Origin of the sequence: Stenotrophomonas sp. Y6, assembly GCF_022436665.1 — a bacterium.
Lineage (GTDB): Bacteria > Pseudomonadota > Gammaproteobacteria > Xanthomonadales > Xanthomonadaceae > Stenotrophomonas > Stenotrophomonas acidaminiphila_A.
The window spans coordinates 1-230686 of record NZ_JAKUKB010000010.1 but is presented as its reverse complement, the minus strand read 5'-3'; the positions used below and the strand labels follow the sequence as shown (position 1 = coordinate 230686).

176 protein-coding genes, 1 pseudogene and 1 riboswitch are annotated in these 230686 nt (G+C 69.6%); of the genes and pseudogenes, 80 read left to right on the top strand and 97 right to left on the bottom strand.

Annotated elements, in window-relative coordinates:
• Nucleotides 1–330 precede the first annotated feature (330 nt).
• The 8 genes from MKP15_RS13835 to MKP15_RS13800 all read right to left on the bottom strand — a co-directional run bounded on the left by MKP15_RS13835 (nt 331) and on the right by MKP15_RS13800 (nt 10091).
• On the bottom strand, nt 331–2598 hold the full coding sequence (locus MKP15_RS13835; protein WP_240213112.1) for a S9 family peptidase: 2268 nt from the start codon (nt 2596–2598) through the stop codon (nt 331–333).
• A 198-nt stretch (nt 2599–2796) separates the two neighbouring features.
• Nucleotides 2797–4002 carry a Xaa-Pro peptidase family protein gene (locus tag MKP15_RS13830; protein ID WP_240213103.1) on the bottom strand — a complete coding sequence of 402 codons (1206 nt, stop codon included), beginning with the start codon at nt 4000–4002 and terminating at the stop codon, nt 2797–2799.
• Nucleotides 3999–5591 carry an aldehyde dehydrogenase family protein gene (locus tag MKP15_RS13825; protein WP_240213102.1) on the bottom strand — a complete coding sequence of 531 codons (1593 nt, stop codon included), beginning with the start codon at nt 5589–5591 and terminating at the stop codon, nt 3999–4001. Before MKP15_RS13825 ends, MKP15_RS13830 begins: the two co-directional genes overlap by 4 nt.
• A gap of 1 nt (nt 5592) precedes the next feature.
• Nucleotides 5593–6495, bottom strand: a complete 903-nt coding sequence (locus MKP15_RS13820) for a dihydrodipicolinate synthase family protein (protein WP_240213101.1) — start codon at nt 6493–6495, stop codon at nt 5593–5595.
• A complete protein-coding gene (locus tag MKP15_RS13815; RefSeq protein WP_240213100.1) occupies nt 6492–7796 on the bottom strand; it encodes an FAD/NAD(P)-binding oxidoreductase in 1305 nt (434 codons plus the stop codon). The genes MKP15_RS13820 and MKP15_RS13815 overlap by 4 nt, the downstream gene beginning before the upstream one ends.
• Nucleotides 7793–8035 (bottom strand): (2Fe-2S)-binding protein, encoded by a 243-nt coding sequence (locus tag MKP15_RS13810; RefSeq protein ID WP_161614526.1) that lies wholly within the window; start codon nt 8033–8035, stop codon nt 7793–7795. Before MKP15_RS13810 ends, MKP15_RS13815 begins: the two co-directional genes overlap by 4 nt.
• Nucleotides 8032–9141: an FAD-dependent oxidoreductase gene (locus MKP15_RS13805; RefSeq protein ID WP_240213111.1), complete on the bottom strand. Its 1110-nt coding sequence runs from the start codon at nt 9139–9141 to the stop codon at nt 8032–8034. Before MKP15_RS13805 ends, MKP15_RS13810 begins: the two co-directional genes overlap by 4 nt.
• Before the next feature lie 5 nt (nt 9142–9146).
• The gene (locus MKP15_RS13800) at nt 9147–10091 is read right to left on the bottom strand and encodes a proline racemase family protein (protein ID WP_104940324.1); all 945 of its coding nucleotides are present in this window, start codon (nt 10089–10091) and stop codon (nt 9147–9149) included.
• A gap of 162 nt (nt 10092–10253) precedes the next feature.
• Here MKP15_RS13800 and MKP15_RS13795 point away from each other — a divergent pair, with 162 nt between their 5' ends.
• On the top strand, nt 10254–11009 hold the full coding sequence (locus MKP15_RS13795) for an AraC family transcriptional regulator (protein ID WP_240213099.1): 756 nt from the start codon (nt 10254–10256) through the stop codon (nt 11007–11009).
• 13 nt (nt 11010–11022) lie between these two features.
• Here the strand turns inward: MKP15_RS13795 and bla are convergent, their stop codons facing one another.
• The 4 genes from bla to MKP15_RS13775 form a co-directional block, all read right to left on the bottom strand.
• Nucleotides 11023–12063, bottom strand: coding sequence for a class A beta-lactamase (gene bla, locus MKP15_RS13790; RefSeq protein WP_240213098.1), 1041 nt, complete (start codon nt 12061–12063; stop codon nt 11023–11025).
• A 139-nt stretch (nt 12064–12202) separates the two neighbouring features.
• On the bottom strand, nt 12203–13924 hold the full coding sequence (locus tag MKP15_RS13785) for a cation acetate symporter (protein WP_240213097.1): 1722 nt from the start codon (nt 13922–13924) through the stop codon (nt 12203–12205).
• Nucleotides 13921–14238, bottom strand: coding sequence for a DUF485 domain-containing protein (locus tag MKP15_RS13780; RefSeq protein ID WP_240213095.1), 318 nt, complete (start codon nt 14236–14238; stop codon nt 13921–13923). The genes MKP15_RS13785 and MKP15_RS13780 overlap by 4 nt, the downstream gene beginning before the upstream one ends.
• Before the next feature lie 143 nt (nt 14239–14381).
• Nucleotides 14382–15812, bottom strand: coding sequence for a DcaP family trimeric outer membrane transporter (locus tag MKP15_RS13775; RefSeq protein WP_237723529.1), 1431 nt, complete (start codon nt 15810–15812; stop codon nt 14382–14384).
• A 240-nt stretch (nt 15813–16052) separates the two neighbouring features.
• Here MKP15_RS13775 and acs point away from each other — a divergent pair, with 240 nt between their 5' ends.
• Both acs and MKP15_RS13765 read left to right on the top strand, forming a co-directional pair.
• A complete protein-coding gene (acs, locus tag MKP15_RS13770; protein WP_104939963.1) occupies nt 16053–17996 on the top strand; it encodes an acetate--CoA ligase in 1944 nt (647 codons plus the stop codon).
• A 168-nt stretch (nt 17997–18164) separates the two neighbouring features.
• The gene (locus MKP15_RS13765; RefSeq protein ID WP_054668422.1) at nt 18165–18830 is read left to right on the top strand and encodes a response regulator transcription factor; all 666 of its coding nucleotides are present in this window, start codon (nt 18165–18167) and stop codon (nt 18828–18830) included.
• Nucleotides 18831–18880: 50 nt separating this feature from the next.
• Here the strand turns inward: MKP15_RS13765 and MKP15_RS13760 are convergent, their stop codons facing one another.
• Nucleotides 18881–21349: a methyl-accepting chemotaxis protein gene (locus MKP15_RS13760; RefSeq protein ID WP_240213093.1), complete on the bottom strand. Its 2469-nt coding sequence runs from the start codon at nt 21347–21349 to the stop codon at nt 18881–18883.
• A 190-nt stretch (nt 21350–21539) separates the two neighbouring features.
• A riboswitch (yybP-ykoY riboswitch) is annotated at nt 21540–21699 on the top strand.
• Nucleotides 21700–21710: 11 nt separating this feature from the next.
• On the opposite strand from MKP15_RS13760, the gene MKP15_RS13755 reads away from it, so the two are divergent.
• The gene (locus MKP15_RS13755; RefSeq protein ID WP_104939965.1) at nt 21711–22292 is read left to right on the top strand and encodes a manganese efflux pump MntP family protein; all 582 of its coding nucleotides are present in this window, start codon (nt 21711–21713) and stop codon (nt 22290–22292) included.
• Between the two features lie 694 nt (nt 22293–22986).
• Here the strand turns inward: MKP15_RS13755 and MKP15_RS13750 are convergent.
• Together MKP15_RS13750 and MKP15_RS13745 are read right to left on the bottom strand one after the other, a co-directional pair.
• The gene (locus MKP15_RS13750) at nt 22987–26409 is read right to left on the bottom strand and encodes a PAS domain-containing hybrid sensor histidine kinase/response regulator (protein ID WP_240213092.1); all 3423 of its coding nucleotides are present in this window, start codon (nt 26407–26409) and stop codon (nt 22987–22989) included.
• Between the two features lie 75 nt (nt 26410–26484).
• Nucleotides 26485–27906 carry an ATP-binding protein gene (locus MKP15_RS13745; protein ID WP_104939967.1) on the bottom strand — a complete coding sequence of 474 codons (1422 nt, stop codon included), beginning with the start codon at nt 27904–27906 and terminating at the stop codon, nt 26485–26487.
• Between the two features lie 228 nt (nt 27907–28134).
• Between MKP15_RS13745 and MKP15_RS13740 the strand changes: the two genes are divergently transcribed.
• Complete coding sequence (locus tag MKP15_RS13740) at nt 28135–30081, top strand: diguanylate cyclase (RefSeq protein WP_240213091.1); 1947 nt, start codon at nt 28135–28137, stop codon at nt 30079–30081.
• Between the two features lie 70 nt (nt 30082–30151).
• Here the strand turns inward: MKP15_RS13740 and MKP15_RS13735 are convergent, their stop codons facing one another.
• From MKP15_RS13735 to MKP15_RS13710, 6 genes are all read right to left on the bottom strand, one after another.
• A complete protein-coding gene (locus tag MKP15_RS13735; RefSeq protein ID WP_240213090.1) occupies nt 30152–31165 on the bottom strand; it encodes an OmpA family protein in 1014 nt (337 codons plus the stop codon).
• 10 nt (nt 31166–31175) lie between these two features.
• Nucleotides 31176–34556, bottom strand: coding sequence for a hypothetical protein (locus tag MKP15_RS13730; RefSeq protein WP_240213089.1), 3381 nt, complete (start codon nt 34554–34556; stop codon nt 31176–31178).
• Complete coding sequence (locus MKP15_RS13725) at nt 34553–42658, bottom strand: SdrD B-like domain-containing protein (protein WP_240213088.1); 8106 nt, start codon at nt 42656–42658, stop codon at nt 34553–34555. The genes MKP15_RS13730 and MKP15_RS13725 overlap by 4 nt, the downstream gene beginning before the upstream one ends.
• A gap of 300 nt (nt 42659–42958) precedes the next feature.
• Nucleotides 42959–43720, bottom strand: coding sequence for a response regulator transcription factor (locus tag MKP15_RS13720; RefSeq protein ID WP_240213087.1), 762 nt, complete (start codon nt 43718–43720; stop codon nt 42959–42961).
• A 148-nt stretch (nt 43721–43868) separates the two neighbouring features.
• Entirely contained in the window at nt 43869–44618 is a 750-nt protein-coding gene (locus MKP15_RS13715) for a response regulator transcription factor (RefSeq protein WP_240213086.1), read from the bottom strand.
• 144 nt (nt 44619–44762) lie between these two features.
• Nucleotides 44763–46907 carry a S46 family peptidase gene (locus tag MKP15_RS13710; RefSeq protein WP_240213085.1) on the bottom strand — a complete coding sequence of 715 codons (2145 nt, stop codon included), beginning with the start codon at nt 46905–46907 and terminating at the stop codon, nt 44763–44765.
• A 1059-nt stretch (nt 46908–47966) separates the two neighbouring features.
• Between MKP15_RS13710 and MKP15_RS13705 the strand changes: the two genes are divergently transcribed.
• On the top strand, nt 47967–49253 hold the full coding sequence (locus tag MKP15_RS13705; RefSeq protein ID WP_240213084.1) for a hypothetical protein: 1287 nt from the start codon (nt 47967–47969) through the stop codon (nt 49251–49253).
• A 122-nt stretch (nt 49254–49375) separates the two neighbouring features.
• Here the strand turns inward: MKP15_RS13705 and MKP15_RS13700 are convergent, their stop codons facing one another.
• The 5 genes from MKP15_RS13700 to glyQ form a co-directional block, all read right to left on the bottom strand.
• A complete protein-coding gene (locus tag MKP15_RS13700) occupies nt 49376–53155 on the bottom strand; it encodes a translocation/assembly module TamB domain-containing protein (RefSeq protein ID WP_240213110.1) in 3780 nt (1259 codons plus the stop codon).
• 92 nt (nt 53156–53247) lie between these two features.
• Nucleotides 53248–55032, bottom strand: coding sequence for an autotransporter assembly complex family protein (locus tag MKP15_RS13695; protein WP_240213083.1), 1785 nt, complete (start codon nt 55030–55032; stop codon nt 53248–53250).
• Between the two features lie 369 nt (nt 55033–55401).
• Entirely contained in the window at nt 55402–55668 is a 267-nt protein-coding gene (locus MKP15_RS13690; protein ID WP_240213082.1) for a hypothetical protein, read from the bottom strand.
• Between the two features lie 820 nt (nt 55669–56488).
• The gene (gene glyS, locus MKP15_RS13685) at nt 56489–58708 is read right to left on the bottom strand and encodes a glycine--tRNA ligase subunit beta (protein WP_240213081.1); all 2220 of its coding nucleotides are present in this window, start codon (nt 58706–58708) and stop codon (nt 56489–56491) included.
• Nucleotides 58705–59616 (bottom strand): glycine--tRNA ligase subunit alpha, encoded by a 912-nt coding sequence (glyQ, locus tag MKP15_RS13680; RefSeq protein WP_104939982.1) that lies wholly within the window; start codon nt 59614–59616, stop codon nt 58705–58707. The genes glyS and glyQ overlap by 4 nt, the downstream gene beginning before the upstream one ends.
• 121 nt (nt 59617–59737) lie before the next feature.
• On the opposite strand from glyQ, the gene MKP15_RS13675 reads away from it, so the two are divergent.
• The 3 genes from MKP15_RS13675 (at nt 59738) to MKP15_RS13665 (ending at nt 63257) form a co-directional block, all read left to right on the top strand.
• Nucleotides 59738–61507: a GspE/PulE family protein gene (locus MKP15_RS13675; RefSeq protein WP_104939983.1), complete on the top strand. Its 1770-nt coding sequence runs from the start codon at nt 59738–59740 to the stop codon at nt 61505–61507.
• A complete protein-coding gene (locus tag MKP15_RS13670) occupies nt 61504–62223 on the top strand; it encodes a glutamine amidotransferase (protein WP_240213080.1) in 720 nt (239 codons plus the stop codon). The genes MKP15_RS13675 and MKP15_RS13670 overlap by 4 nt, the downstream gene beginning before the upstream one ends.
• Before the next feature lie 140 nt (nt 62224–62363).
• The gene (locus tag MKP15_RS13665) at nt 62364–63257 is read left to right on the top strand and encodes a BPSS1780 family membrane protein (protein WP_240213079.1); all 894 of its coding nucleotides are present in this window, start codon (nt 62364–62366) and stop codon (nt 63255–63257) included.
• On the opposite strand, the gene MKP15_RS13660 is transcribed toward MKP15_RS13665, so the two are convergent.
• The 5 genes from MKP15_RS13660 to MKP15_RS13640 form a co-directional block, all read right to left on the bottom strand.
• Nucleotides 63244–63465: a hypothetical protein gene (locus MKP15_RS13660; RefSeq protein WP_240213078.1), complete on the bottom strand. Its 222-nt coding sequence runs from the start codon at nt 63463–63465 to the stop codon at nt 63244–63246. The genes MKP15_RS13665 and MKP15_RS13660 overlap by 14 nt on opposite strands.
• Nucleotides 63466–63563: 98 nt before the next feature.
• On the bottom strand, nt 63564–64307 hold the full coding sequence (tatC, locus tag MKP15_RS13655) for a twin-arginine translocase subunit TatC (RefSeq protein ID WP_240213077.1): 744 nt from the start codon (nt 64305–64307) through the stop codon (nt 63564–63566).
• Complete coding sequence (gene tatB, locus MKP15_RS13650) at nt 64304–64738, bottom strand: Sec-independent protein translocase protein TatB (protein WP_240213076.1); 435 nt, start codon at nt 64736–64738, stop codon at nt 64304–64306. Before tatB ends, tatC begins: the two co-directional genes overlap by 4 nt.
• 16 nt (nt 64739–64754) lie before the next feature.
• Nucleotides 64755–64982 carry a Sec-independent protein translocase subunit TatA gene (gene tatA / locus MKP15_RS13645; protein ID WP_104939991.1) on the bottom strand — a complete coding sequence of 76 codons (228 nt, stop codon included), beginning with the start codon at nt 64980–64982 and terminating at the stop codon, nt 64755–64757.
• Nucleotides 64983–65057: 75 nt separating this feature from the next.
• Nucleotides 65058–65957 carry a lipid-binding SYLF domain-containing protein gene (locus tag MKP15_RS13640; protein ID WP_240213075.1) on the bottom strand — a complete coding sequence of 300 codons (900 nt, stop codon included), beginning with the start codon at nt 65955–65957 and terminating at the stop codon, nt 65058–65060.
• Between the two features lie 301 nt (nt 65958–66258).
• On the opposite strand from MKP15_RS13640, the gene hemH reads away from it, so the two are divergent.
• Together hemH and MKP15_RS13630 are read left to right on the top strand one after the other, a co-directional pair.
• On the top strand, nt 66259–67221 hold the full coding sequence (gene hemH / locus MKP15_RS13635; protein WP_104939992.1) for a ferrochelatase: 963 nt from the start codon (nt 66259–66261) through the stop codon (nt 67219–67221).
• Complete coding sequence (locus MKP15_RS13630; RefSeq protein ID WP_240213074.1) at nt 67218–68075, top strand: alpha/beta hydrolase; 858 nt, start codon at nt 67218–67220, stop codon at nt 68073–68075. The genes hemH and MKP15_RS13630 overlap by 4 nt, the downstream gene beginning before the upstream one ends.
• 41 nt (nt 68076–68116) lie before the next feature.
• On the opposite strand, the gene MKP15_RS13625 is transcribed toward MKP15_RS13630, so the two are convergent.
• From MKP15_RS13625 to ttcA, 3 genes are all read right to left on the bottom strand, one after another.
• Nucleotides 68117–68905, bottom strand: coding sequence for a SprT family zinc-dependent metalloprotease (locus tag MKP15_RS13625; protein ID WP_240213073.1), 789 nt, complete (start codon nt 68903–68905; stop codon nt 68117–68119).
• Nucleotides 68906–68957: 52 nt separating this feature from the next.
• On the bottom strand, nt 68958–69866 hold the full coding sequence (locus MKP15_RS13620; protein WP_104939995.1) for a recombination-associated protein RdgC: 909 nt from the start codon (nt 69864–69866) through the stop codon (nt 68958–68960).
• Between the two features lie 94 nt (nt 69867–69960).
• Entirely contained in the window at nt 69961–70872 is a 912-nt protein-coding gene (ttcA, locus tag MKP15_RS13615; protein ID WP_199776740.1) for a tRNA 2-thiocytidine(32) synthetase TtcA, read from the bottom strand.
• A 130-nt stretch (nt 70873–71002) separates the two neighbouring features.
• On the opposite strand from ttcA, the gene MKP15_RS13610 reads away from it, so the two are divergent.
• Genes MKP15_RS13610 through MKP15_RS13600 form a run of 3 tightly spaced genes read left to right on the top strand, consistent with a single transcriptional unit; the run spans nt 71003 to nt 75242 of the window.
• Nucleotides 71003–73549, top strand: a complete 2547-nt coding sequence (locus MKP15_RS13610; RefSeq protein ID WP_240213072.1) for a TonB-dependent receptor — start codon at nt 71003–71005, stop codon at nt 73547–73549.
• Nucleotides 73549–75018, top strand: a complete 1470-nt coding sequence (locus MKP15_RS13605; RefSeq protein WP_240213071.1) for a CehA/McbA family metallohydrolase — start codon at nt 73549–73551, stop codon at nt 75016–75018. Before MKP15_RS13610 ends, MKP15_RS13605 begins: the two co-directional genes overlap by 1 nt.
• Before the next feature lie 17 nt (nt 75019–75035).
• Nucleotides 75036–75242: a YdcH family protein gene (locus tag MKP15_RS13600; protein ID WP_240213070.1), complete on the top strand. Its 207-nt coding sequence runs from the start codon at nt 75036–75038 to the stop codon at nt 75240–75242.
• Between the two features lie 25 nt (nt 75243–75267).
• Here the strand turns inward: MKP15_RS13600 and MKP15_RS13595 are convergent, their stop codons facing one another.
• The 5 genes from MKP15_RS13595 to MKP15_RS13575 form a co-directional block, all read right to left on the bottom strand.
• A complete protein-coding gene (locus MKP15_RS13595; protein ID WP_161614586.1) occupies nt 75268–75465 on the bottom strand; it encodes a hypothetical protein in 198 nt (65 codons plus the stop codon).
• A 63-nt stretch (nt 75466–75528) separates the two neighbouring features.
• Entirely contained in the window at nt 75529–78141 is a 2613-nt protein-coding gene (plsB, locus tag MKP15_RS13590; RefSeq protein ID WP_161614585.1) for a glycerol-3-phosphate 1-O-acyltransferase PlsB, read from the bottom strand.
• Nucleotides 78141–78986, bottom strand: coding sequence for a hypothetical protein (locus tag MKP15_RS13585; protein ID WP_240213069.1), 846 nt, complete (start codon nt 78984–78986; stop codon nt 78141–78143). Before MKP15_RS13585 ends, plsB begins: the two co-directional genes overlap by 1 nt.
• A 389-nt stretch (nt 78987–79375) precedes the next feature.
• Nucleotides 79376–80095 (bottom strand): orotidine-5'-phosphate decarboxylase, encoded by a 720-nt coding sequence (pyrF, locus tag MKP15_RS13580; protein WP_161614583.1) that lies wholly within the window; start codon nt 80093–80095, stop codon nt 79376–79378.
• A complete protein-coding gene (locus MKP15_RS13575; RefSeq protein ID WP_240213068.1) occupies nt 80092–80994 on the bottom strand; it encodes a 5'-nucleotidase, lipoprotein e(P4) family in 903 nt (300 codons plus the stop codon). Before MKP15_RS13575 ends, pyrF begins: the two co-directional genes overlap by 4 nt.
• A gap of 119 nt (nt 80995–81113) precedes the next feature.
• On the opposite strand from MKP15_RS13575, the gene MKP15_RS13570 reads away from it, so the two are divergent.
• On the top strand, nt 81114–81773 hold the full coding sequence (locus tag MKP15_RS13570; protein ID WP_240213067.1) for a DUF480 domain-containing protein: 660 nt from the start codon (nt 81114–81116) through the stop codon (nt 81771–81773).
• Nucleotides 81774–82426: 653 nt separating this feature from the next.
• On the opposite strand, the gene MKP15_RS13565 is transcribed toward MKP15_RS13570, so the two are convergent.
• Nucleotides 82427–82948: a GNAT family N-acetyltransferase gene (locus MKP15_RS13565; RefSeq protein WP_161614580.1), complete on the bottom strand. Its 522-nt coding sequence runs from the start codon at nt 82946–82948 to the stop codon at nt 82427–82429.
• Between the two features lie 71 nt (nt 82949–83019).
• Nucleotides 83020–85002: a UvrD-helicase domain-containing protein gene (locus MKP15_RS13560; protein WP_161614595.1), complete on the bottom strand. Its 1983-nt coding sequence runs from the start codon at nt 85000–85002 to the stop codon at nt 83020–83022.
• Between the two features lie 133 nt (nt 85003–85135).
• Between MKP15_RS13560 and MKP15_RS13555 the strand changes: the two genes are divergently transcribed.
• Nucleotides 85136–85756, top strand: coding sequence for a thymidine kinase (locus MKP15_RS13555; RefSeq protein WP_104940008.1), 621 nt, complete (start codon nt 85136–85138; stop codon nt 85754–85756).
• Nucleotides 85757–85813: 57 nt separating this feature from the next.
• Here the strand turns inward: MKP15_RS13555 and MKP15_RS13550 are convergent, their stop codons facing one another.
• The 5 genes from MKP15_RS13550 to MKP15_RS13530 form a co-directional block, all read right to left on the bottom strand.
• On the bottom strand, nt 85814–87259 hold the full coding sequence (locus MKP15_RS13550; RefSeq protein ID WP_240213066.1) for an MFS transporter: 1446 nt from the start codon (nt 87257–87259) through the stop codon (nt 85814–85816).
• A 260-nt stretch (nt 87260–87519) separates the two neighbouring features.
• Nucleotides 87520–89115: a glucan biosynthesis protein D gene (locus MKP15_RS13545; RefSeq protein WP_240213065.1), complete on the bottom strand. Its 1596-nt coding sequence runs from the start codon at nt 89113–89115 to the stop codon at nt 87520–87522.
• A 105-nt stretch (nt 89116–89220) separates the two neighbouring features.
• Nucleotides 89221–90033, bottom strand: a complete 813-nt coding sequence (gene mutM / locus MKP15_RS13540; protein WP_240213064.1) for a bifunctional DNA-formamidopyrimidine glycosylase/DNA-(apurinic or apyrimidinic site) lyase — start codon at nt 90031–90033, stop codon at nt 89221–89223.
• A 245-nt stretch (nt 90034–90278) separates the two neighbouring features.
• A complete protein-coding gene (locus MKP15_RS13535; RefSeq protein ID WP_104940012.1) occupies nt 90279–90650 on the bottom strand; it encodes a hypothetical protein in 372 nt (123 codons plus the stop codon).
• A complete protein-coding gene (locus tag MKP15_RS13530; protein ID WP_161614576.1) occupies nt 90647–91849 on the bottom strand; it encodes a fatty acid desaturase in 1203 nt (400 codons plus the stop codon). The genes MKP15_RS13535 and MKP15_RS13530 overlap by 4 nt, the downstream gene beginning before the upstream one ends.
• Nucleotides 91850–91991: 142 nt before the next feature.
• Here MKP15_RS13530 and MKP15_RS13525 point away from each other — a divergent pair, with 142 nt between their 5' ends.
• The 5 genes from MKP15_RS13525 (at nt 91992) to MKP15_RS13505 (ending at nt 96314) form a co-directional block, all read left to right on the top strand.
• A complete protein-coding gene (locus MKP15_RS13525; RefSeq protein ID WP_240213063.1) occupies nt 91992–92816 on the top strand; it encodes an ATP-binding cassette domain-containing protein in 825 nt (274 codons plus the stop codon).
• A 58-nt stretch (nt 92817–92874) separates the two neighbouring features.
• A complete protein-coding gene (locus MKP15_RS13520) occupies nt 92875–93717 on the top strand; it encodes a phosphatase PAP2 family protein (RefSeq protein ID WP_240213062.1) in 843 nt (280 codons plus the stop codon).
• Nucleotides 93718–93850: 133 nt separating this feature from the next.
• Nucleotides 93851–94960, top strand: a complete 1110-nt coding sequence (locus tag MKP15_RS13515; protein ID WP_240213061.1) for a glycoside hydrolase family 18 protein — start codon at nt 93851–93853, stop codon at nt 94958–94960.
• An 87-nt stretch (nt 94961–95047) separates the two neighbouring features.
• Nucleotides 95048–96061: a TIGR00266 family protein gene (locus MKP15_RS13510; RefSeq protein WP_240213060.1), complete on the top strand. Its 1014-nt coding sequence runs from the start codon at nt 95048–95050 to the stop codon at nt 96059–96061.
• Between the two features lie 103 nt (nt 96062–96164).
• Nucleotides 96165–96314, top strand: coding sequence for a hypothetical protein (locus MKP15_RS13505; RefSeq protein WP_240213059.1), 150 nt, complete (start codon nt 96165–96167; stop codon nt 96312–96314).
• 11 nt (nt 96315–96325) lie between these two features.
• Here the strand turns inward: MKP15_RS13505 and MKP15_RS13500 are convergent, their stop codons facing one another.
• Nucleotides 96326–96520: a hypothetical protein gene (locus MKP15_RS13500; RefSeq protein ID WP_240213058.1), complete on the bottom strand. Its 195-nt coding sequence runs from the start codon at nt 96518–96520 to the stop codon at nt 96326–96328.
• Between the two features lie 19 nt (nt 96521–96539).
• Here MKP15_RS13500 and MKP15_RS13495 point away from each other — a divergent pair, with 19 nt between their 5' ends.
• Both MKP15_RS13495 and MKP15_RS13490 read left to right on the top strand, forming a co-directional pair.
• Nucleotides 96540–96761, top strand: coding sequence for a hypothetical protein (locus tag MKP15_RS13495; protein WP_240213057.1), 222 nt, complete (start codon nt 96540–96542; stop codon nt 96759–96761).
• A gap of 116 nt (nt 96762–96877) precedes the next feature.
• The gene (locus tag MKP15_RS13490; protein WP_240213056.1) at nt 96878–97912 is read left to right on the top strand and encodes a patatin-like phospholipase family protein; all 1035 of its coding nucleotides are present in this window, start codon (nt 96878–96880) and stop codon (nt 97910–97912) included.
• A 16-nt stretch (nt 97913–97928) separates the two neighbouring features.
• On the opposite strand, the gene MKP15_RS13485 is transcribed toward MKP15_RS13490, so the two are convergent.
• Together MKP15_RS13485 and MKP15_RS13480 are read right to left on the bottom strand one after the other, a co-directional pair.
• The gene (locus tag MKP15_RS13485; protein ID WP_240213055.1) at nt 97929–99158 is read right to left on the bottom strand and encodes an alginate export family protein; all 1230 of its coding nucleotides are present in this window, start codon (nt 99156–99158) and stop codon (nt 97929–97931) included.
• 133 nt (nt 99159–99291) lie between these two features.
• Entirely contained in the window at nt 99292–99777 is a 486-nt protein-coding gene (locus MKP15_RS13480; protein ID WP_161614570.1) for an Lrp/AsnC family transcriptional regulator, read from the bottom strand.
• Between the two features lie 128 nt (nt 99778–99905).
• Here MKP15_RS13480 and phhA point away from each other — a divergent pair, with 128 nt between their 5' ends.
• Nucleotides 99906–100796 (top strand): phenylalanine 4-monooxygenase, encoded by an 891-nt coding sequence (phhA, locus tag MKP15_RS13475; protein WP_240213054.1) that lies wholly within the window; start codon nt 99906–99908, stop codon nt 100794–100796.
• A 78-nt stretch (nt 100797–100874) separates the two neighbouring features.
• Here phhA and MKP15_RS13470 read toward each other — a convergent pair whose 3' ends face one another.
• A complete protein-coding gene (locus MKP15_RS13470; RefSeq protein ID WP_240213053.1) occupies nt 100875–101576 on the bottom strand; it encodes a hypothetical protein in 702 nt (233 codons plus the stop codon).
• 162 nt (nt 101577–101738) lie between these two features.
• Here MKP15_RS13470 and MKP15_RS13465 point away from each other — a divergent pair, with 162 nt between their 5' ends.
• Together MKP15_RS13465 and MKP15_RS13460 are read left to right on the top strand one after the other, a co-directional pair.
• Nucleotides 101739–102845, top strand: a complete 1107-nt coding sequence (locus MKP15_RS13465; protein ID WP_240213051.1) for a histidine kinase — start codon at nt 101739–101741, stop codon at nt 102843–102845.
• Complete coding sequence (locus MKP15_RS13460) at nt 102842–103477, top strand: response regulator transcription factor (RefSeq protein ID WP_240213050.1); 636 nt, start codon at nt 102842–102844, stop codon at nt 103475–103477. Before MKP15_RS13465 ends, MKP15_RS13460 begins: the two co-directional genes overlap by 4 nt.
• Nucleotides 103478–103489: 12 nt before the next feature.
• Here the strand turns inward: MKP15_RS13460 and dmeF are convergent, their stop codons facing one another.
• Nucleotides 103490–104449, bottom strand: coding sequence for a CDF family Co(II)/Ni(II) efflux transporter DmeF (gene dmeF, locus MKP15_RS13455; protein ID WP_240213049.1), 960 nt, complete (start codon nt 104447–104449; stop codon nt 103490–103492).
• Nucleotides 104450–104495: 46 nt separating this feature from the next.
• On the opposite strand from dmeF, the gene MKP15_RS13450 reads away from it, so the two are divergent.
• The 5 genes from MKP15_RS13450 to MKP15_RS13430 all read left to right on the top strand — a co-directional run bounded on the left by MKP15_RS13450 (nt 104496) and on the right by MKP15_RS13430 (nt 109307).
• A complete protein-coding gene (locus MKP15_RS13450) occupies nt 104496–104768 on the top strand; it encodes a metal/formaldehyde-sensitive transcriptional repressor (RefSeq protein ID WP_104940024.1) in 273 nt (90 codons plus the stop codon).
• 92 nt (nt 104769–104860) lie between these two features.
• Entirely contained in the window at nt 104861–105592 is a 732-nt protein-coding gene (locus MKP15_RS13445) for a DUF3348 domain-containing protein (RefSeq protein ID WP_240213047.1), read from the top strand.
• Nucleotides 105593–105602: 10 nt separating this feature from the next.
• On the top strand, nt 105603–107999 hold the full coding sequence (locus MKP15_RS13440) for a DUF802 domain-containing protein (protein ID WP_240213046.1): 2397 nt from the start codon (nt 105603–105605) through the stop codon (nt 107997–107999).
• Nucleotides 107996–108643 (top strand): OmpA family protein, encoded by a 648-nt coding sequence (locus tag MKP15_RS13435; protein WP_104940027.1) that lies wholly within the window; start codon nt 107996–107998, stop codon nt 108641–108643. Before MKP15_RS13440 ends, MKP15_RS13435 begins: the two co-directional genes overlap by 4 nt.
• Nucleotides 108633–109307, top strand: coding sequence for a DUF2894 domain-containing protein (locus tag MKP15_RS13430; protein WP_240213045.1), 675 nt, complete (start codon nt 108633–108635; stop codon nt 109305–109307). Before MKP15_RS13435 ends, MKP15_RS13430 begins: the two co-directional genes overlap by 11 nt.
• Before the next feature lie 124 nt (nt 109308–109431).
• Here MKP15_RS13430 and MKP15_RS13425 read toward each other — a convergent pair whose 3' ends face one another.
• From MKP15_RS13425 to MKP15_RS13415, 3 genes are all read right to left on the bottom strand, one after another.
• The gene (locus MKP15_RS13425) at nt 109432–109827 is read right to left on the bottom strand and encodes a DUF3224 domain-containing protein (protein WP_054668490.1); all 396 of its coding nucleotides are present in this window, start codon (nt 109825–109827) and stop codon (nt 109432–109434) included.
• Nucleotides 109828–109926: 99 nt separating this feature from the next.
• Nucleotides 109927–110481, bottom strand: a complete 555-nt coding sequence (locus MKP15_RS13420) for a hypothetical protein (RefSeq protein ID WP_240213043.1) — start codon at nt 110479–110481, stop codon at nt 109927–109929.
• A gap of 179 nt (nt 110482–110660) precedes the next feature.
• Nucleotides 110661–111365: a pirin family protein gene (locus tag MKP15_RS13415; RefSeq protein WP_104940030.1), complete on the bottom strand. Its 705-nt coding sequence runs from the start codon at nt 111363–111365 to the stop codon at nt 110661–110663.
• Nucleotides 111366–111497: 132 nt separating this feature from the next.
• On the opposite strand from MKP15_RS13415, the gene MKP15_RS13410 reads away from it, so the two are divergent.
• From MKP15_RS13410 to MKP15_RS17000, 4 genes are all read left to right on the top strand, one after another.
• Nucleotides 111498–112427, top strand: a complete 930-nt coding sequence (locus MKP15_RS13410; RefSeq protein ID WP_240213041.1) for a LysR family transcriptional regulator — start codon at nt 111498–111500, stop codon at nt 112425–112427.
• Between the two features lie 33 nt (nt 112428–112460).
• Entirely contained in the window at nt 112461–112601 is a 141-nt protein-coding gene (locus tag MKP15_RS13405) for a hypothetical protein (protein WP_240213040.1), read from the top strand.
• Between the two features lie 66 nt (nt 112602–112667).
• Entirely contained in the window at nt 112668–112811 is a 144-nt protein-coding gene (locus tag MKP15_RS13400; protein WP_240213038.1) for a hypothetical protein, read from the top strand.
• Nucleotides 112812–112930: 119 nt separating this feature from the next.
• Nucleotides 112931–113059 (top strand): hypothetical protein, encoded by a 129-nt coding sequence (locus tag MKP15_RS17000; protein WP_275692577.1) that lies wholly within the window; start codon nt 112931–112933, stop codon nt 113057–113059.
• Nucleotides 113060–113159: 100 nt separating this feature from the next.
• Here the strand turns inward: MKP15_RS17000 and MKP15_RS13395 are convergent, their stop codons facing one another.
• From MKP15_RS13395 to recC, 5 genes are all read right to left on the bottom strand, one after another.
• Nucleotides 113160–113453 carry a type II toxin-antitoxin system RelE/ParE family toxin gene (locus MKP15_RS13395; protein ID WP_240213037.1) on the bottom strand — a complete coding sequence of 98 codons (294 nt, stop codon included), beginning with the start codon at nt 113451–113453 and terminating at the stop codon, nt 113160–113162.
• A gap of 2 nt (nt 113454–113455) precedes the next feature.
• Nucleotides 113456–113740, bottom strand: coding sequence for a ribbon-helix-helix protein, CopG family (locus tag MKP15_RS13390; protein ID WP_240213036.1), 285 nt, complete (start codon nt 113738–113740; stop codon nt 113456–113458).
• 100 nt (nt 113741–113840) lie between these two features.
• On the bottom strand, nt 113841–115778 hold the full coding sequence (recD, locus tag MKP15_RS13385; RefSeq protein ID WP_240213035.1) for an exodeoxyribonuclease V subunit alpha: 1938 nt from the start codon (nt 115776–115778) through the stop codon (nt 113841–113843).
• Nucleotides 115775–119401, bottom strand: coding sequence for an exodeoxyribonuclease V subunit beta (locus tag MKP15_RS13380; RefSeq protein ID WP_240213034.1), 3627 nt, complete (start codon nt 119399–119401; stop codon nt 115775–115777). Before MKP15_RS13380 ends, recD begins: the two co-directional genes overlap by 4 nt.
• A complete protein-coding gene (gene recC, locus MKP15_RS13375; protein WP_240213033.1) occupies nt 119398–122754 on the bottom strand; it encodes an exodeoxyribonuclease V subunit gamma in 3357 nt (1118 codons plus the stop codon). Before recC ends, MKP15_RS13380 begins: the two co-directional genes overlap by 4 nt.
• A gap of 284 nt (nt 122755–123038) precedes the next feature.
• Between recC and MKP15_RS13370 the strand changes: the two genes are divergently transcribed.
• From MKP15_RS13370 to MKP15_RS13345, 6 genes are all read left to right on the top strand, one after another.
• On the top strand, nt 123039–123827 hold the full coding sequence (locus MKP15_RS13370; RefSeq protein WP_240213032.1) for an ABC transporter ATP-binding protein: 789 nt from the start codon (nt 123039–123041) through the stop codon (nt 123825–123827).
• Nucleotides 123827–124576, top strand: a complete 750-nt coding sequence (locus MKP15_RS13365; RefSeq protein WP_104940038.1) for an MlaE family lipid ABC transporter permease subunit — start codon at nt 123827–123829, stop codon at nt 124574–124576. The genes MKP15_RS13370 and MKP15_RS13365 overlap by 1 nt, the downstream gene beginning before the upstream one ends.
• A gap of 107 nt (nt 124577–124683) precedes the next feature.
• Nucleotides 124684–125199: an outer membrane lipid asymmetry maintenance protein MlaD gene (gene mlaD / locus MKP15_RS13360; protein ID WP_161614557.1), complete on the top strand. Its 516-nt coding sequence runs from the start codon at nt 124684–124686 to the stop codon at nt 125197–125199.
• A 2-nt stretch (nt 125200–125201) separates the two neighbouring features.
• Nucleotides 125202–125870 (top strand): ABC transporter substrate-binding protein, encoded by a 669-nt coding sequence (locus tag MKP15_RS13355; protein ID WP_161614556.1) that lies wholly within the window; start codon nt 125202–125204, stop codon nt 125868–125870.
• On the top strand, nt 125860–126168 hold the full coding sequence (locus MKP15_RS13350; RefSeq protein ID WP_104940040.1) for an STAS domain-containing protein: 309 nt from the start codon (nt 125860–125862) through the stop codon (nt 126166–126168). The genes MKP15_RS13355 and MKP15_RS13350 overlap by 11 nt, the downstream gene beginning before the upstream one ends.
• Nucleotide 126169: 1 nt before the next feature.
• Nucleotides 126170–127216, top strand: a complete 1047-nt coding sequence (locus tag MKP15_RS13345) for a VacJ family lipoprotein (RefSeq protein ID WP_240213031.1) — start codon at nt 126170–126172, stop codon at nt 127214–127216.
• A gap of 90 nt (nt 127217–127306) precedes the next feature.
• Here the strand turns inward: MKP15_RS13345 and MKP15_RS13340 are convergent, their stop codons facing one another.
• The 4 genes from MKP15_RS13340 to rmuC all read right to left on the bottom strand — a co-directional run bounded on the left by MKP15_RS13340 (nt 127307) and on the right by rmuC (nt 130487).
• Nucleotides 127307–127489: a hypothetical protein gene (locus tag MKP15_RS13340; RefSeq protein WP_240213030.1), complete on the bottom strand. Its 183-nt coding sequence runs from the start codon at nt 127487–127489 to the stop codon at nt 127307–127309.
• Nucleotides 127490–127573: 84 nt separating this feature from the next.
• Nucleotides 127574–128119 carry a glutathione peroxidase gene (locus MKP15_RS13335; protein WP_240213028.1) on the bottom strand — a complete coding sequence of 182 codons (546 nt, stop codon included), beginning with the start codon at nt 128117–128119 and terminating at the stop codon, nt 127574–127576.
• A 42-nt stretch (nt 128120–128161) separates the two neighbouring features.
• Entirely contained in the window at nt 128162–128854 is a 693-nt protein-coding gene (locus MKP15_RS13330) for an alpha/beta hydrolase (RefSeq protein WP_240213027.1), read from the bottom strand.
• A gap of 67 nt (nt 128855–128921) precedes the next feature.
• On the bottom strand, nt 128922–130487 hold the full coding sequence (gene rmuC, locus MKP15_RS13325) for a DNA recombination protein RmuC (protein WP_240213026.1): 1566 nt from the start codon (nt 130485–130487) through the stop codon (nt 128922–128924).
• An 81-nt stretch (nt 130488–130568) separates the two neighbouring features.
• Here rmuC and MKP15_RS13320 point away from each other — a divergent pair, with 81 nt between their 5' ends.
• From MKP15_RS13320 to MKP15_RS13305, 4 genes and pseudogenes are all read left to right on the top strand, one after another.
• Nucleotides 130569–131102, top strand: coding sequence for a nucleoside 2-deoxyribosyltransferase domain-containing protein (locus tag MKP15_RS13320; protein ID WP_240213024.1), 534 nt, complete (start codon nt 130569–130571; stop codon nt 131100–131102).
• Between the two features lie 19 nt (nt 131103–131121).
• Nucleotides 131122–131745, top strand: coding sequence for a leucine efflux protein LeuE (leuE, locus tag MKP15_RS13315; RefSeq protein WP_104940046.1), 624 nt, complete (start codon nt 131122–131124; stop codon nt 131743–131745).
• A 22-nt stretch (nt 131746–131767) separates the two neighbouring features.
• Entirely contained in the window at nt 131768–132124 is a 357-nt protein-coding gene (locus MKP15_RS13310; RefSeq protein WP_240213023.1) for a DUF488 family protein, read from the top strand.
• A gap of 337 nt (nt 132125–132461) precedes the next feature.
• Nucleotides 132462–133901, top strand: a pseudogene (locus tag MKP15_RS13305) (amino acid permease).
• A 193-nt stretch (nt 133902–134094) separates the two neighbouring features.
• Here the strand turns inward: MKP15_RS13305 and MKP15_RS13300 are convergent.
• Nucleotides 134095–135336 (bottom strand): dipeptidase, encoded by a 1242-nt coding sequence (locus MKP15_RS13300; protein WP_240213021.1) that lies wholly within the window; start codon nt 135334–135336, stop codon nt 134095–134097.
• Between the two features lie 152 nt (nt 135337–135488).
• Nucleotides 135489–136658: a class I SAM-dependent rRNA methyltransferase gene (locus MKP15_RS13295; protein ID WP_161614244.1), complete on the bottom strand. Its 1170-nt coding sequence runs from the start codon at nt 136656–136658 to the stop codon at nt 135489–135491.
• Between the two features lie 277 nt (nt 136659–136935).
• On the opposite strand from MKP15_RS13295, the gene MKP15_RS13290 reads away from it, so the two are divergent.
• Together MKP15_RS13290 and MKP15_RS13285 are read left to right on the top strand one after the other, a co-directional pair.
• The gene (locus MKP15_RS13290) at nt 136936–137895 is read left to right on the top strand and encodes a TerC family protein (protein ID WP_240213109.1); all 960 of its coding nucleotides are present in this window, start codon (nt 136936–136938) and stop codon (nt 137893–137895) included.
• A 100-nt stretch (nt 137896–137995) separates the two neighbouring features.
• The gene (locus MKP15_RS13285) at nt 137996–138790 is read left to right on the top strand and encodes a rhomboid family intramembrane serine protease (protein ID WP_104940051.1); all 795 of its coding nucleotides are present in this window, start codon (nt 137996–137998) and stop codon (nt 138788–138790) included.
• Between the two features lie 7 nt (nt 138791–138797).
• On the opposite strand, the gene MKP15_RS13280 is transcribed toward MKP15_RS13285, so the two are convergent.
• On the bottom strand, nt 138798–139874 hold the full coding sequence (locus MKP15_RS13280; RefSeq protein ID WP_240213108.1) for a glycerophosphodiester phosphodiesterase: 1077 nt from the start codon (nt 139872–139874) through the stop codon (nt 138798–138800).
• Nucleotides 139875–140034: 160 nt separating this feature from the next.
• Nucleotides 140035–141651 (bottom strand): ATP-binding cassette domain-containing protein, encoded by a 1617-nt coding sequence (locus tag MKP15_RS13275; protein ID WP_240213020.1) that lies wholly within the window; start codon nt 141649–141651, stop codon nt 140035–140037.
• A 599-nt stretch (nt 141652–142250) separates the two neighbouring features.
• Between MKP15_RS13275 and MKP15_RS13270 the strand changes: the two genes are divergently transcribed.
• Nucleotides 142251–143405 carry an STY4528 family pathogenicity island replication protein gene (locus tag MKP15_RS13270; RefSeq protein ID WP_240213019.1) on the top strand — a complete coding sequence of 385 codons (1155 nt, stop codon included), beginning with the start codon at nt 142251–142253 and terminating at the stop codon, nt 143403–143405.
• Between the two features lie 575 nt (nt 143406–143980).
• Nucleotides 143981–144844: a phage integrase N-terminal domain-containing protein gene (locus tag MKP15_RS13265; RefSeq protein ID WP_240213017.1), complete on the top strand. Its 864-nt coding sequence runs from the start codon at nt 143981–143983 to the stop codon at nt 144842–144844.
• Between the two features lie 54 nt (nt 144845–144898).
• On the opposite strand, the gene MKP15_RS13260 is transcribed toward MKP15_RS13265, so the two are convergent.
• The 14 genes from MKP15_RS13260 to rpmH form a co-directional block, all read right to left on the bottom strand.
• Nucleotides 144899–147010 carry a UvrD-helicase domain-containing protein gene (locus MKP15_RS13260; RefSeq protein ID WP_240213015.1) on the bottom strand — a complete coding sequence of 704 codons (2112 nt, stop codon included), beginning with the start codon at nt 147008–147010 and terminating at the stop codon, nt 144899–144901.
• Nucleotide 147011: 1 nt separating this feature from the next.
• Complete coding sequence (locus MKP15_RS13255) at nt 147012–153374, bottom strand: DEAD/DEAH box helicase (protein ID WP_240213013.1); 6363 nt, start codon at nt 153372–153374, stop codon at nt 147012–147014.
• A gap of 27 nt (nt 153375–153401) precedes the next feature.
• Nucleotides 153402–155303, bottom strand: coding sequence for an ATP-binding protein (locus MKP15_RS13250; RefSeq protein WP_240213012.1), 1902 nt, complete (start codon nt 155301–155303; stop codon nt 153402–153404).
• A complete protein-coding gene (locus MKP15_RS13245; protein ID WP_240213011.1) occupies nt 155296–155943 on the bottom strand; it encodes a retron system putative HNH endonuclease in 648 nt (215 codons plus the stop codon). The genes MKP15_RS13250 and MKP15_RS13245 overlap by 8 nt, the downstream gene beginning before the upstream one ends.
• The gene (locus MKP15_RS13240; protein ID WP_240213010.1) at nt 155940–157244 is read right to left on the bottom strand and encodes an AAA family ATPase; all 1305 of its coding nucleotides are present in this window, start codon (nt 157242–157244) and stop codon (nt 155940–155942) included. The genes MKP15_RS13245 and MKP15_RS13240 overlap by 4 nt, the downstream gene beginning before the upstream one ends.
• Nucleotides 157245–157252: 8 nt before the next feature.
• The gene (locus tag MKP15_RS13235; RefSeq protein WP_240213009.1) at nt 157253–162232 is read right to left on the bottom strand and encodes a hypothetical protein; all 4980 of its coding nucleotides are present in this window, start codon (nt 162230–162232) and stop codon (nt 157253–157255) included.
• Nucleotides 162229–165147: a DEAD/DEAH box helicase gene (locus tag MKP15_RS13230; protein ID WP_240213008.1), complete on the bottom strand. Its 2919-nt coding sequence runs from the start codon at nt 165145–165147 to the stop codon at nt 162229–162231. The genes MKP15_RS13235 and MKP15_RS13230 overlap by 4 nt, the downstream gene beginning before the upstream one ends.
• 65 nt (nt 165148–165212) lie before the next feature.
• On the bottom strand, nt 165213–165419 hold the full coding sequence (locus MKP15_RS13225; RefSeq protein ID WP_240213006.1) for a hypothetical protein: 207 nt from the start codon (nt 165417–165419) through the stop codon (nt 165213–165215).
• 187 nt (nt 165420–165606) lie between these two features.
• Nucleotides 165607–166797, bottom strand: a complete 1191-nt coding sequence (locus MKP15_RS13220; RefSeq protein ID WP_240213005.1) for an integrase arm-type DNA-binding domain-containing protein — start codon at nt 166795–166797, stop codon at nt 165607–165609.
• Nucleotides 166798–166981: 184 nt separating this feature from the next.
• A complete protein-coding gene (gene mnmE, locus MKP15_RS13215) occupies nt 166982–168331 on the bottom strand; it encodes a tRNA uridine-5-carboxymethylaminomethyl(34) synthesis GTPase MnmE (RefSeq protein WP_240213004.1) in 1350 nt (449 codons plus the stop codon).
• A gap of 3 nt (nt 168332–168334) precedes the next feature.
• Entirely contained in the window at nt 168335–170989 is a 2655-nt protein-coding gene (locus MKP15_RS13210) for a polysaccharide deacetylase family protein (protein WP_240213003.1), read from the bottom strand.
• Between the two features lie 132 nt (nt 170990–171121).
• Nucleotides 171122–172834 (bottom strand): membrane protein insertase YidC, encoded by a 1713-nt coding sequence (gene yidC, locus MKP15_RS13205; RefSeq protein ID WP_240213002.1) that lies wholly within the window; start codon nt 172832–172834, stop codon nt 171122–171124.
• Nucleotides 172834–173295 (bottom strand): ribonuclease P protein component, encoded by a 462-nt coding sequence (rnpA, locus tag MKP15_RS13200; protein ID WP_054668516.1) that lies wholly within the window; start codon nt 173293–173295, stop codon nt 172834–172836. The genes yidC and rnpA overlap by 1 nt, the downstream gene beginning before the upstream one ends.
• A 38-nt stretch (nt 173296–173333) precedes the next feature.
• Nucleotides 173334–173474 carry a 50S ribosomal protein L34 gene (rpmH, locus tag MKP15_RS13195; protein ID WP_006404565.1) on the bottom strand — a complete coding sequence of 47 codons (141 nt, stop codon included), beginning with the start codon at nt 173472–173474 and terminating at the stop codon, nt 173334–173336.
• Nucleotides 173475–173727: 253 nt separating this feature from the next.
• On the opposite strand from rpmH, the gene dnaA reads away from it, so the two are divergent.
• The 12 genes from dnaA to MKP15_RS13135 all read left to right on the top strand — a co-directional run bounded on the left by dnaA (nt 173728) and on the right by MKP15_RS13135 (nt 186986).
• Complete coding sequence (gene dnaA, locus MKP15_RS13190; RefSeq protein WP_240213001.1) at nt 173728–175056, top strand: chromosomal replication initiator protein DnaA; 1329 nt, start codon at nt 173728–173730, stop codon at nt 175054–175056.
• 321 nt (nt 175057–175377) lie between these two features.
• On the top strand, nt 175378–176478 hold the full coding sequence (gene dnaN / locus MKP15_RS13185) for a DNA polymerase III subunit beta (RefSeq protein WP_104937593.1): 1101 nt from the start codon (nt 175378–175380) through the stop codon (nt 176476–176478).
• Between the two features lie 587 nt (nt 176479–177065).
• Nucleotides 177066–178166: a DNA replication/repair protein RecF gene (recF, locus tag MKP15_RS13180; RefSeq protein ID WP_240213000.1), complete on the top strand. Its 1101-nt coding sequence runs from the start codon at nt 177066–177068 to the stop codon at nt 178164–178166.
• Between the two features lie 109 nt (nt 178167–178275).
• The gene (gene gyrB, locus MKP15_RS13175) at nt 178276–180735 is read left to right on the top strand and encodes a DNA topoisomerase (ATP-hydrolyzing) subunit B (RefSeq protein ID WP_240212999.1); all 2460 of its coding nucleotides are present in this window, start codon (nt 178276–178278) and stop codon (nt 180733–180735) included.
• A gap of 73 nt (nt 180736–180808) precedes the next feature.
• Complete coding sequence (locus MKP15_RS13170; protein WP_104937596.1) at nt 180809–181651, top strand: CPBP family intramembrane glutamic endopeptidase; 843 nt, start codon at nt 180809–180811, stop codon at nt 181649–181651.
• A 72-nt stretch (nt 181652–181723) separates the two neighbouring features.
• Nucleotides 181724–182530, top strand: coding sequence for a M48 family metallopeptidase (locus MKP15_RS13165; protein WP_104937597.1), 807 nt, complete (start codon nt 181724–181726; stop codon nt 182528–182530).
• Between the two features lie 153 nt (nt 182531–182683).
• On the top strand, nt 182684–183877 hold the full coding sequence (locus MKP15_RS13160) for a tetratricopeptide repeat protein (RefSeq protein ID WP_240212998.1): 1194 nt from the start codon (nt 182684–182686) through the stop codon (nt 183875–183877).
• A 260-nt stretch (nt 183878–184137) separates the two neighbouring features.
• A complete protein-coding gene (locus MKP15_RS13155; protein WP_233996400.1) occupies nt 184138–184695 on the top strand; it encodes an energy transducer TonB in 558 nt (185 codons plus the stop codon).
• Nucleotides 184696–184780: 85 nt separating this feature from the next.
• A complete protein-coding gene (gene exbB / locus MKP15_RS13150; protein ID WP_054661248.1) occupies nt 184781–185524 on the top strand; it encodes a TonB-system energizer ExbB in 744 nt (247 codons plus the stop codon).
• Nucleotides 185525–185569: 45 nt separating this feature from the next.
• A complete protein-coding gene (locus MKP15_RS13145; RefSeq protein ID WP_104937600.1) occupies nt 185570–185995 on the top strand; it encodes a biopolymer transporter ExbD in 426 nt (141 codons plus the stop codon).
• Nucleotides 185996–185998: 3 nt separating this feature from the next.
• The gene (locus MKP15_RS13140) at nt 185999–186409 is read left to right on the top strand and encodes a biopolymer transporter ExbD (RefSeq protein ID WP_055768671.1); all 411 of its coding nucleotides are present in this window, start codon (nt 185999–186001) and stop codon (nt 186407–186409) included.
• 250 nt (nt 186410–186659) lie between these two features.
• Nucleotides 186660–186986 carry a biopolymer transporter ExbD gene (locus MKP15_RS13135; RefSeq protein ID WP_240213107.1) on the top strand — a complete coding sequence of 109 codons (327 nt, stop codon included), beginning with the start codon at nt 186660–186662 and terminating at the stop codon, nt 186984–186986.
• 302 nt (nt 186987–187288) lie between these two features.
• On the opposite strand, the gene MKP15_RS13130 is transcribed toward MKP15_RS13135, so the two are convergent.
• The 3 genes from MKP15_RS13130 to cls all read right to left on the bottom strand — a co-directional run bounded on the left by MKP15_RS13130 (nt 187289) and on the right by cls (nt 189849).
• Nucleotides 187289–188044 carry a pyridoxine 5'-phosphate synthase gene (locus MKP15_RS13130; protein ID WP_240212997.1) on the bottom strand — a complete coding sequence of 252 codons (756 nt, stop codon included), beginning with the start codon at nt 188042–188044 and terminating at the stop codon, nt 187289–187291.
• The gene (locus MKP15_RS13125; RefSeq protein WP_233996262.1) at nt 188041–188319 is read right to left on the bottom strand and encodes a hypothetical protein; all 279 of its coding nucleotides are present in this window, start codon (nt 188317–188319) and stop codon (nt 188041–188043) included. The genes MKP15_RS13130 and MKP15_RS13125 overlap by 4 nt, the downstream gene beginning before the upstream one ends.
• A gap of 69 nt (nt 188320–188388) precedes the next feature.
• Nucleotides 188389–189849 (bottom strand): cardiolipin synthase, encoded by a 1461-nt coding sequence (gene cls, locus MKP15_RS13120; protein WP_104937603.1) that lies wholly within the window; start codon nt 189847–189849, stop codon nt 188389–188391.
• A gap of 112 nt (nt 189850–189961) precedes the next feature.
• Here cls and MKP15_RS13115 point away from each other — a divergent pair, with 112 nt between their 5' ends.
• Nucleotides 189962–191053, top strand: a complete 1092-nt coding sequence (locus MKP15_RS13115) for a PA0069 family radical SAM protein (protein WP_240212996.1) — start codon at nt 189962–189964, stop codon at nt 191051–191053.
• Between the two features lie 19 nt (nt 191054–191072).
• On the opposite strand, the gene MKP15_RS13110 is transcribed toward MKP15_RS13115, so the two are convergent.
• Nucleotides 191073–191501: a nuclear transport factor 2 family protein gene (locus MKP15_RS13110; protein ID WP_240212995.1), complete on the bottom strand. Its 429-nt coding sequence runs from the start codon at nt 191499–191501 to the stop codon at nt 191073–191075.
• Nucleotides 191502–191616: 115 nt separating this feature from the next.
• Nucleotides 191617–192630: a class 1 fructose-bisphosphatase gene (locus MKP15_RS13105; RefSeq protein WP_104937606.1), complete on the bottom strand. Its 1014-nt coding sequence runs from the start codon at nt 192628–192630 to the stop codon at nt 191617–191619.
• Between the two features lie 187 nt (nt 192631–192817).
• Between MKP15_RS13105 and MKP15_RS13100 the strand changes: the two genes are divergently transcribed.
• On the top strand, nt 192818–194053 hold the full coding sequence (locus MKP15_RS13100; protein WP_240212994.1) for a DUF4010 domain-containing protein: 1236 nt from the start codon (nt 192818–192820) through the stop codon (nt 194051–194053).
• 82 nt (nt 194054–194135) lie between these two features.
• Here MKP15_RS13100 and MKP15_RS13095 read toward each other — a convergent pair whose 3' ends face one another.
• Complete coding sequence (locus MKP15_RS13095; RefSeq protein WP_104937608.1) at nt 194136–195338, bottom strand: amino acid aminotransferase; 1203 nt, start codon at nt 195336–195338, stop codon at nt 194136–194138.
• A 194-nt stretch (nt 195339–195532) separates the two neighbouring features.
• Here MKP15_RS13095 and MKP15_RS13090 point away from each other — a divergent pair, with 194 nt between their 5' ends.
• Nucleotides 195533–197629, top strand: a complete 2097-nt coding sequence (locus tag MKP15_RS13090; protein WP_240212993.1) for a TonB-dependent receptor — start codon at nt 195533–195535, stop codon at nt 197627–197629.
• A 66-nt stretch (nt 197630–197695) separates the two neighbouring features.
• Here the strand turns inward: MKP15_RS13090 and adhP are convergent, their stop codons facing one another.
• From adhP to MKP15_RS13075, 3 genes are all read right to left on the bottom strand, one after another.
• Nucleotides 197696–198724, bottom strand: coding sequence for an alcohol dehydrogenase AdhP (gene adhP, locus MKP15_RS13085; RefSeq protein ID WP_240212992.1), 1029 nt, complete (start codon nt 198722–198724; stop codon nt 197696–197698).
• A gap of 112 nt (nt 198725–198836) precedes the next feature.
• Nucleotides 198837–199475 carry a bifunctional 4-hydroxy-2-oxoglutarate aldolase/2-dehydro-3-deoxy-phosphogluconate aldolase gene (gene eda / locus MKP15_RS13080; RefSeq protein ID WP_104937610.1) on the bottom strand — a complete coding sequence of 213 codons (639 nt, stop codon included), beginning with the start codon at nt 199473–199475 and terminating at the stop codon, nt 198837–198839.
• The gene (locus MKP15_RS13075; protein WP_240212991.1) at nt 199462–200484 is read right to left on the bottom strand and encodes a sugar kinase; all 1023 of its coding nucleotides are present in this window, start codon (nt 200482–200484) and stop codon (nt 199462–199464) included. The genes eda and MKP15_RS13075 overlap by 14 nt, the downstream gene beginning before the upstream one ends.
• A gap of 272 nt (nt 200485–200756) precedes the next feature.
• On the opposite strand from MKP15_RS13075, the gene MKP15_RS13070 reads away from it, so the two are divergent.
• Together MKP15_RS13070 and MKP15_RS13065 are read left to right on the top strand one after the other, a co-directional pair.
• Nucleotides 200757–203507 (top strand): TonB-dependent receptor, encoded by a 2751-nt coding sequence (locus MKP15_RS13070; protein WP_240212990.1) that lies wholly within the window; start codon nt 200757–200759, stop codon nt 203505–203507.
• A gap of 135 nt (nt 203508–203642) precedes the next feature.
• Nucleotides 203643–207449, top strand: coding sequence for a LamG domain-containing protein (locus tag MKP15_RS13065; RefSeq protein ID WP_240212989.1), 3807 nt, complete (start codon nt 203643–203645; stop codon nt 207447–207449).
• A gap of 179 nt (nt 207450–207628) precedes the next feature.
• Here MKP15_RS13065 and MKP15_RS13060 read toward each other — a convergent pair whose 3' ends face one another.
• From MKP15_RS13060 to MKP15_RS13050, 3 genes are all read right to left on the bottom strand, one after another.
• Nucleotides 207629–208225, bottom strand: coding sequence for a cysteine dioxygenase family protein (locus MKP15_RS13060; protein ID WP_240212988.1), 597 nt, complete (start codon nt 208223–208225; stop codon nt 207629–207631).
• A 68-nt stretch (nt 208226–208293) separates the two neighbouring features.
• Nucleotides 208294–209901 (bottom strand): carboxylesterase/lipase family protein, encoded by a 1608-nt coding sequence (locus tag MKP15_RS13055; protein WP_240212987.1) that lies wholly within the window; start codon nt 209899–209901, stop codon nt 208294–208296.
• A complete protein-coding gene (locus tag MKP15_RS13050) occupies nt 209898–210896 on the bottom strand; it encodes an alpha/beta hydrolase (RefSeq protein WP_240212986.1) in 999 nt (332 codons plus the stop codon). Before MKP15_RS13050 ends, MKP15_RS13055 begins: the two co-directional genes overlap by 4 nt.
• A gap of 129 nt (nt 210897–211025) precedes the next feature.
• Here MKP15_RS13050 and MKP15_RS13045 point away from each other — a divergent pair, with 129 nt between their 5' ends.
• The 10 genes from MKP15_RS13045 (at nt 211026) to MKP15_RS13000 (ending at nt 219051) form a co-directional block, all read left to right on the top strand.
• Nucleotides 211026–211850: a 2-keto-4-pentenoate hydratase gene (locus MKP15_RS13045; protein ID WP_240212985.1), complete on the top strand. Its 825-nt coding sequence runs from the start codon at nt 211026–211028 to the stop codon at nt 211848–211850.
• Nucleotides 211851–211886: 36 nt separating this feature from the next.
• Nucleotides 211887–212891, top strand: a complete 1005-nt coding sequence (locus tag MKP15_RS13040; RefSeq protein ID WP_240212984.1) for a TRAP transporter substrate-binding protein — start codon at nt 211887–211889, stop codon at nt 212889–212891.
• A 12-nt stretch (nt 212892–212903) separates the two neighbouring features.
• A complete protein-coding gene (locus MKP15_RS13035) occupies nt 212904–213422 on the top strand; it encodes a TRAP transporter small permease (protein ID WP_104937616.1) in 519 nt (172 codons plus the stop codon).
• 3 nt (nt 213423–213425) lie between these two features.
• Nucleotides 213426–214709, top strand: a complete 1284-nt coding sequence (locus tag MKP15_RS13030) for a TRAP transporter large permease (RefSeq protein ID WP_104937617.1) — start codon at nt 213426–213428, stop codon at nt 214707–214709.
• Nucleotides 214710–214912: 203 nt separating this feature from the next.
• Complete coding sequence (locus MKP15_RS13025) at nt 214913–215971, top strand: LacI family DNA-binding transcriptional regulator (protein ID WP_104940059.1); 1059 nt, start codon at nt 214913–214915, stop codon at nt 215969–215971.
• A gap of 203 nt (nt 215972–216174) precedes the next feature.
• Nucleotides 216175–216930 (top strand): 2-dehydro-3-deoxy-D-gluconate 5-dehydrogenase KduD, encoded by a 756-nt coding sequence (gene kduD, locus MKP15_RS13020; protein ID WP_104937618.1) that lies wholly within the window; start codon nt 216175–216177, stop codon nt 216928–216930.
• Between the two features lie 70 nt (nt 216931–217000).
• Entirely contained in the window at nt 217001–217639 is a 639-nt protein-coding gene (locus tag MKP15_RS13015; protein ID WP_054661308.1) for an RpiB/LacA/LacB family sugar-phosphate isomerase, read from the top strand.
• 129 nt (nt 217640–217768) lie between these two features.
• Entirely contained in the window at nt 217769–218368 is a 600-nt protein-coding gene (folE, locus tag MKP15_RS13010; protein WP_054661311.1) for a GTP cyclohydrolase I FolE, read from the top strand.
• Between the two features lie 69 nt (nt 218369–218437).
• Complete coding sequence (locus MKP15_RS13005; protein ID WP_104937620.1) at nt 218438–218815, top strand: MAPEG family protein; 378 nt, start codon at nt 218438–218440, stop codon at nt 218813–218815.
• Between the two features lie 86 nt (nt 218816–218901).
• On the top strand, nt 218902–219051 hold the full coding sequence (locus MKP15_RS13000) for a hypothetical protein (RefSeq protein ID WP_240212983.1): 150 nt from the start codon (nt 218902–218904) through the stop codon (nt 219049–219051).
• A 109-nt stretch (nt 219052–219160) separates the two neighbouring features.
• On the opposite strand, the gene MKP15_RS12995 is transcribed toward MKP15_RS13000, so the two are convergent.
• The 3 genes from MKP15_RS12995 to MKP15_RS12985 form a co-directional block, all read right to left on the bottom strand.
• Nucleotides 219161–222031: a TonB-dependent receptor gene (locus tag MKP15_RS12995; protein WP_240212982.1), complete on the bottom strand. Its 2871-nt coding sequence runs from the start codon at nt 222029–222031 to the stop codon at nt 219161–219163.
• A gap of 161 nt (nt 222032–222192) precedes the next feature.
• Nucleotides 222193–222936, bottom strand: a complete 744-nt coding sequence (locus MKP15_RS12990) for an SDR family NAD(P)-dependent oxidoreductase (protein ID WP_240212981.1) — start codon at nt 222934–222936, stop codon at nt 222193–222195.
• Nucleotides 222937–223033: 97 nt separating this feature from the next.
• A complete protein-coding gene (locus MKP15_RS12985) occupies nt 223034–223810 on the bottom strand; it encodes a TSUP family transporter (RefSeq protein WP_161614282.1) in 777 nt (258 codons plus the stop codon).
• A gap of 80 nt (nt 223811–223890) precedes the next feature.
• Between MKP15_RS12985 and MKP15_RS12980 the strand changes: the two genes are divergently transcribed.
• The 4 genes from MKP15_RS12980 (at nt 223891) to MKP15_RS12965 (ending at nt 228844) form a co-directional block, all read left to right on the top strand.
• Nucleotides 223891–224286 (top strand): YchJ family metal-binding protein, encoded by a 396-nt coding sequence (locus tag MKP15_RS12980; RefSeq protein WP_240212980.1) that lies wholly within the window; start codon nt 223891–223893, stop codon nt 224284–224286.
• A gap of 55 nt (nt 224287–224341) precedes the next feature.
• Entirely contained in the window at nt 224342–225643 is a 1302-nt protein-coding gene (gene egtB / locus MKP15_RS12975; protein WP_240212979.1) for an ergothioneine biosynthesis protein EgtB, read from the top strand.
• A gap of 1 nt (nt 225644) precedes the next feature.
• Nucleotides 225645–226619 (top strand): L-histidine N(alpha)-methyltransferase, encoded by a 975-nt coding sequence (egtD, locus tag MKP15_RS12970; protein ID WP_240212978.1) that lies wholly within the window; start codon nt 225645–225647, stop codon nt 226617–226619.
• Between the two features lie 65 nt (nt 226620–226684).
• A complete protein-coding gene (locus MKP15_RS12965; protein WP_240212977.1) occupies nt 226685–228844 on the top strand; it encodes a lytic murein transglycosylase in 2160 nt (719 codons plus the stop codon).
• Nucleotides 228845–228902: 58 nt separating this feature from the next.
• On the opposite strand, the gene MKP15_RS12960 is transcribed toward MKP15_RS12965, so the two are convergent.
• Nucleotides 228903–230087 carry a benzoate/H(+) symporter BenE family transporter gene (locus MKP15_RS12960; RefSeq protein WP_240212976.1) on the bottom strand — a complete coding sequence of 395 codons (1185 nt, stop codon included), beginning with the start codon at nt 230085–230087 and terminating at the stop codon, nt 228903–228905.
• Nucleotides 230088–230686: the final 599 nt, after the last annotated feature.

Below are 230686 nucleotides of genomic sequence, written 5' to 3'. Positions count from 1 at the left end.
CGTGCGCCCCGCGCGCCGCAGCGCACCTGCAGCCCGATGCTGTCGCCGCGCATCGCGTTGCGGCCCTGCTCGTGGCACAGCCGCCGCGGGAACGGCCCGCCGCCGGCGCCGCCATGTCCGCATTGCGGCTGCGCATGGCCGACAGGTGGTCCACGTCCTGCCGGCGCCACAGGGGGTTCAGCGCCACGCCGCCGCGGCTCCAGCGCGCGCCGCGCGGTCAACGCACCAATGCGCCGATGCGCCAATGCCGGCGCCCCTCCCGCGCAGGGACAGGGATTGCGGGCGCGTGCCGGTGGTGGCGACTGCCACCGCGGGAAAGCGCAATCGTATTCAGTCGCGGGCGTTCCAGTCCGGCGTCGGCCGCTTCAGCAGGTGGCGCACGAAGAAGTCGAACTTGCGGCGCTGGATGTAGTCGGTGGGCTCCTGCGAGCGGCCCACGCCGTGGCCGGTGCCGGGCACGGTGAGCAGGTCGAAGTCCTTGCCGGCACGGATCAGCGCATCGGCCACCTGGTAGGTCGAGGCCGGGTCGACGTTCTCGTCCTGCTCGCCGACGATCAGCAGCAGCTGGCCGCGCAGCCGGTGCGCGTTGTCCACGCCCGAGGCGCGCGCGTAGCTGTCGTCCACCGGCCAGCCCATCCACTGCTCGTTCCAGCTGAGCTTGTCCATGCGGTTGTCATAGCAGCCGTTGTAGGCCACCGCCACGGTGTAGAAGTCCGGGTGGAATTCCAGCGCGTTGAGCGCGTTCTGGCCGCCCGCCGAGGCGCCGTAGATGCCCACGCCGCCGCTGATGTCGTAGGACGGGTCGCGCGCGGCCAGTGCCCGGTGCCAGGCGATGCGGTCGGCGAAGCCGGCATCGCCCAGGTTCTTCCAGGCCACGTCGTGGAAGGCCTTGGAGCGGTTCATCGTGCCCATGCCGTCGATCTGCACGACGATGAAGCCCAGGTCGGCCAGCGCCTGCGCGCCGATCAGGCGCTCGTTGCTGGACTGGCTGTCGAATGGCCAGAACTTCTTCTGCACGTGCGAATCGTGCGGGCCGGCGTAGATGCTCTCGATCACCGGATAGCGGCGCGACGGGTCGTAGTGCGTGGGCCGCACGACCAGTCCCCAGATCGGCGTCCGCCCGTCGCGTCCCGGCGCGCTGAAGGTTTCCGGCGGTCTGTAGCCGGCGGCGAACAGCGCGCCGGCGTCGCCGCGTTCGAGCGTGTCCAGCAGGCGCCCGTCGCGTGCATCACGCAACTCGGTGACGTTGGGCCGGTCCAGCCGCGAATACGTATCGACGTAGTGGTTCATGTCCGGCGACAGGCTCAGTTCGTGCCAGCCATCGCCCGGGGTCATGTGGCGCAGGTTGCCGCCGTCGAAGTCGACGCGGTAGAAGTGCTGCAGGTAGGGGTCGCCCGGCTCGCGGCCGTTGCCGGCGAACCAGATCTGGCCGCGCTGCTCGTCCACCTTGACGACCTGCCGCACCACCCACGGGCCGCGGGTGAGCTGGCGCAGGCGGCCGCTGCGGCCGTCCACCATGTACAGGTGGTTCCAGCCGTCGCGCTCGGACATCCACACGATGCGCTCACCGCGCCCGCCCACGTCGTGGAAGTCGGCACGGTGCCACCAGCTGTTGACGAAAGTGTCGCTGCGTTCTTCCACCACGCTGCGCGCGGCGCCGGTATGCGCGTCCACCTCGATCAGGCGCACGCGCTGGAAGCCGCGCTCGGTGTAGCGGAACGCCAGCGTGCGGCCATCGGCGCGGAACTGCGGCGCGCTGATCTCGTAGGGGTTGGGAAACAGCGTGGTCGGCACGTCGATGCGGCGGCCGCTGGCGACCTCGAAGATCACCGGGCGGTCGCTGTCCACCGCATCGCCTGGCTTGGGGTACAGCTGGGTGCGCACGCGCGGCTGCACCTGGTGGCGCGGCGCGGTTTCCACCCGCGTCACCCGGCGCGCGTCGCCGGGCCTTACCCGCAGCACCATGAAGCGGCTGGAGTCGGGCGACCAGGTGATGCTCTCCGGGTCGTAGAAATCGTTGTCGGTGCCGTCGCGCGCCAGCACCTTGCTGCTGCCATCGGCCAGCGTGCGCAGCAGCACGCTGCCGTCGCGCACGAAGGCCTCCATGCGCCCGTCGGGCGAGCGCCGCGGCGTAGCGTCGGCCGCCATCGAAAGATCGCGTACCACGCCCCAGGCGCGCGGCCGCGGCGCCGGGCCCGGTTCGCTCCAGCGCGCGCAGCGGTATTCGCCGCCCAGTTCGCAGCGCACCCAGCCGTCGTCCATCCAGGCGCGCAGCGCCTGGCCGTCCTTGTCCATCTCGTAGTCGGCGAACGGCAGGCGCCGGCCGTCCACCGCGCGGCCGAGCAGCGGCGCCAGCGCGGTGGCCAGCCGTGCCTGATCGAACGCGGCCTGTGCCTGCGCCTGCCCCAGCCGGCGCACCACGAATTCAAAACCGCCCGGCGTGGTGCGCCGGTAGCGGTAGCGCTCGCCGTCGATCCAGGTGGCCGGGCCGGCCAGGCCGGTGGTCAGGTACATCCACTGCTCGCGCAGCTGCAGCGAACGCCGGTAGGCGGCCTCATCCGGCGCGTCGGGCGCAGAGGCCTGCGCCGAGGGCGGCATGGCGGCGCAGGACAGTGCCAGCAGGCAGGCGAAGGCGTGGCGGCGAAGATCTGCGAAATGAAGCATGCGTCGTTTCCCTTGGTGTGCTGCGCTGTCCTTGTCGGGGGAAGGCGCCCTACCCCGCTACGCGCCCCGGTCCGCGCCCGCGGCGCGCACCCCCCGCGGTTCGCGTTGGGGAAGCGGCGCTCCCACCTGGCGTCAATCGGCGAACGGCTGGTCGATGGCCACCGACGGCGGCGTGAACCACTGCGCGCCGTCGGCGGTGACATGGAAGTGGTCTTCCAGGCGCACGCCGAACCGGCCCGGCACCACGATCATCGGTTCGTTGCTGCAGCACATGCCCGGTGCCAGCGGCAGGCGATTGCCGCGCACCAGGTACGGCGCCTCGTGGATCGCCAGCCCGCAGCCGTGGCCGGTGCGGTGCGGCAGGCCGGGCAGGCGGTAGTCCGGCCCGAGCCCGGCCGCTTCCAGCACGTCGCGCGCGGCCTGGTCCACCGCCTCGCAGGTCACGCCGGGACGCACCGCGTCGAACGCGGCCTGCTGCGCGGCGCGCTCCAGGTCCCAGATGCGCCGTTGCTCGGCATCGGCCTGGCCGAAGATCCAGGTGCGGGTGACGTCGGAGTTGTAGCCCTGCACGCTGCAGCCGGTGTCGATCAGCACTAGCTCGCCGCGGCGCAGGTGCTGCACGCCGGGAATGCCGTGCGGGAAGGCGGTGGCATGGCCGAACTGCACGATGCAGAAGGTCGAGCCGCCATCGGCGCCGAGCGCGCGATGGGCCTCGTCGATGAAGCGCACCAGTTCGTCGGTGCCGATGCCCTCGCGGGCGATGCCGGCGGCCAGCCGCTGCACCTGCAGGGTCATGTCGCAGGCCTGCTGCATCAGCGCCAGTTCGGCCGGGGACTTGCACATGCGGCAGCCGTCGATGATCGCCGCGGCCGAGGTGATGGCAGCCGCGCCGAGATGCGCGGCCAGGCCCACCTGCACGCGGTACGGCGCTTCCGGGTCCAGCGCCAGCGTGCGCGCGCCGCGCTCGGCCATGGCCTGGGCCACCCATGCATGCGGGTCCTCGTGTTCTTCCCACAGGCGCTTGCCGGCGGGGATGCGCAGCACCGCGTCCAGCGAGCCTTCCTCGAACACCGGGCAGACCATCAATGGCTCGCCTTGCAGGGTAAGCAGCATCGCCACCAGCCGCTCGCTGGCGCCCCACGGCACGCCGGCGAACCAGCGCAGCGAGGTGCCGGCGGTGACCAGCAGCGCGTCCACGCCCTGCGAGCGCATCAGCCCGCGCGCGCGTTCCAGCCGCTGCGCGTGCTCGGCGTCGCTGATGGGCGCGGCGCGGTGCGGCCACGGCGCCAGCTGCGCGCGCGCCTGTTCCAAGGTGAGGTGTCCGATCTGCGTGCTCATGGCGTGGCTCCGATATCCGTGGTGGTGCAGTGCTGGTCGATCCAGCGCGGCAGGCCACCCGGGTTGCGGTCGCGCAGTTCGGGCGGCAGCAGCGCATCGGGCACATTGTCGTATGCCTGCAGCGCGGTGAAACGCAGGATCGCCGCCGGCAGGCCGACCGCGGTGAAGCCGGGCTGGGTCGAAGCCGGGAACGGACCGCCGTGCTGCTGCGCCGGGCTGACCCGCACGCCGGTTGGCATGCGGTCGGCGATCAGCCGGCCCACGCGCGGCCGCAGCGTGGCGGCGAGCGGCTGCCACGCGGCATCGTCGCGGCCATCGGTGGCGCGGTACAGCGTGGCGGTGAGCTGGCCCTCCAGGGTCGCGGCGATGGCCTGCATCTGCGCGGCACCGGCCACGCGCACCAGCAGGCTGCACGGCCCGAAGGCCTCGGACTGGAAACGCCGTGGATCGGCGAGGAACTGCTCGGCGCGTACCGTCAACAGCGTGGGTGCATGGCGGAATCCGGCATCGCCCGCCTCGCCACCGCACAGCAGCCGCGCGCCCGCGTCGCGCAGCACGGCGATCGCCTGCCGCAGCGAGGCCAGCACGCCGTGCGACAGCAGCAGCAGCGGTGCGGTAGCGGCGAAGCGCGCCTGCACGTCGGCGACGAAGGCATCGCCGGCCGCGCCTTCCGGCACGATCACCAGCCCCGGGTTGGTACAGAACTGGCCGCTGCCAAGCAGGCACGAGCTACTGAACTCCTCGGCCAGTGCCGGCCCGCGCTCGGCCAGCGCACCGGGCAGCAGGAACACCGGATTGAGGCTGGACAACTCGCCGAAGAAAGGAATGCCAGCGGCGTCGGCGGCCTGCTTCAGGGCCAGGCCCGCCGTGCGGCTGCCGGTGAAGGCGACCGCGCCCAGCCGCGCGTCGCCGGCCAGCGCCAGGCCCAGCGCCGGCTCGACGTCGTACAGCAACTGCACCGTGGCCGGCGGCAGGCCGGCGGCCTCGGCGGCGCGCTGCGCGTGGCCGGCCAGGCACTGACTGGTGGCCGGATGCGCGGGATGCGCCTTGGCGATCACCGGATTGCGCGCGGCGATGGCCGCGGCGAAGTCGCCGCCGGACACGGCATTGAAGGCGAACGGAAAGTTGTTCGGCCCGAACACCAGCACCGGCTTGCCCAGTGGCGCGTGGTGCGCGCGCAGGCCGGCGGCGGTGTCGATCACCGGCTGCGTCCAGCTGCGGCCGCGGGCGGCGGCGGCGGCCTGGCGCAGCTGGTTGCAGGTGCGCGGCAGTTCGTTGCCGCGCAGCCGCGGCACGGCCGGCAGCCCGGTTTCCGCCTGCGCCAGCTGCACCAGCCTGTCGGCGTCGGCCTCCAGCGCAGCGGCGTAGGCGTCGAGAAAGGCGGCGATGCGTTCCGGGTCGGTGGCGGCCAGCACCGGCGCGGCGGCGCTGGCCGCGGCCAGCGCCTGTTCCACGTCGGCCGCGCCGCTGCGCGGGAATGCCGGCCCGATGGCCTGTCCGCTGGCCGGATCGAACGCGTGGAAGCTGCCGGTGCAGTCCCCCGCGCTCCGCCAGCGGCCGCCGATGAACACGGGCGCGAGCGTCTCCACTTCAGCGCTTCCGGGTGGCGATGGCGTGGTCGATCAGCGCCAGCGCCTGTTCGCGCTCCACGCCCTCCACCACCCGCCGCGGTCCGCGCACGCGCTCGCTGCCCAGGCCGACGCGGGCCTGCATCAGCTTGATCAACTGCACGAACTTGGGAACCGTATCCATGCGCAGCAGCGGCAGCGACCATTCGTACAGCTCGCGTGCGGCCGCGTAGCCGCCGCTGCGTGCCTGCTCGAACAGCCGCACCGCTTCTTCCGGGAAGGCGTTGACGGTGCCGGCGATCCAGCCTTCGGCGCCCATCGCGATACCCTCCACGATCAGATCGTCGACGCCGACCAGCAGCACCAGGCGGTCGCCGATCAGCTCGCGGATCGCGGCCAGGCGGCGCACGTCGCCGGAGGATTCCTTGACCGCCTGCACGTGCGGGAACTCGGCGGCGAACTGCGCGATCTGCGCCGGGCTGAAGTCGGTGCGGTAGGCGATGGGGTTGTTGTACAACAGCACCGGCAGGTCGGTGGCGGCGAGGATGGTGCGGATGTAGGTACCCATCTCGTGCGCGTCGCTGGAGTACACGTAGGGCGGCAGCACCATCACGCCGCCGGCGCCGGCGGCCTTGACCGCCTGCACCAGCGCCACGCCCTCGTCGGTGGACAGCGCGGCGATGCCGGCCACCACCGGCACGCGCCCTTCCACGGCCGCGACCAGGGTGCGCACGATGGCGATCTTCTCCTCGAAGCTGAGCGTGGCGCTCTCGCCCAGCGAGCCCAGCGGCACGATGCCGCTGCAGCCGGCGGCGAGCATGCGTTTGGCGTGCTCGGCCAGGAAGGCGTGGTCGACCGCGCCGCTGGCGGTGAAGGGCGTGGTGATGGCCGGCAGCACGCCGCGCCAGAAACCTGCATTGCTCATCTTTCTTTACCTTGTTCGGGTTCGTCGGAAGGAACATCGGCCAGTGCGGCCAGCGCGACCGGAGTCAGCGGCGGCCGCACGGCAGTGGGGGAGAACGAGGGCGAGGCCAGCCGCAGTTCGCGCAGCGCGGCACCGCAGACGCGGCCCTGGCAGGCGCCCATGCCGCAACGCGTGACCAGCCGCAGCTGGCGCGGATCGGCATGCGCGGCCACCGCGGACATCGATACGTCCTCGCAGCGGCAGGCCAGCGTGTCCGGCGTCGCCAGCGCGCGGGCGCGCGCATCGGGCGCGAAATGTTCGTGCAGCAATGCCGCATAAGCGCGCTCGCGGTCGCGGCGCGCGCGCAGCGCTTCGCCGCCGGATTCGTCGCCGAGCGCGAAGCAGGCCGCCATCGCGCCCTCGACGCGCGCGCAGGCGCGCCCGCCGACGCCCAGGGCCTCGCCGGCGGCGTGGATGTCGGCCTGGCTGCTGCGCAGGCGCGCATCGGCACGCACGGCCGGATGCACGGCCGCGCTGTCCAGCTCGCAGCCCAGCAGCCGTGCCAGTTCGACGTTCGGCACCAGCCCCCAGCCGACCGCCAACTGTTCGCATTCGATCCATTCGCGGCCGTGGCCGCGGTCCACCTCGACCGCACGCAGCCGGTCATCGCCCTGCGCGGCCAGCACCGTGCTGCCGGCGTGCCACGGCACGCCGGCCAGGCGCGCGCGCAGCTCCACCGCCTGCGCCAGCCGCGCCGGCCAGCGCCACAGCCGCCGCGCGAACGCATACAGCATGCTCCTGCGCGCCTGTTCGTGAATGCCGAGCACGCGCGCGCCATGGCGGCGCAGCGTCACTGCGGCCGCCAGCAGCAGCGGGCCGGTACCGGCCACCACCACGCGCTTGCCGGCCAGCGGCCAGCCCTGCTTGGCCAGCGCCTGCAGGCCGCCGGCACCGGTCACGCCGGGCAGCGTCCAGCCGGGGAACGGCAACATCAGTTCGCGCGCGCCGGTGGCGATCACCAGCTTGCGCCAGTGCAGCGCCACCGCACCGTCGGCATGGTCGGCGACCACGGCATGGTCGTCGGCCAGGACCACTTCATGCCCGGGCAGCCATTCGATGCCGGCAGCGCCGAGACGCTCGATCTGCGCGCGCGCCACCGCCGGCGCGCCGAAGCGCAGGTCGTGCCGCCAGACCTGGCCGCCGGCGCGCGGCTGCGCGTCCACCAGCCCGACCTTCGCCCCGCGCCGGGCGGCGGCATGCGCGGCGGCCAGGCCGGCCGGCCCCGCGCCCACCACCAGCAGATCGAAACGCCGCTGCTTCATGGCTGCGTCTCCACGCGCATGCCCGCGCGCGCCAGCACCATGCAGGCGCGCAGCTGGGCCATGCCGTCGATGCGGACCCGGCATTCGAAACACACGCCCATGCCGCACAGCGGCGCGCGCGGCTGGCCACTGGGCGAACGGCGGAAGATCGGCCCGCGATGCGCGACCGCGGCGGCCACGCTGGCGCCATCGGGCACTTCCACCGGCACGCCATCGACGCTCAGGATGATGCTGTTCATGTGTTGCCCCGCAGCGCGCGTTCCGGCAGGTACGGCGCCAGCGCCAGGGCCGGCGCGCGCCCGAGCAGGGCGTCGACCACCAGCCGCGCGCTGCCCGGCGCCGCGGTGATGCCCAGGCCCTCATGGCCCGCGGCCACCCACACGTCGCGGCGGCCCGGCACCGGGCCAAGATACGGCAGGCCATCAGCGGTGGCCGGGCGGAAGCCGCACCAGCTGCGCAGCGCGCGCACCTCGCGCAGCGCAGGCACGAAGCCGATGGCCCGCTGCAGCATGCGCCGCAGCAGCGGCAGCGAGATCTCCGTGCCGGTGGCGTCGTACTCGCGCGAGGAACCGATCAGCAGCTGGCCGTTGGGCCGCGGCTGCACGTTGAACGACACGCTGGCCGCGTCCGCAGCATGCGCGGCGGCGGCGTAGCCCATTTCGATCAGCTGGTGGCGCAGCAGCGGCCGATGGCGCTCGGTGATCACCAGCTGGCCCTTGCGCGGGCGCATCGGCAGTTCCGGCAGCAGTTCCGGCACGGCCACGCCGGTGGCCACCAGCACCGGCCCCCGCAACTCGCGGCCGTCGGCCAGGCGCACGCCGCCGTCGACCAGGCGTTCGGCGCGCGCGCCGATGAACAGCTGCGCGCCGGCGCCGCGAGCCTCCTCGATCAGGCGCCAGGCTACGCGCGGCGGGTACACCACCGCGTCGTCGGCCACGCGCATGCCGCCTTTCATGCCGGCGGCGAGCGCCGGTTCCAACGCCTGCACGCCGCGCGCGTCGAGTGCCTCCGCGCGTACCCCCGCAGCCGCCAACGCTTCCACGCGCGCGGCGACGCCTTCCAATTCCGCTTCCTCGCGCGCCACCCACAGCGTGCCGCAGCGCTGGTGTTCGCTCTCGGGCCACGATGCCCAGCGCTGCCACAGCCCCAGCGAGTACACGCACAGCGCCAGTTCGTGCGGGTCGCCATCCATCGCCACAAGGTGGCCCATCGCCGCGGCACTGGCGCCGCCGCCGATGGCGCCGCTTTCGACCACCGCCACGCGCAGCCCCGCGGCGACCGCGGCTTCGGCGCAGGCGGCACCGACGATGCCGGCGCCGATGACGATCAGATCGTGGCGGCTGATTCCGCTCACGGCGCCTGGCTGCCGATGCCCCAGGCGAACGGATCGGCATCATCGATCAGCAGGGTCGCGCGCGCGGTGATCCAGGCCTGGCCGATGATCCGCGGCAGGATGCCGCGCGCGCCCCGCCGGTACGACGCCTCGAACGCGCTGCCGAGGATGCCCTGCTGCACCCAGCTCGCGCCTTCGGCCAGCTTTCCGTCGGCGGCCAGGCAGGCCAGCTTGGCGCTGGTGCCGGTGCCGCAGGGCGAACGGTCGTAGGCCAGGCCCGGGCACAGCACGAAGTTGCGCGCGGCGCCGCTGCCGTCGGGCGCGGCCGCGTTGACCTCGACATGGTCGATGGCGCCATCGGCGCCGGTGATGCCGTCGCGCTCCAGCGCCAGGCGGATCGCTTCGGTATAGGCGGACAGCTCGCGCTGGTTGGCCAGGGTCAGCGCGCACGGCGCCTGCGTGGTGATGAAGAACCAGTTGCCGCCCCATGCCACGTCGCCGCGCACCACGCCGTGGCCGGGCACGTCCACCGCCACATCGTGCAGGTGGCGCCAGCTCTCCACGTTGTCCACCGCCACGCGGCCATCGTCGAACAGTTCCACGCCGACCATGCCCACCGGTGTCTCGATGCGGTGCCGTCCGGGCTGGATACGGCCCAGCTCGGCCAGGGTGCGCACCACGCCGATGGTGCCGTGGCCGCACATGCCCAGGCAGCCGACGTTGTTGAAGAAGATCACCCCGGTGCACGCCGACGGATCTTCCGGTGGCAGCAGCAGCGCGCCCACCATGGTGTCCGAGCCGCGCGGCTCGCAGGCCAGCGCCGCGCGCCAATGGTCGAATTCCCTGGCCAGGCGCTCGCGGCGCTGGCGCAGGCTGCCGCCGCCGAGGTCGGGAAAGCCACCGAGCACAACCCGGGTGGGCTCGCCGGCGGTATGGGAATCGATGATGTCTATCCGGTGCATGCGGACATGCTCCCACCGCGGCCGCAGGGCCGAATAGCAGTGCATTCGGCGCCCTCATGCGGAATTCGGCACAACCCCATGAACGCCGCGCCACGGCGTGGAAGCATGCGCTAGCATCGGCCGCACGCCACGCCGACGACCGCCAACGCGAAGACGACGCCCATGGACGCCCAGCATTCCTCAAGCGAAGTACAGCACCTGTTCGATGCGCTGCCGGATACCGTGTTCTTCGTGAAGGACCGCGAGGGGCGCTACACGCACTGCAACCTCACCTTGGTGCAGCGGCTGGGCCGCAGGAAGCGCGGCGAGGTCATCGGCCGCTCGCCGCTGGAAGTGTTCCCAGCGCCGCTGGGCAACCGCTACCTGCTGCAGGACCGGCAGGTGCTGGCCGGCGATCCCATCGCCGACCGCCTGGAAGTGCACCTGTATCCGAACCGTCGCCCCGGCTGGTGCCTGACCGTCAAGCGGCCGCTGTTCCGCGATGGCGTGATCTGCGGGCTGATGGGCGTTTCCCGCGATCTCGGCCGGCCCAACAGCCGCCACTCGGCCTTCGCCCAGCTCGACCGGGTGGTGGCGCACATGCAGGAACATTTCGAATCCAATCTGCGCGCGCCGCAGCTGGCGGAGCTGGCCGGCATGTCGCTGGCACAGCTGGAACGGCATTTCCGCCACGTGTTCCAGCTCACCCCGCAGCAGTACCTGATCAAGCTGCGCATCGAGATGGCCATGCGCCTGCTGCGCGAGCCCGGCAGCATCGCCGGCATCGGCCAGCGCTGCGGCTTCAGCGACCAGAGCGCGTTCGCGCGCCAGTTCAAGGCCACCGTCGGCATGACGCCCAGCGAGTACCGCAACCTGGAGGACGTGTTCGACGGCGGCGAGGCGGCTGACGCGGTCGAGCCGCTGCGCGGGCGCGGCTAGCGCGGACCGCCGCTCAGGGCACGAACAGGAAGTAGTCGTGCGCGGCGCGCGCCAGCTGCGCGATGGCGGCGTCGCGGGCTTCGGTGGAGGCGCGCGAACGGATGAACACCGCGGCCACCACCTGGCCGCGGCCGTTCGGCAGCTCGATCACGCCGACGTCGTTGATCACATCGCCGACGGTGCCGGTCTTGTGCGCCACCGGCGTGCCGCTGGGCAGCATGCCGCGCAGGCGCGCGCTGCCGGTGCGGGTGTCGAGCATGATCTGCTGCAGCACCCGGGTCGATTGCGGCGACAGGACCTCGCCCTTCCAGGTGCGCTGCAGCAGCTGCGCCATGGCGCGGGCACTGCTGGTGTCGCGCGGGTCGGCGTTCCAGGCGTCCATGTTGGTTCGCCGCTGCGCCTCGCTGCGTTCGCTGCGCGACAGCTCGCCATAGGCGGCCGGGCCCAGCGGCTGCGCGTGCGAGGCGGCGTCGCCGTAGTAGTTGGCCAGCAGTTCCCAGATGTAGCGGTCCACGCGCAGGCCCTCGACGCCCAGCGCGCGCATGCGCTGCTGCACCGCCTCGGGGCCGCCGCCGGTGCGGACCAGGATGTCGGTGGCGTTGTTGTCGCTGACCGTGATCATCATGTGCAGCAGGTCGCGGATGGTGATGGCCGAACCGGCGCTGAGATGGGTGTCCATCGGCCCGCCCATGTCGGGGTAGATATCGTCAGGGCCCAGCAGTACCTGCTGCTGCAGGCCCAGCTTGCCCTCGTCGACCAGCTTGAGGATGTGCACGGCCACCGGCACCTTCATGGTGCTGGCCATCGGCAACGGCTGGTCGGCGTTGAGATAGACCGCGCGACCACTTTGCAGATGCACCAGCGCCACGCCGACGTCGCCCGGCAGCTGCGCCGCCAGGCGCTCGGCCTCGGCCTGCAGCGCGAGCGGCTGCGGCGGCGCCTGCCGTGCCATGGCTACCGTCGGCAGGGCGCACAGGCTGCCCAGCAGCAGGGCAGAGGCCAGCAGGGACGCCTGCAGGCGCGGGTGCGGGGAACGACGGACGCGGACGGTCATGGAAGATCCTCTGGCATGGAACGGATGCGGGAGTGCGACCGGCATGGTAACGGCACGGCCGATCCAGGGGGCACCCCCGCAAACGACGAAGGCCGCCCGTCGCCGGGCGGCCTTCGTCAGGGTTGCTGCCAGGCCGCGATCAGTGATCGGCGGCCCGGCTGGCGCCCACGCCGGTCTCGGCACGCACCTGCTGCGCCGGGTATGCGGCGCGTTCGGCCTTGGCCCGCGCGCTGTTGTCCAGCACCGAGAACAGCCAGATGCCGACGAAGGCGATGGTCATCGAGAACAGCGCCGGGCTGGTGTACGGGAACGGCGCGCTGCCGGCCGGGTTGCCGAGCGTGTCGACCCACACCGACGGCGACAGCAGGGTCAGCAGCAGCGACGAGGCCAGCCCGAGGAAGCCACCGATCACCGCACCGCGGGTGGTGCAGTCCTTCCACAGCAGCGACAGGATCAGCACCGGGAAGTTGGCCGAGGCGGCGATGGCGAACGCCAGCGACACCATGAAGGCCACGTTCTGCTTCTCGAAGGCGATGCCCAGCAGTACCGCGATCACGCCCAGCACCAGGGTGGTGGCGCGCGACACGCGCAGTTCGGTGCCGGCCGGCGGCCTGCCCTTCATGATCACCGTGGCGTACAGGTCGTGCGACACCGCCGAGGCACCGGACAGCGTCAGCCCGGCCACCACCGCCAGGATGGTGGCGAACGCGACCGCCGAGATGAAGCCCATGAACAGGTTGCCGCCCACCGCCTTGCCGACCAGCACCGCGGCCATGTTCGGCCCGCCCTGGATGGTGCCGGTGACCGGGTCGGCGTAGGCCGGGTTGGTCAGCACCAGGGCGATGGCGCCGAAGCCGATGATGAAGATCAGGATGTAGAAGTAGCCGATCCAGGTGGTGGCCCAGAACACCGACTTGCGCGCCTGCTTGGCGTCGGGAACGGTGAAGAAGCGCATCAGGATGTGCGGCAGGCCGGCGGTGCCGAACATCAGCGCCATGCCGAAGGAAATGGCTGAGATCGGATCCTTGACGAACCCGCCCGGGCCCATGATCGACAGGCCGGCCGCGGCGGCCTCTTCCGCGCTCTTGCCACCATTGGCGGCGATCTGGGTCTTGACCTGCACCGCGGTGGCGAACAGCTTCTCGAAGCTGAAACCGAACTGCCACATCACCATCAGCGCCATGAAGGTCACCCCGGACAGCAGCAGGCAGGCCTTGATGATCTGCACCCAGGTGGTGGCGGTCATGCCGCCGAACAGCACGTAGACCATCATCAGCACGCCCACCAGCACTACCGCGATCCAGTAGTCCAGGCCGAACAGCAGCTTGATCAGCGCGCCGGCGCCGACCATCTGCGCGATCAGGTAGAACAGCACCACCACCAGCGTGCCGGAGGCGGCGAACAACCGGATCGGCTTCTGCGCGAAGCGGTAGCCGGCGACGTCGGCGAAGGTGAAGCGGCCGAGGTTGCGCAGCCGTTCGGCCATCAGGAAGGTCAGGATCGGCCAGCCGACCAGGAAGCCGATGGCGTAGATCAGGCCGTCGTAGCCGTTGGCCATCACCGCCGCGGTGATGCCCAGGAACGAGGCCGCCGACATGTAGTCGCCGGCGATCGCCAGGCCGTTCTGGAAGCCGGTGATGCCGCCGCCGGCGGTGTAGAAATCGGACGCCGAGCGGGTACGCGCGGCGGCCCACTTGGTGATGCCCAGGGTCGCCAGCACGAACGCGGCGAACATCACGATCGCCGTCCAGTTGGTGGGCTGGCGCACGGTCTGGCCGATGTCGCCACCGGCCGCCAGGGCCGCGCCACTGGCGGCCAGCAGGGCGATGAGCGCGGCCGGGCGCAGGAACGGACGGGTCATTGCGCGTCCTCCACGATCTGCTGGGTCAACTGGTCGAACTCCTTGTTGGCGCGGCGTACGTAGAAGCCGGTGATGAGGATGGTGAACACCATCAGCCCCAGCGCGATCGGGATGCCGATGGTGGTGATGCGGCCCACGCCCAGCGGGGTGGCGAGGAACGCCTTGTCGAAGGCGATCAGGCCGATGTAGCCGTAGTAGGCCAGCAGCATCAGCACGGTGAGGATCCAGCCCAGGCGGTTGCGCGACTGTCGCAGCCGCCGGTAGACCGGGTGGGAGGCGATCCGCTCAACACGGGGATCGACGGAAGCATTCATCGGGATTCTCCAGATTTCGGGAATACGGGCCCCGGCGTGCGCTGCGCGCCGGTGCGGGCATGAGTGCTCCCCGTGGGGGTAGGGAGAAGGGGACTGCGTTTACCGCGGTGGCAACGACGCCGTGGCGACGCCGCTGCCGGGACTCAGAAGCTGTACTTGGTGGTGAACTGCACGCGGCTGATATCGCCCTTGCGGCCGTTCTCGATCTCGCGCACGCCGTACATCAGCTCGGCGCCGATATCGACCTTGGGCATGGGCGTGTAGAACACGTTGCCGCGGATCGACTGCACGCTCTTGGTCACCAGCGCGCCGGTGAGCGAGGCATCGTTGTCGTAGTCGCTGCGCGCGTAGATCAGGTTGGTGCGCAGCTTAGGGGTGAAGGCGTGGCGCCAGCCGACGTAGCCGGCGATCACCCCGGTGGGGTCGAGCTCGTCGCGCACCGCGTCCCAGGCGCTGTCGCCGGTGATGCCCAGGCCGATGTAGCGGGCGATGCCCTGGCCGCCGGTGAGCTGGTAGTGCAGCGAATCGCTGCCGCCCATCACCCATTTGCCGCCCACGGTCAGGCCGCCGCCGGTGGCGGTGGCGTGGGCGCCGGTGGCCTGGTTGTCCACCTTCAGCTGGCGCAGCAGGCCGGCCACGCCGAAGGTGCCCCAGTCGCCCTTCCAGCCGTAGCGCACGGTCAGGTCGGGCAGCGAGCCGCGGTCGGAGCTGGTGGCGCCGACCAGCGTGGTTTCCGGGTTCTCCAGCGCGGCGCTGAAGCCGCCCCGGGTGTAGCGCACCTGTGCCTGGCGCACGAAGATCACGCCGTCGGTGGGGCCGACGAAGTCCACCGCCTCGGGAATGGAGGCCGCGTCCATGAAGTTGGACCAGGTCTGGCCGGCCAGCCAGTTGTTCCAGTACATGTAGGCATGGCGCAGGGTGACGCCATAGGTGTTGGTCGCGGTCTGGTTGCCCAGCGCGTTGCCGAAGAAGTCCATCTCCACCAGCGCGCCGGCCTTGTCGCCGTTCTCGGCGACGTGATCCACGCCCAAGTTGAAGCGCGAGAACTTGGCGTGGGCGTTGTAGTCCACGCCCGAGGCCTTGCCCGAACCGCCGGCGCCATGCACCGGGGTCTGCCCCGGCAGGTACAGCGAACGGCCGGTGGCGTCGTCGGCAAGCTGGCCGTCGCCGGTGCGGGTGGCCAGGAAGTCGGCCTTGATGAAGCCGCCGAACTTGAAGGTGGTGCCCGGCGTGGCGCCCGGGGTGATGCTGGTCACCTGGATCGGCTGCTTGCCGGCCGGCACCGCGGGCCTGGCCGGTGCGGCGGCGGCCGCCGCCTGTTCGGCGCGCACCTGCTGCACATCGCCCTGGGCCTGGGCGATCGCGCCCTGCTGTTGCTGCTGGGTAGAGAGCAGCAGCTGCACCTGGCGCTCGAGTTCGGCGACGCGCGCTTCCAGCGCCTTCTCCTTCGCCGTGCCGGCCAGGGCCATGCCCGGCGCCAGCAGCGCCACGAACAACGCGGCGGCAAGTGGCCGGCGCACCATCGTCGTGGCGGGGAACGCGCGGTCCGCGCGTTTCAACACGTGTCTGTTCATCAGGTCTGCCTCTCTCCGGCTGGCGTTGACGGCCGCGTCGGTCGCACGGTCCACGGCAGGGTGCGCGGCGTTCACCGCGGGCGGCTATTCGCCATTAGTCGAAAGCGTGCGGGTATTCGACCATCGTCTAAGCCGGGGAGCAGCGCGCGACTGGGGTGATGCGGCACACTTGGGAGGTCGCGGCCGCGTCGCAGATGCGGCTCCCCCATTGGTTACAAGTGCAAAGGTGAGGGTATTGCCATGGCTGATCTCTATCCCGTCGATCCCGCGTTCGCCGCCCGGGCGCGGATCGACAAGACCACGTACCAGCAGCAGTACCGCGAATCGGTGGAGAACCCCGATGCGTTCTGGGCCAGGGCCGCCGAGCGCCTGGACTGGTTCACCAAGCCCACCCGGATCAAGAACGTCAGCTACCAGCTGGATGATTTCCGCATCAAGTGGTTTGAGGACGGCGAGCTCAACGTCAGCGTGAACTGCCTTGACCGCCAGCTGGCCACCCGCGGCGACAAGACCGCGCTGCTGTTCGAGCCGGACAGCCCGGACATGCCGGCGCAGAAGGTCACCTACCGCGAGCTGCACGAACGCGTGTGCAGGCTCGGCAACGCGCTGCGCAACCTCGGCGTCGGCAAGGGCGACCGCGTCACCATCTACCTGCCGATGATCGTCGACGCCGCGGTGGCGATGCTGGCCTGCGCGCGCATCGGCGCGATCCACTCGGTGGTGTTCGGCGGCTTCGCCGCCAATTCCATCGCCGACCGCGTCGGCGACTGCGGCAGCAAGCTGATCATCACCGCCGACGAAGGCCTGCGCGGCGGCCGCAAGGTGCCGCTGAAGGCCAACGTCGACGCCGCGCTGAAGCTGCCCGGCACCCACACCGTGGAAACCGTGCTGGTGGTGCGCCATACCGGTGCGGCGGTGGACATGCAGGCGCCGCGCGACCGCTGGTTCCATGACGTGGTGGACACCCAGCCGGCGCAGTGCGAGCCGGAGCGCATGAACGCCGAGGACCCACTGTTCATCCTCTACACCTCCGGTTCCACCGGCAAGCCGAAGGGCGTGCTGCATACCAGCGGCGGTTACCTGCTGTTCGCCGCCTACACCCACGAGGCGGTGTTCGACCTGCGCGAGGACGACGTCTACTGGTGCACCGCCGACGTCGGCTGGGTCACCGGCCACAGCTACATCGTCTACGGCCCGCTGGCCAACGGCGCCACCTCGGTGATGTTCGAGGGCGTGCCGAACTACCCCGACACCTCGCGCTTCTGGCAGGTGATCGACAAGCACCAGGTCACGATCTTCTACACCGCGCCCACCGCGATCCGCGCGCTGATGCGCGACGGCGAGGCGCCGGTCAAGCGCACCTCGCGCAAGAGCCTGCGCCTGCTCGGCAGCGTCGGCGAGCCGATCAACCCTGAAGCCTGGCGCTGGTACCACGACGTGGTGGGCGACGCGCGCTGCCCGATCGTGGACACCTGGTGGCAGACCGAGACCGGCGGCATCCTGATTGCGCCGCTGCCCGGCGCGGTGGACCTCAAGCCCGGCTCGGCGACCCTGCCGTTCTTCGGCGTGCAGCCGGCGCTGGTCAACGCCGACGGCGAGATCCAAGAAGGCGCCACCGAAGGCAACCTGATCATCCGCGACTCGTGGCCGGGGCAGATGCGCACCGTCTACGGCGACCACCAGCGCTTCATCGACACCTATTTCCGCACCTACCCGGGCAGCTACTTCACCGGCGACGGCTGCCGCCGCGACGAGGACGGCTATTACTGGATCACCGGCCGCGTCGACGACGTGATCAACGTCTCCGGCCACCGCATCGGCACCGCCGAAGTGGAGAGCGCGCTGGTCAGCCACCCGAAGGTGGCCGAGGCCGCGGTGGTGGGCTTCCCGCACGACATCAAGGGCCAGGGCATCTACGCCTACGTCACCCTGGTGGCCGGCGAGGCGCAGACCGACGAGCTGCTCAAGGAACTGGTGGCGTGGGTGCGCAAGGAGATCGGCCCGATCGCCGCACCGGACCACCTGCAGTGGGCGCCGGGGCTGCCCAAGACCCGCTCGGGCAAGATCATGCGCCGCATCCTGCGCAAGATCGCCGAGAATGCACCGGACCAGCTCGGCGACACCTCGACCCTGGCCGACCCCTCGGTGGTGGCGTCGCTGGTGGAAGAGCGCAAGGTTCGGTGAAGCCAGGAGATGAGTGAAGAGGTGTGAGGAGTGAGAGAAAGCAACAGTGGTTTGATTGCCCGCTTCTCACTCCGCCCTTTTCCCAACCTCTCCCCGCAAGCAGACCGGCTTTTACTTTTGCTTTTGCCTTCTCTCACTCCTCACTCCTCTTCAGCCACTCCTGCTCCAATGCCCACCCTGCTGATCGCCGATGACCACCCGCTGTTCCGCGAAGCGCTGCGCGGCGCGGTGCAGCGGGTCATTCCCGGGGTGCAGCTGCTGGAGGCCGACAGCGTCGAGGCGCTGTATGCGCTGGCCGAGCAGCATCCCGATGCCGATCTGGTGCTGATGGACCTGAACATGCCCGGCGCGCAGGGGTTCAACGCGCTGGTGCACCTGCGCTCGCTGCACCCGCAGTTACCGATCGTGGTGGTGTCCGCGCGCGAGGAACCGACGGTGATGCGCCGCGCGCTCGACCATGGCGCGTTCGGCTTCATCCCCAAGTCGGCCGATTCGGACACCATCGGCCATGCCCTGGGCACCATCCTCGACGGCGAGCGCTGGGCACCGGCCGAGGCGCACAACGTGCCGCCCACCGACCACGAGGAACGCGAGGTCGGCCAGCGCCTGCGCGAACTCACCCCGCAGCAGTTCCGGGTGCTGCAGATGCTCGGCGCCGGGCGCCTCAACAAGCAGATCGCCTACGACCTGAACGTGTCCGAGGCCACGATCAAGGCGCACGTCACCGCGATCCTGCGCAAGCTCGGCGTCACCAACCGCACCCAGGCGGTGCTGATGGCCGGCAAGCTGGCCATCGACGACGACAGCATCGTGCTGCCGCCGGAAGAAGACTGAGCCACGCCATGCCGGGGCGGCACGCCGCCGCCCCGCCGTCGCGTCCACGGTCAGGCCGCCGGCGAAAGCCGCGGCGCGGCGGCGCCGTCCACCACGAAGGTTTCCGCCGCCGCCGCCAGCTCCTGCGCCTGCTCGTGCATGGCCAGCGCCGCCTGCGAGGACGCGCGGGCGACGTTGCCGCTCTGGCGGGTGCCGTCGCCGATGCGCCGCAGCAGCCGCTCGACGTCGTCCACCGCGCTGACCTGGCGCGCCGACGCCGCGTCGATGCGCGCCATCGCCACCACCACCTGCTGCACGCGGCCGCCGATGTCCTGCATCGCCTCGCCGCTGCTGTCGACCAGATGGGCGCCGGCCTCGACCTGCTGCAGCGAGGCATCCACCAGCGCGCGGATCTGCTGCGACGCCGCGGCCGAGCGCTGCGCCAGCTGCCGCACTTCGCCGGCGACCACCGCGAAGCCGCGGCCATGGCTGCCGGCGCGCGCGGCTTCCACCGCCGCGTTGAGGGCCAGCAGGTTGGTCTGGAACGACAGGCTGTCGACCGTGGCGACGATCTCGCGGATATGGCGCGAGGACGCGCGCAGCCGCTCCATGCCGGCCACCGCGGCGGTGGTGGCCTCGCGCCCGCGTTCGGCGGCCACGCTCGCGGCTTCGGAGATCTCGGCGCTGTGGCGCGCGCTGTCGGCGTTCTCGCGCGCCTCCCCGGCCACCGAGCGTACGCGCTGCAGCGCGTCGTGCACGTCGTCGACCTGCTGCTGGACCTGCGCGGACAGTTCGCGGGTGCCGCTGGCCATGTCGGCCACCGCCGACTGCACGCTGCCGGCCGACTGCTGGATGCTGGAGACAATGGCCCCGACCTGGCGCATCGCCACCTCCAGCCCCTGCCGCAGCCGCGCGTAGATGCCGTCGCCATCGTCGCGCATGCGCGCGCTCAGGTCGCCACGGGCGAAGTGGCCGATCACCCGAGTGGCATCGCCGACCTGGGTCTGCACGCTGTCCAGCAGCGCGTTGATGCGCCCGGCCAGCTCGCGCACGAAGCCCTGCTTGTCGCCCAGTTCGATGCGCCCTTGCAGGTCGCCGGCCGCGGCCGCGGCCACGACCGCCGCGACTTCGTGGGCGATCACCCGCTCCAGGCGCCGGTCCTGCCATTCCATCACCAGCCCCAGCACCCGCGCCTGTTCCAGCACCGGGCTGGCGCGCAGCAGGAAGCCGGTGTTGCCCAGCTCGACTTCGGCATCGACCGTAGCGCCCTCCCCGCGGGCCCGCGCCAGCACCGCGGCCACCTCGGTGCCGAGTGCAGCCACGTCGGCACCGGTATCCACCGCGGCATCGACGCCCGCCTCGGCGAAGGTCTGGCGCAGGGCATCGTTGGCGTACACCACGCGTCCGTCGCCATCGGTGACCAGTACCGCGGCGCGCGCCACGTCCAGCGCCTGGCGCACGCGCTGGTTGGCCAGCGCGGCCACGCGCTCGCTGGCGATGCGTTCGCGCAGGCTGGCCTGCATCTGCATCAGCGCGGTGGCGAGGCGGCCGATCTCGTCATGCCGGTTGCGCACCACCAGGGTGCCGTCCAGGTGGTCGTCGGCGATCGCCCCGGCGAACGCCGCGGCCGCGGCCAGCGGCCGGTCGATGGCACGCAGCAGCAGCACCAGCAGCGTCACCAGCAGCGCACCGACGATCAGCACGGTGGCGGCGAAGGCGGCGTTCATCCAGTTGCGCGCGGCGGCCTGCCCGGCCTGCTGCGCCTGCAGCGCGCTGCGCTGGTCGCGCTGCAGGCGCAGGATCACCGGGTCCACCTGCGCGGCATAGTCGTCCAGCGCCTGGGTCTCGCTGTCCACGCCGAAGCGCGCCGCCGCATAGGACAGGAATGCCCCCTGGTAGCGCTGCATCGCCTCGCGCACCTGCGCGCGCACCGGCTCGGGCATGCGCGCGCGCTGCAGCAGCAGTTCGAACGGCATCGCTTCGGCGCCCAGTTCGTCGGCGTACTTCTGGTCGCGGCGCAGGATGAAGTCCTTCTCGTGGCGGCGCATGCTAAGCATCGACACCTGCAGCTCCGGTTCGCGGTATTCGCCGATCAGGTTCTCCACGGTATGCACCGCGGCGCGCAGTTCGCCCTGCATGCCGCTGTCGGCATCGTGGCCGAGCTCGCCGATGCGCTCGTCCAGCAGCCGCGCCGATTCCAGGTAGGCCTGCAGCGCGGTGGCCAGCCCGGGCGGCCACGGTTCGGCGCCAGGCACCGGCGCCAATGCCTGGCCCAGCTGCGCACGCGCCTTGCCGAACGCCTGCCCGGCGGTGGTCGAGAACGACATGGCATACTCGGCCTGCGCGCGCCGCGCTTCGGCGAAGGCACGCGCCAGGTTCTCCAGCCGCGCCGCGTCCTGCTGGTAGCGTTGCAGGCGCTGGTCGGCGGCACGGGTGCCGGCGCTGAGCCAGGCATAGGCCGAACCGATCACGGCCAGGCCGACCACCAGGGCCAACAGGCTCAACCGCAGCTTCTGGGCGATTCCAAGCGGGAACTTCATTGCACGACTCCGGGCGTGGGGACGCCTCTGGATCGGCCGCTGCCGCGCTTTCTTTAGGACGTCCGGCGAGCGCAGGCGCGCCGCGGGCGGCGCGCGGCGCAATGAGGCCAGCGCCTGATGACAGGCGCATGTCAGCGGGCGCAGGCGAGGGCCGCGGGCGCCACGGCGGCGTGCTAGAATCCGCGCTCCCTTGGGGAGTAGCCTGCTTCCAGCGTCTGGAAGCGCACGCGTCAACACACTCGACCATTGCGTCGTGGCGCGTGCGACCGGTTCCACGGTTGGCGAGACCAACGGCATGCGAGCGCAACGTCAGGTCGGGCGCGCCGCGTGTCGTCCGTGTCCGCCCGGCCAGGAAAACCCGATGTCCCCACTTTCCATCCTCCTGATCGGCTTCGCCATGTCCACCGACGCCTTCGCCGCCGCGATCGGCAAGGGGGCGGCGATGCGCCGGCCGCGCCTGCCCGACGCACTGCGCGCCGGCCTGATCTTCGGCGTGATCGAAGCCATCACCCCGCTGCTGGGCTGGCTGCTGGGCCGTGCCACCTCGCAGTACGTGGAAGCGTTCGACCACTGGATCGCCTTCGTCCTGCTCGGCGCGCTGGGCGTGCACATGATCGTGGCTGGGCTGCGCCCGGATGCCGAGGAGGAAACCCAGGACGCCGGCGACAACCGCCACCACCGCTTCTGGACGCTGGCCGCCACCGGCCTGGCCACCAGCATCGACGCGGCCGCGGTCGGCGTGAGCCTGGCCTTCCTGGACGTGCATATCGGCGTGGTGGCGCTGGTCATCGGCCTGTGCACGCTGGTCATGGTGACCTTGGGCATCATGCTCGGGCGCGTGCTCGGCGCGCTGGTCGGCAAGCGCGCCGAGATCGTCGGCGGCGTGATCCTGATCGTCATCGGCGCCAGCATCCTGTACGAACACCTGCACGGCGCGGCCTGACACGCAGGTTCGGGGCTCGCCCCGCACGGGTTTCCCGGTGAAGCCCCATGCGCGGCAAGCCCCGCATCTACGCAAGCGACACGGCCGGCAATCACCGGTGCGTCCGGCGCCGACGAGGTTCTACCGCCGGGCAACGACGAAGCTCCACGTAGGTGCGGGGCTCGCCCCGCACGGCTTTCCCGGTGAAGCCCCATGCGCGGCAAGCAGCGCATCTACGCCGAGCGGCCGGCAATCACCGGTTCGCCCGGCGCCGACGAGGTTCTACCGCCGGGCAACGAGGAACCACGTAGGTGCGGGGCTCGCCCCGCACGGGCTATCCCGGCAAGGCCCCATGCGCGGCAAGCGGCGCATCTACGCAAGCGGCGCGGCCGGCAATCGCCGGTGCGCCCGGCGCCGACGAGGTTCTACCGCCAGGCAGCGAGGAACCACGTAGGTGCGGGGCTCGCCCCGTACGGGCTTTCCCGGTGAGGCCCCATGCGCGGCAAGCGGCGCATCTACGCAAGCGGCACGGCCGGCAATCACCGGTGCGCCCGGCGCCGACGAGGTTCTACCGCCGGGCAGCGAGGAACCACGTAGGTGCGGGGCTCGCCCCGCACGGGGTTTCCCGGTGAGGCCCCATGCGCAGCAAGCAGCGCATCTACGCGAAGCGGCCGCATGCGCGGCAATCTCGGGCGCAACCGGCTTCCATGAGGCCCTACCGCCAGGCGGTCAGGAAGGCGCGCAGCGAGGCCGGCTTCACCGGCTTGGTCAGCACCCGGTAGCCGCGCTCGCGCGCCATCCGCTTCAACTCGTCGCGGCCGTCGGCGGTGAGCAGCGCGCCGGGCAGCGGCCGGCCGGCGGCGGCGCGCAGTGCGACCAGCGCGTCGAGCCCGTCCATGCGGTCATGCAGGTGGTAGTCCACCAGCATCACGTCGGGGTGCTCGGCGATCTTCTGCAGCGCGATGTCCACGGTGCTGGCAGCGATCACCTCCACCTTCCAGCGGCCGAGCAGCGCGCGCATGCCGTCGAGGATTTCCTGGTCGTTATCCACGCACAGCAGGCGCAGCCCGGCCAGCGCCTCGTCGCCGCCGAACCCCGGCATGGCGCGCGGCGGCGGCGCCACCGCCGGGGTCGGTACCCGCGGCAGGGTGATGGAGAACATGCTGCCGCGGCCGGGCTGGCTGCGCGCATCCAGGCCATGGCCCAGCAGGCGCGAAATGCGCTGGCAGATCGACAGGCCCAGGCCCAGCCCCTGCTCGCCCCAGTCGAACGGCTGCTGGTAGCGGTGGAACTCGTTGAAGATCTGCTGCATGTGGTGCTCGGGAATGCCCGGGCCGGTATCCCACACTTGCAGCTCGACCTGGCCACCGCGCACCCGCAGCGCCAGCACGATGCGCCCGCTGCGGGTGTAGCGCAACGCGTTGGCCATGAAGTTCTGCAGCACCCGGCGCAGCAGCCGGCGGTCGCTGCGCACCCACGCCGGGCGCGCGAACACGTGCAGCCGCAGCCCGCGCCCGGCCGCCACCGGGGTGTACTGCGCGGCCAGCTCGCGCACCAGCACCGCGGCATCGAAATCAGTGAGTGTCGGGCGCAGCCCGCCGGCATCCAGCCGCGACACGTCGAGCAGGCCGTCGAGCAGCTCCTCGGCCGCGCGCAGCGAGGCATCCACGCGCTCGGCGAGATGGCGTTGTTCGTCGTTCTCGTGCAGGCCGTCGCGCAGCGCCGAGGCGAACAGTCGCGCGGCGTTCAGTGGCTGCAGCACGTCGTGGCTGATCGCGGCCAGGAAGCGGGTCTTGGACTGCTGCGCCGCCTCGGCCGCCTGCGAACGCTCGGCCACGCGCTGCTCCAGGGTCTCGTTGGCCTCCAGCAGCGCCTGCTCGGCGCGCTTGAAGTCGCTGATGTCGTTGTAGCTGGTGACGTAGCCGCCGCCGGGCAGGGCCTGGCCGCGCAGTTCGATCACCTTGCCGTCGGCGCCGGTGCGCTCGAACACGTGCGGCGTGCCGGCGCGCATGTGGCCGATGCGGCGGTTGATCTGCACCTCGATGTCGCCTTCGCCCAGTTCGCCGCGCTCGGCGTTGTAGCGGATCAGGTCGGCGACCGGGCGGCCCACGTAGAGCATGCCGTCGGGGTAGCCGAACATCTGCTGGTAGCGGCGGTTCCACGCGGTCAGGCGCATGTCCGGATCGACCACGCTGACCCCGGCGCTGATGTTCTCCAGGGTGGTCGACAGGATCTCGCGGTTGAAGCGCAGCTCCTGCCCGGCCTCGTCCAGCACCGCGACCACTTCGCCCAGGTCCATGCCCGAGCCGCGCAGCAGGCTGGTCAGCAGCAGGCGCGCGGAGGCGGCGCCGATCGACGCGGCCAGCAGGCGTTCGGTGAACTGCACCCAGGCGCGGTCGGCGGCGGCGGCCGGCTGGAACTCGCGCTGCAGCGCCTGCGCCTGCTCGACGAAGGCGCGCCGCGCGCGCACGTCGCCGACCACCCGCGTGGCCAGCGCCAGCAGGTCGCGCACCTTGACGTGCGCCGGCCAGTCGCCGGCCACCGCCGGGCGCCGCGCATACGGCTCCAGGAACGGCGCCACGCGCAGCCGTTCGGCCACCCCGGGGCGCCAGCGCATCGACACCAGCAGCATGGTCGCGGCATTGAGCAGCAGCGACCAGAAGGTGCCATGGGTCAGCGGGTCCCAGCCGCGCAGGCCGAACAGCTGTTCCGGGCGCAGCCAGTCGATGCCGAACGGGCCGTGCTCGACCAGCGCCACGTCGAGCCAGCCACCGTGGCTGAGCGCCGGCAGCAGCAGCGTGTAGACCCACAGCGCGAAGCCCACCGCCATGCCGGCGCCGACGCCGCGGCGGCTGGCGCCGCGCCAGTACAGCCCGCCGATCAGGCCCGGCGCGAACTGCGCCACCGCGGCGAAGGCCATCAGCCCGTAGGTGGCGAGCATGGTGTCGTTGTTGCTGCCGCGGTAATAGCCGTAGGCCACCAGCGCCAGCAGCAGGATCGCCAGGCGGCGGATCCACAGCACCCGCGAGGCGACGTCGGCGGCCTCGCGGTGGTCGCCGCTGCGGCGCAGCAGCAGCGGCATCACCAGGTCGTTGCTGATCATCGTCGCCAGCGCGATCGAGGACACGATCACCATGCCGGTGGCCGCCGAGAAGCCGCCGACATAGGCCACCAGCGCCAGCGCGGTGTTGCCGGTGCTCATCGGCAGCGCCAGCACCAGCGCGTCGTCGACCACCCCGCCGCTGCCGAGCAGCGCGTTGCCGGCCACCGCGATCGGCACGATCATCAGCGAGATCAGCACCAGGTAGCCGCCAAACAGCCAGCGCGCGCGGCGCACGTCGCCGACGTCGCCGCACTCCACCACCGCCACGTGGAACTGGCGCGGCAGGCAGATCAGCGCCAGGAAGCTGAGCAGGGTCTGCGAGACGAAACCCACCGGCGGCGTGCCTTCGAACAGGGTCCGCGCCGAGGCCACCACCGCGGTGCCGCGGTCGGACAGCCAGACGTAGGCGAACACCCCGACCGCCACCATCGCCAGCAGCTTGATCATCGACTCCAGCGCGATGGCCAGCATCATGCCGTGGTGGTGTTCGGTGGCGTCCACCTGGCGGGTGCCGAACAGGGTGGCGAACAGTGCCATCAGCAGCGCCACGTACAGCGCCGGGTCGGTGAGCGCGCCGCCACCGCCGCTGTCGCCGGTGAGCACCTGCAGGCTCATCGCCACCGCCTTGTACTGCAGCGCCAGGTACGGCACCACGCCGATCAGCGCGATCACCGCCACCAGCGCGGCCAGGCGCCGCGAACGGCCATAGCGGGAGGAAATGAAATCGGCGATGGAGACCACGTTCTCGCTGCGCGCGATCAGCGCCAGCCGCTCGATGATGCGCCAGCCGAACAGCAGCAGCAGCAGCGGCCCCAGGTAGATCGGCAGGTAGCCGATGCCATAGCGCACCGCGGTGCCGACCGCGCCGTAGAAGGTCCACGACGAGCAGTACACCGCCAGTGCCAGGCTGTAGACCACCGGCCGCAGCCATGGCCGGTCCGGATACATGGGCCGATGGTCGCCCCACCACGCCACGCCGAACAGCAGCGCGGCATAGCCGAGCGAGACCAGCAGCAGGATCCAGCTTGAGACCAAGGACGAGTTTCCGGACGGGCCGTGCCGCAGTGTAGCCGCTGCCAGGCCCGCGCCGCGGCGGCCACCCGGCGCCGGTCAGCAGGGCAGCGCTTCGCCGCCCCCGGCCGCGGGCACCGGCCCGGCGGGCAGCGGCCGCGCCGGCAGGTACAGGTGGAACCGGGTGCCTTCGCCCGGGGCACTGTCCACTTCGATGCGGCCGTCGGCCGCGGCGACCAGGTTGCCGGCCACCGCCAGGCCCAGGCCGGTGCCCTGGCCGCTGGGCTTGGTGGTGAAGAACGGCTCCATGCAGCGCTGCCGCACTTCCTCGCTCATGCCATGGCCGCTGTCGCTCACCTCGATGCGCAGTTCGTTGCCCGGCTCCGGGCAGCACAGCGCCAGCCGGAAGGTGCCGCCGTCGGGCATCGCTTGCTGGGCATTGGCGGCCAGGCTCAACAGCACCAGTTCCAGCTGCGCCGGATCGAAATGGATCTGGCACTGCACCCGGCCGGTATCCAGTTCGAACACCGTGCGCGCGTCGAACAACTGGCGCAGCATCGGCTCCATTGTGGCGATGGTCGGGGCCGCGTCCAGCAGCTGCGGCCGGGCCACGTCCTGGCGGCTGAAATCCAGCAGCCGGCGGGTCACCGCGCCGGCGCGCCGCGCCGCCGACTCCACGCCCTGCAGCGCCGCCTTCAGCTCGGCCGGATCGTCGCTGCGGCGGCCCTTGCCGGCGTAGCCCATGATCAGCGCCAGCAGATGGTTGAAATCATGCGCCACGCCGCTGGCCAGCCGGCCCACGTTCTCGATCTTCAGCGCATGCACCAGCTGCTCGCGCGAGCGTTCCTTTTCCTGCATCTCCAGCTGCAGCGCGTCGCGCTTGCGCGCCAGGTCGGCGCCGCGGCGCTGGGCGATGCGCAGGTTGTGGCGCAGCGCGGACAGTGACTGGTCCAGGACGAAGGCGACCACCACCGTGCCGAACCCGGACAGCGTCAGGTCGCGCAGCACCAGCTCCACGCGCGAGGGCAGGTAGAAGCCGGCGGCCGCGTCCTGCCACGCGCCCAGCGCCAGCAGCGCGCCCAGCCAGGCGGTCGCCAGCCACAGCGCGCGACGCCCCAGCAGCGCACCGGCCAGCAGTACCGGCAGCAGCTGCAGCAGTTGCCCGTGCATCTGCGCGCGCAGGCCCCAGTAACCGTAGGCCACCGAGGTCAGCACCAGGTTGAGCACCACGAAGGCCATTGCCGACAGGTGCAGGCGCCGGCGCCGCAGCAGTTCCAGCGAAACCAGGCAGGTGAGCATGCCGGCCACGCCCAGCACCTGCGCCAGCGTGCTGGCCGCCGGTCCCTCCCATAGCAGGAGCAGCAACTGGTAGCCGGCCACGGCCAGCAGCAGGCGCAGCAGCATGGACATGGCGCGTGCCTCGGTGGCATCGACCACCGCCGGCGCGCGCGGCGCGTCGCTGGCACGCGTGCGCCGGGATGACTCGGCCGGATCCCCGGGCCGGGTAGTGCGGGAAAGCATCGGGCGGAATCCCCGGCGCGGCGGGCGGCCACGCGGCAAATGGATGGGTCGCCGCCATATTACGGGCCCGCCGGCGGCAATGTGCCGGCGCGGCGCGGACGCGGCGCCGGATGGCCGCCCGGCGGCGCCCGGCATGCGGGCAGTACGGCTATATTACCGGCGTCCGTCGCGCGATCTGCCGCGCCGCCAGCCGGCCGGACGCTCCCCCGCCTGGAACCACCGGACGCCATGCCCCGACCGCTTCGTGCCACCCGATTCCGCCGCCTGATGCCATGGGCGGTGCTGGCGACGGTCGTGGCCGGCCCCGCAGGCGCCCAGACCGTGGAAGCCGATGCACGGCTGATGGACCAGGTGGCACGCTGCCACGCGACGGTGCACGGCGCCCCGCGCGAGGCGCTGGCAATCGCCACCCGGCTGCTGGCCACGCCGGCGCTGCCCGTGGTGGTCGAAATCGGCGCCGAAGGGTGCCGCGGCTTCGCCAGCCAACTGCTGGGCCAGGGCGACGCCAGCCTGGAATCGGCCGCGCGCCTGCAGGCACTGCTGCGGACACCGGGGCTACCGGCCTTCGAACGCGGCCGTGCGCTGCAGATGGCCGCCACCCTGCTGCAGCGCAATGGCCAGACCACGGAAGGCCTGCAGCTGCTCGAATCGATGCTCGAGCGCGGCATCGCCGAGGGCGACGTGGGCAGCCAGATCACCGCGCTGACCGGCATCGCCCTGATCCGCGGCGAGCAGATGGACGACCCCGAAGGCGCGCTGCACTACCTGCAGCAGGCGCTGGCGCTGTCCGACCACCTGCGCCGGCCGCCGCTGGCGCAGGACGTGATGCTGCACTACAACCATGGCTACACGCTGCTGCGGCTCAAGCGCCATGACGAGGCGGAGCGGGCGTTCGCCCGCGCCGAATCCATCGCCGGGCGCGTGTCCAGCCAGGACGTGATGCTGCACCGGATCCGCGGCCACCGGGCCGAAATCCAGCATGCCCGCGGCCGCCTGGAGGCGGCCAGGGCGCAGTTCCTCGCGATCCTGCCGTGGCAGGCGAAGAACGACCCGCTCGGGCAGATCGTCACCCTGCAGCGGCTGGCACGGATCGCGCTCGAGCAGCAGCAGCCGCGGCAGGCGCGGGAGCTGGGCGAACAGGCGCTGGCGCTGGCCGAAACCGGCAAGTTCCCCGAAGCAACCCGCGACAGCCTGGACATTCTGGCCGAAACCAGCGTGGCACTCGGCGATACCGCCGAGGCGCGCGACTACCTGCGCCAGGCCAGGCAGATCGACCAGGCACGGATGAAGGGCGACGACCTCAACCGGCTGGCGAGGCTGCAGGCCACCGCCGAGAAGGCGCTGGACCCGGCCCGCATCAACGCCGTCCAGGAAGCCAGCCGCGACCGCCTGCTGCGCAATGCCGCACTGGCGGCGGCGCTGATCCTGCTGCTGGGCGGCGGCGCCCTGTACCTGCGCATGCGCCGCCAGCAGCGGCAGCTGCGCAGGCTCGGCACCATCGACGCGCTCACCGGGCTGCCGAACCGGCGCGAGGCGCAGCGCCTGCTGGACGCCGCCATGTCAGCGCGCACCGGCGAGGCGCGCAGCGCCGTGCTGTTGCTGGAGATCGACGGCTTCAAGGCGCTCAACGACCTGCATGGCCATGCCGCCGGCGACCTGCTGCTGCGCGCGGTGGCCGAGGAACTGGTCCGCGGCAGCGACCAGCACGACCACGTGGCGCGCTGGGGCGGGGCCACGTTCGTGGTGATCCGCGCCAACACGTCGCAGGCCGCGGCGTTCGCACTTGCCGCGCACCTGTGCCGCCGCATCGAACGGCTGCAGGTGGATGTCGCCCCGGGCCAGTGCCTGACCCCCAGCCTGTCCGCCGGCGTGGCCCCGCATCCGCTGTTCCCGGGGGCCACCGCGAACCAGACCGACACCCTGCGCGCGGTCAGCCGGGCGCTGCAGGTGGCGCGCCGCAGCGGCGTCGGCACCTGGGCCGGGTTGTGGGGCCTGGCCGACGGTCGCACGGTCGACCTCTACAGCATCCTGCGCGATCCCGAGCACGCGCTGGCGCAGGGCTGGATCGCGATCGGCGGCGGCCAGCCGATGTCGTGGGCGCCACCGCGCGAGGTCGCCGCCGCGCCGGCGCGCGACGAAAACCGCGGCCCCAACCGGATGTCCCATCTGCCCTGAACCCGGTATCCGCCGGCCACGCGCACCCGGCAACCGATGCAGACCGCGACCTTTCACCTGGCGCGTGCGCTCACCGGGCCAGTTCGAAGCGCACTTCGACCCGGCGGTTGGGCAGCAGGCATTCCAGCAGCGCGGCACGCGGCGTGACGCCGTCGCACTGCTGCACCTGCTGGGTATCGCCGCGGTATTCGTAGCGGATCGCATCCGGGTCGATGCCGCGGCCGATCAGCAGCTCGCGCACCGTCTGCGCGCGCCGCTGCGACAGGCCCTGGTTGTAGTCGAAGCCCCTGCCCTGCATGCGGTCGGCGTGCCCGACCAGGGTGACCCCGGCCAGTTCGCGCTTCTCACCGGCGAGGGTGGCCAGCGCGCGGTCGATGCTCTCCAGCGAGTAGCCGCGGATGTCCTTGCGGCCGTCGCGGTCGAACTCGAACAGCACGTTGGCGATCAGCGGGCCCGGCGTCGGCGCCGCGGCGGCGGGCGCCACGGCGCACTGGCGTGCCAGCGCCTCGGCGTCGTTGACCAGGTCTTCGGCGATCTGGATGTACGGCTTGGAGTGGCGCCACTGCTGCTGGTTGAACTCGTTGCCGGCGTGCACCAGCTCGACCTCGCCGCAGGCCACGGCCTGCTGTGCGCAGCTGAAGCCCGGGGTGCCGTGGATCGCCTTCAGGCGCTGCCACAGGTCGTCGCGCAGGTACCGGGCGTTGTTGACCAGGGGCGTGTCGGTGGGAAGCGGCGCGACGCCGTTCTCCATGGCCACGATCAGCTTCTCCGACTCGGTCAGCGCGTCCTGCGGGAACGCGCTGCGGTCGTTGCGGGTGTATTCGTGGAACGACACGTCCAGCCAGCACTGCGCCTTGGCCATGCCGTAGTCGCGCACCGGGCGACCGGCGTCGTTGAGCGCCTGGATGCGGCCCTGGGTGGCTTCGTAGCCCTGCAGGTCGGCATGGATGGCTTCGTCGGTGATGCGCTTTTCCTGCGGGTTGAGCCGGGTCTGCTGGGCACCGGCGCTGCCGGCCACGATGGACAGGAGGGCGGCGGACAGCAGCGCGCGGGACAGGGTGGAACGGGTATGCGGAGATTTCATCGGGTCGTCCTCAGCGGGCCGGGTCGCGGTAGCGCACCGGGTCACGGCGGAAAAGGTCTTCATCGAACTTGAAGCGCAGGCGCAGGAACGCGCCCTGCTGGGTGTACTCGTAGCCGTTGAGGTCGCGGTCGCCCTCGAAGCCGGTCCAGTTGTAACCGGCCGACAGCCACAGGTTCTGCCGCAGCAGGCGGCCCACTTCCACGCCATAGGCGTACTGGTTGCTGCCGGATTGGCCACGGAAGGTGGAGCCAAGCACGCCGATGTCCCAGTTCTCGGTAATGTCGTAGACGATGCGGCCGGACAGCAGCAGCGCACGGAAGCTGCTGTCGACGCGGGCGCCGTCACCCAGGGCGAACTGGTCGCGCTGCCACTTGCCGGCCACGCGCCCGGTGAGCCACCACGGCCGCGACGGATGCCAGTCGGCATGCGAGGAGACGATGTGGGCGCGGGTGCGCACGTCCTGGCTGGTGCCATTGACCGCCTGGCCGTCGAGCAGGGTCAGCCCGCTTTCGTCGCGCTCGAGCTTGTACTCGTAGCGCATCAGCGCGTTGACCCGGTTGCGGTCGGTGTCGCGGTAGGCCAGGCCCAGCTGGAAGCGGTCCTGCAGGACGTCGCCGCGTTCCTTGTAGTTGGTCGCCAGCAGGTAGTTGCGGCCCAGCAGGGTCCAGTCGCGGCTGAGCTTGCGCGCCAGCATGAACTGCAGCAGCGTGGTGTCGAACGCCTCGTTGGCCTCGGTGTGCACCACGTCCTCGGAGATGCGGTGCTCCACGCGCACCGCGCCGCGCCACAGCGGGTTGGCGCTGTAATCCAGCGCCAGCGCCAGGCCGGTACTGTCGCCGGTGTCGCCGGCGATCACGTTGACCCGCTCGGCCGAACTGCTCAGGCGCAGGCCTTCGCGGATGTCCCAGTTGTTGCGGATGCCCGAGGCGGCCTGCACGTCGCGGCCGCTGATCGCATCGCGCAGCCGGTATTCGCTGAACGCCTGGGTGTCGCGCAGGTAGCTGCTGTCCACGCCGAACACCAGCGCATCGGCCTCGCGGTCGGTGGTGGTGATGCCGTAGGCGCTGGTCAGGCCGGTCTGCTTCTCGTAGCGGCCATACAGGCGGCTGCGCTCGAAAACCTGGTAGTCGACGCCGGCGGCGACGCGGTGGCGGTCCTCGCCGCTGACGCTCTGCTCGACCTCGGCGCCGCCGCTGAACTTCTCGCTGAAGCGGTAGCCCAGGCCGATGCGGGCGCTGTCCGATTCCAGCCTGGTGCCGATCGGCAGGTCACTGGTGATGGGGCTGCCGGACGACGGGCCGTTGATGACCATCAGGCCGGTAGCCGGGTCCAGCGCCTGCTGGCCATAGCCCAGCGCGCCGCCGCCGGCACCGGTGGCGAAGCCGCCGGTCAGGCCGCTGGTCTGCCCGAACGGCGCGCCCATCGACCACGGCGAGGTCACGCCGATGGTCTCGCGCACGCTGCGCAGGCCGAAATCCAGGGTCAGCCGCTCGGTGGCGCCCACGCGCACGCCGGCGCCGCCGGCCTCGCGCTCGCCGCCATCGGGGTTGCGGTCCTCGCTGCGCAGGCCCTCGACGTACAGCTCCAGGCGCGGGCCCACCGCGTAGCTCAGCCGCGCGTTGTACTCGCCACGCCCGCCGTACAGCGGCGAGGCCGGGTTGTTGAACGCCGGGTCGGTGCGCGCGGCGAACAGGCGCGCATCGAACCTGTCGCCGTCGTGGGTGAACTCCACGCGCCAGGCATCGCCCTCGACCTCGCCCACCACGTCCTTCAGGCCCTGCGAAGTGATCTGGTTGAGCGAGCTGGTGTTGACCTCGCTGCGGGTGCGCGCGAACTCGGCCACCAGCATCGTGTTCTCGCCGAAGCGGTAACCGGCGTTGGCGCTGCCCATGCGGAATTCGGCATAGGGGTTGCGGTCTTCCACCGCCGAGGCGCCCACCTCCAGGCGGTCGGTCAGTTTGAACTGGCCGTCGGCGCCGAACACCCAGAACTTCTCGGTCTGCTGGTCCAGCTCGTAGGTGATGCGCAGCGACACCGGGTTGAGGTCGCTGTCGAAGGACGGCATGAACTGGTTGAGCAGGATGCGTCCGGAGAACGGCTCGAAGCTGTAGTCGACGAGCCTGGCCAAGGGGCGGACCGAGACGATGCGGGTGGGCTGGTTGCGGTCGCGCACGATCACTTCCACCCGCTCGCTGCCTTCCAGCACCGCGTTGTTGCGCAGCGCGTACGGGCCACTGCCCTGGCTGCGGAACTCCTCGATGACCTGGCGCAGCGAGTCCTCGATGGCGAACACGTTGCCGCGCGCGCGCGCGCTTTCGAAATGCCAGCCCAGGCCGGTGGCGGTGCGGTTGTAGGTGCCCAGGCTGCGCTGCGGGATCGGCCCGCTGCCGCCGATGCCGGTACTCGTGGCCAGCGTGTCGCCGGTCTGGAAATCGCCATACAGCAGGTAGCTGCGCTTGTTGTCGATGCGCACGTACAGGCGCTCGGCCGAGCGCGCGTCGAAACCGCGCAGCGACGCATCGCCATACACCGGGTAGAACTCTTCGGGCTGGATGTCGCGCAGCAGGCGGCCGCGCACGTCCTTGTCCGAGTCATAGGCGGCGGTGAGCAGGTACTCGCCCTTGATCCGGCCCTTGACGAAGAACGCGGTGCGCGCGGCGGCATTGGCCTTGCCGTTGTTGAACTGCTTCTCCCAGCGGCGGATGTCGCGGTCGAAGGCGTCGTGGTGCTGCACCGGCGAGATCAGCCCGGCGTTGGATCTGTTGCGGAAGTTGACGATGCCTTCGATCAGGCCGGTGGCCAGCAGCTCGCGCATTTCCGGCAGGAAGCCGATCACGCCCTCGGCGGCCTGGCCGCCGGCGGTGATGCGCAGCACTACGTCCTGCGGCTCGTGCGGGGCCAGCAGGTCGAACTCGGCCACGCCATCGCGCACCACCAGCTGCACGCCGGGGGTGACCTTGTTGGCATCGGCGGCGCCGGGGCCGAACTCGTCGGTACGCGAGCCCGGCAGGCGGATGCGGCCGCCGCTGTGCTCGATGGTGGCGTAGGCGGTACCGGACAGCGGCCTGCCCTGCCCGTCGAGCAGCTGCACGCGCACATGCACCGGCGTCTGCCCGTCGGCGGGCACGCCGTCACGATCGACCTCGACGCGGACCCGATCCACGCCGCCGTTGCGGCTGTAGTCCAGCACGCCCGGACGGGCGGCGACCACTTCCGGCGCCGCGTCCACGCTCGCCGGCGAGCGCGGGTACAGGGTCGAGGCATCGCCCAGCACCGGGGTGAAACGGGTGCTGCTGCCCACGTTCTGGGCCAGGGCCGGGGTTGCGGCCGTGGCCAGCGCGCAGGCCAGCAGGCTCAGGCGTGGCATCGCGCGCACGCGAGGGCGGCTCATGGCTGCACCTCCTGCGAAGCCGATGCGGCGGGCGGGTTGGGTCTGGGTTCCACGATCGGTCTCTGGTTGGCCGAATCCGTGGCCTGCTGCGGCGCACGGACGGGTTTGCTTTCGAAACGCAGCGGCGACTGGCCCGGCTCGCTCTCCGGTGCGCGCACTTCGCCCTGGGTACGGCGCGCCTTGACCTGCTCCAGCAGCGGGTTGGCGCAGCTGCCCTCGATGAAGTCGGCGCGGTGCAGCTCACCGTTCTTCAGGTCCAGGAACAGGCTGTCGGCGTCGCCCAGGTTGCGGTTGCTGCTGGTGGTCAGGCGCGAGCCGACCGGCAGGGTCGACGGATCGACCTTCAGCGTGTGGCTGTTCGGCGGCAGCCCGCAGTAGCTGTACTTGCCTTCCGAATCGGAGACCAGCCAGGTGCCGTCGGAGAAGTACAGGCGCACCCCGGGGATGCCCAGTTCTTCCTGGTCCTGCACGTGGTTGTTGTTGCAGTCCACGAACACCTTGCCCAGCACGCAGGCCTCGTCGGTGAACACGCCGCCGGTGACGCGCACGCGGTACTGGGCGTGGTTGGACGGGGTCGAGCCCGGCAGCGGGTTCAGGCCCACCGGGTCGATGCAGCCGCCGGCAATGGAGCAGCCGTGCGCCTGCGCGCGGTTGATGCCGTCGCCCTGCAGCGCGCCCACGCCGATGCGCGCGCGGTAGGTCAGCAGCAGCTGGCCGCCGGCGGCGATCGGGCCCAGGTCGAAGCCCAGGCGCGGCCCCGGCCTGCCCAGCGGTTCGTCCAGCGCACGGCCGTCGACGCGGGCGCTGCCGTCGAGGTAGGTGAAGCCACGCGGCAGCACGTCGACGATGTTCACCGTGCGCGCGGCGCTGCCGGACACGTGGCGCACCTCGATGGTGTACTGCACGGTGTCGCCGATCTCGGCCATGGCGCGGTCGCCGCGCTTGCTGATCATCAGCTGCGTGTCTTCCGGCGCTTCCTGCACCTCGTTCGGCACCCGGCACAAGTTCTGGCTGATCTGCGGGTCACACAGGTCGAGCTGGCCGGGGGTTTCCTCGAACTGCTTCCACTGCTCGTCGGAGGGCTTGCGCTGCGGATCCTCGCCGCCGCCGGACACGATCACCGCGTTGTTCACGGTGCCCTGGCCCACGGCTTCCGGCAGCACGTCCACCGGCACCTTGATCGCACCCGGATGGGTCGCGCCGGCAGCCAGTTCGCGCGCGCTGGCGCAGGCGAAGCGGCGCTCGCCCACGCTGCCGGTACAGGCCCAGCCGTCACCGGCGGGCAGGCCCGACAGCACGATGCCGGCCGGCAGGTGTTCGCTGACCACGTACTCGGCGTCGGTGGCGCGCTCGCCGATGTTGCGCACCCGGATCAGGTAGCTGGCCGGCTGGCCCACGGTGAACACGGCGCTGTCGGCGGCCTTGCTGACCACCACGTCCGGCCACGCCTTGAGCAGTTCGCTCGGCAGGCGGCAGGCGTTGTGCACCACCTCGGCCTCGCACACCGGCAGGATGCCGACGTCGCCGCCTTCCAGCGCCTGCTGTTCTTCCGGCGTCGGGCGGCGCGATTCCGGCTCGCCGCCGCCGGCGACCAGCACCGCATTGTTGACGGTGCCGGCGCTGGCATCGGCGCCCACCCGCACCGGCGCGCTGAGGGTCGCGGCCGAGGTCTGCCCGGCGGCCAGCACGGTGCTGCTGCGGCAGCTGAAGCGGGTGTCGCCGGCGCTGCCGGTGCAGCTCCAGCCGTCGCCCGTGGGGACAGCAGCCAGGGTCACGCCCTGCGGCAGGCGGTCAACTACCTCGTACTCGCCGCTGGTCGCGGCCAGGCCGGCATTGCGCACCACGAGGCGGTAGGTCGCGGTGCCGCCGGTGACCAAGGTCGCCGGCTCCACCGACTTGCTGACCCGCAGGTCGGGCACGTCGGTGTTGAGCTCGCCGAAGTTGTTGGACTGCGAGTGGATGCCCGGCTCCAGCGTCAGCCCGCTGATCACCGAGACCGGCTCGCTCTTCGGCGTGCCGTCGCCACCGGTGGTTCCCGGCACCGTCTGCCCGCTCTGCGTCTGCGGCGGCTGGTTGGGCTGGGTCAGCTTGTAGCGGCCCGGGCGCAGGTCGGGGAAGTGGTAGCGGCCGTCACCGTCGGTGACCGCGGTCACGCGGACCGGGTTGCCGAGGTCGTCCACGCCTTCCAGCACGATCTCCTGGCCGGGGATGCCGGTTTCACCGGCGTCGACGCGCCCGTTGTCGTTGTCGTCGTACCAGACCTGGCCGGCGATGGATGCCGGCGGGATCTCGCCGAAGTTGTTGGCCACCGAGTTCTCGTTGGCGCCCAGCACGATGCCGCTGATCGCCGACGGCGTGGTCGCCACCGCGGTGGCGTCGCCGCCATGGCTGCCGGCGCGGGTACGGCCATTGAAGGTGCCGGCCGGCTGTTCCGGCTCGGTCACGGTGTAGGTGCCCGGCGCCAGTCCGTCGAACAGGTAGTCGCCGTTCGCGTCGGTCCGCACCTCGGCCACCACCGGCATGCCCTGGGCGTCGGTGCCGGTCAGGCGCACGGTGACGCCGGCGATGCCGGTCTCGCCGACGGAGATGACGCCATCGTTGTTGCGGTCCAGCCACACCCGCCCGGCGATCGAGCCGTTCATCGGGATCTCGCCGAAGTTGTTCTGCACCGCGTGCTGGTTCTCGCCCAGCACGATGTTGCCGATCGCCGACGGCGTGGTGGCCTTGCCGGTCGCGGTGGCGCCGGCCAGCGGCACGCCGCCGATGTTGCCTGCCACGGTCTTGCCATTGAGCGTCAGCGGCGGCTGGTTCGGCTCGGTGAGCGCATAGGTGCCCGCCGGCAGGTCGGCGAACAGATAGCTGCCGTCGGTGCCGGTGGTGGTGGTCCGGGTGATCGCGTTGCCGTTGACGTCGGTACCGGTCAGTTCGACCGTGACTCCGGCGATGCCCTGCTCGCCCACGTCGATGACGCCATTGTCGTTGCCGTCCAGCCATACCCGGCCGGCGACGGTGCTGCGGGTCGGGATCTCGGCGAACAGGTTCTCCAGCGACTTCTGGCCCGGGGCCACGGTGATGGCGGCGATCTGCGACGGGGTGGTGTTCACCCCGGTCGCGGTGCCGGTGGTGATGCCGCCGACGGTGCCGGCGGTGGTGATGCCGTTGGCGGTGCCGGCCGGCTGGTTCGGCTGGTGCAGGGTGTAGGTGCCCGGCAGCAGCTGGGTGAACGAGAACGTGCCGTCGTTGGCGGTGGTCGTGGTGGCGACCACGGTACCGCCGGCATCGCGCAGCTCGATGGTCTGGCCACCGATGCCGGCGTCGCTGCCGTTCTGCACGCCGTCGTTGTCGTAATCCATGAACACGCGGCCGTGGACCTCGGCGCCTTCCTGCTCGCCGAAGTCGTAGTTCTCGCCGTTGCCGGTGAGCCGGATGCCGCTGATGCGGTCGGTGGTGGGCGCGTCGCCGGCCACGCCGGTCTGCGCGCTGCCGGCGCTGCAGCCGGCGCCACCGCAGGTGCCGGGCTTGACCGCGCTGGGGCGGTTGAGATGGCCGGCCGGCAGTACTTCGCGCACGGCATAGGTCCTGGCCGGGTCCAGGCCCACGAACTTGTAGAAGCCGTTGGCATCGGTCAGCGCGGTGCCGGTCGGGCCGGTGACGGGCACGTAGTCGCCGCCGACCAGCTCCAGCAGTTCCAGGGTGGCGCCGGCGATGGGCTCGTCGGTACCCGGGTCGCGCACGTCGTTGACGTTCTTGTCCAGGAACACGTGGCCGGACAGCGTGTACAGCGTGACTTCGGGGAAGTCGAACTGCACGCCCTGGCCGCCGCTGCCCAGCACCACGCCGCTGATGACGCCACCGCTGGCGACGATGCCGGCGCCGCCCTTGTCGGTCACGCCGGTGCTGGCGCCGTTGCGCACGGTACGCGTGCTGTTGGGCTGCGGCATGCCGTTGTTGTAGCCACCGGACACGGTGCTCTGGTCCTGGCTGAGGGTGTAACCGGCGGCGTCGGACGGCGCCAGCCCGTTGAACGCATAGTCGCCGTTGGCGTCGGTGGTGACGGTCACGTCGATCGCGTTGCCGTACACGTCGGTGCCGGTCAGGCGCACGCTGACATTGGCCAGGCCGGTGTCGCCGGCGTCGGTGTCGCCGTTGTTGTTCTGGTCCAGGAACACGCGGCCGGCGATGCTGGCGTTGCGCACCTGTACCGGGCCGTCCTGCTCGTTGTTGTTGGGATTGCTGTCCTTGGCCAGGTCCTCGTTGGCCGCGTCCTTGCCCGGCTGCACGGCCGCGTGGTTGTCCACGTCGGCCAGCCACGGCCCGGCGTACACGCCCGCCTTGGGACGCGCATGCAGGGTCAGGGTGTAACCGCTGCCCGCCGGGAAGTTGCCGTTGACGTGGCAGGTCACCTGCTGCACCGGCGTCGCGCTGGTGACGCTGGCCACGCCGTTGGAGACGTAGCAGACGTCGGCCGCGTCCGGCGCCGGCGGGCCGGGCTGCACGGCCAGGGTGCCGCCGGCCGCGGCCAGCGTGGCGCCGCCGGTGGCGCTGCCCACGCCCGGGGCGGTGCCGGGAATCCACTCGAAGCCGGACGGCAGCGTATCCACCACGCGCATCTGGGTGGAGGTGGAAATGCCGTTGTTGCGCAGCACGATCTGCCACGGCACGGCCTGGCCGACGTCGGCCGGCGAGACCATGGCGGTCTTGCTTACCACTTCCAGGTCGGTGCTCGGGAACAGCACGTTGTTGATCGCGGCCAGGTTGTTGCCGGCCTGCAGCGGATCGGCGGTGCACTTGCCGGAGGATTCGTAGCTGTTGGTCTCGTCCGCACAGACGTGCACGGCATTGCCGAAGATCACCGGCGCGGTGGACACGCCGGTGGGCTGGAACACCAGCTCGAAGTTGACTTCCTCGTTCACGTCCAGGGTGCCGAACGTACACACGGTCGCGGCGTTCGGCGCCGCCTGGGTGCAGGCAACGGTCTTGCTGGCCAGACTGTAGCCGGCGCTTGCCGCGCCCGCGTTCAGGTTCTGCGGCGTGCCCTGCAGCGTCAGGGTGAACCCGGACGGCACGGTCAGGGTGTCGGTCATTTCGATGTTTTCGGCGATCGACGGGCCGGCGTTACGGATGCTGAAGCGGTAGCGCAGGTCATCGCCGGCGCGGAACTCGCTCTGCCCGGCCGGGAACACCGGCACCTTGCCCTGCTGCAGGTCGAACGACGGCACGGTGACGTCGAACACGGCCGAGGCGGTGTTGTTCGCCAGCGCGTTGGCGTCACCGCAGCTGCTCGAGTTCGCCACGCCATCGGCGCGGTATTCGCACATGTTGTCCAGGTGGACCTGGGCGGTGTTGGTGACGTTCTCGTACAGCTTGTCGCCCAGCGCACCGGTGTAGCTCGGCGGCTTCTTGACGCGCGCGCGCACGGTGACCGTCTGCACCTCATGGCGGGAGATGGTCGTGACGTTGACGCACGAGATGGAACCGCTGGCCAGGTTGCTGGCCGCGCAGCTCATCTTGGCCACGTCGGCCGGCTTGACTTCCAGCACCTCGAAGGCCGGGGTGGACAACGTCGCCGCGCCGGTGAACAGGCTGTCGGTGATGCGGAAATTGCCGGCGGCGATGTGGTCCTGGCCCTGGTTGCGGGCGACCAGGGTGAACAGCACGGTCTCGCCCACCGATGCCATCGGGTTGTTGCCGCCGCTGGCCGGGATGCTGGTCGTCACCGTCTTGCTGGCCATGGCCACGTCGGCCCGCGGCAGCACCCGCACCCGCGCGGTATCGCTCATCACGTTGCCGCCGGACAGGTCCTTCAGGAACGCATTGGGCGAATCCAGCGTGGCGGTGTTGTCCAGCTGGCCGGTGGGCGCACCCAACGGGCGCGACAGCGTGGCGGTGACCACGATGGTGGCGCCGGCCGGCACGTTGTTGAAACTGCAGACCTGCTCGGTGGTATTGCCGGATTCAATGGTACTGCCGCCCTGGCCGTACGAGTTCGGATTGCCGGGGATACTGGCGGGGCAGCTGTGCGTCGCGCCCGCGGCCTGGCTCAGGTCGTAGCTGAAGCTGATGTTCGGCGTGACATAGGTCGGTGCGGCGGCGGCGGCACGCATCAGGCCGCGATAGATGTCCTTCACCTGCAGGGTCGGGATCGTCGCCTGCGCTGCGGCGGTGGTGATGGTCATCCGCCAGTGCATGTCGTTGTCGGCGGCGGCCAGGGTCGGCGCGTCGGCGACGTCGTCGTGCCAGGTGGTGCCGTCCACCGAGGACTCCTTGCGGATACCCACGCGCACGTCTTCCAGGGTGGTGCCGATACCGTTGGCGGACTGGCAGTCCCGGCCGTTGGTGCCGTTCTCGGCGATGCCACCGGTCGCGCCGGCCTCGTCGGGGTCGGCCGGCTGCGGGCCGTTGCCCGCGTTCAGCCCCAGCAGGCGCAGCACCTCGCTGCCGGTGCAGGCGATGTTGGTCAGCGTCACCGGGTTCGGCCCCAGGGTCGCGGCGTCGGCGATGGTGTGGGCGAAGCTGAAGGAACGCGCCTGGCCGACGCTCATGGTGCCGGGGCCGGGCAGCTCGCACGAAACCTGCGTCGTCTGCGCGGGGTTGGCGCCATCGGCGCGCGGCGAAGCCGGGGTGACGGTGCACACCCAGCCGTTGCTGGCGGTGACCGAGGCATTGGTGATTTCGCGCGGATCCAGCCAGTCCACCACGCGCAGCGGCTGCGACGGGCTCCAGCTGACCGTTTCCGGACCCCGGTTGGTGACGGTCAGGGTGGTGTTGATGGTCTGTCCCGGCGCCACCTTGGCCGGCTTGTTCTTGGTCAGCCCCAGGTCGGCCGCCGACGGCGCCATCCAGTAACGGACGGTGGCGCTGTTGTTGTTCGGCTGGCCGTCGTCCTGGCCGGGCGGCAGGGTCAGCACGGCGGGCAGGTACTCGCCGGTGCGGCGCACGTTGTCCAGGGTCACCGGGATCACGAACGGTGCGGACTGCCCCACGTTCAACGTGCCCGCGGTGCAGCTGACCTTGGTGCCGTTCCAGGTCCCGGTCTGGGTCCCGCCGCTCACCGGCGGGCCGATGGTCAGGCTGCTGGCCGGCGTGGATGTACAACCGGCTGGCAGCGTACCGAGGGTGAAGCCGGCCGGAACGATGGTCTCCACCACGGCACCGGCGGCCGACACCATGGGCCCGTTGTTGGTCACACCCAGGGTGATGGTCTGGTTGCTCAGGCCCGCCGAGGGCGAGGCCGAGCTGTTGCTGAGCGTGGTGGCGATGGTCGCCACCAGGTCGGTGGCCGGCTCGGTGTTGTAGTTGAGGCTGGCGCTGTTGTTGCCCGCGGCCAGGTCGATGTAGAGCGTATTGGCGGAGCTGATCGACGCCGTGTTGACGAAGCTGCCGTAGCTGCGGGTGGTGCCACTGACATCGATCCAGCTGCTGTTGAGCTGCGCGGCGCTGATCGCCGAGCCGCCGGCGGTATAGGTACAGGTCAGTACGCGGCTGCTGTTGGCCGTGGCCACCGCGGTGCACGCCGGCGTCAGCGGACCGCCGAAGGTGACTCCCGTGACCACGAAACCGGTGGCCGCGCTGCCGGGCAGGTTGTCGGTGATGACGATGCTGCCGCCCACCGGCACGTTGTTGCCGCCGGCGGCGATGTTCGGCGTCAGCCGGAAGGTGCTGTTGCCACCGGTCAGCGGGCTGCCGCTCGCCGGCACGGTCATGGCCTTGCCGACGGTGAGGTCGCCGGCGTTGCGCACGTTGCCGGAGAACGCGGCGGACGGGCCCGAGGTGCCGGTGGCGGTCAGGTTGAAGCCACCGGCGGTCACGCCGCGCACCGGGAAGCTCACCGTGCCGCTGCTGCCGGCGGTGGTCGAACACACCATGTTCGGCGCGGTGTAGGTGCAGCCGGCCGGGGGCGCGGGCGGGTTGGCGCCGAGCTGGGCGGGGATGACGACGGTGACGGTGTCACCGCCCGCGCTGGTACGCGTCCAGTCGACGGTGACGTTCACGTCCTGGCCGATGCCGATGTCCGCGGCGGTGGTCACCTGGGTCGCGGTAACGGCGGCGTTGGCCGCCGGCGCCATGAAGCCGACCGCGGCCAACAGGCCGGCGAGCTTCATCGCGCGGACGGCAGATCCATTTGCGTGCGCGCGCGAAGACATCGCGCGAGCGGCCTGTTCGTGAGATTGGTACACGGGTGTTCCCCTGCGTCTGCAGCTGTTGCGCCCCACCCGGCTGACGGCGTGCCGGGCCTTGCGTGTTGTCGGTGCCTGCCGTTGCGGGCAGGCGCGGGACACCCGGTCAGGGCATCCGGGCGGCATTCTCTGCAGCGGGCGCAGCCAAGGCAGTAGCAGTTCCTGACGCTCGCTCACACTCGCTCTCAGCGGCGCCGCGCGGCGCCATGCAGCGGGAGCCGGGGATCACGAATGCGTGGGCACCCACAGGTATCCCTGGCCGCGCAGTGCGCGCACCGGCAGGGCCAGGCCGGTGGCGTCGCGGACGCGCGCGCGCAGGCGGTGCAGCAGCACTTCCAGGCGGTGCGGATCGAAATCCCGGGGCGTGGGCGTCAGTGCGGCGATCAGCCGCTCGCGGCCGACCGGCGTGCCGGGGCTGGTGATCAGTGCATGCAGCAGCGCGCGCTCGGCGCTGGACAGGGCCACGGCGTGGCCGCCGGGCGACCCCAGTTCCCAGCCGCCTGCCTGCAGGCTCCAACCGTCGCCCGGAGGCGGCGCGGGCTCCGGCGCCGGGCACGGCGGTGCAGCGGTGCGCGCGGCCATGCGCCGGTGCAGACTGTGCAATGCCGCCACCAATACCGGCAGCTCCAGTGGCTTGGGCAGGTAGACATCGGCGCCCACGGACAGCCCATGGGCCATGTCGGCGGCGGCGCCACGCCCGGTCACCAGCACGATGCCCATGTCGCCGGTGCGGCGCAGGTGGCGGGTCGCGCTGAATCCATCCTCGCCCGGCAGCATGACGTCGAGCACGACGATGTCGCACGCGTCCACCGCCAGCTCGCGGTACAGGGCTTCGACACTGCCCAGGCCACGCACCGCCGCGCCCTGCCGCGCGAGTTCGTCGACCACCAGCGCGCACCACTCCGGATCATCCTCCACCACCCGGATGCGGAGGCCCTGCAGCGGGCGCGGCGCGGTTGGCGACGGCCCTTCCTGTGTCGTTTCCAATGCCGCTCCCCATGCACGCCGGCCACGCGATGCGCGGCTCCGGCGTGGGGTGGGATTCTCGGCAGCAGCCGGCGCAGCGGCAGTATCAGAGAATCTCCGTCGCTCTCCGGCGTTCACCCACAGCAGCCGCTGGAAAGCGGAACCGGAGTCAGCCGGCGGGTTCGGACGCCAGCAGGTAGCCGACGCCGCGCAGCGCGCGTACCGGCAGCATGGCGCCGGTGGCATTGCGTACCCGGGTGCGCAGGCGGTGCACCAGTACCTCGAGCCGGTGCGGGTCGAAATCCCAGGGCTGGTCGGTCACCGCGGCGATCAGCCGCTCGCGCTCGACCGCCTCGCCGTGGGCGGCGAACAGTTCCCGCAGGAAGCCGCGTTCGGCCACGGTCAGGGTGAGCACCTTGCCGTTGGGGGCCTGCAGATCCCATCCGTCCGAGCGCAGGCTCCACGCGGCGACGGTTTCGCCGGCGGCGGCCAGCGCCGGCGCGGACTGCGACATGCGCCGGTGCAGGCTGTGCAGCGCGGCCACCAGCACCGGCAGTTCCAGCGGCTTGGGCAGGTAGACATCGGCGCCCACGGACAGCCCGTGGGCCATGTCGGCGGTGCCGCTGCGGCCGGTGACCAGCACGATGCCCATGCCATCCATCCGCCGCAGGTGGCCGGTGGCGCTCAAGCCATCCTCGCCGGGCAGGCCGACGTCCAGCACCAGGATGTCGCAGCGGTCCACCGCCAGTTCGCGGTAGAGCGCCTCGACGCTGTCGATGCCGCGCACCTCGGCGCCGTGGTACTCGAGCTCGTCGACCACCATGCCGCGCCACTCGGGGTCGTCTTCGACGACCCAGATCCGTATGCCATCCAGCCTGGCGCCGGCCTCGGCCGCCGCCAGTTCACGATCCACCTGCATCAGTGCTTCCCCACGACCTGTCCCGCCCTGTTCGCCCGGCCATTCTAGGCCAGCGGTGTCCCACTACGGCCCGGCCGCGCTGGCCGGACGGGGCGGCGCCAAGGCCCGGCCGGCATCCGGCCGGGCCCGGCGTCGCGCAGGCGCCTACTCCCGCGGCAGGCCCATCTCGGCCAGCAGCGCCGGCGCCGGGTAGACCTTGGCCAGCAGCCAGCGCAGGTAGCGCATGTCTACGTGCACGGCGCGCTTGTAGCGCGGGTCGAACCACCAGCTGGCGCTGACCGACTCCCAGTTGGAATCGAAGTTCAGGCCGATCAGCTCGCCCCGCGCATTGAGCACCGGCGAACCGGAGTTGCCGCCGGTGGTGTCCAGGTTGGTCAGGAAGTTGACCGTCTGGGTCTTCAGCGCCGGATCGGCGGTGCTGCCGAAATCACCCTTGGCGATGGCCGCCAGCAGTGGCCTGGGTGCGTCGAACGGCACTGTGTTGGTGTTCTTTTCGACGATGCCGGCCACGGTGGTCACCGGCGAGTAGCTGACCGCGTCGCGCGGATGCAGCGCCTCGACCTTGCCGTAGCTGATGCGCAGCGTGCTGTTGGCGTCCGGGTACACGGCGCGGCCCTGGCTGGCGCGCCAGGCGAACAGCGCCTGCATGTAGGACGGGCGCAGGCGCAGCTGTTCGCCCTCGCGTTGCTTGCTTTCGCGCTCGGCGTCCAGCTGCGCCGCCACCAGGGTGGCGGCCGCCGCGAGCAGCGGGTCGGCCTCGAGTGCGCCGCCCTTGCGCGCCGCCTCGAAGCGCGACAGCCGCTGCGCCTCGTCGCCCAGCCGGGTATCGGCGTACAGGGTGTCCAGCGCCTTGCGCAGCTGTTCCGGGGTGCGCCCGAACAACGCGTCGTAGCGGGCATCGCGGCGCGCGTCCGGCAACTGCTGGTAACGGGTGAGCAGCGCGGTGAGCAGCGCCTTCTCCACCGCCGGGTCGTAGCGGCGCTGCACCTGCTTGAGCACGCCTTCGATCAGCGCCTGGTCGCGCTGCTGGTAACCGCTCTCGCGCGCGGCGTCGGGCTTGGCCGATTCGATGCGCAGGCGCTCCAGCAGCATGGCCGAGCGCAGCAGCTGGGTCTGGCTGGACATCAGCGTCACCAGGAAGTCGCCGGCGCCGGCGTCGCGCTCGGCGGCCAGCGCGGCGGACAACGCATCGATATCGGCCTTGTAGCGGGCGTCGGTGGCGGCCAGCATCGCCTGCTCGTCCTGTGCGCGCTGGGCCTTGGCATCGCTGCGCAGCAGGCCCTCCAGCTCGCCCGCGGCACGCTTGCGGTTGTTCTTCAGCGACTGCAGCTGCGAGGCGTAGCGGGTGCGCGCATCGGCGTTGCCCTTGCCCTGCGCCTCGATCACGTCGATCAGCTGCTGGAACACCTCCACGCGGCGCGGCAGCACGGTGTCGATCTGGTTGGCGAACTCGGCGGCGGTGCGCAGCCGGTAGGTGGTGCCCGGGTAACCGGCCAGCATCGCGTAGTCGCCTTCCCTGGGGCCGTCCAGCGATATCTTCAGGTGTGCCGGCGGGTGGTACGGCACATTGTCCTTGCTGTAGGGCGCCGGCTTGCCGTCCTTGCCGACGTAGGCGCGCAGCAGGGTGAAATCGCCGGTGTGGCGCGGCCACATGAAGTTGTCGATCTCGTCGCCGTAATTGCCGATCGCGCGCGGCGGCGCGTAGACCAGGCGGATGTCGGTCAGCTCCAGCTGGCGGATGCGGTAGAAATCGCTGCCGTAGTACATGTTGGCCACCGAGCAGCGCACCCCGCCCTCGGCCTCGCAGTCGGCGACGATGCGCTTGCGCGCGTTCTCCACCGCGTCGTAGTAGGCGCGGCCGGTCTTGCCGCGCGCCTCCTTGAGCACCTCGTCGGTGACCTTGTCGAAGCCCACCGTCACCAGCACCCGGTAGTCCGGGTTGGCCGCGCGCTCGTCATCGCGGCCCTGGGCGATGAAGCCGTCGTTGATGGTGTCGTGCTCCTTGCTGGCGTTGTACTGGATCACCCCGTAGGCAACGTGGTGGTTGGTCAGCAGCAGGCCATCGCCGGAGACGAACGCGCCGGTGCCGCCGCCCACCCGCACCACCGCGCTCAGCGGCGGTGCGGTGACGTCGGCCAGCGTCGACGGGTCACCCTTGAAACCGGCCTCCTTCAACGTCTTCGCCAGTGCCGGCAACTGGGTGGGCATCCACATGCCCTCATTGGCGTTGGCGGCGGCAGCCAGGCTCATGCCCAGCGCCATGGCGGCGGCAAGCGGTGTGCGCTTCATCGGAACTCCAGCGGATTCAGAAACAGCAGGCGACGGTAGCGGTGGCAGCTCTTGGAGGCAACTACCATGTGACGGACGGATCGATACTCCGCAGGCATGGCCGGTGCCATCCGCGATCAGCAAGAACGGACCTGGAAAACCCGGAGCCTCTAGTCGCCGCCGGGAAACTACCCCACGCCTTATTGCATGTTCTTGAATGAACGCATTGCCGCCTTGATGAACACAAGTCCGGCCACCAAGAAGAATATGCCGAACACAGTTCCATACTTACCAAAATCATAGAAAACGCCGATCCCGAAGTAGGTATTGCTTGTTCCGCCAAGCAGTAGCCGGAGTCCGTACATAAGCAATAGCAGTCCAATCCCCAGGTAGATCACACGACCTCCGCCATCAAGCCATCCTTATCCGACCACGGCCGTTCTCGTTGCTTCCACTGCCGAGTGGTACCGCGCCGGCCGGTCCGCTCTTTGTCTGCGGTGCCTTTGCTCAAGCTCTCCGATTTGGCTGAAGCGCCAATCATCTTAGAAGCACCGACAGTCGCGGCGGCTGCCACATCCCCCCACAACTGCGTTCTCTGCAAATCAAGCCAACAACATGCGCGGTGCGCCCGCTCCTATTGGGAGTATGTATGCTTGGATCCGATGAGAGAATCCACTGACAGCTAGCCGGCCGCCGAGGAGGTCATGTCCACCGGGGTCAGTATGGCAACGGATCGTCATTGGCATCCCAATAGTGGTGGAATGTCCCCGCCCGATCACGTTCCATCGCCCCCGGATCTACCGACAGGAGCCTGTCGATCTACGGATCGTCATAGCGCTGCTGCATGAGGTTCAGTTAGGTAGATGCGACATCAGCATGGCTGGTGTAGGCCATGTCATCGCATATCGCACGGTTACCCATCACTCGCCCTCAGGGTGCTCAAATGCCCTAGTTCACGCGTCGGCGGCAAGCGGTGTGCGCTTCATCGGAACTCCAGCAGGTACAGAACAGGCGGCGACAGTAGCCGGGCCCCGGTGGGCGGGCAACCGCCAACGGTCACGATGCCGCTATCCTGCGCGCATGCGCATCTTCCCCGCTTCCCTCGCGCTGGCGTGCGCGCTGCTCGGTGCATGTTCCGGCGATGTGCAAGCGCCGGCGCCCACGGCGCCGGCCGCCGGCCCGGCCCTGCGGCTGCACGCCGAACCGTGGCCGTTGCCGGCCGATGCGAGCGCCGCGCAGCCGGACCTGGTGGCCGCACCCGACGGCAGCCTGCTGCTGTCGTGGCTGGCGCCGGACGCGCGCGGCCACCAGCTGCGCTACGCGCGCTTTTCCGCTGGCCGCTGGCAGCCTGCGCGGCAGATCGCACGCGGTAACGACTGGTTCGTTAACTGGGCCGACACCCCGCACCTGCGCGCCAGTGCCGATGGCGCGCTGTGGGCGCAATGGTTGCGCCGGTCCGCCGGCAACCCGCATGCCTACGACGTGCTGCTGGCGCGCTCAGCCGATGGCCGGCAGTGGTCGGCACCGGTCACCGTGCACGATGACCGGACGGCCACCGAGCACGGCTTCGTCTCGTTGTGGCCCGAAGGCGCCGATGGCATGGGCATCGCCTGGCTGGATGGACGTCGCACCGCAGGCACCGGGCACGGCGACGGCCACGGCCAGGGCAATGGCCAAGGCGCGATGACCCTGCGCAGTGCGCGCTTCGATGCCCGGCTGCGCAAGCACGACGAGCAGGAGCTGGACGCGATGACCTGCGACTGTTGCCAGACCGGGGCCCACGCCGGCGCCAGCGGCATCCTGCTGGTGTATCGCGGTCGCGACGCCGGCGAGGTCCGCGACATCCACCTGCGCCGCCGCGTCGCCGGCGGCTGGCAGCCGTCACGGCGGGTCCATGCCGACGACTGGGTCATGCCGGCGTGCCCGGTGAACGGCCCCGCGGTCACCGCTTACGGGGACGAGGCCTGGGTGGCGTGGTACACCGCGCCGCAGGGCGAACCACTGCTGCGCCTGGCCCACAGCGGCGACGGCGGCGCCACTTTCGGCGCGCCGCGGGTGCCGGACCGCGGCACCGCGGTGCAGGGACGGGTGCAGGTAGCGGCCGACGCCGATGGCCTGTGGCTGGCGTGGCTGCGCGAGGATGCGCGCGGGCAATCGCTGTGGCTTGCCCGCTACAGCCCCTCGCTGGAGCGCGAGCTCGGCCGCCTGCGGGTTGCGCTCCTGCAGGGCCGCGGGCGCGGCACCGGCTTCCCGCGCCTGCTCGTCGACCGCGGCAACGCGCGCCTGGTATGGACCGACGTGGTCGCCGGCAGACCGGTACTGCGCGGGGCAGTCGTCTCCCCCGTCGCCGCCACGTCCGCGCCGTGAACCGGGCGGCGCGGCGGCGTGGCGTTGCCCGCCGCGCACGCGCCTGGCCATGCCGCGCCCGGTCGGTGGACCGGTAGCCCGGGAGACCGCGGACACGGCACGCGGGCCCGGCGCGGGCCCGGCTACTTCTCCTTGCGCCAGTTCACCGAACCGCGGTTCTCCACCGTGCTCGATTCGACCTCGATGTCGAAGCCGCGGCGCAGCAGGTACTTGAGGGTCAGCACCGAGCCGCTGCCGATCAGCGATACGCCATAACCGATGTACAGCTTGGGGGTGATGAACTTGCCCACGCCGATCACCGCGCCACCCAGCGCGCGCGACTGGCTGACCCCGGCGTCGTCCAGGCCGAGCCTGGCGCCGACCTGCGCGGCGAGCAGGCCGCTGCCGGCCGACAGCGCCGCGGAGGCGGCATTGACCTGCTGCGCCTGGTCGCTGCTGGCCATGCTCAGGCTGCGGCCGAGTACCAGGTAGGACAGTGCCTCGGACTGCGACATCGCCGGATCGGACCACACGTCCACGCGCGGCTGCTGCGCGCGGCCGGTGACGACGATGCCGGCGGTGACCTCGCCGATGCCGCGCTGGGCGCGGATGTTGATGCGCGGGTCGGAGACGATGCCGTGGTTCCACAGCAGCTGGCCCTGGGTGATGGTCAGGTCCTGGCCGTAGGCCTTGTAGCGGCCGCTGACTTCCAGCCCGCCGTTGGCGGTCATCTCGCGGCCGGGGCGGGCGCGCACCTGCATCTTGCCGGTGAGCGCGCCCTTCAAGCCGAAGCCGCTCATCTTCACCTTGTCGCCGAGGCTGACCGCCAGGTCCATGTCCAGCGGCGAGGCACGCGATTCCTCCGGATCGACCGGGTCGAGCACCACCACGTCCTCGGACACCGAAGTGCCACGGTCCAGGCGCTCCAGGTCGATCGCCGCCTCGGGCACGTGCACGCTGCCGCGCAGCTCCATGGCGGTGCCGGCCAGGGTGAAATCGAGGTCGGGGTTGGCGACCACGCGCAGTTCGCTGGTGTTGGACACCAGCACCCTGTCGCCACCGATGTGCAGCTGCAGCGGCTGCGCGTCACCGAACCAGGACAGGCCGCCCTGCACCTTCAGCGCGCCTTCGCCGCCGGTCTTCACCTCCGCGGCGATGCGCGCCGAGCCATCCGGCTGCGCGGTGAAGCTGCCCTTGCCTTCGCTCAGGGCCAGGCCCAGCGCCGGGAACTCGCCGCTGAAATCGCTGAGCCTGGCCTCGCCGCCAAGCGAGGGCTGGGCACGCGTGCCGCGCAGGCTGACATGGCCTTCGACCAGGCCCTTGGGCCGTACCAGGTCGGGCGAGAACAGCTCCATCCAGTACAGCCGCGACATGTTCAGGTACAGCTCGCCGTTGAGCGCGGCGTTCGGCTCCCAGCCGGTCCGCACCTTGGCATCGACGAAGCCGTCGCCCTGGAAACCGACGCCGAGGTAGCCGTTGATGCCGCCGGGCTGCATGTCCACGTTGATGGAGAAGTGGTCGTAGCGCACCAGTTCGCCGCGGGCGTTGTCGCCCAGGCGGATGCCGCCTTCGGCCGAGGCGACCTTGAAGCTGCCTTCCCAGGCCTTGCCGCGCGGGCGCAGCTGGCCATCGACGGTGACCTCGCCGCGCAGGTAGATGCGCCGGCCCGCGTTCGGCGGCAGCCACGGCTGCACCAGCGCCAGCGGCAATGCATCGCCACGCAGGTGGACGCCTTCGCGCGGCCAGTTGGCGCCCACGCACAGCGCGCCGCCGGTGTCCGAACCCAGGCAGGTATCGCCCAGGGCGATGTTGCCGCCCTGCACGCTGAAGGCCGCGGCCTGGCGCAACTGCCAGGGTGCGCCCTTGGCCGGGGCCACCCGCAGCGCCGCCAGTTCGCCGCGCCATGCCGGCCCGGCCTGGCGCACACTGCCGCCCAGGGCGAGTGCCGCCAGGTCGTTGCGGACATCGGCGTCGAGCCGCAGGTTCTGCACGCTGCCACGCGCATCCAGGCGCACGCTGTCCAGCAGCAGGCCCGCCTCCACCGCGCTGCCCTGCACCTGCAGCGCACCGTTGTCGCCCTTCCATGGCAGGTGGCCGGTGATGCTAACGTGGGCGGCCTTCCAGTCGTCCCAGCGCAGCCCGTCGCCGCGCAGGTCGGCGGTGACGTCCGGCTGGGCCGGCGTGCCCCGCAGCTGCAGGGTCCCGGCCAGGCTGCCGCTGGCGCCGGGCAGCAGGTCTGACAGGTGCAGCGGCTGCAGCCGCGCATCCACGGCGAGGCGCTCGCCCACCTTGCCCTTGGCCTCGATGCGGCTGTCGCCCATCACCAGGCGCACGTCGCCTTCGCCCTGGGTGCCCTGCAGGGCCAGCCGGGCACGCGCGTCGACGCTGCGGCCACGCAACCTGCCCTTGAGCTGCGGCACGTCCAGGGTGGCCTCGAACCGCATGTCCGCGGTGCCGGCCGGCGACGGCAGCTGCTTGCCGCGCGAGGCAAGCGTGCCGGACAGCTTGCCTTCCCAGCCCGGCACGAAATAGCCCGGGTCGAAGCTGGCCAGGCGCGCATCCACGTCCCACGACAGCGCCGGTTGCCAGGCCGCCGAACCGGTCAGGCCGAGCGAGCCGCCGGGCGTGGTCGCCTCGAGCTTCTCGATGCGCGCCTGCTGGTCGCTGCCGCGCAGGTCGAAGTCGAGGCGGGCATCCTGCGCCTCGCGCGCCACCTCGGCCTTGCCGATCGCCGCCCAGTTCTTCAGGGTGCCAGCCACGCCCAGGCGCGCTTCCTTCAGGTGCAACGGCACCGGCGTGATGCCGGGCGCCGACGGATCGGGCGCGGGGGTCCAGGTCAGCTGGCTGGCGACCACCGCGAAGCGGAAGCCGGGGTTCTGCGTGTCGCTGAAGTCGGCGCTGCCCTGCAGGCGCAGCTCGCCACCGAAGGCCTCGGCCACCAGCGGCGAGACGGTCAGCACCTGGTTGTCAATGACGATGTTGGACGGTGCCAGCACCAGTTCCTGGTCGCCCTGGCGCACGCGGCCCTGCAGCCGCGCGCTGCCGCCACGCCCGCGCGCATTGAAATCCAGCGCCAGTGGCGCGGGCGCCTGCGCCAGATACTGCGCCGGCACCAGCTGGCCCAGGTCCAGTTCCTCGCTGCGCGCGGCCACGCTCCATACCGGGTCGTCGCGGCCGTCCAGCACCAGGCTGGCATGCAGCGGCCGCGGGGCGTAACCGGCCAGCGCCACCTCCATGTGCGCCAGGTCGCCGCGCGCGACCAGCCCCAACCGCGCCCGGGGCTGGCCCGGCCGCGCCGGCATCAGCGCACGCACGGTGAGATCGGTGCGGTAGTCCTGGCGCGGCAGGTAGTGGCCGTCGATGCGGAAATCGCCCAGGTTGCCGTCCACCTGCAGGCCGATGGCGCGGAACTCGCCGTCGGCCGCTTCCAGGCCGCCGCGGAGGCGGGTGATGTCGATCGGCGGCGCATCCTGCTGGACGATGCGCAGGCCGTCGATCTCGATGGTATCGGCCTGCAACGCCAGCGGCAGGGTGATGGCCGGCAGCACGTCCGGCCAGCGCGGCAGCTCGAACGGCTTCTCTTCCGGCGGCCCCAGTTCCAGCTGCGCGTCGGTGATGCGCAGCAGGTCCAGGCGCAGCTTGCGCCCCAGCAGCGGGCGGATGTCCGGGTCCAGGTAGGCCTGGGCGGCGCTGAAGTGGATGTCCTGGTAGCGGAAGTCCAGGTCGTGCAGCACCAGCGGCCCGGCCAGCGGGCCTTCGACCTTGCTCCAGGTCAGCGACGAATCGGCCGGCAGCCGCGCCACCACCTGCGCCAGCAGCACGTCGCGGCCGGCCACGGTCTGCAGCAGCCAGTACAGCGCCAGCGACGCCAGCACCACCAGCACGCCGATGCCGATGCCGCTGCGGATCGCCAGCGTGCGCATCCGCGCGCGGCGCCGCGCGCGCAGTTCGGCGATGCGCGCCTCGCGTTCCTCGGGGGTGATGTCGGCAGGCGCGGCGGACGCGGGACGGCGGCTCACAGGTCGGCTCCGATGTTCAGGTACAGCTGGAACTGCGAGTCGGGGTGGTTCAGGCCATGGGCGATGTCGATGCGCACCGGCCCGACCGGCGATTTCCAGCGCACGCCCAGGCCCACGCCGGTATGCAGGTCGATGGTGTTGTCGAAGGCGCTGCCGGTATCGACGAACACCGCCGCGCCCCACGGACCGCCACCGAAGTAATGCTCGTACTCGGCCGAGCCGACCACCAGGTGCTTGGCGCCGAGCGCGTACTTGTCCGGGGCGGGCGTGCGCGGCCCCACCTCACGCCATGCGTAGCCGCGGATCGAACGGTCGCCGCCGGCGAAGTAGCGCAGGCTCGGCGGCATCGCCACCAGGTCGCTGGTCCAGGTGGTGCCGGCCTGGCCGCGCAGGATCAGGCGGTCGCTGTCGCCCAGCGGCACGTACCAGCGCAGCGTGGCGTCGGCCTGGATGAAGCTGGTGTCCGAACCGGCGCCCTCGATGCCGCCGCGCAGGGTGGCGTTGCCGCTGAAGCCGCGGCGCGGGAACGCCTTGTCGTCCACGTCCACGTAGTCGGCGGTCAACTGCGGGTACACCAGCGTCGAGTACTGGTAGACCGCGTCGGTGAACTGGTCGCCGGAGCTGTAGCGCCAGCGCTCGCGCAGTGCGTTGACCGAGGCGATGGCGGTCCAGTACTCGTTGATCTCGCCGCTGCGGCTGCCGATCAGCTTGAAATTGCGCATGTCGATGTAGCGGGTCTGCTCGTCGTAGGCGCTGACCGCGAAGGTGTACCAGCCGTCGAGCCAGCGGAACGCGGGTATCCGGTAGCTGGTGACCAGGCTCTTGCGCTTCTGCGCGTAGTCCAGCTGCGTATTGAGCTTGTGCCCGCGGCTGTTGACGTAGCGCCGCTCCACCCCGCCGCGCACACCCGGGCCGCTCTCGCTGCCGTAGCTGAGGCCGGCGGTGTAGATGGTGCGCTTGGCCAGGGTCAGGTTCACGTCCACCGGCACCTCGCCGTCGCCATAGGCGTCTTCCGGGCGCGGCTGGATGTCGATCGTGCTGAAGTAGTCCAGCTTGGTCAGCGATTCGCGCAGCCGGTCGAGCTTGCCCTCGTGCCAGTAGCTGCCCTGCTCCCAGTACACCAGCGGGTCGAACAGGCCCGGGCGGAAGTAGTCCTGGTTGAAGCTGATCCGGCCCATGTTGTAGCGGCGGCCGCTGTCCCAGCTCAGGAAGATGTCGGCCGCGTTCTGCGCGCGGGTGATCTCGACCTTGCGCTGGGTGAAGTCCGAGTCGAAGTAGCCGCGCTCGGACAGGCGCCGGGTGATGACGACCTTGCTGGCCTCGTAGGTACTGTGGTCGAACGGCTCGCCCTCGCGCGGCTGGAAGTCCTCCAGGTCCCGCTGCAGGTAGCGGTCGCGCGCGGCCGGGCCGGTGATGACCACCTCCGACTGCCGTACCCGCACCGGCTCGCCCTTGTCGACCTCGATCACCACCCGCACGGTGTCGCCCTCGCGCGGGGCGTCCACGCTGATGGTCGGGTTGTAGTAGCCGAACGGCTCCAGCGCCTGCCGGGTCTGCCGCTCGGCCTGCGACAGCAGGTATTCCAGGCGCGACTCGCCCTGCACCTTGCCGATGGTGTCGTACAGCGACAGCGACACCTCGATGTTCTCGATGATCGCCGCGTCGTCGCCCTTGTCCAGCCCCTTGATCTGGACCTTCTCGATCGTGCCGCGGGCATGGGCGGAGAAGGCTGCCAGCAGGGCAACGGCAAGGAGGGGACGAGTGATTCGGGCAGGCAGCATCGCGGCAGCATACCGGGCCGAACGTGACCGGAGAATCACGGCACAGAAGATGAAGGGCGAGCAGACACGCCACCACGGCTTCGCGCGCGGAAGGCGTGCCGGGTCGCGTCCTGATCTCGACGAAGCGCAACGATGCGACATGCAGGGAGTCAGTGTCCCGTCCCCCATTCCGACCGGGTACGCCCATGACCGGTCGTGGCCATGAAGACAGACGCCGGCCCTGCATGCCTTTCTGCCCGGCCAGGACGGGACCGTTGCGACGATACCTTGCTCCATTCCTTTCACGACCCACGTCTTACGGAATTGCGTTGTCGCGGGGCAGCGGCTGGCGGCTGCGGACGATCCGCCGGGTCCCAATAATCACAGTTACTATCCGCTGGAGCGGTTCTGACGGGTTACCGCTTCGATCAATGCCGCCGCATGCCGCCGAGCCTCGATGATCATCGCCTCCCCGACCAGATCGCCGCTGTAACCGATCACGTTGCGCTGTTTGCGCAGTGCGTCGAGCTGGATGACCACCCTCTTGACCAGGCCCAGGGTCAACGGCAGGGCCTGGATCCTCGTCTGATGATGGCCGGGCTTGCTGGTCAGGGTGCAATAGCCGCTGGACCGCAGGGCAGCCTTGGCCGCCTGCATGATGGCGCGATGGGCGATGTCGAAACGGCTTTCGTGGCTCAGGCCAGGCGTGCCGGCGTCCCGCAGCGCGCGTTGCGCCGCCTCCAGCAGGCGCTGCCGTCACCCGGTTGCGCCGCGACCTGCTCCAACTGGCCGATCCTGACCCGCTATCCAAGTTCCTCCTCGCCTCCTATCAGGAACAGCTTGGGCCTGGCCATCACGTCGCGGTAGAACGCGCCATCGCCCGTGGCAAGTTTCCGCCATTCCGTCGCTGAATACAGCTTCGGGTTGATCTCCCGACCCAGGGTTTCCTGCGCTGGATACAGCGCCGAGACCACTTCGGCGTACCCCGATCCCCGCCGATCAACAGCACGTCCACATCACTGCCTGGGCGGGTCTTGCCGCTGGCGCTGGAGCCGAACACGAAAGCTGCGCGGACCTGCCCCGCCAGCGGCGCAAGCGCCTGCGCCAGCCCCTCGGCCAGCCCGTAGTCTTGCGCAGGATGGAGGCCAGTTCCTCAAACACCTCGGGGTATTGGCGGCGTAGAGCACCTGGCTACCCTGCGGACTGCGGGTCAGCAGACCCGCTTCCACCAGTTTGGAAAGTTCGCGGGCCAGAGTTCCGGGTGTAGTGGCGGTCAGGCGGGCGATTTCGCGCACGTGATAGCTGTTCTCCGGATGCAGCAACAGCAGGCCCAATACGCCGCGTCGGCATCCAGGAAACAGGATGTTGGCCAGTGCCGAGTTCATCGAACCAAGTGTTGCCTTATTGGCATCGATTGCAGCCTTTCAGGCCACACCAGCAAGACCCTTCCCCCGCCGTGCGGGGGAAGGGTGCGGTCTCAGCCGGACAGGTGCTCGATCGCCGCGACGCTGCCCAGGCGGTCGCCCAGGGTGCGCAGCAGCGCCAGGCGGTTGCCACGCAGCGCCGGGTCCTCGGCGTTGACCATGACCCCGTCGAAGAACGCATCGACCTGCGGCCGCAGCCGCGCCAGCCGGCCCAGCACGCTGACGTAGTCCTTCTGCGCAAGCGCCGCGCCGGTGTCGTCGATTGCGGCGGCCACCGCCTCGGCCAGTTCGCTCTCGGCCGGCTCGCGCAGCAGCGCCGGGTCGATCGTGCCGGGGATGTCGCCCTCGGCCTTGCGCAGGATGTTGCGGATGCGCTTGTTGGCCGCGGCCAGCGCCTCGGCTTCCGGCAGCTGGGCGAAGGTGCCGATGGCGTCGATGCGGCGGTCGAAGTCGTACAGCGAGGCCGGCTTCAGCTCGGCCACGGCGTTGAAGTGCGTGGCCGGCACGCCCCTGTCGGCGTAGTAGCCGCGCAGGCGGTCGAGGATGAAGTCGTAGAGCTCATCTAGCCTTTCGGGCGCAACAACACCAGGATCCAGCTTGTCTTCTTCATCCCAATCTTGATATTGGACATCCATCGGATTCTGTAGATGAGCCAGCAGTACGGTCCGTTCTAGCTCATTCATCTGGCCAATTTTTGCCAGTTTCTCCCGTCGTTGAACAACAAGCTGACACCTTCCGGCGCCCCAGAACGCTTTCACCAGCAGCGCCGGCAGGTCCAGGTCGAAGCCCGACTCGATGATCGTGCGCGCCAGGCCCAGCGCATTGCGGCGCAGCGCGAACGGGTCCTTGTTGCCGGTCGGCTTCAGCCCCGCGGCGAAGCCACCGGCCAGGGTGTCCAGGCGCTCGGCGATCGCCAGCACCTTGCCCAGCGGCGAGGCGGCGATGTCGTCGGCGGCGAAGCGCGGCTGGTAGGCCTCGTCGATGGCCAGTGCGACCGCGGGCGATTCGCCACCGGCCACGGCGTAGTGGCGGCCGGCGATGCCCTGCAGTTCCGGGAACTCGCCCACCATGCGCGACTGCAGGTCGTTCTTGGCCAGCTCGGCGGCACGCCTGGCCTGCACCGGGTCGGCGCCCACCTGCGGCGCGATCACCTGCGCCAGCGCGCCGACCCGCTGCACCTTGTCGGCCACCGTGCCCAGCTTGGCCTGGTAGGTGACGCTCTTCAGGCCTTCGCCCATCGCCGCCAGGCCCTGCTTGAGGTCCTCGTCGAAGAAGAACTTGGCGTCGGAGAAGCGCGGGCGGATCACCCGCTCGTAGCCCTTGGCCACCTCGGCCACGTCCTTCGATTCGATGTTGGCGATGCCGATGAACTTCTCGGTCAGCCTGCCGGCGGCATCCAGCACCGGGAAGAACTTCTGGTTGATCTCCATCGTTTCGATCAGCGCTTCCTGCGGCACCGCCAGGAACTCGCGCTCGAAGCTGCACAGCACCGCCGACGGCCATTCGACCAGGTTGACCACCTGCTCCAGGTTGTCGTCGGTGATGCGCGCCACGCCGCCGGCCTGCGCCGCGGCGGCGTTGACCTCGTGCACGATGCGCTCGCGGCGCGCGTCGGCGTCGACCAGCACGCAGGCCGCCTTCAGCGATTCGATGTAATCGGACGGGTGGCTCAGCCACACCTGCTTGTCGGCCATGAAGCGGTGGCCGCGGCTGAAGCGGTCGGACTTCAGGCCGAGCAGCTCGGCGTCGACCACGTCGTTGCCGTGCAGCAGCACCAGCCAGTGCACCGGGCGGGCGAAGGCGTATTCGTGCGCGCCCCAGCGCATCGGCTTGGGGATCGGCATCGCGGCGATGGCCTCGCGCACGATCTCCGGCAGCAGCGTGGCGGTCTTCGCGCCCGGCGTCACCGAGCGCAGCACGAAGCGCTCGCCCTTGGCGTCGGTGGTGCGCTCCAGCGCGGTCCAGTCGATGCCGGCCTTGGCGGCGAAGCCCTGCAGCGCCTTGGTCGGTTCGCCATTGGCGTCCAGCGCGATGTTCAGGTACGGGCCGAACACTTCCGAGTGCTGCTCGGGCTGTTCGGTTTCCACGCCCGGCAGCAGCACCGCCAGGCGGCGCGGGGTGGACAGCGGCTTGGCGTCGTCGCGCTCGAAGGCGATGCCGCGCCGGGCCAGCCCGTCGATCACGCCGTCGAAGAACGCCTGCGCCAGGCCCGGCAGCGCCTTGACCGGCAGCTCCTCCACGCCCAGTTCGATCAGCAGCGGCTGCATGCTCATGCCTGCACCTCCTTGGCCGCCACCGCTTCCAGGCGCTTGGCCTCGTACAGTTTGGCCACCGCCTGGGCCAGCGCGCGCACGCGCAGGATGTAGCGCTGGCGTTCGGTCACCGAGATGGCGCGGCGCGCGTCCAGCAGGTTGAACGAATGGCTGGCCTTGCACACCTGTTCATAGGCCGGCAGCGGCAGCCCGGCCTCGACCAGCTTCTGCGCTTCCTGCTCGCAGGCGTCGAAGCGGTGGAACATTTCGGCCACGTCGGCATGCTCGAAATTGTAGGTGCTCTGCTCCACCTCGTTCTGGTGGTAGACGTCGCCGTAGCTGACCGGGGTGCCATCCGGACCGTAGGTCCACACCAGGTCGTAGACGTTGTCGCAGTTCTGCAGGTACATGCACAGCCGCTCCAGGCCGTAGGTGATCTCGCCCAGCACCGGCTTGCACTCCAGGCCGCCGGCCTGCTGGAAGTAGGTGAACTGGGTGACCTCCATGCCGTTGAGCCACACTTCCCAGCCCAGGCCCCAGGCGCCGAGGGTCGGCGATTCCCAGTTGTCCTCGACGAAGCGCAGGTCGTGCACCAGCGGGTCGATGCCCAGCGCCTTGAGCGAATCCAGGTACAGCTGCTGGATGTTGTCCGGGCTCGGCTTCATCGCCACCTGGTACTGGTAATAGCGCTGCAGGCGGTTGGGGTTCTCGCCGTAGCGGCCGTCGGTGGGGCGGCGGCTGGGCTGCACGTAGGCGGCGTTCCAGCTTTCCGGGCCGATCGAGCGCAGGAAGGTGGCCGGGTGGAAGGTGCCGGCACCCACTTCCAGGTCCAGCGGCTGGATCAGCACGCAGCCCTGCTTCGCCCAGTAGTCGTTGAGGGTCTGGATCAGGCCCTGGAAAGTGATGGGAACGGTGGGAGTCGCGGACATGCTGCCTGGGCCGTACGGATGGGTGCGCTAGTATAGCGAGCGACCGCGCGGCGGCCGCGCCAGCAAGGAGTTTCAGGTGGAACACACGGCCGCATCGAGCGTCCCGACCCCGCCATCCCCGGTGGCCATCGCCCCCGGCCGGCTGCAGTTCGCCAACATCGCCGCGGCGGTGCTGGGCGACGGCCTGGTGGCCGCGCACGACCAGGAGCGCATCCGCTTCTCCGCGCAGGGCGCGCGCAACGCCAGCGAGGTGCACCCGCTGGTGCTGCTGGCCAACCTCAAGCTGGCCGCCGCGCCCCCGGCTTCCGGCGAACTCGGGCTGGAGCGGCTGACCGAGTGGCTGGCCGGCCGCACCGGGGTCCGCTACCTGCGCATCGACCCGACCCGGGTGGACGTGGCCAACGCCACCGCCGTGGTCTCGCACGCCTATGCCCGGCGCCACCGGATCCTGCCGCTGGCGATGGACGCCGAACGGGTGCTGGTGGCCACCAGCGAGCCGATGGCGCGCGACTGGATACCCGACCTGCAGCACCTGACCCGGCGCCGGATCGAGATCGTGCTGGTCAACCCGCTGGACCTGCACCGCTACTCGATGGAGTTCTTCGGCGTCACCCGCTCGGTGCGCAGTGCCCGCAGCGACGCGCGCGGCGACGGCAGCAGCCTGCCCAGCTTCGAGCAGCTGGTGGAACTGGGCCGCGCCGGCGACGTCAACGCCGACGACCACCACGTGGTCAGCATCGTCGACTGGCTGCTGCAGTACGCCTACGAGCAGCGCGCCAGCGACATCCACCTGGAACCGCGCCGCGACATGGGCCGGGTGCGGTTCCGCATCGACGGCGTGCTGCACAAGGTGTTCGAGCTGCCGCCGGCGGTGATGACCGCCGTGGTCAGCCGCATCAAGGTGCTCGGGCGCATGGACCTGGCCGAGCGCCGGCGCCCGCAGGACGGCCGCATCAAGACCCGCTCCCCGGGCGGGCGCGAGGTCGAGATGCGCCTGTCGACCATGCCCACCGCGTTCGGCGAGAAGTGCGTGATGCGCATCTTCGACCCGGACGCGGCGTTCAAGAGCATCGAGCAGCTGGGCTTCAGCCCGGAGGAGGCCGCCGGCTGGAACGAACTGGTCGCGCGCCCGCACGGCATCGTGCTGGTCACCGGCCCCACCGGCTCGGGCAAGACCACCACCCTGTACTCCACGCTCAAGCGGCTGGCCACGCCGGACGTCAACGTGTGCACGGTGGAGGACCCGATCGAGATGATCGCGCCCGAGTTCAACCAGATGCAGGTGCAGACCAACATCGACCTGGACTTCGCCAGCGGCGTGCGCACCCTGCTGCGCCAGGACCCGGACATCATCATGATCGGCGAGATCCGCGACCTGGAGACCGCGCAGATGGCGGTGCAGGCCTCGCTGACCGGCCACCTGGTGCTGTCCACCCTGCACACCAACGACGCCCCCTCGGCCATCACCCGCCTGCTCGACCTGGGCGTACCGCACTACCTGATCGCCTCCACCGTCAACGGTGTGCTGGCGCAGCGGCTGGTGCGCACGCTGTGCCCGCACTGCAAGCGCGCCGACGTGCTCGACGACGAGGACTGGGCGCCGCTGCGTGATGGCAATGAGGCATTACCTGATGCCATCCACGCCTGTGCGCCGGTGGGTTGCCTGGAGTGCCGGCGCACCGGCTACCTGGGCCGGATCGGCCTGTATGAGCTGCTGCCACTGGGCCCGCGGCTGCGTTCGCTGATCCGCGCGGACATGGACCTGGCCGGTTTCAGCCACGCCGCACGCGCCGAGGGGCTGCGCACGCTGCGCCGGACCGGGCTTGAAAAGGTGGCGCAGGGGCTGACTACAATCGAGGAAGTCCTGTCGGTCCTGCCCCCAGCGGAATGAAACCCCCGCCGTTCCTCATCATCGAAACCGGGCAGCCGTTCCCGAGCTTGCGCCGTTACGGCCGTTTCCCGCACTGGATCCGCGTCGCCGCGGGCCTGGAACAGGCCGAGACCGTGGTGGTCAACGTCGAACAGGGTCAACGCCTGCCCGCGCGCCAGGGTTTCGCCGCCACCATCGTCACCGGCTCGGCCGCGTTCGTCACCGACCGCGCCGAGTGGAGCGAGCGCAGCGCCGACTGGCTGCGCGACGCCGCCCACGCCGGGATGCCGCTGCTGGGCATCTGCTACGGCCACCAGCTGCTGGCGCATGCGCTCGGCGGGCAGGTGGACTACAACCCGGCCGGGCGCGAATCGGGCACCATCCGCCTGGAACTGGACCCGGCCGCCGCCGCCGACCCGCTGTTCGCCGGCCTGCCCCCCAGCTTCCCGGCCCAGGCCACCCACCTGCAGACCGTGCTCCAGGCGCCGGCCGGCGCCACCGTGCTGGCGCGTTCGGCGCAGGACGGCTGCCACGCCTTCCGCTGGGGCGAGCACGCCTGGGGCCTGCAGTTCCACCCGGAATTCGCCACCCACCACATGCGCGGCTACGTGCGCGCCCGCGCCGACTGCATTGCCCGCCACGGCGGCTGCGCGCGCGCCGTGGCGCGCCAGGTCAGCGCCGCGCCGCAGGCACGCCAGCTGCTGCGCCGTTTCGTGCGCCACGCCCGCGCGGTGTGATGCCCGCGCCGGCGCGCGCACCGGCTCCGCGCCGCTGGCGGAATGCGGGGTTCCGCGGCGCGACTCGCCCGTCAGCCGGGTTCGGGCGATAATCCGCCCACGCCGGCGTGGTGCCGGCGCTCCCCCTTTTCGGAACTGCAATGGGCGATATTCGCAAGGTGCCGGCCTCCGCCGGCGCGGAATGGCTGCTGGCCGGCTTCGGCCTGCTCAGGCGCGCGCCGCTGGCGCTGGGTTCGCTGGGCATCCTCTGGGGCGTGGGCGCTTCGCTGGTGCTGTCGCTGTCGCTGCTGGTGCCGGCGCTGGGCACCCTGGTGCAGTTCCTGCTGCTGCTGGCCGGGCCGCTGTTCATGGGCGGCCTGCTGTGGGCCGTGCGCGAAGTGGACCAGAACCGGCCGGCGCGGCCGGCGCACCTGCTCGAGGGCGTGCGCGAAGGCCGCGCCCCGCACCTGCTGGTGGCGCTGCTGCCGCAGCTGGTGGCCGCGCTGCTGCTGGGCACGCTGCTGCTGGTGCTGGTCGGCAGCGACGGCCTGCAGCGGCTGTCGGAGGTGATGCTGCGGATCAACGAACTGAGCCAGTCCGGCGCGCAGCCGGACCCGGCGCAGATCGAGGCGCTGGTGGCGACGCTGCCGGCCGGGCGCATCCTGCTGTGGCTGCTGCTGATGCTGGCCACCTTCGCCGCACTGACCCTGGCGCTGTTCGTGATGCCGCCGCAGGTGATGTTCCAGCGCATCGGCGGCTGGCACGCGCTGCGCCGCAGCCTGCGCTCGAGCCTGCGCAACCTGCCGGCGATGTTGGTGTTCTTCGTGCTGGCCTTCGTCGCCATCTTCGCGATCTATTTCGCGGTGATGATCCTGGCGATCATCGTCGGCCTGGTGGCCGGCCAGACCGTGGCCATGGCGTTGGCGCAGCTGCTGCTGATGGCCGTGCTGATGCCGGTGTTCGCCGGCGCGGTGTACGCGGCCTGGAAGCAGATGCTCGGCCCGTCCGCGGACAAGACGGCAGCGGCGCCGGACATGCACGTCATCGAAGCCTGAGCCGCGCCACGGTGGCGGAGCGGTACGCAACCGCGCCGGCCAGGCTGTCGTGCCTGGCGATCATCGTCGGCCTGGTGGCCGGCCAGACCGTGGCCATGGCGTTGGCACAGTGGCCGTGCTGATGCCGGTTGTTCGCCGGCGCGGCGTATGCGGCCTGGAAACAGATGCTCGGCCCGGCCGCGGCCAGGACGGCAGCGGCGCCGGACATGCACGTCATCAAAGCCTGAGCCGCGCCACGGCGGCGGTGCGGTACGCAACCGCGCCGGCCAGGCGGTGGCATGGCGTCGTGCGCGGCCGCGCGCCTGCCTATGGTTCGGAAACCGGCTGCTTGCGCGGTTGCAGCCAGCGCGCGGCGTGGATGCCCAGCTCGTAGAGCACGCACATCGGGATGGCCAGCATCAGCTGCGAAACCACGTCCGGCGGGGTCAGCACCGCGGCCAGCACGAAAATGCCGACGATGGCGTAGCCGCGCCCCTCGCGCAGCTGCTGCGGCGTGACCCAGCCCAGCAGCACCAGGATCACCATCGCCACCGGCAGCTCAAAGCTCGCACCGAAAGCGAAGAAGATCGCCAGCACGAAATCCAAATACGCATTGGCGTCCGGGGTGATGGCGATCACCTCCGGGCGGAAGGTGGTCAGGAAATGGAACACCGCCGGCAGCACCAGGAAATAGGCGAACGCGCAGCCGATGTAGAACAGCGCCACCGCCGAGGCGAGCAGCGGCACCGCCAGGCGCTTCTCGCGCGCATACAGGCCCGGCGCGACGAATGCCCAGGCCTGGTACAGCAGCCACGGCACGGCAATGAACACGGCGGTGAAGAAGGTCAGCTTGAGCGGCGCGAAGAACGCCCCGGCCGGATTGGTGGCGATCATCGACTGCCCGGCCGGCAGCTGCGACACCAGCGGCGTGGCCAGGTGGTTGTAGAGCGTGCGCGCGAACGGCAACAGCGCCAGCAGCACCACGCCCAGCCCCAGCAGCCCGCGCACCAGGCGCGCGCGCAGTTCCACCAGGTGCTCGATCAGCGGGCTTTCGTTGAAGTTCTCGCTCATGGGGCGCGCTCCGGCGGCAGCGCTGCGCCCGTCGTTCCGGTCATGTCCGCTGCCGGGGTCTGCACGGCGTCAGGCGCCGGCAGCGCCTGCGCCGCCGGGTCCGCGGCTGCATCGGCGGCGGGCGGCGCGGGCGCGGCAACGGCATCGACTTCATCGCGCAGCGCATCGACGTCGCCGCGCAGCCGGGTGGCACCCTCGTGCAGGTCGCGCTCGGCCTGCTGCACCGACTGGCGCACGCTGCGCAGGTTGCGCTGCAGCTCCTCTGCCTGCAGTTCGCGCTCGAGCTCCTGCTTGACCGAATCCCACTGGTTGCGCGCACGGCGCACCCACAACCCGGCAAAGCGCGCCGCCTTGGGCAGCCGTTCGGGGCCCAGAACCACCAGCGCCACCACCGCGATCAGCAGCAGTTCGCTGAAGCCGATATCGAACACGCGGGGAACCTTCGGTTCAGCGCGTCTCGCGGTCGCGCTCGGCCTGCGTATCGCGGCTGGATTCGCGCTCGCGCGATTCGTCGTTCAGGCGCGCCGGCGGGGTGTCGTCATCGCGCATGCCCTTCTTGAATTCCTTGACCGCGCTGCCCAGATCCTTGGCGCCGCTCGTCAGCCGCTTGGTGCCGAACACCAGCACGACGATGACCAGCACGATCAACCAATGCCAGATGCTGAAACTGCCCATGATCCGCTCGCGTTATTCGGTGTGGAGGCCAGTGAGCATAGCGCACCCGGCCCCGCCGGACGCCCGTGCCGAAGGTCAGTTGCCGCCGTCCAGCGATTCGGTGCGGATTTCGCCTTCGGACACCGGCTGGAAACCCTGCTGCGGCGCGGGCTCGGCGGTGGCCGGCTGCAGCGGCTGGGTGGTCGCCTCGCTGCCCTGCTGCGGGGCGTTGCCGGACACGGCGACCGGCTGGGTGCGCGGCGCCGACGACGCCACCGGCGCGGCGGTGCCCTGGGTACCGCGCTTCTCGCGCGCGGCGTAGGTGGACTCCTCCAGGCGGTCGCGGAAGGCGACCACGTCGGCCGAAGGCGCCGCATTCAGGCGCCCCTCCAGGATCATCCGCGGGGTGGTGCCCTGGCCGTAGGCGTCGAGGTTGGCGGCATCGTCGATGGACAGCACCGCGCCATCCAGCGCCACCCCGGCGAACAGCCCGCGGGCGCGCGACCACGACCAGATCTCGGCCTTGAGCTGGCCATCGGTGGCGGCGGCGGCGCTGCGGCCGACCGGGCCGGCGGCCACGCCGGCGTCGGCGCCCAGGGTGAACTTGCCGTTGACGATGTTGTCCAGGCTGCGGTTGTTGCGGAACACCAGGATCACGTCGGAGGACTGCACCCCGGCCTGGAAGCCGATGCTGCCACCGGTGAGCTTGACGAACACCGGGTTGGACCAGCTGCCATCGGGGTTCTTGACCGACATCAGGCCATGCCCGCGGCGGCCGCCGAGGACCAGCCCGGCCTTGATCGTGTCGGGGATGACGATGATCGCGCGGCCCTCGTCGAGCAGCTTGTCGGGAATGGCCTGCTCCGGGATCTCCTGGATCTCGCCGAGCACGCGCACGGCGTTGCGGGCGCGCTGGTCCTCCTGCGGCCCGGCCAGGGCGGTGGCGGACAACAGGCTCGCGGACAACAGCAGGGCGATGTACGGCAGGCGGCGCATGGCGGACTCCACAGGTCGATGCACGGAAAGATACGGCAAGGTGTCGAGATTGGAAGCGGGGCGATGAACGGGCGAGGAATGGACGAGGGCGAGTGAAGAGAAGTGAGGAGTGAGAAAAGGCAGAGCAGGAGCGATTCCCGCCTGCACGGCGGATGACGACTCTACCTTTTGTCATGGATGACAGCCTTGGTTTTGGGCTTTGCCGTTGCTTCTCTCTCACTCCTGCCTCCCCACTCCCCTTCCCCTACTCTGCCCTCTCGTCCCTCTCCACTCGTTCCCGGCTTTCAGCCACAATGCGCGCATGTCCGACGCACCCACCACCGCGCTGCTCGCGGTCAACCTAGGCACGCCCGAGACACCCACCGCCCCGGCGGTACGTCGCTACCTGGCCGAGTTCCTCGGCGACCGGCGCGTGGTCTCGATTCCCCCCCTGCTGTGGAAGCCGCTGCTGTATGGATTGATCCTGCCGCTGCGCGGCGGCCGCTCGGCGCACAAGTACGCACAGGTGTGGATGGCGGAGGGCTCGCCGCTGGCGGTGCATACCCGCCGCCTGGTGGCCAACATCGCCCGCGAACTGCCGCACTGGCAGGTACGCGAGGCCATGCGCTACGGCCAGCCGGCGCTGCAGCCGGCGCTGGACGCGCTGGCCGCGGCCGGTGCCACGCGCATCGTGGTGCTGCCGCTGTACCCGCAGTATTCGACCACCACCACGGCCTCGGTCGAGGACAAGGTGCAGGAGTGGCAGGCCCGCCACCGCGACGTACAGGTCCACACCATCCGCGACTATGCCGACGACCCGCAATGGGTGGCGGCGGTGGCCGCCTCGATCCGCGACTACTGGCAGGCGCACGGCCGCGGCGACCGCCTGGTGTTCTCCTTCCATGGCATCCCGCAGCGGCTGGCGGACGCTGGCGACCCGTATCCGCAGCGCTGCGAAGCCAGCGCGCGGGCGATCGCCGCGGCGCTGGAACTGGGCGACGGCGACTGGCAGCTGGCCTACCAGTCGCGCTTCGGCCGCGAGCGCTGGCTGCAGCCCTATGCCGAACCCACGCTGTGGGCGCTGGCCGAGGGCGGCGCGCGGACGCTGGACGTGGTCTGCCCGGGCTTCGCCACCGACTGTCTGGAAACGCTGGAGGAAGTGGCGATGGGTTTCACCGCCACCGTCGCCGAGCGCGGCGCCACCATGCGCTACATCCCCTGCCTGAACGACGCTCCCGCACATGCCCGCGCGCTGGCCGCGCTGGCCGTCGCCCAAGGCGCATGACCACGCCGTTCGAACTGGACGCCGGCGGCCTGCGCGTGGCCGGGCTCCGCGCCGGCACCCGCGGCGGCACGCCGGTGCTGGCACTGCACGGCTGGCTCGACAACGCCGCCAGCTTCGTCCCGCTGGCGGCGCGGCTGCCGGCGCTGGACTGGGCGCTGGTGGACCTGCCCGGCCACGGCCTGAGCGACCCTCTGCCTGCCGACGCGGCGTACACCACGCCGCAGGCGATCGTGCAGGTACTGGCGATCATGGACGCGCTGGGCTGGGAGCGCTGCGTGCTGCTGGGCCACTCGATGGGTGCGGCGATCGCCAGCCTGGTGGCGGCGGTGGCGCCACGGCGGACGCAGGCGCTGGTCGCCATCGAGGCGCTGGGCGGCCTTGCCGCACCCGCCTCGCAGACCGTCGAACGCCTGCGCGCGCACGTGGCGGCACTGGCCGCGTTCAGCGACAAGCAGTTGCGCGTGTTTGCCGATATCGCCGCGCCGGTGCGCGCGCGCATGCTGGCCAACCAGCTGGACGAGGCCTCGGCGCGGCTGCTGGTTGAACGCGGCGTGGGCCCGGTCGCCGGGGGCTGGAGCTGGCGCAGCGACCCGCGGCTGATGCTGCCCACCGCGGTGCGCATGACAGAAGAGCAGGTGCGCGACGTGCTGGGCGCGATCCAATGCCCGGCGCAGGTGATCTATGCCACGCCGGCGCAACCCTACTTTCCCGAGCCCGAGCGCAGCCAGCGCGCGGCGTTGCTGGCGCATGGCCGCCTGCACACGCTGCCCGGGCACCACCACCTGCACATGGACCAGCCCGAAGCGGTGGCGGTGGTGATCCGCGATTTCCTCGGGACGATTCCCGGCGGCTGAGGCCGCGGCGACCGCGCGCGGATGCGCGCCAGGCGGCTGCGTCAGGCGCCGCGCAGCAACTGCCGCAGGGTCGCCTTGAGCCGGCGGCCTTCCTCGCGCAGGTAGTCGCGTTCGTGCCGCCAGTGCGGGAAACGCGCCTCCACCTCGGCCCAGAAGGCCGGCGAATGGTTGGCCTGCAGCAGGTGGCACAGCTCGTGGACCAGCACGTACTCGAACGCCGCCGGCCGCGCCAGCGCCAGCGCCAGGTCCAGCGCCATCGAACCGTCCGGCGCCAGCGAGCCCCACTGCGAGGACATCACCTTCAGCCGCACCCGCGCGGGCGCGCGTGGCAGCCCCGGCAGGTAAGCGGGCAGCCAGTGCCCGACATCGGCGCGCATCCGCGCCTCGTAGAACTCGCGCAGCACGCGCCGCAGCGAAGCGTCGCCGGCCCGCGCCGGCAGCTGGATGCAGGCGCCTCCGGCATCCACCTCGATCCGGGTGAAACGGCCTTCCTGCCAGCGCACCGGCAGCAACGACCCGCGCAGCGGCAGCACGCCGGGTTCGCGCAATGCCAGCGGCGGCGCCAGCAGGCCCTCGCCATCGAACCGCGCCAGCTGCTGCTGCAGCCACTGCCGGTTGGCCTGCAGGAAGCGCTCGCCGGACGCCAGGCTGGCGCGCAGCGGCAGGGTCAGCCGCGCGCCGCGTTCATCGACGCTGAGCTTGAGCCGCCGCGCACGCGGGTCGCGCACGCGCAGCACGTCGATCTCGGCATCGTCCAGGCGCAGCCGCACGGTGTCGCGCTGGATGACGGGCGCGGCGACGGAGGCCAGGCGGCGGAACAGGGTGGTCATTGCTCCAGCATAGTCCCTGGGCGGCCGCCGGGACGGTCGGCGGATCGCCTGTTCAGCTGTCGGCCTTGCTCAGCTTGAACGCCTGCTCCAGCAGCAGGAACAGGCGCCGGATCTCGCCGCTCTGCAGTGCGAACCGGGCGTCGAGTTCGGCGCGGCGGCCTTCCTCGTCGATGTGTTCGAGCTGGTCCAGGGCGCCGTCGAGGAACTTGAGCTTGCGCACGATCAGGTCGTCGCCGAGCACGAAGGACAGGTTGTCCTCGAACACCAGCGCCAGCTTGGTGACCTGCTTGCCGGCGTCCAGGTGCTTGTCGATCTCGTCGCAGCGCAGTTCCTGGTGCTGGCACTTGACCACCGCGCCGCCCTCGACCGGGTCCTTCATCTCGCACTCTTCGCCCAGGCTCAGGCCGTCGGGCAGGGGCTCGCCGGCGATCCACGCGGTCAGGATCGCGCGCGGCGCGACCTCGGCGTTCAGCGGCATCGCCGGGAAACTGCCGAGCATGCCGCGGATGTCGCTCATCACGTTCTCGCCGGTCTTGCGGCTGGAGCTGTCCACCGCGACGTAACCGTGCTGCAGGTCGAGGAAGGCGTCGGTGCGCGAGCTCTTGACGAAGGCGCGCGGCAGCAGCTCGTGCAGCAGGTCATCCTTGAGCCGCTTGCGCTCGCGGCCGCCGGGCTTGCGCCCTTCCTTCTCCTCGATCTCCTCCAGCTTCCGCGCCAGCAGGTCGTTGACCACCGCGCCGGGCAGGATCTTCTCCTCGCCGCCGACGGTGAGCCACAGCGCATCGCCGATGCGGTGCGAGAACTGCTCCTTCTCTTCGCGCCCGAACGGCGAGATGAAGCCGCGCGAACTCATTTCCAGCGCACCGACCGGCTTGAGCGCGACGTGCGGCAGCAGGGTGTCGACCTCGGAGAAATCAACCGAGGTGGGAAAGCGGAACAGGGTGAGATTCTTGAAGAACATGGATGTCCTGCGAAATGCGTGATCGGCGGAAGGAATCCTCCCGCCCGGAAAAAGCGCCGCGACGCGGCGCATGAATCATGACGGCCGCGCCGCCTCAGTCCTCTTCCTGCGGAAGCGCGGCCTGCTTGTCGCCGCCGGCCAGCCATGCGTGCGCATCGGGCAGCGGCGCGTCGTCGCGGCGGCCCAGCGCCATGAAATCGAACAGGTTGGGATCGGCCATCTGCGAGGGGCGGATGTCGCCCAGCGCGCGTGCGATCTGCTCGATGCGGCCGGGGTGGTCCTTCTCCCACTGCTGCATCATCAGCCCGACCTGCTTGCGCTGCAGGTTCTCCTGGCTGCCGCACAGGTTGCACGGGATGATCGGGAACCGGCGCGCCGCCGCGTAATCGATGATGTCGCTCTCGCGCACGTAGGCCAGCGGGCGGATCACCACATGCTTGCCGTCGTCGCTGCGCAGCTTGGGCGGCATGCCGGAGATCTTGGCGTGGTGGAACAGGTTCATGAAGAACGTGGCCACCATGTCGTCGCGGTGGTGGCCCAGCGCGATCTTGGTGAAACCGTTGGCCTCGGCGTAGCTGTACAGCGAGCCGCGTCGCATGCGCGAGCACAGCGAACACATGGTCTTGCCTTCCGGGATCACCCGGCTGACCACCGAATAGGTGTCCTGCTCGATGATGTGGTACGGCACGCCGATGCCGGCCAGGTACTCCGGCAGCACGTGCTCGGGGAATCCCGGCTGCTTCTGGTCCAGGTTCACCGCGACCAGCTCGAACGGCACCGGCGCCTTCTTCTGCAGCTGCAGCAGGATGTCCAGCAGGGTGTAGCTGTCCTTGCCGCCTGACAGGCAGACCATGACCTTGTCGCCGGCCTCGATCATGCCGAAGTCGGCGATGGCCTGGCCGACCTGGCGGCGCAGGCGCTTGCCGAGCTTGTGGTGTTCGCGTTCGGCCACGCGTGGATCGCGGGCGCGCGGGGCGGGATCGGGAAGGGGAATGACGGCACTCATCGCATGCATTCTACCGGCTGGCCCACCGCTCCACAGCGGCGGGTGACACGGGCTGGCACAAAAGCGTCATGGCGACGTCACGCCGCGCTGACAGCATCCCGGGCTCCCCCGTCCAGCCCCTGGGTCCATCGTGCTCGATAACCGTCTTGCTTCCGCTGTCTGCCGTGCGCTGCTGCTGTCCTCCGCCCTTGCTCCGGCTTCCGTGCTCGCCCAGGAGGCCGCCAGCGCCTCCCGCTCCTCCGCCAAGGACCTGGATACGGTGATCGTCACCGGCCGCAGCGGCACCGGCGTGCGCACCAAGGCCGAGACCAGCTACTCGATCACCAACATCGAGGAAGAGCAGCTGCGCATGCAGGCACCGACCAGCGTGACCGAAGCGCTCAAGTCGGTGCCCGGGTTCTGGGTGGAAGCCTCCGGCGGCGAGGCCAGCGGCAACATCCGCGCGCGCGGCATCCCGGTCGACGGCTTCGGCTCGGTCACCCTGCTGGAAGACGGCATCCCGGTGGTGCATGACCCGGCGCTGGGCTACCTCAACGGCGACCAGGCGTTCCGCCTGGACGAGACCATCGAACGCATCGAGGTGGTCCGCGGCGGCCCGGCGTCGGTGATGTATTCCAACGCGCCGGCCGGTGCGATCAACTTCATCCCGCGCCAGGTCGGCGAGGACGCCAGCGGCGTGTTCAAGTACACCGCCGGCGACAGCGGCCTGAACCGCCTGGACTTCGCCTACGGCAGCCCGCTGGCCAATGGCTGGAAGCTGTTACTGGGAGGCTTCTACCGGGTCGAGGACGGCGTGCGCGACCCGGGCTTCAACAGCAACGACGGCGGCCAGTTCCGGCTGAACCTGGCCCGGGAATTCGAGGGCGGGCGCTTCAGCATCGACGCCAAGCGCATGGATGACCGCGTTGCCCTGTACCTGGGCATCCCGATGTACACCAACGGCAACGGCGACATCCGCGCGGTGCCCGGCTTCGATGGCAACCATGGCACGCTGGCCGGCCCGGAAACGCGCTACCTGTCGATGAAGACCGCCGATGGCCGCGGCTGGGACTTCGACAACAGCGAAGGCACCCATGTGAAACGCGACCAGCTCACGTTCAAGCTGGAGACCGCACTGGGCGGCGACTGGGAACTGGCGCAATCGGCGCGCTTCAGCCGCACTGACACCATCCGCAACGGCGTGTTCCCCAACTCGCTGACGCCGGCGGCCACGTTCCTCGCCGGGCAGAAACAGCTGCTGGCGTCGGTGCCGGGCGCCACCGCGCTGGGCCTGCGCTACGTGAATGGAAGCGGCGGCTTCGACACCGCCAGCCAGAATGGCAACGGCCTGCTGGTGGTCGGCGGCCTGCGCGGGCTGGACATCCCGGTGCGCGAGTTCGTCAGCGACACGCGGCTGATGCGCAGCTTCGCGCTCGGTGGCCAGCAGCACGACCTCACCGTGGGCTACTACCTGGCCTCCACCCGCGAGGACTACACCCGCTATTCGTCCTCGGTGCTGATGGATGCGGCCAACAACGCCCGCCTGCTCGACCTGGTCGCGCTGGATGCCAACGGCAACGTGGTGCGCACGCTCAGCGACAACGGCGTGTGGCGCTACGGCTACGAGTGGAACAACGCCTCCGGCGAACAGAAGACCCAGGCCTTCTATGTCAGCGACGAGTGGCAGGTGAACGACAGGCTGCGCATCGACAGCGGCCTGCGCTGGGAGAAGGCCAGCAGCAGCGGCTGGAACGAGGTGCGCCGCAGCGTCAACGGCGGCACCCTGGCGACCTCGCAGATGCTCACCGGCTCGGGCCTGTACGTGAACCACGACCTGGCGTCACACGACCTGGGCTGGTCGGTCGGCGCCAACTGGCAGTTCAACGACGGCATGGGCGTGTTCGGCCGCTGGACCTCGGCGTTCCGCCTGCCCAGCCTGGGCAACTACCTCACCCGCAACGACAACTGCGACCCGACCTCGGCGGCGACCGTCGCCGCCTGCGCAGCGGCCAACGGCAAGGCAGCCGACACCCAGACGATGGACCTGGCCGAAGTCGGCTTCAAGTTCGCCAACCCGCTGTTCAGCGCCTACGCCACGGCGTTCTACACCAAGTACGACAACGTCGGCTTCAGCAACTACCGCTTCAACCCGGACACCGGCGTGTCCACCCGCGAAGCCGGCTATGCCAGCACCCGCACGTTCGGCCTGGAACTGGAGACGGCGTGGTATCCCAGCGACTGGTTCGACCTGCGCGTCAACGCCACCTGGCAGGATGCGCAGTACCGCGACCTGCGCTACAGCGAACTGGTCAATGGCGCGCCGGTGCTGCGCGATTTCGTCGGCAACCAGCTGATCCGGGTACCGGAGCTGGGCGCGCGCGTGGTCGCCGGCCTCAACCTGCTCGACCAGCGCCTGCGCCTGCAGGCCGCCGCCGAGCACCAGGGCGAGCGCTACGTGGACACCGCCAACTCGGTGCGGCTGCCGTCCTACCGGCTGCTCAACCTCAGCGCGCGTTACGAGCTGACCGACCGCGTGTCGATGTACGGCTACATCGACAACGTCAGCAACTCGCTGGGCCTGACCGAGGGCAATCCGCGCGCCGGCGAGCTGGCCAGCAGCGACGCGGGTGCCAGCGCCTTCATCGCGCGGCCACTGCTGGGCCGCAACTACCGCCTGGCCCTGATGTACCGGTTCTGATGCGCGCCCTGTCCGCGATGATGCTGGCGGCACTTGCCGCCAGCCCCGGCGCCCACGCCGCGCAGACCCTGCAACTGCAGGGCACGCTCAGCGGCAAGGACCATCAACGTTACCTGGAGCTGCCGTTCGGCGTGCCCGAGGGCACCGGCAGGGTGGACATCACCCTGCATCATGACGGCGCCGGCGAGCGCACCGTCATCGACCTCGGGCTGCTGGACGCACAGGGCTTCCGCGGCTGGAGCGGCGGTTCGCGGCGCGCGGTCACGGTTTCCCGCTACGACGCCACGGGTGGCTACCTGCCCGGCGCATTGCCGGCAGGCCAGTGGAAGGTGCTGCTCGGCATTCCCAACATCCGTGCCACGGCACGCACGCCCTACACCGTCAGCGTGACGCTGTGGGACGAGGGCGAAGTGCAGGCCGGCAGGGACCGCGTGCCGCAGGTGCTGCGCGAGGAACCGGCCTGGTACCGCGGCGACCTGCACATGCACAGCACCCACAGCGACGGCAGCTGCGCCAGCCAGCAGGGCAACAAGGTGCCCTGCCCGCTGTTCCTGAGCCTGCAGGCGGCGGCGCGGCAGGGCCTGGATTTCGTCGCGGTCACCGAGCACAACACGGCTTCGCACCTGGAGGAGCTCGCCCGCCACCAGCCATGGTTCGACCGCCTGCTGCTGATTCCGGGCATGGAGGTCACCACCTTCCAGGGCCACGCCAACGTGTTCGGCGTCAACGGGCCGCTGCCGTTCCGGCTCGGCGACACCCTGCCCGACTGGAACCCGCTGCTGCGCCAGGTCAACGACAGCGGTGCGCTGCTGTCGATCAACCACCCGGCGCTGGCCTCGGGCGAGGCGTGCATGGGCTGCGGCTGGACCCCCGCCAGACCGGTGGACATGGACGCGGTCGCCGCGGTGGAGGTGGTCAATGCCAGCCAGGCCGATGGCCCGCGCGCGGGCGTCGGCTTCTGGGAGCAACAGCTGCAGCAGGGCCGGCGCATGACCGCCATCGGCGGCAGCGACAGCCATGATCCGGGCGCGGCCGATGGCCCCTCGCCGATCGGCCGGCCCGCCACCCTGGTGCATGCGCCGGCGCTGTCGCGCGACGCGATCCTCGCCGCGCTGAGGCAGGGGCGGGTGGTGGTGGACGTGCGCAACGTCGCCGGCAGCCGGTTGGACCTGTGGCTGCGTGGCGCGGACGGCCAGCGCACCGGGATGGGCCAGCAACGGGACCTGGCCGCCGGACAGTGGGCCACCGTGCACGCCGAGCTGGACTATCCCCGCCCGCTGCGCGTCGAGTTCGTCATCGACGGCCAGCGCCACCCCGCCACGGTGGAAACCGGCGCGGACGGCAGCCAGCGGGCCAGCCTGCGCTGGCGCTCGGATGGCAAGCGGCACTGGTTGCGCGTGGATGCGCGCGATGCCGACGGCAGCCTGTTGATGCTGGGCAATCCGGTGTACGTGAACTGGTCCCGCTGACCGGCTAAGCTGGCGGCATGTCCGAGCTGCCGTCCCTCGCCGAGATCAGCCAGCGCATCGCCGAACTGCGGGCCGAGCACCGCAGCCTGGACGAACGCATCGGCAGGCTCGCCGCCAACCCGGATGACGAACTGGACGCGAAGCGGCTGAAGAAGCGCAGGCTGCAGCTCAAGGACTGCATCGCCCGCCTGGAAAGCATGCTGATTCCCGACGAGCCGGCCTGAACCGCAGCGCCGCCACGCCCGCCACTCAGGCCGCGTGGCGGGCGATGACCCGGTTCGCTTCCAGCAGCGATGCACCGCTTTGCCGGCGGTAGGCCCGGATCGCGGCGATCCTGTTCCCGCTGCGCAGCAGCGCCTTCACCGCGTCCGACGGGTCGGGCAAGGCGGAAACATCACGCGGCGGGCGCAGGGCGTGCAGCGCGGCGAACACGCTGGCGATCGCCACCCCCCAAAAAAAATCCGATGGCCGCATTGCCGTCTCCTTCCACTGCCCGGTGCAGGGGAATCCTCAGCCCGCCGCCGGTTCCTCCGGCTTCACCGCCTCCGGGCTCACCCGCTCGATGGTGTGGCGCAGTTCGCGGCCGAGGATGAACTTGGCGTCCTTGGCCCAGGCGTCCAGGCGCTCGTCGAACAGCAGCTTGCTGTTCTCGTCCGGCCACACCAGGCGCAGCTCGCGCATCTTCTGGATGAAACCGCGGAACAGGGTTTTGTCGAAGAACTCCGGCGCGGCCGGAGCGTAGAGCAGGCTCAGGCGCTGCGCGGCCTGCTGGCACAGGCTCTCCAGTTCGGCCGCGCCGAGCACGCCGGGGCCGTTCTTCACCAGCACCGAGATGGCGATGTAATAGCGCTCGAACGCCTGTTGCAGCGAGTGGCCGATGGCGCGCAGGCGGAATACTTCATCGGTCTGGCCGGTGCTGCGCGCGAGCATGCCGCCCTCGTCCTCGCCCACCTGCTGCAGCAGGCCTTCGCGCACGAACACGTTGATGGTCTGCTCGATGCGCGCGGCGAATTCGTCCTCGGTCCACGGCAGGAACAGCTCCTGCTGCAGGAACGGGTACAGCCCGCGGCCCAGCCGCAGCAGGCCGGCGCGGCTCATGCGGCGGTTGTTCTGGAAACAGCAGGCCACCCACGAGGACGCGGTGAACAGGTGCAGCACGTTGTTGCGGAAATAGCTCAGCAGCACCGCGGTATCGCCGCTGACGCTGAGCACGTCGCCCAGCGGGTGCTTGACCCGGGTGAGGACGTTGATCTCCTCGGCGTGGGCGATGATGCGCTCGGGCGAATGCGGGGTGACCGTCACCCGGTCCGAATACGGCAGCTCCACCAGCAGCTTCTTGCACAGCTCGATCTGCGCGATCAGGTCGGCCTCGCCCATGGCGTGCTTGGGCGTGGACAGCAGCGCCAGCGCCAGCAGGTTGATCGGGTTGACGTCGGCGGCGCCGTTGATGCGTACCTGGATCTGCTCGGCCAGGGTATCGACCGTGCTAGACAGCCACGACGGCTTCTCGTCCTCGGACACCGGCTGGCCATCCCATTCCGGCGCCTTCTCGGCCAGCACGTCGTTCAGCGCGATCGGCTCACCGAAGTTGACCACCACCTGGCCGTAATTCTGCTTGAGCACCTTGGGGATGCCCCACAGCAGCGCCCAGATCGACTCCTTTTCCTTCGGCCGCCCGGACAGCTCGTCCAGGTAGCTGTTGCCCTCCATCAGCTTCTCGTAGCCGATGTAGATGGGCTGGAACAGCACCGGCTTGCGCGGCTGCCGCAGGAACGCGCGCAGGGTCATCGAGATCATGCCGCCCTTGGGCTGCAGCAGGCGCCCGGTGCGCGAGCGCCCGCCCTCGACGAAGTACTCGATCGAATAGCCACCGGCCACCAGCTGCGCCACGTATTCGCTCAGCACCGCCGAGTACAGCGCGTTGCCGCGGATGCTGCGGCGGATGAAGAACGCGCCGCCCTTGCGCAGCAGCGTGCCGACCACCGGCAGGTTGAGGTTGATGCCGGCCACGATGTGCGGCGGCACGATGCCGCGGTCGTACAACAGGTAGCTCAGCAGCAGGTAGTCCATGTGGCTGCGGTGGCTGGGCACGTAGATCACTTCGTGCCCGGGCGCGGCTTCCTTGAACTTGTCCAGGTGGTGGACCAGCACGCCGGCGTAGATGCGGTTCCAGACGTGGGTCAGCATGAAACTGGCCGAGCGCACCACCGGGCTGGAATAGTCGGCGGCGATCTCCCAGGCATAGCCCTGCGCTTTCTTCCAGGCATCGGCCGGCCGGGAGTTGTCGCGCTTGGCCTGGGCGGCGATGGCCTCACGCACCGGCTCGGCTTCCAGCACCTTGTCCACCAGCAGGCGGCGGGTGGACAGGTCCGGGCCGATGATCGATTCACGGATGCGGCGGAAGTGCGCGCGCAGCACGCGCTGCAGCTTGCGCACGGTGCGTTCGGGCTCCAGCCCCTCTTCCACGGTCTCGCGCAGCGAAATCGGCGCGGCGAAGCGCACGATGCTGTCGCGGCCGTTGAGCAGCACCGCCAGCAGGCGGCGGAAGCGGCCGACCAGCGCCCAGTTTTCCGAGAACAGCACCGCGAACCAGCCGCTCTGCTTGTCCGGCGCGCGGCCGACGAAGATCGACACCGGCACCAGCTGCACGTCCAGCGCCGGGTTGGCGCGGTGCGCCTGCAGCAGCCGCGCCAGCGAGTCGGAATGGGTGCGGGCACCGCGCTGCTCGGGGATCAGCGCGTTGTTGCTGGAGCGCCGCGACAGCGCGACATAGGCGCGCTTGCGCCCGGTCGGGTCGCCGGCCAGCGGCACCAGCGGCGACGGCAGGCCCGCGTCACGGCAGGCCTTGTCCAGGATCAGCGCGTTGGACAGGCCGTAGTCCTCCAGCACGTAGACCACCGGCTGCGCCGGGTCGTGCTGCAGTTGCTCGGGCTCGATCTTCAGGCCGAGCCACGGCTCGATCAGGCGGCCCAGCAGGCGCGCCCACAGCGGGCGCCGGCCCGGGCGTACGGGCGGTCGGCCGGCCGTGGCCGGCAGGGGGGAGGCGGCCGCGGCGCTGGTGTCGCCCGGCGGCAGGAGTTCGCCCTGGTCGGGCCCTGGATTCTGTTTCGACATCGGCGACATTATGGCGTAGCTGCCGCCGCCCGGCTGTTCCCGGCGTGGGCATCCGCGTCGGCGGCGGTGCCGGCCCCGGGGGACACGGTGTCCGCCGGTGGCGGCGCGGCGGCACGCGCGGCCGCCAGTACCGCGTCCACTTCGGCCAGGGTGCGGGCCAGGTACCAGTGGCCCTCCCGGCGCTGCAGCGCCACCTGCAGGTCGATGTCGTGGCCGGCCAGCGGGTACTGCACGTGGACCACGGCATGGTCGCCGTCCTGGCTGGCCAGGCCGGTGCGCATCTGCGCCACGCTGTCGTCCAGCGACAAGCCATAACTGGCCAGCACCTGTTTGCTGGCCGCGGCGAACGGTGACAGCCGCTGCAGGCTGCCGGTCATGCCCGCCGCCTGCAGCGCGGCGTCGCTGTCCAGGCCGGTGGCGCGCGCGGCGGTGGTCAGGGTAGTGATGGTCGAGCGGGCCAGTTTGGGATCGGACAGCGGCGCGGCCTGCGCCCAGGCGCTGAGTGCCTTGACCAGCTGCACGTAGTGGGCGCGTTCGTCGTCGCTGTAGTCGCCCTGGTGGCTGATGTACTGCTCGCCGAACAGGCCCAGCGAGTGCGCGGCCTGGCGCACGCCGGCGGCCTGCCCGGCGATCTGCGCCTTGAACGCGCGCTGCAGCCGGGTTTCGGCATCGGGCGCGGACAGCGTGGCCAGCAGCGCCGGCAGTTTGTCGTGCAGGGGCAACTGGTCCAGCGGCCAGCGGCTGTGGCCCTGGGCCCAGGCCGCCTCCAGCTCCGTGTACTGCGCCGGCGGCACCGCCGCGCGGGCATAGCCGGCCAGGTCGTTGTCGTGCAGGTGCTGGACCAGCTGGCGCACGGCCGCTGCCGGCTCGGTGGCCGCACCCGGCAAGGGCTCGGGCGTGCGCCGGCACCCGGCGGCGAGGACCGCCACGGCGCACAGGGAGAGCAGGACCAGACGCGAACGGCTGCGAGATGAACGGCGTGGCATGGCGTCGTTGGTCCTCCCCCGGGGCCGTCGCATCTTGCGGCCTGCACGGTGACAGCGGCAAGCGCGGACGCGAAACCGGCGCCGCCCGGGTTGCAGGCAAAAAAAAGAGGCCGCCCCGTTGCCGGTGGCGAACCTCCTCAAGCCGGCGGAGCCGGGGACATGTGACACATCACCGGCAGGGCCGGGACGGGGCACAGCCTACGCGCCCGCTTCAGTTAATGCAACACTTCATAAATCAATACTTAACTCATTGATTTTCAATTGAAGAAATCCGCAATCTCGCGCTGCATGGCCTGGGCTGCGGCGCGCGGATCCGGCGCCAGTCGGATCGGCCGGCCGACGACGATGGCGTCGGCGCCATCGGCGAACGCCTGGTCCACGCCGACGGTGCGCTGCTGGTCGTCGCCCACCGGGCCGCCGGGACGGATGCCCGGGCAGACGATGGAGAAACCACGGCCGGTGGCGGCGCGGATCGGCGCGGCCTCCTGGCCGGAGGCGATCACGCCGTCGATGCCGGCGCGCTGCGCGGCCAGCGCGCGTTCGACCACCACGTCCACCGGTTCGCGGTCGATGCCCATCTGCGCCAGGTCGGGGCGGCCCATCGAAGTCAGCACGGTCACCGCCAGCAGGCGCATGTCCGAGGTGTTGGCCGCGGCGGCGGCCTGCATCATCGCCGGATGCCAGCCGTGGATCGTGCAGTAGCTCACCGGCCACTGCGACAGCCGCCGGATGACGCCGGCGACGGTGGCCGGAATATCGAAGAACTTCAGGTCCACGAACACGCGCTTGTCGCGCCTGGCCAGTTCGTCCAGCACGGCGAAGTACTCGCCCGAAGCCAGCAGTTCCATGCCGATCTTGTAGAACGACACCGCATCGCCCAGCCGCTCGACCCAGTCGATGGCCTCGGCGCGCCCAGGCACGTCCAGCGCGAAGATCAGGCGCTCGTCGGTGCGCAGCGGCAGCGGCCCGCGGCTCATTGGGCCAGCTCCAGCGCGGCGCGCTTGGCGGCGCGGCGCTCGGCTTCGGGCAACGACCAGGCATTGTTGAACTGCGCCGGCTCCCAGCCGCCATAGGTGGGATTGGACAGCATCCACCAGCGCTGCCCGAACCAGCCCTGGTGGGCCTGCAGCAGCGCATCGCGGCCGGCCTGGGTGTTGACCCCGATCGCGGCGAAGTCGCTGAGCTGGTCGCCGAACTGCATCAGCACCCGGTACTGCCGCGCCACCAGCTGGCGGCGGCAGGCCTTCTCGCTGCCTTCCTGCTCGCAGCCGGGCACGTACTTGTCCAGGCCCAGGTAGACGTCGTCGCCGGCCACCGGGAAGCCCAGCCGGCGCAGGTTGGCCAGGGTGACGTCCTTCATGTGCTCGGTGCGGTTGGTGACGTAGATCATGGTCACGCCCTTGGCCGCCGCGGCCTGCGCGAACTCGACCGCGCCCGGCACCGCGCCGGCCTTGCCTTCGGACACCCAGGCGTCCCAGCTGACGTCGTCGTAGCTGCCGCCGTTGCGCACCAGCCGCGCCTGGTAGGGCGAGTTGTCCAGCACGGTTTCGTCCACGTCCACCACCACCGCCGGCTTCAGCCCGGGCGACTGCTGGCTGCCGCCTTCCTGCGGCAGCAGCGCGGTCCAGGACGGGTCGGCGAGCGCGCGGTCCAACTGCGCGGCGGCGGCGCGCCAGGTCTGCAGGGCGTTGGCGCGGTATTCCTGCGAGCGCTGCACCCACAGCACCGCGTTCAGGTTGTCATTGGGGCCGTCATTGGCGGCCGCCAGCGGCGCCGGGACGGCGGGCTCGCCGTGGACCAGGAGCCGGGACGTGCTGCACGCGGCCAGCGACAGCAGCGCGCCGGCGAGCAGGAGGGAGTGGCGGATTCGGGACATGGGCACGGCTACCGGACAGAACGAAAACCCGGCAAGTTTACCGGCTCGCCACCCGCCCGGCGTCGGCGACGCGCCCTCGGCTATGCTTGCGCCCCCTCGCGCGACCGGATGCCGACACGATGACCGACACCCCTGCCCCCTTGCCCGTACCCGTGCTCGACGCCGCGCAGATGCGCGTGCTCGGCTGCCTGGTCGAGAAGGAATCGACCACGCCCGAGACCTACCCGCTGACCGTCAACGCCGCGCAGACCGCCGCCAACCAGAAGACCGCGCGCGACCCGGTGATGAACCTGGATGCGGGTACCGTGCAGCACGCCCTGCGCCAGCTGGAAGCGATGGGCCTGGCGCGCCAGCATTTCTCCGCGCGCGCCGAACGCTACGAACACCTGCTTGGCGGCAAGCTGGACCTGCCACGGCAGCAGGTCGCGCTGCTGGGCCTGCTGTTGCTGCGCGGCCCGCAGACCGCCGGCGAGCTGGCCACGCGCAGCGAGCGGATGGCCAAGTTCGCCGACGCCGAGGACCTGCGCCACCAGCTCGGGCGCCTGATCCAGCGGGGGCTGGCGGTGCAGCTGCCACGCGCGGCCGGCCAGCGCGAGGACCGCTACATGCACCTGCTCGGCGGCCCGGTGGACGTGGACGCGCTGGCGGCGCAGTTCCGCGCACCCACGGGTGCGGCCGCGGACAACGGCGCGCTGGAGGACCGCGTGGCGCAGCTCGAAGCCACCGTGGCGGCGCTGCAGGAACAGCTGGCGCAGCTGCAGTCCCGGCTGGACGATTGAGCCAAGGTAGCTGCGGGGCTTGCTCCGCAGGCGGCATCACCGTGAACACCCCGCCAGCGGCCAAGGCCCACCGCCGCGCCGCGATGCATGGCGCGGCCATGCCTCCGGCAGGCGCGCCCCGCCGCCCGGCCACGTCCCAGGTGTGGCCCGGGCTACCCTGTCGCTGAGCCAACGTAGCTGCGGGGCTTGCCCCGCAGGCGGCATCACCGTGGACACCCCGCCAGCGGCCAAGGCCCACCGCCGCGCCGCGATGCATGGCGCGGCCATGCCTCCGGCAGGCGCGCCCCACCGCCCGGCCACGTCCCAGGTGCGGCCCGGGCTACCCCGTCGCTGAGCCAACGTAGCTGCGGGGCTTGCCCCGCAGGCGGCGTCACCGTGGACGCCCCGCCAGCGGCCAAGGCCCATCGCCGCGCCGCGATGCATGTCGCGGCCATGCCTCCGGCAGGCGCGCCCGCCGCCCGGGCACGTCCCAGGTGTGGCTCGGGCTAACCCGCCGCCGAGCCAACGTAGCTGCGGGGCTTGCCCCGCAGGGGCATCACCGTAGACGCCCCGCCAGCGGACAAGGCCCACCGCCGCGCCGCGATGCATGGCGCGGCCATGCCCTCCGGCATGGTGCGCCCCGCCGTCCGGGCGCATCCCAGGTGTGGCCCGGGCTACCCCGTCGCCGGCGTGTTGAGGAACAGCAGCAGGTCCTCGTCCTTGCCGGGCAGGCGCACGCTGCCGTTGGCCTGGAATCCAAGCTTTTCCAGCAATGCGACCGACCGCGCGTTGCCCGGCGTCACGATCGCGCACAGCGCCCCCAGCCGCAGCGCAGCGCGTGCATGGCCCAGCACCGCACGCGCCGCCTCCAGCGCATAGCCCTGGCCGGTGTGGCGCGCGAGCAGGGCGTAGCCGAGATCGGCATGCGGCAGCGCGGCGCGGTGCACCAGCCCGGCATTGCCCAGCCAGGCGCCGTCGCTGCGCCGCTCGACCGCGTACATGCCGTAGCCATGCCGTTCGTAGCTCACCATCGGCCCGTTGCGGATGCAGTCCCGCGCCTGTTCCAGGGTCCGCACCCCGCGGTCGCCGATGTAGCGGTGGAAGCCCGGCTCGTTAAGCAGCTCCAGCATCGCCGCGGCATCGCCGTCGTCGTCGCGCAGCAGGCGCAGGCGCAGTCGTTCGGTTTCTATCAGCATTGCCTGGCCCGCCGCGGTCGTTGCATGCAGGGTCGCTCCACGCAGGCGTGGGCGCAAGCGTCCGCCGGCGGCTAGTCGAACAGCGCCTGGATCGCCGCCAACCCGGCCTGCGCGCGTTCCTTCTTGTGCGCGGCGTCGGCCACCGGGTCGGCGCCGTCGCGCTGGATCTCGGCCGCCGGCAGCTCGTCGAAGAAGCGGCTGGGCTTGAGCCGCACGTGCTCGCCGAACTTGCGGGTCAGGCGGCTGTAGCTCATCCACAGCTGGATCTTGGCGCGGGTGATGCCCACGTACAGCAGGCGCCGCTCTTCCTGCAGGTTGCCCTCGTCGAGGCTGACCTGATGCGGCAGCACGCCGTCCTCGCAGCCGACGATGAACACATACGGGAACTCCAGGCCCTTGGAGGCGTGCAGGGTCATCATCCGCACCTGGTTGCCGCCATCGTCCTTGTCGCTGCGCGAGATCAGCGCCAGCTGCGCGGCCATGTCCGCGGCACTGGCGCCACGCGGGCCGTTCTCGAACCACGAGGCCAGCTCCTCGAGGTTGGCGGCGCGGCGCTCGTAGCCGGCGGTGTCCTTGGCCTGGTGGCGCAGCTCGGCCAGCAGGCCCGAATCCTTGGCCACGCGCCGCACCAGGTCGCCGGAGGACATCTGCCGCATGTCCATGCGCAGCGCGCGCAGGATGTCGGTGAAGCGGCTCAGGCTGTTGGCCGCGCGCGGCGGCAACTGCGCCAGCGCGCCCATCGCCTCGGCGGCCTGCGCCATCGACATGCCCTTGTCCGATGCCAGCTCCGCCAGCTTGGCCAGGGTACCGGCGCCGACGTCGCGCTTGGGCGCCTGTACCGCGCGCATGAACGCGGTGTCGTCGTCGGGGTTCACCAGCAGCCGCAGCCAGGCCAGGGTGTCCTTCACTTCCTGCCGTTCTAGGAACACGGTGCCGCCGGTCAGGTGGTAGGGCACCCCGACCATCTGCAGCGCCTTTTCCAGTGGCCGGCTCTGGAAGTTGCCGCGGAACAGGATGCAGAAATCGCTCCAAGGCACGCGCCGGCTGGTGGCGATGAACTGGATCTCGGCGGCCACTTTTTCCGCTTCGTGCTCGCTGTTGCGGCATTCCCACACGCGGATGCGCTCGCCGTCGGCCTGGTCGGACCACAGCGTCTTCAGGTGCTCGTGCGGGTTGTGCGCGATCAGCGCGTTGGCCGCGCGCAGCACGCGGTTGGAACAACGGTAGTTCTGTTCGAGCTTGATGATCTGCAGCGACGGGTATTCCACCGCCATGTTCTGCAGGTTCTCGGGGTTGGCGCCACGCCAGGCGTAGATCGACTGATCGTCGTCGCCCACGCAGGTGAAGTTGCCGGCCGGGCCGGCCAGCTGCTTGAGCAGCCGGTACTGGGCATCGTTGGTGTCCTGGCACTCGTCCACCAGCAGGTAGCCGATGCGTTCGCGCCAGGCCAGGGCGATGTCCGGGTTCTCTTCCAGCACCTGCACCGGCAACCGGATCAGGTCGTCGAAATCAACCGCGTTGAAGGCGGTCAGCCGCGCCTGGTACAGCGCGTAGACCATCGCCGCGTCCTTCTCGCGGTTGCTGCGCGCGGCGGCCATCGCCTGTTCCGGCGACAGGCCGCTGTTCTTGGCCCGCGAAATCAGGTTCTTCATGTCCTCGATGTCGTCGGGCTTGGCGTTGCCGCCGCCGAGCAGGTCCTTGACCTGGGCGGCCGCATCGTCGGCATCGAAGATCGAGAACCCGCGCTTCAGCCCCACCGCGGCGTGTTCGATCTGCAGGAACTTCAGCCCCAGCGCGTGGAACGTGCAGATGGTCACGTCCTCGGCCTGCCCACCGTGCAGGCGCTTGGCCACGCGCTCGCGCATTTCCTTGGCCGACTTGTTGGTGAAGGTGATCGCGGCGATGCGGCGGGCGCTGTAGCGGCCACTGCCGATCAGGTGGGCGATCTTCTCCACGATCACCCGGGTCTTGCCGCTGCCGGCGCCGGCCAGCACCAACAGGGGGCCTTGGGTGTGCAGCACCGCCGCGCGTTGGGGGGGATTGAGGGAGTCCAGCATGGAGGAGTGAGTGAAGAGGAGTCAGTAGTGAGAAAAAGCAGGGGCGCCTCCGCGGCGGGTATTCTGTCATCCTGCGGGGCTGGCTGTTGCCTTTACTCACTCCTCACTCCTCTTCACTCACTTCTGCTTCATGGCCAAGCTCTACTTCTACTACTCGGCGATGAACGCCGGGAAGACCACCACTTTGCTGCAATCGGCGCACAACTACCGCGAACGCGGCATGCGCGTGGCGATCCTGACCCCGCGCCTGGACCACCGCGCCGGCCACGGCGTGGTCGCCTCGCGGATCGGCCTGCAGGCCGAGGCCACCGCTTTCGACCACGACACCGACCTGCAGCGCCTGGTCGAAGGCGACATCGCCGCGCACGGGCGACTGGGCTGCGTGCTGGTGGACGAGGCGCAGTTCCTGACCAAGGCGCAGGTGTGGCAGCTGAGCGAGGTGGTGGACCAGCTGCGCATCCCGGTGCTGTGCTACGGCCTGCGCACCGATTTCCGCGGCGAGCTGTTCGAGGGCAGCCAGTACCTGCTGGCGTGGGCCGACGAGATGCAGGAGATCAAGACCATCTGCCACAGCGGCAAGAAGGCGACCATGACCGTGCGCGTGGACGGGAACGGCTTCGCGGTGCAGGACGGGCCGCAGGTGGAGATCGGTGGCAACGACCGCTACGTGTCGGTCAGCCGCGCCGAGTTCAAGAAGATCACCCGCGGCGAGGGCCGGATCGAACCGATGCAGGCGCCGCTGCCCCTGTGACGGCACGGCCGTGGCGCCGGCATCCGCGGCCGGCGCGGCGGCTGGCCAGCGGCGGGCTCAATGCCCGCCTTCGGCGGCCAGCCGGTCCAGGTCGATGCCCTGGCGGCGCAGGATCGCGGCCGAGCGCAGCGCGTAGAACGCCAGGTAGGCGAAGCACGCCACGCCCACCCAGAAGCTCATGTGGATGCCGGCGGTGTCGGCCAGCACGCCCTGCAGCAGCGGCACCAGCGCGCCGCCCATGATCATCATCACCAGCAGGCTGCTGCCCTGGTTGGTATGGCGGCCGAGCCCGGCGATGGCCAGTGCGAACACGCACGGCCACATGGTGCTGCAGAACAGGCCCGAGCTGATGAAGGCCATGGCGCTGGTGCGGCCGTCGCTGGCCATGCCCACCAGCAGCGCGGCGATGCCGCACAAGGCGAAGTACAGCAGCATCCGCGCCGGGTTGCCGCGGCTGAGCAGGGTGGCGGCGATCATCACCACGATCACCCCGGCATAGCCGTAGAACTGCGCCACCTCGTGGCGCAGCGCCGCGTTCACCGCCAGGAACACGCCGAAGGCGACGAACGGCAGGACCAGGGTCAGCATGCGCCTGGCGCCGCCGGCAATCTCGAACGCGCCGGCGGCGCCGGTCCAGCGGCCGATCATCAGGCTGGCCCAGTACAGCGACACGTAGGGCGCGACCGCGGCCGTGTCCACGCCCAGGTGCTCGCGCATGTAGGCCGGCAGGTGCGCGCCGGTGGACACTTCCACCCCGACGTAGAGGAAGATCGCGAGCATGCCCAGCAGCAGCTGCGGGTAGGCGAACGCCGAGGACCGGTGCGCCAGGCTGGCGGTGTCCTGCGCCTCGCTGCGGGCGACGCCCTCCAGGTCGATATGGTTGGGCACCGAGGAGAATTTCAGGAACAGCGCCACCAGCACGAAGGCCGCGCCCAGCACCAGGTAGGGCATCTTGACGCTCTCGATGCTGGCTTCGGTGTTGCCGCTGGCCACGCTGCCGAAGATCGCCACGCTGACCAGCAGCGGGCCGATGGTGGTGCCGAAGTTGTTGACCCCACCGGCCAGGGTCAGGCGCTGCGCGCCGGTGGCCGGATTGCCCATCACGATGGCCAGCGGGTTGGCCGCGATCTGCTGCAGCGAGAACCCCAGGCCGACGATGAACAGGCCCGACAGCATCAGCACGAACGAGCCGCTGTTGGCCGCCGGATAGAACAGCAGCGTGCCCAGTGCCGACACCAGCAGGCCCAGGCAGATGCCGTTGCGGTAGCCGATGCGGTTGAGCAGGTCCTGGCCCGCGAGCCGGGAGACGCCGAAATAGGCCAGCGAGCCGACCGTGTAGGCGATGTAGAACGCGAACGACACCAGCTGGCTCTGCGCGTGGCTGAGGTTGAAGGCCTTCTGGAAGACCGGGATCAGGATGTCGTTGCTGGCGGCGACGAAACCCCAGAAAAAGAACACCGTGATGAGCACACCGAACTGCGACCAGCGGGTTTTCTGCGTCATGGCATCCCGATCTCGTTGTCGTCGTCACCGCGGGCGCGCCCGGTCCGCCCTTGCGGCGCCGTGGAGGGCCCTTGCGCTACGGTCGCCTCGCGCCATGCGCCTTCCCCGGGCGGCGGCGGACCGTCGGCCGTTTTAGGCGCGATCCGGCGATGCTGTCAACGGATGCCTGCCGCTGTGCCGGCCGCCGCGCGGGTTCGACATCGCCCAGCGGGCCGGGCGCACGCTGCCGGCGGCACCCGGCGGTGCACCGACGCGGCGGCTCAGTACAGCGTGCGCTGGTCCGCCGGCGGCGGGTTGTACTGGTACAGCCAGGTCTCGGTAAGGGCCTTGCCGCCGCTGCGCAGGTACAGGCGGATGTCGATCTGCCCGGTCCCGTTGTCGGGCGGCACCAGGTCGAACATGGCGCGGTAGCCGTTGATCTCGCGCAGCGGCCGGGCCGACACCACTTCCACCCGGCCACTGCTGGCTTGCACCACCGCCTCGACCTCGGCCTTGTCGATCAGGCTGGCCAGGTCGCCGCCCTCGAAGTCCACCGCGAAGCGCCAGGAGAAATACTCGCGCTTCTTGCCGATCACCCCGCCCAGCCCGGTGCGGCTGGCCACGCAGTAGCCCAGCGGCGGCCGCGCCGGCGGTTGCGCGCCCCAGTACAGCCGGTAGCCGACCAGCAGTTCCTGCCCCGGCTGCGGCTTCTGCTTCGGGTTCCAGAACGCGACGATGTTGTCGAAGGTCTCGTCGACGGTGGGAATCTCCACCAGCTGCACCGAGCCCTCGCCCCATTGCCCCTTCGGCTCGACCCACAGGCACGGGCGCTTCTCGTAGAACACGCCGTCGTCCTGGTAATGGTCGAAATCGCGGTCGCGCTGCAGCAGGCCGAAGCCGCGCGGGTTGTTGTCCACGAACATGTTGAAGCGCAGCTGCGCCGGGTTGCACAGCGGGCGCCAGATCCACTCGCCGGCGCCGCTCCACATCGACAGGCCGTCGGTATCGTGGATTTCCGGGCGCCAGTCCCAGGCCATGCGGCGGTCGTTCTCGCCCACCTGGTACATGCTGGTGCACGGGGCGATGCCCAGCCGTTCGATCTCGCGGCGCGGGTACAGCGCGCTGTCGATGTCCATCAGCAGCACGTCGCCGTTGGTGATGGCGAAGCGGTAGGCGCCGGCCACGCTCGGCGAATCCAGCAGGCCATAGACGACCACGGTGTCCGAATCGCGCGCCGGCTGTTCCAGGTAGTAGGCGATGAAATCGGGGAATTCCTCCGGCCTGCCGGTACCGGTGTCGATCGCCAGTCCGCGCGCGGACTGGCCGTACTGGCCCTCCTTGCCCACCGCGCGGAAGTAGCTGGCGCCCAGGAACGCGGCGAAGTCGCGCTCGGTGTCGCTGCGGGTGTTGAGGCGGAAGCCGGCGAAGCCCAGGTCTGGCGGCAGCCGCCCACCGTGGATGCCGCTGTTGCCGTAATCGAACGCGGCGCCGTCGTAGGCCAGCTCCTGCGCCTGGCCGTCGACCACGTCGAACATGCGCACCGGCGAGTGGAAGTACAGGCCCAGGTGGAAGAACCTGGCCTGGAACCTGCCGGGCTGGTCGGCCCACAGCGCGTGGTCCTGGCGGTAACGGATGGACTGGTACTGGTCCCAGTCAAGCGCTTCCACTTCCGGCGGCAGGGTGCGCTTGTGGCTGCGGTACGGTGCCTGCGACAGCGCGCGCGCCTGGCCCTTGAGCGCGGCGAAGTCGAACGGCTGCGGCTGGCCGATGCGACGCAGGCCCACCTGCCGTTCGGCGGCGGCGCAGGCCGGCAGCGCCGGCAGTCCGAAGGCGGCCAGGGCCAGCGAGGCGCGCTGGAGGAAGTCGCGTCGATCCATGCGGTCGTCCGGTAAGGGGTGGGCGGATGATAGGCAGCGGCGGGTGAACGAAGGTAAGCCGCGGGTGAAGGCGGGCCCGGCCGCGGGCCGGGCCGCCGCGGCCGCTCAGCGCTGGCAGTGGCCGCACCACACGCTGGCGCGCTGGCCGATGCTGGCATGGCGCAGCGGGCGCCCGCAGCGCACGCAGGCCTGGCCCTCGCGCCCGTACACCGACAACTCCTGCTCGAAGTAGCCGGGGGCGCCGTCGGGACTGATGAAATCGCGCAGGGTGGTGCCGCCGCGGGTGATGGCATGGCCGAGGATGTCCTTCACCGCGGTGGCCAGGCGCTGGTAGCGCTCGCGCGACACCTTGCCGGCCTCGCGCAGCGGATTGATCCCGGCCATGAACAGGCTTTCGGCGGCATAGATGTTGCCGACGCCGACGACGATGCGCTGGTCCATCAGGAAGGTCTTGATCGGTGCGCTGCGGCCGCGGCTGCGCGCGAACAGGTGGTCGCCGTCGAACGCCGCGTCCAGCGGCTCGGGGCCGAGCCCGCGCAGCAGTTCGTGGGTCTGGCCCGGCGGCTGCCACAGCAGGCAACCGAACCGGCGCGGGTCGTTGAAACGCAGCAGGCGCCCGTCCTCGAGGCTGATGTCGACGTGGTCGTGCGCGCGCACCGGGGTGTCGCCGGGCAGCACGCGCAGGCTGCCGGACATGCCCAGGTGCAGCAGCGCGCTGCCGGCATCGGTATCGAGCAGCAGGTACTTGGCGCGGCGGCGGATCGCGGCGATGCGCTGGCCGGGCAACGCCCGCTCGATGTCCGGTGGAATCGGCCAGCGCAGGTCCGGCCGGCGCAGGATCACGCCATGGATGCGGCGCCCCTGCAGGTGCGGTTCCAGGCCGCGGCGGGTGGTTTCTACTTCGGGCAGTTCGGGCATGGCGGCCATTGTAGGCGTGGGACCACGCCACCGCGCCGCGCTGTCGCTCCGGGCAGGCGGCAGGCCACCGGCAGAGGCGGGATTGCCGCGGGTGCGGCTTCACCGGGAATGCTGCATGCGCGGCAAGCCCCGCATCTACGACGCAGGCCACTGCAAACAGCGCGGGTGCGGGGCTTGCCCCGCGCCCGGGCGTTCCCGGCATGGCCGCTTGTCGGGCAGGCCCCGCCAGGCCGGGAGAGCCACGGTCAACGCGGCGGCGCCATCAGCTCGCGTGCATCCAGGAAGCCATCGCCGTTGGCATCCTGCCGGTGGAATCGGGCGAGGATCGCCTGCTCGTGCTGGTCGCGGGTGATCGGCCGGCCGCGGCCGCCGGGCTGTTCCGCCGGCTCCAGCACGCCGTTGCCGTCGCGGTCCATGCGCTCGAAGGCGTAGCGCATCCACCGCAGGTATTCGTCCGGCGCGACCCGGCCGTCGCCATCCAGATCCATGCGCCGCAGGTAGTCGCCGGCGTCCTGCACCTGCGCCGGTGCGGCCCAGGGCAGCAGCGCCGCCAGCAGGGCCGGCAGGCGTCGCGCGGGGCGGCGCCCATGGCCCGGTGCGGCGGCGCGGGTGGTCATGCCGCGTTGAGCGAGTAACCCTTCAGCCGCGCCGCATAGGCCTGCAGCGCGGCCACGCCGCTGGCCTCGGCCTCGTGGCACCACTGCTGCAGGTGGCGCAGGCGTTCGGCGGCGTCATGGGTGCGCGCCTCCAGCAGTGCCGACAGGCGTGCACGGTGCTCCACCAGCAGCTGGATGCGCGGGCGCTGGCTCACCCACTGCTGCAGCTGCTCGCGGCAGGCCGGCTTGAGCCAGCGGCCGTCATTGACCAGGCCCTTGCGCATGCGCCGAGGCAGCATCTTGCGCAGCTTGGCGCCGGCGGCGGCCGCCTCTTCACGCAGGGCCGGGGCGAACACGTTGCGCTGGTAATCGGTCATCGCCTGGAAGCGGTGCGACAGCAGTGCCTTGAGGGTGTCGGTATCGGGCACGGCGATGTTCGGCCGGATGTCCATGGTCGGCGCCACGCGCAGCACCTTGGCCAGGCCCAGCGCCTGCAGCAGGCGGATCGCCTGCCAGCCGATGTCGAACTCCCAGCGGCGCATCGAGAAGCGCGCCGAACTGGGGAAGGCGTGGTGGTTGTTGTGCAGCTCCTCGCCGCCGATCCAGAACGCCCACGGCGTCAGGTTGGTCGAGGTGTCGGCCGATTCGAAGTTGCGGTAACCCCACCAGTGGCCCAGGCCGTTGACCACGCCGGCGGCCCAGAACGGGATCCATGCCATCTGGATCGCCCACAGGGCGATGCCCGGCAGCCCGAACAGCACGAAGTTCAGCGCGAACAGCACCACCGGGCCGAGGTTGGCGTGCGGGGTGTAGAGCCGGCGTTCGATCCAGTCCTCGGGCGCGCCGCGGCCGTACTGCTCGATGTCGGCGCGCATCGTGCGGGCCTCGCGGTACAGCTCGACGCCGCGCCAGAACACGCGGCCGATGCCCTTGGTCACCGGGCTGTGCGGGTCCTCGTCGGTTTCCACCTTGGCGTGGTGCTTGCGATGGATGGCCACCCACTCGCGGGTGATCATCGAGGTGGTCAGCCAGGTCCAGAAGCGGAAGAAGTGCGCGACCAGCGGGTGGAAGTCCACGCCGCGGTGGGCCTGGCTGCGGTGCAGGTACAGGGTGACCGCGAAGATGGTGAGCTGGGTGAACACCAGCAGCACTGCCAGCATGCCCCACCAGCCCAGGCCGGCGACGCCGCCGGTGAGGAAGTCGAGGAGGGTGTCGGACATCGCGGAACTCCAGGCCGTTCGGTGGCGGATGAAACTGTGGATACACATGATGGGGCCTGCGGCGGCAAACTTCATCCACCCGGCGCCCGACTTTGGTCCAATCCTTCAGCTGCGCCGCCCCCCGCCCACTCCCGCCTGAACGATGTCCACCGCCACCGCCGCCACCGCGGCCCCCCTGATCGAGCTCGACCACGCCTGCGTCGTCCGCGGCCAGGTCCGGGTCCTGCACGACCTGGACCTGCGCATCGAGCAGGGCCAGCACACCGCCATCCTCGGCCCCAACGGCTGCGGAAAGTCCTCCTTCATCAAGCTGATCACCCGCGAGCTGTACCCGCTGGCGCGCGCCGACGGCCATGTGCCGGTCAAGGTGCTGGGCCAGACCCGCTGGCAGGTGGACCGGCTGCGCGCGCAGCTGGGCATCGTCAGCGGCGACCTGTCCGGCAACCTGGCCGACATGCCCGGGCTGGGGGTGGAGGAGGCGGTGATCTCCGGCTTCTTCGCCAGTTACGTGGTGCCGGCGCACCGCGACGTCACCGACAACATGCGCGAGCGAGCGCGCCAGGCGCTCGCGCTGGCGCGCGCCCTGCCGCTGCTCGGCCGCAGCTACGCCGAACTGTCCGCCGGCGAGACCCGCCGCGTGCTGATCGCCCGCGCATTGGTCAACCAGCCGCGCGCACTGCTGCTCGACGAGCCGTCCACCGGCCTGGACCTGGTATCGCGCCAGCACCTGATCGACAGCCTGCGCCACCTCGCCGGGCAGGGCATCACCCTGGTGCTGGTCACCCACCACATCGAGGAGGTGATCCCCGAGATCCAGCGGGTGGTACTGATGAAGGGCGGGCGCATCTTCGCCGACGGCATGCGCGGCGAGCTGCTGCGCGCGGGCCCGCTGTCGGAGGTGTTCGGCGGCCACATCGAGGTGCAGGAGGAAGACGGCCGGCTGAGCGCGTGGGCCCGCGCCATCTAGGTCGGCGGGGGCATCGGTGCGATGATGCCGGTCCGTTCCGCCGATCATGCCCGCGTTGATGTCACGTTCCCCGTTTGCGCTGCGCCTGGGCGCGGTCACCGTCCTGGCCGTCGCGCTCGCCGGCTGCGCCGGTACGCCTGCCCGGCACGCCCCCGGCCACGACGCGCCGGCTGCACCGGCGCCCACCGGTTACCTGCAGGCGGACGCGATTCCCGACAGCCTGGCACTGAGCCCGCCACCGCCCGCGCCGGGCTCGGCCTGGGCGGCGCTGGACGATGCCGTCGCCGGCGAGGCCATCGCACTGCGCGGCAGCGCGCGCTTCACCCAGGCCGGCGCCGACGCCGACCTGCGCTTTCCCGCCGGCGCCGGGCAGTTCAGCTGCGCGCTGGGGTTGGCGGTCGACGACACGCACACGCCGGCCCTGTACCGCCTGCTGCAGCGCAGCCTGATCGACGCCAGCGCGGCCACCCGTGCGGCCAAGAACCGGTACCAGCGGCCACGCCCGTTCATGGTCAACGGCCAGCCGACCTGTACCCCGGACGACGAACCGCACCTGCGCGGCAGCGGCTCCTACCCGTCGGGGCACACCGCCATCGGCTGGGCCTGGGCGTTGATCCTGTCGGAGATCGCCCCCGGGCAAGCCACCGCGCTGCTCGAGCGCGGCCGCAACTACGGCCACAGCCGGCTGGTGTGCAACGTGCACTGGTACAGCGACGTGCAGCAGGGCCAGGCGTTGGGCGCGGCCACGGTCGCGCGCCTGCACGACAACGCGGCGTTCCGCGCCGACCTGGACGCGGCGAAGCGCGAAATCGCCGCCGCGCGCAGGCACCCGCAACCGCTGCCACGCGACTGTGCCGCCGAAGCCGCGGCGCTGGCGACCGGTCTGCGCGAAGCGCGCTGACCCGGGCGCGGCTGGGCAGGGCCGGCGGCGTGCGCCCGCCCCGCCGCGCTTCACACGGTTTCAGGCGTTACCGCACGCGGCGGCGTCCGCCGTTGCGGCTAGAGTGGGGCGCTGATCCATGCCGGGGCCTTCCATGTCCGCACCCCATCGCCGCCTGCGTGCCCTGCTGGCGACCGCGCTGCTCGCATTCGCCGCCACCGCACTGGCGCAGCCCTTCCGCCTGATCGGCTACGTGACCGACGGTCCGACGCCGCCGCGGCTGCCGGCCGCGCAGCTGGACGTTGTCAACTTCGCCTTCGCCAAAGTCGCACCCGATGGCAGCGTGTACCTGCCCGACAAGGTCGACCCGGCGCACGTGCACGCGCTCGTCGCGCATCGCGCCGACAACCCTGCGCTGAAGATCGTGCTGTCCATCGGTGGCTGGGGCGCCGGCAACTTCTCCGAGGCCGCGGCCACCGAAGCGGCGCGTGCGCGCTTCATCGACAGCGGCGTCGCCCTGCTGCGCCGCTTCGACCTGGACGGCCTGGACATCGACTGGGAGTACCCGACCCTGGGCGACGCCGACATCAGCCACAGCCCGGACGACCGCCGCAATTTCACCGTGCTGCTGGAAGCGCTGCGCGCGCGCCTGGACCGCGAAGGCGGCGGCAGGCGCCATTACCTGTTGACCATCGCCGCCGCCGAGGGCCACTTCGCCGACGGCCTGGAGCTGCCGCGCATCGCCCGCTCGCTGGACTGGATCAACCTGATGACCTACGACTTCCACGGCAGCCTGACCTCGACCACCGGCCACCACAGCGGGCTGGCCCGTTCGGCGCGAGCGCCGGCGGGCGCGCGCACCACCGAAGGCGCGGTGCACTACTTCCTGGAGGCCGGCGTGCCGGCGGACAAGATCAATGTCGGCGTGCCGTTCTATGGCCGCCGCTTCGGCGACGTGGAGCCGGTCGACGCCGGGCTGTACCGGAAGTACGGCAGCGAAGGCGGCTTCATCGACTGGAGCGAGATCGTGCGCGGCCGCCTCGGCGCGCCGGGCTGGGAGCGCCACTGGGATCCCCAGGCGCAGGCGCCGTGGCTGTGGAACCCCGCCACCCGCCAGCTGATCACCTACGACGACCCGCAGTCGCTGGCGATCAAGGCCGCGTACGTCAGGCGCAACCGGCTCGGCGGCATCATGTACTGGGAACAGCGGCTGGACGACGGCCAGTTGCTGGACGTATTGCACAAGGCGCTGCACGCGCGCTGACCGGCCAGCGGCCGGTGGAGCGACCGCAGGTGCCTGCGCATGCCACCGCGTCATAGACTGGCGGTCTTCTTCCCGCCAGGCACGCCCATGAGCCAGTGGTACTTCCACACCCCCGGACACTCCGACCGTATCGGCCCGCTCGACGACGAGGCCGCCCGCCGCCACGCCCAGCTGCACCGTGACGCCCTGGCCTGGCGCGAGGGGCTGCAGGGCTGGCAGCCGGCCGGGTCGCTGCCCGAGCTCGGCGGGCAGGCCTCGCCTCCGCCGATGCCGCCACCGGTCGGCGGACGCCGCAACCGCGCCGACGACATCGACTTCCGCATCGTCGGCCACGAGATGCAGTTCGTGGAGATCGAGCTGGACCCGGGCGAAAGCGCCATCGCCGAGGCCGGCGCGCTGATGTACAAGGACGCGGCGGTGCGCATGGATACCGTGTTCGGTGACGGCCGCCACGAAAGCCAGGGCGCCGGGCTCATGGACAAGCTGCTCTCGGCGGGCAAGCGCGTGATCACCGGCGAGAGCCTGTTCGCCACGCTCTACACGCACGGCGGCCAGGGCAAGGCCAGGGTCGCCTTCGCCGCGCCCTACCCGGGTACCGTGCTGCCGATGAAGCTCGACGAGCACGGCGGCAAGCTGATCTGCCAGAAGGACAGCTTCCTGGCCGGCGCGCGCGGGGTGCAGGTCGGGGTGCACCTGCAGCGCAAGGTGATGACCGGCCTGTTCGGCGGCGAGGGGTTCATCATGCAGAAGCTGGAGGGCGACGGCTGGGTGTTCGTGCATGCCGGCGGCTGTGTGGTCGAACGCGAGCTGGCCGCCGGCGAGCGCATCGACGTGGATACCGGCTGCGTGGTCGCCTACCACGCCGGGGTGGACATGGACGTGCGCCGCGTGGCCGGCCTGAAGAGCATGTTCTTCGGTGGCGAAGGCGTATTCCTGGCCACCCTTACCGGACCGGGCAAGGTGTGGCTGCAGTCGCTGCCGTTCTCGCGCCTGGCCGGGCGCATGTACGCGGCCGCACCGCAGGGCGGCGGCCAAAGCCGCGGCGAGGGCTCGGTGCTGGGCGGGCTGGGGCGCATCCTGGACGGCGACAACCGGTTCTGAGCCACCGCGGCCGGACAGACCGGCGCGCGGGCCGGCGCCGCTTGTCGGCGTGCGCGCGCCCTCGCATACTCGCCGCAATCACCTGCAGGGATGGAGGGGTGGCATGGACGCGCAGGACGATGTCTACGCGGCACCACGGGCGGCGCTGGTCGCCGCTCCCACGGAACGGCCGCGCCTGCCGCCGTTCTACGTGGTGTCCGTGACCAAGCTGGTACTGCTCTCGTTCGCCACCCTGGGGCTGTATTCGCTGTAATGGTTCTGGCGTCACTGGAAGCTGCACAAGCTCGACAGGAAGCTCGACATCTGGCCGGTCCCGCGCGCCCTCTTCTCGATCTTCTTCGCGCACGGGCTGAACCGCGAAATCGACCAGCGGCTGCAACGCTCCGGCAGCCGCCATGCCTGGTCACCCGGCGCCTGGGCCACGTTGTTCGTGGTCTCGGCGATCAGCGGCCGCCTCATCAGCCGCCTCCCCGATTCGGTGCTGCCATTCGGGCCGGGTTTCGGGCTGATCGTACTGAGCCTGGCCGGCGGCACCCTGGCGATGGTCCACGCGCAGCGCGCGGCCAACCTGGCCAGCGGCGACCCCGCGGGCGCGGCGAATGCGCGGCTGACGCTGGCCAACTGGCTCTGGCTGGTGCCGGGCGGCCTGTTCTGGCTGATGTCGCTGGCCAGCCTGGTGCTGCTGACCGGCGACGCCTGACCGCCACCACGCGGCGGCAACGAAGTGGCGCCTAAACGGCCGCGCGGCCGGCGCGGCCCGTGCCCGGCGCAAAGCGCTATGCTGGCGCCCTTTTCAACGCCCCCCACCCGTTCATCATGAAGCCGCGCACCGTCCGCCTGCTGCTGTCCCTTTCGCTGTCCGGCCTGCTGGCCGCGTGCGGCGGCGAGAACGTGAAGCCCGCGGCGCCGGCCGCGGGCCGGCCGGTCACCGCGGCCAAGCCGGTGAAGATCGGCGTGGCGCTGGGCGGCGGCGCGGCCAAGGGCTTCGCCCATATCGGCGTGATCAAGATGCTGGAAGCCAACGGCTTCGAGCCGGTGGTGGTGTCAGGGACCAGTGCCGGCAGCGTGGTCGGCGCGCTGTACGCCAGTGGCATGAATGCCTTCGACATGCAGCAGAAGGCGGTATCGCTGGACCAGGCCAGCATCCGCGACGTGCGCCTGTTCTCCGGCGGCCTGATCCAGGGCCAGAAGCTGCAGGACTACGTCAACGCGCAGGTCGCCAACAAGCCCGCCGAGCAGCTGAAGAAGCCGTTCGCGGCGGTGGCCACGCAGCTGGAGACCGGCGAGCGCGCGGTGTTCGTGCGCGGCAACGTCGGCCAGGCGGTGCGCGCGTCCAGCGCGGTCCCGGGGGTGTTCGAACCGGTCACCATCGGCGGCAAGACGTTCGTCGATGGCGGCGTGGTCAGCCCGGTGCCGGTGGATGCCGCACGCCAGCTCGGCGCCGAGTTCGTCATCGCCGTGGACATTTCCAGCAAGGCCAGCGGGCAGCGCCCGAGCGGCCTGCTGGGCACGGTCAACCAGTCCATCGCGATCATGGGCCAGCGCCTGGGCGAGCAGGAGCTGGCGCGTGCCGACGTGGTGATCCTGCCGCAGGTGCTGGACATCGGCGCGGCCGATTTCGAACAGCGTGGGCGCGCCATCCTCGAGGGCGAGAAAGCGGCGATGGCGGCGATGCCGCAGATCCGCGCCGGCGTCGCCCGCCTGCAGCAGGCGCACGCGGCCAGCGCGCGCAACGCCGATGCGCGGGCCAGCGCCGCCGCGGCCGAGGCCTACCAGCGCTGCCTGGACGGGCGTTCGCGGCTGGACAAGCTGCGCGGCAAGGAAGGCAGCTGCACCGCGCCGTCGCGCTGAGCGCGGCACGCCGCGGCTAGGACCGCGTGTACTGCAGCTGCACCCAGAGTTTGTCGGCATCGCGGGTACGCACGGCGTCGGCGCTGCGGTAGCGCGCGGCCTTGAGCAGCACGCTCAGGCCCTTGAGCTGCGGCACCGCGCGCTCCCACGACAGGTTGAGTTCGTGCCCGTAGCGGTAGCTGCCGCGATCGCTGCGGAAATCGTGGTACCACGCCTGCGCCTTGCCGCCGGCCAACGGCACCACCACGCCCGCATACGCATCGCGCAGGCCATCGGCGGGCGTGGTCAGGAACTGGTCGGCCCACCCCTGGAAGGCGTGCTTGGTCGCCAGCGGCGTCTGGAACGCGCGATTGCCGGGGCCACCGGCACCGGCGCCGAGCACTTCATAGCCGAGCGTGCTTTCCACCTCGCCGGCGGCATGGCTGGCCTCGCCCAGCCAGTAGCGGCTGTCCAGCGACCACGGGTTGCCGTGGCCATCGACCTGGCGCGCATGTTCCAGCACGTAGCCGAAGGCACCGTGGCTGCCCTGCACGCGCAGGCCGGTGGTGTCGGCCGACAGCGTGCCGCGCGGCGCGCCCGCGGCCACCGCCACGTTCTCCAGGTCCAGGCGGTAGTGGTAGCCGGTGAACGCCAGTTGCGTGCCGGGCGCGAACCGCGCCTGCAGCAGGTGGCTGTCGCCGTGGATGTTGGCGGGCGCGGTGACGCTGGGGACCGGCGGTTGGTCCGGGCCGAACACGGTGTTGATGTTGGTCACGTAGGCGTAGGTCAGCTTCCAGCGCGCGGCCGGCGCCAGTTCCATCATCGCGCCGTCATAGGTCTGCTCGTTCTGGCGCCAGCCCACGCCGCCGACGAAACGCTGGTTGCCCAGGTTGATGCGCTGGCGGCCCAGCTGCACGTTGCCGTGGCCGCCGTCGTAGCGCAGCAGCGCCTGGTTGAGTTCGACGTAGTCCGGGTCGGCCACGGTCGGGTAGCGGGCGCGGCCGTTGCGGGTGTCGTTGAAGCGTTCGCCGCCCAGGTGGGCCACGCCATCCACCTCGCCCAGCGCCGACCAGCCATGCCAGCGCGCGGTGCGATAACCCAGCCGCAGCCGGGCGCTGTGGGCGTCGGCGTCGCGGGCGATGCCGTCCTGCGCGACATGCTCGTAGCGGTAGCGCAGGTCCAGCAACGGCGCTCCGCCGGCATCGGCCGCCAGCGCCGGGGCGGCGACCAGCAGGAGAGGCAGGGCAGCAGCAAGGCGGATCGACATGGAAGTGCTCCGGGTGGGGATGGCGCCATCGTCGGCGCCGGCCCCCGCGACCACCATGACGCCGATCAAGCCAACGGCGATCACAGCTGGATCCGGCGCCAGGCCGCAGTGCGTCGGGCAGCGCCGGCCGGCGTCAACCGCGACCGAGCTGCGACAACGGCAGCGCGCGGAACTCCTTGACGGTACGCAGCACGAAGCTGGAATTCACGTCGGCCACCCCGGTGGCGTCCAGCAGCTTGTCGAGCAGGAACGCCGAGAAGTGGTCCAGGTCACGCACGTAGATGTGCAGCAGGTAATCCATGTCGCCGGTGAGCGCATGGCAGGCCACGACTTCGTCCCACAACTGCACCGCCTCGACGAAATGGCCGATCGCCGCCTGCCCGTGCTTGGACAACTGCACGCGCACGAACGCCTGCAGGCCCAGGCCGATGGCGCGCGGCTCCAGGCGCGCGCCGTAGCCGGCGATCACCCCGTCCGCTTCCAGCCGCTGCACCCGGCGCAGGCAGGCCGACGGCGAGAGGTTCACCCGCGTGGCCAGTTCGGCATTGGTGGCGCGACCCTGCTGCTGGATCTCCGCCAGCAGGCGCAGATCGGTGCGGTCGAGGGAAATGGCGTTCATTTTGTTGCCCCGCAACATTGAATCGACGCAATAATCTTGCGCCATGCCGCTTGCCCAGCGCAATTTCGCACACCTGTTGCGCGGCCGGATTTCTACCATCAGGGCGATCCACTTTCCGGAATGCCGCCATGGACACGTCCCCGCGCCGCGTAGAACACCAGCAGACCGACAAGGGCTATGTGCCGGTCTACACCACCGCCGTGGTGGAGCAGCCGTGGGACGGCTACAGCGCCGACGACCACGCCACCTGGAGCACGCTGTACCGCCGCCAGCGCGAACTGCTGGTCGGCCGCGCCTGCCGCGAATTCCTCGATGCCCAGGACGAGATGGGCATGAGCGAGCACATGATCCCGCGCTTCGACCAGCTCAACGAGGTACTGGGCGCGGCCACCGGCTGGACCCTGGTGGGCGTGGAGGGGCTGCTGCCGGAACTGGACTTCTTCGAGCACCTGGCCAACCGCCGGTTCCCGGTGACGTGGTGGATCCGCCGCCCCGACCAGATCGACTACATCGCCGAGCCGGACCTGTTCCACGACCTGTTCGGCCACGTGCCGCTGTTGATGAACCCGGTATTCGCCGACTACATGGCCGCCTACGGCCGCGGCGGCGTCAAGGCGCACGCCATCGGCCCGGACGCGCTGCAGAACCTCACCCGCCTGTACTGGTACACGGTGGAGTTCGGCCTGATCGACACCGCCGACGGCCTGCGCATCTACGGCGCCGGCATCGTCTCGTCCAAGGGCGAGTCGCTGTATTCGCTGGAGTCGGCGGCGCCCAACCGCATCGGTTTCGATCTGGAGCGGATCATGCGTACCCGCTACCGCATCGACACCTTCCAGAAGACCTACTTCGTGATCGACAGCTTCGAGCAGCTGATGGCGGCGACCGAGCCGGATTTCACCCCGCTCTACGCACGGCTCGCCGACCAGGCGCACCTGCCGGCCGGCGACGTGCAGGACGGCGACCGGGTGTTGCAGCGCGGCAGCGGCGAAGGCTGGGCCGACGGCGGCGACGTCTGAGCGGCGCATCGCGGGACATGCACACCAAAGCGCCGCCCACGGGCGGCGTTTTCGTTGGCAGCTGGCGCACGCCGCGGCTCACCGCGCGGGCACGGGCCGGCGGCCGTACCTGCGGTCCAGGCGGAGGCCGATGACCACCGCCACCACCACCGGCGCCATCCACGGGAACAGCTCGACCAGCAGCGGCGGCACCGCGGCGTGCGCCTGCAGCCACTGCCACAGCGGGCGCATGCCGATGCCGAGGAACGCCACGTGGGTGGCGATGCCCGCGCCCAGCATGGACTGGTAGTGCTGGCGCAGTGCCCAGTCCGGGCGCGACGGGCCGCGACGGGCGAATTTCCACATGCGCCCGCCCACCCACAGGCCGATCGTGGAGAAGCCCAGGAACAGCAGCTGGCCATGGCGGACGCCGACCACCAGCGTGGCCAGCGCCAGCAGCAGCACCGGCCACAGCGCCAGTTTCCAGCCGACGCGCGCCACCAGCCGCTTCCAGTCGCGCTTGTCGGTGACCGCGCGCCACGCCAGCCAGGCGGCGTTGCCGGTGAGGGCCATCAGGTAGGCCAGGAACAGCGCCGACAGCGGCTGCTTGCGGAACCAGGCGTACTCCACGGTGATCGGCAGCGCGGTGGCGACGATCGCCGCCATCGCCAGCAGGTACACCTTGCCCAGCGCACGATGCCGCGGTGAGCCCTTCTTCATCAGCGCCGCCGACCAGAAGCCGACCAGCGCGACCACCCCGGCCAGCACATGCAGCGCGACGAACAACGAATACCCAGGCATGACATCCTCCGATGGCGGCCGGCGGAATGCGGCGGCTGGTGCACAGATTCGTTGCACGGCGTCGGCCACGGCAGTCGCCGTGGTCACCTCCGGACCCTGCCGGAAGTCACTTTCTGCAGCGTCCCCCTTGCCGCCGGCCGGCGCGCCCACCAGCATGCATGCATGGAACTCGGCTCGCAGTCGCGCTGGCGCGGACTTCTCCACCCCCTCAATCTGGCCGGACTGCTCACCTGGTGTGCGGTGGCCTTCACCCTGTCCTATGGCGATACCGCGCTGCTGCCCTGGCGCTGGGGCTGTGCCCTGCTGTTCCTGGCCGCCTTCCTGGTGGCCACGGCGCTGCCGCGGGCGTCCTGGCAACGCGCCACGCTGCTGCTGGTGGAAGCCATTGCGGCGCTGGCGCTGGTACGGCTGGCGCATTACAGCGGGGTGGCGCCGGCGCTGCTGGTGATGCTGGCGGCGCAGGTCGCCGCCACCTGGCCGCTGCGCATCGCCCTGCTGGCGGTCGCCGCGCTGGACCTGGGCATGTACGCCGTGCTGCACGGGGTCAACGCGCATGCCGGGGTGGTGGTGATGATCTTCGCCGGCTTCCAGGCCTTCGCCATGCTGACCACGCACTACGCGCGCAGCGCCGAGCTGGCCCGCGACCGCCTGGCGCTGGTCAACGCCGACCTGCTCGCCACCCGTGCGCTGCTGGCCGAAAGCTCGCGCGACGCCGAGCGCCTGCGGCTGTCGCGCGACCTGCACGATGTCGCCGGGCACACGCTCACCGCGCTGCGCCTGCAGCTGCGCGCGCTGGCTGCGCAGCCGGGCGCACCGGCTGGGCTGGCATCGTGCGAACGGCTTTCCGCCGAACTGCTGGGCGACATCCGCGCCGTGGTGCAGTCACTGCGCGACGGCGGCGGGCTGGACATCGCCACCGCCCTGCACGCGCTGGCCGCGCCGCTGCCGCGGCCACGCCTGCACCTGCAGCTGGACGACAACGTGCGGGTGCGCGACACCGCGCTGGCCGAGGCGCTGCTGCGCTGTGTGCAGGAAGCGCTGACCAACAGCGCGCGCCACGGCGACGCGCAGGTGCTGCACGTCGCCCTGCGGCAGCACGACGGGCGCCTGCTGCTGGACATGCACGACGACGGCCGCCTGCGCGGCGAACTGCGCGAGGGCAACGGCCTGACCGGCATGCGCGAACGCGTCGCCGAGCACGGCGGCAGGCTGCAGCTGCGGCGCAAGCCGGACGGCGCGCTGCACATCCAGGCGGAGTTCACGGCATGAGCAGCGCCCCGCGCATCGCCCTGGTCGACGACCAGGCCCTGATCCGCGCCGGCCTGCGCGCGTTGCTGCAGCAACAGGGCATCGACATCACCTTCGAAGCCGACAGCGGCGAGGCGCTGCTGGCACGCCTGGCGCAGCAGCCGGTGCAGCTGATCGTCTCCGACATCCGCATGCCGGGCATGGATGGCATCCAGGCGTTGCAGGCGCTGCGCGCGCGCGGCGACCTGACGCCCTGCCTGTTCCTGACCACCTTCGACGAGAGCGACCTGCTGCTGCGTGCCACCGCGGCCGGCGCGCAGGGTTTCCTGCTCAAGGACGCCGCGCCGGAAGACCTGCGCGACGCCATCGTGCGCATCGTCGCCGGGCAGACCCTGCTGCAACCGGTCAGCACCGACCCGGTACGCCAGCGCTATCGCTACCACGCCGACGATGCGCCGCGCGAGCTGTTCAGCCAGAAGGAAGTGGCGGTGCTGCGGCTGATGGCCGGCGGCTACAGCAACCGCGAGATCGCCGCCAGCCTGTTCCTGGCCGAGGGCACGGTGAAGAACTACGTCTCGGCCATCCTGGACAAGCTCGACACCCGCGACCGTACCCGCGCGGTGCTCAAGGCGATCACGCTGCGGGTCATCTGAGCGCCGCCGTGCTCAGGGCGCGACGCTGCGCACTTCCACGGTGACGTGCACGATCTCCTCGTGCACCGACAGCGCGCGGTGGAACAGCTCGGCGTCGACACCCGGCACGGTCGCCACTTCCATCGCGCAGGCGAAGCGGCCGCGGCCGACCTGCCAGACATGCAGGTCGCTGATATGGGCCGGCACCGGCCCCTGTTCCACCGCCTCGCGGATCTCGGCCACCACCGGCGCGTCCATCTCCGCGTCGAGCAGCACCCGGCCGGTCTGCCGGATCAGGCCCCAGGCCCACACCGATACCAGCACCGCGCCGACGATACCCATCAGCGGGTCCAGCCACGACGCATTGAAGTACAGCCCGCCGAGCAGCGCGATGATCGCCAGCACCGAGGTGGCGGCATCGGCCAGCACGTGCAGGTAGGCCGAACGCTGGTTGAGGTCGTGCTCATGGTGGCCGTGGGGTTCGTGGCCATGGTGGTGATGTGGGTGGTGATGCCCATGGTCGTGGTGATGGTCGTGCTGGTCGCGCAGCCACCACGCGCACAACAGGTTCACCCCCAACCCCACCACGGCGATGGCGATGGCCTGCTGGTAGTGGATCGGGCTGGGCTTGAACACCCGCGCGATCGACTCGAAGGCCATCAGCCCGGCCACGCCCAGCAGCAGGATCGCGCTGGTATAGCCGGCCAGGATCTCGATCTTCCAGGTGCCGAAGGCGAAGCGCGGGTCGTCGCGGTAGCGCCGCGCGCAGGCGTAGGCGAACGCGGCCAGGCCCAATGCCAGCGCATGCGAGCTCATGTGCCAGCCATCGGCCAGCACCGCCATGGAGTTGAACCACCAGCCGCCGGCGATCTCCACCACCATCATCACCAGGGTCAGCGCCATCGCGCGGCGGGTGTTCTGTTCGGCCATCGGGTTGCCATGGCTGAACGCGTGGCTGTGCTGGCGGGAGCGGGCAAGGGTTTCGGGATTCATGGCGTGACACCTTCTCAGATACCCCCATAGGGTATACGATCCGGCCATGGCCCATATCCAGCGCGACAGGAAGAAGCTGCTCACCCGGGTGCGCCGCATCGCCGGCCAGGTGGCCGCGCTGCAGCAGGCGCTGGAAGCCGGCGACGACTGCGACGCGGTCCTGGTGCAGATTGCCGCCGCCAAGGGCGCCATGCACGGGCTGATGCTGGAGGTGATGGCCGGCCATCTCAGCGACCATGTCGTGGCCGAGGCCGATCCGGCGCGGCGCGCGGACGAGGCCGGGGTGCTGCTGGAACTGCTCAGGCGGCACGCGCGGTGACGCCGCCCGGGCCCGCCGGCCAGGCATGAATGCGGGCTGCCGGGGCACCCCCTGGCGGGCCATGTAAAATGCCCGATTTTTCGGTCAGGACCATGGCGAAAGCTTCCACACGGGCGCCCGTGCTGGGCCCGGCGTTCATTCGCCTGCTGGCCCGCTTCGGCGACGCCGACCTCCCGCGCACGCCGCCGGTGCTGACCGAGCGGCTGGCGCAGTGGTTCGACTGGAACCGCGCCATCACCCTGTCGCGCGCGCTGGACAACCGGCTGCCGGCCCCCGCCGACGGTCCCGCCTTCGACACCGCCCAGGAAGCCGAATGCGCGCGCCTGCGCCGTTCGCTGCTGGACACCATCGACGCCGACGTCGACCTGTCCGCGCCGCGCCGCAAGGACGCCAGCGCCGCCAACATCGACCCCGGCTACCTGCCCTACCGGCAGCACTGCCTGGCCGCGCAGCGCGCGATGCAGGCGGCCACCGGCCTGCTGCGCGGCCGCCTGCGCGACATGCTGGCACTGCAGTCGCCGGCCAAGGCACGCCTGGCCGAGGTCGACGCGGTGATGGAAGCCACGCTCAGCCCGCGCGAACAGGCGCTGCTGGCGATCGTCCCCGGCCTGCTCGGCCTGCACTTCCAGCGGCTGCGCGATGCCGGCGCCCCGGATACCCCCGATACCGCCGCCGCCGACGCGGCGGACGACACTCCCGCTGCTCCCGCCGCCGGCCCCTGGCTGGCACGGTTCCGCCAGGACATGCGCACCGCGCTGCTGGCCGAACTGGACGTCCGCTTCCACCCCATCGACGGCCTGCTCGCCGCGTTGCGCACCCGGTAACCGCCTCTCCATGTCCAGAAACCCCATCGTTCCCGTCGTGTTCCTTGCCGGCCTGCTGGCCGTGTGCTGGATCGGCATCGGCTACCTCGGCAGCCATCCGCTGGCCGCCGCGGTGGCCGCGCTGATCGCCGCGTGCTACCTGGCCGGCGGCTTCGAACTGCTGCGCTACCGGCAGGCCACCGCCACCCTGGTGCAGGCGCTGCCATCGCTGGGCGAGGCCGCCGGCGACCTCGACGGCTGGCTGTCGCGGCTGCAGCCGGGCCTGCGCCATGGCGTGCGGCTGCGCATCCAGGGCGACCGCGTCGGCCTGCCGGCACCGGCGTTGACCCCCTACCTGGTCGGCCTGCTGGTGTTGCTGGGCATGCTCGGCACCCTGCTGGGCATGATGGCGACCCTGCGCGGCACCGGGCTGGCGCTGGAAAGCGCCACCGACCTGGACGCCATCCGCAGTTCGCTGGCCGCGCCGGTCAAGGGCCTGGGTTTCGCATTCGGCACCTCCATCGCCGGCGTCGCCAGCTCGGCCGCGCTGGGCCTGCTGTCGGCGCTGCTGCGGCGCGAACGCGCGCAGGCGGTACAGCAGCTCGACGCGGGCATCGCCACGCACCTGGGCCACCTGTCGCACGCGGTGCAGCGCCGCGAGACCTTCCGCCTGCTGCAGGAACAGAACGCGCTGATGCCGGCCCTGGTCGAGCGCCTGCAGGCCCTGGCCGACACCCTGGAGCGGCAGCAGCACGACGCCGGGCAACGCCTGCAGGCCAGCCAGCAGGCATTCCACCAGCACAGCGAGGCGGCGTGGACGCAGCTGGCCGGCTCGCTGCAGCAGGCGCTGCGCGACGGCATCGCCCAGCAGGCCAACGCCGTCGGTGCCGCGCTGCAGCCGGTGGTGGACACCACCATGGCCGCGCTGGCGCAGAAGTCCGACCGCCTGCAGGCGGCCATTGAACAGGCCGTGCACCGCCAGCTCGACGGCCTGGACAGTGCCGTGCAGGGCACGGCCAGCGCCGCGCGCGAGAGCTGGAGCGCCGCCGTCGCCGAGCAGCAGCGCGGCAACGCGGCACTGGCCGATGGCCTGCAGCAGGCGCTGCAGCAGTTCGCCGCCACCTTCGAGCAGCGCTCGGCCGCGCTGGTCGACGGCGTGGCGACGCGGCTGGAAGACAGCAGCAGCCGGACCGCCGACGCCTGGAACAGCGCACTGGCGCGCCAGCACGACGCCCATGCGGCGCTGGCCGAGCGCAACGAGCAGGCACTGGTGGCCGCCGCCGAACACCTCGACCGGCATGCACGCGCGCTGGTCGACACGCTGGGACAGGCGCACGGCGAACTGCAGGCGGCACTGGCCGCGCGCGACGAACAGCGGCTGGCGCACTGGTCGCAGTCGCTGGCGGCGATGCTCGCCACGCTGGAGGAGAACTGGCAGCGCAACGGCGCGCTGGTCGCGCAGCAGCAGCAGCAGGTGTGCGACGCGCTGGCGCGCACCGCGGGCGAGGTCTCGGCCCAGCTGCAGGCCGCGGCCGGCGGCGCGCTGGAGGGCATCGCCGGCAACGCGCAGGCGCTGACCGACGCCACCGCCGACTTCGCCCGGCGCAGCGAGGCCATGATCGACGCCCTGCAGCGTTCGCATGGCGAACTGCAGGACGCCCTGCAGGCGCGCGACGCCGAGCGCCTGGCGCAATGGCGCGATGCCTTCGCCCAGCTGACCGGCGAATTCGGCCAGCGCTGGGAACACAGCAGCGCCCAGGTCGCCGCGCAGCAGCAGCAGGTCTGCGACACCCTGGTACAGACCACCCAGGCGATCCACGCACAGGCGCAGGCACAGGCGCGCGATACCCTGGCCGAGATCGGGCGGCTGGTCGCCACCGCGTCCGAGGCGCCGCGCGCGGCCGCCGAAGTGGTCGCCGAGCTGCGCCAGAAGCTGTCCGACAGCATGGTCCGCGACACCGCCATGCTGGAAGAGCGCGGGCGCCTGCTGGAGACCCTGCAGACCCTGCTCGACGCGGTCAACCATGCATCGCACGAACAACGCGGCGCCATCGACGCGCTGGTCTCGACCTCGGCCGAGCTGCTGGAGCGCGTGGGCAGCCGCTTCAGCGCGCAGGTCGAAGGCGAGGCCGGGCGGCTCGACGCCGCCGCCGCGCACGTCACCGGCAGCGCGCTGGAAGTGGCGAGCCTGGGCGAAGCGTTCGGCGGCGCGGTGCAGGCGTTCGGCGACGCCACCGGCAGCCTCAATGAACGCCTGCAGGCCATCGAATCGGCGCTGGAGAAATCGCTGGCGCGCAGCGACGAGCAGCTCGCCTACTACGTGGCGCAGGCACGCGAAGTGATCGAGCTGAGCATGCTGTCGCAGAAGCAGATCATCGGCCAGCTGCAGCAACTGGCCGGGACCGGCGACGGGGCCGCCGGCGCATGAGCGACGAGATCGAGTTCGACGCCGAATCCAGCGCCACCACCTGGGCCGCGTTCGGCGACCTGATGTCGGTGCTGCTGGGCGCGTTCGTGCTGATCCTGGCCAGCGTCATCGGCATCCAGCTGCTGCTGCACAACCGCCTGGACGAGGAAGTGAAGCAGCGCCAGGCCGAGGCCGCGCGGCTGAAGACCCTGGAGCAGGCACTGGCCGCGCCGCTGGCGGCCGGCCGGGTGACCGTGATCGACGGCCGCATCGGCATCAGCGGCAGCGTGCTGTTCGCGCTCAACTCCGACCAGCTGCAGCCCGAGGGCCGCGAGCTGCTGCAGAGCATCGCCGGGCCGCTGCGCGACTACCTGTCCGCGCGCGACGAGATCCTGATGGTCAGCGGCTTCACCGACAACCAGCCGGTGCGCGCGGCCAACGCCCGCTTCGCCGACAACCTGGAACTGTCGGCGGCGCGCGCGCTCACCGTCACCCGCACCCTGATCACCGACGGCGTGCCGTCGTCGTCGGTGTTCGCCGCCGCGTTCGGCGCCGAGCAGCCGGTCAGCTCCAACGACGATGAGGCCGGCCGCGCGAAGAACCGGCGCGTGGAGATCGCGCCGATCCCGCGCCACGCGCCCGATGGCAAGGCCGATGGCCGCTGAGGCCGGCGATGTCCACGCGCGGCTGGAAGCCTGGCAGCAGCAGGGCGCCGACCGCATCGATCCGCTGCGCTTCGCGCTGATGCGCGCGCTGGCGCGGCACGCGGCGCGCCACGACGGCGCGCTGCGGCAGCGCCTGGACGCGCGCCTGCGGGAACTGGCCGATGCCTATGCCGCACTGCCACCGCCCACCGGGCTGCCGCGATCGACGCACGCCGCCGGCGCCAGCCCGCTGCGACAACTGCTGGACCGGTTCGGCCAGGCGCGGCCGGCGGCGGCACCGGCGCAGGCCGCCGCCCCGGCTGCACCCGGTGCAGCGGGCGACGCCGGCGACACCGTGCCGGTCGTCGATCTGGCCGCGCCGATGCCGGTACTCGACGAGTTCCAGCAGCTGTGGACCCGCATCCGCATCGACGGCCTGCTGCGACACTGCCTCGACGGCCTGCCCGAGGACGCCGGCCCGCTGCATTCCAGCGTGCTCACCTACCGCGCCATGGCCCTGATGCGCGAGGTCTGCCCGGATTACCTGCAGCATTTCGTCGCCTACACCGACGCGTTGTCTTGGCTGGAGCAGCTCGGCGGCGGTACCGCCGGTGGCAATGACGGCGATGGCGCCGCGGCCGCCCGCAGGCCCACGCGCAGCCAGCGGCGCAAAAAGCCGCAATGACCCACGCACCCGCAGGAGCGCACTTCAATGCGCGACGGGGCCTGACCGGAAGAACTTCATCGCGCACCGCAGCACGCTCCTGCAAACGCGCTCCTGGGCGGACGCGGGCGGCCTGGCTTTCGCCTCAGGTATCGCGGAAGCCGTAATCGAAGGTGTAGTGGTGCCTGCCGTCGACGATGTCGATGGCGATGCGGCCGTGCAGGCCGGCCAGCTCGCCGGTGCCGCTGTCGGGCACCACGGTGAGGTCGAGCCGGGGCGCGCCGCGGTCCATGACACCGTTGTGCTGGGCATGGAAGCTGCCGCGGCGGCCGTCGAGAGTGCCTTCGATGCGCTCGAGGGCGACGTAGGCGCCGGAGCCGGATACCGGCGACATCATCGCCAGCATGTGCACCACGCTGCTGGCGTCCAACGGGCCATGGAAGCGCTTGTCGAAACGCACATGGCCGACGACCGCGCCGCCGCCGATGTCCAGCGATTCCTGCGGGACGCGCGTGATGTCGAACTCGCCCTTGGCCTGCATGACGGGATTCCCGGGTTGGCAAGGAAAGCAGTTTAGGCAGGGACCGCGCATGCCGCCATTGCCGGTGCCGGCGCTACCCGCAAAGCCCACGGTGGACCATCAGCGGAACCAGATCTTCAGCGTCACGTACAGCCCATAACCCAGCGCCAGCACCAGCCACACCAGAAACAGAACGTTGGCCCAGTACGTGCCCGCATGCGCGACCAGCGTATACACCTGCCCGGCGCAGCCCTTGCCGAGGCAAGGTATCTGGCCCCGCACCAGCGCGCGCAGGACGGCGAACAGCGCATAGCCCGCCACGCCGGCGGTCATCAGGAAGCCCACCGGCCCCACCAACCCCTGGGTCGGTGCGCCGTTCTCGTCGAAGGGCGCTTTCTGGAGCTGCTTCTGCCCGAACCGGTACCAGGCCCATCCCAGCAGGAGCAGGGAGGAGTAGTAGAGGAAGTCACGCATGTCGTCGCGGTACCGTGGCCGGCCAATCCGCAGTATGGCGGCAAGCGCAACCGCTGCCTGTGGCGCCCTGCACGGATTGGCGGACACGGTGCCTGCTTCCTGCGGCTCCCGGGCCCGGCGCTGTCCGCGCATGCGCAGGCCGGTCGCCTCCGACCCGCCGTCGCGAAGCGATGCGCTGACCCACCCGCGTTCGTACGCCATGCTGGGAGAACCCGCGCGGCGCCGGGAATGTCGCGGCGAATCCGCAGCGGCAGTGGCGCCCGGGTTCTAGCGGAAGGCACGGGTGTCTGCGTCGCTCCTGCATCCGGCTTGCCTTCGCGGACGACGGCAAGGGCGCGGTCGCCCGCGCCCTTGCGTCGATCACCAGGCGGTCCCGCCGCTCAGGCGGCGGTATCCACCAGCACCAGTTCGGCGTCTTCCAGCGCGCGCACGGTGATGCTGCCCTCACCGGCAATGGCGGCACCGTCGCGGGCTTCGAGCGGCACGCCGTTCACTTCCACCTTGCCGGTGTTGGGCACCAGGTAGCCGTGGCGGGTGGCGTCGCGGAAGTGGTACGTGGTGCTCTCGCCGGCCTTCAGCGACGCGCCCAGTACGCGGGCGTCGGCGCGGATCGGCAGGGCCTCCTCGTCACCCTGCATGCCACTGGCCAGGGCGATGAAGCGACCGGAGCGCCCGCCCTTGGGAAAGGGCTTGGTACCCCACGCCGGGGCGCCGCCGCGCGCATCCGGGATGATCCAGATCTGGAAGATGCGGGTCACCCCCGGCTCCAGGTTGTACTCGGCATGGCGGATGCCGGTGCCGGCACTCATCACCTGCACGTCGCCGGCCTCGGTACGGCCCTTGTTGCCCTGGTCGTCCTGGTGGCTGATGGCGCCCTCGCGCACATAGGTGACGATCTCCATGTCCGCGTGCGGATGCGGCGGGAAGCCGGTGCCGGGCTGGATGGTGTCGTCGTTCCACACCCGCAGGGCGCCCCAGTGGACGCGCGCCGGGTCGTGGTAGCCGGCAAAGGAAAAGTGGTGCCTGGCATCCAGCCAACCGTGGTTGGCTCCGCCAAGGGTGGCAAACGGGCGACGCTCGATCATGGTCGTGTCCTGCGGGGTGGTTGCGATGGGGGCCAGTCTAGGCACGCGCGTTTGCATCCGGAATGGAAGGAATGAAAAGACATCCTTTCCGTTTGTGCCATGATCCAGTCTTCTCCCATCGCGGTGTGCACCATGAGCCAACTGCCCGACCTGGAAGCCTGGGCCATCTTCGCCAGGGTCGCCGAGGCCGGCTCCTTCGCCCGTGCGGCCGAAGCGCTGGGGCTGTCGCAGGCCACCGTGTCCAAGGCCATCACCCGGCTCGAAGCACGCATCGGCACCACCCTGTTCCACCGCACCTCGCGGCGCATGTCGCTGACCGACGCCGGCGCCGCGGCACTGGAGCGCGCCGCGCGCATCCTCGACGAGGGCGAGGCGGTGGAGGCCGAGGTCGCCGACCGTTCGGCGACGCTGCGCGGGATGGTGCGGGTGGCCGCGCCGATGTCCTTCGGCGTGGCGCAGCTGGCGCCGCTGCTGCCGGCGTTCATGCGCGCGCACCCGGACGTGGAGCTGGATATCCAGCTCAGCGACGCGCAGGTGGACCTGGTGGCCGAGCGCTTCGACCTGGCGCTGCGCATTTCCACCCTGGCCGACTCCAGCCTGCGCGCGCGGCGGCTGTGCCAGGTGCGGATCCTGCTGGTCGGCGCGCCGGCCTATTTCGCCGAGCATGGCAGGCCGCAGCACCCGCGCGACCTCGCCGGCCACCGCGGCTTCCAGTACAGCTACACCCGCGGTGGCAACACCTGGCGCTTCCGCCACCGGCGCCACGGCGAATATGCGCAGACCGTGCCGCGCCAGTTGCAGGCCAACAACGCCGAAGTGTTCGCCGCGGCGCTGCGCGGCGGGCTGGGACTGGCCCTGCAACCGGAGTTCATGGTCTGGGACGACCTGCGCGCCGGCCGCCTGGAAACGGCGATGGACGACTGGCAGGTGGAGCCGATCGCGCTGCACATCGTCACCCCGCCCGGCCTGCGCCGCCCGGCGCGCGTGCAGCGGCTGATCGACTACCTCGCCGCCGGGCTGGAACGTGCGCCGTGGGCGACGGGCGCGGGCGCAAGCCGCTGACCTCGCGGCTGGACGAGGCCCACGGGGAAGGCGATGACCCTGGCGATGCGCATGCTGCTGGCGGGCCTGCTGCTGGTGCTGGACGCAACCGCCGGCGCGACCGCACAGGTACCGGACCGGGTCTTCATCGAAGGCCGCGACGACGCGCTCGATACCCACCCGCTGGAAAGCTAGCTGCGCGATCGCCCCGATTTCCCGCGGGAGAACGTCTCGCGCGGCACCGCCAACTGGCGCGGTTGCGTGGCGCACTGGGCGATCGACGGTGACCGGCTGCTGCTGCGCAGGGTCGAGGTACGCCTGTACGACAGCGGCAACGAGAGCTCCAGCAGCGTTGACTTGCTGGCCCGGCTGTTTCGCGAAGGCGCCCCGGTGGGCGCCAGCTGATACAGCGGCGCGCTGATCATCCCCGACGGGCGCCTGGTCGATTACGTGCACATGGGCCATGGCTCCATCTACGCGCATTACCGCGTCTACCGCATCGCCCAGGGACGGGTGGTCGAGGCGTGGTCGAGGCGCTGTCGATCGATGCCGAACCGTTCCGCGCCTGGCGCGAGCGGAAGTTCCAGGTGTTCAGGCAGACCGCGCAGTACCACCAGGCGATGGAGCATATCCGCGGAAAGCTAGGGACATGAGTGCGGACGATATCGACGGCTTCGTGCGTGGCTTTCATGCCGGGCAATGCATGGGGCGGCAGGAGCCAGCAGGCTGAAGACCCTCTGGACTCGCCGCCGATCAGCGTACGTACCCGGCCTCGTGCTGCGGCCTGATGGCAAGGACGAACACGGTGTCGATACCGGCAACATACCGGTACAACGCCATGTATCCGGCTGCGCCCCTGCCGATCACCAGCTCACGCATGTCCTCGCCACAGTGGCGGCCGATCAGGGGGCTGCTTTCCAGCACGTTGAAGGCGTCGATGATGCCGCCAAGCCGTGCCGTGCGTTGTCCGGCATCGTATGGCTCGAGATGCAGGTGGATGCGCTCGAAATCCTCCCCGACTTCGGGCGCAGGTTCGATCCGCGTCACCGCTATTCCGCCAGCTTGCGGGCGGCGGGGCGCCGGGCGGTCTGGCCTGCCACCCGACGTTCCAGATAGCTGCGCATCTCGTTCCAGGGGATGGTTTTTCCCGATGCGGCGATGCCGGCATGGCGTCGTTCCGCCTCGGCTTCGAAGTCGGCGCGGCGTTGGGCCAGCGCCGCTTTCTCGGCGATCGCTTCCAGGATGAATCCATGCGGCGTCATGCCGGTTTCCTTCGCCATCTCGGCGACGCGGGCCTTCAACTCGTCCGGAAGGCGGATGGTGGTGGTGCCCATGAGCTGCCCCGTTGGATCACTGATTCCGGACCGAAGGAGCACACGTGTGCTACCTGTCGGCACGAACACTGATCGCCGGTCATGCAGGGCACAGCTGGCACTATCCCTGCGCCTGGCCCAGCCGCTGCGCCAGACCCGACCAGCGGCTGGCGTGGCGCGACAGCGCCGCTTCGATCACCGCCGCGTCGCCCGCCAGGTGCAGGGCGTGGCGGGCGCGGGTGATGCCGGTGTAGAGCAGTTCGCGGCTGAGCACGCGGTTGTCGCGGTGCGGCAGCTGCAGCCAGACCTCGTCGAACTCCGAACCCTGCGCCTTGTGCACGGTCATGGCAAAGGCACTTTCGTGCGCCGGCAATGCCGCCGGGTGGAACGGCCGCGGCGCGTCGGGATCGTCGCCGGCGAACCAGGCGGTGGTACCGCGGCCGGTGCCGTCCCGCAGGCAGATGCCGACATCGCCGTTGAACAGGCGGTGGCGATAGCTGTTCTCGGTGACCAGCAGCAGGCGCCCGTGGAAGTGGGCAGGTGCGCCGCCGCGCGGGGTCGTGCCGCCGAGCAGCTCTTCGATGCGCGCGTTGAGCCCGCGCGCGCCCTGCGGGCCTTCGCGCACGGCGGTGAGCAGGCGCAGGCGCCCGGCCAGGGCCAGCGCCTGTGCCGGCGTCTGCGCGGCGGCCAGTGCTTCCCAGTAGCGCTGCAGCGGTTCACGCCAGGCCTGCAGCGGATCGTCCTCGTTCTCGTGGAAGTGCACGCCGGGCAGCTGCGCGTCGCGCAGCAGCGACAGCGCGCGGGCGGCGTCGCCGCCGCGCATCGCCGCGGCCAGCGGTGCCAGCTGCAGCGCCTCGCTCTGCCGGTAGCCGCGCTGCAACTGCACGCGGGTGCCGGCGAAACCGGTCGCCGGCGGCGCGATGGATGCCGCCGGCAGCGCGCCCAGCAGGCCCTGCAACGCCTGCGCGTCGTCGGGCGCAATGCGCGTGCCGTCGCCGGCGGCGCGCAGGATGGCGCCGAGCACGTCGCCGGCTTCCACCGAGGGCAGCTGGTCCGGGTCGCCGAGCAGCACCAGCCGGGTGCCGTCGGCCACCGCCTCGACCAGCTTGGCCATCAGCGGCAGATCGATCATCGAGGCCTCGTCCACCACGATCGTGTCGTACGCCAGCGGGTTGTCGGCGTGGTGGCGGAAGCGCGGCGAATCCGGAATCACGCCCAGCAGGCGGTGCAGGGTGGTGCCGGTGGTCGGCAGCTGCGCGCACAGCGCCGCGTCCACGCCCAGCCGCGGCAGCTGCTGCACGGCGTTGCGCAGGCTTTCGGCCATGCGCTCGGCAGCGCGGCCGGTGGGCGCGGCCAGCGCCACCCGCGGCGGCGCGCGGCCGGCAGCCTGGGCCTGCGCGGCCAGCAGCACCAGCAGGCGCGCGATGGTGGTGGTCTTGCCGGTACCCGGCCCGCCGGTGACCAGCAGCAGCGCGTGGCGCAGGGCCAGCGCCGCGGCGCGGGCCTGCTGGTCGCCAGCGGGGGAAGCGTCGGTGGGTCCGGCGGCCGCAGTGGCGGGCACCTGGGCGAACAGGTCACCCTGCCGGTCCGCCGTGCCCGGCGCGGCGGCCGCGTTGCCGGGAAACAGCCGCGCGAACAGCGGCGCCAGCGCCGCCGGATCGGCGGCCTGCAGCGGGGCCTGGCCGATGCGCTGCAGGCCCAGCGCCAGCCGCCGCTCGTACTCGCGATAGCGCCGCAGGTACAGCAGGCCGTGTTCCCAGGCCAGCGGCGCCTGCGTGGCCTCGTCGGCATCGTCGTCGGGCCGCGCCACCCAGGGCGATGCCTGCAGCTGCGCGATCCAGCCCTGCGCGTCGGGCCAGGGCAGCGCGGCCTCGACCAGCCGCGCCGGCCGCGCCGGGTCGAACCCGGCGTGGCCGTGGGCCACGGCCAGCGAGGCCAGCGCCGCGGCAACCAGCACCGCGTCGGGGGTATCGGGATCGAGCCGGCGCAGGCTTTGCGCCAACGCGTGGTCGAGCGCACGCAGCGCCCCGGCCTTGTTGAGTGCGGCCAGCAGGCTCATGGCTGGCCTCCCAGCCGGGCCAGCAGCGCGGCGTGGGCGTCGTCACCGCCGGCGAACAGCGCGTCCACCGCGTGCACCAGTTCCGCCGCGAAGGCATGCGCGTACACCCCCGGCGAAGGCGTGCGGGTCGCATCCAGGCCACGGCAGAACAGGTAGCGGATGCCGCCGAAATCACGCGCGTAGTCATAGCCGTCGCCCAACCGGAAGCGCAGCCAGCGGTGCAGCGCCACGGTGTAGATCAGCGCCTGCAGGTCGTACTCGCTGTGGCGCATGGCCGCCTCCAGCTGCGCCGGGGCGTAGCCGGGCAGGCGGTTGGACTTGTAGTCGAGCACGTACCAGCGGCCGTCGCGCAGGTAGGTCAGGTCGATCTTGCCGGTCATCAATCCTTCCAGGCGGCCACGCGCACCGAAGCCGTGGCGGCCGCGCACCACGCCGTGCGCATGCAGCACGCGCAGCAGCGCCGGCACCGCGGTGGGCTGCATGGCGAAGTGGAATTCGATCTCGGCACGGCGCTCGCCGGCGGCCAGCGCATGCAGCGCGCCGCCTTCGGGCAGGTCCACGGTCAGGGTCTGCCCGACCAGCGCGGTGAGCAGGGCCACGCCGTCGTCGATGTCGGCCCCGGCATAGCCTTCGGCGCGCAGTGCCGCGGCGATTACTCCGGCCTGCCCCGCAGGCGCCGCGTCGCCAGGCCGCCAGCCGCGCCAGGCGCCGAAGTCGGTGTTCTCCAGCGCGGCATGCAGCACATTGCCGAAACGGCTGCCGGCGAAGCGCGGATCGAAGGCCTCCTGCGCCGTGACGGGATCCTGCCCGGCATCGTCTTCGCCCTGCGCCGGTTCGTCGGCGGCGCCGCCGCTGTCCTGCGTGGCGGCGGCCGACGTGTCGTGGCCGGCCTCGGCGTGGGCGAGCTGGGTGAAGCTGTAGACCCACCAGTCCAGCGACAGCGCGCGGCGCACCCCACGCACCGGCGGCACCGCCGGCTCGTGCGCGGGCGGCAGCCGCGCGGGCAGCGCATCCACGCTGCCCGCGACGATCTGGATGTCGGGGTGCGCGGCCAGCCGCTGCATGTCATCCAGCAGCGGCCCCAGCCGCGAACCGGGCAGCCCGGCCAGCGCGCCGCCGGCGATCCACAGCGCGTGCTCGGCGCGGGTGAGGCCGACGTACAGCAGGCGCGCGGCTTCGGCCGCCTCCTCGGCGGCGGCCTGCTGGCCGACCGCCTTCCACTCCGTCGCGTCCTTGTCGATCTTCCAGTGCAGCACGCGGCGCTCACCATCGTGCACGATGCGGTGGCCGTCGCTGGCCGGTGCGCCGCCGTCGATGCCGACGAACGGCAGGTACACCAGCGGGTATTCCAGGCCCTTGCTCTTGTGCAGGGTGATGACCTGCACCCGGTGCGCGTCCGATTCCAGGCGCAGCAGCTGGGTCTCGTCGCCGTCGTCGGCATGGGCGATGCGCGCCTGCAGCCAGTCGAGCAGGCCATGCAGGCCGATGCTGCGGGTGCCGGCTTCCTGCAGCAGTTCGCCCAGCTGCAGGTAGTTGGTCAGGCGGCGTTCGCCGTCGACCAGCGCCAGCAGGCGCTCGGCCTGTTCGGCGCACAGATCCGACAGCATCGCCAGCACGCCGCCGCGCTGCCAGCGCTCGCGCCATTGCAGCAGGCGTTCCTGGTGCCGGCGCTGGCGGTCGCCCTCGTGCTCCATCGCGGCGATGGCCGCGGCGCTTTCGCCCAGCAGCACGGTGGCCAGCGCGGCGCGCAGGCGGCCTTCGTCGGCCGGTTGCAGCAGCGCCAGCAGCAACAGGCGCAGCTCGTGCGCCTCGGCGGTCGCGAACAGGCTGTGTTTGCCGGCGGCCACCGCGGGAATGGCGGCAGCGGCCAGCGCCTGCTGGATGCGCGTGGCCTCGCGGTGCGAGCGCACCAGCACGGCGATGTCGCCGGGGCGCACCGGGCGACCATCGACCAGCGCCCTGCCCTGGCGCGCCGCGGACAGCACGCGGTGGATGTCGGCCACGCAGGCCACGGTGGCGGCGTGGCGCGAGTCATCGGCCTTGAGCGGCTTGCCATCGGCGTCGGCGTCGAGCAGGTGCAGGGTCAGCGCCGGCGCGGGGACGCCGTCGAGCAGGTAGTCGGCATCGCTGCGCTTGGAGCCGGGCTCGACCGGCTCGAAGCGGATGCGCGGGTCGAGGAAAGCCTGTTCGCCGGCGTTGGCGTACAGCGCGTCGATCGCGCGCAGCAGCCCGGGACGCGAACGGAAGTTGTGCGCCAGCCGCGGCGCCTCGGCGGCGCGCTCGCGGGCCTGCAGGTAGGTGTGCACGTCGCCGCCACGGAAGCCGTAGATGGCCTGCTTGGGGTCGCCGATCAGGAACAGCGCGGCGGCGGCGGGCGGTTCGGCGAACACCCGGCGGAAGATGTCCCACTGGTGCGGGTTGGTGTCCTGGAATTCGTCGACCAGGGCGAAGCGGTACTGCGCGCGCAGGCGTTCGGCCAGCACCATGCCGGCTTCGCCGTCCAGCGCCGCATGCACGCCGTCGATCAGGTCGTCGTAGGTCTGCACCCGGTACTGCTGCTTGTGCCGCGCCAGGCGCTGGCGGGCGTCGTCGCGCAGTGCATGCAGCAGGACGATGGACTGCTGCCGGCGCCATTCGGCGAAGCGCGCCTGCGCCTGCACGTAGTCGGCGATCAATGGCTGCAGCGGCGACACCGGGGTGCTGCCGGCCTTGGCCTTCACGGTGCGGGCGGTCAGCGCGTCGAGGGTGAGCCGCTGCAGCCGCTCGTCCAGCGCGGCGGCCGGATCGGGATGGCGCGCCCAGTGCAGCAGTTGCCGGAACAGCGGTTCGATCCATTCGGCCTTGTAGCTGCTCCTGTTGAGCACGCCGCCCTCCAGCGCGGCGCGCAGCTGCTGCAGGTAGGCGTCGCCATGCGCGGCCAGCCCGCCGGCAAGGCGCAGCGCGGCGGCGTCACGCGGCGGGCCGGCATCGTCCAGCGGCGCTGGCGGCAGCGCCGGCAGCAGCGGCAGATCGGCGACCAGTACCGGCAGGTCGGCCGCCAGGGCGTCCGGGCCCTTCCACAGCGCGGTCAGGGCCGCCAGCGCATCGCCGCGGGCGGCATGCTGCCGCCACAGGTCGGCCGCGAGCCCGGCGTGGAGCGCGCGGGTATTGGTCAGCAGTTCCGGCGCGGCGAAGCTGTGGCCGCTCTCCAGCGCGTGTTCGGCCAGTACCCGGGCGCAGAAGCCATGGATGGTGAAGATCGCCGCCAGGTCGGTTTCCTCGGCGGCGATGCGCAGGCGCCGCGCCAGCTGCGCGGCGGTTTCGGTGCCCAGCTGCAGGTAACGCCGCAGGATGGCGCCGGTCAGCGCGGCCTCGTGGCCCGCGTCCGCCGCTGGCGCGGCCTCGGCCAGCCGCGCCGCCAGGTCCAGGCGCTCGCGGATACGCCGGCGCAGTTCCTGGGTCGCCGCTTCGGTGAAGGTGACGGCCAGGATCTGGCCCATGCGCAGGTGCCGTTCCACCACCAGGCGGGTGAACAGGGTGGCCAGGGTGAAGGTCTTGCCGGTACCGGCGCTGGCCTCGATCAGGCGCAGGCCGTCCAGCGGCAGCTCCAGGTACGGGTCGTTCGCAGGTGCTGCGACGCTCATGCGCGGTCCCCGCCGCCGGTCGCCACCCGGCCCTCGCGCAGCGCGGTGAACACCACCAGGCTGTTGTGGATAAATCTGTTGGTAGTGGCCGCGTCGGCGAACGGATCGGCGCCGCGCAGCGCCAGTTGCAGGGCTTCGCCGTCACGCTCGCCCCAGCTGCGGTCGCTGCCATGCCACTTCTCGCGCGCGACCTTTTCGCGGGCGTCCGGATCGGCGTTGTAGATCGCCCAGCCGGTGTAGGGGGCGAACGGCAGCGGCGCCTGCAATCCCCGCGCACGCAGCTGCAGCAGGGCCTGCAGGGCGGCGCGGGCCTGTTCAGCCGGTGGCGGCGGCAGGATGTGCGGGCCAAAGCCGCCATCGCCGGCATCAATGAACTGCAGCAGCGGCAGCGGCACGCCGGCGGCATTGGCCAGCAACCATTCCAACCCGCTGCGCAGCACCCAGGCCACGCCCGGCGCACCGGCCTGCAGGCGGGGCAGCCCCTGTGGATGGATCTGTGCGACACGGCCGTGGACGGTGGTGCCGTCGATCGCCACTTCCAGCCGCTGCGACTGCAATGGCGCGCCGTCGTACCACTGCGCGAAGCTGTCCGCGCACGGGCGGATGCGACCCAGCAGCTGCTCGAACTGCTGCCGGCCCAGCGCCCCGGAGGGCAGCAGCGCGCGCGCCCGCAGGCGCTCGTACAGGCCCTGTTCGCTGCCTTCCAGCAATGCGCCGAGTACCTGCTGCTGCAACGCGCTGTGCTCGCGCCCGCGTTCGGGCAGCACCAGCGGTTCGAGGTCGTCGCCGGGCAGGATCTCGCCGCCCAGGCGCAGCCCCAGCCGCTGTTCCAGGAACTGCCCGGCCGGGTCGGCCAGGAAGCGGCGCAGCGCATCCAGCGACAGCGCGGGTTCGCGCAGGGCGTCGGGCAGCGGCGCGTCCAGTGCACCGGCGGACCAGGGCGCCAGCGGCTGGCGCTGGCCACCGACCGCACCGGCGGCCGGGTGCCACTGGCGGCGGTAGCTGAAACGCCGCGGCTCGCCATCGCCACCGAACGCGGCCGGGGCGAAGGGCTGCAGCGGATGGCGCACGACCATTGTCTGGCGCGCGCTGGCCGCATCGGCATGGCAGGCAGCCACCGCGTCGATCAGCTCGCTGACCAGCACCGAAGGCTCGCGTTCGCTGCCGTCGCGCGCGTCGGCGCCGAGGTAGCTCAGGTAGAACACGTCCTGCGCCGACGCCAGCAACTGCAGGAACAGGAAGCGGTCGTCCTCGCGCAGCGACCGGTCGCCGTGGCGGCGCCGCCCGGTGCCGAGTTCGGCGGTGAGCCGGCTCAGGCCGGCGGCCGGGTCGCGGCGCGGGAAGTCGCCATCGTTCAGGCCCAGCACGCAGATCGCGCGGAACGGCAGCAGCCGCATCGGCACCATGCGCCCGAAACTGACGCCGCCGGTGAGCAGCGGCGCGCGGGTGTCGGCCTCGGACAACACCATGGAAAAGTGCGCACGCACCACCTCGGCGGGCACCGCCGCATCGAAGCCGGCCTTTTCCGCGTCCTCGGCGAAGGCGTTGATCAGCTTGCGCAGCCGGTCCAGCGCGCGCTGGGTGGACGGCTCGGCGGGCGTTTCCGGCAGCAGCGCGTCCAGCAGGCCAAGCAGGCGTTCGCGCCACTGCGCCGGCGCCAGCGCCTCGGCCAGCGCCTTCTGGTGGCGGGCGAGCACGCGCAGCAGGCGGATCAGCGCATCCAGCGCGGCCAGTGCGCTGCCTTCCAGCTCCGGCCACGGCGCGACGCCGGCCAGGTCGTCGTCGCTGCCGCTGGCGTGGCCGAGCAGCAGCCGGTCCAGGGCGAACTGCCAGGTGCAGGCGTCGTCGAGCGGCGCCTGGTGCTGGCCGCGGTGCGCCGCATCCAGCCCCCAGCGCGCGCCGGCGGCCTGCAGCCAGCCGTGCAGGCGCTCGAACGCGGCCGCGTCCAGTCCGGCGGCGGCGGCCAGCGGCGGGCTGGCGAGCAGGTCGAGGATCTCGTTGAGGCCGAAGCGCGACACCGGCAGCCCCAGCAGCTGCACGAACACGTCGGCCAGCGGCTCGCCCTGCAGCGGACTGGCGTCGGCCAGTGCCCACGGAATATGGCCCTCGCCGCCGCCGCGGCCGCCGAACACCGATTCCAGGTACGGCACGTAGGGGTCGATGTCCGGCGCCAGCACCGCGATCTCACGCGGCTGCAGCGGCGGGTCGAAGCGCGGGTCGTCCAGCAGCGCGCGCAGCTGGTCGTGCAGCACCTGCATTTCCCGCAGGCGGGTATGGCAGGCGTGGACCTGCACGCTGGGGTCGTCCAGCCGCAGCGCCGGGCGCAGCGGCGCCGGCGGCCGCGCGCGGCGATGGAACAGGTCGGCCTGCAGGCGATGCAGCAGGCTGTCGCGCAGGCCGCCCTGGTCCAGCGTCGGCCCGTCGCGCCGCTCGGGATCGGCATAGGCGGCGATCTCGCCGGACGGGTGCACCACTTCGTAGCTGCCCAGCACCGCCATGAAGTCGCGCCCAGCCGCGCCCCAGGCCTGCAGCAGCGGGTTCTCGCCGGCGTCGCTGCCGAACGGATCGTCGACGCCGCCGCGCAGCCGTTCGGCCAGGGTCTGCAGGTCGCCCCAATAGGCGCGCGTGGGCGTGGGCAGGTAGAAATGCAGCGTACCGACCCGCGCCTGGGTGGCGATCACCCGCAGCACGTCGGGCGAGACGTTGAGCGTGGCGAAGGCGAACAGGCGCGACGGCAGGCCGCGCGGCAGCGGCTGGCCGGCGCCCTCGAACCGCGCCAGGTAGTCGTTGATGCGGCGCGCGCGGTGCTGCTGGCCGCCGGCGATGCGGCGCCAGAGGATGGCCTGCGGATCGGCGGGATCGGCGCCGGCCTCCCAGCGCAGCAGCCAGTCGCGGCGCCAGGCCTGGTACTTCTCGAATACCCCGCCCAGTTCGGCGGCCAGCGACCACGCCCGCAGCGGGTCGCCGGCGCCGGGCGCGTCGCCCCCCAGATAGGTGCGCAGCGCGGCCATCGCCGGCTGCCGCATCAGCGCCGGGTCGGTCAGGGCCGCGTACAGCCGCCACTGCAGCCCGGGCGCGCCGAGGTCGTCCTGCTCGCCGGGCACGTTTTCCTGCAGCGCGCGGGCAACGAACTCGCCCGGCGTGAGGAATTCGAGATTGGCGGCGACGCCGTATTCGGCGGCCAGCGTGGACTGCAGCCAGCGGCGCATCGCCACCTGCGGGATCAGGACCGTGTCGGCGGCCAGCAACGGCTGCCCGGGCGCGGGCGCGCGCAGCGCGTGGGCCAGCAGCGAGGCGAGCACGTCCAGCGCATTGGAGTGGTAGAGGCGGAAATCCGCGGCGGCATCAGGCATGGCCGCGCCATTGTGCCGGAGCGGCGTCGCGTTGACTGCGACGCGCGCGGGCGCGACGTGGACGTGGCGGTGATCGGCGGCGGATGGCGCAGGTCGCGTGCCGTCCACCACGGACGCGGGCACACGCCGCTGCAGCGCGCGTGACGACACCCGGAAGACTGGGCGTTCCACGCATGGCCACTGACGCCCGGCGCCGGTCCGGCGACAATACTGCACGGTCCAGTTCTCTTTTGTTCAGGCGGACCCGATAATCCTGCCACGTTGGTTTTCCGTTAAAGGCCGCCATGTCCCTTCCCCGGACACCCCTGGTGCAGTTGTCCGACGTCCGCATCGACCGCGGCGGGCGCACGATCCTGCGCGACGTTTCGCTGGACGTGTCGCGCGGCAGCATCACCGCCGTGCTCGGCCCCTCGGGCACCGGCAAATCGACGCTGCTGGCGGCGTTGACCGGCGAGCTGCGCCCGGTCAGCGGCCAGGTGCGCCTGTTCGGGCAGGACATTCCGCAGGGCAACCGCGCGCTGCTGGAAATGCGCAAGAACATCGGCGTGCTGCTGCAGGGCAACGGCCTGCTGACCGACCTGACGGTCGCCGAGAACGTCGCCCTGCCGCTGCGGACCCACACCCGCCTGCCCGAGCCGGTGCTGCAGCGCCTGGTGCGGATGAAGCTGCACGCGGTGGGCCTGCTGGCCGCGGCCGATGCATGGCCGCGCGAACTGTCCGGTGGCATGGCGCGGCGCGTGGCGCTGGCCCGCGCGCTGGCGCTGGACCCGCCGCTGATGATCTACGACGAGCCGCTGACCGGTCTGGATCCGATCGCCTCGGGAGTGATCATGAGCCTGATCCAGCGCCTGAACCACAGCCTGGGGCTGACCAGCGTCATCGTCAGCCACCACGTGCACGAGACCCTGCCGATCTGCGACCACGCCGTGGTCATCGCCAACGCCGGCATCGTGTTCTCCGGCACGCCTGACCAGTTGCAGGCCAGCAGCGACCCGCTGGTGCGGCAGTTCCTGCACGGCCAGCCCGACGGCCCGATTCCGTTCGACGCCGCGCCGCGGCCGAGGGCTGCCTGATGCCGTTCGTGTCCTCGATCCGCTCGCTGGGCCGCGCCGGCCTGTTCTCGCTGACGGTGCTGCGCGGCTCGCTGCCGACGCCCGATTTCCTCGCCGAGCTGACCCGCGAGATCTACAAGATCGGCGCGCGCTCGCTGCCGATCATCGCCGTGGGCGGCGCCTTCGTCGGCCTGGTGCTGACCCTGCAGGGCTACCGCACGCTGACCACCTTCGGCGCCGCCGATGCGCTGTCCACCCTGCTCGGGCTGTCGCTGTACCGCGAACTGGCACCGGTGCTGACCGCGCTGCTGTTCATCGGCCGCGCCGGCAGCTCCATCGCCGCCGAGCTGGGGCTGATGCGTGCCACCGACCAGATCAAGGCGCTGGAACTGATGGCCATCGATCCGGTGGCCAAGGCGGTGGCGCCGCGCTTCTGGGCAGCGGTGCTGACCGTGCCGCTGCTGACCGGCGTGTTCTGTTCGCTGGCCATCACCGGCGGCTGGTTCGAGGCGGTGAAGGTACTGGGCCAGGACAACGGCACGTTCTGGTCGGGGCTGCGCAGCAGCGTCGACTTCTGGGACGACTTCGCCGTGGCGCTGCTCAAGTCGGCGATCTTCGGCGGCACCGCCGCATTGGTCGCCGCCTATGTCGGCTTCCACGCCGAACCCACCATCGAAGGCACCTCGGTGGCCACCACCCGCGCGGTGGTGAATGCCTCGCTGCTGGTGCTGATGTTCAACTTCGTGCTTTCCGCACTGATGTTCCATTGATGCCAATCCCTGCCGGGTACCCGCGCGTGGCGGTGCGCGGATCCGACGAACAACCCGCTTCGCCCACACCGGCGAGGCACCTGCTGGATCAGGAGTGAGACAACAACATGGCCATTCGTGGACCTCGACTCGAATTCTCCGTCGGCGCCTTCCTGCTGCTGGCGCTGGCGTCGCTGCTGGTACTGGCGGTGGCATCCACCAACCAGCGCTTCGGCATCGGCGGCGGCGACTACGTGCTCAAGGCGCGTTTCAGCCAGATCGGCCAGCTGCGGCCGCAGGCGCCAGTGAAGGTAGGTGGGGTGACCATCGGCCAAGTGGCCGATATTCAGCTGGACCCCGTTAAATACGACTCCATCGTCACCCTGTCGCTGGACGGCAAGTTCAAGGACCTGCCCGCCGACACCTCGGCCGGCATCTTCACCAGCGGCCTGCTGGGCGAAAGCTACATCGGCCTGCAGCCGGGCGGCGACCCGGACGTGCTCAAGTCCGGCGACGAGATCGTGTTCACGCAGCCGGCGGTGGACCTGATCCAGCTGGTCGGCAAGTACATGTTCAGCGGCGGCGGCAACAACGCCGCGTCCCCCCCGGGCCCCCACGAGACGCCCACCAAGGAAGAACCCTAATCATGAAAACCCGACTGCTCACCACCGCGCTCGCCGCGGCCCTGCTCGCCGCGGCCCCGTCGCTGGCGATGGCGCAGGCGCGCCCGGCGGCCAGCGCCGCGCAGCCTTCGGCCGCCGCGCGCACCGTGCTCGACGCCAGCTCGCGCATCCTGTCCACGCTGGAAACCCGCCGCGGCGAGTTCCGCGCCAACCCGACCGCGCTGCGCGGCTTCATCGACAGCGAACTGAGCCGTGGCTTCGACCGCGACTACGCCGCCCGCCTGGTGCTGGGCGTGCATGGCCGCGGCGCGGCCGATGCCGACGTCAAGCTGTTCGCCGACGCGATGGCCGACAACCTGATGGCCCGCTACGGCTCGGCCCTGCTCGACATCCAGGGCAAGCCCAGCTTCCGCTACAAGGGCGAGGCCGCGCTGCCGGGCAACCGTGGCGTGAAGGTGTCGACCGAACTGGTGCGCACCGGCGCCGAGCCGACCCCGGTCGAATACCTGATGCGCAACGTCGGCGGCCAGTGGAAGATCTTCGACGTGATGATCGAAGGCATCTCCTACGTGCAGACGTTCAAGAACCAGTTCGACGCCCCGTTGCGGCAGAAGTCGATCAAGGAAGTGGCGGCCGAACTGCGCAACGGCAGCATGCAGGCCACCGCGGGCCCGGCACCCCGTGGCAAGTGACGCCACCGCGCGCGTCGAAGGCGACGCCCTGCACCTGGCCGGCACGCTGGACCGCGCCGCGGCGGTAGCGCTGTGGCCGCAGTTGCTGCGCCAGGTGGGCGGGCTGCGCCGGCTCGACCTGAACGCCGTCGAGCGCGTGGACAGCGCCGGGGTGGCGCTGCTGGCCGAGCTGTCTGCACGCATGCGTAGCAATGGCGGCGCTACCATCGTCGGCGCACCGGTGGGCCTGGACGAGCTGCGCGCGGCGTACCGGCTGTCACCGGACCTGGATTTCAACGCCTCTTCGGCGGAACACTGACATGAACCTCTTCCGCACCCTCCCGCTCCTGGCCGCCGTGCTCGTGCTGGGCGCCTGCGCCGGCAAGCCCGTGCGCACGACCGCACCGCCCGCCAGCGCCAGCGTCGGCGCGGAGCCGTCCGGCTGCGCGGACGCCGCGTCCTGCGCGGGCGCACCGGCGCCGGCCACTGCACCGGCGCCGGTCCCGGTCGCCGACGTGGCGGCGCAGCCCACCCGGGCATCCGACGACACGCTCGCGGGTACCCCGGCGCAGGCGCAGGCGACCCCGCCCAGCCCGGCCGCGGCAACCGATGCCGAGGACGATTTCGCCGCGCTTTACGGCCCCCCCGGTACGGAGCCCGGCAGCGGCGGCGATGGCGCCACGCCGACCTACGATCCGTGGGAGAAGTACAACCGCCGTATGCACCGCTTCAACCTGGCGGTGGACCGCGGCATCGCCCGTCCGCTGGCCACCGCCTACGTGCAGGTGGTGCCGCGCGTGGCGCGCACCGGGGTCAGCAACTTCTTCAGCAACCTGCGCTTGCCGGTGACCATGGTCAACCAGCTGCTGCAGGGCCACGCCGACGACGCCTGGGACTCGCTGGGCCGGTTCCTGATGAATTCCACGCTCGGCATCGGCGGCCTGTTCGACCCCGCCAGCAAGGCCATGGTGCCGCGCCGCAGCGAGGACTTCGGGCAGACCCTGGGTACCTGGGGCTGGCGCCAGTCGCGCTACGTGGAGCTGCCGTTCTTCGGCCCGCGTACCGTGCGCGACGTGTTCGGCCTGGCCGGCGACGTACCGTTGTCGCCGCTGCGCCGGGTGGACACGGACACGCTGCGCATCGGCCTGCAGGGCCTGCAGCTGGTCGATACCCGGGTGCAGTTGCTGTCGCTGGACGACATCCGCGACAACGCGGTGGACGAGTACGCGCTCACCCGCGATGCCTGGCTGCAGCGGCGCAACTACCAGATCGAGAAGGACCTGCGCCACGACCGCCGCCGCCACGGCGACGACGAGCAGACCACCATCCCGGTCGATGCGATGCCGATGCCCGAATGGGGGCGCTGAGCGCGCGGTGTGCAGTGCAGGTACGAAAAAAGCCCGGGGTAATCCCGGGCTTTCTTTTTCCGGGCCGGCGTCGGCGCCCTGGACCGGGACTCAACTGCCGTCCGGGTGCCGGGATGCCTGGAGCACCAGCAACAGCGTGGCGAGCGGGCCAAGCAGCAGCGACAGCAGCCCCCAGTTCATGCCACTGCGTCCCTTGCCCTGGGCGAGCCCGGCGTTGATGAGCGCCAGGGTGAACCAGCCGACCGCGAACCCACTGGAATTGCCTGCCGTCATCCTGCGATCGCCTCTTCAGTCTGTTGCCCGATGCGGGGCGCGAAGACCGACCGCTGCCGCCTGGGCCGCGATCGGTGGCGGGGCTCAGGCCGCGAGCGCGGCATCGATCGCCGCGCGCAGGCCGGCGTCATCGGCGGTGGTATCCGGCGAGAAGCGGCCGATGACCTGCCCGTCCTTGCCGACCAGGAACTTCTCGAAATTCCACAGGATGCCCGGCGCCGGGTTGGGTTCGATGCCGAAGCCGACCAGCTTCTCGCGCATCGGGCCTTCGCCGGTGGCCACCGGCTGCGCCGCGATCAGCTGCTGGTACAGCGGGTGCACGTCGGCGCCGGCGACGCTGATCTTGGCGAACATGGGGAAGGTCACGTCGTAGGTGAGCGAGCAGAACTGCCGGATTTCGGCCTCGCTGCCCGGCTCCTGGCCGTTGAAGTTGTTGGCCGGGAAACCCAGCACCTCCAGCCCGGCGTCCTTCTTCTCGCGGTAGAGCTTTTCCAGCCCTTCGTACTGCGGCGTCAGCCCGCACTTGGAGGCGACGTTGACCAGCAGCAGCACCTTGCCGCGGTAGTCGCCCAGCGAGGCCGGGGCGCCGTCGAGGGTGGTCAGGGGGATGTCCTGGATGGCAGTAGCCATGGGGGGTTCCTGTGGTTGATTAGGCAGCCCAAGCATATCCGGTCAGGCGTCGATCCCTGCCGCAAATTCGCCGACGATCCTGGGGCAGGCCTCCGGCTCGGCCTGCAGCAACAGATGCGGACCTGCCACTTCCACCGTCCGACAACGTGGTATCGCAGCGCTCATCTGCCTGCCCGGATCGCGCTGGAGCAGCTTGTCGTCGCTGGCACGCAGATCGAGCACGGGCACGGCGATGGCGGCGCATCGCGCCAGCACGTCGACCCGCAGCGCGCTGGCGGCGCGGAAACGCAGCACATGGGGGGAAACCTGGCGCAATGCATCCCGCAGCGCGGCCTCAAGCGCTGGCGTCGCCCAACGCCCGAACAGCCACCAGGACAACAGCATCGATGGCGGGAGCGGGAAGGGAACGGCATGCAGCAATGGGGCGAACGTGCGCAAGAAGGGAACCGGTGCGGTTGCGAACGTAGTGGAGAGAACTAAGCCCCGCAGGTTGGCAGGCGGGTCTGCGGCGATGGAAAGCGCGACAGGTCCGGAGAAGGATTCGCCCAGCAGCACAAACGGTTTTTCTGGGAATGCAGCCCTGGAAATAACCTCCAGCTCGGCATAACCCAGCGGCCGGTCCGGGGGATACGCCACCACCTCAACGGAGTCGAACAGCGGCGCAGCGGCCTCAATGAATGCCGTGTGCAGTGTTGCCGTTCCGTCCAGACCGGGAAGGATGAGCAATGCGGTCATCTACATCCCCCATTGATGATGCTGCCGGGTGCCGGGCATCCGCGATGCGGTACGACGCTGCGGATCTTCAGTCCGTTGCGGTGGCATCGTCGCCCGTCATTCCATCGGTCAAGGCGCGCACGCTCTCCGGCTGCAGTTCCGGCGGCAGCGCCTTGCGCGCCTTGCTGCCGAGTTCGGCCAGGCGGCGGGCGCGGTTGGACACCGACTGCGGCGACTCGGTGAGGCGGTTGCGCGCCTGGGCAAAGGCCTTGCCCGCGTCCTCCAGCTTCCTGCCGACCATGTCGAACTCGGCCAGGAAGGCGACCAGCGCGTCGAGCACCTTGCCGCCGGTGTCGCTGATCTCCAGCGCCTGGCGCTGCACCTTGTCGCGCGTCCACAGCCGCTCGGTGACGCGCAGCAGCGCCATCAGTGTGTTCGGCGAAGCGAACACCACGCGGCGATCGAACGCATAGGACTGCAGGTCCATGTCCACGCCGAGCGCGGCAGAGAGCGCGCCTTCGATCGGGACGAAGGCGATGGTCACGTCCAGTGCGTCACCGCCGATGGCCTTGGGGTAGTTCTTGTCGCCCAGGTCCTTGACGTGCTGGCGCAGGCCGATGGCATGGCGGCGCAGGGCTTCGTCCTGCTGCTCGGGCGTGGCCGCGTTCATCGCTTCCTGCCAGGCGATGAGGTTGACCTTGCTATCGATCACCACCGCGCGCTGGTCGGGGAAACGCACCACCACGTCCGGGCGCAGGCTGTCGCCTTCGTCGGTGGTGGCATGCGCCTGGCGCTCGTAGTGGATGCCCTCTTCCAGGCCGGAGCCGCGCAGCACGTTGTCGAGCATCAGTTCGCCCCAGTCGCCGCGCACCTTGGCGCTGCCCTTCAGCGCGCTGGTCAGCGCGGCGGCCTGCGCCGCCATGTCCTGGTTGAGGGTCTTGAGCTCACCCACCGCGCCGAGCAGGCTGGCGCGCTCGCGCGCCTCTTCACCGTACAGGGTGTCCACCCGCTGCCGGAACTCGCCCAGCTTGTCGGCGAACGGCTTGAGCAGGGTCTCGATGTCGGCGCGCGACTGGCCGGTGGCCAGGCGCACGTTCTTCTCGAACTGCTGGCCCTTCTCGTCGAACACCTTGGCGGCCAGTTCGGTGAAGGCGCCGGACAGGTTCTCGCGCGCGGCGGCGATCCAGTCGCGCAGCTGTTCCTGCGCCTGTCGCGCATGCTGCAGCTCGGCCTGCAGGCGCGCGCTGTCGGCCTGCGCGGTGTGCAGGGCCTGGCGCTCGCGTTCCAGCGACGCGCTCAGTTCGGCGAGCTGCGCGCGGGCGTCGGCCAGCGCCGCCTCGCGCTCGGCCAGGCGCACCGCGGCCTCGGCCGATTGCGTGGCTTCGCGTTCGATGCGCTGGTTCAGGGCGGCCAGCTGGCGTGCCTGCTCGGCCTGTTCGCGACGCTCGTGTTCCATTTCCGCGGCCAGCGATTCCAGGCGCCCGCGCAGCTGGCCGGCGTCGATGGCGGCGGCGTTGGCGCGCTGGCGTTCGGCGTCCAGGTCGCGGGCGAGCGCTTCGGCGTGCCCGTTGCCGCCAATGCGACGGAACAGGACCACCAGCAGCACGATGACGGCCAGCAGCAGGCCGGCCAGGATCAGGGTTTCGGTTTGCATGGGGCAAAGTGTAGCCCCGCGCGTCTCATCGGCTGCGCCGCTTCTGCGATCATGTGCACCCCACGCGCATTCCCGCCCGCCATGAAGCCGTTGCTGCTGTCCTGCCTGTTACTGCTGTCGCCGGTCGCCGCGGCGGGTTCGCAGACGATCACCTCGCCCGCCCCCATTCCCGCGGGCGATGCACGGCCCAGGGTGTTCCTGGCCGGCAGCATCGAGATGGGCAGGGCCGGCGACTGGCAGCAGCAGGTGCAGCAGGCGCTGGCCGACGAGGACGTGGTGCTGCTCAACCCACGCCGCGCCGACTGGAACCCGGCCTGGCGCGCCGAGGCCGACGAGCCGGAGTTCCGTCGCCAGGTGGAATGGGAGCTGGCAGCACTGGAACAGGCCGACATCGTGCTGATGTACTTCGCGCCGGGCACGCAGAGCCCGGTCACCCTGCTCGAGTTCGGCCTGTATGCGCGCTCGAGCAAGCTGCTGGTGGCCGCGCCGGCGGGTTTCTGGCGCAAGGGCAATCTGGACATCACCGGCGACCGCTACCAGGTACCGCGGCATGACGACCTGCAGGCGCTGATCGCCGCGGTGAAACAGCGCCTTGCCATGCAGCGCGCGCGCTGAGCCGGCCGGGACCAACGCCATGCCGTGGATGGGCATCAACGACCTGGGCACCTTCGTGGTGGCCGTCATCCTGTTCCTGATGCTGCCCGGGCCGGGCACCTTCACCCTGCTCACCGCCACCGCGCGCGGCGGCGTGCGCGCCGGCTACGCGACGCTGGCCGGGTTGATGCTGGGCGACCAGATCCTGATCGCCATCGCCGCCACCGGCGTGGCCGCGCTGCTGAAGGCACATCCGCTGCTGTTCGCCGGGCTGCGCTACGTCGGCGCGGCCTACCTGGTCTGGGTCGGCCTGCAACTGCTGCGCGAACCGGCCGCCGCGGCCGGCGCCACGGCGCAGCAGTGGGGCCGGCGCTGGTTCCGGCAGGCGTTGCTGGTGGGCGTGCTCAACCCCAAGGCGATCCTGTTCTACATGGCGTTCTTCCCGCTGTTCATCGACCCGGCCACGCAGCGTGGCGCGTTGACCCTGGGGCTGATGGCCGGGTTGATCGCGGTACTGAGCGTGGGCTGGTGCTCGGTGCTGATCTTCGGCGGCCAGTTCATCGCCCGGCGCCTGGCCGGGTACCCACGCGTGGGCGTGTGGCTGCGGCGCGCGGTCGGCGTATGCTTGATCGCATTCGGGGTACGGCTCGGGCTGGAAGGCTGAGCCCCGGCGCCGGGAGGTCGGCATGCCCATCCATTGCAAGCGCGCCTACGAACCGGCCAGCGACGGCGACGGCCAGCGCTTCCTGGTCGACCGCCTGTGGCCGCGCGGGGTCAGCCGCGCCCAGCTGCAGGCGCAGTGGCTCAGGGACGTGGCGCCCAGCGACGCGCTGCGGCAGTGGTTCGACCACCGCGCCGAGCGCTGGGACGCGTTCCGCCAGCGCTACTGGGGCGAGCTGGCCGCGCAGCCACGGCTGCTGGCGCCGCTGCGCGACGCGCTGGACGCCGGGCCGGTGACCCTGGTGTACGCCGCCCGCGACACCGAACACAACCAGGCCGTGGCCCTGCGCGAGTACCTGCTGGCGCATCCGCGCCGCGCGTAGGTACGGGGTTTGCCGCGGCGCGCCATCGGCGAAGCCCGGCGCAGTGAGCCCCCATGGCCACGACGTGGATGCGCCGCATCTTGCCGGCAGGTCCTGTCCCCGCCATCGCCCGCAGGCGCTGCGTGGGGCGCCGTGCCCCGCTTCGTCCACGCCGCCCCCTAGGCGCATTGGCGGGCGGCGCCATCAACACCTGGCTGGCGGCTTTTGTGCCGGATCCGTCGCCCCGGCTACCGCCCATCGCCAAAGCCCATGAAAGCAACGGGAAATTCTGGCTTTGCTGCGCTGCGTTCGGCGAAACTCGGCCCCTTTCCCGAATACCACGAACCGCGAGGTCCGCATGCAGTCCTGGCTCCGGCGCAAATCCATCGACCAGCTCACCCAGCACGAGGAAGGCCGCCGCCTGATCCCGTCGCTGAGCTGGCCCCACCTGGTCGCGCTGGGCATCGGCGCCATCGTCGGCACCGGCATCTACACCCTGATCGGCGTGGGTGCGGACAAGGCCGGCCCGGCAGTGCTGATCTCGTTCATCGTCGCCGGCATCGTCTGCGCCTGCGCGGCGCTGGCCTATGCCGAACTGTCGACGATGATGCCGGCTGCCGGCAGCGCCTATACCTACAGCTACAGCGCGCTGGGCGAGACCATCGCCTGGGTGGTGGGCTGGAGCCTGATCCTGGAATACTCGCTGGTGGTCAGCACGGTGGCGGTGGGTTGGTCCGGCTATTTCGTCGGCTTCCTGGAATGGCTGCACACCTCCTTCGGCTGGAACGTGGTGCTGCCGCCATCGCTGGCCGCGGGCCCGCACGTGGAAGGCGGCTTCCTCAACGTGCCGGCCATCGTCATCACCTTCCTGGTCGCCGGCATGCTGATCGCCGGCACCCGCGAGAGCGCCACGGTCAACGCGGTGCTGGTGGTGCTCAAGCTGATCGCGCTGGCGGTGTTCGTGTGGGTGGCACTGCCGGCGTTCGACCCGGCCAACCTGCAGCCCTTCATGCCCTATGGCTTCCCCAAGTCGCTCGGTCCGGACGGGGTCGAGCGCGGGGTGATGGCCGCGGCGGCGATCATCTTCTTCGCCTTCTACGGCTTCGATGCGATCTCCACCGCCGCCGAGGAAACCAAGAACCCCAGGCGCGACCTGTCGATCGGCATCATCGGCTCGATGGTCGGCTGCACCCTGATCTATCTGCTGGTGGCGCTGGCCGCGGTCGGCGCCATGAGCTACACGGTGTTCGGCAAGAGCGCCGAGCCGCTGGCACTGATCATGCGCGAACTGGGCCACGGCACCGCCGCGCTGGTGATCGGCGTGGTCGCGATCATCGCCCTACCTACCGTGCTGCTGGCGTTCTTCTACGGCCAGAGCCGCATCTTCTTCGTGATGTCGCGCGATGGCCTGCTGCCGCGCGGGCTGTCGCTGGTGAACCCGCGCACCGGCACCCCGGTGACCATCACCGTGTTCACCGCGGTGCTGGTGGCCGCGCTGGCCGGGGTGGCGCGGCTGGACGAGATCGCCGCGCTGGCCAATGCCGGCACCCTGGCCGCGTTCACCGCGGTCGGCCTGTGCCTGCTGGTGCTGCGCCGGCGCGAACCCGGCCGCGCGCGTACCTTCCGCACGCCGCTGGCGTGGGTGGTCGGCCCGATCGCGATCCTGGGCTGCATCTACCTGTTCTTCAGCCTGCCCACCCGCACCCAGCTGTGATTCGCGCTGTGGAACGTGTTCGGTCTGGTGGTCTACGTGCTCTACAGCCGCCGCAATGCGGTGCTCGGCAAGCAGCCGGGCTGACCCCGGCGGCGACCCCGGCACGCGGCGGGGCAACGTGCGTTGACCCACGCGGGCAACGCACGCGCGCGGCGACCGCCGCGGCTTCGTGCCCGGTTACGCAGCGCAGCGCGGCCCCATCCCAGGGAAACGGCGGCGGCCAATCACGGCCGCGGACAGCGCGGCCACGCGACGCAGCGGTGGCAATGGCGACCGGTTACTTCGCGGCGTTCTTCGCCGCGTAGTCCTGCGCCTGGCGCATCACCCGCAGCACGTTGCCGCTCCAGATATTGGCGATCTGCGCATCGCTCAGGCCGCGGCGCTGCAGCCAGGCGGTGATCTTGGGCAGGTCGGTGACGTCGCGCATGCCCGGCAGGCCGCCACCGCCGTCCCAGTCCATGCCGATGCCGACGTGGTCGGGGCCGACGACATCGAGCAGGTGGGCGAAATGGACGAAGAAGTCGTCCAGCGTCGCCCGCCGCCGCGGCAGGCGCTGGTCCAGCTCGGCCATCCCCCGCGCCAGCGCCACGCCCTGCTCGATCGGCATGCCATCCCAGCCGCCGAGCCGCTTTTCGAGGTCTTCCTCGGCCTGCTTGCGCTCCGGGCTGGGGGTCTCGTCGAGCAGGTAGCCGCCGTAGGCGTTGACCTGGATCACCCCGCCCTTGGCGGCGAGCTGGCGCAGGCGCGCGTCGTCCAGGTTGCGCGGATGGTCGAACACCGCCTTGGCGGCGCTGTGCGAGAGGATGAACGGCACCGGCAGCATCGCCGCCAGGTCATCGAACACCGCGTCGGACGCATGCGACTGGTCGATCACGATGCCCAGCCGCACCGCCTCCTGCACCAGCGCCTTGCCGGCCGGGCTCAGGCCCTTCCACTCCGCGCCCTTGGGGTCGGTGGCCGAATCGGCGAACTCGTTGTTGGCGAAGTGCACGGTGGACAGCAGGCGCAGCCCGGCCTTGTGGTAGAAGCCCAGCAGCGACGGGTCGGCCACCAGCGGGCTGCCGTTCTCCATGCTGATGTAGACCACGCGCTTGCCGGCGGCCTTGATCCGCGCGGCATCGTCGGCGGTGAGCGCCAGCTGGAAGCGGTCCGGGTGCGCGGCCAGCATTTCGCGGATCTCGATCAGCCGCATCAGGCCGTGGTCGCGCTCGGCCAGGTGCGCGGCGGGGCTGCGGTCGCCCTGGTCGGTGTAGATCGCCCAGAAGCCGCCGTCGAGCGCGCCGTCGAGCATGCGCGGGTAATCCACCTGCGACAGCGCGTTGTGGTCGTGGCGGTGCAGGATGTCGAAGCCGGGCCGGGCCAGGTTGGCCGGGGTATCCAGGTGGCTGTCCAGGGTCAGCAGGCGCTGCTGCAGGGCCTTGGCGCGGGCCAGTTCGGCCTGGGTGAATTCGACCGCCTGGGCGGACAACGGGGCGCCCAGCGCCAGGGCGAGCAGCAGGGACAGACGACGCAGCGACATGCGGGCCTCGGCTTCGGGGAAAGGCCACGACCATACCGCCGCCACGGCGCGGACCGGTAGTACCCGCCGTTGCTACAGCCATAGCCGCCGGGCATGGCACCCGATCCGCGCGCTATGGGAGCGACCGTTGCCGCTCCCCTGGAATGCCCGGCTCAGTCCACCACGCGGCAGAACACCGCCTTGAGGTAGCGCGATTCCTGCACGTGCGCCATGAACGGATGGTCCGGGCCGGCGCCGGCCACCTTCAGGATCTGCAGGGTGCGGCCGGCGTAGAACGCGGCGCGGCGCAGCATGTCCAGGAACTGCTCCTCGGACACCAGGCCGGTGCAGGAGAAGGTGGCGAACAGGCCGCCGGGCTTGACCACGCCCAGCGCCAGCTTGTTCATGTCCAGGTACTTCTTCAGCGCGTTGATCACCTGGTCGCGGTCGCGGGTCATCTTGGCCGGATCCAGGATCACCACGTCGTACTGTTCGCCGCGGTTGGCGGCATCGCGCAGCCACGGGAAGATGTCGGCCTGCACGAACTTCGGCTTGGCGTTGTTGAGCCGGGCGTTGCCCTTGGCGATCTGGATCACGTCCTGGTCGATGTCCACGCCCAACACCTCGCTGGCGCCGCGCGCGGCCGCGTACACGGCGAAGCCGCCGGTGTTGCAGCACAGGTCCAGCACGCTCCTGCCTTCGACCTGCTGGCTCAGCCACTGCCGGTTCTCGCGCTGGTCGGCGAAAAAGCCGGTCTTGTGCGCGCCGGCCGGGTCAGCACGGAACTTGATGCCGTACTCGGTGATGACCGCCGGTTCGGTGGTGGTGTTGCCGTGGAAATCGAAGCTCTCCTGCTTCTGCACGTGTTCGTCGGCGAAGCTGTGGAAGCGGCAACCCGGGAACTGCGCGCGCAGCGCCTCGTAGATCCATTCGCGGTGGCGGAACATGCCGGCGGCGAAGAACTCGACCACGATCAGGTCGTCGTAGCGGTCCACCACCAGCCCGGACAGGCCGTCGCCCTCGCTGTGCACCACGCGCCACGCGTTGGATACCTGGTCCAGCTTGAGCACGTCACGACGCAGCGACACCGCGTCGGCGATCCTGGCGGCGAACCAGGCCTGGTCCACGTCCACGTCGCGGCGGGTTTCCAGGATGCGCACGGCGATGCGCGAGTGGCCGTTGTAGAAGCCGCGGCCGATCCACTCCCCATCCACCCCGACCACGTCGACGATGGTGCCGGGCTTGGGCTTGGCGACGGGCTTTTCGACCAGCTTCTGGAAAATCCACGGGTGGCTGGAGCGCCACGCGTTCTTCAGGCGTACGACGGGAAGGGGGGTATTCATGGGCGCCATTGTAACGGGCGCCGGGCCGCCGCCGCGGCGCATTCATTGACGGCAAAGCGTCAAGCCGGCACTATCGGCGGCTGAAGGGGAGTAGCTCCCAGACGTTGTCGCCGTCAGTTCGAGCCGCAAGGCTCCGGTGCAACGGCAGTCCCGGCCCCGGGACTGTGAGCAAGACCTTCGCCGCATAGGCGAAGCTCTGTCCCCGGTCTCCCCGATTCCGTGTCCAGTTCTTGGCCCCTGCGGTTCCCAGAACCTCCACATGACCGGAACTCCCATGATCCAGACAATCGGTAATCCCTGGCTTTGGGGCGGCTTCGTCGCCGTCGTCATCGCCGCCCTGTTGATCGACCTGGTGCTGATGCGCCACGGCGGCCCGCACAAGGTGACCTTCAAGGAAGCCCTGCTGTGGTCGATCGGCTGGGTCGCCCTGGCCCTGGCCTTCAACGCCGGCCTCTGGTACTACCTGAACGAGACCGCCGGTACCGCGGTGGCCAATGAAATCGGCCTGCAGTTCCTGACCGGCTACCTGATCGAAAAGGCGCTGGCGGTCGACAACATCTTCGTCTTCCTGCTGATCATGGGCTACTTCGCGGTGCCCGAGACGGCGCGGCAGCGCGTGCTGATCATCGGCATCCTGGGTGCCATTGCGCTGCGTACGGTGATGATCTTCGCCGGCACCGTGCTGGTCAGCCAGTTCCATTGGCTGCTTTACGTGTTCGGCGCGTTCCTGCTGTTCACCGGCTGGAAGATGTGGTTCGCCGCCGGCCAGGAACCGAGCCTGGACGACAACCCCGCGCTGAAGTTCATGCGCCGGCACCTGCGCATCACCCATGAGTACAACGGCAACCGCCTGATGGCCGAGAAGAACGGCGTGCGCTGGTTCACCCCGATGTTCGTGGTGCTGGTGCTGATCGCGGTCACCGACGTGATCTTCGCGGTGGATTCGATCCCGGCGATCTTCGCCATCACCACCGACCCGTTCATCGTGCTGACCTCCAACGTGTTCGCGGTGCTGGGCCTGCGCGCGATGTTCTTCCTGCTGGCCGGCATGGCCGACCGCTTCCACCTGCTGCCGTACGGCCTGGCGGTGATCCTGGGCTTCATCGGCGCCAAGATGCTGCTGATCGACCTGTACAAGATCCCGGTGCCGGTGTCGCTGGGCGTGGTCGCCGCGATCCTGCTGGTGACGATGGTGCTGAGCCTGAAGCTGCCGCCCAAGGGCGGGCACAAGGCCTGACCCGGAACCGGCACACGCCGCGATTGTCCCGCCGGTGGTACGCCGGCGTCCCGAGGCGGCGCCCTTGCATTCACTGCAGGGCGCCGCAATCCCGGAAGCCATGGACACTTCCAACACGCCAGACACCGGCCAGACCTCGGCCACCGACCGCAGCAGCGACCGCCGTCGCGTGCTGCGCGCCTTCAACCTGAGCCTGGGTTTCGTGCTGCTGCTGGTGGCGATGTTCGCGCTGCAGCAGACCGGCTGGGACTGGCGGCCCTGGGCGGTGGGCCCGCACGACACCGCGGGCCTGTTGGGGCTGCTCGGCGCGCCGCTGCTGCACGGTTCCATCGAACACCTGGCGGCCAACGCGGCCGCGCTGCTGATCCTGGGAACCCTGGCCGGCGCCGTCTACCCGAAGGCGACGCTGCGCGCGTTGCCACTGCTGTGGCTGGGCTCGGGCGTCGGTGCGTGGATGCTGGGCGAGCCCGGCAGCCACCACCTCGGCGCCAGCGGCATCACCCATGGCCTGATGTTCCTGGTGCTGGGGTTGGGCCTGCTGCGCCGCGACCGCGCCGCGATCGCCGCCGGCATGATCGGCGTGCTGTTCTACGGGGGCATGGTGATGACCGTGCTGCCGCACGAGCCCGGCGTGTCGTGGCAGTCGCATATGGGTGGCGCGGCCGCCGGCGTGATCGCCGCCCTGCTGTTCCGCCATGCCGACCCGCTGGCACCGCGCAAGCGCTACAGCTGGGAGGACGAGGACGAACAGGACGACGCCGATGCGCCGCTGGCCGATGCCGAGCTGGAGCCGCCGTCGCCCGGCCAGGTGCCGGTGCTGTGGCAGCCGCGCGAGGGCCGCGACTACGAGGTGGTGGTGCAGCTGCGCCCGCGCCCGCGCCGCGACCCGTCGTGACCGGGCATCAGCCGGCGCCGCCGGCAACGGGGCCATCGCCGTCCACCGCGCGGCGGCCCAGCGCCGGGTCGTCGGTGAAGAAGGCATCGATCCCGGCCCGCAGATAGGCACGGATCTCGGCGATGGACCCCTGTGGGTTGCGCGCATCGGCTGCGCCCTGGCGCAGGTCCGGCGGCAGGAACGGGTTTTCCGGGCGGAAGGTATAGGCCACCACCTGCAGGCCGGCGGCATGCGCGTCGGCGATCAGTGGCGTGGGCGCGGCCAACCGCCCCTGCGCATCCAGCGGCAGCAGCGCGCGGCGCTCGACGCCGATCGCATCGGCATAGCCGGCCACCTCGCGCAGGCCGGCCGGCGTGGCCATGCGCGCGTAGGTCAGCTCGCCACCGGCCAGTGCCACGTCGGCAGGCTGCGCCTGGGCGTCGCCCAGCAGCTGCAGCAGGCGGATGTTGGACTGGCGGCCGATGCGCGCGCGCAGCTGGCGCAGGTTGGCGGTCTCGAACGACTGCACCAGTACCGGTGCGACACGGGTGTAGGGATTGCCGCGCAGGGCGTCGAGCAGGCGCTCCTCCATCGCCAGGCCGATGCCGCGGAAGTAACTGCCGTGCTTGATCTCCGGCGCCAGGCCGATGCCGCGCCCGCTGCGCCGCGCCTGCTGCACCAGGAACTCGAGGATCTCGTCCAGGGTGGCAATGCGGAACTCGCCGTCGAACGCGGTGCCGCGCAGCTCCGGCAGGCGCTCGCGGGCATGCAGGGTCTTCAGTTCGGCCAGGGTGAAGTCTTCGGTGAACCAGCCCTCGACGCGCCTGCCGTCGATAACCTTGCTGGTGCGCCGGGCGGCGAACTCCGGGTGCGCGGCGACATCGGTGGTGGCGCCGATCTCGTTCTCGTGGCGCGCGACCATCACCCCGTCGCGGGTCATCACCAGGTCCGGCTCGATGTAGTCGGCGCCATCGACGATGGCCTGCGCGTAGGACGCCAGGGTGTGCTCGGGCAGCAGCGCACTGGCGCCACGGTGCGCGTACACCGATACCTGCGGCGATGGGGGAACGGGAGCGGCGGCCATTGCCGTCGAGGATGCCATCATGCACAGCCCTGCCACCACCGCCATCACCGCTTTGCCGGACACCGCCCGCTCCTGTTGCCGTCATTGAAGGAAGCGGGAGTGTGCGGGGTGGATGTGACCGGCATGGGACATGGCCGCGGCCTGCGCCGCCACTGCCCGCATCGCGTGCGGCTGGCGTGATTCACGGCGGCAACCGGCACCAGCCGCCGGCGCCGGCATGCAGGCGGCCGCTGATGCCGATGCCACGCAGGAACGCTTCGTCATGTGCCGCCACCAGCAGCGTGCCCGGCCATTGCCGCAACAGCGCTTCCAGGGCCTGCGTCGCCTCCAGGTCGAGATGGTTGGCCGGTTCGTCGAGCAGCAACAACTGCGCCGGTGGCTGCGCGTACACGGCGCAGGCGAGCGCCAGCTTCATGCGCTCGCCGCCACTGAGCGCGGCGACCGGCGCGTCGGCGTGCCCGGCAGCCAGGCCCAGCAGCGCCAGCCGGGTGCGCAGCTCGGGTTCGGCCATGCCCGGGTTGGCATGGCGCAGCTGCTCCACCGCCGTACCCCGCGGCACCGGCAGGGACAGATGCTGGTCGAGCCAGGCATGCGCCACGTTGACCTGCACCGTGCCGTGTCGCGGCGCCATCCGTCCGGCCAGCAGCTGCAGCAGCACCGACTTGCCGCTGCCATTGCGGCCGGTGAGGGCCAGCCGCTCGCCCCGCCCCAGCAGCAGGTCGATCCGCGCCAGCGCACCTTCGACGAACGGCAGCACCACGTCCTGCAGTGCGGCCACCTTGGCGGGCGCAGCGCCGGCGGCGGCCGCCGGCAGCAACACCACCGGGGCCGCGGCCTCCACCTGCGCCGCCGCCTGCCGTACCTGTTCCTGCAGCTGCTCGCGTTGCTGTTGCCGTTGCAGCAGCGCCTTGCCGGCGCTGGCCTGCGCGCGCTGCTTCTGCCGGCCCAGCAGGATCGGTGCCTGGTTGGCATGCGCCGCTTCACGGTTGCCACGGGCGGCGCGACGCTCGCGTTGTTCCTGCTGCTCGCGCAGCATCCGTTCGCCCTGGCGGCGTTCGTGGCGCCGCTGTTGCAGCGTGTCCGCGGCCAGGCGCCGCTCTTCGCTGCTGCGCGCCGCGTAGAAGTCGTAGTTGCCACCATGGCTGCGCAGACCCAGCGAGGACAGCTCGACGATGCGCTGCATGTCGCCCAGCAGCTCGCGGTCGTGGCTGACCACCAGCAGACCGCGTGGCCAGCCCCGCAACTGGTCGCGCAGCAGCTGCCGGCCCGGCGCGTCGAGATGGTTCGTGGGCTCGTCGAGGATGAGGAAATCGGCATCCGACAGGAACGCGCCCGCCAGGGCCACGCGCATGCGCTGGCCGCCACTGAGCCGGCGCACCGGCGTATCGGCGGCGACGCCCTGCAGCTGCATCCGCTCCAGTGCGGCCTGCAGCTGTTCGCGCAGCTGCCAGCGCTCGCCCAGTGCTTCGAAATCGGCGGGGTCGCTGCTGCCCTGCTCGATACGATGCAGCGCCGCCAGCGCATCGCCCAGGCCGGCGAGTTCGGCGACGCTCGCGGTGGGCGACGCGTCGATCTGCTGCGGCAGCCACGCCACCGGCCCGGAGCGCAGGCAGCGCCCGCGGGTGGGCGCCAGGCGGCCGGCCAGCACCTGCGCCAGCACGCTCTTGCCCACGCCGTTGCGCCCGACCAGCCCGGTCGGGCGCGCGTCGAAGGTTTCGTCCAGATCGGAAAACAGCAGCCGGCCGTCGGGCAGCTGCCAGGAGACGCGTTCAAGCGTCAGGAAGGGAGTCGTGGTCATTGCATTCCATCCATGCCCGGATCACCCGGCTGCCAGCGGCAGCGGGACTTCGCGAGGCCTCGCCAGCGCGGGCTGGCAGGGCGGGCATCAATGGCGCATTGGACCGGACTCCTTCAGGGCCGCCCCCACGGCGGCCCGCGCAGACTAACCGGCTGCCGATGAACGTTTCAATGCCGGCGGCCGCTCACTTGCCGATGCAGAAGCGGAATTTCTGCCGCATGTCGTTGATTTTCAATACGATCATGGCGGTCCCGCAACGTGCTTGGACCTATTCTTGGACCCAAGTACCAAGTGTGTCCCTTGGTAGCGGCGGATGGCCCATCTTGGACGCTCCCCGCACTCTCGCCGCCGGTACAGCACGCCAGCAAGCGGTCTGATCAAGGACGGCGAACATGGCCACCGGCGTTCAACAACGTCCAATGACTGTAGTGGAGGCTCATTTTCCCACCTCCTGATCCAGAACACCAAGGATGTTGCGCCCTGCTTCAGCCCGAAAAACGGGAGGCACGCAGTTCGGATTGATGGCTGCGGCAGCGGTGATGCCGGGGTGAGATGACGGCTCCTTTGGCCAGTTGGCCGATACCGATAGGAGCCTCACCATGTCACATCAAACCTCAGACATCATCACCCCGAAAGCCCTGTTGCTCGATGAGCGGCTGACACCGCTGGAGCGCAACGCTTGGCTGACTTTCCGTGCGCTGGCCAGCAGCGACGGCACCGTGGTCCTCAGCTATGACGCGCTGCGCCAATACCTGCCCAGTGCACCAGGCAGCAAGCGGGCGGCCCTTGAAACCGTGTCCAGGGCCGTGCTGTGTCTGCGGCTGTCCACATGGATTGCGCTGGTCGAGTACCGCCGCAATCCGATGACCGGCTTCTCGATGGCCAGCCGCTATGCAGTGCGGAATCAGCCCCTCGCGTTCGACAGCGCCTGCATGGAGGACGAAGACTACCTGCCCCTGCTGGAACGGGCGCTCGGCCATGCCAGCACGACGATTCGCCAACTGGCGCAGTCCATTCTCGATGAGGCCATGCGTCATCCGGGCCGGTTGGACAAATTGCCTGCCGCCATGCGGGAACGGATCGGGCGCTTATGCAACCATGGCGATGACCACGATCCCGGCGGACCAGGCAGTTCCATCGCGCCCGAAACCGGCGCCCACATTCCGAAGCCCGTTCCGGCATCTGCGGCAGCAGTACGTACTGTAGAAAAAGAAGTATTGAAAAAAGTACATACATACTGGCCACAGTCCGAAGTGCAAATGTCTGGACCAGATGTGCCGAGGCGCTTCCGGCAATTGCCGCAGGATCAACAACGGAACCTGATGGTGCGCCTGCGGGGCCTGTCCCTGGAACAACGTTGGGCAGTGCTGGCCGAATGGGATGCGCGCTGCGAGTCAGGCACGGTGCACGACACCATCGCCTACCTCTATGGACTGATCAAGAAGGCGGTAGACGGCATGTTCAAGCTCTGGGCAGCGCGCAAGCCTGTGCCGCAGCAGACGCCCGAACCCGCAGTCAGCAGCAGCCTTCCTGATGCATCACCATCTACGCCTTCCCCATCGCCCAGCAGCCAGGTAGCAAAACCTGCGTCGCACGAGGTCGCACAGCGGCATCTGGAGCAGATCCGGCGCATGCTGAAGCTGCCACCCCAACCCATCGGGCAGATCATCGAGAACCTGACTGGCAACGGGCATCTGGTTCAACCTGGCGACCTGCCTGCTGCAGGTGGACTCGGACCCGCTGGCGCAACGTAAGAACCCCGGGCCGTCACTGCCCGCCGCAGTGACGGCCCGGCGAACTGCAGCAGGAATGCGGGTTGGCGCAGCATCGCATTGATGGCGGCGTACATGACGATGCCCCGGCACACTGGCCCAGCAACGACCTGCCGGTGGGTATGAACACCGAAACCCTGGCGCAGGTTCCTGCAAGCGCCGACCCGGCTCGCCGGATGGAACCATCCCAGGCACACCCAGGCTCGCTCGGTGTGCCGCCCTACCCATGGGCAGAGCCTTCCTCATCCTCGGCGTGATTCGTCTCGCCATCGTCGCAACACACATCCGCCGTACCAGGCACACGTCGCGGGTCGCCCGACCTGCCGGCTTCTTTCCACCACTGCACAACAGGAGGCACCCATCCCAGCACATCGCGTTGTCGTCCCTTGCAACTCTTCCGCCCGGCCTTCCCACAGGAAGCAAGGCGGACGCCTCATTCGAGGCCACAGGTGAACTGAGCACCTGGCCCTTGCCCCTCGGGGATCTCGCCTTGGCGAGTTGGCAAAAACACTGACCGTTTGCTTCTCAGCCCCGACAACCGATGGAACAACACCGCGATGGACGACCTGACCTATACCCTGCGCCAGCTCTGCCTGCGCAACCGCGACGGCAGCCACGCCACCCAGGCCGACCGGCAACGGTCGTTGAACCTGGCCGCTCGCCAACTACGCGAAGCAGGTTTCCGCCAGATGCGGGCTACTTCGCTCAAGGGCAAGCACGTCGAAACCCTGTTGCAGCGCTGGCAAGCCGAAGGTCTGTCGGCTGGCACTCTCAAGAACCGCATGGCGCACCTGCGCTGGTGGGCAGAGAAGGTCAGCAAGGCAGGCATCCTGCCAGCGGACAACACCAAATTGGGTATCCCTGACCGCCGCTATGTCACCAACGAAAGCAAGGCTAGGGAACTGGGCGACGGGCTGAACAGGATCACCGATCCACACGTCTGCATGAGCCTGCGCCTGCAAGCGGCCTTTGGCCTGCGGCGGGAAGAGTCCATCAAGTTCCAGCCCCGCTATGCCGACCGTGGCGACCATATCGCCATCAAAGGATCGTGGGCCAAAGGCGGACGCGAGCGGACGGTACCCGTCACGACGTCGGAACAGCGTGCAGTGCTGGACGAGGCCCATCGGCTGGCCGGCCCAGGTTCGCTGATCCCGGCGCACAAGACCTACATCCAGCAGCGGCATGTTTACGACGGCCAGTGCAAAGCAGCGGGGTTGAGCAACATGCACGGACTGCGGCATCGGTACGCGCAGATGCGGTATGAGGTGCTGACGGGATGGAAGGCACCAGCGGCGGGTGGCCTCAGTACGGTGCAATTGGATTCGTCTCAACACCTGCTGGATCAGCAAGCCCGGCAACAGCTAAGCCGAGAGCTGGGACATGAGCGTGCGACAATAACAGCGATATACCTGGGAACATGAGATCCCAATCAGACCACCTCTTGCAACATCAACTGCTCCCAGCAATTTGACGGATCAATCTTGTGAGTCACCCCTGGCGAGCACAAACAGATGCCGTTTGGCGCGTGTTGCCGCAACGTGCAGTAGACAACGTTCGGAAACCTCCGTGTCGTCTGTGACACCGACATCTTCATCATGGCTGAACTGCTCGGCATACTGCCTGGCACCGCGATAGCCGGCCAGGATGACGATGTCGAACTCCAGTCCCTTGACGCGATGCATGGTGGCCAGTCGAACGCCTGTTTCCGCAGGATCATCCGTCGTGCCGTGATCCAGCCTGAGACAAGCTATACCGCGTTGCCGCAAGGCTAGCGCCAATGCATCAAGATCTTCATTGGTGCGGGCCGTGACGCAGATGCGCCGGGCCTCGATATCATCGGCTTTGCCATGTTCAACTACAGACAGGATGTGCTCCACGTCCTGTTGCAAGGAAGCGGATGGAAGGACTTCCGGCAAGTCGCCGTGGGTCAATGAGCGATAGCCGCGCAAGCTGTCGATGTTTCCATCCAGGTCGTCGATCTCGATACCTTCCAACTGCGCGCAGGCCCAACGTCGAATCTCATCGGTGGTCCGGTAGTTGACCTTGAGGGTACGGCTGCGACCTCTTACCTCGATCCCCACCTGTCCAAGCGTCACCTTGTGGCGATAGATGCGCTGGTGGGCATCGCCGACGATGAACAAATCATTCTCGGCCTTGGGCACGGCCGCGCGAATCAGGGTGTAGGCAGCGGCGCTGATGTCCTGCGCCTCATCCACCACCATGGCGCGAATGCCCAGTTGCGGCTTTTCCTGCAGTATCAGTTGGCAGGCTTCCCTGAAGGCTTCTTCCGGCTCGCGAATGTTGGCCGCGTGCAATTGCGCCCGATATTCGGCAAACACCGGCCACAAGGCCTTGCGCTGCAAACGGCCCAATTGCCCGCCACGTCCGATGCGACGGGCGCGCATGTAATCCTCCGCCGTTTCGCAACCTTGGGGCAGGATCACGCGCTCGTACTCCGCCCTCAGGAAATCGGCGCTGTAGGCAGAACCTGCGGGCAGCGCGGACAAGGCGGCTTGCCAGAAGCCACGCCGCTGTTTCTCGTCATAAAGCAGCGCGTAGGGATAGCCGAAGCGGCGCAGCAGGCCTGACGCCCATTGATCCAGGTTGACCACCTGAATTTTGGCCAATTCTTGAGGTGAGCACAGCAGAGACAGGTTGTGACGGATGTCTTCGGCCAGCGTGCGAGTAAAGGTGGTGAAGATAATCGGGCGCCCCGGAAGGTCTGCGTATTGCTTGGCCAACCACCTTGCCCTATGCATGGCCACCACCGTCTTGCCGGTGCCAGCGCCGCCGGTGACCTTGACGGGACCGCTCTTGTTGCCTTCCACCAGTTTGCGTTGGCTCGGATGCAGGAACACACGCCAGCGCTCCAGAGGAGCGGCCAGTAGAGCGTCCAGATCACTGTCATCGGTGAGCACAACAAAATGACGACGTGTGCTGTCGCGCGTCAACGCCGCGCCAAAATCTTGGGGGTCAACCGTTTCGGCGGGTGCCCGCTCGGCCAGTATCTTGTCCAGCGGCTCGCCGGCGGCAAACAGATACAGGGCCTCGAAGGCTTCATCCGGCAACTGCGCTTCGAGGGCCTCCAGGTCGGCTTCCGATACAGCCGCTCGCACGGCTGCCAGCCGTTCCTCCGGCACACCCAGCTTGCGGATCTCCCGGTCACGCAAATCCGCAAACAAGCCCTCGCTCGGGGAGGCTTCGGTCTGGGCTACCTCATCATTATTGGTCAGGGATTGCGTTTCCTGTACCGCATAGACTTGCAGGCTGCCCACGTCCGGGTGAATCGCGACGCGGTGGCGCTTGGCCCATTGATAAGCATCGTCGTGACGATCCACCCACAACAGGCAGTACACATCGCCTGTTTCCGGTTTGAGGATGATGCCGCGCAGGTTGTCGTTGATGCGCACCGAGCGCATGTTGGCATCGGCGGCATCATTGATGCGCTCGTAGTTGATGCTGCTGGCCAGCGGGTTCTGGCGAAACTTGGCGACGAAGGTCAGCACCGCCTGTTGGTTCTGGCGCGGAATCCTGGCGAACGATTTCAGAAAGTCGTCCGACATGGCGATCTTGGGGGAAAGTGCCATTTCAATGTTCCTTCAAGCTATCCAGAAGCGCCTGGGCTGGCGCATCCTCGGTTGCGATATGGATCGTCCAGCCTTCTGCCTCGAAGCGGGACGCATCGGCCTGGTAATCGGCCAGCAGCACGGCGATCTTCAGGCTGACCCAGGCCAGCTCTGCCTCCGCCAGTACCCGGCCGCGTCCGTCGATCAATTCGAAACCGACTTCCGGCAGCGGTGCTCCTGCATGCGCCAATGCAAGCAACCATGCCTGCACATCCGGGCTGGCCAACTCCAGTGCCGTTTGCCAATGACTGTCGAACGTCTGCTCTGCTTGGCGCAGTGCAGGGCTGGCCTGGAAGCTAGGCAGGCCAGCCATCTCGTCATGGCCTGCCCAAAGATGGCGCAAGGGCAACAGCAGGTTCAGGCACTGCCAGAGATGGCGCCAGCGCCGTTGAAGATCGACCTCCGGTACACCGTCCGGTTGCCATTGCACCAGTACGACGGGCTCTGCGGGTGATGCTGCCTGGCCGGTCATCCATTGCTGCAACTGCTCCGGCGACAGACCGACCAGCCATTGCACCGCAGTGCTCCAGGTGCGATGGCCCCAGCGGTGCGTACGGGTGTCGGGCAACAAGCCATAATCGTCGAGCCGACAACGGAAGGCGCCTTGCTTGAAGCCTTGCAAGGCGGCGTCATCCCCAGGTGGCACCAACATGGCCGCACCCAGGACGCCGGCGAGGCGGCTCAAGACATCGTGCCGTTCCGCTGTCAACCGACGATGCAGCTGCAGGAAAGGTGACAAGCGGTGGAAGGCCGCCAACGAGGCGATCCCCTGAGCCTCGCATAGACGTATGACTACCTGATCGGCAGGCCCGAGCAACAATTCGTCCCAGGCTGTGGAATCCGGGGCCGGTTCGGCACGCAGAGCCGCGTCAATGTCGTCCCAGGTCAGCGTCCAGACAGCGAACCGCCCGCTCTTGGCTACCGCCATGCGCTTGGCCAAGTCTTCGGCCACGATTTGCTTGTGGTACTGCCAGCCATCAGTGAATACCGCGACGGGCAAATCGTCCACGCCGTCGTCTGGCCAGAAAACGAAGTCCGGTTTGCATGGTACGACGACCCCGTCGCGTTCTCCCAGCGTCACCTGCAGCTCCAGACGCCAGCGGCGACTTCCTGCCTGGACCAGGTATCCATGCTTGCCGCCGATGAGTTTGTCCTTGAGTGTAAAAGTCAAGCCAGCATGCTCGCGCCGCAGTGCCTCAAGGAATCGTTTCTCCAGTGTGCTTTCCAGCAGGCTGTTGTCCGTTTGCTGGGAAAGGTTGCTGACGGGCTTCAGCTCTGTGCGGTGCTCCAGGATCTGTGCCAACAGCTTCTGCGCCACCGTGCGCGAGATGGCTTGGCGTTCATGGCTGTTGCGATAGCGGTACATGCACCGATAGCAGCCGTCGGCAGTATCGTCCTGGTTGCAGGTGCAGGTGTTCAATGCAGTAGCCGCCTGACTGAATACTTGGAACAGCGGGGCTGGGTCGCGCATCAGTTCCTTCAAGTAGCCGGTGCCGCCCGGCACACTGTCGTAGATCACCAGATAGGTCCGCGCCGACTCCGAGTCGGCCGCCATCCGTACGTCGGTCGCGATGCGCAGGTGCGCCACCGCCCCCTTGAAGCGTTTGCTCAGTCCCAGCTCCAGCGCGGAGATGAAGCTCAGCAAGGCTTCCTTGGATTCGGCAAATCCGACCTCGGGCAGGAACAGACGGATGCCTTCGCTGGCGAATTCCCGGTACAGGAAGATGCATTGCTGGGTGCTGGCCTCGGGTGTTTTGCGGCGTGAGCACCAGGGGGCATGGTTGCGATACAGCTCTTCGGCCTTGCGGCGGCGCTGCAGCGTGCCGCACTCAGGGCAAATAGCGAAGCCCGGCCGGCTGAGTTCTTCGCCCGCGATGGTCATCGGCGTGGCATCCACCGTCTGCTCGCCGAAGTTCACCTCGCGGAATGTCACCCGGTCAAGGAATTCGAACCCGAACGGGAAACTGGGGTCGTCGATCGCGAACGCCTGGCGCACCGCTTCCGGCGGACTATCCACCAGCGCCTGGCGCACGTAGAAACCACGTGTGCGCTCGTCTGAGTCATCGGCGATCCGGCTTTCTCGGTCCAGCGTGCGCGCGAACACCGTGGTCAGGCGCAGCATTTCATGGACCCGCCCGGTGTCGCGCCACTGGCCATCGCCGCAACGTGGGCATTGCTGGTGACGGTCGCCCGCCGACAAGGGTTCGGCATAGGAGCACTGGCGGCACAGGCGCCAGGCCTCTGGTTTGACGCGGGAAACATCTACCTGGTTGATGACCACCCGGCGGCCTTCGGCATAGAAGGTGTTGTTGGGCGCCAGCTCGGTGATGGCGGTTGCGCCGGGGCGCTCGTATTCGAAGGTCAATGGCTCGGCAGGCAGTCCTTCCCGGCGGGTGTCGCGCACGATGATCGAGCGCAGCAGCACGCCCTGTTCGGGGAAGGCATAGTTGGGCAGCAGGCCTTCGTCGGTGAAGACGTTCAGGGTGGCCTTGCCCTCGATGCCACCGATCAGGCGCGCCAATGCCGCACGTTCCTGGCGCAGGGTTTTCAGCTCTTCCTCCTGTTCCTCGCCGCGCACCGGAAGCTGCTCCAGCTTCTCCACCTCCTTGGCGGTTTTCTCGCGCAGACGCTTGATCTGTGCCACATCCCGGGCGATACCCTGCAACTTGCTGATGATCTTGAAGGTCAGGGAGCTTTCCTCGTCCTGCCGACCATTGACGAACCGTGTCAGCCTCTGCCGGGTGGCTTCGGTCAGGATCTGCCCGCCGCCTTGCTGGAATAGCGTCAGGAAGCGATCCAGCAAGCTGGCCCGGTTTGCCTCGACATACTCCAGCCAGGGGAAGGGGAATCGCGTCGTCGCACCGTTGTCCACCGCGCTGAGCACCATGCGGATTTCCTGCGGAATCGAAGCGCTACGACCCCGTTCGCGCACCCAGCAATCCAGCGTGAACGCCGTCAACTGGCGCTCCAGCACCGCCGAGGCGTTGAGGAACACACCCGGTGCCGGCACGCTGCCGGCGATCATTTCCTTGGGATCGGCCCAGAAATACAGGTCGTGCGGTTTGCTGGCCGCCATGGTCAGCAACAAGGCATTGCCAGTGCTGCGTCCCGCGCGTCCCGCGCGCTGGATGTAGTTGGCCTGCTGTGGCGGCACGGAACATTGCAGCACTGCCGACAGGTCGCCGATGTCGATCCCCATCTCCAGCGTCGGCGTGGCCGAGAGCACATTGATGCTGCCAGGAGCCTGGCTATCGGACTTGAAGCTGCGCTCCACCCGCTCACGCGTACCGCGTGGCAGCAAGCCGGTGTGTTCGTGAGCGACCACGCGCTGGATGTCCGCACGCAGATACAGGCTGCGGTAATAGTCGGCATCGTCTTTCGCCAACGTTTCCAGATGCCCTCGGCAGCCGGGGTGCCGGCAAGGCTGCCCGGCAAGCGAAACTTCAGTCCCGGTGCGCCATTCGCTGCGGCAGGTGTCGCAACGCCAGGCGCGACTGCCCAAGGAAACCAGAAAAGCGCCAGGCTCCAGTCCCCACACGCGAATCTCCGGCTTGCCGTCTGCCTGTTCAGCGCCGAGCAAACCCGCCTCGGCCAGCGCCTCGAATGCCAGCTGATACAGCGCCGGCAGCAAACTGTCAGCGCCCAGAGCCAACGCATGCAGCGGTTTCAGTGCCTTGAAGGCCCAGGCGCGATACCACTTAGCATGGCTGCCCAACACACCGACGCAGCGCTGGTAATCGACCAGGCTTACGAAGCGTGGCGGACGCGGGCCGGACAGCATTTGGAACTGCACCGGATTGCGCTTGTAGACCCAAGGTCGGTTGCCGACCTGTGCATAGAAATGCAGGCCAGAGTCGCGCCAGGCTCCCAGCCGCTGCATGGATTGCACGATGCCTTGCAGGAATACCGCCAGGGCATCCGCCGGCACATCTGCCAGCGGTTCCAACGTGGCCTGCAGGCGTGGCAGCATCCACTGCACGGCCGATGTCAGTGCCTGCGGTGGCGGTTCCACGCTGGCGGTGCCGGTGACGGTCAGGCTGCGGCCGATATGGGCGTCCTGGCCGAACTCTGCATTCAGCACCCACGGCAGGATGCGACGCAGATCCTGCGGCAACTCGCTATTGGCTGGCAGCGACCCTTCGCTCATCAGCGTTTCAAAATCCCGAAGCCAATGCAGTTGCGGCGGCAGGAAGTTGGCCAGGTAATGGCCCTGCCCCATCGCGGGCAGCCAGTGATCTTCGAAGGCCTGCGGCAACTGCGCCAGCGTCAGCGGTTTCCCGGTCTGCTGCGCTGCGGCGATGACCTGGGCCACCGCTGGGCGCAAGTTCAAGCGCCAGGTCCGGGCCGCCAGGAAGCCCGCACGGTGCGCCGCATCCTGCACCGAATCGGAAAACGCGATCAGCTTCTTGTCCGGGTTGAAACGTGAACCGAACAGTTGCGCCAGCATCACCGCCGCCAGGCTGGCCGCTTGCGAACCGACGATCGACAGCGTCTTGTGCCCGCCGCAGTACGGGCAGTCGTGATGGGAACGGGTATAGCGGGCACCGTTGCGCATGCCTTCGCGCAGGTTGGCGGTCACATCGACATCCACCAGCACGACCGGGTCCTCGGCACAGTCGCAGTGCGTCTGCCCCAGCGCATGCAGGGTGCCGCAGCGCGGGCAGACCCTCTTGTGCTCGAACACCTTCGGATCCGCGTTTTCGCCATGAGGGAACAGAAAGCGGGTGCTGACATCCTCGGCGAAGAAGGCGCTGTAGAACTGCTGGATGTCCTGGTTGAACTGGTTCGGGCTGGTCCTGGGCAAGGTCGCACCCCAGCCGGTGGCGTGGCAGTCGCGGCAGTGGATCACCGGCAACCAGACCTGTGCTTGCTCGGGCTTGCCCAGGTCATCGTGATGGGTCAGTCGAGGCGGATTCTCCAGCGAAGCCACCATGCGGCGCAGCTCGCGCAGCCAGAGTTCCACCTTGACCTGCAGGAAGAAGGCCGTGTCCTGTTCGCCGCGCACCGCGTCGAGTGACACACCGCGAGGCTGGCGCGCGTGCGCCACCAGCGCCAGCAGGCTGGCCAGCCACAGCAACGGATAGCGGGCGTCGGCATGGGGTGGCAGGCGGCGCGCCAGTACCGCCAGCAGATCGTCCAGCGCCACGGCACGCGGCCCCAGGCGCTCCATGTCGCGCAACAGGTTCTGGAAGGCGAAATGGCTTTTCAGCATCCCGCCCAAGCGACAGCGCCAGCCCGCATCGTCCACTTGTTCGGCGCTGCATGGGGTGCCGAACCACAGTGGCACCTGGGCCGCCAGCCAGGACTGCAGGTCGTCATGGCCTGCCGGATCCAGCACCGACACGGCGTCCGGCGGCGGAGACTGGGTGAACTCCACCACAGCATCCGCCAGATAATCCGCCACCGGCTCGCGGTCTTCGGCGATTACGGCGTGCTCATCCAGCGTCTCGCCGAAGATCTGGCCTGCAAACGCCAGTAAATCCTGTTCGCCATCGCTGCCCAGCGTGGCCGAGGTGCCCACGCACACCAGTTGCCCCGGTGGCGTCTCCAGCCGACCCTTGAGGCGGCGGATCAGGCAGGCCAGATCCGTGCCCTGGGCACCGTCGAAGGTATGCAGCTCATCGACCACCAGATAGCGCAGCGTATCCGGCCGCTGGCGCGCCCACAGCGGCGTATCGGCGGCACGGATCAGCAGGAAATCCAGCATCTTGTAGTTGGTCAGCAGGATATCCGGCGGGTTTTCGCGCAGCGCGTTGCGGTCGGTGATGATCGAGAAGCCGCCATCGGCCAATTGCTGCACACGGGAGGACTCCTCGGCTGGAGCCTCGCCCACGTACAGGCCCGCGCGGATACCGGCCAGGGCGGGTGTGCGCAGGATCTCCTTGGCCAGGCGGCTGGCCTGGTCCGAGGCCAGCGCGTTCATCGGGTACAGGATGATGGCCTTGATGCCCGACCGGCCCAGTTCCCGTTGTTCGCGGCAGTGCTCCAGGATCGGATAGAGGAAGCACTCGGTCTTGCCCGAACCGGTGCCGGTGGCCACCAGGGTCGATCGAGCCTGCTCTCCGGTCAGGCGGGCGAATGCCCGGCCCTGGTGAGCATGGGGGACGAAGCCCGGCGGTAGCCACCCGAACGCGGGCTGGCCCCTATCGGCCTGCTTGCGGAACGGCAGCGGCAACGTCAGATACGGCCCCTTGAACACCCGGTCGCGGTCGGCCAGGAAGCGCTGGATCAGGCCATCGAAGCCCTGCGTGGTCGCCGGGAAGGCGGCGCGCAGGAAGTCGGCGACGCCCTGGGTGATCTGCTGGGAGACGATCAGGGGTTGCATACGGCGTCCGCTTTTCTCAGACCGGTTTCATTCATCACCCGACTCCACCACACGCTCAACCGTGGCATAGGCTTGATGCGGGTGCTTCTCGGTTTCGGGGTACTTCAGGGCAAGCCGCCCTTCATCTCGCAAGGGACGCAGGTAGGTGCGGCGCAATTCCTTAGTGTCGCGGCGTCCAAGCACCTGGCACAACTCGGCCACGGTGTAGGGGCGCAGAGCGCACAGCGTCAGGATCAGCTCACGAACCTCAGCCTGGCGAGGTTTCGGGCCGGCCGCCGCAATTCTTGCTTGTAGCTCGGGGGGAATATCGGCGAGAACATGGGGGGATTCCGGAAATCCCCCCATGCTTGACGGTGAATCCCCCCCTCCTCCGTCCATCGATTCCACGGGGATTCCCAGCGGCAGCTCTGCTTGGCTGGCCTCCCCAACAGCCGTCTGCCGCTCGGCATCGGCCAACACATAATAAGTGCGGCTGCCGGCACCTTGCTTTTCCAACAGGCCCCGGTCTCGCAGCCGGCGCAGGACCAGGCTGGCCGCCAGCGTATCCAGCCCACAGAAATCCCGGCAGGCCGTGTTGTCCACGGCCCCCGTGGCGCGGGTGTAGATCAGTACCTTGGCCTCATCGGCACTGGCCGCCGGGCCGGCGAACCCCCGCAACCAGGCATGGTCGTCCTCGGTCAGCAGGTTGTGCAGGAACAGCGTGAGCCGGAACTCGTTGGCCTGCCGGTCGGAATGGAATTCGGGCAAGGGCAAGCCTGCCTCGGCGGCCAGGCGGCGCATGGCGCGGATGCCGGTGCCCTTGGCCTCGGCCAGGTGCAGGTCGTGCAGCACGGCGGCAATGGCCGGGTTGCGCAGGCGCGAGCCCGGCGTACCCAACTGCGCGGGCTCCTTGAGCGAATAGCCGACGTTGCGGATTTCGATGCGGTTGCTGTAACGGATGATCTGGGTCGGGCTGTGCACGGTATAGCTGCGGTGCATGGCGGCATTGGCCAGTGCCTCGCGGATCACCTTGCGCGGCAGGATCGGCTCCTGCACGCTGTGCAACTGCCCTTCGGGCAGACGAAAACCCTTGGGCAACTCGTCGATGATGCTGGCCTCGGCCTGCGGCAACGCCAGCAGCAGCGGCTTGCGGATGTCGATGGACTGGAAGCGGTTTTCAGGGTCTTCCACCCATTCGTTGCCCGGCACGCGGATGTAGTCGATGCGCACCGTGGGCAGCAGCCGGCGCAGGGCCAATGGCTTGCCGAACAGCACGATGCCGGCAAGTGTCGGCTGCAATCGACCGTCCAAGCGGCGCAACGCGCCCAGGGCTTCGAGCAGGTCCTCGTCAGCGTAATCCAGTTCCTCGGCTTGGGGGTTGATGCGGGCACGTTCGCGCCGATAGGCCGCTACGGCGGTCGGGTCGAAGTCGTCCAACCGGGCATCGGGCAGGATGCTGGAGTCTGGCCCGTGCAGCGGCTGGCTTTCGCCGCGCAGCACCCACAGGTCTTCATCCACGCAATGCTGGTCGCTGGAGCCGATGCGGCGATAAGCACCACGCGGCAAGCCGGTGGCTTTTAGGTAGACGGGCTTCTGCGTGACATCGGCCTCGGGCACGTACACCACCAGCACCGTCTTGCCGTCCACGGTCTCGGTCTGCATCTCCGGCCTCAAAACGACATTGAGCCCGGACGCACACTGGCTAGCCAGGTCGCGCTGGACCTTGTCGGGGTCTGGCAGGCCGGCGGCACGGTACACCGTATCGCCCTTGTCGTTGACGAACCAGTCCGCGCCCAGCAGCAGATAGCCGCCCTCCAGCCCAGGCTCATTGGCGAAGGCGATGACCGTCTGCATCACGGATTTGCCCAGTTCGCTGGCGCGCTTGGCCTCGATGCGGGTGGACTCATCGACCGAGTTGAGTTCTTCGAAGAGGTCGGTGGCGTTACGCATCCGCCTCCCCCATCAATTGTTCGGCATAACGCGCCACGATATGGCCGAAATCCGGGAGATGGCCATCGGCATCGGGCCGCTTGTAACCTTCTCGCAGACGATTCAGTTCGTCCGTGCTGGCGTTCTCCAGAAAATCGTTGTCGAACACACCTTGCAGAACTGCTGCCCGGCGGTCGTTCAGGAACTCGATATCCAGTTTCAGAAAGTTGCACATATAGGCGGCGTTGTCATTTTCCGGGATGATTTGTCCGTCCAACGTGTAGCGGAATTGCTGTTCACAGCCAGGGGTCGTCGGACTTATTGCAAGCGCCTCATCAAAGGCATTGCCCTTGGCATGGCCGCAATGCAAGGGCGTTCCCGGACTGGTTTCACGAATGCAGGAGGCATGCAGGTTGTCGTAGCTCAATACCCTGTCTGGATAGTGCTCCTGCGGGCGAAAATGTTCGATATGGCTATGCGCCTGCTCGATGCTGCGACCGCAATAGCAGCACACCCAGCCTTGCTCGCTCAGCAAGGCTTCTTGCAGTTGCGCCTTCTCCGGGTTCTGCAAATCGGCATAGGTCGGCTGCCAATCATCATTGGCCTGGGCTTTCCATCGTTCGAAGCTCTCCGGCGCTTCCTGCTTTTGCACATGCTTCATCGCCCGATCACCTCCTTGCGGCGGATCAGGGCGTCGGCACGGCCTAACTCGGGGATTTGCGGCGCCGATTCTTTCAGCTCATCCAGTAAGCGCTTGGCCTCGGTCAGCTGATTAGTCTCGATTTTCACGAACAGTTGCTTGAGCTTTTCTTCCACTTCCAGGTTACGGGAGGATGCCCCCATGATTTCTTCCAGCACCTGGCTGGAGTCCAGCCCATAGCTGACCTGCGGCTGGGAAGTCCCCCCCTCTCGCAACAGGATGATTTCTTCCGGTTGCAGTTCGCCCAGTACCTGGGGCGAATGGCTGGTGGCAATGAATTGGACGGACGGAAATGCGGCCTTCAGTCCATTGACGATACGGCGCTGCCAGCGGGGATGCAGATGCACGTCCAGTTCGTCGATCAGCACTACACCCGGCGTTTTGTGGATTACATCTTTACCCAGTTGCGGGTTGAGCAGGCAGATGCGTCGGGCAATATCCGCCACCAGGCAGATCACCGCGCGCTGGCCGTCGCTGAGGTGATCGAAGGAAATGGTTTTCTGCTCGTCACCTTCTGCCTGTTGCCAACTCACCAGCAAGCTTTTCTGCTGCATGTCGTAGCGCAGATCGCCAATGCCTTCGATAGCCGCGGTCAATGCGGTATTGACCAGCGCCAGTTCGTCATCGTCGATCTCATGGAAGCGCTTGCCTGTCTCGGACGAGCGTTGATAACGCTCCAGGCACTTGCCGATTACCCAATGCTGCAAGGCAGAGACATTAATAGCCGCATCCCACCATTGTTGGTAGCCATCGTGGCGGGAGGGTTTTTCCATGGCGGCCTGCATCACCTGACTGCGCTCAGCGAGCCATCGGCGGTTGGCGCGGTAGAAGGTAACCACCGGTAGGACTATATGTCCCTGAGTCGGTTGGCTATTCCCTTTGCCCTGAATGAGATCACGCAGTGGAGACCTTCCTTCAAAAGAAAGTTGTGCAACATCGCTCGCTTTTTTTACTGTGATGGTGAAGTCGTTTTCTACTGCACGCCCTTCAGTTTTTACCGTTACGGGAAACAGTGGCTCGAAGCGATAACGCCCCTCTGTATGCACGGCACTGACATACGCATAATCCACTTCCTTGAAGACATGAGGAATAAGGTTCGGAACGCCCATTAACAAACCTGCTAACCCCTCAGAAATCCCCTTCAAGAGCGACGTTTTACCACTGCCATTGATACCGGCCACCACATTGAAGTTGGTACTGAATTTCACACTCAGATCTTGGTGAGCGCGGTAGTTCTGTAAATGGATCGAGGTCAGTTTCATGGTGTACCTCATTCAGAAAACGGTAAAGATGCGAAATGCTCCCATGCTAGCCGGTAATCCGCTTCGCGATCCGCCAGGGTGAAAGGCGCGGTGTAGCGGATGGTGCGGTCGATGGGGCCGCCGGGTTGGGTGGTATCGGTGATGGGGCGTTCGATCACCGTGCCGTCGGGAACTTGGTGGTGCAGGGTGCCGTCGGGCATGAGCTTGGGCTGGATGTCTTCCCAGCCGAGGCGGCGCGGCTTGCGGGTGCCGTCGGGGGTGATGACGGCGCATTCGGCGTCCTTGCGGTTGGCCTTGCGGGGCAGGCCGACACCGACGAGGCCCTTGCTGGCGGTGAAGACGATGCGGCCGTTGGCGTCGTACCAGGTGTCGCGCTCGTACTGGCGCATGACGGGGAACTGCACGCGGTAGATGGTCAGCAGTTCGTCCAGCGTCAGGCCCAGGGCCTGGGCGGCGAGGACGTCGATTTCCACCAGCGCCTGACGGCGGGCGTAGTCGCTGCGCAGGGCGTTGTGGCGTTGCCAGTCGGGGGTGAGCTTGGCGAAGAAGTCCTGCGGCAGGCGCGGGTCGGCGCTGGCCCAGCGGTCTTGCTGGAAGTCGGGTTGCCAGCAGGATTGCCAGAGATCGGTGTAGTGGGTGGTGAGGCAGTTGAGAGGGAGCGTTCTTGCCAAGAATTGCAGAAGACGGTCTCCAAACTCCGGCAGAGTCATAGTTTCTGCCAACGAATTACGGAAATCGCCTTTACCAGAGCTTTTGATGAAGAAGTCGAATGGAACGGAAGCCCACAATCCAGCCAGCGTAGGCACCAAGCGTTGATCTTTAAGAGCAACAGAGAAAACACCGTCGATATGGCAAACACCACGGGTTGCAACAGATGCCAGCAATGTGCGGTCCCCCGAAATGCTCAACCCTCTTCGGCTGATCACCCGGTAATACGCCGTCACCGGCTTCGCTTCGGTCTCCCCTTCCTCCACCCAACTGACACGCGGTACGCGGCGGGCGTATTCGGTGGCGCTGCACGCGGGGCGGTAGTTGCTGCGCGGCAGGTAGTGGTCGGGCAGGTGTTCGAGGTCGAGGGTGTCGTAAGCCTTGTGAGTTTCGCAGACGGCTTTCGGGGTCTTGCTGAGCGGGTTGCCGACGTAGAAGTGCGGGCCAGAGAGCACGAAGTCTTCGGAGCGGTTGACGAAGCCGGTTTCGCGGCGGATGGTGCCGTCCTTCTGTGCGCCGGTTTCGTGCCACATTTCCAGCGTGAAGTAGTCGTCCTTCAGGTCGCCCAGGCGGCGCGGGACGTGGGCGAACTTTTCCAGCACCGAGACCAGTTCACGGCTGTGGACGGCGGGTAGGCGGGCCTGCAAAGGCGGCGTGTCGGGTGCGTCGTAGAGTTTGGCGAAGGTGGCAAGCACATCTTCATCCACTTCCACCACGCGATTGCGGTGCCCAGTCAAATCCCAACGGTCTTCATCATTTTTGATGCCCGGCGTTGCCCCTGCCCCGGAGTGTTCCAGGCAAGCAAAGCTGGTCTGCGGATGCATGAGGTTGGCAATCGTCCGGAACCGAACTGCCTGCTCCGTCCCATAGACGTTGATGCTGTATTTGACGCGGTTGCCAATTTCGGCAAACAGCTTCAATTCGTTCTGGAACTGATAATGTGACCGCAGTCGCGCATACATAGCTACGCGGAACAGCCCGCCATTGGGGTCGTCATACGGCCCTTCCGGGTGCAGTAGCGCCTGCACACCGCCGCCCACGCGCCACACTAGCGGCAGGAAGCATTTGTACAGATTGCTCTGCTGGCCCTTGAGCAGCGGATAGTTCTGCACGGCGTTGAGAAACTCGCCCATACCCTCGGTGGCCACACATTCGGCCAGGTAATCGGTGCGTGCCTGTTTGTTAGTGGCAAAGACGGCCTCGCGCTGGTCGGCAGTTTGTTTGGCACTGAGCTTGCGGATGGCAAAGCGCGGATCGAAGTCCGACAGCAGGCTTTGCTCGCTCCATTCCAGCTTGATCCACGGCGGGTTGCCCAACACTACGTCGAAGCCGCCACGGTTGCGGAAGATGTCGGCGAATTCCAGCTCCCAGTGCAGGAAACGCTGCTGTGCGGCCACCTGTTGGGCCACCTTCAGTTGCGGCAGGGTATCGACCAGGGCTTCGATGTCCACGTGGCCATAGCGGTCACGCTCGGGGGTGAAGTCCAGCGTGGCTTGCGGCATGGTTTCGGGAAACAGGTCGCTGCCGCCGGTGTTGGCGGCCAGGCTGGCGTTGCCGAGCAGCACGGTTTCCAGCACGAACCACCATTCCTCGCGGCTGGGCAGGTCGTCAGCCTTATCCAACGGCCAGAACCACAGCGCGCACCAATAGTCCATCACCAGCTTCAGACGGCGGTAGGGGCTGGCGTTCTTCTGTGCCTCGCTGAGCATTTCGCGCTGGAAGGTGGCGTCTTTCTGCGCGGTGGTGGAGGGCGCACGGTTGGCGTCGGTACTGGGCCAGACGTGCAGTTCGTCGCTGGTGGCGCGGCGCACGCGGGCCAGTTCCTGGGCGTGCTGCTGCCAGAGCGCTTCGGTGGCCTGGGCGATGGCTTGCAAGCGGGTGATTTCGTTGCGTTCCAGCGGAGCCGTGAAGGTTTTGCGCCATTGCTTGAAGCGTTCGAAGGCGGCGGGTTCCAGTGCCTTGACCACCTTGTCGGTGACGGCGCCCATGCCCTCGGCGGGCAGCAGGAAGTGGAAGATATCGGTGGCGGAGGGTGTTTCCGAGAACGCGAGGGCGCGTGGCACGGCGCAGCGCCAGTCGCGCTCGGGCATGTCCTTCTCGCCCCGGCCGGGCGACAGTTGCGCGGTGCTGAAGACCTCGCGCCGCGCGCCGACCAGGGAATTGCCGGCCACCAGTTGCAGGCCGAACCAGGGCACGTGGCCGCCCTTGAAGATGGCGTTGAGCCAGAGCGAGACTTCGGCCAGCTCCACGGCCACGGGGTTGAGATCGACGCCGAACACGTTGGTATCGGCGATGTACATCTTGACCCGCTGTTTTTCCGCCGCGTAGTCGTCGTGGGGGATGCTTTGGCCCAGTTCCTTCTGCTTGGCCTGCAGATAGGCTTCGGCAAGCTGGCTGACGGCTTCGTTCAGGAAGGCCGCGCTGCCCATGGCGGGTTCGCAGATGGTCAGGCGCAGGATGTCGTCGGCGGATTTGCCAGGCAGGATTTCGCGCAGCGCGTGTTCCACCAGGCAACGGGTGAGGATTTCCGGGGTGTAGTAGCTGGCGGATTTCTCGCGGGCGCGGCCAGCCAGGCGGTAGATGAAGCGGCCCTTGGGATACAGACGCGGTTCGCCGCCGAACAGGCGTTCGGCGTCGCTGTACTGGCCGATGGCGCTGACAGGCACGAAATAGGCGGCTTCCAGCGGGTCGAGTTCGGCGTCCTTGCGCTTTTCGCGGGCGCTGGCGGGCGGGGTGTCGTCGTCATCCGTGGCGTCGCTGTCATCGGTGCCGTTGTCACTGGTGGCGGCTTCGTCGTCTTCGGTGCTGCTAGTCTTTTGGGCCTTGGGGTCGCGGCGCACTTCATACAGGTCTTCTTCGGCGAAGAAGCCACGGAAGGAAAGCAGCGCCTCGTACACGGCACCGAGCTGGTTGATGCCCAGGGTGGCGTAGCTGATGCGGCCACGGCGACCGTTCTTGCCGCTGCTGCCGCGCGAGAGGGACATCAGCTCGATAACACGTTGCAAGACGTGGTTGCGCAGCTTGACGCTGTTCAGCAGCCGGGTGCGTTCCGGGTCGAACAGGTGGCCTTGCAGCGGGGCGATGGTGAAGCCACTGCCTTGCGCGATGTCGCCCGTTGCAGGGTCAAGACCGGCGCCCAGCTCCTGCTGCCCGCTGCCCGCATCGCGGCGCGGGAAGCCCTGCCAGATCAAGCCGAACAGTTGCTGCAGGCTGTCGTGGAAGTAGAAGCCATTGCGGGCTTGGTCGGTGGTGAGCGGGGCCTGTTCCAGCTCGCGCAGGTGCTCGACGCTGTAGCCTTTCAGATAGGCTTCGGCCTGGATCGGCGCGTAGCCCAGTTCGGGGCGGGCCTCGATGTAGAACAGGAACAGCAGCCGGTACATGTAGCGCAGGCTTTCGCGGCTGAGCTGGTCGGCCAGGTCGGTGTCGGTGCGTTCGAAGAGCTTTTCCTTGCTGACTTCGCGCTTGTAGCGGATGGCCTCGTTGGCGATCAGTTCGATGCACTCGCGCAGGGCGTACTTGAGGTCGGTGGAGACCTCGAAGGCGTGCTTGTGGGAGCTATCGTCCAAGCTGTCGAGCAGGGCTGCGCCGCCTTCCGCCGGCAGGACGGACTGTTTGCCCAGCAGGGCGCAGAAGGCGCGCAGGCTGTGCTCGTCGCGCGGGCCGAACAGTTCCGGCAGGTCGAAGCGCAGCAGGGCCTTGCGGCCCCATTTGGCACGCTCGATCAGCAGCCATTGTTCGTGGTGAACCAGCAGCACCCAGCTTGGCGGGGTGTCGTCGGCGAACAGGCGGCGAGAAAGGGTTTCTTCCCAGTTCGCGTGGTGACGGCCGGCTTTGGCACCTTTGCCGTCACGCGGGGGCAGTTGCAGCGGTGCGGTGTCTTCGTCGCCCGGCAGGGCCAGCGCTGTGGCGATGGCCAGCAGCGGGTGGCCCTTGTTGTCGCGGTACAGCGCCAGCAAGGGCAGTTCGCCTTCGCGGCCGGCATCGGCCAGGGCCAGGGGGTGCGGCTGCAATGCGTAGCCGAGCGCGGCCAGCAGCGGCTGGGCCAGATCGTGCAGCAGGCGCGCGCGTGCATCGGGTCGTTTTTCGGCCAGGAAGCGCTCGCGGTCGCGGAAATAGCCGTTGGTGCCGCTGGCACTTCTGAGGCGGGCGACGGGGCTGCCCGCGCCCTGTTCCTTCCACTGATCGAACAGCGGTTTGAGATCCTTGACCAGGATGTCGTCCAGGTAGTGCTGGCTGTAGAACTCGTTGGCGTTGCTCAGGCCATTGATGGTGAAGCTCATTGGGCCGCTCCTTGCGCCACGCCCTGTCGTGCTGCGTCCTGTTGCGAAACCAGGGCAGCAACGACGGTGAACTGGGCGCGGTCGTCCAGTTGCAGGGTGTCGCGTACCCATTGCTGGTATTGGCCGAACAGGTCGGTAGTGGCGTTTTCACGCTGCTGGCGCTGGGCGGCGCGGACTTGTTCGAGGCCGCCTTGAGCCAGTTCCAGTTCCATCTGTTCCAAGTGCTTGCCTTGCAAGACGGCGAGTTTGTCCAGCTCTCGTTCCAGGCGCTGGTGGCAGTCGGCATCGAATGCCCGCTTGATAGGGCGCAGATGCGCTTCGGCGGCGCGGATGACGGCAGGCAGGGCTTGCTGCCAGAGACGGCTGTCGGGGGCATGGCCATCGTTGGCCGGGGCCGGGTTCTGGCCGCCGTCCAGCCCGGTGCGGTGCAGGGTATCGGGCAGGCTCAGCACGGCCTGTACCTGGCCCCGCGCATCGAGCTGCACGCCCAGCCATTCGGCCAGCATGGCCTGACCGCGCCGGTTGGGCACCTGGGCCAGCACGAGGATGATGGCTTCACCCGCTTGTAGACCTCGCGGTACGCGCAGCAGCGGGGCGCGCTGGCGGCCGAAGGCAGCCATCAGCTTGTAGTCCAGCCATTGGGCGATGGGGTGCAGCGGCCAAAGATAGTGCAGTTGCGGCCAGTCGCTGCCGTCGCGGGATTGGGCGATGGCGGCCTCGACCGTGCGCTTGTCGGCGCAGAGGGCGAACGTATTGTCGGTGGGCCACATTTCCGGGGCGAGGTCGCGCTCCAGAATCTGCGCCAGGTCACGCCCCGGCTGGAAGCTGAGGGTACGGGTGGCGTCGTCGGCCTGTACGGCGGGTTGCTGCTCGGGTTGGTGCTGGCGCAGCCAGCGCAGGCCGTCGCGGGCGTAGTGATAGTGGCCGGCGAACAGGCTGGGCAACGTAGCGGTGCGAGATGGCGTGGTGGAAGGTACAGGTTTGCCCACAGGTGGCGTCACGCTGTTGGCGGCGTCGCCCCAGAGCAGTTCGAAGGGATCGACGTCGCCGCCTGCCAGTTGCTGGGCGAAAGCTTCGGCGGTGGTGTTGCCTTCGATGGCCTTGGCCACTTCCAAAGTTTCGGCGTCTTCGTCGTACAGGCCCATGAAGGCAGAGGGGTCGCCAATGTTCTTCGCGGCCTGTTCGTCCTTTTCGATAAGGATTTCCAGGTAGCGCAGATCGCCACGGACGCGCTCGTTATGGGGCTGGGTGTAGAGGTAGCCGATCTTGGGCGCTTGCGTCTGGCCATAGCGGTCCACACGGCCGTTGCGCTGCTGGAACACCATCAGCGACCAGGGGATGTCGAAGTGGATCAGCCGGTGCGACTGGTAGTGCAGGTTCAGACCTTCGGAGGCCACATCGGAGGCGATGAGCAGGCGCAGCGGCGAATGGCTGCGGCCAAAGTCCTCGACCGTCTGCTGGATGTCCTGGTCGGGCAACTGGCCGTGCAGGATGGCGACGGCGTCTGCCTTCAGGCCCAGCGCGGCAGGCAGATGTTGTTGCAGGAATTTCAGGGTTTCGATGCGTTCGGTGAAGAGCACCAGGCGGTCATCGGCGGCACGGCCGTCCCAGCGCCAATGCGGGTCGTCCTTGAGTTGGGCGATGAGATGCTGCAGCTTGCTGAACTGTGTGGGTTCGATCTGTTGCACAAGGGTCTGTAAATCACGCAGCGAGGCCAGATCGGGATGCGTTGCATCGCGGGCTTCCAGGCGGCGGATGCGCTCCTTGAGCGTTTGCAGGCAGGCGGCGGGCGAGGAGAACAGGGCCTTTTCCAGCACGGTGCGGAACAGCATGGCGCCGTCGCGCGCGCCGCTGCCATCGCTGGCGAGCCTGAGTTCGGCCAGGGTATCGAAGGCGAGGTTTTCGGCGGCGCTGGCCTGGGCGGCCAGCTTGAAGACCTGGCGCTCGGGGAAGTCCTGCTTCATCTGCTCGCGCACATCGCCCTTGAAGCGGCGGATGAACAGGTGTTCCACATCGCTGCGGGTGTAGTCGGCCCTGGGCGGCAGCACGGTGGGGTCGAGCATGCGCACCAGGCTGGCGAAGCTTTCCTTCTTGCCGTTGTGCGGTGTGGCGGTGAGCAGGATGAGCGCGTCGGAGCGTTGGGCCAAAAGATCGGCCAGACGGTTGCTCTGTGTGCGATTGCCCTTGTAGGAGACGTTGTGGGCCTCGTCGATGATGATGAGATCCCACCACACGCTTTCCAGGTAGTGGCGGTATTCGCTGTCGCGTTTGAGCGTATCGACCGAGATGATAGTGCGGTCGTAGTAGCTGAAAGGGTTGTGGTTGGCCGGTATCTGGCGGCGGATGCGCTGGATGCCAGCCGAATCCAGGCGCGTCAGGGCGATGGTGAAGCGGTTCCAGAACTCCTGCTGGAACTGGCGCATCATGCTTTTGGTGGTGACCACGAGGATGCGTCGGGCACGGCCGCGGCGGATCAGTTCTGCGGTGAGGATGCCTGCTTCCAGTGTTTTACCCAGACCAACGGTATCGGCGATGAGCAGGCGCGGGCGCAGTTGCTGCAACACATGGTGGGCCGGATCGAGCTGGAAGGGTAAGGTGTCCATCACGGCCTGCTGCCCCAGCACCAGCGCATCGCCCTGCACGGCAGATTGACGCAGACGGGCTTCGATCGCCAGCCGTGCGGCTATGAATCCGGGAGAGTCGTCGAACACCAGCTCGGTCTGTGCCGGGTCGATCAGGGTGACGTCATCGAGCGCCGTCAGGAACAGGGCGTGGCGATTGCGCACGGTTTCCGACACACCGATGCAGGACAGTTGCCAGCCGCCCTGGGCACATTGATCGGCATGCTGGACGAGCCATTCTTCGTCGCGAATCAGAGCGCGGGAACCAGGGGCGGGAGGCTGGGACAGGGACATGAAGTTTCTACGCTACGCTCGGGTGAATGGACGGGACACAGGGAAGCAAGTCAACGAACACCCCATCACGCTGACGATTTCGGCCGTCCATTCTGCGCAGGTACCTGCAACCCGTGCTTGCGGGCATATTCGATTACCAGCACCTCCACCATCGAGGCCACGGAGCGGTGTTCACGTTCCGCTGCGGCCCGCAACAGTTGCTTGATGTTTGGCGACGTTCGAATGGAGAGTGTTTCAACCTTCAAGCGCGTCATTGCAAGGCCTTTGGACAAGTCATATTTACTTGCAAATGTACTGCGCTTTGCACGGCACGAAAAGCACATGTGTTAAACGCATGTGGATCGACGGTTTGGCAACTTCTGTTACGAAAAGGCAAGGGCAATAAGCCGAAGGGGAATGGCGCCAAGGGTCAACGGCCCTATCCAGAAAAGGAAAAGGTTGCCTCGGCCCCGGACGGACTCACACCACCAAATTGGCCGACGGCGCCAGCCTGTCGATGTAGTCCGACCACGCCTGCAACATCTCCCGCCGCTGTTCGGCGTACTCGGCGCGGTTGTAGACACCGCGCACGCCGCCGATGGTGTGGTTCAGCGCCTTTTCCACCACATCCGAAGGCCAGCCCTGTTCGTGCAGCAGCGTCGATGCGGTGCGCCGCAGGTCATGGATGGTGAAGGCAGGGATCTCCTGCCCCTGTAATGACACCTTCAGCGCCTGGTTCAGCGCATTGTTGGCGAAGGGCTTGGCCAAAGTGCCACGGCCCGGCAACACCCAGATGCTGCTGCTGGCGAGCGGCTTGAGTTCCTTGAACAGCATCTGCGCCTGGGTAGACAGGTAGACGATGTGCGACTTGCCGGTCTTGGAGTTCTCGACCGGGATGTGCCATTCGCCTTTGTCCACATGCACGTCTTTCCACTGAGCCAGCATCAGTTCCGACTTGCGCACCAGGGTCATCAGAATCAGTTGGAAGGCGATCTTGAACTGGCGGCGGATGTTAGAGGTTTGCATGGCACGCAGGAACTGCCGGATTTCGTCCGGCGTCAGCGCCCGGTCGCGGGCTGCTGCGCGGTAGACGTGCCGCATCGGCAGGGCCATGACCGGGTTGGCCTGGATCAGGCCGCAGGTCAGCGCGTAGTCGAACATGCGCTTGAGCAGGCCGCGCACCTGGCCAGCAGCGGCGTCGAAGCCTTGTTCCTTCTTGCGCCAGATGACGCCGCGCACGTCCTCGGCGGTAATGTCCCGGACCGGCTTGCTGCCGATGTGCGGCAGGATGTCCTTTTCCAGGTAGCGGCGCGGCATGGTCACGTCCTTGCGGTCGCGTGACTGGATATCCTTGAAGAAGCGTTCCGAGAACTCGGCCACGGTGGCGTCCTCTGCGCCGGCCACCTTCTCCTGCTGCTTTCTCTTTGCCGGAGACTCTCCCATCGCCACTTGGTGAGCCGCCTCGTCCCGCTTCAAGCGGGCATTCTTCAGGGTAAGCGCTGGGTACTTGCCCAGCGTTAGCTTCTCTCGCTTGCCGTCCAGCCGATAGCGATAACGCCAGACGATGCTGCCACTCGGCAGTACTTCGACGTACAGCCCGCGATCGTCACTGACGATGTAAGAAGCATCCTTTGGTTTGAGCGCCTTGAGTGCGGTGTCTGTGAGAGACATGGACCCTCCTTTGGGTCCATGGAAGCCAATCAGTCAAGCCATTCGGAGAGATTGGACCCATATATGGACCCGAATGGTGATGGCTTCGACTGTATCACCGAATCCTTCAGTAGACAAAAATCCCTTTATTTATGCGGATTACAGGCACATCAGCAGACTTCAGTGGATGTCCTTGGACCCCACCTCACTTCCCGATGCAGAAGCTGGAGAAGATCCGGCCCAGCAGGTCGTCGGCGGTCATGCGGCCGGTGATTTCGCCCAGCGCCTGGTGCGCCAGGCGCAGTTCCTCGGCAGCCAGTTCCAGGTGGTCGTGGCGCAATTGCGCATCGGCATCGTCCAGGTGCGCGGCGGCCAGCAGGATGGCCTGCACATGCCGCAGGCGCGCGGAAAACTCGCCCTGCTGGCCTTCACCGGCGCCTTCGCTGGCAAGTTCGCGCAGGCGCGCGTGCAGCTGATCCAGCCCCTGCCCACTGGCGGCGGAGATCGCGATCACGTCGCCGCCCGCTGGTTGCGGCCATTGCCGCAGCAGGTCGCATTTGTTCAGTACCCACAGCTGGCGCGCGGCCTGGGTGGCGGCATCGCCGACCGCCTGCCGGCCCGCTTCCGGGTCGCGTGCGTCCAGCACCACGATGGCCAGGTCGGCGCGCTGCATTTCGGCGCGGGCGCGGCGCATGCCCTCGCGCTCGATGGCATCGCCGCCTTCGCGCAGGCCGGCGGTGTCGACCAGCTCCAGCTCCAGGCCGTCGATGCGGATGGTCTCGCGCAGGGTGTCGCGGGTGGTGCCGGCGATGTCGGTGACGATGGCGCGCTCGCTGCCGGCCAGGGCGTTGAGCAGCGAGCTCTTGCCGGCGTTGGGCGGGCCGATCAGCACCGCGTGCAGGCCGTCGCGCAGCTTGCGGCCACGTTCGGCGTCGGCGCGCAGCCGCGCCAGCGCCGCGCGCGCCTGGGCCACGCCGGCGCGTACCTGCGCGCCGCCCAGCGTATCCAGTGGCTCGTCGGCGAAATCGATGGCGGCCTCGACGTGGATGCGCAGCCGCACCAGCTGTTCGGCCACGTCCTCCACGCGCCGCGAGAACACGCCGTCGAGCGAGCGGCGGGCAGCGCGGGCGGCACGTACGTCGCCGGCGGCGATCAGGTCGGCGATGGCCTCGGCCTGGGCCAGGTCGAGCTTGCCATTGAGGAAGGCGCGTTCGCTGAACTCGCCGGCCCGCGCCTGGCGCGCACCGAGCGCGACGCAGCGCTCCAGCAGCTGGCGCAGGACCACCGGGCTACCGTGGCCCTGCAGCTCCACCACGTCCTCGCCGGTGAAACTGCGCGGACCGGGGAAGTACAACGCGATGCCGTCGTCGATCACCTCGCCGTCCGCATCGCGGAAGCGCGCGTAGTGCGCATGCCGCGGTTGCAGCGCGGGGCAGCCGAGCGCGCGGGCGATCGCCGCCGACGCGGGACCGGAAAGCCGCAGGATGCCGACGCCGCCGGCCGCGGCGCCGCTGGCGATGGCAATGATGGTGTCGCGCCCGGCGCTGTCGTTCATGGCTTACAGCTTCTGCAGTTGCGCGCGGGCCTGCGCGGCGCCGCTGCCCTGCGGCTGCAGTTCCAGGTAGGTGGCGTAGGCCTGCTTCGCCCGGGGCTTGTCGCCGGCGTGGAAATAGGCGTCGCCCAGGTTGAGATGGGCCACTGCGCGCGACGGGTCGATCTTCAGTGTGTTCTCCAGCCAGCGCGCCGCTTCGGCGTAGCGTTGCTGGCGGTAGTAGACGAAGCCCAGGTTGTTGGCGGCCTGGGCGAAATCCGGGCGCAGCTTCAGCGCTTCGGTGAACTGCGCCACCGCCTCGTCGTAGCGTTTCTCGCGGTACAGCTGCAGGCCACGGTCGTTGGCCTGCTGGGCGCGCTGGCGGTCGGACGCCGGCACCGCCGCCGGCACTACCAGCGTGCTGCTGCCGCCCTGCAGGCTGGCCACCTTCACCGCGGCCTCGGCGCCGCCCTGGGCCGCATCGACGCGGCTGTTGAGCGCGATGGCGTCGGCCGAGAGCTGGGTGGTGCCGGCGTTGAGGAATTCCTGGCTGTCCGGTACCTGGAACACGAACTCACCGCCCTGCGAGCCCGGCAGGCTGCCGAACGCCGGGGTCTGCCGCGATACCGCCGACACCGCCGGCGCGACGTAGGCGGCCAGTTCAGTGCCGGTGATCAGGCCGTCGCCGTTGAGGTCGCCCTTGCCGGACAGTGCCTGCAGCAGCACCCAGGTGAACACCGAGTGGCCATTGGGCCCGCTGTCGGCCACCTGCTGGTCGGCGCCACCGGCGGTGAGCATCTGCCGCGCGGCACGCCGCGCGTTCTCGCGCAGGAACGCGGAAGACGACGCGCCGCCGCGGGTCAGCCCCAGGCCGCTGTAGCAGGCGTCCATCACGAACAGTACGTGCTTGGCCTGCAGGCTCTCGGCGATGTTCTGCACGTCGGTCATCGCGATCGCGTCGGTGGCGAACTCGCGCGGGTCCGAGTCGACCGGGATGATGTAGCCCAGGTCGCGCCCGGAGGCGAGCTGGCGGGTGGCGCCATGGCCGGCGAAGAACACGAACACGCGGTCGTTCTTCTGCGTGCGGCCATCGGCGAGGCGGTCGTGGAACGCCGCCAGGATGTTGTTGCGGGTGGCCTCGTGGTTCTTCAGCACGATCACCTGCGAGGAAGGGAAGCCGAACTGGCCGGTCAGGGTGTCGGCCACGGCCTGCGCATCGCGGCTGGCGTACTCCAGCTTCGGCCACTTCGCGTAGTCGTCGATGCCGATCACGATCGCCCAGGACTTCTCGTAGCCGGTGGTGACGGTGGCTGGGTTGCCGGCATCGCGGCGCGCGCGGCTGACGGAGAAATCGCGGCCGTTCCAGCCGGCGAACTGGTAGCCGTCGGCGATCAGCCGGTCCAGGATCTGCGGCAGCGCCTTCACCGCGCGGTCGTGGATGTCATGGAACAGGATGATGCCCTTCTGCTCCTTCTGCACCTGCTCGAGCACGCGCTGCACGATGGACTCCGGCACCGGGTCGGCCCAGTCCATCGAATCGATGTTCCACATGATCGACTTGAGCCCGGCCTCGCCGAGCAGCTGCAGGCCTTCGGCGTTGCGCGCGCCATAGGGGAACCGGAACAGCGGCGCGCGCTCGCCACCGACCCGGCGCAGCAGCGTGTCGGTGCCCAGCACCTGCTCGCGCAGCGCGTCGCCGCTGGTGCGCGACAGCTGCGCGTGGGTCAGGCTGTGGTTGCCCACCGCATAGCCGTCGGCCATCAACTGGCGGCTGATGCCCGCCATCGCACCGAGCGTCACCGTGCCGTCGGCAGCGACGGTGCCGATGTTGCGGCCCACCTCGAAGAACACGCCGGGGACGTCGTAGCGCTTGAGGATGGCGCTGATCTCCTCGGTATGCGCCTTGTGCGGGCCATCGTCGAAGGTCAGCACCACGGTTTTGACCGGCAGGTCGCGGCCGAAGATCTCGCGCTCGCTGTCCTTCATCGACATCGGGTAGGGCTCGATCACCCCATGGTCGCGCAGGATCGCCTCGCGCTCGTAACGGGTACGCAGGTGGGCCACGTAGTCCTCCCACTTCTCGCGCCTGAGCGCGATGGCGCGGGTGCGATCGAAGCGGCTGAAGATACGGGTCACTTCCTGGTTGTAGTTGCGCTCGATCTCGTCCAGCGCCTCCAGATCCTCGCCGATGCGCTGGTGCAGCTTGACCGCCGGCAGCGAGGAATCGGCGCCGATGCGCGCGTGCAGGTCGCGCAGCACCTCGCGGAACGCCAGGCGGTCGGCATCGAACAGATCCGGCGCCGACTCGATGTAGTCCAGCACCACGCCGAGCGTGGCGAAGCGCTGCGGGCTGGCGGTGCGCAGCAGCGCATCGAACTGCGCGGCGATCGCCTCGCGCTGTTCAAGCCCCTGGTGGAACAACTGCTGGCCGATGCGGGTGGACGTGGCGCGGTCGCGCTCGCCCTGCGCGCCCTCGTCGGCGAGCAGCACGATGATGCGGCGGTGGCCGTCGAGTTGCTTCTGCAATGCCGCCAGCAGCGGCGCGGCGGCAGGGTCGGCGGCCGCGGCCTGTTCCGCTGCCGGGGCCGGCGGTACGTCCTGCTGCCCGCCACCGCACGCGCCCAGCAACGCGGCGATCGCCACGGGCAACAGGAAACCGCGCAGTACTGGAAAACGGGACATGGCAGGCGAAGACGGGCGGAGGCCGGACGATTCTAGTGGAGCGGCGCCTGCGCCGCTGGCCCCGTGGGCAGCACGACGGCGCGCACCCGCGCCGCGCATGCGAAAAGCCCGCCTTGCGGCGGGCTTTCGCGTTTACTTGGCTTCGGCCTTGGCCGGCGGCGTCGGTGCGTCCTCGCCGTGCTTCTTGGTCATCCACCACTGCTGGGCCAGGCTCAGCCCGCCGTTGACCACCCAGTACAGCACCAGGCCGGACGGCATGAAGGCCATCATGACGCCGAACACCAGCGGCATGAACTGCATCATCTTCTGCTGCATCGGGTCCATGCCCGGTGCCGGGGTCAGCTTCTGCGTGAACCACATCACCGCCACGTTGATCACCGGCAGGATGAAGTAGGGGTCACGCGCGGTCAGGTCCTGGATCCACGCGAACCACGGTGCCTGGCGCAGTTCCACCGATTCCACCAGCACCCAGTACAGGGCGAAGAAGATCGGCATCTGGATCAGCAGCGGCAGGCAGCCGCCCATCGGGTTGATCTTTTCCTTCTTGTACAGCTCCATCATCGCGGTCTGGAACTTCTGGCGGTCGTCGCCATAGCGTTCCTTGAGCTGGGCGATGCGCGGCTGGAACTTGCGCATCTTGGCCTGCGACTTGTACTGCGCATTGGCCAGCGGGAACAACGCCAGCTTGAGCAGGATCACCAGGCCGATGATCGACCAGCCCCAGTTGCCGACCAGCTTGTGGACCTGGTTCATCACCCAGAACAGGCCCTGGCCGATGATCGCCATCAGCGAGAAGCGGCTGTAGTCGACCACGCGCTCCAGGCCGGGGACGTCTTCCTTGGCGATCTGGTTGACCAGCTTCGGGCCGACCCACAGGCGTGCCTGGGTGCTCACCTTCTGGCCCGGAGCCACGGTGAAGCCGGGGCCGCGCGCCTCGATGACATGGCGCGGGCCGTTCTGCGAAAGCAGGTACAGCGAGGCCTGGTCGGCCTGCGGGATCCACGCGGTGAAGAAGTGGTGCTGCAGCATCGCCACCCAGCCACCGGTGATGGTCTGGTTGAGGTTGCCGTCCTCCAGGTAGTCGGCGAAGGGCCGGCGCTGGTACTTCTTGTCGTTGTCGTACCAGGTGGCGCCGTTGAAGCTGAAGGAATCGGGGTTGGTCATGCTGCGGCTGAGCACCGCCGGCACCCGGTCCAGCTTGCGGAACACATAGCCCTGCCACGGCGTGGTGCCTGCGTTGACCACTTCATCCTTGACGCCGATGGCGTAGTCGCCGCGCTTGAAGGTGTAGGTGCGATGGATGCTGACGCCGTTCGGGCCGTTCCAGACGAACGGCACCTGCAGCTCGCTCTGGCCATCGGCCAGGGTGTAGTCCTTCGCCGCCTGCACCGGCTGGAAGCCGTTGGCGCCCGGCGCGGCCGAGCCGCCCTGGCCGACCCAGCCGCTGGTGGCGCTGTACGGATGCGCCTTTTCCTCGGTCAGCAGCTGCACCGGCGGGCTGCCGGCAGCCTTGGTCTGCGGGAACTGCAGCAGGTCGGCGTCGAGCACGCTGCGGCCGTCGAGCACCAGCTTCAGCACGTCGGTGGTCACGTTCACGCGGGGTGCGGTGGTGACCGCTTCCAGCGCTGGCGACGGCGTGGCCGCGGCCTGCCCGGGAACGGCCGCCTGCGGCACGTTGCCGGCGGCCGGCGGTGCCAGGTCGGCATCGTTTGCCGCCGGTACCGCGGGCTGGGTCGCGGCGACGGTGGCCGGGTCCGGCGCGTTCTTCTCGCGGCCCCACTCCATCCACAGCAGCACCGCCACCATCAGCCAGGCGAAAATCAGGAATACACGGGTCTGGTTCATCAGCAGGCAGGCTCGGCTCGACCAGGCAGGGTGCCCGGCGCGTTCAAGGAAGAAGAGGGTTCGTTGCCCTCGCGCGGCGGCATTGTGCCGTCAGCGACCACGGCGGGCAATGCGCCGGCACGGCGCAGCAGGCGTTCGAACGCCTCGCGGATCTGCCGGTTGCTGGCAAGTCTGGCCGCCGAGCGGGCGACCACGACGTAGTCACCCCCGGCCATGCCTGCCCGGAGGTGGCGTGTGGCATCACGCAGCACACGCTTGATACGGTTGCGGCCCACCGCGTGCGTATCGACCTTGCGTGACACGGCCAAGCCCAGCCGGGCGGGGGAATCCCCTTTCAGCCAGTGCAGTGTCATCAGCGGGTCGGATACACGGCGGGCGCCGTTGAAGACCGTTGTATATTCGGCACGCGTACGAACCCGCGCAGAGCGAGGAAATCGCTTGCGCGGGTCGGTGCTGCTCACGATCGGAGTTGCATCTGCCGCACGGGGCGGCAACGCAATCAAGCGCTGAGGACTTTGCGGCCCTTGGCGCGGCGACGCGACAGGATCTTGCGGCCGTCAGCGGTCTTCATACGCGCGCGGAAGCCGTGATCGCGCTTGCGCTTGAGGTTGCTGGGTTGGAACGTGCGCTTGGTGGCCATGGGGGCACCTGTATGAATGGGACGGAAAGAACCGGAAATTCTATAGACCCCACCCCCACTGCGTCAAGCCTTGTCCGGCCTGCGCTGCAGGGGTTTCATCCACAGGCTGTGGATGATCCTGTGAACAAGTCAGGGACAAGCATTCCCGCCCCCGCCGCGCGGTGGTAGTCTGGGCCATCCACTTTCCCCTACTCCGGCACGTGGCCGGGCGGCTCGCTGCGCCCGTCCCGCGTGCCTTCTACGATTATTCCTGATGGATGCCTGGTCCCGTTGTATCGAACGTCTCGAAGCGGAGTTCCCGCCCGAAGATGTCCACACCTGGTTGAAGCCGTTGCAGGCCGACCACCGCGCCGACAGCATGGTGCTGTACGCCCCGAATGCCTTCATCGTCGACCAGGTGCGCGAGCGCTACCTGCCGCGCATCCAGGAGCTGTTGCGCTATTTCGCCGACGTCACCGACGTGCAGCTGGAGATCGGATCGCGCCCGCGCGCGGCCGAACCGGTGGTGGCGCCCGCGCCTGCGGCCATTGCCGCGGCCGCCACGCCGGCGGTGCCGTTCAACGGCAACCTGGACGCGCATTACACCTTCGCCAACTTCGTCGAAGGCCGCAGCAACCAGTTGGGCCTGGCCGCCGCCTTCCAGGCGGCGCAGAAGCCCGGCGACCGTGCGCACAACCCGCTGCTGCTGTACGGCGGCACCGGCCTGGGCAAGACCCACCTGATGCTGGCCGCCGGCAACGCCATGCGCCAGGCCAACCCGGCCGCGCGGGTGCTGTATCTGCGTTCGGAGCAGTTCTTCAGCGCCATGATCCGGGCGCTGCAGGAAAAGACCATGGACCAGTTCAAGCGCCAGTTCCAGCAGGTGGACGCGCTGCTGATCGACGACATCCAGTTCTTCGCCGGCAAGGACCGCACCCAGGAGGAGTTTTTCCACACCTTCAACGCGCTGTTCGACGGCAAGCAGCAGATCATCCTGACCTGCGACCGCTATCCGCGCGAAGTCGAGGGCCTGGAAGCGCGGCTGAAGTCGCGCCTGGCCTGGGGCCTGTCCGTGGCGATCGAACCGCCGGATTTCGAGACCCGCGCGGCCATCGTGCTGGCCAAGGCCCGCGAGCGCGGCGCCGAGATTCCCGATGACGTCGCGTTCCTGATCGCCAAGAAGATGCGCTCCAACGTGCGCGACCTGGAAGGCGCGCTCAACACGCTGACCGCGCGCGCCAATTTCACCGGACGCGCGATCACCACCGAGTTCGCCCAGGAAACCCTGCGCGACCTGCTGCGCGCGCAGCAGCAGGCGATCAGCATTCCCAACATCCAGAAGACCGTGGCCGACTATTACGGCCTGCAGATCAAGGACCTGTTGTCCAAGCGCCGCACCCGTTCGCTGGCGCGGCCGCGGCAGGTAGCGATGGCGCTGACCAAGGAGCTGACCGAACACAGCCTGCCGGAAATTGGCGACGCCTTCGCCGGCCGCGACCACACCACGGTGCTGCATGCCTGCCGCCAGATCCGCACGCTGATGGAGACCGACGGCAAGCTGCGCGAAGACTGGGACAAGCTCATCCGCAAGTTGAGTGAGTAAAGCATCGGGACACCGGCAACGACGTGGCAACAGGGCCAGCGAATGATGCATCGGCGCGAGACAGGCGTCATCGCACAAAACGGTGCATCATTCGGGGGCAGACGCTGGGGAATCTGTGGATAAAAATGTGCTGCCAGATCGGCGCCAAGTTATCCACAGCTTTCCCCACCCGTTCCGGGCCAGTAATACAGAGGGTTTCGATGCAATGAAATCTTTTAAAAACAAATACTTGGGTGTGTTTTAAACCAAATCTGGCTCTACCAGCACCACCAAGCTTTTGATTTAACCCACATCTTTAAAAGCATAGGGGCACGAAACCACATGCGTTTCACACTGCAGCGCGAAGCCTTCCTCAAGCCGTTGGCCCAGGTCGTCAACGTGGTTGAACGCCGTCAGACCCTTCCGGTTCTGGCCAATTTCCTGGTCCAGGTACAGGGCGGCCAGCTGTCGTTGACCGGTACCGACCTGGAAGTGGAAATGGTCTCTCGCATCGCGGTCGAGGATGCGCAGGACGGCGAAACCACGATTCCGGCACGCAAGCTGTTCGAGATCGTCCGCGCCCTGCCCGACGGCAGCCGCGTGACCGTGTCGCAGACCGGCGAGAAGATCACCGTGCAGGCCGGGCGCAGCCGCTTCACCCTGGCCACGCTGCCGGCAAACGATTTCCCGTCCGTGGACGAGGTCGAGGCGACCGAGCGCGTAGCGGTGCCCGAATCGGCACTGAAGGAACTGATCGAGCGCACCGCGTTCGCGATGGCGCAGCAGGACGTGCGCTATTACCTCAATGGCCTGCTGTTCGACCTGCGCGACCAGCTGCTGCGCTGCGTGGCCACCGACGGCCACCGCCTGGCGCTGTGCGAAACGGCGCTGGAGAACAGCACCGGCTCCAAGCGCCAGATCATCGTGCCGCGCAAGGGCGTGACCGAGTTGCAGCGCCTGCTCGAGGGCGGCGACCGCGAAGTGGAGCTGGAAGTCGGCCGCAGCCACGTGCGGGTCAAGCGCGACGATGTCACCTTCACCTCGAAGCTGATCGATGGCCGTTTCCCGGATTACGAAGCGGTGATCCCGATCGGCGCCGACCGCGAAGTGAAGGTGGACCGCGAAACCCTGCGTGCGTCGCTGCAGCGTGCGGCCATCCTTTCCAACGAGAAGTACCGCGGCGTCCGCGTTGAAGTCACGCCGGGCCAGCTGAAGATCAGCGCGCACAACCCCGAGCAGGAAGAAGCGCAGGAAGAGATCGAGGCAGATACCCAGGTCAGCGACCTGGCCATTGGCTTCAACGTGAACTACCTGCTCGATGCGCTGTCGGCACTGCGCGATGAGCACATCGTCATCCAGTTGCGTGATTCCAACTCCTCCGCCCTGGTACGTGAAGCCAGCAGTGAGAAATCCCGGCATGTAGTCATGCCGTTGCGTCTCTGAGGCGTGCAGTTCCACGTGGAACACAAGCCCGGCAATGCCGGGCTTTTTTTTCGCCTTGCAGTTCACGCAAGGTTTCACGTGGAACCCGGCAGCGACGAGGTTGCTATCTGCCCTGCCCGCTGTGGAACGTTTGCCAGTCCAGGCCGACGAGGTGCCTGTTGAAGGTTCCCGTTCCGGGATGCGTCGGCACTCAGAAAAGATCCCCCTTGGGAACGTTTGCGTGAGGCCTGCAGAGCTTTAAATCTGGAAATAAATCAAAAGCTTTGTGGTGATGGTAGTGCTGGATTTCATGTAAAACTAGGTTATCTATTTGTTTTAAAAGGATATTTGTAGGGCGAAACCCCTGCGGAAAAGGCGGGGATTTGCCTGTGGATAGCTGTGGGTAGCCAGATCCGGGGATGAAATCGGCGGATTTATCCACAGGGTACGCAGGGAGGACCCACTGGCCCCCCACAGGGCTGGGCGGCGCCCGAAGGCGATGATCGGCGGCACTCCCCTCACCACGCGGTCCGGGGGATGGATGCTTTAAGCTGCGGATCTTTCCCCGGGGGTAACCGCCGGGGTGTTGCATCCACTCCCGAGCATCAATGCACATCGTCCGTCTCTCGCTGAACCAGGTCCGCCGGTTCGATTCCGTGGAGCTCGCTCCCCGCCCGGGCCTCAACCTGATCACCGGCGACAACGGTGCGGGCAAGACCAGCCTGCTGGAGGCCCTGCATCTGATGGCGTACGGGCGGAGTTTCCGTGGCCGGGTCCGCGACGGACTGGTACAGAAGGGCGCCGAGGCGCTGGAAGTCTTTGTCGAGTGGCAGGAGCGCGTGGGAGCCGGCGGTGGCGAACGGCTGCGCCGTGCTGGCCTGCGTCATGCCGGCCAGGCGTGGAAGGGCCGTCTTGATGGGGAGGATGTAGCGCAACTCGGAACGCTGTGCGCGGCTCTCGCGGTGGTGACTTTCGAGCCGGGCAGCCACGCCCTGGCCAGTGGCGGCAGCGAGCCGCGCCGACGTTTCATCGATTGGGGTTTGTTCCACGTGGAACCTGACTTTCTTTCGCTGTGGCGTCGTTACACCCGGGCCCTCAAGCAGCGTAATGCCCTGCTGAAGGCGGGCGCCGCCCCGCGCCAGCTTGATGCCTGGGACCACGAACTGGCCGAGGCGGGGGCGCCGCTGACCTCGCGGCGCCAGCATTACCTCGACCGGCTGCAGGAACGCGCGGTGGCCATTGCGGCGGATCTGGCGCCTGGGCTGCAGTTGCAGCGCCTGGAACTGCAACCGGGCTGGCGCCGGCACGAGATGTCGCTGGCCGACGCGCTGTTGCTGTCCCGCGAGCGCGACCGCGCCATGGGCCACACCTCGGTGGGGCCACACCGGGCCGACTGGTCGGTCGGCTATGGGGAGATTCCTGGCCGCGATGCGTTGTCGCGCGGCCAGGCCAAGCTCACCGCCCTGGCCTGCCTGCTGGCCCAGGCGGACGATTACGCGGCCCAGCGCGGCGAGTGGCCGGTGATCGCCCTGGACGACCTCGGGGCGGAACTGGACCGGCACCACCAGCAACGCGTGCTGCATCTGCTGGCCGCAACCCCCGCCCAGGTTTTCATTACCGCCACCGAGACCCCTGTCGCCCTGTCCGAACACCTGCACCCGTCCGCCGTGTTCCACGTGGAACACGGCGCCATCCAGGTCCGCCCATGACGGTTCCGGGTGCGCAAGGGCCCGGCTGGTATACTTTCGACGATCCCCTCTTTACTCACGCCCCGACCTCCGGGCCGGCGCGTGACCTGTGGAGCCAACGGCAAGCGCGATGAGCGAAGAACAGAACACTCCGGCCAGCAACGGCAATTACGACGCCAACAGCATCACCGCCCTTGAAGGCCTGGAGGCTGTCCGCAAGCGTCCCGGCATGTACATCGGCGATGTCCACGATGGCACCGGCCTGCACCACATGGTGTTCGAAGTCGTCGACAACTCCATCGACGAAGCGCTGGCCGGACACGCCGACAACGTGCTGGTGACGATCCATGCCGATGGCTCGGTGTCGGTGTCGGATAACGGCCGCGGCATCCCGGTGGGCAAGCATGAGCAGATGAGCGCCAAGCTCGGCCGCGAGGTATCCGCCGCCGAGGTAGTGATGACGGTCCTGCACGCCGGCGGCAAGTTCGACGACAACAGCTACAAGGTGTCCGGTGGCCTGCACGGCGTGGGCGTCAGCGTGGTCAACGCGCTGTCGGAGAAGCTGCTGCTGGACGTCTTCCAGGGCGGCTTCCATTACCAGCAGGAATTCAGCAACGGTGCCGCGGTCGGCCCGCTGAAGCAGCTGGGCACCACCAGCAAGCGCGGTACCACCGTGCGCTTCTGGCCCTCGACCGTCGCGTTCCATGGCAACGTCGAATTCCATTACGAAATCCTGGCGCGCCGGCTGCGCGAGCTGTCGTTCCTCAACTCCGGCGTCAAGGTCACCTTGGCCGACGAGCGTGGCGAGGGCCGTCGCGACGATTTCCACTACGAAGGCGGCATCAAGAGCTTCGTCGAGCATCTGGCGCAGCTGAAGACCCCGCTGCACCCGAACGTCATCGCGGTCAGCGGCGAGCACAACGGCATCACCGTGGAAGTGGCGCTGCAGTGGACCGATTCCTACCAGGAAACGATGTACTGCTTCACCAACAACATCCCGCAGAAGGATGGCGGCACCCACCTGGCCGGTTTCCGCGGCGCGCTGACCCGCGTGCTGAACAACTACATCGAGCAGAACGGCATCGCCAAGCAGGCCAAGATCAGCCTGACCGGCGATGACATGCGCGAAGGCATGATCGCGGTGCTGTCGGTGAAGGTGCCGGACCCGAGCTTCTCCAGCCAGACCAAGGAAAAGCTGGTCAGCTCCGACGTGCGCCCGGCCGTGGAAAACGCCTTCGGCGCGCGCCTGGAGGAGTTCCTGCAGGAGAACCCGAACGAAGCCAAGGCCATCGCCGGCAAGATCGTCGATGCCGCCCGCGCCCGCGAGGCCGCGCGCAAGGCCCGCGACCTGACCCGCCGCAAGGGCGCGCTGGACATCGCCGGCCTGCCCGGCAAGCTGGCCGACTGCCAGGAAAAGGATCCGGCGTTGTCCGAGCTGTTCATCGTCGAGGGTGACTCGGCGGGTGGCTCGGCCAAGCAGGGCCGCAACCGCAAGAACCAGGCGGTGCTGCCGCTGCGCGGCAAGATCCTCAACGTGGAACGCGCGCGTTTCGACCGCATGCTGTCCTCCGACCAGGTAGGTACGCTGATCACCGCGCTGGGTACCGGCATCGGCCGCGATGAGTACAACCCGGACAAACTGCGCTACCACAAGATCATCATCATGACCGACGCCGACGTCGACGGCGCGCACATCCGCACCCTGCTGCTGACGTTCTTCTACCGGCAGATGCCGGAGCTGATCGAGCGCGGCTACGTCTACATCGGCCTGCCGCCGCTGTACAAGATCAAGCAGGGCAAGACCGAGCTGTACCTGAAGGACGACCCGGCGCTGGACGCCTACCTGGCCAACAGCGCGGTGGAGAACGCCTCGCTGGTTCCGGCTGCCGGCGAACCGCCGATCGAGGGCGTGGCGCTGGAGAAGCTGCTGATGACCTACGCCAGCGCCCAGGACGCCATCGACCGCAACGCCCACCGCTACGATCGCAGCCTGCTCGAAGCCCTGGTCGATTTCACTCCGATGGACCTGGAGCACCTGCGCAACGCGCCGGCCGGCGAGGGCCTGGACGCGCTGGCCAGGCGCCTGAACCAGGGCAGTCTTGGCACCCCGCGTTTCAGCCTGGTCCTGCAGGAACCGACCGAACAGCGCCCGGCCGCAGTGCTGGTCACCCGCCGCCACATGGGCGAGGAGCACATCCAGGTGCTGCCGCTGGCGGCCTTCGAATCCGGCGACCTGCGCCCGCTGCACCAGGCCTCGCAGTTGCTGCATGGCCTGATCCGCGAAGGCGCGACCATCAACCGTGGCAACCGCTCGACCGAGGTCACCGGCTTCGCCCAGGCCCAGGCCTGGCTGATGGAGGAAGCCAAGAAGGGTCGCCAGATCCAGCGCTTCAAGGGCCTGGGCGAAATGAACCCGGAACAGCTGTGGGACACCACCGTGAACCCCGATACCCGCCGCCTGCTGCAGGTGCGGATCGAGGATGCGGTGGCCGCCGACCAGATCTTCAGCACCCTGATGGGCGACGTGGTCGAACCGCGCCGCGACTTCATCGAGGACAATGCGCTGAAGGTCACCAACCTGGATATCTGACACAATCCTGCAACACGTGCGGGTGCCGCACCCGGCCCCCGCCCGCCGCCTCTCCCGCTGCCGCAGGAACACGATGTCCGCCCCACCACCGGTTCCGTTGTCCGTCCCGCCCGCCACGCCGCCGGTATCGCGCCCGGGCTCGCCGCTGCTGGGCTTTGGCCTGGACATCCTGCTGGCAGCCAGCATCCTGCTGGGGCTGAGCCTGCTCTGCGGCCTGGCGTGGGGCCTGTGGCGCGGGTTCGAGGTCGGCATGGCGGTCGCGCGCGAAGGCGGCGGAGCGCCGGATGCGGCACAACTGGGCGCGCAACTCGGCCAGCCCGGTGCCCTGGCGCAGATGCTGATCGCACTGGTGTCCACCGGCCTTGCCGCCCTGGTGCTGTACTTCTGGCGCCGGCCGGCCTCACAAGCCGAGCGTACCGCTTCCCATGCCGCCGTCCGCCGTGCGTCCACCTGGGGCTGGACCCTGCTGGTGGCTGCCGGGGTATTCGCCGGCAGCAGCCTGATCTCTTGGCTCGGCAAGCAGCTCGGCATCGAGCCGGTGCCGACCAATCTGCCGCTGATGGAACAGGCCCTGGCGCACTACCCGGTGTTCCTGGTGGTGTTCGCCGTGTTCCTGGCCCCGGCCTACGAGGAACTGCTGTTCCGCCGGGTGCTGTTCGGACGGCTGTGGGCGGCGGGACGGCCGTGGCTGGGCATGGCGCTCAGCGGTGCTGCCTTCGCCTTCATCCATGAGATCCCCGGGACCACCGCCAACGGACTGCCGGAAGTCCTGCAGCTGTGGCTGGTCTACGGTGGCATGGGCGTGGCCTTCGCCTGGCTCTATCGCCGCACCGGCACCTTGTGGGCGGCGATTGCCGCGCATACGCTCAACAACGCGATCGCACTGACCGCACTGGTGTTTTTCGGGCTGCAGTAAGTGCGCAACAGGTTGACGGAAATTTAAGCCGGGCGCTCGCACACTGCGGGCATGAATGAAGGGAAATACGCCATGAAACCCCTGCTGTTCGGCGCCGCCATCGCCCTGCTGCTGGGCGCCTGCGCGACCACGACCTCACCCACCGGCCGCCGCCAGGTGGTGGGTGGGATCTCGCAGCAGCAGCTGGACCAGCTCGGCGCGCAGGCCTTCGCCGAAACCAAGGCCAAGCAGACCCTGAGCCGGGACGCCCGCCAGAACGCGTACGTACAGTGCGTGGTCAATGCGCTGGTCGCCGAATTGCCCCAACAGTACCGGGGCGTACGTTGGGAGACCGCGCTGTTCGTCGAGAAGGAACCCAATGCGTTCGCCCTGCCCGGCGGCAAGGTCGGGGTCAACAGCGGCATCTTCACGGTGGCGAAGAACCAGGACCAGCTGGCGGCGGTGATCGGGCATGAGATCGGCCATGTGATCTCGCGGCACCACGAAGAGCGTCTGACCCGTCAGCAGGGCACGCAGCTGGGCCTGGGCATAATCGGCGCGCTGGCCGGCGCGGCCTATGGCGATACCGCGGCCAGCGCGGTCAACCAGTTCGGCGGCCTGGGCGCACAGGGACTGATCCTGCTGCCCGGCTCGCGCACCCAGGAAAGCGAGGCCGACGTGGTCGGCCAGCGGCTGATGGCGCAGGCCGGGTTCGACCCGGCCCAGGCCGTGGACCTGTGGCAGAACATGATGGCGGCCGGGGGCGGACGTCCCCCGCAGTGGCTTTCCACCCACCCCGATCCGACCAACCGCATTCGCGAGCTGCAGCGCGATGTGGCCGTGCTGGAACCCGTCTACCGCCAGGCGCGCCAGTCCGGAAGGACGCCGCGCTGCGGTTGACCCGTGGACACCACCATCCCGGGCCTTGGACATTGGTGCAATACAGCATCGGAAGTGATTTCTCCGTCAAAATTTTTCTGTTACGTTTGGCGGCTCTGTCTGCACAGACAGTCCGTCTACAGCCCCGCCCCCGCGGTTCCATCGAGGTGACCCATGATCTCCCGCAGCCATAAGCAGGCCCTGCTTTCCGTCCTCGTCGCCACCGTACTGGGTGGTGTCGTGGTTGCCGACGCCGCCGCCCAGGCGCGTTCGTCCGATCGCGGGAGCGAGCGCCGCAGCCGCGGTTCGGCCAAGGCCGAGGTGCTGTATCCGGAAGCGACCCGCCAGGAACCCAATGGCAAGTCGTCCTCGAAGATGGGCGGCAAGCTGCAGAAGCTGTTCGCCGCCTACAACAAGGACGACTACGAGCAGACCCGCACCCTGGCCGATGAGATCATCGCCGCCGAGGGCGCCAATGACTATGACAAGGCGGTCGCCAACCAGCTCGCCTCGCAGGCGGCCTACAACCTGGACGACACCGCCGCTGCCAAGCAGTACCTGCAGCAGGCCATCGCGCTGAACCAGCTGGACAACAACGGCCACCTCCAGGCGATGCTGATGCTGGCCCAGCTGCAGCTGCAGGACGAGCAGTACGCCGAAGGCCTGGCCAACCTGGACAAGTACTTCGCCGAGTCCAAGTCGCACAAGCCCGAGGAGCTGGTGATCAAGGGCCAAGCCCTGTACCAGACCGAAAAGTACGCCGAGGCCATCCCGGTGCTGAAGGCGGCCATCGCCGCCTCGCCCGAGCCGAAGGACAGCTGGAACCAGCTGCTGATGGCGGCCTACGCCGAAGCCGGCCAGACCGGCGAAGCGGTCAAGGAAGCCGAGGCCCTGGCCGCCAGGAACCCGGCCGACAAGAAGGCGCAACTGAACCTGGCCAGCATGTACATGCAGGCCGACCAGATGGACAAGGCCGCCGCGGTGATGGACAAGCTGCGCGCGGCCGGACAGCTCACCGAAGAGCGCGAGTACAAGCAGCTGTACTCGATCTATGCCAACACCGAGAACAAGGAAAAGGACGTCATTGCGGTGATCAACGAGGGCATGTCCAAGGGCATCCTCAAGCCGGACTACCAGGTCTACCTGGCGCTGGCGCAGTCGTACTACTACTCCGACCAGATCCCGCAGGCCATCGAGGCGTGGCAGAAGGCCGCCCCGCTTTCCAAGGATGGCGAGACCTACCTGAATCTGGCGCGTGTGCTGCACTCTGAAGGGCGGATTCCCGAAGCCAAGCAGGCGGCCCGGGATGCAAAGGCTAAAGGTGTGAAGAACCCGGCCGATGCAGACAAGATCATCAACCTGAAGTAAGCAGGAATAACGCCTGAACAGCTGCATTTGTGATGCGCAGCCGGTCAGGATTGGTATAAGCTTGGAGGTTCCTGCGGTGTCATGCACCGCTGAATCAGGGGCGTCGGAACAGCGCCGCCCCGGCCCCACTAATGAGCTCTTGGCGCATGACGGAACAACTGGTTTTCCACCACAGGTATGACGGCGAGAAAGAGACGGGTCTGAGCTGGCCCCGCATCGCCGGTATCGCCTTTGTAATCGCACTCCATCTGGCAGCCCTGATGATGCTCCTGATTCCCGCCGTGGCCCCGAAGGCCGCCAAGGAAAAGGAACGCAACGTCATGGTGACGCTGGTCGACGCCCCGCCGCCGCCACCGCCGCCGCCGCCGCCGCCGCCGCCGCAGGACACGCCGCCGCCGCCGGTCAAGAACCTGGCGCCGCCGAAGCCCTCGCCGCTGCCGCCGCCGCCGGAAGCGCCGGTGGTGGACGTGCCGGAACCGCGCCCGAACGACGTGGTGACGCCGCCGTCGCCGCCGTCGCCGCCGGCGCAGGTCACCGACATCCAGGCCAGCGTGGACATCTCGTCCAAGAACATGAACCCGCCGCGTTACCCGCCGGCCGCCTTCCGCGCCGGTATCCAGGGCGAGGTCATCCTCATCATTGATGTCGACGCCAGCGGCAACGTCACCAATGTGTCCGTCGAGAAGTCCAGCCGTAACCGTGATCTCGACCGCGCCGCCATGGATGCGGCACGCAAGTGGAAGTTCAATCCTTCCGTCATCAATGGACAAAAGGCGGCTGGTCGCGTCCGCGTCCCGGTCAACTTTGCGCTGAGCTGATCCCCCGGCGGCCAGCGGCCGCCCGCAGGGAACCGTTCGACTTTAGCTACACCCTTTAACACCACACACAACAAAGGTAAGCGTCATGCTGCAGGAAATCTTCATCGCCGCTGCTGCCGGGGGCAACGCAAACAACGCGCTCTCGCAGATGGGCTTCGAGCATCTGATTCACGAAATGACCTCCAAGCCGGGTGACTTCGCGGTTTCCTGGGTCGTGCTGCTGACCCTGGTCGCGATGTCGGCGATGTCGTGGTACTGGACCGTCATCAACATCTTCCGTTCCACCCGCCTGAAGTCGGCTTCCGACCGCGTGCCGGGCATGTTCTGGGACGCCGCCAATGCCCAGGACGCGATCCGCGCCATGGAAGAGCAGCCGGCTTCGGAGCCGTTCTCGAAGATCGCGCTGGACGCCGCCCAGGCCGCTGCGCACCACCAGCAGGCCGGCGCCGCCGAGACCCTGAGCCGTTCGGAGTTCGTCGACCGCGCCCTGCGCCAGGCCGTCACCCGCGAATCCAACAAGCTGCAGGGCGGCATGATCCTGCTGGCCACCGTCGGCGCGACCGCTCCGTTCGTGGGCCTGCTGGGTACCGTGTGGGGCATCTACGGCGCGCTGATCAAGATCGGTGCCACCGGTTCGGCCTCGATCGACGCCGTTGCCGGCCCGGTGGGTGAAGCGCTGATCATGACCGCGATCGGTCTGTTCGTCGCGATCCCGGCCGTGTTCGCCTTCAACTTCTTCAGCAAGATCAACAGCGCCACCGTCAGCAAGTTCGACACCTTCGCGCACGATCTGCACGACTTCTTCGCCACCGGCTCGCGCGTTCGCTGAGCCGGCAGCAGAGCAGTCCTCGCAACGATATAGACGGAGCCCGTTATGGCTTTCAGTAGTGGTAACAGCGGCGGCCCCATGGCCGACATCAACGTCACGCCCCTCGTGGACGTGATGCTGGTGCTGCTGATCATCTTCATCATCACGGCTCCCCTGATGTCCCACAAGGTCAAGGTCGAGCTGCCCGAGGCCAACCTGAACATCAATCCGGACGACGCTGAGAAGCGTTCGGGTCCGATCACGGTGGCGGTCAAGGAAGACGGTTCGCTCTACTGGAACGATGAGCCGGTGTCGAAGGAGACCCTGGAATCGCGTTTCGCCACTGCTGCCCAGCAGACGCCGCAGCCGCCGCTCAACCTGCGTGGTGACAAGACCACCAAGATGAGCGTGATCAATGAAGTGACCAAGATCGCGCAGAGCCAGGGCATGCTGGACGTCGGTTTCGTTGCCACCAAAGAAAAGGGGCAATAAGCGATGGCTTTCAGTAGTGGTGGAAACAGGGGCCCCATGGCCGACATCAACGTCACGCCCCTCGTGGACGTGATGCTGGTGCTGCTGATCATCTTCATCGTGACCGCGCCGATCATGACGTACCCGATCGCCGTGGACCTGCCGCAGCGGGTCATCAACCCGCCGCCGCAGCTGCGCGAGCCGCCGCCGCCGATCGATCTGCGCGTGGATGCGAGCAATCAGGTTTACTGGAACAACAGCCCGGTGAACGTGAACGAGCTGCAGCAGAAGATGGAAGAAGAAGTACAGAAGGATCCGACCAACCAGCCGGAACTTCGCATTGATGCCAATCCGGATTCCGAGTACGAGGTCATGGCCAAGATCCTGGCCCAGGCCAAGAACGCTCAGATGAAGAAGATCGGTTTCGTGCAGTAACGCAATACCAAGTCATGACGCGACTGGAAAACGCCCCCGCTAGCCGGGGGCGTTTTTTTGCCTGGAAGTTTGTTCCCTTGCCTACGGGTGATGCCCCAGGCCGCTGGCGGCCGTGATCGACCCCGGAGCTTTGGGTCAGGAGCTGATAAGGTCCGCAGACACGGAAGCCCAAAGGGAACCTGGGATGCTGAAGGGGAAGAAGCTGATATGGGTTGTGGTGGCGCTGGCCGTGGCTGTGATTGGCCTGGCAATGGGTGCCTTGATGGTGACCGCACCGATCATGACCTATCCAATCTCGGTGGATCTGCCGCAACGGGTGATCAATCCGTCACAGCAGCAGAGCGAGCTGCGGCCAATCGACCTGCGCGTGGATGCCCGGAACCAGATCTACTGGAAGGAAAGTCCGGTTGACGTCAATGAGCTCCAGCAAAGGATGGAGGACGAGGTCCGGAAGGATCCGACCCATATGCTGGAACTTCGCATCGATGCCGATCCGGACTCTGATTACGAGGTCATGGCCAAGATCCTGGCCCAGGCCAAGAACGCTCAGATCAAGAAGATAGGTTTCGTGCGGTAGCGCAATACCGAATCATGACGCGGTTTTAAAAGCGCCCCGCTCTCTTTTCTTCCGCCGCACTTGGCGTGCCCTGTCGGCGGCGATGTGCGGCGGAGCGAAGCGGGACACCGGCCCATGCGCGAGGGGGCCGTGCCGGGTGACAGGAAGAGACCCGGAATGCAGGGTTCCGAGACGGGCTGCGATAGCTCTTACCCTTCTTTCCGGTCATCGTCCGGCTGCATCTATCCCCTATGGCGTAGGGCCGTTCGCCCGAAGCCGCTGCGCTCTACCCCGCTACCCACCGATAGCGCTGGGCGGCGCGATCAGGGACGCTGCGCGATGACGCGCAGGTAGCCTTTCACCGTCGCATCCAGCCCGTCGTACAGGGCTTCGCCGATCAGCGCGTGGCCGATGGAAACTTCCAGCACCTGCGGTACGTGCGCGAGGAAGCGGCCCAGGTTGGATTGCGACAGGTCATGGCCCGCGTTGACCCCCAGCCCGGCAGCCTGGGCACGGCGCGCGGCATCGGCGAACAGTGCCAATGCGGCGTCCGGGGCGCCAGCGGCGAAGGCCTCGGCATAAGGACCGGTATAGAGCTCGATGCGGTCCGCGCCGAGTGCGGCGGCGGCGGCGATATCGGGGTTGCCGGCGTCGACGAACAGGCTGACCCGGCAACCGTAGCCCTTCAGGGCGGCGATCAGCGGGCGCAGGCGTTCGCCGTCGCGGGCGAAATCGAAGCCATGGTCCGATGTCAGCTGGCCATCGCTGTCCGGGACCAGGGTGGCCTGCGCCGGGCGGGTCTGCTCGCACAACGGCAGCAGCCCTGGATAGCCCGGGCGTGGTGGCGCGAAGGGATTGCCCTCGATGTTGAACTCGACGCCGCGCGCGCGGGTGAGCGTTGAAAGCACGTGCACGTCATCGGCGCGGATATGCCGCTGGTCCGGGCGCGGGTGCACGGTGATGCCGTGCGCGCCGGCGTCCAGGCAAGCGGTCGCCGCGCGCAGCACGTCCGGGTCGTTGCCACCGCGCGAATTGCGCAGCACGGCGATCTTGTTGACGTTGACGCTCAGGCGGGTCATGACGGCGGGTGTTCTTCGGGAGCAGGAGGGGAAGGCGGCGTCGCCGGCGGTACCGGGGGGCGCAGCTGGTTGCGCAGGGCCTGCAGCTCGGCCGGGTGCAGGGCGCGCGGCGCCTGCCGGCTGCTGCCGGCGAAACGGGCCACGTACAAGCCCCTTATCCACAACAGGAACAGGGCCAGCGCGGCCAGCAGCGACAGCAGCAGCAGCCCGGCATGCGTGGTCGTGAGGGAAACGGTGAAGGCGCCCAGCGCGAGCAGCAGGAACAGCCAGTACATGACGATCTCCCGGTGGAGGCGCACAGTGTAGCGGCCCGCCCGGTGCGGGTTCCACGCGTGCACACCGCCCTACAGCAGCGGCGAGGCGAGCCGGGCGAACGCCTCGGGCAGCCGCTGCCGCCACAGCGGGCGATGGCGGTCGGGCAGCACCGGCGTGGCGTGCTCGAACTCCTGCGCGAGGATGGCTTCCAGCTCCGCGGTCAGGCCGCGGTCGTGGTAAAGCATGGACAGTTCGAAGTTCAGGCGGAAGCTGCGGTGGTCGAAATTGGCGCTGCCGACGATGCAGGTGTCGTCGTCGGCGATGAACGCCTTGGTGTGCAGCATGCGCGGGCCGTACTCATAGATCCTGACCCCGGCCTGCAGCAGCTCGTCGTAGTACGAGCGGCCGGCCAGGGTGACGAACAGCGAATCGCTGCGCCGCGGCACCAGCAGGCGTGTGTCCAGGCCGCCGAGCGCGGCCGAGGTCAGCGCCATCCGCGCCGCCTCGCCGGGGACGAAGTAGGGCGTGACCAGCCATACCCGGCGCGACGCCTCGTGGATCGCTGCCACGTGCATGCGGTGGATCGCCTCCCAGGAAGAATCCGGGCCGGAGACCAGCACCTGTGCCTGCACCGCACCGTCCTCGCGCGCCGGGCCGGCCGACGGGAACAGGTCCTCGCGGTCGAAGTGCGCCATGCCCTGCCCGCTCGCGTAGATCCAGTCCTCCAGGAACACCAGCTGCAGGCTGCGCACCACGTGCCCGGTCAGGCGGGTGTGCAGGTCGCGGTACGCGTCCGGGTTGCGGCTGTCATCCTCGTCGTCGGTGATGTTGATGCCGCCGGTGAAGGCGACCGTGCCGTCGATCACCACCAGCTTGCGGTGGGTACGCAGGTTCAGCCACGGCCGCTTGAACGGCTTGAGCAGCTGCCGGGGGTGGAACCACTCCACTTCGGCGCCAGCATCCAGAAGCGGGCGCAGGAAGCTGCGCCTGACCCGCGACGACCCCACCGCGTCCAGCAGCAGGCGTACCTTCACCCCGGCCCGGGCGCGCTCCACCAGCGCGTCGCGCAGCGCGGTTCCGGCGTGGTCGGGCTCGAAAATGTAGTACTCCAGGTTCACGTGGCGCCGCGCCACGGCGACCGCCGCCAGGATCGCGGCGTATGTCGCGGCGCCGTCCACCAGCCAGTCCACGGCGGTGGCGGTGCTCGGCGGCAGCCCGGTGGTGGCCTGGCCGATGCGCGCCAGCTCGGTGCAATGCACGTCGGCCGGGCAGACCGTGTTGTACGCCTCCATGCCCTCGCGCGAGCGCCCGCGCCGCAACCGCTGGCGCACGATCTTCTGCGGGCCTATCAGGTAGAACACGAACAGGCCGATGTAGGGCAGCGCCGCCAGTGACAGGATCCAGCTGAGCGTGGCCACCGGCTCGCGCTTCTGCAGCACGATGTAACCGGCCAGCAGTACCAGGTAGACGACGTAGGCCGCCGCCAGGATCTGGGCCGCGTGCGGAATGGCGGACACGCTGGTCCAGAGGCTGTGCAAGGCTTCGCGCATGCGCCGATTCTAGCCATGGGCGGTGCAGGGCGCGCGATGGTTGCAGCGCCACGCCCTCCCGCATGAACGCCACGTCGCTGCATCTGCGACGCAGCCGCGCTAGCGTAAGCGGATGCCGACTCCGATCAAGGGCCGCGGTGCCACCTGCCACCTGCCCGGCCGTTTCGAAACCACCACCACCGATGCCGTGGACGACGGCTGGCTGGCCGACGCCACCGACGAGTTCGCCGCGCCGCGGCTGCGTACCGAGGTGCGCGCGGAAACCGCGCGCAGCATCATCAGCCGCAACAGCTCGCCGGACGTGGGTTTCGAGCAGTCGGTGAACCCCTACCGCGGCTGCGAGCATGGCTGCTCGTACTGCTTCGCGCGGCCCACCCACGCCTACCTGAACCTGTCGCCGGGGCTGGATTTCGAGACCAGGATCTTCGCCAAGACCAATGCCGCCGAGCTGTTGCGCAGGGAGCTGGGCAAACCCGGCTACGTGGTCAAGCCGATCGCGCTGGGCATCAACACCGACGCCTACCAGCCGATCGAGCGCCGGCTGGGCATCACCCGGCAGCTGATCGAGGTGATGCTCGAGACCCGCCACCCGTTCTCGCTGATCACCAAGAACGCGCTGGTGGAACGCGACATCGACCTGCTGGCGCCGCTGGCGGCGCAGCGCCTGGTCAGCGTGCATTTTTCGGTGACGTCGCTGGACCCGCACCTGTCGGCGAAGCTGGAACCGCGGGCCTCGGCACCGCATGCGCGGCTGCGGGCGATGCGCCGGCTGCACGAGGCGGGCATCCCGGTCGGGGTGATGGTGGCGCCGGTGATCCCGTGGATCAACGACGCCGAGCTGGAGGCGGTGCTGGAAGCGGCGCGCGATGCCGGCGCGCGCAGTGCCGGCTACGTGCTGCTGCGGCTGCCGCATGAAGTGGCGCCGTTGTTCCGCGACTGGCTGCAGGCACACCACCCGCAGCGCGCCGGACACGTGATGAGCACCCTCAACCAGTTGCGCGGCGGCAAGGACTACGACAGCCAGTTCGGCAAGCGCATGCGCGGCGAAGGCGTCTATGCGCAGCTGCTGTCGCGGCGCTTCGCGCTGGCCAGCAGGCGCCTGGGCTTCAATGCTTCGCGCGAGCAGTGGCCATGGCTGGACTGCAGCCGTTTCGTGGCGCCGACGCCGCCGAGGAAGGCTTCGCCACAGGGCGAGCTGTTCTGACCGGCCTTGGCGCCGACTTTCAGGGCCCGGTCGGCGCCCGGCGCGACGAATGCGAGGCGACCCTCTGCCAGCGGCCATCGCGCAACTCCCACACGCGCGTGACGCGCAAGCGCCCTTGCCACGGCTGGCCGTCGCTGACCGCGGCCTGCACGCTGGTGCCGGTGGCCACCGCGGTGTCGCCGTAACGGCGTATGCGCACGTCCTCGTTGTCGATGCGGGGGGTGCGGCGCGGGCGCGTGGCCAGCGCCTGCAGGTCGTCGGCCTTGTGCTGCATGCGGCCGTCGGAACGGGTGAGCAGCCGATCCTCGGCCAGCAGTGGTGCCAACGCCGCCGCCTCGCCCTGCTGGCGCAGGCGGTTCCAGGCATCGTCGGCCTGCGCCAATGAGGGGGGCTGTGCCCCGGCCCAGCCGGCAACCAGGCACAACCCCGGGGCGAGCCATGCGCGCATCGGCCTATCCTCCGGCGAAACCCCGAGGGTGGCGCGGACCCGGCTGCCGCGGTAGTGCCGGGTCACGCCCGGCAGCCGCCGCAGCGCGTGCCGGGCTGTGCGCAGGCGCGCGGATTCAGGCCTGCGCGTCGTGCTCGCGGTGGTAACGCGTGGCCTCGGCCACCTCGTTGCGCGAACCCAGGAACACCGGCACGCGCTGGTGCAGCTGTCCGGGCTGGATATCGAGGATGCGGCGGCGGCCATCGGTGGCGGCACCGCCGGCCTGCTCGACCAGCATCGCCATCGGGTTGGCCTCGTACATCAGCCGCAGCTTGCCCGGCTTGGACGGATCCTTGCGGTCCCACGGATAGATGAAGATGCCGCCGCGGGTAAGGATGCGGTGCACGTCGGCCACCATCGAGGCGATCCAGCGCATGTTGAAGTCCTTGCCGCGCACGCCTTCGCGGCCGGCCAGCAGGTCCGCGACATAACCCTGCATCGGCGCTTCCCAATGGCGCTGGTTGGACATGTTGATGGCGAATTCCTTCGTGTCGGCCGGCACCTGCATGCCGCGCTGGGTCAGCACGAACTCGCCGGTCTCGCGGTCCAGGGTGAAGGCATGGGTGCCGTGGCCGACGCTGAGCACCAGCATCGTGCTCGGCCCGTAGATGCAGTAGCCGGCCGCGACCTGCTGCACGCCCGGCTGCAGGAAGTGTTCGTCGCCGGGCTGTTCCACGCCGGCCGGCGCGCGCAGTACCGAGAAGATGGTGCCGACGGACACGTTCACGTCGATGTTGGAGCTGCCGTCCAGCGGATCGAACAGCAGCAGGAAGTCGCCCTGCGGGTACTCCGACGGCACCGGCTGGCTGTGGTCCATTTCCTCCGACGCGCAGGCGGCCAGGTGGCCCCCCCAGGCATTGGCCTCGAGCAGGATCTCGTTGGAGATCACGTCCAGCTTCTTCTGCGCCTCGCCCTGCACGTTGCCGGTGCCGGCATCGCCGAGCACGCCGCCCAGCGCGCCCTTGCTCACCGCGATCGAGATGCTGGTGCAGGCGCGGGCCACCACCGCCACCAGCTGGCGCAGGTCGGCGTTGATGCGCCGGGCATGCTGCTCTTCGATCAGGAAGCGGGTCAGCGACGTGCGGGACATGTTCGGGGGCTACCTTCAGACGAAAGGAGCGCTATTGTCGCGGGTTGTCCTGGCATTTACGAGGTCATGGCCCGGTCCTGTCCCGGGGCGGCGCGGAAACGGCCACGCGATGACGCCTGCGGCCACCGGCGCGCGCCATCGGCGCCGGCCGGTGCTGGCTTAACATGCGCGTTCCGGAGGGAGAGAAATGGACTGGGACCAGGCAACGCAGAGTCTGCCCGCGGCGCTCGGCATCGGCCTGTTGATCGGCGCGGTGCGCGAGCGCCAGCATGGCGATGCCACCACGCTGCAGGCCGGGGTGCGCACCCACGCCCTGCTGGCGTTGATGGGCGCGGTCGGCATCGCCTTCGGACCGGCGGTGTTCGTGGTGCTGCTGCTGGCGGCTGCGCTGCTGGCGTGGAGCAGCTACCGCATCACCGCCCGCGACGACCCCGGCCTCACCGGCGAGATCGCACTGCTGATCACCGTGCTGCTCGGCGCGCTGGCATTCGACGCCCCGGAACTGGCGGCGGCACTCGGGGTGGTGGTGGCGATCCTGCTGTGGGCCAAGGCGCCGCTGGCACGGCTGAGCCGCGACCTGATCAGCGACCAGGAGATGCGCGACGCGTTGCTGCTGGCGGCGTGCGCGCTGGTGGTGCTGCCGTTGCTGCCGGATGAGGCGATCGACCCCTGGGGGGTACTGGTGCCGTCCAAGCTCTGGCAGATCGTGGTGCTGGTGATGGGCGTGGGCATGCTCGGCCACCTCGCATTGCGCGCGGTCGGTGCGCGCTGGGGGCTGCCGGTGGCGGGCTTCTTCTCGGGCTTCGCCTCATCCACCGCGGCGGTGGCCGGCTTCGGCCGCGGCAGCAGGGCGGCGGCGGAACTGGTCGGCCCTTCGGCGGCGGCGGCGTTGTTGGCCAACCTGGCTTCGTTGCTGCTGTTCGCGGCGGTGATCGGCACCACGTCGCCGGCGCTGCTGCGCGCCAGCGCCTGGCCGTTGCTGGCCGCGGCGCTGGCGTTGCTGGCGCTCTCGCTGCTCGGGCTGCGCCACGTGAAGGAGGAAGCCGTGCCGCGCACCGCCACCGCCAAGGCGTTCCGCCTCGGGCACGCGCTGATGATCGCGCTGGTGATCGCCGCGGTGCTGCTGGTGTCCGAATGGCTGCGCCAGGTGTTCGGCCAGGCCGGGGCGCTGGTGGGCGCGACCATTGCCGCGCTCGGCGAACTGCACGCCGCGGCGGCCGGCATTGCCAGCCTGAACGCCGCCGGCGGCCTGCAGCTGGAACCGGCGCGCTGGGGCGTGGTGGCGCTGCTGGCGTCGGCCTCGCTGGCCAAGTCGGTGCTCGCGTTCGCCAGCGGCGGGCCGCGCTACGGTGCCGCGGTCGGCGCGGGGCTGGTGGCGATGGTGGCCGCGGCCGCGGCGGCCACCTGGCTGGTGCCGGCCTGAGACCACGCCGGCCGGCGCGGTCTCAGGCATGAAAAAGCCCGGCGTCCGCCGGGCTTTTCCGGGTGATGGCGCGGGCCGCGGATCAACCGCGGCTGACGTCGTAGACCGCCTTGGCCACGTAGTCCAGGTTCTTCTGGCTGAGCGCGGCCACGCAGATGCGGCCGGTGCCGACGGCATAGATGCCGAACTCGTCGCGCAGCCGGTCCACCTGTGCCTTGCTCAGGCCCGAGTAGGAGAACATGCCGGCCTGCTGCTGGATGAAGCCGAACTCCGGCGCGCCCAGCGCGGCCAGCTTCTGCACCATGCCGGCGCGCAGGGCGTGGATGCGCTCGCGCATCGCGGTCAGCTCGGCGCCCCACATGCCGCGCAGCTCGGCGCTGCCCAGCACCCCGGCCACCAGCGCGGCGCCGTGGGTGGACGGGCTGGAGTAGATGGTGCGGATGATGCGCTTGACCTGCGACTGCACGGCCCTGGTCGAGGTCGCGTCCGGGCCCACCACCGACAGCGCGCCGACGCGCTCACCGTACAGCGAGAACGACTTGGAGTACGAATTGGCGACGATGAAGCTGTCGATCCCGGCCTCGGCGATGATGCGCACCGCCTGGCCGTCCTGCTCGATGCCCTTGTCGAAGCCCTGGTAGGCCATGTCGATGAAGGGGAACAGCTGGCGCTCCTTGAGCAGCGCGGCGACCTGCTGCCACTGCGCGGTGTCCAGGTCGGCGCCGGTCGGGTTGTGGCAGCAGGCATGCAGCAGCACCACGGTGCCGGGCTGCAGCTTCTGCAGGTCGGCGATCATGCCGGCGAAATCCAGCCCGTGGCTGGCGTTGTCGAAGTAGGTGTAATCGACCACCTCGAAGCCGGCGGCGCCGAACACCGCGCGGTGGTTCTCCCAGCTCGGGTTGCTGATGGCCACGGTGGCGTGCGGCAGCAGCTTGTGCAGCAGGTCCGCGCCCACGCGCAGCGCGCCGCTGCCGCCGATGGTCTGCGCGGTGGCGACGCGGCCGCTGGCGATCAGCTCCGAACCCTCGCCGAACACCAGCTTCTGCGTGGCCTGGGTGTAGGCGGGCAGGCCGTCGATCGGCAGGTAGCCGCGCGGCTTGGCTTCGGCGGCCAGCTGCTGTTCGATCAGCTGCACGGCGCGCAGCAACGGGATGCGGCCGTCTTCGTCGTAATAGATGCCGACGCCAAGATTGACCTTGGTCGGGCGCGGATCGGCGTTGTAGGCCTCGGTCAGACCCAGGATCGGGTCGCCAGGAACCTGTTCCACGTTTGCAAAGAAGGACACGGCGGTACTCGTCACGGTGGCGGGAGGGGGAACTTCGGGACGACCGCGCAGCGCGGTCAAACCGCCCCATCCTAACAGGGCCGGGGGCGCTTGGCCGCTGGGGGTTTCAGCCGGAACCGTCGCGCACGGTCCACCGCTTGCCGGTGATCGGCGATGATGCCGGCATGAAGCGACGCAGGCGGTGGTTCCCGGTGATGCAAGTGGCAGTGGCGCTGCCGGTGGTGGCGCTGGCGGCGCCGGCCCCGGCGACCCTGGATGCGGTGCAGGTGCAGGCGGCACGGGTGCATGCGGTGGACGATTTCGACCTGCCCGCGTCGATCACCACCCAGGCCGTGGACGCGTACGGCAATGGCCGTGGCGCGCTGGTGTCCGACGCGCTGGGCGGAGTGCCGGGCCTGCTGGCGCGCGAGCGGCAGAACCTGGCGCAGGACACGCAGCTGTCGATCCGCGGTTTCGGCGCGCGCTCCACCTTCGGCGTGCGTGGCGTACGCCTGTTGGTCGACGGGGTGCCGGCGACCATGCCCGACGGCCAGGGCCAGCTGTCGCACTTCAACCTGCTCGGCGCCGAACGCATCGAGGTGCTGCGCGGGCCGTTCTCGGCGCTGTACGGCAACTCCTCCGGCGGCGTGGTGCAGCTGTGGAGCGCCGATGGCCAGGCGGGCGACCCATGGCGGCTGCGCGCCAGTGCCGGCAGCGACAACAGCCGCAGCCTGGGCGTGCAGCTGCGGGGTCTGGCCGGTGCCATGCGCTACAACGTCGCCGCCAGCGACTACCGCACCGACGGCTGGCGCCGGCACAGTGCGGCGCGGCGGCAATCGCTCAACACCCGGCTCGGGTTCGAGCTGGCCCCGGGCCAGCGCCTGGACCTGCTGTTCAACGTGCTCGATGCGCCGCGCGCGCAGGACCCGCTGGGCCTGGACCGCGAGCAGGTGCGCGAGGACCCGCTCCAGGCCACCGCCGTCGCCTCCCTGTACGACACCCGCAAGTCGGTGCGGCAGGCGCAGGCCGGCGCGGTGTACACGCTGCAGCGCAGCGGCCAGACCTGGCGGCTGATGGCCTATGCCGGGCAGCGCACGGTGGCGCAGTTCCTGGCCATTCCGCCCGCGGCGCAGGCCAACCCGCTGCATGCCGGCGGGGTGATCGGCCTGGACGGTGGCTACGGCGGCGTGGACGCGCGCTGGGCCTGGCACGGCAGCCTGGCCGCGCGCCCGCTGGAACTGGTGCTTGGAGCCAACGCCGACCGCCAGCGGCAGCACCGCACCGGCCACGAGAACTTCGTCGGCGAGGTGCTGGGCGTGAGCGGCCGGCTGCGCCGCGACCAGCGCGACCGGGTCGGCAACGTCGACCAGTTCGCGCAGGCCTGGTGGCAGGTCGCGCCGCGCTGGTCGCTGCTGGCCGGCGCGCGCCACAGCCGGGTGCACTTCCGCTCCGATGACCGCTATATCACCGCCGGCAATCCGGACGACAGTGGCCGCCGCCAGTACGCCGCCACCACGCCGGTGGCTGGCGTGGTGTTCCGCGCCGGCCCGGACCTGCGCCTGTATGCCTCGGCCGGGCGCGGTTTCGAGACCCCGACCTTCAACGAGCTCGGCTACCGCGCCGATGGCGCTGCCGGGCTGGCGCTGGATCTTGCGCCGGCTACCAGCCGCAACCTGGAGGTTGGCGCCAAATGGCGCACCCAGGCCGGCACCCGGCTGGACCTGGCCCTGTTCCACACCGATACCGACGACGAACTGGCGGTCGCCAGCAACAGCGGTGGCCGCGCCAGCTACCGCAACATCGGCGCCACCCGCCGCCGCGGCATGGAACTGGGCTGGCGGCAGCCGCTGGGCGACACCCAGCAGCTGCAGCTGGCGTGGACCTGGCTGCAGGCCAGCGTGCGCGACGGCTACCTGACCTGCACGGGCGTGCCGGCGCCCTGTACCGTGCCGCGCAACCCGGTGGCACCCGGCACCGCCCTGCCGGGGGTCCCGCGGCAACTGCTGCAGGCGCGATGGGACTGGCAGCCGGGCCATTGGCAACTGGCCGCCGACGCGCTGGCCGCGGGCGCCACGACAAGCACCGACCTGGGCGACGGACGCGCGCCGGGCTACGCACTGCTGAACCTGGAAGCGGCCCGCCAGTGGCGCACCGCGAACGGCCCGCTGCGCCTGTTCGCGCGCGTGGACAACCTGCTGGACCGGCGCTACATCGGCTCGGTCATCGTCAACGACGGCAACCGTCGCTACTACGAACCCGGCCGCGGCCGCTGCTGGACCCTGGGCGTGGAATGGCAGTGGTCACCGCACTGAGGCGGCGATGCACGGCCGCCGCGCCCGCGGGAGGGGGAGCGGGCGACGGCGGCCATGCAGGGACGCTCAGGCGTTCAGGTCCAGGACCACGCGCCCTTCGATCTGGCCGGCGCGCATGCGCGCGAACACCGCGTTGATGTTTTCCAGCGCATCGGTGGAGACGGTCGCGGCGACCTTGCCGTCGGCCGCGAACTGCAGCGATTCCTGCAGGTCCAGGCGGGTGCCGACGATGGAGCCGCGCACGGTGATGCCGTTGAGCACCATGCCGAAGATGTCCAGCGGGAAGTCACCCGGCGGCAGGCCGTTGAGCGACACCGTGCCGCCGCGGCGGACCATGCCCAGTGCCTGGGCGAACGCCTTGGGCGATACCGCGGTCACCAGTGCGCCATGGGCGCCGCCGATCTCCTTCTTCAGGAAGGCCGCCGGGTCGGTGGCGCGGGCGTCGACGGTGACCGCCGCGCCCAGGCGGCGCGCCAGGGCGAGCTTGTCCTCGTCCACGTCCACCGCGGCCACGTTCAGGCCCATCGCCCGCGCGTACTGCACGGCCATGTGGCCGAGCCCGCCGATGCCGGAGATCACCACCCAGTCGCCGGGCTTGGTGTCGGTGACCTTCAGGCCCTTGTAGACGGTCACCCCGGCGCACAGCACCGGCGCGATCTCGACGAAGCCCACGCTGTCGGGCAGGTGGCCGACGTAGTCGGCGTTGGCCAGCGCGTACTGGGCGAACCCGCCATTGACCGAGTAGCCGGTGTTGCGCTGGCTTTCGCACAGCGTCTCCCAGCCGCCAAGGCAGTGTTCGCAATGGCCGCAGGCCGAGTACAGCCAGGGAATGCCGACGCGGTCGCCTTCGCGGACATGGTGGACGCCCGCGCCCACCGCGACCACGTGGCCGACGCCTTCGTGGCCGGGAATGAACGGCGGCTCCGGCTTCACCGGCCAGTCGCCTTCGGCGGCGTGCAGGTCGGTGTGGCAGACGCCGCAGGCTTCGATCTTCACCAGAATGTCGCCGGCACCCGGGCGCGGCACCGGTACTTCCTCGATGACCAGCGGCTGGCCGAACGCACGCACCACCGCGGCCTTCATTGTCCTGTCCATGCGCGATCTCCGTGGGGGAACGTGCCTACTCTGGCGCCGTCCGCGGGCCGGCGCATTGATCGTGATCACGCCCTGGCGGCAAACGCGCGCGGCCCGACGGACGGCAGCCCGTTCAGCCGGCCAGCAACGCCGCCTCGCGCGCCAGCCGTTCGATCCCGGCCCAGTCGCGCGCCGCCAGCAGATCGCGCGTGGTCAGCCACGAGCCACCGACGCACAGCACGTTGGGCAGGTGCAGGAACTGCGCGGCAGTCTGCACGCCGATGCCGCCGGTGGGACAGAAGCGCACGTCGCCGAACGGGCCGTTCCACGCCGCCAGCATCGCCGCGCCGCCGGCCTGCACCGCCGGGAAGAACTTGAACGTGTCCAGCCCCTGCTCCAGCCCGCGCATCAGCTCCGACGCGGTGGCCACGCCGGGCAGGAACGGCAGGTCGATGTCGCGCGCGGCGGCATACAGCCGGTCGGTGGCGCCGGGAGAGACCGCGAAGCGGCCACCGGCGTCCCTGACCTGCGCCATCTGCCGCGCATCGAGCACGGTGCCGGCGCCGATCACCGCCTCGGGCACCGCGTCGGCCATCGCCCGGATCGCGTCCATCGCGGTGGCCGTGCGCAGGGTCACTTCGATCACCGGCAGGCCGCCGCGGAACAGCGCCTGTGCCACCTGCACCGCATCGTCGATGGCGTCGGGGGTGAACACCGGGATCACCGGGGCCAGTTTGAGCACGGCGCGTACGCGCGGATCAGCGCCGGACATCGAACTTTCCTTCGCCCATCAGGGCCATCACGTCGGCCACGCCGACCGGGTTGAAGTCGCCGGGAATGGAGTGCTTCAGGCAGCCGCAAGCCAGCCCGAAGCGGACCGTGGCATCGGCGTCGAAGCCTTCGATCAGGCCATGCAGCACCCCGGCGGCGAAGGCGTCGCCGCCACCGATGCGGTCGATGATGGCGGTCAACTCCATCGCCGGCGCGACCGCACGGGTGCCGTCACGGCCCAGCAGCATCGCGCCGATCGAATGGTGGCCGGCGCTGTGCGCGGTGCGCTGGGTGCAGGCCATGTACTGCAGCCGCGGGAACGCGGCGAACGCCATCGCCGCCGCCGCGTCCACGCGCGCCTGCGCCTCGGCCTGCGCGAACTCCCCGCCCAGCACCACGCCGATGTCGCGATAGTCGGCGAACACGATGTGCGCGCAGTCGAACAGGTCGCGCAGGATCGCTCTGGCGTCGCCGCCCCAGCGCTCCCACAGCTTCGGCCGGAAGTTGCCGTCGAACGACACCTTGATGCCCATGGCGTTGGCCGCGCGTGCCGCGGCCAGCGTGGCCTGTGCGGCCTCGGCGCCGAGCGCCGGGCTGACGCCGGACAGGTGCAGCCACTGCGCGCCGTGCAGCAGCGCCGGCCAGTCGTAGCTGTCGGCGCGCGCGCTGGCGAACGCCGAATCGGCGCGGTCGTAGACCACCTCGCTGGGCCGGTGGCCGGCACCGGTGGTCAGGAAATACAGGCCCATGCGGCCGTCGCCGCGCCGCACCCGCGTGGTATCCACCCCGTGCCGGCGCAGCTCGCCGGTGGCCGCCGCGCCCAGCGGGTTGTCGGCGACCACGCCGGCCATCGCCACCGCATGGCCCAGATGCGCCAGGCAGACGCCGACGTTGGCCTCGGCACCGCCGCAATGCACCTCCAGCGCCGGGCTCTGCAGCAGCAACTGGTGGCCGGGGGCGCCGAGCCGCAACAGCAGCTCGCCGAAACAGACAACACGGGGGGAACTCATCGGGACTCCTGTCGCGGTCTACACGGGCGGGAATGATGGCACGATAGTTTGACCATCGGTGTCATCTGCAGCCAAATGTCTCCTGTCCCTGTCGACATCGGCGCCGTAATGTCCCAAAGACAAGGGGTTGCGGGCGTTTCATCGCCTGTTGCAGTGCAAGATGCTCGCTCCCGGAGCTCCTGCTACTTTCGGTTTTGACCAGCGGTGTCATATGCCTTTGGCACTACAGGAATCGCCGTTTCGCATGTAAACCTTTGGAGAGGGGGAAACACATGTATCCACACAGCAAGCAGAAAAAGACACCGGTTACCTTGCTCGCGCTGTCGATCGCGCTGGCGCTGCAGGCCGGCGCCGCCGCCGCCCAGGACGCGGGCGCCGCCGCCACCGAACTGGATACCGTGACCGTCACCGGCTACCGCGCCAGCGTGGAAAAGGCACTGGACATCAAGCGCGGCGAAGCCGGCATGGTCGACGCCGTGGTCGCCGAGGACATCGGCAAGTTCCCGGACAGCAACCTGGCCGAATCGCTGCAGCGCATCCCCGGCGTGGTCATCACCCGCGACGGCGGCGAAGGCCGCCAGATCACCGTGCGCGGCCTGGGCCCGGATTTCACCCGGGTGCGCATCAACGGCATGGAAGCGCTGAGCACCGTCGGCAGCAGCGACGGCCAGGGCGGCACCAACCGCAGCCGCGGTTTCGACTTCAACGTGTTCGCCTCGGATCTGTTCTCGCAGCTGATCGCGCGCAAGACCGCCTCGGCCGACGTCGAGGAAGGCTCGCTCGGCGCCACCGTGGACCTGCGCACCGCCCGGCCGTTCGACTACGACGGCTTCACCCTGGTGACCAACGTGCAGACCGCCTACAACGACGCCTCGCAGGCGGCGATGCCGCGTTTCGCGGGCCTGATCGCCAACAGCTGGGCCGACGGCAGGGTCGGCGCGCTGCTGTCGGTGGCGTACTCCGAGCGCGAGACCGTGGAAGAAGGCACCGGCACCGTGCGCTGGGCCGGCGGCACCACCAATGGCGGCTTCAACCCGAATTCCGCGTTCAAGGAAGCGCTCAGGTCCGACGTCTATGCGCCGCGCTTCCCGCGCTACACGCTGATGGAGCACGACCAGAAGCGCCTGGGCGTGACCGGTTCGCTGCAGTTCAAGCCCAGCGACCGCACCACCTTCAGCCTGGATGCGCTGTACTCGAAGATCGACGCGCAGCGTGACGAGAAGTACATCGAGGCCAATGGCCTGAGCAAGTCCGACGCACTGGGCAAGCGGGAAATCCTGGTCAATGCCGGCGAAGTGCGCAATGGCGCGCTGGTCTACGCGCAGATGGACAACGTGGATATCCGCGCCGAGAACCGCCACGACGAATGGAGTACGGATTTCTACCAGGTCAGCCTCGACGGCGAGCACAGGCTGAGCGACAGCTTCACTGTCAGCGGCAGGGTCGGCACCTCGCGGTCCAAACATGACAACCCGGTCCAGGCGACCATCATGATGGACAAGCTCAACGTCAAGGGCTACAGCTACGACTACCGTGGCAACGCCAACAAGCCGGTGTTCAACTACGGCGTCAGCCCGACCGATCCCAATGGCTGGACCCTGTCCACCATCCGCCTGCGCCAGAACTACGTGACCAACGAGTTCCACAACGGCGAGCTGGATTTCTCCTGGGTCATCGGCCCCTCGTTCACCCTCAGCGGCGGCGTGCAGGGCAAGAACTACAGCTTCGATTCGATGGAGCGCCGGCGCGTCGGCAACGAGACCACGGTGCCGAACTTCAGCACCGGCAACAGGATCGTGCCGGCCGACATGACCGAGCTGGCCAGCCTCGGCGGCCTGGCCGGCTCGCCGGGTACGTGGGTGGTGCCCAACTTCGGTGCCATCGCCAATATGTTCGGCGTCCTCAACGGCGAGGGCATCTACGCGTTGGCGGACTACGCGGCCAGCATGCGTGGCGTCGAGGAGCAGGACCGCAGCGGCTGGCTGATGGGCAAGTTCTCCACCGAGATCGGTTCGATCCCGGTGTACGGCAACCTCGGCGTGCGCCACGTCCGTACCAAGCAGACCTCGTCGGGCATCGCCACCGCCAGTGGCACGCCCGTGGCCGCCACTGTGACCCGCGAGTACAACGACACCCTGCCCTCGCTGAACGTGGTGGCCGAACTCACCCCGGATTTCCTGCTGCGCTTCGCCGCGGCCAAGGTGATGTCGCGTCCCGGCCTGGGTAGCCTGACCCCGGGCGTCACCGTCAACGTCAGCGGCAGCGCGAAGACGGTCAGCGGCGGCAACCCGATGCTCGACCCGGTGCGCGCCAAGAGCTACGACCTGGGCCTGGAGTGGTACTTCGACGAAGGCGCGATGCTCGGCGCCACCGTGTTCTACAAGGATATCGGCAGCTACATCCAGAACACCCGCGAAACCCGCGTCTATGCCGACAGCGGCCTGCCGGCCAGCCTGCTGGACAACCTCAACGCCAGCCCCAGCGACGAGTTCACCTTCACCGTGCCGGTCAACACCCCGGGCGGCAAGCTGCAGGGCGTGGAGCTGAACTACGTGCAGCCGTTCACCTTCCTGCCGGGCAAGTGGTCCAACCTGGGCACGCAGCTGAACTACACCTACGTCGATTCGGACATCCAGTACCTGCTGTCCTCCGGCGCGACGGCGCAGAAGGCGGCGATGACCGGCCAGTCCAAGAATTCGTGGAACGCGACGCTGTTCTACGAAGGCGAGCGCTTCTCCGGGCGCGTCTCGGCGACCAACCGCAACGACTACCTGATCCAGGTGCCCGGCACCGAGGCCGGCTTCAACAGCGACGCCAACGGCGTGCACGGCCAGAGCGGCACCACCATCGTCGATGCGTCGATCCATTACCGCATCAGCGACCAGCTGGAACTGAGCCTGGAAGGCGCCAACCTGACCAACGAGGCGCAGGAATCGTGGGTGGCCAACCCGTCGGTGTCGCTGCCGCTGGAGTACAGCCAGACCGGGCGCACCTACACCCTGGGGCTGCGTTACCGGTTCTGATCCGGGCTGCGCTGCCGGCATGTCGCCGGGAGCCAGCCGATGGTGCGACGCAGGATGTGATGACGCGTTGGCGTCGCTAACTTGGCCCACCGCGCGCGGCGCAGGCACGCGCCGCGCGCTTCCAAGAGACGCCCGATGTCACCACGTTCCACCCGCCCGCTGTCGCGTACCCTGCTGCTGGCCTGCGCGCTGTCGTCCGCGCTCCCGGCGGCGGCGCTTTCTTCCCCGCCGAACCTGCTGTTCCGCGTATCGGCCGACCACGGCTTCGTCGCCGACCAGGCGCAGGGCGATGCCGTTCCCAACTTCCAGGACAAGGTGAGCCTGGTCGACGACGGTGCCCATGGCCGCGCGATCCGCTGGGAAGACGACGGCGTGCTGTCGTGGAACGCACCGGGCAACATCCGCGCCGAACGCGGCACCCTGTCGTTCTTCTGGCGCCCGCGCTACGCCGTGGGCGAGGCGCCGTTCGTGATCTTCCGCGTCGGCTACGCCGACCACAGCAGCTGGGACATGACCTGGCTGCGCATCGACTGGAACGGCCACGGTTTCGATGCCTTCGTCACCGATGCCAACCTGGCGCGGACCCGTGTCTCCTTCCGCCTGGACCGCAACCCGTCGCCCGACCAGTGGCAGCACATTGCCTTCGCCTGGGACGAGGACCAGGGCGTGCGCCTGTTCCTCGACGGCCGCGAAGTGGCACGCGTGGACAGCACCGGCGACTACGATGCCGCGCTCGACCAGCTCGGCCTGGCCGGGCGGGTGATGGCGCCCTACCAGGTGCAGAGCCGCTACAACTTCCTGCGCGGCAGCGATTTCGACGAGATCCGCGTCTATGACCGCATGCTCGACGCCACCGGCGTGGCCGCGCTGGCACGCAATGCGGCACCGGACGCGGGCCAGACCGCGGGCGCCACGCAGCGTGCGTGGTGGCACCGTTACGGCTGGGAGAGCGCGCCGCCGCCGCTCCTGGACGCGGCGGTGACGACGATCCGCAAGGTCGAGTTCGCCGACGTCAAGGACAAGAAGCAGTGGATGTGGAAAGGGACCGACGGCATCGCCGAGACCACCTGGCCCGGCGTCTACAACCGCTCGCGCCTGCCCGGCCGCAACGACTACTTCCAGCTGCCGGACTGGAACACCTATGTCGAAGGTGGCCAGCACCTGGACCTGACCGTGCCCGATGGCGAAGCCATCAACCGCATCGAGATCCGCGGTGCCGCCTTCGGCACGCTCGGCGGCGATGCCGGCACCCTGTTCACCCGGCCGCGGGGCGTGGTCCGCAGCGTCGATGAGTTCCCCGCCCAGACCGGCGGCACGCTGCGCTTTTCCAATGCCGAGCAGGAAACGCCGATCCAGGAGATCTGGGGCTACCACGTGAGCGATGCCGCCGAGCCGCAGGGCACGGTCAAGCAGCGCTACCTGATCGACAGCCGCGTGCTGCCGGACTACACCAACATCGCCGCGCTGCGCGACTACATCAATGGCCGCTTCGCAGCGGACGAGCGCAGCGTGGTGATGGCGCTGCCCAAGGGTGCCGGTTCGCGCAAGCGAAGCGCCGACACGCTTCCGGCGCAGCCGCGGCCCATCGTCCACGTACTGGTGCCGTCCGGGGTCGGCGACGCCCCGGCGGCGCAGCCGCTGATCCGCAGCTGGGCGTACAGCTGGGAGAACATGCACGATGGCCTGGACGGCATCGCCATCGACCTGCCGGCGCTGGACCTGCCCGCCACCCACGACGGCCCCGGCGGCGGCGTGATCCCGCTGAACATCCGCATCAAGGACCCGATCTGGCCGTCGCGCGACATGATCGACGTGTCGGTCTCGGTCCGCCCCGGGCAGCCGCGCACGCTGTGGCTGGACCTGCGCGACCGCATCCTTACCGCCGACAGCCTGTGGATCGCCATCGCCGCGGCCGCGCCCGGCTTCAACGCCGCCTCGCTGGACGGCGCCGAGGTGCGGCTGGTGTTCAAGGACCGCAGCGAGGCGCTGCGGGAGCATGTCGCCGACCGCTTCAACCAGGTGCGCGACAACTGGGGTTTCCTGGTGGAGGAACACACCACCTCAAAGCGCCAGCGCCTGTACGCGCGGGTATATGCCGACCTCAGCGACCTGCTGCGGGTGGACCCGGACCACGCGCTGGGCCGGCTGTACTGGAACTACATCAGCTACAACAGCCAGGGCCGGCCGCCGTTCCAGCAGCCGCAGCCACCGAAGGGCGTGCCGCTGTGGGCGTTCCGGCAGCTGGAGGACCTCAGGCGCGTGCGCCGCTTCGTCGACTGGTGGATCGACCACCGCCAGGTCGAGTACGGCGACTTCGGCGGCGGCATTTCCGACGACACCGACCTGACCCAGCAGTGGCCGGGGCTGGCGTTGATGGGCGTGGAGCCGGACCGCCTCAATGCCTCGCTGACCGCACTGTCCGACGCGGTGTACCGCAACGGCATGTTCGCCAACGGCCTGAGCACCATCGAGACCGACGAACTGCACGCCTACGAGGAAGGCATCAACGCCAACAGCGCCATGCTCTACCTCAACTGGGGCGACCCGCTGACCGTCGAGCGGCTGATGGAAACGGTGCGCGCGTTCGACGAGCGCATCATTCTGCGCAACCCACAGGGCCACCTGCTGTTCTCCAGCAACTGGTTCGGTGGCAACAAGGTCTACCGCGAGCCGAACTGGCAGTGGCAGAAGCCCTACTCGTTCCCGGCGCTGCACCCGGCGTTCCTGCTGGGCGAGTACAACGCCGACCCGACCGGCCGCACCCTGGTCACCGGACTGGCCGACAGCTACCTCGCCCACGCCTATACCGACGACACCGGCCGCTGGACGCTGCCCAACGAGATCCACTGGGCCACCGGCAAGACCCGGGGTGGCGAACTGAACCAGGGTTCGGGCGCCGGCGACGTCATGCACACGTTCTGGGCGGCGTGGCGCTGGAGCGGCGACGACCGCTACCTGAAGGCGCTGGACTACCGCGTGCAGCGTGGCGGCCCCGGCGCACTGTCCAACCTGGGCGAGAACATCATCGACGTGCTCGGCCGCCAGCAGGACTGGGGCCGGCAGCTGGTCGCCGCCGCCGACAAGGGCGACACCGGCTTCGCCGCCATCACCGCGTGGCAGCTGAGCGGCGACAAATCGTATCTGGAAGCCCTGCATGCCGAAGGCATCCAGGCCAAGGCCCAGCGCGAGTACATGAACACCGAGGGCCACTGGTGGAGCGACCGCGTCGAGGCGCCCAGCGAGTTCCTGCAGCGCCTGCGCCTGGGCGGCATCGCGCTCAAGCGCAACCAGAGTTTCCCCGGGCACACCGTGAGCTGGCGCTTCGCCCGCCCTGGCGCGGCCGAGCAGGTGGCGCTGCTGGTGCACGCGCCCTCGCGCGAACGCTTCAAGGTGATCGCCTGGAACATGGCAGACGTGCCGCTGGAGGCGACGATGACCGGCTGGAACATCGCCGCCGGCACCTGGCGCATCCGCAGCGGCATCGACCGCGACGGCGACGACCGGATTGACGGCAAGCCGCAGGTGCGCGAGGTGGCGCTGGAGCGCAGCGCGTCCACCGCCCTGCGTTTCGCGCCGAAGCAGGCGCACGTGTTCGAGTTCGAACGGATCGCCGCGGGCACGCCGGTGGAAACCCGTGCCGACCTCGGCATCGGCCGCGGCGACCTGCAGGTCGCGGACGGACGCGTGCGCCTGACCGTGCACAGCCTGGGCCACGTCGCCACCCGGCCCGGCCACGCACGGCTCGAGGATGCACGCGGCCGCGAGGTGGCGCGCGTCGCGATCCCGGCACTGGAAGCGCCATCGGACCTGCAGCCGCGCACGCTCACCCTGGAACTGCCGCTGCCCGCCGGCCTCGACCGCCGTGGCGCCAGCGTCCGGGTGCTGCAGGACGGCGACGCCGAGGAAGTGACCCTGCTCAACAACCGCCTGCCGCTGCCGTAGGTGCCGGGCTTGCACGGCACGGGGTATTGCCGTGCGTTGCATGCGGGGCAAGCCCCGCATCTACGGGGATATCGGTGTGCATCTGCGGCCTTTGCGCGCCGCCGCGAACACCCCGTAGGTGCCGGGCTCGCCCGGCACGGGGCATTACCGGGAGCATTCATGCGGGGCAAGCCCCGCATCTACGGGGTGTCTGTCTGCATCTGACGGCTTTCGCGCCTGTACCAGTCCGCTTGCCCCGCTTCCGGAACGAACACCGTGCAGTGCTCCATCGGCCGCTGGTAGACATGCACCGAGATCGCGAGCTCAGTGTCGCTGGCGTTGCGCAGCACATGGAACTCATCCGGCGGGATCAGGTTGCCGGCGCTGCCGCGCGTACCGTCCACGCCGGGCAGGGGTTGCAGCCGGGCGATGTCGCCATGGTCTTCGCGCAACCGGTACGGGGTGATCCGCAGCGCACCCTGCCACACGCCTTCCACGCACCACAGGCCATCGTGGTCATGCAGCGGGGTGCCCTGGCCGGGCCCCCAGGTCATGGCGATGATGCTGTAGCCGTGGCGCGCGCTGCGGTACAGCTCGCGGCGCGCGTAGTGGTCGGTGATCGGCTCGTGCACGCATGCCGGCAGCACGATCGCCGGGTTGGCGATGGCCTCGCGCAGCGCGTGTTCGATCCGCGCCACCGTGCCGCCGACATCGGCCGCGCCCATGGCGGCATCGATCGCCGCCACCAGCCGTTCGCGGCCGGTGAAGCCGGGGTAACCGTTTGCATCTGAAATCATGCCGCCAGTCTAGGGCAAAACGGTGAACGAACCGTTCGCTGCCGTCATGGCCGGGCGGCATGTGCGGCTCATGACGTGCCGCGCTGCACGAACGGCACCTGTCCGTACAGCCGGCGCTCGCCGCCGCGCGGGTCGTCCTGCAGGCGGCTGTCGTCGTCGAACACCAGGGTCTGCCGGCGCTGCAGCGAGTACGGTTCCCAGCGCGGCAGCCCGCCGTGGTTGGGGTCGCCGTGGCGGGCGAACGCCAGCAGCGCATCGCTCATCGCGTCGGCCATGCGCGTGGCCGACGCGCGGGTGCCGGTGCGCGAACCGGGCTGGTGCGTGTTGTGGAACACCAGCGGGATGTCCAGGGTATGGAAGGCGCGCAGCCGGTCGGCCTCGCCGCCGCGGTCGTACCAGTCCAGCTGGTAGGCCCAGGTCGGCGCGCCCTGGCGTGCGCGCGCTTCCAGCTCCTCCACCGCGCCGCGCCAGGAGCGGCCGGCGGTGGTCGCGGCGAAGAACACCTCCGACGCCGTGTAGTGCGGGTACATCCGCCGGTACGCGGCGATCACCTCCGCGACCGGCAGGTCCACGAACTGCTCGCGCTCCAGTTTCGCCGGCAGTGCCTCCCAGTCGAGTGTGAAGTTGCGCGCATCGTTGCCGAGGAAGGCGCGGGTTTCGTCGCGGGTATTGCCGATGACCATCGGGATAGCGGCCGACTGCAGCGGCGCCTGCGGCCAGAACGGGTGCACCGGCAGGTGCCGCGCGTCCAGTACCGGGCCGAAGTACAGGCCGGTGTCCTCGACCCACGACGGATCGCGCAGCTTGACCGCGTCCAGCAGCGTTTCCATCGGCAGCGTGCGCAGCGCCTGCGGGTCGCGCAGGCCGAAGTGTTCCAGCACGCGCCGCGCGCGCTGCGTCGCCGCGCGTGGCCCGGCGGCGGTGACCTGCTGGCCGCTCATCGTCCAGACGCGGTGGAACAGGCCCGCCGCCGCCGGCATCGCCATCAGCGTGGCGATCTTGGCGCCGCCGCCGGACTGGCCGAACACGGTGACGTTGCCGGGGTCGCCGCCGAACTCCACCGCATGCTGGCGCACCCATTGCAGCGCCTGCACCAGGTCCAGCTGGCCGACATTGCCGGAATCGGCGAACGCCGGGCCGCCGAGGCCGCCCAGGTACAGGTAGCCGAACACGTTGAGCCGGTGGTTGACGCTGACCACCACCACGTCGCCGCGGCGGCACAGGTTGCCGCCGTCATACAGCGGATCACTGCCCGAGCCGTTGTTGTAGGCGCCGCCGTGCAGGTACACCAGCACCGGGCGGCGGCCGCCGTCGCGCAGGGCCGGCGTCCACACGTTGAGATACAGGCAATCCTCGCTGCCCGGGCCTTCGCCACTGGTCTGCGGCGCCGCCGGGCCATGGGCCAAGGCGTCGCGTATGCCGCGCCAGGGGGCTTCCTGTACTGCCGGCTGGAAGCGCCGCGTTGCGGTGTCCGCGCCGTAGGGAATGCCGCGGAACACATGGATGCCCTGCTCGGTCTGCCCGGCGATACGGCCGCCGCGAACGCGTGCGAGCGGGCTCGCCTGCCCGCGCGCGGCGCCGGCCGGGACCGCAGCGGCCAGCCCCGCGCCGAGCGAACACAGTGCGCCGGCGCGCAGCAGCCGGCGCCGTTGCGGATCGTCGGGCCTGGCGTTCATGGCGTGTGCTCCGTTCCCTGCGCGGCGATCCAGTCCAGTGCCAGCCGCGGCCAGGCGGCGGTGGTCAGGCCGGCGATGCCACGGGTGCCGAAGCCATGGCCGCCGTGCGGGAACACGTGCAGCTCGGCCGGGACCCCGGCGCGGAGCAGGCCCGAGTAGAACGCCAGGCTGTTGCCGACCGGCACCGCCGCATCGTCACCGGCATGCACCAGGAAAGTGGGTGGCGTGTCGGCACGGACCTGGTCCTGCATCGAATAACGCCGCTGCAGCGCCGGCTCCGGTCGCGCGCCGAGCAGCCGTTCGCGCGAACCGGGGTGCGCGTCCGCGCCGGCCATGTCGATCACCGGATACACCAGCAGCTGGAAATCCGGGCGCGCACTGGCGCGGTCGATGGCGTCGGTGGCCGGGTAGGCGGGCTGGTCGAAGCCGTTGCCGAGCCGCGCGGCCAGGTGCCCGCCGGCGGAGAAGCCGATCACGCCGATGCGCCGCGGGTCCAGCTGCCACTCGTCGGCGTGCGCGCGGATCAGGCGCAATGCGCGCTGCGCATCGGCCAGCGCCGCCTCGCGGTCGTCGCGCCCCTCGCCCGGCAGCCGGTAGCGCAGCACGAACAGGGTGATGCCGCCCTGCTCGACGAAGGCCGGCACCAGCGCCGAGCCCTCCTTGTCCAGCACCACGCGCTGATAGCCGCCACCGGGGGTCACCAGCAGTGCGGTGCCGTTGGGCCGGGCCGGCCGGTACATGACCAGATAGGGCGCACTGACATGGGTGATGTAGCGGTCCGGCAGCGCCGGGTCGGTGCTGCGTTCGACGATCCGCGCGGCCTGGGCGAGAGGTTTGTCCCCCGGTGCCACCCCGTTCGGCCACAGCGCGATCCGCCGCGCCGATCCCGCGACCGGTTCACCGTCCGGGCCGTCGCCCGTGGCGGCGCTGGCGCCATCGCAATTCAGGAAAAAAGCCAATAACAATAAGGATCTGCCAAGCAGGGTCAGGGACATGGGGAGTCTCGCGATGCGGAACGGGGATGGCCGTGATGCGATGCGTATTGCCAGATGACACCGGTTTACCATATACAGCACCCACAGCACTGTCGATGGGCGGTGCAGCAACGCCACCAGGAGAGCCACTTGAGCATCGACCAAGGCCGACCGGCCCCGACCGCCGCGCTGGACGACATCGCCCGCCAGTTCGTGGACGCGCGCCGCGCCGGGCGTTCGCTCGATGATTTTCCCGGCGCGATCCCGGCCGACCTGGTCACCGCCTACCAGGTGCAGGACCTGGCGATCGGCCGCTGGGACGATGCGGTGGTCGGCTGGAAGGTCGGCTATATCGCGCCCGAGCGCCGCGACGCGTCCGGCGACGAGCGCCTGCTGGGCCCGGTGTTCGCGCGCCAGCTCTGGAATGCTACCGGTGGCATCGTGGACATCCCGGTGTTCTCCGGCGCCGGCGGGTTCGCCGCGGTCGAGGCCGAGTACGTGCTGCGGCTCGACGCCGACGCACCGGCCGGCAAGCTCGACTGGACGCCAGCCGAGGCCGCCGCCCTGCCCGCGCGCCTGTTCACCGGGGTGGAAGTGGCCAGCAGCCCGCTGGCGACGATCAACGTGCTGGGGCCGCGGGTGGTGGTGTCCGACTTCGGCAACAACAATGGCCTGGTGTTGGGCACGGAAATCGTGGACTGGACGCGGCTGGACGAGGCGCGGCTGCTGGCGCGCACCGAGATCGACGGGGTGGTCGTGGGCACCGGCGGCGCCGGCAACCTGCCCGGCGGCCTGCGCGCGGCCTATGCGTTCGCGCTGGCGCGCTCGGCGCGCCGCGGCCGGCCGCTGCGCCGCGGCGACCTGATCGCCACCGGCAACGCCACCGGCATCCACGACATTGCGGTAGGCCAGCAGGCCGTGATCCGCTTCGAGGGCCATGGCGAGATTGCCTGCAGGGCGGTGGCCGCCGGCTGAGCGGCGGCCACGATGGATGCACGTGGAGGGGGTTCGATGATCAATCGCAGAAATTTTCTTGCCACCGGGCTGGGCGCGCTTGCCGCGCCGGCGCTGGTGGCCTGTGCGGGCGGTGGCCGCGGGGCTGCCGGCGAGGGCCGCCTGCTCACCGCCTCCGACGTCCACGTGGCGGACTACCCCACCGTCACCGCGGTCCGATGGATCGGGCAGCAGCTCGAGCGCGAAACCGGCGGCCGGCTGCGGTTGGCGCAGTACCACTCCGGCCAGCTTGGCCGCGAGTCCGAGGCGATCGACATGGCGCGCTTCGGCGCCATCGACATCACCCGGGTCTACTCGGGGGCATTGAACAACGCGTTCCCGCTGACCCGCGCGCTGTGCCTGCCCTACGTGTTCGATTCGGTCGCGCACATGCGCCGCGCGCTGGACGGCGGCATTGCCGACGCGGTGCTGGCCGGCTTCGAGCAGCGCGGCCTGGTCGGCCTGGCGATCTACGATTCCGGCGCGCGCTGCTTCTACAACACCAAGCATCCGATCGTGGCCCCGCGCGACCTGCACGGCCTGAAGCTGCGCGTGGCCAGCTCGGACATCTTCCTGCAGCTGATGCGCCTGTTCGGCGCCAACCCGACGCCGATGTCGCTGGGCGACACGTTCTCCGGCATGGAGACGCACATGATCGACGGCGCCGAGAACAACATGCGCAGCTTCCACTCCAGCCGCCACTTCGAGGCGGCGCACTACTGGTCCGAAAGCCAGCATTCGTACGCGCCGGACGTGCTGCTGATGTCGCGGCGCAGCTTCGAGGCGCTGGCACCGGGCGACCGCCGCCTGCTGCTGGAGCTGGCGCGGCAGTCGGTGCAGGTGATGCGTGGCGAATGGGATGCGTCCGAGGACAAGGCGCGGCAGGCGGTGCTGGCGCATGGCGTGAAGGCCAACGCGGTGGACATCGCCGCGTTCCGCGAGGCCGCCGCGCCGCTGCTGCGCGACTACCTGCAGCAGCCGGAGATCGCCGCCCTGCACCGCCGCATCCGCGATTTCGCCTGAGGATCCGCCGCGATGACCGAAGCCACTTTCCGCAGTACCCAGGCCGGCCCGCAGCGCGCGCTGGAGGCCCTGGCCACCGTCGTCATCCACATCGCCGTCGTCGCCCTGCTGGGGCTGGTGGTGGTGCAGGGCTGGCAGGTGTTCGCCCGCTACGTGATCAACGACTCGCCCAGCTGGACCGAGCCGGTGACGCTGCTGCTGCTGAGCACCGCGATGAGCATGGGCGCGGCCGCGGGCGTGCATACCCACCGCCACTTCGGCTTCTTCCTGCTGGCCGAGCACCTCAACCCGCTGGCGCGGCGCGTGGTCGATGCGCTGGTGCCGCTGGTGGTGGCCAGCATCGGCGCGGTGATCGCCTGGTGGGGCTGGGTGCTGTGGATCGACGGCCTGCACATCAAGGCCGCCGGCGCCCACCTGCCACAGAGCGTGAACTACCTGCCGCTGAGCCTGGGCGGCGCGCTGATGGTGGTGTTCGCGTTGAACCGGCTGTGGCTGGCGCTGCGGCCGGCCGCCATCGAAGGAGACCGCTGAACCATGGGTATCGCAATCCTGTTCGCGGTGTTCGCCGCGCTGCTGCTGATCGGCGTGCCGGTCGCCTATGCGCTGGCCGCCGCCGCGCTGGCCACCCTGCTCTACCTGGACCTGCCCAGCGTGGTGCTGGTGCAGCAGATCTCGGCCGGCACCGGTTCGGCCTCGCTGATCGCCATCCCGCTGTTCATCTTCGCCGGCGAGATCATGATGCGCGGCGGCATCTCCGAGCGCCTGATCGCGCTGGCCGCGTCGCTGGTCGGGCGCCTGCGCGGCGGCCTGGGCCAGGTTTCGATCCTGTCCTCGCTGTTCTTCGGCGGCGTCTCCGGCTCGGCCATCGCCGATGTCTCGGCGGTCGGCGGCACGATGATCCCGCAGATGGTGCAGCGCGGCTACGACCGCGACTTCGCGGTCAACGTCAGCATCACCGCGGCGCTGGTGGCATTGCTGGTGCCGCCGTCGCACAACCTGATCCTGTTCTCGGCCGCGGCCGGCGGCGGCCTGTCCATCGCCGACCTGTTCGCCGCCGGCGTGGTGCCGGCGCTGCTGATGACGGTGGTGCTGATGCTCACCGGCTACGCCGTGGCGCGGCGCCGCGGCTACGGCGTGGAAGCCTTCCCCGGCCTGCGTGCGGTGCTGCTGCGGCTGGTCGCCGCGCTGCCCGGGCTGGGGCTGGTGGCGCTGATCTTCGTCGGCATCCGCGCCGGCATCTTCACCGCGGTCGAGTCGGCGGCCATCGCCGTGGTCTACGCGCTGCTGGTCACCACCGTGCTGTACCGGCAGCTGCGCTGGCGCGCGTTCCTGGACACGGTGACCCATGCCGCGCGCAGTACCGGCGTGATCCTGTTCGTGATCGCCACCGCGGCGGTGTTCGGCTGGCTGCTGGCCTACCTGCAGGTACCGGCGGCGGCGGTGGCGTTCCTGCAGTCGTTCGCGCACAGCAAGTTCATGGTGCTGCTGATGATCGTGGTGATGCTGCTGCTGCTGGGCACGTTCATGGACCTGGCGCCGATGATCCTGATCTGCACCCCGATCTTCCTGCCGGTGGCCAAAGCCTATGGCATCGACCCGATCCACTTCGGCCTGGTGCTGGTGCTGACCGGCGGCCTGGGCCTGGTGACGCCGCCGGTGGGCTCGGTGCTGTTCATCGGCACCGCGATCGGCAAGATCACCGTCGGCCAGAGCATGAAGACGATCTGGCCGTTCTGGCTGGCCGGGCTGGGGGTGCTGCTGGTGGTGACGTTCTTCCCGCAGCTGTCGCTGTGGCTGCCGGCGCTGCTGCGCGGCTGAGCCGGGCCGGCCGCAACAGTCAGGCGCCGTTTCCGGCCCGCAGCGGCGTCTCGGGCTAACATCACCGCCTGGCGCGGGTTCCCTGCCCTGCCGCCGGCGGATGCCGCCGGCAGCCACGGGAGGCCGCCGCGCCGCTCACATCGCCGTGCCCCACGGGGGCGCGGCGCCGCCAGAACCCGTTCCGCTGGATGGTTTGCAAGGACATGTCATTGCGCAAGAAGGCCGATTCCGACGCCACGACCCGGCCGCTGGGCAGGGCCGCGACCATCAACGACATCGCGCGCCTGTCCGGTGTGTCCAAGAAGACGGTGTCGCGGATCATCAACAACTCGCCGCTGGTGCGCAAAGACACCCGCGAGAAGGTCGAGGCGCTGATGCGCGAGGTGGGCTACGCACCGGATCCGCTGGCGCGCGGGCTGGCGTTCCGGCGCTCGTTCCTGATCGGCATGGTCTACGACAACCCCACCGCGCAGTACGTGGTGGACATGCAGTACGGCGCGCTCGACGCGCTGCGCGGCTCCAGCTTCGAGCTGGTGGTGCACCCCTGCGACACCCGCAGCCCAGGCTACATCGAGGGGGTGAAGCGCTTCGTGCAGCAGCAGAAGCTGCACGGCGTGATCCTGGTGCCGCGCGCGTCCGAGGACCAGGCGCTGGCCGACATGCTGGAGGAGATCGGCTGCCGCTACACCCGCATCGCCTCGCTGCCGCTGGACGACACCTCGCAGATGGTCATCACCCATGACCGCGACGGCGCCGCCGAGGCCGCCGATTACCTGCTTTCGCTCGGCCACCGCGACATCGCCCTGATCACCGGCCCGTCGGCCTACCGCTCGGCGCACGAGCGCACCGCCGGCTTCATCGACGCGCTGCAGCGGCGCGGCATCGAACTGCCGCCGGCGCGCATCATCGAGGCCGGCTACACCTTCGAATCGGGCGTGGCCGCGGCCGAGAAGCTGCTGCTCGGCAAGCAGCGCCCGACCGCGATCTTCACCGGCAACGACGAGATGGCCGCCGGCGTCTACAAGGTCGCCATGCGCGCCGGCATCAACATCCCGCGCGAACTGTCGGTGGTCGGCTACGACGACAGCCCGCTGGCCTCGCGGCTGTGGCCGTCGCTGACCTCGGTGCGGCGCAATACCCGCGATACCGGCCGCACCGCCGCGGCGATGCTGATCCAGCCCGAGGGCCAGGCCGCGCTGCAGATCGCCAGCGTGCGCCCGCACCTGATCGTGCGCGATTCCTGCCAACCGCCCCTGGATTGACCCCAAGCCATTGTTCCGGAAAGGAAAGCCAGTATTCCGCGGCGCAGAATGACACCGGTTACCAAACTGGCTATGATGGCCCCGCAGCGCAGCCGGCGGGACCGACCAGGACCGCCACGCGCACCCACCGCGCCGCATCGCCCACCGGGCCGGACGCGGCACTGCAACCCACCCCCGTACCACCGCTCAGGGAGAGGAACACCATGACGAATCCATTCAGCCTCGAAGGCAAGGTCGCGCTGGTAACCGGTGCCAATACCGGCCTGGGCCAGGGCATCGCGCTGGCGCTGGCCGCCGCCGGGGCCGACATCGCCGGCGCCGGCATCGTCCCGGCCGAGGAGACCGCCGGGAAGGTGCGTGCGCTGGGCCGCCGCTTCGTCAACATCGAGGCCAACCTGATCAGCATCGAACCGGTCGAGCGCGTGGTGCGCGAAGCCGTCGAGGGCCTGGGCGGGTTGGACATCCTGGTCAACAACGCAGGGTTGATCCGCCGCGCCGACGCGGTGGAGTTCAGCGAAAAGGACTGGGACGACGTGATGAACGTCAACATCAAGTCCGCGTTCTTCATGTGCCAGGCCGCCGGCAGGCATTTCATCGCCCAGGGCCGCGGCAAGATCATCAACATCGCCTCGATGCTGTCCTTCCAGGGCGGCATCCGGGTGCCGTCCTACACCGCGTCCAAGAGCGGCATCGCCGGCATCACCCGGCTGCTGGCCAACGAGTGGGCGCAGCAGGGGGTGAACATCAACGCCATCGCCCCCGGTTACATGGCCACCGACAACACCGCCCAGCTGCGCGCCGACGAGGACCGCAACAAGGCGATCCTGGACCGCATCCCGGCCGGCCGCTGGGGCAGGCCGGAAGACCTCGGCGGCACGGCCGTGTTCCTCGCCTCCAGCGCCTCGGACTACGTCAACGGTGCGGTCATCCCGGTCGACGGCGGCTGGCTGGCGCGCTGATCCGGCATTCCCCGGCGCGCGGCAAAGGCCGCGCGCCACGCATTTCCCCCTTCGAACAGAGAGTGACGCAATGAAGATCGCCTTGATGCAGGAGTTCAGCCAGGCCGCCAAGAACCCGGTGGTGCTGGAACAGCTCCAGACCGTGGCCGCCGCGCAGGGCCACCAGGTGTTCAACGTAGGCATGGACGGCGACAACGACCACCGCCTGACCTATATCCACCTGGGCATCTGCGCCGCGCTGCTGCTCAACGCCCGGGCCGTGGACTTCGTGGTCGCCGGCTGCGGCACCGGGCAGGGCGCGCTGATGTCGCTCAACGCCTGGCCGGGCGTGTACTGCGGTTACTGCATCGAGCCGACCGATGCCTTCCTGTTCGCCCAGGTCAACAACGGCAACGCGCTGTCGCTGCCATTCGCCAAGGGCTACGGCTGGGGCGCGGAGATCAACATCCGCTACATCTTCGAGAAGGCCTTCGCCGGCGAGCGTGGCCAGGGCTACCCGGCCGAGCGCCGGGAGTCGCAGATGACCAACGCCGGCATCCTGGCGCAGGTCAAGCAGGGCGCCTCGAAGGACTTCATCGCCGGCCTGAAGTCGATCGACCCGGCGCTGGTGAAGCAGGCCGTGGGCGGCGCGCGTTTCCAGCAGGCGTTCTTCGACAACGCGCAGGACGCGGAGATCGTGGCCTACGTGAAGGGCGTGCTCGGCCAGTAACCGCAGCGCGCCGACGCCGAGGACGAAGGCGCCCGCGGGCGCCTTCGTCGTTTCCGGGCGCCGCCCGCGATGCCCCGGCGGCACCCGGCTGGTAGCATGTCCACCCCCGCAATCCAGGCGCCGTCACCCATGGCCGACTCCAACAACCCGTCCGTCACCCAGGCCCAGGCCGAGGAGGCCGTGCGCACCCTGCTGCGCTGGGCCGGCGAAGACCCCGCCCGCGAGGGCCTGCTGGACACCCCGCGGCGGGTGGCCGAGGCTTATGGCGACTGGTTCAAGGGCTACCAGGACGATCCGCGTGAATACCTGGCGCGTACCTTCGAGGAAGTGGCCGGCTACGACGAGATGATCGTGCTGCGCGACATCGAGTACGAAAGCCACTGCGAGCACCACATGGCGCCGATCATCGGCCGCGTGCACGTGGGCTACGTGCCCAACGGCCGCGTGGTCGGCATCTCCAAGCTGGCGCGCGTGGTCGAGGCCTATGCACGCCGCTTCCAGGTGCAGGAAAAGATGACCGCGCAGATCGCCGACGTCATCCAGGACGTGCTGCAGCCGTTGGGCGTGGGCGTGGTGGTGGAGGGCTCGCACGAGTGCATGACCACCCGCGGCATCCACAAGCGCGGCGTCAGCATGGTCACCTCGCGCATGCGCGGCAGCTTCCACGACGATGCCCGCACCCGCGCCGAGTTCCTGCGCTTCATCGAAGTGGGCCACGCGCGGCGCTGAGCCGCGCGCCAGGCAACCCGCGGCCGCTGGGCGACCCGGCGCATTCCCCGACCCGGATCCGGAGAAACCATGCATTACGTAGAGTTGGTGGCGTTGCTGGCGGTGGCCCAGTACCTGTTCTTCGGCGCGATGGTCGGGCGCGCGCGCGGCCGCTACGGGGTCAAGGCGCCGGCGGTCAGTGGCCACGAGGGCTTCGAGCGCGCCTACCGGGTGCAGATGAACACCCTGGAGCTGCTGGTCGCGTTGCTGCCGGCACTGTTCGTCGCCGCGCGCTTCTGGCCGGCCGCCTGGGTCGCCGGCATCGGCGCGGTGTACCTGGTCGGCCGTTTCATCTATTGGCGCGCCTACGTGAGCGCCCCGTCCAGCCGCGGGCTGGGCTTCGTACTGTCGATGCTGCCGGTGACGCTGCTGGTGCTGATGGGGCTGGCCGGCGCGCTGCTGCGCTAGGGCCGGGGGCCGCCCGGAGCCGCGTTGCGCGGCACCGGGGCTGCGTTTCACGATGGACGTGTTGACGACAGGAGGTTGCGGTGACGATGCGCGCGTTGTTCCGCCGCCATTGGCCCTGGCTGGCATTGCTGCTGCTGGCCGGTCTGTGGGAAATCCGCGCCGACCTGCTGGACGTGCATGACGCCACCGCGCGCCGGCTGGCCCAGCTGGACGCGGCGCACCAGCACCGCCGGTAAGCGGCGGCCGTCACGGAGCAGAGCAGAGCAGAGCAGAGCAGAGCAGCAAAAGACAAAGGGAGCCTGGCGGCTCCCTTTGTCGTCCTGTCGGCGTTGCCGGTGCCGCGGCTCAGAAATCCAGGCTGAGCCGGGCGTAGCTGTAGCGGCCGGGCAGGTCGTACGTGCCCGGGTCGTAGCCGTTGAGCGTGCAGCTCAGGCAGATCGGCGGGTTCTTGTCGAACACGTTGTTGACGCCCACGGTGATCTTCAGCCCCTTCATCCACGCATCGGTGCGCCAGCTGACCTGCGCATCGTGCAGGGTGGTGGCGCCCAGCCAGTGCAGGTCGGCCGCGCTGTCGGTGCAGATCGGGAAGCCGTTGGCGCCGGCGCAGCTTTCGCGCAGGCGGTCGACGTAGCGCAGCGACCAGCTCGCGTTCCAGTTGCGGTAGTCCCAGTTGGCGGTCAGGTTGGAGGTCCATTCCGGGATCGAGCTGTCGTTGACCTCCACCCCGGGACGCTTGGGTTCGGCCTGCCCGGACTCGTTGACCAGCTCGTAGCGGGTGACCCAGGTGGCCTTCCAGTCCAGGCCCAGCTGGCCCCAGCCGGTTTCCGGCAGCAGCCAGTGCGCGCTGAAGTCCCAGCCGCTGGTGTTGATCGTGCCCAGGTTGGCGAGGATGTCCTCGAAACGCACGATCTGCCCGCGTTCGTTGCGGGTGTAGCTGGCGCAGGCCACCGCGTCGCGGCTGTCGATGCAGCGGTTGAGGATCGCCTGTGCGTCCGGTGCCTGGATCGCGCCGTCGATGGTGTGGCGGTAGAAGGTCACGCCCAGGTCCAGCTTGCTGGCCCAGCCGCTGTCCTCGGCCCAGCCCGGGCTCCACACTGCGCCGGCCATGAACGAACGGCTCTTCTCCGGCTGCAGGTCGCGGTTGCCGGAGGTGACCACCGAGATCTGCGGGTTGACCTGCTCGTAACCGGGCGGCACGCCATCGGCCACGCACTTGGGGGTGGTGGACGCGGCGTTGTTGCACGGGTCCACCAGGGTGGCGTCGAAGCGGCTCAGGGTGCCGTACAACTCGCCGATGGACGGTGCGCGGAAGCCCTGCGCGAAGGACATGCGCAGCAGCAGTTCATCGGCCGGCTGCCAGCGCAGCCCGATCTTGCCGGTGCCGGTGCCGCCGAAGGTGGAATAGTCCGAATAACGGCCGGCCACGCTCAGGTCCACGCTCTTGCCCCAGAAGCCGCCGCGCGCCAGCGGCACGTCGAATTCGGCATAGGCTTCCTTCACCGAATAGCTGCCGATGGTGACGCCCGACGGTACGCCGTTGTATTCGCCGGCCACGGTGATCGGGTCGGGGTAGTACTCGCCCTTGTAGCGGCGCCATTCGGCACCGGCGGCGAAAGACAGCGGCCCGGCCCACAGGTCGGCCAGTTCGCCGGTGATGTTGGCCGAGGCCTGGCTCAGGGTGTTCTTGCTGCGGTCGCGCACCACCGGCGAGATCCACGCCAGCATGTCCGCGGTGATGGTGCCGGGGCCGCCGAAGATGTTCAGCGGCACGCAGCCGGCGATGGCCGCGCACGCCGCCGGGTCGCCCAGCGCCTGGTTGATGTGCTTGATGTTGTAGCTGCCGGTGTTGGTCTGGGTGGCCTTGCTCTGGCTGGACATGGCGTTGATGTCCCAGCTCCACGGCCGGCCGTTGACCTCGAAGCTGCCGTCCAGCCCACCGGCGGCGTACCAGGTCTTGACGTCCTGCTCGTAGCGGCGCGGCCCGCCTTCGACCGGGCGGCGCCCGATCAGGAACAGGTTGGCGTCCGGGCCGATGGTGGTCAGGTCGAAGCCGAACGGGTTGTAGCGCTGGTTGGCGGGAATCACCAGCCGGGTCTCGGCCCATTCGTTGTACACGCCGGCATCGGTGCCCAGGAAGATCGGCTCCGGCGCCGCCTGGTTGGCCGACGTGCGCTCGCTGTACAGGCCGCGGAACCAGCCGCTGACCGCCGGGGTGAAGTCGAAGCGCACCTGGCCGAACACCGATTTGCGCTCGTTCGGGGTCAGCAGCAGGTTGTACGGCGCGAAGTTGAAGCGGTCCGGCGTCGCGAAGCAGTGGTAGTCGTCGGTGCGCACGCACCCGGTCTGGGTGGGATCGAAGCGCGGGTTGGTAACGCCCGTGTTGGAGGTGATGCTGTAGGTATTGCCGCCCGGGTCGGCGAACACCAGCCGGCCCTGCGGCGTGGCCGAGCTGCCGTTGGCCAGCCCGGTGCCCGGCACCGGCTCGCGTGCCCACAGGTACTCGGCCGAGGAGATTTCCTTCTGCTTGAAATACGACGCGCCGACCACCCACTGCGCGCGGTCGCCGCTGCCGCCGAAGCTGAAGTCCACGCCGCTGGTGCCGCCACCCTTGAGGTTGTAGTCGCCGTACTGGACCTCGACGCGGCCGCCGTCGACGTTCTTGCGGGTGATGATGTTGACCACGCCGGCGATGGCATCGGAACCGTAGATCGACGAGGCGCCGTCCTCCAGCACTTCGATGCGCTCGACCAGCGCCAGCGGAATCGTGTTCAGGTCCACCGACGCGCCCACGCCCGAGCCGGAGGATTCATTGACCCAGCGGATGCCGTCCACCAGCACCAGCACGCGCTTGGGGCCGAGGTGGCGCAGGTCCACCGTCGCCGCGCCGGCACCGACGCCGCCGCCATCGGGCGGGAAGCCGAAGTTGCCGCTGGAATTGAGCTTGGTACTCAACGAGGCGCCGCTGGCGGTGAGGTGCTGCACCACGTCCGCCACCGAGGTGTAGCCGGTACGGTCGATGGTCTCGCGGGTGAGCACCTGCACCGGCACCTGGGTTTCCAGTTCGGCCTTCTTGATGCGGGTGCCGGTGACCTGGATCGTGTCCAGGGTGCGGGCGCTGGTGGCTTCCTGTGCGGTGGCGACGGCAGGCAACAGGCACAACAGGGAAAGCTGTATGGCTCTGGTCAGGCGGTGCGGATGCAGCGATAACGACGTCATCGGGAAGCTCCTTGGATTGCCGGACTACCTCGCCCGCCACCATGACGGGCGTGGGCGATATGTAAGCAATTCGTTAGGAGCGGACAAGTGAAGACGGCGTTGGACCCGACGGACGGCAACCGCCGGGCCCCGCGCATGCGGCCACCACCGGCCGCGGCGGCTCAGCGCGCCGAGTAGCCGCCGTCCACCAGGTGGTAGCTGCCGCTGATGAACGACGCCTGCTCGGAAAGCAGGAAGCAGGTCAGCGCCGCCACCTCCTCGGCCTTGCCCAGGCGCCCGGCGGGGTGCAGCGCGACCAGGCCGTCGTAGGCCGCGCGGTCCATGCCGGCCAGCAGCGGCGTGTCGATGAACCCGGGGCCGACCGCGTTGATGCGCAGCCCGCGCGCCGAGTACTCCAGCGCCGCGGTCTTGGTCATGCCCACCAGCGCATGCTTGGCCGCCACGTAGGCGGTGGAACCGGCCCAGCCGTTGCTGCCCAGGATCGAGGCCATGTTGACGATCGCCCCGCCGCCGCCGGCCAGCATCGCGGCGATCTCGTACTTCATCGAATAGAACACCCCGTGCAGGTTCACTCCCAGCACGCGGTGCCATTCCTCCAGCGGGTAGTCGGCGGTGGCCTGGCTGGCGCCGCCGATCCCGGCGTTGTTGACCGCCAGGTGCAGCCCGCCGTACTCGGCCACGGTGGCGTCCACCAGTTGCCGCACCGCGTCGGCGTCGCTGATGTCCAGCTGGCGCGCACGGGCCTGGGCGCCGATGCTCGCGGCCACCCGCTCGGCGGCGTCGCGGTGGAGGTCGGCGACGACGACCTGCGCGCCGCCGGCGGCCAGCTGCCGGGCGACGGCCTCGCCGATGCCCGAGGCGGCGCCGGTGACCAGCGCGACCTTGCCGGAAAAATCCAGTTGCATGGGGGTCTCCGGGCGGCCGGGGAGGGCCGCCATCACCCCATCATCCACATCCGCCCGTGGTGGTGGCGTCGGCTGCGGTCCGGCCGTTCTGCTGCGTTCAGCCGGCGAACGTGTCCCACGCCATGCGCGCGATCAGCACCACCACCAGCAGCAGGAACAGTTTGCGGATCAGCGGCGTGCCACCGCGCAGCGCCAGCCGGGTGCCGGTCACCGAACCGGCGACGTTGGCCGCCGCCATCGGCACCGCGAAGGCCAGCAGCACGTTGCCGCTGGGCACGAAGAACGACAGCGCGGCCACGTTGGTGGCCAGGTTGACCACCTTGGAGGCGGCCGACGCACGCAGGAAATCCAGGCCGAAGAAGCGGATGAACAGGAAGATCAGGAAACTGCCGGTGCCCGGACCGAAAAAGCCGTCGTAAAAGCCGATCACCGCGCCCATCGCCAGCGCGATGCCCAGTTCGCGGCGGCCGACCTCGCGCGGGCGGTGCAGGGCGCCGAAGTCCTTCTTCGCCAGCGTGTAGCCGAGCATCACGATCAGCAGCGCCAGCACCAGCGGGCGCACCGCGTCCTTGGCCAGCAGGCTGACCGCGGTGGCGCCGAGGAAGGCGAACACGAACGCGGTCGCCGCGGCCAGCAGCACCGGCCGCCACGGAAACCGCACCGAACGTGCGTAGCGCCAGGTCGCCGCACCGGTGCCGAACACCGAGCTGAACTTGTTGGTGCCCAGCAGTGCGGCCGGCGTGTGCTGTGGCAGCACCGTGAACAGGCCCGGCAGCTGGATCAACCCGCCGCCGCCGACCGCGGCGTCCACCAGCCCGGCGACGAAGGCGATGGCGAGCAGCCAGGGCAGCTCGGCGGGCAGGAGTTCCAGCATGGTCGGACCTGAACGGGGGGCGCGACAGCATACGCCGGTGCCGGCTGGCCGCGGCGCTGGCGGGGAGGGAAAATACGCGCATGCCGATCACCCCGAGCTCCCCTTGTCCCTGCGGCTCCGGCCGCCCCCACGGCCACTGCTGCGCGCGCTGGCATGCCGGCGAGCCCGCGCCGGATGCCGAGGCGCTGATGCGTTCGCGCTACTGCGCCTACGTCAGCGGAAACCGCGACTACCTGCTGGCCACCTGGCATGCCGATACGCGGCCGCAGGTGCTGTCGCTGGAGGATGCGCCGGGCCAGCGCACGCAATGGCTGGGCCTGGACGTGAAGCGGCACCGGGTCACCGGCACCGACACCGCCGAGGTGGAGTTCGTCGCCCGCTACCGCATCGGCGGCTGCAGTGCCGTGCGCCTGCAGGAACACAGCCGCTTCGTGCGCCAGGACGGCCGCTGGTATTACCTGGACGCGCTTGCCTGAACCCCGCCCGGCGCCGATGACGCCGCGCTAACCGGGCATCGCTAAGCTCGGGGGCATGCAGATTTCCAGTGCCGCATTGCTGAAGGCGTCCAGCGTTGCGACAACGCCGCCCACGCTGGCCGAGCGCTACCGCGCCGTGCGCCAGGCCAGCCTGGACCTGGCCGCGCCGCTGTCGGCCGAGGACGCCATGGTGCAGAGCATGGCCGACGCCAGCCCCGCCAAATGGCACCTGGCGCACACCAGCTGGTTCTTCGAGCAGTTCGTGCTCGCCCGCCAGCCCGGTTACCAGCCGCTGCACCCGCAGTGGCAGGTCCTGTTCAACAGCTACTACCAGAGCGTGGGCCCGGCGCATGCACGCGCGCAACGCGGGCTGCTGTCGCGGCCGGCGCTGGCGCAGGTGCTGGCGTACCGCGCCCGGGTCGACGAGCGCATCGGCCAGTGCCTGCGCGCCGGCAGCCTGGATGACCAGGCGCAACGGCTGTTGTTGCTGGGCCTGCAACACGAGCAGCAGCACCAGGAACTGCTGCTGACCGACATCAAGCACGCGCTGTGGAGCAACCCGTTGCAGCCGGCCTACCGCGACGACCTGCCGGCGCCGCGCGCCGCGCCGGCAGGCGGGCCCGCGCTGTGGATCGAACGCCCCGAACGCCTCGTCGAGATCGGCGCCCCCGCCTGGCCGGCGCACGCCACCTTCGCCTACGACAACGAGTCGCCGCGGCACCGCGTGCTGGTCCCGGCGCACGCGCTGGCCGACCGTCCGTTGAGCAACGCCGAATACCGCGCCTTCATCGACGACGGCGGCTACCGCGACCCGCTGCTGTGGATGAGCGACGGCTGGGCGCAGCTGCAGGCCGGGCAATGGTGCCGCCCGCTGTACTGGGACCCGGCGCTGGAGCGCGAATACACCCTGGGCGGCTGGCGCGCGCTGGATCCGGATGCGCCGGTCTGCCACCTCAGCTGGTTCGAAGCCGACGCCTGCGCGCGCTGGGCCGGCGCGCGCCTGCCCACCGAATTCGAGTGGGAATCCGCGGCTGCGGCGGCGCCGCTGGCCGGCAACTTCGCCGACGCCGGCCTGCTGCACCCGGCTGCCGCCGCGGCCATTGAACCCGGCATCCCGCGGCAGCTGTTCGGTGATGTTTGGGAATGGACCGGCAGCGCGTATGCCGCCTATCCCGGCTTCCGCGCGCTGCCTGGCAGTGCGGGTGAGTACAACGGCAAGTTCATGTGCGGCCAGTTCGTGCTGCGCGGCGGCAGCTGCGCCACGCCGGCCGGACACTTGCGTGCCAGTTACCGTAACTTCTTCCCGCCGTCGGCACGCTGGCAGTTCGCCGGCCTGCGCCTGGCCAGGGACCTCTGAAATGGGCAGTGCCGATCCGTTGCTGGAGGGGTTGCTGGACCACCGTCCCGACCGGGCCACCATCACCGCCGACGTGCTCGCCGGGCTGTCGGCGCGGCCGCGCGCGCTGCCCTCCAAGTATTTCTACGATGCGCGCGGCTCGGCGCTGTTCGAGTGCATCACCCGGCAGCCGGAGTACTACCTCACCCGGGCCGAGCTGGACCTGCTGCCGCGGGTACTGCCGCAGATCGCCGCGCATGCGGGGCCGCGGGTGCGGGTGGTGGAGTACGGCAGCGGCAGCGGCCGCAAGACCCGGCTGCTGCTGCAGGCACTGGAAGACGTGGTGGCCTATACCCCGGTGGAGATCTCGCGCACCGCGCTGCTGGACAGCGTCCGCGCGCTGGCGGTGGACTTTCCCGCCATCGAGATGCTGCCGGTCTGCGCCGACTTCACCGCGCTGCCCGCGCTGCCGCCCCCACGCCGCGCGGCGCGGCGCACGCTGCTGTTCTTCCCCGGCTCGACCCTGGGCAATTTCACCGAAGCGGCGGCGGTGTCGATCCTGCATGGCATGCGCCAGGCGATGGGGCCGGAAGGGCTGGCATTGATCGGCATCGACCTGGACAAGGACCCCGCGCTCATCGAGGCCGCCTACAACGATGCCGCCGGGGTCACCGCCGACTTCACCCTCAACCTGCTGGTGCGGCTGAACCGCGAGATCGGCAGCGACTTCGACCTGGCCGGCTTCGCCCATCGCGCGCGCTACGTGGTGCCATGGCGGCGCATCGAAACCTCGCTGGTCAGCCGCCGCGCGCAGGTGGTGCACGTGGCCGGGCAGGCCTTCGCTTTTGCGCGCGACGAAGCCATGCACGTGGAATACAGCCACAAGTACGACGACGCGCAGTTCGCGGCCATGGCCGCGGCGGCCGGACTGCGGGTGGCCGCCGCCTGGGACGCGCCCGCGCGCATGTTCGGCCTGCGCCTGCTGCGGCCGGCCTGAACCCCACGGCAGGCGCGGTGCCTCTTATCATCGGGGTCCGTTCCGCGCTGGCAGGGAGCCGTTGCATGAAATCGTTGCGGGGATTGCCGGCACTGGGCCTGGCCGCCGTGCTTGCCGTCGCGCCGCAGGCGCATGCCGCCATCGCCGACTTCGGCAGCTGTGGCGCGGGCCTGCGTGCCGCAGCGCTGGCCCAGGGCATGGCCGGCGAACGCTTCGACGCGCTGTTCGCCGAAGTCACGCCGGACCAGGGCGTGCTGGCGCTGCTTGATGCCCAGCCCGAATTCACCACCCCGATCTGGGACTACCTCGCCGCGCTGGTGGATGCACAGCGCGTGGCCGACGGCCGCGCCATGCTCGACACGCATCGCGCACTGCTGGAGCGGATCGCCACCGGGTACGGCGTCGATCCGGCCACCGTGGTCGCGGTATGGGGCGTGGAGAGCGACTACGGCCGGGTTGCCGGCAAGCGTCCGCTGCTGCAGTCGCTGGCGACCCTGTCCTGCAACGGGCGCCGCCAGGCGTTCTTCCGCAGCGAACTGCTGGCGCTGCTCCGGCTGATCGACCAGGGCGACCTGGTCGCCGATGGCCTCACCGGCTCCTGGGCCGGCGCCTTCGGCCAGACCCAGTTCATGCCCTCCACCTACGCGCGCATCGCGGTCGACGGCGACGGCGATGGCCGCCGCGACCTGGTCGCCAGCATCCCCGATGCGCTGGCCTCCACCGCCAACTACCTCAAGCAGTCGGGGTGGCGCAGCGGCCAGCCCTGGGGCATCGAAGTACGCATTCCCGCCGGGTTCGACGCCAGCGTGGCCGGGCGCGGCAAGCGCAGGCCGCTGGCGGCATGGCGCGCGCTGGGCATCACCGGGGTCGACGGGGGCGCATTGCAGGCCACCGCAATAGCCGACGACAGCCCCGCCGCGCTGCTGCTGCCGGCGGGCAGCGCGGGGCCGGCGCTGCTGGTGTTCCGCAACTACGACGCGATCTATTCCTACAACGCGGCCGAGAGCTACGCACTGGCCATCGCCACCCTGGCCGACCGCCTGCGCGGCGGCACGGGACTGCTGGCCGCCTGGCCCACCGACGACCCCGGCCTGGGCCGCGCCGAGCGCCGTGAACTGCAGGGCCTGCTGCTCGCGCGTGGCCACGACATCGGCAGCGCCGACGGCATGGTCGGCGACGCCACCCGCCGTGCGATCCGCCTCGAACAACAGCGGTTGGGCTGGCAGGATGCCGATGGCCGTGCCGGCAGCCGCATCCTGCAGGCGTTGCGCGAGGCCATGCAGGCAACCCCCACCGTGTTCCGGCTGCCCGCCGACCATTCGCGGTTCGTCCACTCAGCAATCGTACGGAGCAAGGTTCCGATGAAGGATGTGCAGGGCCTGGCCACAGGCGATTTCAACGGCTTCACCGCCTGGAAGGTGGAAACCCCGTTCTCCACCGCGGCGATCAGCGTATTCGGCGGCCAGCTGCTGTCATTCGTGCCCGCGGGCGGCCGCGACGTCCTGTGGCTTTCGCCTGCCGCGAAGCAGCCGCCCACCCCGATCCGTGGCGGCAGCCCGGTGTGCTGGCCGTACTTCGCCAGGCAGGGCCAGGGCAGCGACGTGCCCTCGCACGGTTTCGTGCGCACCGTGCCATGGGAACTGCGCGATGCCCGGCGCGAGGCCGACGGCACCGTGCTGCTGACCTTGGCGCCGCCGGCGCTGGAAGGCCTGGCGCTGCGCCTGACCATGAACCTGCGCATCGGCCGCACGCTGGAACAGGAACTCATCACCGAGAACACCGGCAGCCAGCCGGCGGTCTTCACCCAGGCGCTGCACAACTACTTCAACGTCAGCGATGCGCTCAAGGTCGACGTCGCCGGGCTGGATGGCCTGACCTACCTGGACAAGCTCGACGGCGGCAACGCCCATGTCCAGCAGGGCGACTGGAACCTGCGCGACCCGCGCGATCCCGGCCGCAGCGACCGCATCTACACCCAGGCGCGCGGCCACTACGTGCTGCGCGACCCGGGTTTCGGCCGCAGCATCGACATCACCACCCAAGGCAGCCGTTCCGCCGTTGTCTGGAACGCCGGTGAAGCGGCCGCCGCGAAGATGGACGACATCGGCGCCGGCTGGCGCAACTACGTGTGCGTCGAAGCCGGCAACGTCGGCCCGGACGCGATCGAACTGGCGCCGGGCGGCCGCCACACGCTGAAACAGGTATTCGAGGTCCGGCCGCTGTAACGCCCTTGCCTTTGAAGCCCCTCTCCACCGGAGAGGGGTGGGCGAGAGGGCCGGAACGTCAGCGCGCCGGCCGCCGCAACACCAGCAACGCGACCACCCCTGCCACCAGCCCCCAGAACGCCGACCCGATCCCGGCCATCGACAGCCCCGAGGCCGTCACCAGGAACGTCACCAGCGCCGGTTCGCGCTCGCCCTCATCCTTCAGCGCCACCGCCAGGCTGTTGCCGATGGTGCCGAGCAACGCAATGCCGGCCAGGGTGGCGACCAGCTCCCTGGGGAAGGCGGCGAACACCGCCGCCACCGTCGCCCCGAACAGCCCGATCACGATATAGAACACGCCCGCGCTCACCGCCGCCGGGTAGCGCCGCGCCCGGTCCTCGTGTACGTCGCGGCCCATGCAGATCGCCGCGGTGATCGCCGCCAGGTTCAGTGCGTACCCGCCGAATGGCGCCAGCAGCGTATTGACCACGCCGATCCAACCCACCACCGGCGATATCGGCGCGTCGTAGCCGGAAGCCTTCAACACCGCCACGCCGGGGACGTTCTGCGAGGCCATGGTGACGATGAACAGCGGCAACGCGATGCCGAACACCGCCGCCCACGACAGCGTCGGCATCGTGAACAGCGGCCGCGCCCACTGCAGCTGCACCTGATCCATGTGCATCAACCCCTGGCTGCCGGCGATGGCCACGCCCACCAGCAGGGTGGCGATCACCGCGTAGCGCGGCGCCAGCCGGCGTCCGCCCAGGTAGGTGGCGAACATCGCCAGGACCAGCAACGGCTGGGTGCCCACCGAGACGAACACGTCCAGCCCGAAGCGCAGCAGCACGCCGGCCAGCATGCCCGAGGCCAGCGACACCGGGATGCGCCGCATCGCTTTCTCGAATACGCCGGAGAAGCCGGCCAGCGTGCCCATCAGCGCGGCCAGTACGAACGCGCCGATCGCGTCGGACAGCGGCAGCCCCGCGGCGCCGACCACCAGCATCGCCGCGCCGGGCGTGGACCAGGCCGTCACCACCGGCATGCGGTAGCGCAGCGACAGGCCGATGCAGGTCACGCCCATGCCGATGCCCAGCGCCCACATCCACGAGGCGATCTCCGCCTGCCCGGCGCCGACCGCCTGCGCCGCCTGGAACACGATCACCGCCGAACTGGCGAAGCCCACCAGGACCGTGATGAAGCCGGCCACCACCGCCGGGAGCGAAAGATCACGTAACAGCGAGCGCGGTGAGGAATCGGCCATCGTGCGGTGCAGGGAAGGAAAGAACCCCATTGTGGCCCAGCAGCGCGGCCGGCCACCCGGCCGCGCCGCAAGCATGGCCCCACATGCATAGGAGGGATGCCAGCACCGCGACCCCTGCCGCAGCGCTGCCAGAGGACCGTGGCGGCCGGCGACCTTGCCGAGTCTGGCGCCAACGCATTTCCGGCGCCGCAGACGCAGAAAGTGATTGCACATTTCACAAACATGTCTAGAATTCGCTCCCTCGCTTCACGGCGCCAGTCACTCCGGTGACGGCAACCACGAAGCGGCGGCAACTTCCTCGAAACAGGGTGTTGACGGCAACGAAAAGGCTGCCATAATAGGCGGCTCGCTTCGACGAAAAGCCCTCGGGTTTGCGGTTGGAGCGGCGGAGTCGGACCTCGAAACGAGGTGTTGACGAAGCGGAAAAGCCGGCTATAATGGGCGGCTCGCTCGGACGGAAACGTCGGGCACTAGGAAGAAGGCGCTGAGGCCGATTCCGAAGTTCTTTGAAAGTATGCGCAGGTATCTTGTGAGGGCGCCTGCAGGAGTGGATGACTGTCCATCTTGCAGACGTTTGATCAAGCAATGAATAGTTTGTT

What these genes read in the sequence shown, in the direction of transcription:
- MKP15_RS12990 (WP_240212981.1), bottom strand. Translation starts at nt 222,936, where the DNA reads ATGCAACTGGATTTTTCCGGCAAGGTCGCGCTGGTCACCGGCGCCGCC.
- MKP15_RS13295 (WP_161614244.1), bottom strand. Translation starts at nt 136,658, where the DNA reads ATGAATACCCCCCTTCCCGTCGTACGCCTGAAGAACGCGTGGCGCTCC.
- MKP15_RS13065 (WP_240212989.1), top strand. Translation starts at nt 203,643, where the DNA reads ATGTCACCACGTTCCACCCGCCCGCTGTCGCGTACCCTGCTGCTGGCC.
- MKP15_RS13000 (WP_240212983.1), top strand. Translation starts at nt 218,902, where the DNA reads ATGCGCGCGTTGTTCCGCCGCCATTGGCCCTGGCTGGCATTGCTGCTG.
- MKP15_RS13210 (WP_240213003.1), bottom strand. Translation starts at nt 170,989, where the DNA reads ATGTCCCGTTTTCCAGTACTGCGCGGTTTCCTGTTGCCCGTGGCGATC.
- MKP15_RS13380 (WP_240213034.1), bottom strand. Translation starts at nt 119,401, where the DNA reads ATGAGCGTCGCAGCACCTGCGAACGACCCGTACCTGGAGCTGCCGCTG.
- cls (WP_104937603.1), bottom strand. Translation starts at nt 189,849, where the DNA reads ATGCGCGAAGCCTTGCACAGCCTCTGGACCAGCGTGTCCGCCATTCCG.
- MKP15_RS12985 (WP_161614282.1), bottom strand. Translation starts at nt 223,810, where the DNA reads ATGCTGGAACTCCTGCCCGCCGAGCTGCCCTGGCTGCTCGCCATCGCC.
- MKP15_RS13055 (WP_240212987.1), bottom strand. Translation starts at nt 209,901, where the DNA reads ATGAACGCCAGGCCCGACGATCCGCAACGGCGCCGGCTGCTGCGCGCC.
- MKP15_RS13415 (WP_104940030.1), bottom strand. Translation starts at nt 111,365, where the DNA reads ATGATCGAGCGTCGCCCGTTTGCCACCCTTGGCGGAGCCAACCACGGT.
- MKP15_RS13785 (WP_240213097.1), bottom strand. Translation starts at nt 13,924, where the DNA reads ATGACCCGTCCGTTCCTGCGCCCGGCCGCGCTCATCGCCCTGCTGGCC.
- MKP15_RS13465 (WP_240213051.1), top strand. Translation starts at nt 101,739, where the DNA reads ATGGAACTCGGCTCGCAGTCGCGCTGGCGCGGACTTCTCCACCCCCTC.
- MKP15_RS13425 (WP_054668490.1), bottom strand. Translation starts at nt 109,827, where the DNA reads ATGCAGGCCAAGGGCGAGTTCGACATCACGCGCGTCCCGCAGGAATCG.
- MKP15_RS13435 (WP_104940027.1), top strand. Translation starts at nt 107,996, where the DNA reads ATGAGCGACGAGATCGAGTTCGACGCCGAATCCAGCGCCACCACCTGG.
- dnaN (WP_104937593.1), top strand. Translation starts at nt 175,378, where the DNA reads ATGCGTTTCACACTGCAGCGCGAAGCCTTCCTCAAGCCGTTGGCCCAG.
- MKP15_RS13430 (WP_240213045.1), top strand. Translation starts at nt 108,633, where the DNA reads ATGGCCGCTGAGGCCGGCGATGTCCACGCGCGGCTGGAAGCCTGGCAG.
- MKP15_RS13765 (WP_054668422.1), top strand. Translation starts at nt 18,165, where the DNA reads ATGCCCACCCTGCTGATCGCCGATGACCACCCGCTGTTCCGCGAAGCG.
- MKP15_RS13660 (WP_240213078.1), bottom strand. Translation starts at nt 63,465, where the DNA reads ATGTCCGGCGCCGCTGCCGTCCTGGCCGCGGCCGGGCCGAGCATCTGT.
- MKP15_RS13230 (WP_240213008.1), bottom strand. Translation starts at nt 165,147, where the DNA reads ATGTCCCTGTCCCAGCCTCCCGCCCCTGGTTCCCGCGCTCTGATTCGC.
- MKP15_RS13730 (WP_240213089.1), bottom strand. Translation starts at nt 34,556, where the DNA reads ATGAGCCGCCCTCGCGTGCGCGCGATGCCACGCCTGAGCCTGCTGGCC.
- MKP15_RS13715 (WP_240213086.1), bottom strand. Translation starts at nt 44,618, where the DNA reads ATGCAGGTGGATCGTGAACTGGCGGCGGCCGAGGCCGGCGCCAGGCTG.
- MKP15_RS13345 (WP_240213031.1), top strand. Translation starts at nt 126,170, where the DNA reads ATGAACCTCTTCCGCACCCTCCCGCTCCTGGCCGCCGTGCTCGTGCTG.
- recD (WP_240213035.1), bottom strand. Translation starts at nt 115,778, where the DNA reads ATGAGCCTGCTGGCCGCACTCAACAAGGCCGGGGCGCTGCGTGCGCTC.
- tatA (WP_104939991.1), bottom strand. Translation starts at nt 64,982, where the DNA reads ATGGGCAGTTTCAGCATCTGGCATTGGTTGATCGTGCTGGTCATCGTC.
- MKP15_RS13370 (WP_240213032.1), top strand. Translation starts at nt 123,039, where the DNA reads ATGTCCCTTCCCCGGACACCCCTGGTGCAGTTGTCCGACGTCCGCATC.
- MKP15_RS13245 (WP_240213011.1), bottom strand. Translation starts at nt 155,943, where the DNA reads ATGAAGCATGTGCAAAAGCAGGAAGCGCCGGAGAGCTTCGAACGATGG.
- MKP15_RS13030 (WP_104937617.1), top strand. Translation starts at nt 213,426, where the DNA reads ATGGGTATCGCAATCCTGTTCGCGGTGTTCGCCGCGCTGCTGCTGATC.
- eda (WP_104937610.1), bottom strand. Translation starts at nt 199,475, where the DNA reads ATGTCCGGCGCTGATCCGCGCGTACGCGCCGTGCTCAAACTGGCCCCG.
- MKP15_RS13135 (WP_240213107.1), top strand. Translation starts at nt 186,660, where the DNA reads ATGGGTGCCTTGATGGTGACCGCACCGATCATGACCTATCCAATCTCG.
- MKP15_RS13550 (WP_240213066.1), bottom strand. Translation starts at nt 87,259, where the DNA reads ATGACGCAGAAAACCCGCTGGTCGCAGTTCGGTGTGCTCATCACGGTG.
- MKP15_RS13665 (WP_240213079.1), top strand. Translation starts at nt 62,364, where the DNA reads ATGGGCGATATTCGCAAGGTGCCGGCCTCCGCCGGCGCGGAATGGCTG.
- MKP15_RS13520 (WP_240213062.1), top strand. Translation starts at nt 92,875, where the DNA reads ATGTCACGTTCCCCGTTTGCGCTGCGCCTGGGCGCGGTCACCGTCCTG.
- MKP15_RS13280 (WP_240213108.1), bottom strand. Translation starts at nt 139,874, where the DNA reads ATGATGGCATCCTCGACGGCAATGGCCGCCGCTCCCGTTCCCCCATCG.
- MKP15_RS13710 (WP_240213085.1), bottom strand. Translation starts at nt 46,907, where the DNA reads ATGAAGCGCACACCGCTTGCCGCCGCCATGGCGCTGGGCATGAGCCTG.
- MKP15_RS13390 (WP_240213036.1), bottom strand. Translation starts at nt 113,740, where the DNA reads ATGGGCACCACCACCATCCGCCTTCCGGACGAGTTGAAGGCCCGCGTC.
- MKP15_RS13050 (WP_240212986.1), bottom strand. Translation starts at nt 210,896, where the DNA reads ATGTCCCTGACCCTGCTTGGCAGATCCTTATTGTTATTGGCTTTTTTC.
- MKP15_RS13630 (WP_240213074.1), top strand. Translation starts at nt 67,218, where the DNA reads ATGACCACGCCGTTCGAACTGGACGCCGGCGGCCTGCGCGTGGCCGGG.
- MKP15_RS13780 (WP_240213095.1), bottom strand. Translation starts at nt 14,238, where the DNA reads ATGAATGCTTCCGTCGATCCCCGTGTTGAGCGGATCGCCTCCCACCCG.
- MKP15_RS13255 (WP_240213013.1), bottom strand. Translation starts at nt 153,374, where the DNA reads ATGCAACCCCTGATCGTCTCCCAGCAGATCACCCAGGGCGTCGCCGAC.
- MKP15_RS13275 (WP_240213020.1), bottom strand. Translation starts at nt 141,651, where the DNA reads ATGACCACGACTCCCTTCCTGACGCTTGAACGCGTCTCCTGGCAGCTG.
- MKP15_RS13285 (WP_104940051.1), top strand. Translation starts at nt 137,996, where the DNA reads ATGGACACTTCCAACACGCCAGACACCGGCCAGACCTCGGCCACCGAC.
- MKP15_RS13270 (WP_240213019.1), top strand. Translation starts at nt 142,251, where the DNA reads ATGTCACATCAAACCTCAGACATCATCACCCCGAAAGCCCTGTTGCTC.
- MKP15_RS13510 (WP_240213060.1), top strand. Translation starts at nt 95,048, where the DNA reads ATGAGCCAGTGGTACTTCCACACCCCCGGACACTCCGACCGTATCGGC.
- MKP15_RS13480 (WP_161614570.1), bottom strand. Translation starts at nt 99,777, where the DNA reads ATGAACGCCATTTCCCTCGACCGCACCGATCTGCGCCTGCTGGCGGAG.
- MKP15_RS13330 (WP_240213027.1), bottom strand. Translation starts at nt 128,854, where the DNA reads ATGACCGCATTGCTCATCCTTCCCGGTCTGGACGGAACGGCAACACTG.
- MKP15_RS13170 (WP_104937596.1), top strand. Translation starts at nt 180,809, where the DNA reads ATGTCCGCCCCACCACCGGTTCCGTTGTCCGTCCCGCCCGCCACGCCG.
- MKP15_RS13775 (WP_237723529.1), bottom strand. Translation starts at nt 15,812, where the DNA reads ATGAACAGACACGTGTTGAAACGCGCGGACCGCGCGTTCCCCGCCACG.
- acs (WP_104939963.1), top strand. Translation starts at nt 16,053, where the DNA reads ATGGCTGATCTCTATCCCGTCGATCCCGCGTTCGCCGCCCGGGCGCGG.
- MKP15_RS13575 (WP_240213068.1), bottom strand. Translation starts at nt 80,994, where the DNA reads ATGTCCCGAATCCGCCACTCCCTCCTGCTCGCCGGCGCGCTGCTGTCG.
- egtB (WP_240212979.1), top strand. Translation starts at nt 224,342, where the DNA reads ATGCAGATTTCCAGTGCCGCATTGCTGAAGGCGTCCAGCGTTGCGACA.
- MKP15_RS13555 (WP_104940008.1), top strand. Translation starts at nt 85,136, where the DNA reads ATGGCCAAGCTCTACTTCTACTACTCGGCGATGAACGCCGGGAAGACC.
- rmuC (WP_240213026.1), bottom strand. Translation starts at nt 130,487, where the DNA reads ATGCAAACCGAAACCCTGATCCTGGCCGGCCTGCTGCTGGCCGTCATC.
- MKP15_RS13620 (WP_104939995.1), bottom strand. Translation starts at nt 69,866, where the DNA reads ATGTTCTTCAAGAATCTCACCCTGTTCCGCTTTCCCACCTCGGTTGAT.
- MKP15_RS13460 (WP_240213050.1), top strand. Translation starts at nt 102,842, where the DNA reads ATGAGCAGCGCCCCGCGCATCGCCCTGGTCGACGACCAGGCCCTGATC.
- MKP15_RS13625 (WP_240213073.1), bottom strand. Translation starts at nt 68,905, where the DNA reads ATGACCACCCTGTTCCGCCGCCTGGCCTCCGTCGCCGCGCCCGTCATC.
- MKP15_RS13700 (WP_240213110.1), bottom strand. Translation starts at nt 53,155, where the DNA reads ATGCGCACGCTGGCGATCCGCAGCGGCATCGGCATCGGCGTGCTGGTG.
- MKP15_RS12965 (WP_240212977.1), top strand. Translation starts at nt 226,685, where the DNA reads ATGAAATCGTTGCGGGGATTGCCGGCACTGGGCCTGGCCGCCGTGCTT.
- rpmH (WP_006404565.1), bottom strand. Translation starts at nt 173,474, where the DNA reads ATGGCCACCAAGCGCACGTTCCAACCCAGCAACCTCAAGCGCAAGCGC.
- MKP15_RS13110 (WP_240212995.1), bottom strand. Translation starts at nt 191,501, where the DNA reads ATGCGCGCATGGCTCGCCCCGGGGTTGTGCCTGGTTGCCGGCTGGGCC.
- tatC (WP_240213077.1), bottom strand. Translation starts at nt 64,307, where the DNA reads ATGAGCGAGAACTTCAACGAAAGCCCGCTGATCGAGCACCTGGTGGAA.
- MKP15_RS13155 (WP_233996400.1), top strand. Translation starts at nt 184,138, where the DNA reads ATGATGCTCCTGATTCCCGCCGTGGCCCCGAAGGCCGCCAAGGAAAAG.
- dnaA (WP_240213001.1), top strand. Translation starts at nt 173,728, where the DNA reads ATGGATGCCTGGTCCCGTTGTATCGAACGTCTCGAAGCGGAGTTCCCG.
- MKP15_RS13820 (WP_240213101.1), bottom strand. Translation starts at nt 6,495, where the DNA reads ATGAGCAATGCAGGTTTCTGGCGCGGCGTGCTGCCGGCCATCACCACG.
- hemH (WP_104939992.1), top strand. Translation starts at nt 66,259, where the DNA reads ATGTCCGACGCACCCACCACCGCGCTGCTCGCGGTCAACCTAGGCACG.
- MKP15_RS13500 (WP_240213058.1), bottom strand. Translation starts at nt 96,520, where the DNA reads ATGAGGCGGCCGCTGATCGCCGAGACCACGAACAACGTGGCCCAGGCG.
- MKP15_RS13040 (WP_240212984.1), top strand. Translation starts at nt 211,887, where the DNA reads ATGATCAATCGCAGAAATTTTCTTGCCACCGGGCTGGGCGCGCTTGCC.
- MKP15_RS13265 (WP_240213017.1), top strand. Translation starts at nt 143,981, where the DNA reads ATGGACGACCTGACCTATACCCTGCGCCAGCTCTGCCTGCGCAACCGC.
- MKP15_RS13410 (WP_240213041.1), top strand. Translation starts at nt 111,498, where the DNA reads ATGAGCCAACTGCCCGACCTGGAAGCCTGGGCCATCTTCGCCAGGGTC.
- MKP15_RS13545 (WP_240213065.1), bottom strand. Translation starts at nt 89,115, where the DNA reads ATGGATCGACGCGACTTCCTCCAGCGCGCCTCGCTGGCCCTGGCCGCC.
- MKP15_RS13690 (WP_240213082.1), bottom strand. Translation starts at nt 55,668, where the DNA reads ATGCAGGCGGCCAAGGCTGCCCTGCGGTCCAGCGGCTATTGCACCCTG.
- MKP15_RS13800 (WP_104940324.1), bottom strand. Translation starts at nt 10,091, where the DNA reads ATGCACCGGATAGACATCATCGATTCCCATACCGCCGGCGAGCCCACC.
- MKP15_RS13300 (WP_240213021.1), bottom strand. Translation starts at nt 135,336, where the DNA reads ATGTCGCTGCGTCGTCTGTCCCTGCTGCTCGCCCTGGCGCTGGGCGCC.
- MKP15_RS13105 (WP_104937606.1), bottom strand. Translation starts at nt 192,630, where the DNA reads ATGTCCCGCACGTCGCTGACCCGCTTCCTGATCGAAGAGCAGCATGCC.
- MKP15_RS13640 (WP_240213075.1), bottom strand. Translation starts at nt 65,957, where the DNA reads ATGCGCCGCCTGCCGTACATCGCCCTGCTGTTGTCCGCGAGCCTGTTG.
- plsB (WP_161614585.1), bottom strand. Translation starts at nt 78,141, where the DNA reads ATGTCGCCGATGTCGAAACAGAATCCAGGGCCCGACCAGGGCGAACTC.
- MKP15_RS13405 (WP_240213040.1), top strand. Translation starts at nt 112,461, where the DNA reads ATGACCCTGGCGATGCGCATGCTGCTGGCGGGCCTGCTGCTGGTGCTG.
- MKP15_RS13355 (WP_161614556.1), top strand. Translation starts at nt 125,202, where the DNA reads ATGAAAACCCGACTGCTCACCACCGCGCTCGCCGCGGCCCTGCTCGCC.
- MKP15_RS13490 (WP_240213056.1), top strand. Translation starts at nt 96,878, where the DNA reads ATGAAGCCGCGCACCGTCCGCCTGCTGCTGTCCCTTTCGCTGTCCGGC.
- MKP15_RS13060 (WP_240212988.1), bottom strand. Translation starts at nt 208,225, where the DNA reads ATGATTTCAGATGCAAACGGTTACCCCGGCTTCACCGGCCGCGAACGG.
- egtD (WP_240212978.1), top strand. Translation starts at nt 225,645, where the DNA reads ATGGGCAGTGCCGATCCGTTGCTGGAGGGGTTGCTGGACCACCGTCCC.
- MKP15_RS13160 (WP_240212998.1), top strand. Translation starts at nt 182,684, where the DNA reads ATGATCTCCCGCAGCCATAAGCAGGCCCTGCTTTCCGTCCTCGTCGCC.
- MKP15_RS13535 (WP_104940012.1), bottom strand. Translation starts at nt 90,650, where the DNA reads ATGACCACCCGCGCCGCCGCACCGGGCCATGGGCGCCGCCCCGCGCGA.
- leuE (WP_104940046.1), top strand. Translation starts at nt 131,122, where the DNA reads ATGCCGTGGATGGGCATCAACGACCTGGGCACCTTCGTGGTGGCCGTC.
- MKP15_RS13440 (WP_240213046.1), top strand. Translation starts at nt 105,603, where the DNA reads ATGTCCAGAAACCCCATCGTTCCCGTCGTGTTCCTTGCCGGCCTGCTG.
- mutM (WP_240213064.1), bottom strand. Translation starts at nt 90,033, where the DNA reads ATGCCCGAACTGCCCGAAGTAGAAACCACCCGCCGCGGCCTGGAACCG.
- MKP15_RS13570 (WP_240213067.1), top strand. Translation starts at nt 81,114, where the DNA reads ATGACCGACACCCCTGCCCCCTTGCCCGTACCCGTGCTCGACGCCGCG.
- MKP15_RS13165 (WP_104937597.1), top strand. Translation starts at nt 181,724, where the DNA reads ATGAAACCCCTGCTGTTCGGCGCCGCCATCGCCCTGCTGCTGGGCGCC.
- MKP15_RS13365 (WP_104940038.1), top strand. Translation starts at nt 123,827, where the DNA reads ATGCCGTTCGTGTCCTCGATCCGCTCGCTGGGCCGCGCCGGCCTGTTC.
- glyS (WP_240213081.1), bottom strand. Translation starts at nt 58,708, where the DNA reads ATGAGCATGCAGCCGCTGCTGATCGAACTGGGCGTGGAGGAGCTGCCG.
- MKP15_RS13450 (WP_104940024.1), top strand. Translation starts at nt 104,496, where the DNA reads ATGGCCCATATCCAGCGCGACAGGAAGAAGCTGCTCACCCGGGTGCGC.
- MKP15_RS13525 (WP_240213063.1), top strand. Translation starts at nt 91,992, where the DNA reads ATGTCCACCGCCACCGCCGCCACCGCGGCCCCCCTGATCGAGCTCGAC.
- MKP15_RS12980 (WP_240212980.1), top strand. Translation starts at nt 223,891, where the DNA reads ATGCCGATCACCCCGAGCTCCCCTTGTCCCTGCGGCTCCGGCCGCCCC.
- MKP15_RS13035 (WP_104937616.1), top strand. Translation starts at nt 212,904, where the DNA reads ATGACCGAAGCCACTTTCCGCAGTACCCAGGCCGGCCCGCAGCGCGCG.
- MKP15_RS13695 (WP_240213083.1), bottom strand. Translation starts at nt 55,032, where the DNA reads ATGCTGCCTGCCCGAATCACTCGTCCCCTCCTTGCCGTTGCCCTGCTG.
- folE (WP_054661311.1), top strand. Translation starts at nt 217,769, where the DNA reads ATGGCCGACTCCAACAACCCGTCCGTCACCCAGGCCCAGGCCGAGGAG.
- MKP15_RS13075 (WP_240212991.1), bottom strand. Translation starts at nt 200,484, where the DNA reads ATGAGTTCCCCCCGTGTTGTCTGTTTCGGCGAGCTGCTGTTGCGGCTC.
- yidC (WP_240213002.1), bottom strand. Translation starts at nt 172,834, where the DNA reads ATGAACCAGACCCGTGTATTCCTGATTTTCGCCTGGCTGATGGTGGCG.
- MKP15_RS13340 (WP_240213030.1), bottom strand. Translation starts at nt 127,489, where the DNA reads ATGACGGCAGGCAATTCCAGTGGGTTCGCGGTCGGCTGGTTCACCCTG.
- ttcA (WP_199776740.1), bottom strand. Translation starts at nt 70,872, where the DNA reads ATGAGTGCCGTCATTCCCCTTCCCGATCCCGCCCCGCGCGCCCGCGAT.
- MKP15_RS13100 (WP_240212994.1), top strand. Translation starts at nt 192,818, where the DNA reads ATGGACTGGGACCAGGCAACGCAGAGTCTGCCCGCGGCGCTCGGCATC.
- MKP15_RS13515 (WP_240213061.1), top strand. Translation starts at nt 93,851, where the DNA reads ATGTCCGCACCCCATCGCCGCCTGCGTGCCCTGCTGGCGACCGCGCTG.
- MKP15_RS13130 (WP_240212997.1), bottom strand. Translation starts at nt 188,044, where the DNA reads ATGACCCGCCTGAGCGTCAACGTCAACAAGATCGCCGTGCTGCGCAAT.
- gyrB (WP_240212999.1), top strand. Translation starts at nt 178,276, where the DNA reads ATGAGCGAAGAACAGAACACTCCGGCCAGCAACGGCAATTACGACGCC.
- mlaD (WP_161614557.1), top strand. Translation starts at nt 124,684, where the DNA reads ATGGCCATTCGTGGACCTCGACTCGAATTCTCCGTCGGCGCCTTCCTG.
- MKP15_RS13250 (WP_240213012.1), bottom strand. Translation starts at nt 155,303, where the DNA reads ATGCGTAACGCCACCGACCTCTTCGAAGAACTCAACTCGGTCGATGAG.
- kduD (WP_104937618.1), top strand. Translation starts at nt 216,175, where the DNA reads ATGACGAATCCATTCAGCCTCGAAGGCAAGGTCGCGCTGGTAACCGGT.
- MKP15_RS13145 (WP_104937600.1), top strand. Translation starts at nt 185,570, where the DNA reads ATGGCTTTCAGTAGTGGTAACAGCGGCGGCCCCATGGCCGACATCAAC.
- MKP15_RS13530 (WP_161614576.1), bottom strand. Translation starts at nt 91,849, where the DNA reads ATGTCCGACACCCTCCTCGACTTCCTCACCGGCGGCGTCGCCGGCCTG.
- MKP15_RS13015 (WP_054661308.1), top strand. Translation starts at nt 217,001, where the DNA reads ATGAAGATCGCCTTGATGCAGGAGTTCAGCCAGGCCGCCAAGAACCCG.
- MKP15_RS13485 (WP_240213055.1), bottom strand. Translation starts at nt 99,158, where the DNA reads ATGTCGATCCGCCTTGCTGCTGCCCTGCCTCTCCTGCTGGTCGCCGCC.
- MKP15_RS13090 (WP_240212993.1), top strand. Translation starts at nt 195,533, where the DNA reads ATGCAAGTGGCAGTGGCGCTGCCGGTGGTGGCGCTGGCGGCGCCGGCC.
- MKP15_RS13755 (WP_104939965.1), top strand. Translation starts at nt 21,711, where the DNA reads ATGTCCCCACTTTCCATCCTCCTGATCGGCTTCGCCATGTCCACCGAC.
- MKP15_RS13070 (WP_240212990.1), top strand. Translation starts at nt 200,757, where the DNA reads ATGTATCCACACAGCAAGCAGAAAAAGACACCGGTTACCTTGCTCGCG.
- mnmE (WP_240213004.1), bottom strand. Translation starts at nt 168,331, where the DNA reads ATGAACGACAGCGCCGGGCGCGACACCATCATTGCCATCGCCAGCGGC.
- recC (WP_240213033.1), bottom strand. Translation starts at nt 122,754, where the DNA reads ATGCCTGATGCCGCCGCGGATTTCCGCCTCTACCACTCCAATGCGCTG.
- dmeF (WP_240213049.1), bottom strand. Translation starts at nt 104,449, where the DNA reads ATGAATCCCGAAACCCTTGCCCGCTCCCGCCAGCACAGCCACGCGTTC.
- MKP15_RS13760 (WP_240213093.1), bottom strand. Translation starts at nt 21,349, where the DNA reads ATGAAGTTCCCGCTTGGAATCGCCCAGAAGCTGCGGTTGAGCCTGTTG.
- MKP15_RS13310 (WP_240213023.1), top strand. Translation starts at nt 131,768, where the DNA reads ATGCCCATCCATTGCAAGCGCGCCTACGAACCGGCCAGCGACGGCGAC.
- MKP15_RS13605 (WP_240213071.1), top strand. Translation starts at nt 73,549, where the DNA reads ATGCGCGCCCTGTCCGCGATGATGCTGGCGGCACTTGCCGCCAGCCCC.
- adhP (WP_240212992.1), bottom strand. Translation starts at nt 198,724, where the DNA reads ATGGACAGGACAATGAAGGCCGCGGTGGTGCGTGCGTTCGGCCAGCCG.
- MKP15_RS13420 (WP_240213043.1), bottom strand. Translation starts at nt 110,481, where the DNA reads ATGGCGTACGAACGCGGGTGGGTCAGCGCATCGCTTCGCGACGGCGGG.
- MKP15_RS12995 (WP_240212982.1), bottom strand. Translation starts at nt 222,031, where the DNA reads ATGACGTCGTTATCGCTGCATCCGCACCGCCTGACCAGAGCCATACAG.
- MKP15_RS13830 (WP_240213103.1), bottom strand. Translation starts at nt 4,002, where the DNA reads ATGAGCACGCAGATCGGACACCTCACCTTGGAACAGGCGCGCGCGCAG.
- MKP15_RS13735 (WP_240213090.1), bottom strand. Translation starts at nt 31,165, where the DNA reads ATGAAATCTCCGCATACCCGTTCCACCCTGTCCCGCGCGCTGCTGTCC.
- exbB (WP_054661248.1), top strand. Translation starts at nt 184,781, where the DNA reads ATGCTGCAGGAAATCTTCATCGCCGCTGCTGCCGGGGGCAACGCAAAC.
- MKP15_RS13600 (WP_240213070.1), top strand. Translation starts at nt 75,036, where the DNA reads ATGTCCGAGCTGCCGTCCCTCGCCGAGATCAGCCAGCGCATCGCCGAA.
- MKP15_RS13445 (WP_240213047.1), top strand. Translation starts at nt 104,861, where the DNA reads ATGGCGAAAGCTTCCACACGGGCGCCCGTGCTGGGCCCGGCGTTCATT.
- MKP15_RS13670 (WP_240213080.1), top strand. Translation starts at nt 61,504, where the DNA reads ATGAAACCCCCGCCGTTCCTCATCATCGAAACCGGGCAGCCGTTCCCG.
- MKP15_RS13115 (WP_240212996.1), top strand. Translation starts at nt 189,962, where the DNA reads ATGCCGACTCCGATCAAGGGCCGCGGTGCCACCTGCCACCTGCCCGGC.
- MKP15_RS13815 (WP_240213100.1), bottom strand. Translation starts at nt 7,796, where the DNA reads ATGAAGCAGCGGCGTTTCGATCTGCTGGTGGTGGGCGCGGGGCCGGCC.
- MKP15_RS13835 (WP_240213112.1), bottom strand. Translation starts at nt 2,598, where the DNA reads ATGCCGCCCTCGGCGCAGGCCTCTGCGCCCGACGCGCCGGATGAGGCC.
- recF (WP_240213000.1), top strand. Translation starts at nt 177,066, where the DNA reads ATGCACATCGTCCGTCTCTCGCTGAACCAGGTCCGCCGGTTCGATTCC.
- MKP15_RS13745 (WP_104939967.1), bottom strand. Translation starts at nt 27,906, where the DNA reads ATGCTTTCCCGCACTACCCGGCCCGGGGATCCGGCCGAGTCATCCCGG.
- MKP15_RS13725 (WP_240213088.1), bottom strand. Translation starts at nt 42,658, where the DNA reads ATGAAGCTCGCCGGCCTGTTGGCCGCGGTCGGCTTCATGGCGCCGGCG.
- MKP15_RS13795 (WP_240213099.1), top strand. Translation starts at nt 10,254, where the DNA reads ATGGACGCCCAGCATTCCTCAAGCGAAGTACAGCACCTGTTCGATGCG.
- MKP15_RS13335 (WP_240213028.1), bottom strand. Translation starts at nt 128,119, where the DNA reads ATGGCTACTGCCATCCAGGACATCCCCCTGACCACCCTCGACGGCGCC.
- MKP15_RS13810 (WP_161614526.1), bottom strand. Translation starts at nt 8,035, where the DNA reads ATGAACAGCATCATCCTGAGCGTCGATGGCGTGCCGGTGGAAGTGCCC.
- MKP15_RS13320 (WP_240213024.1), top strand. Translation starts at nt 130,569, where the DNA reads ATGAAGCCGTTGCTGCTGTCCTGCCTGTTACTGCTGTCGCCGGTCGCC.
- MKP15_RS13025 (WP_104940059.1), top strand. Translation starts at nt 214,913, where the DNA reads ATGTCATTGCGCAAGAAGGCCGATTCCGACGCCACGACCCGGCCGCTG.
- MKP15_RS13260 (WP_240213015.1), bottom strand. Translation starts at nt 147,010, where the DNA reads ATGGCACTTTCCCCCAAGATCGCCATGTCGGACGACTTTCTGAAATCG.
- glyQ (WP_104939982.1), bottom strand. Translation starts at nt 59,616, where the DNA reads ATGTCCGCGACTCCCACCGTTCCCATCACTTTCCAGGGCCTGATCCAG.
- MKP15_RS13235 (WP_240213009.1), bottom strand. Translation starts at nt 162,232, where the DNA reads ATGAGCTTCACCATCAATGGCCTGAGCAACGCCAACGAGTTCTACAGC.
- MKP15_RS13220 (WP_240213005.1), bottom strand. Translation starts at nt 166,797, where the DNA reads ATGTCTCTCACAGACACCGCACTCAAGGCGCTCAAACCAAAGGATGCT.
- MKP15_RS13705 (WP_240213084.1), top strand. Translation starts at nt 47,967, where the DNA reads ATGCGCATCTTCCCCGCTTCCCTCGCGCTGGCGTGCGCGCTGCTCGGT.
- MKP15_RS13505 (WP_240213059.1), top strand. Translation starts at nt 96,165, where the DNA reads ATGGACGCGCAGGACGATGTCTACGCGGCACCACGGGCGGCGCTGGTC.
- MKP15_RS13125 (WP_233996262.1), bottom strand. Translation starts at nt 188,319, where the DNA reads ATGTACTGGCTGTTCCTGCTGCTCGCGCTGGGCGCCTTCACCGTTTCC.
- MKP15_RS12960 (WP_240212976.1), bottom strand. Translation starts at nt 230,087, where the DNA reads ATGGCCGATTCCTCACCGCGCTCGCTGTTACGTGATCTTTCGCTCCCG.
- MKP15_RS13740 (WP_240213091.1), top strand. Translation starts at nt 28,135, where the DNA reads ATGCCCCGACCGCTTCGTGCCACCCGATTCCGCCGCCTGATGCCATGG.
- bla (WP_240213098.1), bottom strand. Translation starts at nt 12,063, where the DNA reads ATGACCGTCCGCGTCCGTCGTTCCCCGCACCCGCGCCTGCAGGCGTCC.
- MKP15_RS13240 (WP_240213010.1), bottom strand. Translation starts at nt 157,244, where the DNA reads ATGAAACTGACCTCGATCCATTTACAGAACTACCGCGCTCACCAAGAT.
- MKP15_RS13140 (WP_055768671.1), top strand. Translation starts at nt 185,999, where the DNA reads ATGGCTTTCAGTAGTGGTGGAAACAGGGGCCCCATGGCCGACATCAAC.
- MKP15_RS13470 (WP_240213053.1), bottom strand. Translation starts at nt 101,576, where the DNA reads ATGCCTGGGTATTCGTTGTTCGTCGCGCTGCATGTGCTGGCCGGGGTG.
- MKP15_RS13005 (WP_104937620.1), top strand. Translation starts at nt 218,438, where the DNA reads ATGCATTACGTAGAGTTGGTGGCGTTGCTGGCGGTGGCCCAGTACCTG.
- MKP15_RS13565 (WP_161614580.1), bottom strand. Translation starts at nt 82,948, where the DNA reads ATGCTGATAGAAACCGAACGACTGCGCCTGCGCCTGCTGCGCGACGAC.
- pyrF (WP_161614583.1), bottom strand. Translation starts at nt 80,095, where the DNA reads ATGAGCCGCGGGCCGCTGCCGCTGCGCACCGACGAGCGCCTGATCTTC.
- phhA (WP_240213054.1), top strand. Translation starts at nt 99,906, where the DNA reads ATGGACACGTCCCCGCGCCGCGTAGAACACCAGCAGACCGACAAGGGC.